The 230,686-nt window shown below is 60.3% G+C and carries 174 protein-coding genes, 4 pseudogenes and 2 riboswitches (2 of these 180 only partly in view); of the genes and pseudogenes, 77 read left to right on the top strand and 101 right to left on the bottom strand.

The window, feature by feature from the left end; genetic code table 11:
- The 3 genes from ACOYXI_RS06590 to ACOYXI_RS06600 all read right to left on the bottom strand — a co-directional run.
- On the bottom strand, positions 1–422 hold the 5' end (the start) of the coding sequence (locus ACOYXI_RS06590) for a transporter substrate-binding domain-containing protein (protein WP_461674575.1). It extends 427 nt beyond the left edge of the window; 422 of the gene's 849 nt are visible here — the first part of the coding sequence; the start codon lies at positions 420–422; the stop codon falls past the left edge of the window.
- Between the two features lie 286 nt (positions 423–708).
- The gene (locus ACOYXI_RS06595; protein WP_098964185.1) at positions 709–990 is read right to left on the bottom strand and encodes a type II toxin-antitoxin system RelE family toxin; all 282 of its coding nucleotides are present in this window, start codon (positions 988–990) and stop codon (positions 709–711) included.
- On the bottom strand, positions 980–1,228 hold the full coding sequence (locus ACOYXI_RS06600) for a type II toxin-antitoxin system Phd/YefM family antitoxin (protein ID WP_225135131.1): 249 nt from the start codon (positions 1,226–1,228) through the stop codon (positions 980–982). Before ACOYXI_RS06600 ends, ACOYXI_RS06595 begins: the two co-directional genes overlap by 11 nt.
- Positions 1,229–1,504: 276 nt before the next feature.
- Between ACOYXI_RS06600 and ACOYXI_RS06605 the strand changes: the two genes are divergently transcribed.
- The gene (locus ACOYXI_RS06605; protein WP_098964186.1) at positions 1,505–1,933 is read left to right on the top strand and encodes a thioredoxin family protein; all 429 of its coding nucleotides are present in this window, start codon (positions 1,505–1,507) and stop codon (positions 1,931–1,933) included.
- A gap of 166 nt (positions 1,934–2,099) precedes the next feature.
- Here ACOYXI_RS06605 and ACOYXI_RS06610 read toward each other — a convergent pair whose 3' ends face one another.
- The 6 genes from ACOYXI_RS06610 to cobW form a co-directional block, all read right to left on the bottom strand.
- Positions 2,100–3,659 (bottom strand): TerC family protein, encoded by a 1,560-nt coding sequence (locus tag ACOYXI_RS06610; protein WP_096797674.1) that lies wholly within the window; start codon positions 3,657–3,659, stop codon positions 2,100–2,102.
- Positions 3,660–4,073: 414 nt separating this feature from the next.
- A complete protein-coding gene (locus tag ACOYXI_RS06615) occupies positions 4,074–5,720 on the bottom strand; it encodes a phospholipase D-like domain-containing protein (RefSeq protein ID WP_210557294.1) in 1,647 nt (548 codons plus the stop codon).
- A 190-nt stretch (positions 5,721–5,910) separates the two neighbouring features.
- A complete protein-coding gene (locus tag ACOYXI_RS06620) occupies positions 5,911–6,642 on the bottom strand; it encodes a vWA domain-containing protein (protein ID WP_372241193.1) in 732 nt (243 codons plus the stop codon).
- Complete coding sequence (locus ACOYXI_RS06625) at positions 6,570–7,568, bottom strand: ATP-binding protein (RefSeq protein ID WP_134786521.1); 999 nt, start codon at positions 7,566–7,568, stop codon at positions 6,570–6,572. The genes ACOYXI_RS06620 and ACOYXI_RS06625 overlap by 73 nt, the downstream gene beginning before the upstream one ends.
- 143 nt (positions 7,569–7,711) lie before the next feature.
- Entirely contained in the window at positions 7,712–11,560 is a 3,849-nt protein-coding gene (gene cobN / locus ACOYXI_RS06630) for a cobaltochelatase subunit CobN (RefSeq protein ID WP_461674576.1), read from the bottom strand.
- A 3-nt stretch (positions 11,561–11,563) separates the two neighbouring features.
- Positions 11,564–12,634 (bottom strand): cobalamin biosynthesis protein CobW, encoded by a 1,071-nt coding sequence (gene cobW, locus ACOYXI_RS06635; RefSeq protein WP_095136192.1) that lies wholly within the window; start codon positions 12,632–12,634, stop codon positions 11,564–11,566.
- Between the two features lie 98 nt (positions 12,635–12,732).
- Positions 12,733–12,945: riboswitch (cobalamin riboswitch) on the bottom strand.
- A gap of 1,012 nt (positions 12,946–13,957) precedes the next feature.
- A riboswitch (cobalamin riboswitch) is annotated at positions 13,958–14,179 on the top strand.
- Between the two features lie 123 nt (positions 14,180–14,302).
- On the opposite strand from cobW, the gene ACOYXI_RS06640 reads away from it, so the two are divergent.
- The 4 genes from ACOYXI_RS06640 to cobM all read left to right on the top strand — a co-directional run bounded on the left by ACOYXI_RS06640 (position 14,303) and on the right by cobM (position 16,448).
- Positions 14,303–14,500: a CbtB domain-containing protein gene (locus ACOYXI_RS06640; protein ID WP_461674577.1), complete on the top strand. Its 198-nt coding sequence runs from the start codon at positions 14,303–14,305 to the stop codon at positions 14,498–14,500.
- An 11-nt stretch (positions 14,501–14,511) separates the two neighbouring features.
- Positions 14,512–15,210, top strand: coding sequence for a CbtA family protein (locus ACOYXI_RS06645; protein WP_027613714.1), 699 nt, complete (start codon positions 14,512–14,514; stop codon positions 15,208–15,210).
- Entirely contained in the window at positions 15,207–15,620 is a 414-nt protein-coding gene (locus tag ACOYXI_RS06650) for a cobalamin biosynthesis protein (protein WP_041072679.1), read from the top strand. Before ACOYXI_RS06645 ends, ACOYXI_RS06650 begins: the two co-directional genes overlap by 4 nt.
- A gap of 81 nt (positions 15,621–15,701) precedes the next feature.
- On the top strand, positions 15,702–16,448 hold the full coding sequence (gene cobM, locus ACOYXI_RS06655) for a precorrin-4 C(11)-methyltransferase (protein ID WP_414888253.1): 747 nt from the start codon (positions 15,702–15,704) through the stop codon (positions 16,446–16,448).
- Positions 16,449–16,649: 201 nt separating this feature from the next.
- Here cobM and nfuA read toward each other — a convergent pair whose 3' ends face one another.
- The 3 genes and pseudogenes from nfuA to ACOYXI_RS06670 all read right to left on the bottom strand — a co-directional run bounded on the left by nfuA (position 16,650) and on the right by ACOYXI_RS06670 (position 20,797).
- The gene (gene nfuA, locus ACOYXI_RS06660; protein ID WP_003225494.1) at positions 16,650–17,234 is read right to left on the bottom strand and encodes a Fe-S biogenesis protein NfuA; all 585 of its coding nucleotides are present in this window, start codon (positions 17,232–17,234) and stop codon (positions 16,650–16,652) included.
- 57 nt (positions 17,235–17,291) lie between these two features.
- Positions 17,292–18,318 (bottom strand): annotated as a pseudogene (locus ACOYXI_RS06665) (acyltransferase family protein).
- Between the two features lie 184 nt (positions 18,319–18,502).
- A complete protein-coding gene (locus ACOYXI_RS06670; protein ID WP_461674578.1) occupies positions 18,503–20,797 on the bottom strand; it encodes a fatty acid cis/trans isomerase in 2,295 nt (764 codons plus the stop codon).
- A 156-nt stretch (positions 20,798–20,953) separates the two neighbouring features.
- Between ACOYXI_RS06670 and metH the strand changes: the two genes are divergently transcribed.
- Positions 20,954–24,664 carry a methionine synthase gene (gene metH / locus ACOYXI_RS06675; RefSeq protein WP_336836597.1) on the top strand — a complete coding sequence of 1,237 codons (3,711 nt, stop codon included), beginning with the start codon at positions 20,954–20,956 and terminating at the stop codon, positions 24,662–24,664.
- A gap of 50 nt (positions 24,665–24,714) precedes the next feature.
- Here metH and ACOYXI_RS06680 read toward each other — a convergent pair whose 3' ends face one another.
- Positions 24,715–31,731 (bottom strand): NEL-type E3 ubiquitin ligase domain-containing protein, encoded by a 7,017-nt coding sequence (locus tag ACOYXI_RS06680; protein WP_461674579.1) that lies wholly within the window; start codon positions 31,729–31,731, stop codon positions 24,715–24,717.
- A gap of 177 nt (positions 31,732–31,908) precedes the next feature.
- On the opposite strand from ACOYXI_RS06680, the gene ACOYXI_RS06685 reads away from it, so the two are divergent.
- Positions 31,909–32,127 carry a DUF2970 domain-containing protein gene (locus ACOYXI_RS06685; RefSeq protein ID WP_007967863.1) on the top strand — a complete coding sequence of 73 codons (219 nt, stop codon included), beginning with the start codon at positions 31,909–31,911 and terminating at the stop codon, positions 32,125–32,127.
- 6 nt (positions 32,128–32,133) lie between these two features.
- Here the strand turns inward: ACOYXI_RS06685 and ACOYXI_RS06690 are convergent, their stop codons facing one another.
- Positions 32,134–33,207, bottom strand: coding sequence for an ABC transporter substrate-binding protein (locus ACOYXI_RS06690; protein ID WP_461674580.1), 1,074 nt, complete (start codon positions 33,205–33,207; stop codon positions 32,134–32,136).
- A 524-nt stretch (positions 33,208–33,731) separates the two neighbouring features.
- Between ACOYXI_RS06690 and ACOYXI_RS06695 the strand changes: the two genes are divergently transcribed.
- Together ACOYXI_RS06695 and ACOYXI_RS06700 are read left to right on the top strand one after the other, a co-directional pair.
- On the top strand, positions 33,732–35,390 hold the full coding sequence (locus ACOYXI_RS06695) for a nitrite/sulfite reductase (protein ID WP_098964197.1): 1,659 nt from the start codon (positions 33,732–33,734) through the stop codon (positions 35,388–35,390).
- Positions 35,374–35,868: a DUF934 domain-containing protein gene (locus ACOYXI_RS06700; protein ID WP_333990513.1), complete on the top strand. Its 495-nt coding sequence runs from the start codon at positions 35,374–35,376 to the stop codon at positions 35,866–35,868. The genes ACOYXI_RS06695 and ACOYXI_RS06700 overlap by 17 nt, the downstream gene beginning before the upstream one ends.
- Before the next feature lie 24 nt (positions 35,869–35,892).
- Here the strand turns inward: ACOYXI_RS06700 and ACOYXI_RS06705 are convergent, their stop codons facing one another.
- Together ACOYXI_RS06705 and sohB are read right to left on the bottom strand one after the other, a co-directional pair.
- A complete protein-coding gene (locus ACOYXI_RS06705) occupies positions 35,893–40,716 on the bottom strand; it encodes a dermonecrotic toxin domain-containing protein (protein ID WP_461674581.1) in 4,824 nt (1,607 codons plus the stop codon).
- 187 nt (positions 40,717–40,903) lie between these two features.
- Complete coding sequence (sohB, locus tag ACOYXI_RS06710) at positions 40,904–41,935, bottom strand: protease SohB (RefSeq protein WP_027613703.1); 1,032 nt, start codon at positions 41,933–41,935, stop codon at positions 40,904–40,906.
- Between the two features lie 204 nt (positions 41,936–42,139).
- Here sohB and ACOYXI_RS06715 point away from each other — a divergent pair, with 204 nt between their 5' ends.
- Together ACOYXI_RS06715 and ACOYXI_RS06720 are read left to right on the top strand one after the other, a co-directional pair.
- The gene (locus ACOYXI_RS06715; protein ID WP_461674582.1) at positions 42,140–42,850 is read left to right on the top strand and encodes a histidine phosphatase family protein; all 711 of its coding nucleotides are present in this window, start codon (positions 42,140–42,142) and stop codon (positions 42,848–42,850) included.
- 62 nt (positions 42,851–42,912) lie between these two features.
- Entirely contained in the window at positions 42,913–43,230 is a 318-nt protein-coding gene (locus tag ACOYXI_RS06720; protein ID WP_210557315.1) for an SCP2 sterol-binding domain-containing protein, read from the top strand.
- Between the two features lie 241 nt (positions 43,231–43,471).
- Here ACOYXI_RS06720 and ACOYXI_RS06725 read toward each other — a convergent pair whose 3' ends face one another.
- From ACOYXI_RS06725 to ACOYXI_RS06770, 10 genes are all read right to left on the bottom strand, one after another.
- Complete coding sequence (locus tag ACOYXI_RS06725; RefSeq protein WP_461674583.1) at positions 43,472–45,046, bottom strand: ABC transporter ATP-binding protein; 1,575 nt, start codon at positions 45,044–45,046, stop codon at positions 43,472–43,474.
- A gap of 1 nt (position 45,047) precedes the next feature.
- Positions 45,048–46,070, bottom strand: a complete 1,023-nt coding sequence (locus ACOYXI_RS06730) for an ABC transporter permease (protein WP_461674584.1) — start codon at positions 46,068–46,070, stop codon at positions 45,048–45,050.
- On the bottom strand, positions 46,070–47,134 hold the full coding sequence (locus tag ACOYXI_RS06735; protein WP_461674585.1) for a microcin C ABC transporter permease YejB: 1,065 nt from the start codon (positions 47,132–47,134) through the stop codon (positions 46,070–46,072). The genes ACOYXI_RS06730 and ACOYXI_RS06735 overlap by 1 nt, the downstream gene beginning before the upstream one ends.
- The gene (locus ACOYXI_RS06740; RefSeq protein WP_461674586.1) at positions 47,121–48,971 is read right to left on the bottom strand and encodes an extracellular solute-binding protein; all 1,851 of its coding nucleotides are present in this window, start codon (positions 48,969–48,971) and stop codon (positions 47,121–47,123) included. The genes ACOYXI_RS06735 and ACOYXI_RS06740 overlap by 14 nt, the downstream gene beginning before the upstream one ends.
- A gap of 226 nt (positions 48,972–49,197) precedes the next feature.
- Positions 49,198–51,840, bottom strand: a complete 2,643-nt coding sequence (locus ACOYXI_RS06745) for a TonB-dependent receptor (protein WP_461674587.1) — start codon at positions 51,838–51,840, stop codon at positions 49,198–49,200.
- A 117-nt stretch (positions 51,841–51,957) separates the two neighbouring features.
- On the bottom strand, positions 51,958–52,461 hold the full coding sequence (locus tag ACOYXI_RS06750; protein WP_027613695.1) for an RES family NAD+ phosphorylase: 504 nt from the start codon (positions 52,459–52,461) through the stop codon (positions 51,958–51,960).
- Positions 52,458–52,934: an MbcA/ParS/Xre antitoxin family protein gene (locus ACOYXI_RS06755; protein ID WP_193774858.1), complete on the bottom strand. Its 477-nt coding sequence runs from the start codon at positions 52,932–52,934 to the stop codon at positions 52,458–52,460. The genes ACOYXI_RS06750 and ACOYXI_RS06755 overlap by 4 nt, the downstream gene beginning before the upstream one ends.
- Before the next feature lie 269 nt (positions 52,935–53,203).
- A complete protein-coding gene (locus tag ACOYXI_RS06760; RefSeq protein ID WP_461674588.1) occupies positions 53,204–56,125 on the bottom strand; it encodes a TonB-dependent receptor domain-containing protein in 2,922 nt (973 codons plus the stop codon).
- 90 nt (positions 56,126–56,215) lie between these two features.
- Positions 56,216–57,163, bottom strand: coding sequence for a FecR domain-containing protein (locus ACOYXI_RS06765; RefSeq protein WP_461674589.1), 948 nt, complete (start codon positions 57,161–57,163; stop codon positions 56,216–56,218).
- The gene (locus tag ACOYXI_RS06770; protein ID WP_027613691.1) at positions 57,160–57,669 is read right to left on the bottom strand and encodes a sigma-70 family RNA polymerase sigma factor; all 510 of its coding nucleotides are present in this window, start codon (positions 57,667–57,669) and stop codon (positions 57,160–57,162) included. The genes ACOYXI_RS06765 and ACOYXI_RS06770 overlap by 4 nt, the downstream gene beginning before the upstream one ends.
- Before the next feature lie 295 nt (positions 57,670–57,964).
- Between ACOYXI_RS06770 and ACOYXI_RS06775 the strand changes: the two genes are divergently transcribed.
- From ACOYXI_RS06775 to ACOYXI_RS06790, 4 genes are all read left to right on the top strand, one after another.
- Positions 57,965–59,683, top strand: coding sequence for a hydrogenase maturation protein (locus tag ACOYXI_RS06775; RefSeq protein ID WP_134786540.1), 1,719 nt, complete (start codon positions 57,965–57,967; stop codon positions 59,681–59,683).
- A 1,025-nt stretch (positions 59,684–60,708) separates the two neighbouring features.
- Positions 60,709–61,572, top strand: coding sequence for a LysR family transcriptional regulator (locus ACOYXI_RS06780; protein WP_027613689.1), 864 nt, complete (start codon positions 60,709–60,711; stop codon positions 61,570–61,572).
- 112 nt (positions 61,573–61,684) lie between these two features.
- Positions 61,685–62,830 (top strand): sterol desaturase/SRPBCC family protein, encoded by a 1,146-nt coding sequence (locus ACOYXI_RS06785; RefSeq protein ID WP_210557349.1) that lies wholly within the window; start codon positions 61,685–61,687, stop codon positions 62,828–62,830.
- Positions 62,827–63,897 (top strand): SMP-30/gluconolactonase/LRE family protein, encoded by a 1,071-nt coding sequence (locus ACOYXI_RS06790; protein ID WP_461674590.1) that lies wholly within the window; start codon positions 62,827–62,829, stop codon positions 63,895–63,897. Before ACOYXI_RS06785 ends, ACOYXI_RS06790 begins: the two co-directional genes overlap by 4 nt.
- A 107-nt stretch (positions 63,898–64,004) precedes the next feature.
- On the opposite strand, the gene ACOYXI_RS06795 is transcribed toward ACOYXI_RS06790, so the two are convergent.
- Together ACOYXI_RS06795 and ACOYXI_RS06800 are read right to left on the bottom strand one after the other, a co-directional pair.
- A complete protein-coding gene (locus ACOYXI_RS06795) occupies positions 64,005–64,169 on the bottom strand; it encodes a hypothetical protein (RefSeq protein WP_167734148.1) in 165 nt (54 codons plus the stop codon).
- A gap of 108 nt (positions 64,170–64,277) precedes the next feature.
- The gene (locus tag ACOYXI_RS06800; protein WP_027613686.1) at positions 64,278–64,520 is read right to left on the bottom strand and encodes a DUF465 domain-containing protein; all 243 of its coding nucleotides are present in this window, start codon (positions 64,518–64,520) and stop codon (positions 64,278–64,280) included.
- A 204-nt stretch (positions 64,521–64,724) separates the two neighbouring features.
- On the opposite strand from ACOYXI_RS06800, the gene ACOYXI_RS06805 reads away from it, so the two are divergent.
- Positions 64,725–65,246 carry a DUF4142 domain-containing protein gene (locus ACOYXI_RS06805; protein ID WP_097087254.1) on the top strand — a complete coding sequence of 174 codons (522 nt, stop codon included), beginning with the start codon at positions 64,725–64,727 and terminating at the stop codon, positions 65,244–65,246.
- A gap of 62 nt (positions 65,247–65,308) precedes the next feature.
- Here the strand turns inward: ACOYXI_RS06805 and ACOYXI_RS06810 are convergent, their stop codons facing one another.
- Positions 65,309–65,578, bottom strand: a complete 270-nt coding sequence (locus ACOYXI_RS06810) for a hypothetical protein (protein ID WP_414888272.1) — start codon at positions 65,576–65,578, stop codon at positions 65,309–65,311.
- Positions 65,579–65,828: 250 nt separating this feature from the next.
- On the opposite strand from ACOYXI_RS06810, the gene ACOYXI_RS06815 reads away from it, so the two are divergent.
- The 6 genes from ACOYXI_RS06815 to ACOYXI_RS06840 are packed head-to-tail and all read left to right on the top strand — an operon-like array spanning position 65,829 to position 71,256.
- Positions 65,829–66,680, top strand: coding sequence for an STAS domain-containing protein (locus tag ACOYXI_RS06815; protein ID WP_096796830.1), 852 nt, complete (start codon positions 65,829–65,831; stop codon positions 66,678–66,680).
- Between the two features lie 4 nt (positions 66,681–66,684).
- Positions 66,685–67,047 carry an STAS domain-containing protein gene (locus tag ACOYXI_RS06820; protein WP_027613682.1) on the top strand — a complete coding sequence of 121 codons (363 nt, stop codon included), beginning with the start codon at positions 66,685–66,687 and terminating at the stop codon, positions 67,045–67,047.
- Complete coding sequence (locus ACOYXI_RS06825) at positions 67,044–67,448, top strand: anti-sigma regulatory factor (RefSeq protein WP_003225570.1); 405 nt, start codon at positions 67,044–67,046, stop codon at positions 67,446–67,448. The genes ACOYXI_RS06820 and ACOYXI_RS06825 overlap by 4 nt, the downstream gene beginning before the upstream one ends.
- Complete coding sequence (locus ACOYXI_RS06830) at positions 67,445–68,455, top strand: ATP-binding protein (protein ID WP_135296934.1); 1,011 nt, start codon at positions 67,445–67,447, stop codon at positions 68,453–68,455. The genes ACOYXI_RS06825 and ACOYXI_RS06830 overlap by 4 nt, the downstream gene beginning before the upstream one ends.
- The gene (locus ACOYXI_RS06835) at positions 68,448–69,323 is read left to right on the top strand and encodes a sensor histidine kinase (protein ID WP_027613679.1); all 876 of its coding nucleotides are present in this window, start codon (positions 68,448–68,450) and stop codon (positions 69,321–69,323) included. The genes ACOYXI_RS06830 and ACOYXI_RS06835 overlap by 8 nt, the downstream gene beginning before the upstream one ends.
- Positions 69,313–71,256 carry a response regulator gene (locus tag ACOYXI_RS06840; RefSeq protein WP_135295934.1) on the top strand — a complete coding sequence of 648 codons (1,944 nt, stop codon included), beginning with the start codon at positions 69,313–69,315 and terminating at the stop codon, positions 71,254–71,256. The genes ACOYXI_RS06835 and ACOYXI_RS06840 overlap by 11 nt, the downstream gene beginning before the upstream one ends.
- 1,454 nt (positions 71,257–72,710) lie before the next feature.
- Here the strand turns inward: ACOYXI_RS06840 and ACOYXI_RS06845 are convergent.
- The 3 genes from ACOYXI_RS06845 to ACOYXI_RS06855 all read right to left on the bottom strand — a co-directional run bounded on the left by ACOYXI_RS06845 (position 72,711) and on the right by ACOYXI_RS06855 (position 78,471).
- Positions 72,711–75,344 carry an excinuclease ABC subunit UvrA gene (locus tag ACOYXI_RS06845; protein WP_461674591.1) on the bottom strand — a complete coding sequence of 878 codons (2,634 nt, stop codon included), beginning with the start codon at positions 75,342–75,344 and terminating at the stop codon, positions 72,711–72,713.
- 192 nt (positions 75,345–75,536) lie between these two features.
- Positions 75,537–77,648, bottom strand: a complete 2,112-nt coding sequence (locus ACOYXI_RS06850; protein WP_461674592.1) for a hybrid sensor histidine kinase/response regulator — start codon at positions 77,646–77,648, stop codon at positions 75,537–75,539.
- A gap of 133 nt (positions 77,649–77,781) precedes the next feature.
- Entirely contained in the window at positions 77,782–78,471 is a 690-nt protein-coding gene (locus ACOYXI_RS06855) for a GntR family transcriptional regulator (RefSeq protein ID WP_027613675.1), read from the bottom strand.
- A gap of 122 nt (positions 78,472–78,593) precedes the next feature.
- Between ACOYXI_RS06855 and ACOYXI_RS06860 the strand changes: the two are divergent.
- A pseudogene (locus tag ACOYXI_RS06860) lies at positions 78,594–78,668 on the top strand (flavin reductase family protein); the annotation flags it as partial.
- Between the two features lie 167 nt (positions 78,669–78,835).
- Here ACOYXI_RS06860 and ACOYXI_RS06865 read toward each other — a convergent pair.
- The 8 genes from ACOYXI_RS06865 to ACOYXI_RS06900 form a co-directional block, all read right to left on the bottom strand.
- Complete coding sequence (locus ACOYXI_RS06865; RefSeq protein ID WP_027613674.1) at positions 78,836–79,495, bottom strand: DUF799 domain-containing protein; 660 nt, start codon at positions 79,493–79,495, stop codon at positions 78,836–78,838.
- Entirely contained in the window at positions 79,492–79,860 is a 369-nt protein-coding gene (locus ACOYXI_RS06870; RefSeq protein ID WP_007969675.1) for a DUF4810 domain-containing protein, read from the bottom strand. Before ACOYXI_RS06870 ends, ACOYXI_RS06865 begins: the two co-directional genes overlap by 4 nt.
- Before the next feature lie 29 nt (positions 79,861–79,889).
- Positions 79,890–80,576: a CsgG/HfaB family protein gene (locus ACOYXI_RS06875; protein WP_167797100.1), complete on the bottom strand. Its 687-nt coding sequence runs from the start codon at positions 80,574–80,576 to the stop codon at positions 79,890–79,892.
- Positions 80,577–80,847: 271 nt separating this feature from the next.
- Positions 80,848–83,925 carry an error-prone DNA polymerase gene (locus ACOYXI_RS06880; RefSeq protein WP_461674593.1) on the bottom strand — a complete coding sequence of 1,026 codons (3,078 nt, stop codon included), beginning with the start codon at positions 83,923–83,925 and terminating at the stop codon, positions 80,848–80,850.
- Positions 83,922–85,337, bottom strand: coding sequence for a Y-family DNA polymerase (locus ACOYXI_RS06885; RefSeq protein WP_134786549.1), 1,416 nt, complete (start codon positions 85,335–85,337; stop codon positions 83,922–83,924). Before ACOYXI_RS06885 ends, ACOYXI_RS06880 begins: the two co-directional genes overlap by 4 nt.
- A gap of 7 nt (positions 85,338–85,344) precedes the next feature.
- A complete protein-coding gene (gene imuA, locus ACOYXI_RS06890; RefSeq protein WP_098964220.1) occupies positions 85,345–85,962 on the bottom strand; it encodes a translesion DNA synthesis-associated protein ImuA in 618 nt (205 codons plus the stop codon).
- Positions 85,962–86,579: a transcriptional repressor LexA gene (lexA, locus tag ACOYXI_RS06895; protein WP_098964221.1), complete on the bottom strand. Its 618-nt coding sequence runs from the start codon at positions 86,577–86,579 to the stop codon at positions 85,962–85,964. Before lexA ends, imuA begins: the two co-directional genes overlap by 1 nt.
- 108 nt (positions 86,580–86,687) lie before the next feature.
- Entirely contained in the window at positions 86,688–87,605 is a 918-nt protein-coding gene (locus ACOYXI_RS06900) for a LysR family transcriptional regulator (protein ID WP_461674594.1), read from the bottom strand.
- 103 nt (positions 87,606–87,708) lie between these two features.
- On the opposite strand from ACOYXI_RS06900, the gene ACOYXI_RS06905 reads away from it, so the two are divergent.
- The 3 genes and pseudogenes from ACOYXI_RS06905 (at position 87,709) to ACOYXI_RS06915 (ending at position 92,255) form a co-directional block, all read left to right on the top strand.
- Positions 87,709–89,451 carry an amidohydrolase gene (locus tag ACOYXI_RS06905; RefSeq protein WP_461674595.1) on the top strand — a complete coding sequence of 581 codons (1,743 nt, stop codon included), beginning with the start codon at positions 87,709–87,711 and terminating at the stop codon, positions 89,449–89,451.
- A gap of 183 nt (positions 89,452–89,634) precedes the next feature.
- Positions 89,635–90,372, top strand: coding sequence for a TorF family putative porin (locus ACOYXI_RS06910; RefSeq protein ID WP_461674596.1), 738 nt, complete (start codon positions 89,635–89,637; stop codon positions 90,370–90,372).
- Between the two features lie 225 nt (positions 90,373–90,597).
- Positions 90,598–92,255 (top strand): annotated as a pseudogene (locus tag ACOYXI_RS06915) (phosphoethanolamine transferase).
- Between the two features lie 129 nt (positions 92,256–92,384).
- Here the strand turns inward: ACOYXI_RS06915 and ACOYXI_RS06920 are convergent.
- The 11 genes from ACOYXI_RS06920 to ACOYXI_RS06970 form a co-directional block, all read right to left on the bottom strand.
- Entirely contained in the window at positions 92,385–92,663 is a 279-nt protein-coding gene (locus ACOYXI_RS06920; RefSeq protein WP_098964226.1) for a DUF971 domain-containing protein, read from the bottom strand.
- Positions 92,660–93,622 carry a HEAT repeat domain-containing protein gene (locus ACOYXI_RS06925; protein WP_461674597.1) on the bottom strand — a complete coding sequence of 321 codons (963 nt, stop codon included), beginning with the start codon at positions 93,620–93,622 and terminating at the stop codon, positions 92,660–92,662. Before ACOYXI_RS06925 ends, ACOYXI_RS06920 begins: the two co-directional genes overlap by 4 nt.
- Positions 93,619–94,467, bottom strand: a complete 849-nt coding sequence (locus ACOYXI_RS06930; protein WP_134786555.1) for an ABC transporter ATP-binding protein — start codon at positions 94,465–94,467, stop codon at positions 93,619–93,621. Before ACOYXI_RS06930 ends, ACOYXI_RS06925 begins: the two co-directional genes overlap by 4 nt.
- Positions 94,467–95,249 carry an ABC transporter permease gene (locus tag ACOYXI_RS06935; protein ID WP_461674598.1) on the bottom strand — a complete coding sequence of 261 codons (783 nt, stop codon included), beginning with the start codon at positions 95,247–95,249 and terminating at the stop codon, positions 94,467–94,469. Before ACOYXI_RS06935 ends, ACOYXI_RS06930 begins: the two co-directional genes overlap by 1 nt.
- Positions 95,250–95,517: 268 nt before the next feature.
- The gene (locus ACOYXI_RS06940) at positions 95,518–96,942 is read right to left on the bottom strand and encodes an ABC transporter substrate-binding protein (RefSeq protein ID WP_461674599.1); all 1,425 of its coding nucleotides are present in this window, start codon (positions 96,940–96,942) and stop codon (positions 95,518–95,520) included.
- A gap of 205 nt (positions 96,943–97,147) precedes the next feature.
- The gene (locus ACOYXI_RS06945) at positions 97,148–97,393 is read right to left on the bottom strand and encodes a 4Fe-4S dicluster domain-containing protein (RefSeq protein WP_003225615.1); all 246 of its coding nucleotides are present in this window, start codon (positions 97,391–97,393) and stop codon (positions 97,148–97,150) included.
- A gap of 25 nt (positions 97,394–97,418) precedes the next feature.
- A complete protein-coding gene (locus tag ACOYXI_RS06950; protein WP_461674600.1) occupies positions 97,419–99,149 on the bottom strand; it encodes a fumarate reductase/succinate dehydrogenase flavoprotein subunit in 1,731 nt (576 codons plus the stop codon).
- 1 nt (position 99,150) lies between these two features.
- Positions 99,151–99,897 carry a GntR family transcriptional regulator gene (locus tag ACOYXI_RS06955; protein WP_166497284.1) on the bottom strand — a complete coding sequence of 249 codons (747 nt, stop codon included), beginning with the start codon at positions 99,895–99,897 and terminating at the stop codon, positions 99,151–99,153.
- A 263-nt stretch (positions 99,898–100,160) separates the two neighbouring features.
- A complete protein-coding gene (locus tag ACOYXI_RS06960) occupies positions 100,161–101,129 on the bottom strand; it encodes a Gfo/Idh/MocA family protein (protein ID WP_461674601.1) in 969 nt (322 codons plus the stop codon).
- Positions 101,130–101,154: 25 nt separating this feature from the next.
- Positions 101,155–102,042 carry a Dyp-type peroxidase gene (locus ACOYXI_RS06965; RefSeq protein ID WP_134786561.1) on the bottom strand — a complete coding sequence of 296 codons (888 nt, stop codon included), beginning with the start codon at positions 102,040–102,042 and terminating at the stop codon, positions 101,155–101,157.
- 183 nt (positions 102,043–102,225) lie between these two features.
- Positions 102,226–103,323: an AraC family transcriptional regulator gene (locus ACOYXI_RS06970; RefSeq protein WP_134786562.1), complete on the bottom strand. Its 1,098-nt coding sequence runs from the start codon at positions 103,321–103,323 to the stop codon at positions 102,226–102,228.
- Positions 103,324–103,533: 210 nt separating this feature from the next.
- On the opposite strand from ACOYXI_RS06970, the gene ACOYXI_RS06975 reads away from it, so the two are divergent.
- The 3 genes from ACOYXI_RS06975 to ACOYXI_RS06985 all read left to right on the top strand — a co-directional run bounded on the left by ACOYXI_RS06975 (position 103,534) and on the right by ACOYXI_RS06985 (position 105,203).
- A complete protein-coding gene (locus tag ACOYXI_RS06975; RefSeq protein WP_134786563.1) occupies positions 103,534–104,481 on the top strand; it encodes a SphA family protein in 948 nt (315 codons plus the stop codon).
- A gap of 253 nt (positions 104,482–104,734) precedes the next feature.
- Complete coding sequence (relB, locus tag ACOYXI_RS06980; RefSeq protein ID WP_095136765.1) at positions 104,735–104,929, top strand: type II toxin-antitoxin system RelB family antitoxin; 195 nt, start codon at positions 104,735–104,737, stop codon at positions 104,927–104,929.
- Positions 104,862–105,203, top strand: a complete 342-nt coding sequence (locus ACOYXI_RS06985) for a type II toxin-antitoxin system RelE/ParE family toxin (RefSeq protein ID WP_460358471.1) — start codon at positions 104,862–104,864, stop codon at positions 105,201–105,203. The genes relB and ACOYXI_RS06985 overlap by 68 nt, the downstream gene beginning before the upstream one ends.
- A 48-nt stretch (positions 105,204–105,251) precedes the next feature.
- On the opposite strand, the gene ACOYXI_RS06990 is transcribed toward ACOYXI_RS06985, so the two are convergent.
- The 9 genes from ACOYXI_RS06990 to gspG all read right to left on the bottom strand — a co-directional run bounded on the left by ACOYXI_RS06990 (position 105,252) and on the right by gspG (position 128,134).
- Positions 105,252–117,749: a filamentous haemagglutinin family protein gene (locus tag ACOYXI_RS06990; protein WP_461674602.1), complete on the bottom strand. Its 12,498-nt coding sequence runs from the start codon at positions 117,747–117,749 to the stop codon at positions 105,252–105,254.
- Positions 117,750–117,940: 191 nt separating this feature from the next.
- The gene (locus tag ACOYXI_RS06995) at positions 117,941–119,050 is read right to left on the bottom strand and encodes a substrate-binding domain-containing protein (protein WP_135295954.1); all 1,110 of its coding nucleotides are present in this window, start codon (positions 119,048–119,050) and stop codon (positions 117,941–117,943) included.
- 489 nt (positions 119,051–119,539) lie between these two features.
- Positions 119,540–120,751 (bottom strand): type II secretion system inner membrane protein GspF, encoded by a 1,212-nt coding sequence (gspF, locus tag ACOYXI_RS07000; RefSeq protein WP_027613651.1) that lies wholly within the window; start codon positions 120,749–120,751, stop codon positions 119,540–119,542.
- Positions 120,751–122,157, bottom strand: a complete 1,407-nt coding sequence (gene gspE, locus ACOYXI_RS07005; RefSeq protein ID WP_461674603.1) for a type II secretion system ATPase GspE — start codon at positions 122,155–122,157, stop codon at positions 120,751–120,753. Before gspE ends, gspF begins: the two co-directional genes overlap by 1 nt.
- A 456-nt stretch (positions 122,158–122,613) precedes the next feature.
- On the bottom strand, positions 122,614–124,995 hold the full coding sequence (gspD, locus tag ACOYXI_RS07010) for a type II secretion system secretin GspD (RefSeq protein WP_461674604.1): 2,382 nt from the start codon (positions 124,993–124,995) through the stop codon (positions 122,614–122,616).
- Positions 124,992–125,540 carry a type II secretion system protein GspM gene (gene gspM, locus ACOYXI_RS07015; RefSeq protein WP_461674605.1) on the bottom strand — a complete coding sequence of 183 codons (549 nt, stop codon included), beginning with the start codon at positions 125,538–125,540 and terminating at the stop codon, positions 124,992–124,994. Before gspM ends, gspD begins: the two co-directional genes overlap by 4 nt.
- Positions 125,533–126,717, bottom strand: coding sequence for a type II secretion system protein GspL (gene gspL, locus ACOYXI_RS07020; protein WP_461674606.1), 1,185 nt, complete (start codon positions 126,715–126,717; stop codon positions 125,533–125,535). The genes gspM and gspL overlap by 8 nt, the downstream gene beginning before the upstream one ends.
- Positions 126,714–127,667: a type II secretion system minor pseudopilin GspK gene (gspK, locus tag ACOYXI_RS07025; RefSeq protein ID WP_461674607.1), complete on the bottom strand. Its 954-nt coding sequence runs from the start codon at positions 127,665–127,667 to the stop codon at positions 126,714–126,716. The genes gspL and gspK overlap by 4 nt, the downstream gene beginning before the upstream one ends.
- Positions 127,668–127,675: 8 nt before the next feature.
- Entirely contained in the window at positions 127,676–128,134 is a 459-nt protein-coding gene (gspG, locus tag ACOYXI_RS07030) for a type II secretion system major pseudopilin GspG (protein ID WP_041062388.1), read from the bottom strand.
- A 148-nt stretch (positions 128,135–128,282) separates the two neighbouring features.
- On the opposite strand from gspG, the gene gspI reads away from it, so the two are divergent.
- The gene (gspI, locus tag ACOYXI_RS07035; protein WP_461674608.1) at positions 128,283–128,657 is read left to right on the top strand and encodes a type II secretion system minor pseudopilin GspI; all 375 of its coding nucleotides are present in this window, start codon (positions 128,283–128,285) and stop codon (positions 128,655–128,657) included.
- Positions 128,658–128,922: 265 nt separating this feature from the next.
- Here the strand turns inward: gspI and ACOYXI_RS07040 are convergent, their stop codons facing one another.
- Positions 128,923–129,282 (bottom strand): DUF6124 family protein, encoded by a 360-nt coding sequence (locus ACOYXI_RS07040; RefSeq protein ID WP_007968533.1) that lies wholly within the window; start codon positions 129,280–129,282, stop codon positions 128,923–128,925.
- A gap of 457 nt (positions 129,283–129,739) precedes the next feature.
- On the opposite strand from ACOYXI_RS07040, the gene ACOYXI_RS07045 reads away from it, so the two are divergent.
- Positions 129,740–130,513 (top strand): hypothetical protein, encoded by a 774-nt coding sequence (locus ACOYXI_RS07045; RefSeq protein WP_027613115.1) that lies wholly within the window; start codon positions 129,740–129,742, stop codon positions 130,511–130,513.
- Positions 130,514–130,521: 8 nt separating this feature from the next.
- On the opposite strand, the gene ACOYXI_RS07050 is transcribed toward ACOYXI_RS07045, so the two are convergent.
- Both ACOYXI_RS07050 and ACOYXI_RS07055 read right to left on the bottom strand, forming a co-directional pair.
- On the bottom strand, positions 130,522–130,866 hold the full coding sequence (locus ACOYXI_RS07050; RefSeq protein WP_027613114.1) for a hypothetical protein: 345 nt from the start codon (positions 130,864–130,866) through the stop codon (positions 130,522–130,524).
- A complete protein-coding gene (locus ACOYXI_RS07055; RefSeq protein WP_461674609.1) occupies positions 130,866–131,405 on the bottom strand; it encodes a PAAR domain-containing protein in 540 nt (179 codons plus the stop codon). Before ACOYXI_RS07055 ends, ACOYXI_RS07050 begins: the two co-directional genes overlap by 1 nt.
- A 234-nt stretch (positions 131,406–131,639) precedes the next feature.
- On the opposite strand from ACOYXI_RS07055, the gene ACOYXI_RS07060 reads away from it, so the two are divergent.
- Positions 131,640–133,502 (top strand): hypothetical protein, encoded by a 1,863-nt coding sequence (locus ACOYXI_RS07060; RefSeq protein ID WP_461674610.1) that lies wholly within the window; start codon positions 131,640–131,642, stop codon positions 133,500–133,502.
- Positions 133,503–133,925: 423 nt separating this feature from the next.
- On the opposite strand, the gene ACOYXI_RS07065 is transcribed toward ACOYXI_RS07060, so the two are convergent.
- Positions 133,926–135,695, bottom strand: coding sequence for a reverse transcriptase domain-containing protein (locus ACOYXI_RS07065; RefSeq protein WP_461674611.1), 1,770 nt, complete (start codon positions 135,693–135,695; stop codon positions 133,926–133,928).
- A gap of 316 nt (positions 135,696–136,011) precedes the next feature.
- On the bottom strand, positions 136,012–136,443 hold the full coding sequence (locus ACOYXI_RS07070; RefSeq protein WP_461674612.1) for a type II secretion system protein N: 432 nt from the start codon (positions 136,441–136,443) through the stop codon (positions 136,012–136,014).
- 133 nt (positions 136,444–136,576) lie between these two features.
- Between ACOYXI_RS07070 and gspH the strand changes: the two genes are divergently transcribed.
- Positions 136,577–137,029, top strand: coding sequence for a type II secretion system minor pseudopilin GspH (gene gspH / locus ACOYXI_RS07075; RefSeq protein WP_027613110.1), 453 nt, complete (start codon positions 136,577–136,579; stop codon positions 137,027–137,029).
- Complete coding sequence (locus ACOYXI_RS07080; protein ID WP_461674613.1) at positions 137,026–137,634, top strand: prepilin-type N-terminal cleavage/methylation domain-containing protein; 609 nt, start codon at positions 137,026–137,028, stop codon at positions 137,632–137,634. The genes gspH and ACOYXI_RS07080 overlap by 4 nt, the downstream gene beginning before the upstream one ends.
- 337 nt (positions 137,635–137,971) lie before the next feature.
- Here the strand turns inward: ACOYXI_RS07080 and ACOYXI_RS07085 are convergent, their stop codons facing one another.
- The 3 genes from ACOYXI_RS07085 to ACOYXI_RS07095 are packed head-to-tail and all read right to left on the bottom strand — an operon-like array spanning position 137,972 to position 140,155.
- Entirely contained in the window at positions 137,972–138,910 is a 939-nt protein-coding gene (locus ACOYXI_RS07085) for a FecR family protein (RefSeq protein WP_461674614.1), read from the bottom strand.
- A gap of 31 nt (positions 138,911–138,941) precedes the next feature.
- A complete protein-coding gene (locus ACOYXI_RS07090; RefSeq protein ID WP_027613107.1) occupies positions 138,942–139,493 on the bottom strand; it encodes an RNA polymerase sigma factor in 552 nt (183 codons plus the stop codon).
- Positions 139,490–140,155 carry a secretin and TonB N-terminal domain-containing protein gene (locus ACOYXI_RS07095; RefSeq protein WP_400506225.1) on the bottom strand — a complete coding sequence of 222 codons (666 nt, stop codon included), beginning with the start codon at positions 140,153–140,155 and terminating at the stop codon, positions 139,490–139,492. The genes ACOYXI_RS07090 and ACOYXI_RS07095 overlap by 4 nt, the downstream gene beginning before the upstream one ends.
- A gap of 207 nt (positions 140,156–140,362) precedes the next feature.
- On the opposite strand from ACOYXI_RS07095, the gene ACOYXI_RS07100 reads away from it, so the two are divergent.
- Positions 140,363–140,707: a hypothetical protein gene (locus tag ACOYXI_RS07100; RefSeq protein ID WP_027613105.1), complete on the top strand. Its 345-nt coding sequence runs from the start codon at positions 140,363–140,365 to the stop codon at positions 140,705–140,707.
- Between the two features lie 177 nt (positions 140,708–140,884).
- Here ACOYXI_RS07100 and ACOYXI_RS07105 read toward each other — a convergent pair whose 3' ends face one another.
- On the bottom strand, positions 140,885–141,325 hold the full coding sequence (locus tag ACOYXI_RS07105; RefSeq protein ID WP_098964254.1) for a carboxymuconolactone decarboxylase family protein: 441 nt from the start codon (positions 141,323–141,325) through the stop codon (positions 140,885–140,887).
- Positions 141,326–141,638: 313 nt separating this feature from the next.
- Between ACOYXI_RS07105 and pdxR the strand changes: the two genes are divergently transcribed.
- From pdxR to ACOYXI_RS07125, 4 genes are all read left to right on the top strand, one after another.
- Positions 141,639–143,072: a MocR-like pyridoxine biosynthesis transcription factor PdxR gene (gene pdxR / locus ACOYXI_RS07110; protein ID WP_098964255.1), complete on the top strand. Its 1,434-nt coding sequence runs from the start codon at positions 141,639–141,641 to the stop codon at positions 143,070–143,072.
- A 123-nt stretch (positions 143,073–143,195) separates the two neighbouring features.
- Positions 143,196–143,489: a putative quinol monooxygenase gene (locus ACOYXI_RS07115; protein WP_003225668.1), complete on the top strand. Its 294-nt coding sequence runs from the start codon at positions 143,196–143,198 to the stop codon at positions 143,487–143,489.
- Positions 143,490–143,686: 197 nt separating this feature from the next.
- Positions 143,687–144,088 (top strand): cupin domain-containing protein, encoded by a 402-nt coding sequence (locus ACOYXI_RS07120; RefSeq protein ID WP_134786585.1) that lies wholly within the window; start codon positions 143,687–143,689, stop codon positions 144,086–144,088.
- A 241-nt stretch (positions 144,089–144,329) separates the two neighbouring features.
- Positions 144,330–145,043 carry an ATPase gene (locus ACOYXI_RS07125; protein ID WP_461674615.1) on the top strand — a complete coding sequence of 238 codons (714 nt, stop codon included), beginning with the start codon at positions 144,330–144,332 and terminating at the stop codon, positions 145,041–145,043.
- Between the two features lie 165 nt (positions 145,044–145,208).
- Here the strand turns inward: ACOYXI_RS07125 and ACOYXI_RS07130 are convergent, their stop codons facing one another.
- Positions 145,209–150,104 carry an NAD-glutamate dehydrogenase gene (locus tag ACOYXI_RS07130; RefSeq protein ID WP_461674616.1) on the bottom strand — a complete coding sequence of 1,632 codons (4,896 nt, stop codon included), beginning with the start codon at positions 150,102–150,104 and terminating at the stop codon, positions 145,209–145,211.
- 505 nt (positions 150,105–150,609) lie between these two features.
- On the opposite strand from ACOYXI_RS07130, the gene ACOYXI_RS07135 reads away from it, so the two are divergent.
- From ACOYXI_RS07135 to ACOYXI_RS07165, 7 genes are all read left to right on the top strand, one after another.
- Positions 150,610–150,963, top strand: a complete 354-nt coding sequence (locus ACOYXI_RS07135) for a hypothetical protein (RefSeq protein WP_098964262.1) — start codon at positions 150,610–150,612, stop codon at positions 150,961–150,963.
- A 268-nt stretch (positions 150,964–151,231) separates the two neighbouring features.
- Positions 151,232–152,191: an AAA family ATPase gene (locus ACOYXI_RS07140; protein ID WP_003218556.1), complete on the top strand. Its 960-nt coding sequence runs from the start codon at positions 151,232–151,234 to the stop codon at positions 152,189–152,191.
- A 5-nt stretch (positions 152,192–152,196) separates the two neighbouring features.
- Positions 152,197–153,141 carry a DUF58 domain-containing protein gene (locus ACOYXI_RS07145; RefSeq protein WP_461674617.1) on the top strand — a complete coding sequence of 315 codons (945 nt, stop codon included), beginning with the start codon at positions 152,197–152,199 and terminating at the stop codon, positions 153,139–153,141.
- Positions 153,138–153,635, top strand: coding sequence for a DUF4381 domain-containing protein (locus ACOYXI_RS07150; RefSeq protein WP_007968588.1), 498 nt, complete (start codon positions 153,138–153,140; stop codon positions 153,633–153,635). Before ACOYXI_RS07145 ends, ACOYXI_RS07150 begins: the two co-directional genes overlap by 4 nt.
- Positions 153,628–154,707 (top strand): vWA domain-containing protein, encoded by a 1,080-nt coding sequence (locus ACOYXI_RS07155; RefSeq protein WP_253150503.1) that lies wholly within the window; start codon positions 153,628–153,630, stop codon positions 154,705–154,707. Before ACOYXI_RS07150 ends, ACOYXI_RS07155 begins: the two co-directional genes overlap by 8 nt.
- Complete coding sequence (locus tag ACOYXI_RS07160; RefSeq protein WP_461674618.1) at positions 154,704–156,440, top strand: tetratricopeptide repeat protein; 1,737 nt, start codon at positions 154,704–154,706, stop codon at positions 156,438–156,440. Before ACOYXI_RS07155 ends, ACOYXI_RS07160 begins: the two co-directional genes overlap by 4 nt.
- Positions 156,437–158,074, top strand: a complete 1,638-nt coding sequence (locus ACOYXI_RS07165) for a BatD family protein (RefSeq protein ID WP_461674619.1) — start codon at positions 156,437–156,439, stop codon at positions 158,072–158,074. The genes ACOYXI_RS07160 and ACOYXI_RS07165 overlap by 4 nt, the downstream gene beginning before the upstream one ends.
- Positions 158,075–158,162: 88 nt before the next feature.
- Here the strand turns inward: ACOYXI_RS07165 and ACOYXI_RS07170 are convergent, their stop codons facing one another.
- Positions 158,163–161,786, bottom strand: coding sequence for an RCC1 domain-containing protein (locus tag ACOYXI_RS07170; RefSeq protein WP_461674620.1), 3,624 nt, complete (start codon positions 161,784–161,786; stop codon positions 158,163–158,165).
- 242 nt (positions 161,787–162,028) lie between these two features.
- Here ACOYXI_RS07170 and ACOYXI_RS07175 point away from each other — a divergent pair, with 242 nt between their 5' ends.
- The 3 genes from ACOYXI_RS07175 to ACOYXI_RS07185 are packed head-to-tail and all read left to right on the top strand — an operon-like array spanning position 162,029 to position 167,492.
- Positions 162,029–163,273: an exonuclease SbcCD subunit D C-terminal domain-containing protein gene (locus ACOYXI_RS07175; RefSeq protein WP_047598411.1), complete on the top strand. Its 1,245-nt coding sequence runs from the start codon at positions 162,029–162,031 to the stop codon at positions 163,271–163,273.
- Positions 163,270–166,911 carry an AAA family ATPase gene (locus ACOYXI_RS07180; RefSeq protein WP_461674621.1) on the top strand — a complete coding sequence of 1,214 codons (3,642 nt, stop codon included), beginning with the start codon at positions 163,270–163,272 and terminating at the stop codon, positions 166,909–166,911. The genes ACOYXI_RS07175 and ACOYXI_RS07180 overlap by 4 nt, the downstream gene beginning before the upstream one ends.
- Positions 166,908–167,492: a glutathione S-transferase gene (locus ACOYXI_RS07185; protein ID WP_461674622.1), complete on the top strand. Its 585-nt coding sequence runs from the start codon at positions 166,908–166,910 to the stop codon at positions 167,490–167,492. Before ACOYXI_RS07180 ends, ACOYXI_RS07185 begins: the two co-directional genes overlap by 4 nt.
- Positions 167,493–167,561: 69 nt before the next feature.
- Here ACOYXI_RS07185 and ACOYXI_RS07190 read toward each other — a convergent pair whose 3' ends face one another.
- The 8 genes from ACOYXI_RS07190 to ACOYXI_RS07225 all read right to left on the bottom strand — a co-directional run bounded on the left by ACOYXI_RS07190 (position 167,562) and on the right by ACOYXI_RS07225 (position 174,330).
- Positions 167,562–167,819 (bottom strand): hypothetical protein, encoded by a 258-nt coding sequence (locus ACOYXI_RS07190; protein ID WP_210558801.1) that lies wholly within the window; start codon positions 167,817–167,819, stop codon positions 167,562–167,564.
- Positions 167,816–168,025, bottom strand: coding sequence for a hypothetical protein (locus ACOYXI_RS07195; protein ID WP_027613086.1), 210 nt, complete (start codon positions 168,023–168,025; stop codon positions 167,816–167,818). The genes ACOYXI_RS07190 and ACOYXI_RS07195 overlap by 4 nt, the downstream gene beginning before the upstream one ends.
- Before the next feature lie 261 nt (positions 168,026–168,286).
- A complete protein-coding gene (locus ACOYXI_RS07200; RefSeq protein ID WP_047598402.1) occupies positions 168,287–168,466 on the bottom strand; it encodes a hypothetical protein in 180 nt (59 codons plus the stop codon).
- A 157-nt stretch (positions 168,467–168,623) separates the two neighbouring features.
- Entirely contained in the window at positions 168,624–169,799 is a 1,176-nt protein-coding gene (locus ACOYXI_RS07205; protein WP_225135267.1) for a lactonase family protein, read from the bottom strand.
- A complete protein-coding gene (locus ACOYXI_RS07210; RefSeq protein ID WP_098964272.1) occupies positions 169,796–170,098 on the bottom strand; it encodes a DUF5629 family protein in 303 nt (100 codons plus the stop codon). The genes ACOYXI_RS07205 and ACOYXI_RS07210 overlap by 4 nt, the downstream gene beginning before the upstream one ends.
- Positions 170,099–170,266: 168 nt before the next feature.
- Positions 170,267–171,847 carry an aldehyde dehydrogenase (NADP(+)) gene (locus ACOYXI_RS07215; RefSeq protein ID WP_461674623.1) on the bottom strand — a complete coding sequence of 527 codons (1,581 nt, stop codon included), beginning with the start codon at positions 171,845–171,847 and terminating at the stop codon, positions 170,267–170,269.
- Between the two features lie 9 nt (positions 171,848–171,856).
- A complete protein-coding gene (araD1, locus tag ACOYXI_RS07220; protein ID WP_346650439.1) occupies positions 171,857–172,849 on the bottom strand; it encodes an AraD1 family protein in 993 nt (330 codons plus the stop codon).
- A gap of 158 nt (positions 172,850–173,007) precedes the next feature.
- Positions 173,008–174,330 carry an MFS transporter gene (locus ACOYXI_RS07225; RefSeq protein WP_007968618.1) on the bottom strand — a complete coding sequence of 441 codons (1,323 nt, stop codon included), beginning with the start codon at positions 174,328–174,330 and terminating at the stop codon, positions 173,008–173,010.
- Positions 174,331–174,524: 194 nt separating this feature from the next.
- Between ACOYXI_RS07225 and ACOYXI_RS07230 the strand changes: the two genes are divergently transcribed.
- Together ACOYXI_RS07230 and ACOYXI_RS07235 are read left to right on the top strand one after the other, a co-directional pair.
- Positions 174,525–176,261, top strand: coding sequence for an IlvD/Edd family dehydratase (locus tag ACOYXI_RS07230; protein ID WP_115984925.1), 1,737 nt, complete (start codon positions 174,525–174,527; stop codon positions 176,259–176,261).
- Between the two features lie 186 nt (positions 176,262–176,447).
- Positions 176,448–177,167 carry a FadR/GntR family transcriptional regulator gene (locus tag ACOYXI_RS07235; RefSeq protein ID WP_134786600.1) on the top strand — a complete coding sequence of 240 codons (720 nt, stop codon included), beginning with the start codon at positions 176,448–176,450 and terminating at the stop codon, positions 177,165–177,167.
- 305 nt (positions 177,168–177,472) lie between these two features.
- Here the strand turns inward: ACOYXI_RS07235 and ACOYXI_RS07240 are convergent, their stop codons facing one another.
- Both ACOYXI_RS07240 and ACOYXI_RS07245 read right to left on the bottom strand, forming a co-directional pair.
- Positions 177,473–179,857, bottom strand: coding sequence for an efflux RND transporter permease subunit (locus ACOYXI_RS07240; protein WP_103369119.1), 2,385 nt, complete (start codon positions 179,855–179,857; stop codon positions 177,473–177,475).
- On the bottom strand, positions 179,854–180,897 hold the full coding sequence (locus tag ACOYXI_RS07245; protein WP_098964277.1) for a WD40/YVTN/BNR-like repeat-containing protein: 1,044 nt from the start codon (positions 180,895–180,897) through the stop codon (positions 179,854–179,856). The genes ACOYXI_RS07240 and ACOYXI_RS07245 overlap by 4 nt, the downstream gene beginning before the upstream one ends.
- 460 nt (positions 180,898–181,357) lie before the next feature.
- On the opposite strand from ACOYXI_RS07245, the gene ACOYXI_RS07250 reads away from it, so the two are divergent.
- The 7 genes from ACOYXI_RS07250 (at position 181,358) to ACOYXI_RS07280 (ending at position 186,759) form a co-directional block, all read left to right on the top strand.
- Positions 181,358–181,948 carry an amino acid synthesis family protein gene (locus tag ACOYXI_RS07250; protein ID WP_095136389.1) on the top strand — a complete coding sequence of 197 codons (591 nt, stop codon included), beginning with the start codon at positions 181,358–181,360 and terminating at the stop codon, positions 181,946–181,948.
- A 29-nt stretch (positions 181,949–181,977) separates the two neighbouring features.
- On the top strand, positions 181,978–182,811 hold the full coding sequence (locus tag ACOYXI_RS07255) for an alpha/beta fold hydrolase (RefSeq protein WP_098964279.1): 834 nt from the start codon (positions 181,978–181,980) through the stop codon (positions 182,809–182,811).
- Positions 182,808–184,289, top strand: a complete 1,482-nt coding sequence (locus ACOYXI_RS07260; protein ID WP_139054814.1) for an aldehyde dehydrogenase — start codon at positions 182,808–182,810, stop codon at positions 184,287–184,289. The genes ACOYXI_RS07255 and ACOYXI_RS07260 overlap by 4 nt, the downstream gene beginning before the upstream one ends.
- 12 nt (positions 184,290–184,301) lie before the next feature.
- The gene (locus ACOYXI_RS07265) at positions 184,302–184,787 is read left to right on the top strand and encodes a flavin reductase family protein (RefSeq protein WP_210558795.1); all 486 of its coding nucleotides are present in this window, start codon (positions 184,302–184,304) and stop codon (positions 184,785–184,787) included.
- 206 nt (positions 184,788–184,993) lie between these two features.
- On the top strand, positions 184,994–185,383 hold the full coding sequence (locus ACOYXI_RS07270; RefSeq protein ID WP_007968634.1) for a carboxymuconolactone decarboxylase family protein: 390 nt from the start codon (positions 184,994–184,996) through the stop codon (positions 185,381–185,383).
- Positions 185,384–185,441: 58 nt separating this feature from the next.
- Entirely contained in the window at positions 185,442–186,194 is a 753-nt protein-coding gene (locus ACOYXI_RS07275; protein ID WP_007968636.1) for a GntR family transcriptional regulator, read from the top strand.
- A 1-nt stretch (position 186,195) separates the two neighbouring features.
- Complete coding sequence (locus tag ACOYXI_RS07280) at positions 186,196–186,759, top strand: NUDIX hydrolase (RefSeq protein WP_461674624.1); 564 nt, start codon at positions 186,196–186,198, stop codon at positions 186,757–186,759.
- Between the two features lie 124 nt (positions 186,760–186,883).
- Here the strand turns inward: ACOYXI_RS07280 and ACOYXI_RS07285 are convergent, their stop codons facing one another.
- The gene (locus tag ACOYXI_RS07285; protein WP_098964284.1) at positions 186,884–187,180 is read right to left on the bottom strand and encodes a DUF1330 domain-containing protein; all 297 of its coding nucleotides are present in this window, start codon (positions 187,178–187,180) and stop codon (positions 186,884–186,886) included.
- A gap of 68 nt (positions 187,181–187,248) precedes the next feature.
- Between ACOYXI_RS07285 and ribBA the strand changes: the two genes are divergently transcribed.
- From ribBA to ACOYXI_RS07310, 5 genes are all read left to right on the top strand, one after another.
- On the top strand, positions 187,249–188,358 hold the full coding sequence (gene ribBA / locus ACOYXI_RS07290; protein WP_086790931.1) for a bifunctional 3,4-dihydroxy-2-butanone-4-phosphate synthase/GTP cyclohydrolase II: 1,110 nt from the start codon (positions 187,249–187,251) through the stop codon (positions 188,356–188,358).
- Positions 188,359–188,733: 375 nt separating this feature from the next.
- Entirely contained in the window at positions 188,734–189,759 is a 1,026-nt protein-coding gene (locus ACOYXI_RS07295) for an ABC transporter substrate-binding protein (protein WP_102356547.1), read from the top strand.
- Positions 189,756–190,670: an ABC transporter permease gene (locus tag ACOYXI_RS07300; RefSeq protein WP_461675554.1), complete on the top strand. Its 915-nt coding sequence runs from the start codon at positions 189,756–189,758 to the stop codon at positions 190,668–190,670. Before ACOYXI_RS07295 ends, ACOYXI_RS07300 begins: the two co-directional genes overlap by 4 nt.
- 6 nt (positions 190,671–190,676) lie before the next feature.
- Positions 190,677–191,486 carry an ABC transporter permease gene (locus tag ACOYXI_RS07305; RefSeq protein ID WP_461674625.1) on the top strand — a complete coding sequence of 270 codons (810 nt, stop codon included), beginning with the start codon at positions 190,677–190,679 and terminating at the stop codon, positions 191,484–191,486.
- A gap of 17 nt (positions 191,487–191,503) precedes the next feature.
- The gene (locus ACOYXI_RS07310) at positions 191,504–192,658 is read left to right on the top strand and encodes an ABC transporter ATP-binding protein (RefSeq protein ID WP_461674626.1); all 1,155 of its coding nucleotides are present in this window, start codon (positions 191,504–191,506) and stop codon (positions 192,656–192,658) included.
- 201 nt (positions 192,659–192,859) lie between these two features.
- On the opposite strand, the gene map is transcribed toward ACOYXI_RS07310, so the two are convergent.
- A complete protein-coding gene (gene map / locus ACOYXI_RS07315) occupies positions 192,860–193,651 on the bottom strand; it encodes a type I methionyl aminopeptidase (RefSeq protein WP_247841925.1) in 792 nt (263 codons plus the stop codon).
- Positions 193,648–193,875 (bottom strand): ParD-like family protein, encoded by a 228-nt coding sequence (locus ACOYXI_RS07320; RefSeq protein ID WP_025111624.1) that lies wholly within the window; start codon positions 193,873–193,875, stop codon positions 193,648–193,650. Before ACOYXI_RS07320 ends, map begins: the two co-directional genes overlap by 4 nt.
- A gap of 297 nt (positions 193,876–194,172) precedes the next feature.
- Here ACOYXI_RS07320 and ACOYXI_RS07325 point away from each other — a divergent pair, with 297 nt between their 5' ends.
- Positions 194,173–195,108: a Ppx/GppA phosphatase family protein gene (locus tag ACOYXI_RS07325; protein WP_461674627.1), complete on the top strand. Its 936-nt coding sequence runs from the start codon at positions 194,173–194,175 to the stop codon at positions 195,106–195,108.
- Between the two features lie 123 nt (positions 195,109–195,231).
- Here ACOYXI_RS07325 and metE read toward each other — a convergent pair whose 3' ends face one another.
- The gene (gene metE, locus ACOYXI_RS07330; protein ID WP_461675555.1) at positions 195,232–197,520 is read right to left on the bottom strand and encodes a 5-methyltetrahydropteroyltriglutamate--homocysteine S-methyltransferase; all 2,289 of its coding nucleotides are present in this window, start codon (positions 197,518–197,520) and stop codon (positions 195,232–195,234) included.
- Positions 197,521–197,912: 392 nt separating this feature from the next.
- Here metE and ACOYXI_RS07335 point away from each other — a divergent pair, with 392 nt between their 5' ends.
- The 5 genes from ACOYXI_RS07335 to yecR all read left to right on the top strand — a co-directional run bounded on the left by ACOYXI_RS07335 (position 197,913) and on the right by yecR (position 202,400).
- Complete coding sequence (locus ACOYXI_RS07335; protein ID WP_461674628.1) at positions 197,913–199,289, top strand: pyridoxal-phosphate dependent enzyme; 1,377 nt, start codon at positions 197,913–197,915, stop codon at positions 199,287–199,289.
- Complete coding sequence (locus tag ACOYXI_RS07340) at positions 199,286–200,458, top strand: cystathionine gamma-synthase (protein ID WP_210558790.1); 1,173 nt, start codon at positions 199,286–199,288, stop codon at positions 200,456–200,458. The genes ACOYXI_RS07335 and ACOYXI_RS07340 overlap by 4 nt, the downstream gene beginning before the upstream one ends.
- Positions 200,459–200,989: 531 nt before the next feature.
- Positions 200,990–201,559, top strand: coding sequence for a phage infection protein (locus tag ACOYXI_RS07345; RefSeq protein WP_461674629.1), 570 nt, complete (start codon positions 200,990–200,992; stop codon positions 201,557–201,559).
- 184 nt (positions 201,560–201,743) lie between these two features.
- Complete coding sequence (locus ACOYXI_RS07350; RefSeq protein ID WP_134786611.1) at positions 201,744–202,058, top strand: hypothetical protein; 315 nt, start codon at positions 201,744–201,746, stop codon at positions 202,056–202,058.
- A 33-nt stretch (positions 202,059–202,091) separates the two neighbouring features.
- Positions 202,092–202,400, top strand: a complete 309-nt coding sequence (gene yecR, locus ACOYXI_RS07355; protein WP_027613060.1) for a YecR family lipoprotein — start codon at positions 202,092–202,094, stop codon at positions 202,398–202,400.
- Position 202,401: 1 nt separating this feature from the next.
- Here the strand turns inward: yecR and ACOYXI_RS07360 are convergent, their stop codons facing one another.
- Positions 202,402–204,027, bottom strand: coding sequence for an ATP-binding response regulator (locus ACOYXI_RS07360; protein WP_247841929.1), 1,626 nt, complete (start codon positions 204,025–204,027; stop codon positions 202,402–202,404).
- A gap of 113 nt (positions 204,028–204,140) precedes the next feature.
- Here ACOYXI_RS07360 and ACOYXI_RS07365 point away from each other — a divergent pair, with 113 nt between their 5' ends.
- Entirely contained in the window at positions 204,141–204,755 is a 615-nt protein-coding gene (locus ACOYXI_RS07365; protein WP_134786614.1) for a LuxR C-terminal-related transcriptional regulator, read from the top strand.
- A gap of 54 nt (positions 204,756–204,809) precedes the next feature.
- Entirely contained in the window at positions 204,810–205,004 is a 195-nt protein-coding gene (locus ACOYXI_RS07370; protein WP_027613057.1) for a PLD nuclease N-terminal domain-containing protein, read from the top strand.
- A 98-nt stretch (positions 205,005–205,102) separates the two neighbouring features.
- Here the strand turns inward: ACOYXI_RS07370 and ACOYXI_RS07375 are convergent, their stop codons facing one another.
- A complete protein-coding gene (locus ACOYXI_RS07375; RefSeq protein WP_064587897.1) occupies positions 205,103–206,101 on the bottom strand; it encodes a bile acid:sodium symporter family protein in 999 nt (332 codons plus the stop codon).
- A gap of 85 nt (positions 206,102–206,186) precedes the next feature.
- On the opposite strand from ACOYXI_RS07375, the gene ACOYXI_RS07380 reads away from it, so the two are divergent.
- The 4 genes from ACOYXI_RS07380 (at position 206,187) to ACOYXI_RS07395 (ending at position 210,786) form a co-directional block, all read left to right on the top strand.
- Positions 206,187–206,975, top strand: coding sequence for an AraC family transcriptional regulator (locus ACOYXI_RS07380; protein ID WP_098964295.1), 789 nt, complete (start codon positions 206,187–206,189; stop codon positions 206,973–206,975).
- A gap of 139 nt (positions 206,976–207,114) precedes the next feature.
- Positions 207,115–208,827 carry an amidase gene (locus ACOYXI_RS07385; RefSeq protein WP_461675556.1) on the top strand — a complete coding sequence of 571 codons (1,713 nt, stop codon included), beginning with the start codon at positions 207,115–207,117 and terminating at the stop codon, positions 208,825–208,827.
- Between the two features lie 224 nt (positions 208,828–209,051).
- Positions 209,052–209,525 carry a hypothetical protein gene (locus ACOYXI_RS07390; protein WP_134786617.1) on the top strand — a complete coding sequence of 158 codons (474 nt, stop codon included), beginning with the start codon at positions 209,052–209,054 and terminating at the stop codon, positions 209,523–209,525.
- Between the two features lie 289 nt (positions 209,526–209,814).
- Entirely contained in the window at positions 209,815–210,786 is a 972-nt protein-coding gene (locus ACOYXI_RS07395) for a TerC family protein (protein ID WP_461674630.1), read from the top strand.
- Between the two features lie 232 nt (positions 210,787–211,018).
- Here ACOYXI_RS07395 and ACOYXI_RS07400 read toward each other — a convergent pair whose 3' ends face one another.
- Together ACOYXI_RS07400 and ACOYXI_RS07405 are read right to left on the bottom strand one after the other, a co-directional pair.
- Positions 211,019–212,119, bottom strand: a complete 1,101-nt coding sequence (locus tag ACOYXI_RS07400; RefSeq protein ID WP_047598364.1) for a polyamine ABC transporter substrate-binding protein — start codon at positions 212,117–212,119, stop codon at positions 211,019–211,021.
- Positions 212,120–212,414: 295 nt separating this feature from the next.
- Positions 212,415–213,836, bottom strand: coding sequence for a purine-cytosine permease family protein (locus tag ACOYXI_RS07405; protein ID WP_461674631.1), 1,422 nt, complete (start codon positions 213,834–213,836; stop codon positions 212,415–212,417).
- Between the two features lie 323 nt (positions 213,837–214,159).
- On the opposite strand from ACOYXI_RS07405, the gene ACOYXI_RS07410 reads away from it, so the two are divergent.
- Positions 214,160–214,645, top strand: coding sequence for a flavin reductase family protein (locus ACOYXI_RS07410; RefSeq protein WP_003225754.1), 486 nt, complete (start codon positions 214,160–214,162; stop codon positions 214,643–214,645).
- Between the two features lie 159 nt (positions 214,646–214,804).
- Entirely contained in the window at positions 214,805–215,848 is a 1,044-nt protein-coding gene (locus tag ACOYXI_RS07415; protein ID WP_226499109.1) for an LLM class flavin-dependent oxidoreductase, read from the top strand.
- A 62-nt stretch (positions 215,849–215,910) separates the two neighbouring features.
- Here ACOYXI_RS07415 and ACOYXI_RS07420 read toward each other — a convergent pair whose 3' ends face one another.
- From ACOYXI_RS07420 to ACOYXI_RS07475, 12 genes and pseudogenes are all read right to left on the bottom strand, one after another.
- The gene (locus ACOYXI_RS07420; RefSeq protein WP_461674632.1) at positions 215,911–216,234 is read right to left on the bottom strand and encodes a hypothetical protein; all 324 of its coding nucleotides are present in this window, start codon (positions 216,232–216,234) and stop codon (positions 215,911–215,913) included.
- 36 nt (positions 216,235–216,270) lie between these two features.
- Entirely contained in the window at positions 216,271–216,816 is a 546-nt protein-coding gene (locus ACOYXI_RS07425; protein WP_461675557.1) for a hypothetical protein, read from the bottom strand.
- Between the two features lie 159 nt (positions 216,817–216,975).
- Positions 216,976–217,377 (bottom strand): hypothetical protein, encoded by a 402-nt coding sequence (locus ACOYXI_RS07430; RefSeq protein WP_461674633.1) that lies wholly within the window; start codon positions 217,375–217,377, stop codon positions 216,976–216,978.
- A gap of 164 nt (positions 217,378–217,541) precedes the next feature.
- Positions 217,542–217,865 (bottom strand): hypothetical protein, encoded by a 324-nt coding sequence (locus ACOYXI_RS07435; protein ID WP_461674634.1) that lies wholly within the window; start codon positions 217,863–217,865, stop codon positions 217,542–217,544.
- 188 nt (positions 217,866–218,053) lie between these two features.
- Positions 218,054–218,416: a ribonuclease toxin immunity protein CdiI gene (gene cdiI, locus ACOYXI_RS07440; RefSeq protein ID WP_461674635.1), complete on the bottom strand. Its 363-nt coding sequence runs from the start codon at positions 218,414–218,416 to the stop codon at positions 218,054–218,056.
- A gap of 870 nt (positions 218,417–219,286) precedes the next feature.
- Entirely contained in the window at positions 219,287–219,832 is a 546-nt protein-coding gene (locus tag ACOYXI_RS07445; protein WP_461674636.1) for a hypothetical protein, read from the bottom strand.
- Positions 219,833–219,984: 152 nt separating this feature from the next.
- Positions 219,985–220,524 (bottom strand): hypothetical protein, encoded by a 540-nt coding sequence (locus ACOYXI_RS07450; RefSeq protein ID WP_461674637.1) that lies wholly within the window; start codon positions 220,522–220,524, stop codon positions 219,985–219,987.
- A 279-nt stretch (positions 220,525–220,803) separates the two neighbouring features.
- Complete coding sequence (locus ACOYXI_RS07455; protein WP_461674638.1) at positions 220,804–221,205, bottom strand: DUF6911 family protein; 402 nt, start codon at positions 221,203–221,205, stop codon at positions 220,804–220,806.
- Positions 221,206–221,577: pseudogene (locus tag ACOYXI_RS07460) on the bottom strand (cytidine deaminase-like fold-containing protein); the annotation flags it as partial.
- Between the two features lie 349 nt (positions 221,578–221,926).
- Positions 221,927–222,394, bottom strand: a complete 468-nt coding sequence (locus ACOYXI_RS07465; protein ID WP_183780425.1) for a hypothetical protein — start codon at positions 222,392–222,394, stop codon at positions 221,927–221,929.
- A gap of 239 nt (positions 222,395–222,633) precedes the next feature.
- Positions 222,634–223,269 carry a hypothetical protein gene (locus ACOYXI_RS07470; protein WP_461674639.1) on the bottom strand — a complete coding sequence of 212 codons (636 nt, stop codon included), beginning with the start codon at positions 223,267–223,269 and terminating at the stop codon, positions 222,634–222,636.
- Positions 223,259–230,686 carry the 3' portion of a two-partner secretion domain-containing protein gene (locus ACOYXI_RS07475; protein ID WP_461674640.1) on the bottom strand. It continues 4,071 nt past the right edge of the window, so only the last 7,428 of its 11,499 coding nucleotides appear in the window; the start codon falls outside the window, past its right edge; it ends in the stop codon at positions 223,259–223,261. The genes ACOYXI_RS07470 and ACOYXI_RS07475 overlap by 11 nt, the downstream gene beginning before the upstream one ends.

Below are 230,686 nucleotides of genomic sequence, written 5' to 3' on the forward strand. Positions count from 1 at the left end.
TTGTACTTGCTGTTGGCCGGCAGCAGCAGGCCGACACCTTCGCGGTAGTACGGCAGGGTGAACGCCACTTGTTGCGCACGGCTGGCGGTAACGGTGATGAACTGGCAGCTCATGTCGACCTTGTCGGTCAGCAGATTGGGAATTCGCGCGTCGGACGACTGCACGACGAACTCGACCTTGCTCGGGTCATTGAACAGTCCTTTGGCCACCATCCTGGCGATGTCGATATCAAAGCCCTGCAACTTGCCGTCCGCCCCCTGAAAGTGCCACGGCGCATTGGTGCTGCCGGTGCCGACAATCAGCTTGCCCCGGGCCAGAACACTGTCGAGCTTGCTATCGGCTGCCTGGGCCACGCCCATCACAGCGGACGAAGCCGCAAGAACAAAAACACACGCTTTGAACAACGAAGGACGGCGATGCATGGCAAGCACTCCAGGATGATGTTTATTCCGCTATACCGGAACACGGTTTGTTACTACGGAATAGACAGCAGAAAGTGTGCCATAGGAATGACGGAGAATCTGTACTGGATTGAAATGTTTTTGGAATCAACGGGATGCAGGAAATGCGAAAAATGGAGTCAGGTGCGGGTACTGATGGGCTGCGCTACCTTAGGCTACAAATAACGAGTAGCAGGTTCCCAGATGGAGCACGAAGGGCTACTTCGGTGCAATGTGGTTAGCGATTCAAGGGGCCAGCTCTCCATATCTATCGGCAAGCGGCTTTGTCGTAGACCTCTCCCCGCTCTCTTCTCCCTACCGCAATCACGGTAACAACCAAAACCTCGTTCTTTACGCGATAGACCAGCCTGTATCCAGCACTGCGAAGCTTGATTTTGTAGGCGTTTCCCAACCCTCGGAGTCGATCGGCAGGAACGTGAGGATTGACCAGACGTGTAGAGAGCTTTTTCTTGAACTGATCCTGAAGTGCTGAATCAAGCTTTCTCCATTCCCTCCAGGCTTTCTCGGAAAACTCCAGCTCATAGGTCATCTATAGAGACATTGATGGTGGGATCGTTTTCTCGCTCCTTGCACAGTGCGATCAGTTCCAGATCCTCAAGGCGATTCATCATCGCCTCATACTCCTTTGCGGGAACACAATAAAACGCTGGCTCATTTCGATTGAGGATTGCAACAGATTGGCCGCCACCGGCGGCCACGGTACCCATGGGGTTTCTTTTCAATTCAGAAATACTCGCAACGATATTGGAAAGAACTACGTGAGTCATGATGGTGCTCCCTGGAGTGCTGTTAATGGTGCTTAAAATAGCACTCCAAGAGGGCTTCGACGCCTATCGCTTATTACCGCCTTCTCTTTTATTGAGTGAAAAAAGGTATCACGTCCCGACATTCCACATTTCCGGGCTTCGTGTCGGGCCGGTCCTTCATAAAAGTGGGAAAAATCTCGCGAATCCACAGGCCACCTGTAATTTCTGACAGTAGACCTGTTCTTCACCCTTCTTTAACGTCATCGAACCGTCGAGGTCGTTGAAAAGGAGTTCTCAATGAGCACTGCCGATACCATTTCCAATCTGGCCCCGGTTTACCGCAAAGCCCTGAAAACCTGGCGCCCGGTGATCCTGTATTTCGCCAATGAGCACTGCCCCGCCTGCGAGTTCGCCGGGCCGATTTTTCGTCAGATTGCCGAGCCGTACCGTCATCGCGCCAATATCTACATGCTTAACACCCGTGACTCGCCGCGCCATCCGCTGGTTACCGGAACGCCTACCGTGCTGTTCTACAAGAACGGCAGGTTGCTGAAGAAGCTCAAAGGGATTGGCACGGAGGAAACACTGGCGGCGGACTTTGCCCGGCATATTGGCAGGACCAGGGCACCGGTGGTGCAGCAGAAACCACGACATGACCTGCCGTGGTTGCGCCGCACATTGAGCAGGCTCTGCACAATCACGCGTGCGCATCGGCGGGTGATTTGAGGCAGTGCATTTCCCGTAATCGTTACGGCGTCTGACACATCGCTTTCGCGGGCAAGCCCGCTCCCACAGGGGTCAACGTTGTTCACACATTTCGTGTACGACGCGTGCACTGTGGGAGCGGACTTGCCCGCGAAGGGGCCGGCACCGTCAGCGCAAGGCTGCTGCCTTACGCAGAATCGCGCACCAGCAACACCTGCGTCACCCGTCGTTCCTCAACGGCTTTGACGGTCATTTGCCAGCCTGCGTACTGCAGCCGATCGCCGATCATCGGCAAGCGATCCAGCAGGCTCATCACCAGTCCGGCCAGGGTCTGATAGTCCTCGGTCGGTTCGGCGCCAAACCCGGTGCGCTGGCGAACACGCGTCAGGTTCAACGCGCCGTTGACGACAAACCCGCCCTGCTCCTCGATCACGTCCGGACCTTCGATTTCGCTGGCATCGGGCAGTTCGCCGGCAATCGATTCGAGGATGTCGGTCATGGTCAATACGCCGACGAAGTCACCGAATTCGTTGACCACGAAGGCAATGTGGGTCGACGCCGCGCGCATCTGCTCCAGCGCATTGAGGATCGAATAGCTGTCGAGCAGGTTGATGGTCTTGCGTGCCAGGTGTTCCAGATTCGGCTCGGCACCGGCCAGGTATTCCTTGAGCAGTTCCTTCTTGTGTACGAAGCCCAACGGTTCATCCACAGCGCCGTGGCGAATCAGCGGCAGACGTGAATACGACGAATGCATCAATTTTGTGCGAATCGTTTCGGCGTCGTCGGCCAGATCGATGGTGTCGACATCCGCACGTACGGTCATCAGGTTCCGAATCGGCCGCTCGGCCAGTTGCAGCACGCCACTGATCATCACTCGCTCGCGGCGATCGAACAGCTCCGCACTCGGGGCTTCGCCGTCATCCAGCAGATCGGAAATTTCCTCGCCGACCTCCTCCGCCTCCAGCTTGCGCCCGCCCAGCAGACGCATTACCGCGTGGGCCGTGCGCTCACGTATGGGGCGCAAGCCTTGCATCGAACGCTTGCGTCGGGCCCGGGCGATCTGGTTGAACACCTCGATCAGGATCGAGAAACCAATAGCCGCATACAGATAGCCTTTCGGAATGTGGAAACCCAGGCCTTCGGCCGTCAGGGCGAAACCGATCATCATCAGGAAGCCCAGACACAGCATGATTACCGTCGGGTGCGCATTGACGAAGCGGGTCAGCGGCTTGCTGGCGACGATCATCAGGCCGATGGAAATGATCACCGCGATCATCATCACCGCCAGTTCATCAACCATGCCGACGGCGGTGATTACCGCGTCCAGCGAGAACACCGCATCGAGTACCACGATCTGCGCGACGATTGGCCAGAACAGCGCGTAGGCGGCGTTGGTCGAGCGCTGGCCGACGTGGCCTTCGAGTCGTTCGTGCAGCTCCATCGTCGCCTTGAACAGCAGGAATACACCACCGAACAGCATGATCAGGTCACGGCCGGAGAAGCTCTTGTCGAACACCTCGAACAACGGCTGCGTGAGGGTGACCAGCCAGGAAATACTCGCCAACAGGCCCAGGCGCATGATCAGCGCCAACGACAGGCCGATGATTCGCGCACGGTCGCGCTGATGCGGCGGCAGTTTGTCCGCCAGGATCGCGATGAACACCAGGTTGTCGATACCCAGCACCAGTTCCAGCACGATCAGAGTCAACAAGCCTAACCAGGCCGTGGGATCCGCTAACCATTCCATAAATGTCTCGATCTCTCTTCAGTGAATTCAGGCTGCCGGGCACGGCAAAGTGCAACGCGAAGGCTCTGAAGCCGCGTTGTCAACGATAGACGGGAGTCGGAAAACCGGATGCTGCGAGTGCGTCAAGACCGCGCCTGGGCGCGAGGAGAAGGTACGACTGGGAGGCTCCAAGAGGGTGTTCATGCAAATCCTGAATGAAAAATGGCCTTGGAGCGTACAGGCTCAAGGCACATTTTCTACAGCGGCAAATCATTTCAAAATCTGTAAGAGCACAAGAAATGTGTTTTTCCTGTTGGCCCTTTCGCGAGCAAGCCCGCTCCCACAGGGGTTGTTCGTCGGACGCAAGTTCTGAGTTCAAAGAGGGGCCAATGTGGGAGCGGGCTTGCTCGCGAAGGGGTCACCAAACACGCCACATCATCGCCCGGCAAAACGCAACCGCGACAACTGCCGCAAATCCCCTTCCACGTAATAATCGTTGGTCCAGCTGTCATCCACCGCCAGCGGACTCACCTGCTTGAGCTCGAGTTTTTTCGCGAAATAGCGAAAGCGGTAATGCTCATAAAACCGCAGCAACTCCAGGCCATAGCGATCAGCCAGATCGGTGTCGCCACGAATGATCAGGAAGTTCTCGTCATTGCCGTTACTGGCTGACGTACTGAGGTTGTGACTGCCGCTGATGATGGTCGGCGCATCGGTGGTGAAGTCGGTGATCACGGCTTTGGTGTGCACCAGCAGGTTGCCCTTCTGGCCTTTCATGTTTTCTTTCAGCCAGCCTTCCAGCCCGGTGTTGAGCAAAGCTGTGGCAGCGAATTCGGCGGTGCGGTCGGCATGAAATCCGGTGATGCTGCTCGCGGTATTTTGCAGGCCGTAACGCAGGATGTCGTCATGCGGTTTGCCGAGCAGCGCGTTGAGAATCGCGTCCGGCAGGCTGAAAGCGGTGACGAACAACACGTCCTTTTTCGCCGCCTCGATGATCTCGACGAACTCACGCAAATCGCCACCACCGCTGCGTGGCGAGAACCCGGCGAACAGCGCCTGTGTTGGGTCCATCGGGTTGTGCTCGGTGATCCAGCTGCGCGTCGCAGCGACGTCGGCCGGGTTGGCCCAGACTTCTTCGAACACTTGCAAATACCGCGCGGCAACCATCACGTCGTCGAGCGTATGCACCACGTTAGCCTGGCGATAAACACCGTTGGCGGTGAAATTGGTGCTGCCGCACAGCACCGCCTGCGGTTGCCGCTGACCCGCGCCATCGACACGGCTGAGAACAATGAATTTGTCGTGAAAGATGTTATGGGTGACCCGGCCGCGTTTGTTCGCCGCCGGCAATTTGGCAAGGTTCGTTTCGTTCAGGGTCGTATCTGGATCATCAGGCTGAGCGTGATACAGAACGCGCACCTGAACCCCACGGGCAAATGCCGCATTTAAAGCGTCGATGATCGCCTGCAATTGATACTCGTAGATCGCGATGTCCAGCGCCCACTGCGCGTCCACCGCACGTTCGATAAAGCCCAGTAATCGCTCCAGCAACCCGTTCTCCAGCCACAGTCGCGCCGCGTCGGGCCAAGCTTCGATGGGCAGGTTCTTGTTGGCGCTGATCTGCGCGTCAAGGTCGGGAAACTTGCGCTGGAAGGCCTGACTGGCGGCCACAGCACGGTTGAAGATCACACTTTGATTGGCTGGGTGGCCGTCGTCACTGGTGATGCTTAGCTCCAGTGATTCGCCCAATAGCGGCGCGTCCGCCGTGCCGTAGGCCAAATGCACGCGATAGTGCATGGTCGTGCCCGGGTTGACCGCGTAATCGGCCCAGCGGAATTTCTGTAGCGGCGCTTTATCGCTGGGCGTGGCGTGATACTGCGGGAAGGTGTGCGTCTTGCCGGGAAATGTCAGGCTGTTGAACAGGAACAACCACGGTTTGTCGCCCTGCTGCTTCTCAATGGCAAACCCAAGCAGGCCTTTGCGTCGGGGCTCGGCGAGGTCCATGGCGAGTAATACGCCGTTGGTGCCGGCGTAGGCTTTGACGCGAAAATCGTCCTGAGGATTGGCGACCAGTACCCGCATGATTCACTCCTTGTGATTGGGCTGGTGTGGAGCATAGAGGGTCGCTCCCTGATTGCCATGTTCACTTGGAATTGAGTGGATGCCATCGCCAGCAGGCTGGCTCCTACAAGGATTTTTGTCGCACTCGTAATCTGTGAACACCGCTCACAGTGTGGGAGCGGGCTTGCTCGCGAAGAGGCCCGCACAGGCATCACACATCATCGATATGCCGATATTCCGCACTCAGCGCCGCCGCTAATTCCCGCGCCCGAGTCAGGCGGATCGGCCCACGCTCAATGTCGATCAACAATCCCGGACACTCCAGCGGCGGCATCGACGGTAAGGCTTTCAAACGCCCATCCGTGACCACCAGCAAGCGCTGCTGCTCGGCCGGGAAGCGCTTTTGTCGCTGCACCAGCCATTGCTGTGCCTGCGTCAATGCCGCCACCAACGGCGTGCCGCCGCCCGCCCCCAACGCCTCCAGCCAGGTGCGCAAGCCACTCGATGCTTTCAGACCTTGCACCTGCCATTTCGGCGCGCTGCCGCTGGCGGTCAGCAAGGCCAGCCGCGCACGCTGCCGATAAGCATCATCGAACAATTGCGCGAGCAGGCCCTTAGCATCGCTCAGCGCCTGATGCCGACGCGTCGAAGCCGACGCATCGACGATCACCAGCCACAACTCATGGGGAGAACGAGTGCGCAACTGGAACTGCAAGTCCTCACGGGTTTGCGGACGGCCGTTGAGCAGCGTGCCCGGCCAGTTCACCAGGCCGCTGCGCGCGGCGTGGCGCTGGCCTTGGCGTCCATGATCAAGGCGTCCGGCGTGAGGTCTGGCATTCGCCCCCGCGGCGGATCGGGGACGAATGCCGGTTACTTTTTTGGCCAGCTCGGCACTTCGCGACGAGCGCCAGTGGCCAGTGCCGGGGCGGGCATATCGCCCCACTGGCCCTGCCCTTCGCTCGGTTCGGCCTGGCTACTGGCCGGGTTCTGCGCGGGTGGCTGAGGGCTGGAAGAAGAGGATTCGCGACGGCGATGCCGCAGGGCAAATTCCGCCACGGCGTCGATGTCCTGCTCGGCAATCGCTGCAGCGCCGCGCCATGCTGCGTGCGCACGGGCCGCCCGCAGCCAGACCAGATCGGCACGCAAGCCATCGACACCCGCCGCAAAACAACGCTCGGTGATGTTCGCCAACGCGTCGTCGTCCAGCGCAATGCTCGCCAAGGCGATGCGCGCCTGTTCACAGCGTTCGCGCAGCGCTTGCTGCTGTGCTTCCCACTGCGCGCAGAACGCCTGTGGATCGCTGTCAAAATCCAGGCGGCGGCGGATGATCTGCCCGCGTTCGGTTGGCGCGGTGTGGCCGCTGAGGGCGACGTTCAGGCCGAAACGGTCAAGCAGCTGTGGCCGCAATTCGCCCTCTTCCGGGTTCATCGTGCCGATCAATACAAATCGCGCCGAATGCCGATGGGAAATACCGTCGCGCTCGATCAGGTTGGTGCCACTGGCTGCCACATCGAGCAGCAGATCCACCAGATGATCCGGCAGCAAATTCACTTCATCGACGTAGAGCACACCGCCGTCAGCCTTGGCCAAAACCCCGGGAGAAAACTGCGCACGACCCGCGCTCAGCGCCGCGTCGAGATCGAGGGTGCCGACCAGACGTTCTTCGGTGGCACCCAATGGCAGCGTGACGAATTGACCGCTGGCGAGCAGATCGGCCAAGCCACGGGCCAGGGTCGATTTGGCCATGCCGCGCGGGCCTTCGATCAGCACGCCACCGATTTTCGGGTCGATGGCGGTCAGGCACAGCGCGAGTTTCAGGTCATCGGCGCCGACCACGGCGGAGAGCGGGAAATGCGGGGTGTCGGTCATCTTCGGTACTCGGTCATGGTCGGTGTGAATTCATTTCAATGTAGGAGTGAGCCTGCTCGCGATAGCGGTGGGTCAGCGACAAATAGGTTGGCTGATACACCGCTATCGCGAGCAGGCTCACTCCTACAAAATGTTGTGGTATGTCAGGTGTCTTCTTCTATATCCAGCAGCAGGTTTTCCAGTGCTTCTTTATACACGCCGGGTTCCTGCCACATCCCGCGCTGCTGCGCTTCCAGCATGCGCTCGGTCATGTCGCGCAGGGCATGCGGATTGTGCTCGCGGACAAAATCGCGGGTCGCCGGATCGAGCAGATAGGCATCGGCCAGCAACGCGTACTGATGATCGTCGATCAGTTGCGTGGTGGCGTCGAAAGCGAACAGGTTATCGACTGTCGCCGCCAGTTCGAAGGCACCTTTATAGCCATGACGCTTGACCCCGTCGATCCATTTCGGATTGGCCGCCCGCGAGCGGATCACCCGGTTCAGCTCTTCTTTCAGGGTACGGATTATCGGCAGATCCGGCTGGCTGTGATCGCCGTGATAACTCGCCGCCGCTTCGCCGCGCAGGGTTTCCACCGCCGCGAGCATGCCGCCCTGAAACTGGTAATAGTCGTTGGAATCGAGCAAGTCGTGCTCGCGATTGTCCTGGTTCTGTAGCACCGCTTGCACCTGACTCAGACGCTGGACGAACTGCTCGCGGGCGGCGGTGCCTTCGTCCGCCCCGCCGTAAGCGTAGGCGCCCCAGTTCAGGTAGACCTCGGCCAGATCCTCGCGGGTCTGCCACAGGCGACCGTCGATGGCGCCCTGTACGCCCGCGCCATAGGCTCCGGGTTTGGCGCCGAAGATCCGCCAGCCGGCCTGGCGCCGCGCCGCGTCGGCATCCAGCCCCGATTGCAGCAGCGCCTCACGCTCGGCGCGGACTTTGGCGGCCAGCGGATTGAGGTCATCCGGCTCGTCCAGCGCCGCTACCGCTTGCACGGCCGCGTCGAACAGCCGAATCAAATTGGCAAAGGCATCGCGGAAGAAGCCCGAGACCCGCAGCGTGACATCGACTCGTGGCCGGTCGAGCAGGCTCAGCGGCAGAATTTCGAAGTCATCAACGCGCTGACTGCCGGTGGCCCAGACCGGACGCACGCCCATCAACGCCATGGCCTGGGCGATGTCGTCACCGCCAGTGCGCATGGTCGCCGTGCCCCACACCGATAAACCGAGCTGGCGCAGGTGATCGCCGTGATCCTGCAAGTGGCGCTCGAGAATCAAGGTGGCGGACTGGAAACCAATGCGCCACGCGGTAGTGGTCGGCAGGTTGCGCACATCCACCGAGTAGAAGTTGCGCCCGGTGGGCAACACGTCGAGACGGCCACGACTGGGCGCGCCGCTTGGGCCGGCGGGGACGAAGCGACCGTTGAGGGCGTCGAGCAGACCGCGCATTTCGGCGGGGCCGCAGGCGTCGAGGCGTGGGGCGACGACTTCGCGCAGGCTATCAATGATTGCCCTCACTTCAGCCCCCCTCGGTTCCTGTAGGAGTGAGCCTGCTCGCGATGGCGTCAGGTCAGACAATTCAGTGTTGAATGACACACCGCTATCGCGAGCAGGCTCACTCCTACAAAGGGCGTGCACTGTTTCGGAGATCAGTTGGGTGGCGAATAGCTCAAGGCGTTCGCGGGTATCACCGGCGCTGCGCCAGACTTCGTCGCTGACGCTCTGCAGCTCCGCCGGGCGCGGGCCGTTCCACGGTTCGGCAAGTGCGCAATCCAGCGGATCAAACCCCAGCTCAAACGCCTTCGCCAACGCCCGCAGCAGACTCGACTGCGCACCCTTGCCGTCGCCACGCGGAATGCGCAGCAGCGCCAGCAGCGTGTCGATGCGCAAACGCCCGGTCGGCGATTCGCCAAAGATGTGCAGGCCATCGCGGATCTGCGATTCCTTCAGGTCACACAGGTAGGTGTCCAGACGCGGCAACCAGATCGCTGCGTCGGCGTCGCTGTCCAGACCGGCGTCGAGTTGCAGTTCGCGGTCGATCTGCGTCTCGCGCACCAGTTGCAGGATGTCACGCTGCAGTTCGCGCGCGCGGCGCGGGTCGAGCAGTTGGGCTTCGTAATATTCGTCGGCCAGTAGCTCCAGGTTGCGCAGCGGGCCGTAGGTTTCGGCACGGGTCAGCGGCGGCATCAGGTGGTCGATGATCACCGCTTGCGTGCGCCGCTTGGCCTGGGCGCCCTCGCCCGGGTCGTTGACGATAAACGGATAAATGTTCGGCAGCGGCCCGAGCAATGCGTCGGGCCAGCAATTTTCCGAAAGGCCGACGCCCTTGCCCGGCAACCATTCGAGGTTGCCATGCTTGCCGACGTGAATCACTGCGTGTGCACCGTAGGTGTTGCGCAGCCAGAAATAGAACGCCAGATAGCCGTGCGGCGGCACCAGATCCGGGTCGTGGTACACCGCGCTCGGGTCGACCTGATAACCGCGCGCCGGTTGAATGCCGACGAAGGTCAGGCCAAAACGCAGACCGGCGATCATCATCCGTCCGTCACGGCACATCGGATCGTTTTGCGGCGCGCCCCAGCGTTCCAGCACTGCCGCGCGATTGGCTTGCGGCAGCGCGTTGAACATCGCCAGATAGGCGTCCATCGCCAGGCTTTGCTGGCACGGACGCAGGTCGATGCTGTCGAGGTCGTTGCTGACGCCGCCGAGCAATTGCTGGATTAACGCGGTGCCGCTGTCCGGCAACTCCGCCGTCAGCGGGAAGCCTTCCGCCTGCAACGCGCGCAGGATATTCAATGCCGCCGCCGGCGTATCGAGACCGACGCCATTGCCGATTCGACCATCGCGGGTCGGGTAGTTGGCGAGGATCAGCGCGATGCGTTTTTCCGCGTTCGGCAGCCGCGCCAGATCGCTCCAGCGCCGCGCCAGTTCAGCGACGAAATCCATGCGTTCGGGTTGCGCCCGGTAGCAGACCACGTCGGACTGGCTGCGCTCGCTGCGCCAGGCCAGATCCTTGAAGCTGATCGGCCGGCTGATGATGCGCCCGTCGAGTTCCGGCAAGGCGATGTGCATTGCCAGATCTCGCGGGCCAAGGCCCTGCTCGCTGTCGCGCCAACCGGGCTCGTTGTCCTGAGCGCAGATCGCCTGAATCACCGGAATATTGCGCCGGAACGGGCGCAGATGCGGGGCTTCTGGACTGGACTGCGCGAAACCGGTGGTGTTGAGAATCACCGCCGCCTCAACCTCGTCCAGCCAGTCCTCGACCACGCTCAGACAGCCGGGTTCTTTCAGGCTGGCGACGGCGATCGGCAACGGATTGAGCCCCGCCGCCTGCAAGCGCTGGCAGAACACATCGATGAATGCGGTGTTCGCCGCTTGCAAATGCGAGCGATAAAACAACACCGCCGCGACCGGTTGACCGGGCAGCCATTCGGCTTGCCAGTCGCTCAGTGCGGCGGTGTTTTTCTGTGGCTGGTAAATCGCCGTACGCGGCAGCGCTTGCGGCTCACCCCAGGCGTAGTCGCGCGCCAGCCAGCGGTTGGCCAGGCAATGGAAGAAGTCCAGCGCATTGCCCATGCCACCCTGACGCAAGAACTGCCAGAGACGGTCGCGATCTTCGGCGGGCACGGTGCTCAGGTCGCTGAGTTCCGGGTCGGGACGATCATCGCCCGGCACCAGAATCACCTGCACCCCGCGCTCGGACAACTCCACCAGACGCTCGACGCCATAACGCCAATAAGCGATGCCGCCGTGCAGCGAAATCAGAATGACCTTGGCGTGCCGCAACACCTCATCGACATACAGATCGACCGAGGCGTGATTCTGCACCTGCATCGGATTGGCCAGGCGCAGGCTCGGGTAATCCTCGGGCAATTGCTGCGCCGCTTCGGCGAGCAGCGCCAGGCTGGAGTCGCCGCTGCACAGGATCACCAGCTCGGCGGGGGTTTGTCCAAGGTCGGCAATGTTGTCATCCGACACGAAACCGCCGGGCTGGGTCCTGAGCAGGTGCATGGCTTAAACGCTGAGCGCGGCGCGCAGTTGCGCTTCGAGTTGCGCAGCGTCGAGTTCCTGACCGATCAGCACCAGACGGGTGACGCGCGCTTCGTCAGCGCCCCACTGGCGGTCGAAGTGCTTGTCGAAACGCGTGCCCACGCCCTGAATCAACAGGCGCATCGGCTTGTTCGGAATCGCCGCGAAGCCCTTCACGCGCAGAATGCCGTGCTGCACAACCAGTTGCGTCAGCGCGTCGAGCAGCAGGCTTTCGTCGGCTTGCGGCAGTTCGATCGAGATCGAATCAAAGGCGTCGTGATCGTGGTCATCGTGGTCGTCATCACCGTCGTGGTGGTGATCGTGATGGCTGTGGCGGCTGTCGATATGTTCTTCGGATCCGGCACCGAGGCCGATCAGCACGTCCAGCGGCAGGCGACCGTTGCTGGCTTCGATGATTTTCACCGCTGGCGGCAGTTCTTCGGCGACTTCGGCGCGAACGCGAGCCAGATCTTCGGCGCTGGTCTGGTCGGCCTTGTTGAGGATCACCAGATCGGCGCTGGCCAGTTGGTCGGCGAACAGCTCATGAAGTGGCGATTCGTGATCCAGGTTCGGATCGAGTTTGCGCTGGGCATCGACCTGATCGGGGAACGCGGCGAAGGTGCCAGCGGCCACGGCCGGGCTGTCGACCACGGTGATCACCGCATCCACGGTGCAGGCGCTGCGGATTTCCGGCCACTGGAAGGCTTGTACCAGCGGTTTTGGCAGGGCCAGACCGGACGTCTCGATCAGGATGTGATCGAGGTCACCGCGCCGGGCGACCAGTTCACGCATCACCGGGAAGAACTCTTCCTGCACCGTGCAGCACAGGCAACCGTTGGCCAGTTCGTAGACGCGGCCAGTGGCTTCTTCTTCGGTGCAGCCGATGGTGCATTGCTTGAGGATCTCACCGTCGATGCCCAGTTCGCCGAACTCGTTGACGATCACCGCGATGCGACGGCCCTGAGCGTTGTCGAGCATGTGTCGCAGCAAGGTGGTTTTGCCCGAGCCGAGGAAACCGGTGACGATGGTGACGGGGAGTTTGGCCAGTGTTTTCATCGGATGCCCTTTGGCAAGGTGGCGGGCATACGGGACGAGATCCGCTGCGAACGTGCGCGCGGAAGAATTCGCCACCGGATCACCCCGCCCGGTTGTAGTGAGAAATCTGTGACGAGGCAGGTCTCCTGGCTGACGGTGTTCGGGCCTTGGGCCCGGCGTTCGCTGCGCCTTCCCGCGGGCTCAGTGGATTGAGCTGGCAGTGGCGTGGCAACGAACTTCACCGTTCACAGTTGCGGGGGCAGCCGCGGCTTTGACCGCGTTCCCTTCTTAGCTTCGGCGTGGGCCGAAGAACCTCGAAAGCGCAAGGCTACGCATGGCTTGAGGATGGGTCAATGCTTTGGTTTTTTTTGGATTGGGGGCATATCCGTTGCTGCGGGGGTTGCCGCTGGCGGTTTCGCTCTTACAGCGAGTCACTTTTTCCAAACGCTGGGTTTGAGGTTTGGGATTTGGGATTTGGGGTTTGGGGGGCATATCCGTTTCTTCGGGTGTTGCCTCTGGCGGTTTCGCTCTTACAGCGAGTCACCTTTTCCAAACGCCGAAAAGGTAACCCAAAAGGCTTTGCCCCGGCGTACGGCACTTCGCTTAGGCTCAGTGTTCCCTCGCTACGGTGTCCATCCGGGGGCATCGCCTACGGTTTGCTTCGCTGCACCTCCTCTCGATGTATGCGGCTTCGCCGCATGGCGCTGCGCGCCTTCCCCCTGATGGACACCTACGCTCGGCCTGCCGAAGGGGCAGAAGATCAAAAGCCACATCAAAAGCCAGAGCCAAAGCCAAAGCCAAAGCCAAAGCCAAAGCCAAAGCCAAAGCCAAAGCCAAAGCCAAAGCAGATCAAAAGATCGCAGCCTTCGGCAGCTCCTACACGGGAGTGGGTGTATTCAGTTAGAGATTGGTCGGCTGTCAGGCCGCCTTCGCGAGCAAGCCCGCTCCCACAGTTTAGATTGTGTACAGCCCCATGCGGCGCAGCCGCCCCACTCAACACAATGAGCGTTAGCTCGAGTACCGCTTTTGATCTGAGGGCCCGTTCGGCAGGCTGAGGTGGAGGGGTTTATCCGGGGGTGGGAGCGTAGCCGACCGTTTGGCGCAGCCAAACACAGCGAGAGGAGGTGCAGCGAAGCAAACCGTAGGCGCTGCCCCCCGGATGAATCCCGGAGCGAAGGAACCCGAGCCTAAGCGAGGGCCGAACGTCAGGGCATAGACCTTTTGGTTACTTTTGGGGCGTTTGCCAAAAGTGACCCGCCGTAAGGGCGGAACCCTAAGTGGCCGTTACCGCAGCAACGGATATGCCCCCAATCCCAATTGACTCAAATCCTCCCCTCATGGTCTCCTACACAACTTGTTACGGGTGCCCTTCACAGGGTGAAACGGGAAACCGGTGAATCATGTGCTTTACTCAAAGCCATGTCAGTCCGGTGCTGCCCCCGCAACGGTAAGCGAGCGAAGCGTCAGATCCACTGTGCCAATGCGGCATGGGAAGGTGACGCTTGCAGGTCGGCCAGACGCCAACCCCTCGTGAGCCCGGAGACCGGCCCGCAACACACAGTGCGCAGTTTGCGTCGCTGAACATAACAAACCCGCGGTGGGCGGGCGCTGTTCGAACCGTTGCGTGCCCGACTCGCAGGGGTTTTCATGCGCTCTATATCACCCGCTGACACTCCAGAGGGAAGCGCCATGTCGATCATCAGCAGCACCGGCAGCAACACCGACAAAATCTCCAGCATCGCCACCTTGAGCCAACGCCTGGCCGCCGCGATTTTCGCGTCGATCCTGGGTGCCGGCCTCGTTTACTTCGCCGGTTTCTCGCACATCGAAGCGGTGCACAACGCCGCTCACGATACCCGCCACAGCGCCGCCTTCCCGTGCCACTGAGACCTGCCGACATGATCAAGCGTATCGCGCAAACCGCAGGCTTCACCGGCCTGCTGGCCGCCCTGCTGCTGACGTTGCTGCAAAGCTTCTGGGTCTCGCCACTGATTCTGCAGGCCGAAACCTTCGAGAAGTCCGAACCGGTGGCCGTTCACGAACACGCCGCCGGCACGGCCGCACACACCCATGACGCCGAAGCCTGGGAGCCGGAAGACGGCTGGCAACGCGTGGTCTCGACCACCGGCGGCAACCTGGTGGTGGCGGTCGGTTTCGCACTGATGCTCGCTGGCCTGTACACCCTGCGTGCACCGACCAAAACCTCGCAAGGCCTGCTCTGGGGCCTGGCCGGTTACGCGACCTTCGTCCTCGCGCCGACCCTGGGCCTGCCGCCTGAACTGCCGGGCACCGCTGCAGCCGATCTGGCGTCGCGGCAAACCTGGTGGATCGGCACCGCCGCTTCCACCGCTGTTGGCCTGGCGTTGATTGTGTTCAGCCGCCACTGGCTGATGAAGCTGCTGGGCGTGGCGATCCTCGCCGTGCCGCACGTGATCGGCGCGCCACAACCGGAAGTGCATTCGATGCTCGCCCCGGAGGCGCTGGAAGCCCAGTTCAAAATCGCTTCGCAGTTGACCAACGTGGCGTTCTGGCTGGCCCTGGGCCTGATCAGCGCCTGGTTGTTCCGCCGCAAAAGCGATGGTCAATACCACGCATGACCGATGACCGCGCAGCGCCGACCTTTGTGGTCGGCCTGGGCTGCCAGCGCGGCTGCCCGGTCAGCACGCTGCGCGCGCTACTCGATCAAGCGTTGCAGGCGCATCGTATAGAACTTGAAGCGGTCAAGGCCTTGGCCAGCATCGATCTTAAACGCGATGAACCCGGCCTGCAGGAACTGGCCAGTCAACTGGCGTTGCCGCTGTTGTATTTCAGCAGCGACGAACTGGCCAGTTATCAGCAACGCCTGAGCCACCATTCGCAGATCGCCTATGAGCGCACTGGCTGCTACGGCGTGGCGGAAAGTGCCGCCCTGGCCCTTGCCGAGCAGTTGATTCAGGCACCGGCAAAACTGCTGATTTCCCGGCAAAAATACGCTCAGGCAACCTTGGCATTGGCCGGCGCTGCGTAAATTCCCGATAATCCCCCCGTTTGATCATGAGCAATCTTCATCTGAAGCGTTGCCCTGCCCCGTTTTTCACAGGATTTCTTCATGACCGTCTACTTCATTGGCGCCGGCCCCGGCGACCCGGAATTGATCACTGTCAAAGGTCAGCGGCTGATCCGCAGTTGCCCGGTGATCATCTACGCAGGCTCGCTGGTACCGGCTGCGGTGCTGGAGGGGCATCAGGCTGAAACCGTGGTCAACAGCGCCGAATTGCATCTGGAGCAGATCATTGAACTGATCAAATCCGCCCATGCCAAGGGCCAGAACGTAGCGCGGGTGCATTCCGGCGATCCGAGCCTGTATGGCGCGATTGGCGAGCAGATTCGTTATCTGCGCGAGCTGAATATTCCGTTCGAGATCATTCCCGGCGTCACCGCGACCGCAGCGTGTGCGGCGTTGCTTGGCACAGAACTGACACTGCCGGACGTGTCGCAGAGCGTGATTCTGACCCGCTACGCGGACAAGACCGCAATGCCGGCGGGTGAGGAGTTGAGCAGTCTGGCGCAGCATGGCGCGACCATGGCGATTCATCTGGGGGTCAATCATCTGCAGAAAATCATCGCCGAACTGCTGCCGCATTACGGCGCGGATTGCCCGATTGCGGTGATTCACCGGGCGACGTGGCCGGATCAGGACTGGGTGGTGGGGACGCTGGAAGATATTGCCGAGAAGGTTGCGGCCAAGGGGTTTCGGCGTACGGCGTTGATTCTGGTGGGACGGGTGTTGGGCAGTGAGGTGTTTAGCGAGTCGTCGCTGTATCGCGCGGGGCATGCGCACCTCTACAGACCCTGAATCATATGGGATGGGGTGCCAACCTGTGGCGAGGGGATTTATCCCCGATGAACTGCGCAGCAGTTCCTTTTCTGGGGCTGCTTCGCAACCCATCGGGGATAAATCCCCTCGCCACACAATAAACAGGCACTCATTAATCAAGTGCATAAAAAAACGGCGCTCACGGGGCGCCGTTTTTCGTGTTCGCAGTGAACACCTTACTCAGTAGTAGGCGTTTTCTTTCTGCGTGTGGTCGGTCACGTCGCGCACACCTTTGAGCTCTGGAATACGCTCGAGCAAGGTGCGTTCGATGCCTTCCTTCAGGGTCACGTCGGCCTGGCCGCAGCCCTGGCAGCCGCCGCCGAACTGCAGCACGGCAATGCCGTCCTCGACCACATCGATCAGGCTGACCTGACCGCCGTGGCTGGCCAGCCCCGGGTTGATTTCGGTTTGCAGATAGTAATTGATGCGCTCGTTGACCGGGCTGTCGGCATTGACCATCGGGACTTTGGCGTTTGGCGCCTTGATGGTCAGTTGGCCGCCCATGCGGTCGGTGGCGTAATCGACGACGGCGTCGTCAAGGAACGCTTCGCTGAACGAATCGATATAGGCTGTGAAGCTTTTCAGCCCCAGCGCGGTATCTTCAGGTTTTTCTTCGCCCGGCTTGCAGTAGGCAATGCAGGTTTCGGCGTACTGGGTGCCAGGCTGGGTGATGAAGACGCGGATGCCGATGCCTGGAGTGTTCTGCTTGGAGAGCAGATCGGCCAGGTAATCGTGGGCGGCGTCGGTAATGGTAATAGCGGTCATGGAAACTCCTCGCAGGCTTGGGCGCAGTTTACGCCAATCATTGCGCCGGACAAAGTCCTAGTATTTTTGTCGGGAAAGATTCTCGACAGGTGCGCGCATCGGTTCGCCCTCGATCCGCGCTTTAAGCCACTGATAGCTGCGTTTTTCCACCCATTCGTAGCTCAACCATGACCCCACACCAATCGCCAGAGCGCAGACGATGAACATGCAGATACGGGTTGATTCCGTAGCGTCGCGCGATAAAACCACCAACCGACAACACCAACACGTGCATCAGATACACTGAATAGGAACAGTCACCGAGCCATTTCATCACCCGATTGCGCTCGACGTAGCGCTCCAGCGCCATGCAAGCCATCACCAGCACCGCGCTCGGCACGCCCCAGTTCAATAACCTTGGCGCCGGTGCCAGGTGATAGATCGCCATCATCGCAGCGCCCATCGCCAACAGCGGCAGCCACAGGCCGGCGCCAATCCAGCCCCGGCGATAGAGCACGCCAATGCCGATCCCCAGCAGAAACTCGTAGACGATGTCGGAACGGTAAAACTCGTTGAGCCAGCCGAACGCCTGACACACCGAAAACAGCAACGCGGCGACCACCAGCAAGCGCACCTGCCAGCGGAACACCAGCGCGCATGCAAACAACACATAGAAGAGCATTTCGTAGTTGAGCGTCCAGCCGACATTCAGCGTCGGATAAATCCCGTAACCGCCGGGGTTTTGCGCAGGAATGAATAACAGCGACGCGAGGAAATGCGCCCAGTCCACCGTCTGATCCGGCAACATTGGCCGGGCGAACAGCACCAGCAACGCCATCAACAGCGTGTACAGCCAGTACGCCGGGACAATGCGAAACAACCGATACAGCAGAAACCGCGCCGGAGGCAGCGCTTTGCTTTCGGTGGAGAGGAAAATCACCAGACCACTGATGACGAAGAAAACATCGACGCCGACTGCGCCCTTGTCGATGAAGAATTGCCCGACCGGGCCGCGCGCCTTGAAGTCGAAGAAAATCTGCATGAAGTGGTGACAGACCACCGTCCACGCGGCAAGCGCCCGCAGGGCCTGCACTGAAATCAACATGATCGGCTCCTGTCCACAACTCTCAAAACCACCGCCGACCCCTTGTAGGAGTGAGCCTGCTCGCGATGACGGCATGTCAGGCAACAACCATTCTGAATGGACTGACGCCATCGCGAGCAGGCTCACTCCTACAGGGAATGTGCGGTGTTGCTAAGAATTGGGACAGCAGGCCTGTATTAAACGATCAAAGATTCTGGTAGCGGTTCATGTCCAGCACGCCCTCTTCCACCGGATCGGTTTCGTGGAGGTATTGGCTCAGGTCGTGGAAATAGAACCAGAATTGCGGATGACTGCGGCGAATCCCCCAGCGTTCGACGATTTTCTCGAAACGCTCGGCATCCTTGGCATTCTCCATGGCATCGACAAACTCCGGCACTTGTTCGGCTGGAATGTTGAAGATGAAATTCGGATAGCTGCTCAGTACGCCCGGGTAGATGGTCAAGGTGTCCAGCCCCGGTTGATAGCGCAGCGACTCGCCCAACAGAAACGCCACGTTACTGTGCGCGCGGTTGCGCAGCAGGCTGTACATCTCGCGTTTGCCGCTGCGGGTTTCGATGCGCAGCATGGTTGCTTCCGGCAATTGGTCGATCACCTTCAAACCGCCGGCCGGACGCGAGGTCAGGCGACTGAGTGCCTGCTCGGCGTTCTGTAGCGCCGGGTCGATATTCGGCCGCGAGCAGTAGGCGCCGTCACAGCGGTTGATCGGATCCGGCCGCGCATTGAGGTCGCCGTAACGCGCCAGCAACTGCATGGCGAAATCGTATTTCGGGTCCTTCGGATCGAGTTTCAGCGCGGTCGGTTTGTCGTCGTCGATCGCCTCATAGTCGAGCCACATCTTGAACTGGCCGCTGCTCTGATACCAATCGTCGAGGTAGTCCTCGCGGGAATCGGCCGGCATCAGGCGCAGGAAGTTCTGCTCGGCGCCGTTGCGGATCAGGTCGAAATACAGACGAGTCTGCGCCTGATGGGAGACGTTGCCGAACACATCGAAGTTGACCGCCAACTGATAATAGGTGCGCTCCAGCAGTGGATAGTCGAACAGCCACATGGTCTGTGGCACTTCACCGATCAGGCCTTTGGTCACAGACGCACTGTCGAAGTGGCGGAAAATGCTCAGCAGCGCGTTGTCGTTGCCGGCCCACAGGGTCGACCAGCTCGGCGGCGGTTGGTCGGCGTAGCTGTCGCGGCGCAGGGCTTCGTATTCGTTGCGCTTGTTGCGGTAGTTGTGCCACAGGCTCAGCACACTGCCGACGTCATCGTTCTGCCCAGGCATTGCCAGCAACGGCGTGGCCTGGCCGCGATAGTTCGGGTCGGTGATGTACAGGTCATGTTCCGGGGCCTGGAACAGCGCCCAGAAGTTGTCGCGAATCACGTCCGTCGCAATCTGCCCACGGCACACCGGCCCGCGAATGAAGGTGCGGACAAAGTATTCGGCGTTATCGAGCATGAACTGATAACGCGCCTGCGCCGGAATCGCCTCGAAGGTGGCGAACGGGTTGGCCCGGCTCTGCGGGCCGTAACCCGGCAGCGCGTTGACCTGCCAGTTGCCGCTGTAGAACAGACTCTTGACCCGCGCCATCTTCGCCGCACTCAGCGGATAGGTGATGTGGGTCTTGTGCACGATCACCCCTTGCACCGGCCACAAGCGGTAATACACCTGAGTGCCCGGATCGTCATTCGGGCGGCGGGTGGCGATCAGGTCGATCGGCTGCCCTGTCGGCGTGCGCGAACGCACCCACTGGAAGTAGTGCCCCGGCTCACCGTCCTTGAAATAGATATGCGCGAGGAACCAGTGTTCGAACAGCCAGCGCCCGACCAGACTCTGCCGCGCGCCCGGCGCATTGAGCAGGTTTTCCCACTGGACGATTTGCAGCGCTTCCTTGGCGCTCGGCGCCAGCCCCTGCTCGTCGATCGGCGCACCGGACGCCAGCCAGCGTTGCAGGGTCTGGTATTGCTGATCGGTCAGCCCGGTCACCGCCAGCGGCATACCTTCTTTCGGGTGGGCGCCGGCATAGCCGTCAAACTCGGCGGGCATCGCGCACATGTTTTCCCGTTGCAGGCCGAGCACGATGTCTTCCGGCAGCTTGGCATTCGGGGTCAGCGGGGTTTTGTGGCCCAGTTCCAGCATCCGCGCCATCAGCGCCGCCTGGCTGCCCTGAGCGTCGAGTACCGAATAAAAGCCCTTCTGCTGCCAGACACGTTTGCCGAAGGCGTCGTAGAACAGCCGCGTGGTCGGCGCCGCCTGAGTGCGTTCGCCGTCGTAGACCGGCATCTTGCTCGCGCCCCGCCCTGCGCCTTCGCCGCTGCCCAGATTGAGCTGACACGCCGAGTCGTAGCAGGCATGGCAGGCCACACACTTCTCGGTGAAGATCGGCTGGATGTCACGCGTATATGAAATAGGAGGTGAGATCGCGGGTTCCTGCGCAATGGCGCCCCAGCTTAAAAACAGCATGAAAATGCTGATGACGCGGTACGACATGCCCATGATCCCGATCGTGAAAAAAACGCCCGCGATTCTACAGTATGACGCTCGTACCAACATGAACGATATTCATGCAAAAGCAGCACGTGCTCCAAAAGCGCACAGGTTTGTTATGATCCCGGCCCTTCGTCATGGTCTTTTCGAGTAGTCCCAATGTCCGATCGCAGCGTCCGCCTTCAAGCTCTCAAGCAAGCCCTCAAAGAGCGCATCCTGATTCTCGACGGCGGCATGGGCACGATGATCCAGAGCTACAAGCTCGAAGAACAGGATTATCGCGGCAAACGCTTCGCTGACTGGCCGAGTGACGTCAAGGGCAACAACGACCTGCTGGTGATTACCCGTCCGGACGTGATCGGCGGCATCGAAAAGGCCTATCTGGATGCCGGCGCCGACATTCTGGAAACCAACACCTTCAACGCCACACGCATTTCCATGGCCGACTACGGCATGGAAGAACTGGCGTACGAATTAAACGTAGAAGGCGCGCGACTGGCGCGCAAGGTGGCCGACGCCAAGACCGCCGAGAACCCGGACAAGCCACGTTTCGTCGCCGGCGTGCTCGGCCCGACCAGCCGCACCTGCTCGCTGTCGCCAGACGTGAACAACCCCGGCTACCGCAACGTCACCTTCGATGAACTGGTGGAGAACTACACCGAGGCCACCAAAGGCCTGATCGAGGGCGGCGTCGACCTGATCCTGATCGAAACCATCTTCGACACCCTCAACGCCAAAGCCGCGATCTTCGCCGTGCAAGGCGTGTTCGAAGAGCTGCACATCGAACTGCCGATCATGATTTCCGGGACCATCACCGATGCGTCCGGCCGCACCCTGTCGGGCCAGACCACCGAAGCGTTCTGGAACTCCGTGGCCCACGCCAAGCCGATCTCGGTCGGCCTCAACTGCGCCCTCGGCGCCAGTGAGCTGCGCCCCTACCTGGAAGAGCTGTCGAACAAGGCCAGCACTCACGTTTCCGCGCACCCGAACGCCGGTTTGCCGAACGAGTTCGGCGAGTACGACGAGTTGCCGGCGCAAACCGCCAAAGTCATCGAAGAATTCGCCCAGAGCGGTTTCCTCAATATCGTCGGCGGTTGCTGCGGCACCACCCCGGGCCACATCGAAGCCATCGCCAAGGCCGTGGCCGGTTACGCACCGCGGCAGATTCCGGACATCCCCAAGGCCTGCCGCCTCTCGGGCCTAGAGCCGTTCACCATCGATCGCAGCTCGTTGTTCGTCAACGTCGGCGAGCGCACCAACATCACCGGTTCCGCCAAGTTCGCCCGTCTGATCCGTGAAGACAACTACACCGAAGCCCTGGAAGTCGCCCTGCAGCAGGTCGAGGCCGGCGCGCAGGTGATCGACATCAACATGGACGAAGGCATGCTCGATTCGAAGAAGGCCATGGTGACCTTCCTCAATCTGATCGCCGGGGAACCGGACATCTCCCGCGTACCGATCATGATCGACTCCTCGAAATGGGAAGTGATCGAAGCCGGTCTGAAGTGCATTCAGGGCAAGGGCATCGTCAACTCGATCAGCATGAAAGAAGGCGTCGAGCAATTCATCCATCACGCCAAGCTGTGCAAACGCTACGGCGCTGCGGTGGTGGTGATGGCGTTCGACGAAGCCGGCCAGGCCGACACCGAAGCGCGCAAGAAAGAAATCTGCAAACGCTCCTACGACATTCTGGTCAACGAAGTCGGCTTCCCGCCGGAAGACATTATCTTCGACCCGAACATCTTCGCCGTGGCCACCGGCATCGAAGAACACAACAACTACGCTGTGGACTTCATCAACGCCTGTGCCTACATCCGCGACGAGCTGCCGTATGCGCTGAGTTCCGGCGGCGTGTCCAACGTGTCGTTCTCGTTCCGTGGCAACAACCCGGTGCGTGAAGCGATTCACTCGGTGTTCCTGCTGTATGCGATCCGCGCCGGCCTGACCATGGGTATCGTCAACGCCGGTCAGCTGGAAATCTACGACCAGATCCCGCAGGAGCTGCGCGACGCCGTCGAAGACGTGATCCTCAACCGCACGCCGGAAGGCACCGACGCCCTCCTCGCCATCGCCGACAAGTACAAGGGCGACGGCAGCGTCAAGGAAGCCGAGACCGAAGAGTGGCGCAGCTGGGACGTCAACAAGCGTCTGGAGCATGCGCTGGTCAAGGGCATCACCACGCACATCGTCGAAGACACCGAAGAGTCGCGCCAGTCGTTTGCGCGGCCGATCGAAGTCATCGAAGGCCCGCTGATGTCCGGCATGAACATCGTCGGCGACCTGTTCGGTGCCGGCAAAATGTTCCTGCCGCAGGTGGTGAAATCCGCGCGCGTGATGAAACAGGCCGTAGCGCATCTGATCCCGTTCATCGAACTGGAAAAAGGCGACAAGCCGGAAGCCAAGGGCAAGATCCTGATGGCCACGGTGAAAGGCGACGTGCACGACATCGGCAAGAACATCGTCGGCGTGGTGCTGGGTTGCAACGGCTACGACATCGTCGACCTCGGCGTGATGGTTCCGGCGGAGAAAATCCTCCAGGTGGCCAAGGAAGAAAAGTGCGACATCATCGGTCTGTCCGGGCTGATCACTCCGTCGCTGGACGAGATGGTCCATGTTGCCCGCGAAATGCAGCGTCAGGATTTCCATCTGCCGCTGATGATCGGGGGCGCGACCACGTCCAAGGCGCACACCGCCGTGAAGATCGAGCCGAAGTACAGCAACGATGCGGTGGTCTACGTGACCGACGCCTCGCGTGCTGTCGGTGTCGCGACGCAGTTGCTGTCCAAGGAACTCAAGGCCGGTTTCGTCGAGAAGACCCGTCTGGAATACGTCGATGTGCGTGAGCGCACCGCCAACCGCAGCGCCCGTACCGAGCGCCTGAGCTACGCGGCGGCGATTGCCAAGAAGCCACAGTTCGACTGGGCCAACTACACGCCGGTCAAACCGACTTTCACCGGCACCCGCGTACTGGACAACATCGACCTCAACGTTCTGGCCGAGTACATCGACTGGACGCCGTTCTTCATCTCCTGGGACCTGGCCGGCAAATTCCCGCGCATCCTCGAAGACGAAGTGGTCGGTGAAGCCGCCACCGCGCTGTACAAGGACGCGCGCGAGATGCTCACCAAGCTGATCGACGAAAAGCTGATCAGCGCCCGTGCAGTGTTCGGTTTCTGGCCGGCCAATCAGGTGCATGACGACGACATCGAACTGTACGGCGATGACGGCAAGCCCATGGCGCGCCTGCATCACCTGCGCCAGCAGATCATCAAGACCGACGGCAAACCAAACTTCTCGCTGGCCGACTTCGTTGCACCGAAAGACAGCGAAGTGACTGACTACGTCGGTGGTTTCATCACCACCGCCGGCATCGGCGCCGAAGAAGTCGCCAAGGCCTATCAGGACGCTGGCGACGATTACAACTCGATCATGGTCAAGGCCCTCGCCGACCGCTTGGCCGAAGCTTGCGCCGAATGGCTGCACCAGCAAGTGCGTAAAGAACACTGGGGTTACGCCAAGGATGAGGCGCTGGACAACGACGCGCTGATCAAAGAGCAATACTCCGGTATCCGTCCGGCACCGGGTTATCCGGCCTGCCCGGATCACACCGAGAAGGCCACGCTGTTCACCCTGCTCGATCCTGAAGCCAGCGAAATGCGTGCGGGCCGCAGCGGCGTGTTCCTCACCGAGCACTACGCGATGTTCCCGGCGGCAGCGGTCAGCGGCTGGTACTTCGCCCATCCGCAGGCGCAATACTTTGCCGTGGGCAAGGTCGACAAGGATCAGGTGCAGAGCTACACCTCGCGCAAAGGTCAGGAACTGAGCGTGACCGAGCGCTGGCTGGCGCCGAACCTCGGTTACGACGAATAAGCGCAACGCTCAGTCCCCGAAACTCCCGGGGACTGACCGTTCAGCGGGTTTTACCCGCCTGACATTTGCCCGGACGTACCGGGCATTTGTGCGTTGCCGGCAGACAAACCGATCCGTTCGATCTCCTCTCGCGACAATTCGATGAGCCTGGCATTTCGCGCGGCCGCCTGGTCGAACAACCTGCTCAGATACAGCGGATCGTCAGCACTCAGACCTTCGTCCTCGCCCTCCTCCATCAACTGCAGTTCATCCATTTGCCTGAACGCTTCGGGCTGCTGCTCCTTGAGATAGTCCAGCCAGTAATCGCGCTGGATCAGGTCCTCCAGAAATCTCTCGGAGCGTTCCGCGCTGACCACCTCGGCCCGCGCATTGACCAACTGCTGCGGGGTGACACCAGAGGCAAATTTCATGTTTTTCGGCTGCCCGGGCAATTCCAGTCCATCGTCCCAGCCCCCGGTCAGACCGATCCGATAACCGAGGCGGACTTCGGCTTCGTCGAAACCACTACGCGCCGCCGCCGCTTTTGCCAGCTCATCGACCTTGTCCAGCCGGAACAGCTGCCGCGACAGCGACAACAAGGCCTCGCCGCGGATTCCCGGACGGCCGGCCGGCAAATCGAGCAAGGCGTTGTAAGTGAAGACCTTGCCCTCCAGACCACTGAACGTAAGGATGCGCCCGTCCACGCAAGTCCCGTGTGTGGCCGAACCGGCGAAAATCACCTCGCGCAGCTCACTGTTGGCCGCCGCCGCTTCCATGACCATCCACACCCGTCGGGTCAGATCGGCGTTGGCCACGCGAAACTCCTGGGTGTCCTGCAATCGATCAAGCAAATGGAAGAATGCCGCGCTATCCGGTTCGGCAGCGAGTTGATCCCAGAGCCTGTCGCGTGCCAACGCCTGATCCGCCGGCAGATTCGCCAGCCACGGCGCTTTCTGTTGCGCATGGGCCTGTTCGCCCGGGAGGGTTTCGTCGGACTCGATGCTGTCGGTGGTTTCACTCAGCCCGCCGGCAACATCGTCAGCCATTTCCTCCAGATCGGAACTGGAAAAACCGAGCACTCGCGGGCGGTTACCCGCAGCCTGATAGGTTCTGAGCCTTTCGAGGGATTCCTCCGAGAGGTTGTAGTTGTCAGTCAGGTCGGTGCCGTCCATCAGCTCATCGTGCTCACCGTCCAGCGCCTGTTCGGGGATGGCGGTGATGTCGTTGCGACTGAGGTTGAGTGTCCGCAGGTGCTGCGCATCCAGCGTCCCGGCCGGCCATTCGGTGAGGTTGTTGTTGCGTAGATCCAGACTTTGCAAATGCTCGAAGTAACTGACGTCGAACGCATCGAGATGGTTGTAGCCCAGGTCCAGTGCCTGCAGATGCTGCAGACCGGACAGCGCGGCATACAGCGGCTCGGTGTCACTGAAGTTGTTGCTGGCCAGCTCGAGTCGCTCGAGCTGCGGCATTTGCCCGACGGCATCAGGCAGCGCTGTGAGTTCATTGCCACTTAGGGTCAGACTGCGCAGGTGAGTGAAAGCCTTGAGAAAGCCGTTGCTGCCCTCGGCCGTCACTCGTGTGCCTGTCAGGTTCAAGCTGCCGACATGCCCGAAATCCTCGGGCAGCGGCGGTAGATCGCCCAATTGCAGGCCGTTGAGATCCAGAAGCGCATCGACCCCGGCAACCGATAACCGTGCGCGCCAGCAGGTGAGGATGCGCCACGCCGCCAGGCTGCGTGATTGCGAGGAGATGACCCAATCGACGCCACGGGTTTCCCGGGTATACAGCCAGCCATTGAGTCGGCGAACGATGGTTTCAAAGGTCTGACTCCAACCGGTGATCCGCTCGCCGATCTGCACTTCGGTCGCACCCTCATTGCGCAGCGCCTCGATCATTTGCGTGGCTTGTTCATCGCTAAGGGCCGGCTGCACTCGCTGCAGGTCCTGGCGCATCCGTGTCAGCCCGGTACTGACCGGTGCCTGCGTCAGCGGCAGCAACTGGCGGGCCACTGATACACCGTTCTCCGCCGGCGGAAAAGTCGCCGGCACTGGCTGCCGGGCAAACGCATCCAGCGCGCCGGCAGGCAGGCCGAGGGTGTCTTCGAGCCGCCGTTGCGCCAGACGCAGTTCAGCCGACGCCGCGGCGGTCAGCGGCGTACCGGTCAGGTTGGTATTGAGCAGTGCGGTGCTCTCGAGCACGGCAGGCGGCAGCGTGCTGATACGGGTGTCGCGCAGATCCAGCCACGCCAGTTGCGGCAGACCATCGGCCCCTGTCGGCCACTGTTGCAGGTGCGTTGCCTGCAGGTCGAGGGCCTTCAAGCGCTGCAGGCTGCCAACGTTCATCTCGCTCAGCGGATTGTTCCGCAGATTCAACTGTTCGAGCGCAGGCAATTCACTCAATCCGCGCTCCAGGCCTGAAGCGTCGGTCAACTGGTTGTCGGCCAGATCCAGGTGCACCAGGCGCGAAAGGCTTTGCGACTCGATCGGCCATTCGTGCAAGGCATTGTCACTCAGATCAAGGGTTCGTACTTCGCTGAACGCACTGAGGAAACCGCGCATCTGCACGGCTGCAACGCGCTGGCCACTGAGCAGCAGCGTGCGTACATGCGCAAATGCGTCAGCGGGTAATGCCGGCAGTTCGCTGAGCATCAGCCCCGACAAGTCCAGGGTCGAAGCACTGATGGTCGCGCCGTAGCGTTTGAACATGCCCTTGCGCCAACTGGTTTTCAGGACATGGGCCAGGTTTGATCGCGCGACGAGTTCGCGCAGCGATTCTTCCGACACCACCACGCGCTGCTGCCACTGATTGAGCTGGCTATCCAGCGCAGCATATTGATCGCTCAAGGCATTGATCGCGGTGAAACGCTGCTGCTCGTCCGGCCATTGCTCGAAGAAACGATTGAACACCCCCTCGGGTGATTGATTCACGCCCTCGCCCAGGCGCCGCAACTCGCCACGGCAATAATCCCTGACCATCGTTTCTCGATCGATCAGGTGTTCTGGATGAGTCTTGACGTATTCGTACACGCCCGTGAAGTTTTCCCGGGAGAATCTTGACCAGTCCAGCGACAGCCCCGACCAGAGTTTTCCATGCCCCTGCAACAGTGTTGCCGGCACGGTGCTGATTCCGGTGTCCCTGAGGTTCAGACGCTCCAGGGCCGGTAAATCCAGCGCACCCGCAGGCCAGTCGAACAATGAATAGGCGACGATTTCCAGCGTGCGCAGATTACGCATGCCGCTGACGTCGAAAGCCAGCGGCTGATAGCTCGAGGTGCTGACACTCAAAGCTTCCAGCCGGGTCAATTGAGCCAGGCGTGCCGGCATATCGGCGGCATAGGGCATTGCGCTGTAAAGCGTCAGGTCAGTGAATTCCGGCAGATTCTGCAACACCACCGGCACGTTAGTGAACGCTTCTGCGGTGGCGTTGATGCGCAGCGACTTGAGCCTGGGGAAACTGCCCAACAGTTCATCGACGTTGGCATCGGTGATGCACCGCCCCCTGACTCGCAGATCGCGCACATGCGAGAAGTCCGCCGTCAGCACCGGTAGCGGATCATCGCAGGTCAGATCGAGGCGTGCGGCACTCGCGTGACTATCGGCCAGCGGCGAATTGCGCCAGCTCTGCTTGAAGCTGCGCACCACGCTGGATCGACCGCCGATCATCGACTCCAGCGTCGGCTCAGGGGCCGGCACACCTTCCCATTGCGCCAGCGACGATTCGAGTTCCTGCCATTCACGCAAGCGCCTTTGCAACAGCTCGTAGATCTGCGCGTCAGTCCGCCCGGCGGCCAGTTGTTTGAGGATGAACCCGCCCGCCTGCTGATCCGTTAGCGCCGGATACACATCCTGCACGCGCGTCACCAGCAACGGGTTGACGCCTTCGCCGCGACCGCTGGCGTAATAACCCAGCCCGTGCGGACGTACCCGCAACGGCGCCTTGAAGCGCTTCTTGTGGCCATGGCGTCTGCTCGCCAGTCGAGCCAGTTCGGCACGGTGTCGGGCCACATACCCGATCAGTGCCCGACGCAGTCCGGCGCTACGCGCAACCTGGGTAAAACCCAGGGCCTGCCGCGACTGATCGGGCAAGGCATGGAGGATTGAGGCAAAAAAATTGTCGCCGTGACGCGGAACACTGTTGAGCGCTTCGCCGCGCTCGTTGTACGCCTGATAGACCGGCCCGCGCTTGACCAGATACTTGGTTTGGCCGGCACTTTCGTTGCCGACACTGTCAATCAACGGCCCGTCGAGGCTACCTTCGCGCACCTCGAGACGCACCTCGTCCGACCAGCCCGGCAGTCGTTCCAGGGCGCGCAAGGTCAGCCATTGGCTTTCGCTGCCGCCGGAATTTTCCATGTGCAGGCCGGCGACCGCGTGGTTGAAGCGGCGTCGCCGGGCAAATTCACGGGAGATCTCCAGCAGCCGCAACGGCACCCGCTTGCCGCTTTGCAGGCGCGCCAGCTCCTCGGCGTTCGCCTCCAGCAGCACGCGGATTGCCGCCGAACTGCCCAACCCCGGTGTCGCGGCTTGCAGCCTGGCGATTCGCCGGTCGTTCAACGCGGGCTCGTCATAGAGCCTGTCGAACATCGCCGGTTGCCGGGTGCGCAGGTAATCGGCGATCTGTTTGCGCAGTTCCAGCGGCCGCGATTCGACCACACGCGCCGGCTCGGCGCCCAGCAGCCAACGTGTTTGCGGCTCATCCAGCGCGGCCAGAATACGTTCAGGCAATTGGCCGTCGAGCACTTCGGCGCGGGTCACCTGGATCGGTGTATGCGTCTGGCCCTCGATCAAGCCTGATTCTGCGCCGAACAGCCGGCTGGGGCCGGACAGCTGCGCTCCGTCGAAGACTTGCAGAATCTTTCCGCTCGGCCAGCGCGGCATTTGCGTGAGCATTGGCAGCGTCAGCAGATACGAATCATCCAGGGGGGTTCCTCGTTCGACCTGATCGATCAGCCGCCCGACCTGCTGCTCCGCTTCATACAGGCGCAAAGTGTCGGCCAGGGCCAGTGGCGCTGGCTGATGATCGAGGTGCATCTGGCGCAGGGCTTCATCACTGACACCACTGACATCGGCGATTTCGAGCAGTTGCGCATCCGAAAACGCCTCAGTCGAGTGACCGATGCGCCGCAGCAGGGTCAGTCGATCCCAGCTCAACGGTCGCTCCAGGTTGTGGCGCCAGGCCCCCAGTCGATTGTGCTCAAGGATCGGTTGATACGCCGCAGGATCATGCGGGTGGCGGATGCGCCAGCTTTTCAGGGTCTCGTCGTAGTGCGTCTGGTAGACCTTGCCCTGCTGGCGAATGAAGGTCTTGCCGTCGAATCGATACACGCCCTGCGCATCAGGCACGGCACTCGCCGGCAGGACACTATCGCTGACGTAAGCATCAAGGTCAGGCTTCCACAGGCGGACCGAGCCGTCAGGCCGTTCGACCGGCTGCAGATGCTCGATCACGGGCTCGGCGGAGGCCGCCTGGAGTCGGCCTGCGCCCTTGCCGACCGCGCCCATCACGCCAATCAGCGCCAGGTTCTGCGCCACATCGACCAGATGCGCCTTGGCAGCCTGGCGATCACCTTCCGACCATTCGATGGCGCCTTCGAATGATTCATAGAGCAGTTGCCCAGCCATCACGGTCATCATGATTTCGCCCAGTACCGGGACAAACATCGACACCAGGTTCAACGCCATCATGCCGAGCTCGAGCAGATGACTGAGTTTTTCTGCGCGTACCCGGGCGTCGACATCCGCTGTGGGGACGGCGTGGGCCTTCGCATCGGCGATAAATTTGGCCTGGTGCTGCTCATAGAGGTACTGCCACAGATCGGTATTGTCGGCCCAGATCCCGGCCACGCCTTTGCGGGTGGTTGGCAACGGGTCGAGAAACGGGTCAGGCTGCGGCTCGCGCTTGCCGGGGGCTTCGGGTGGCAGCTCCTTGATTCGCGCGATGGTCGACAGTGGCGGTATCAGCTGTGCAACCTTGACCCAGATCGAATGCAGCGGGTCACTCGGCGAGTCCGCAGCCTTTTGGGTGAACTGACTGAAATAGTAAGGACGGTCGGCATAGGCCACGAACTGACTGAAAAACTGCTGGTAAGCCGTCGGGCCTGGCGCGGAAGCCGTAGGGTCAGCAGCGGTGAACTTGCCTTTGAACACCTCACGCATCTGCGCCATGGTGTAGCGCTTGAGCGGGTGTTGTGGGTCATGGGGAATGTAGACGATGAACTGGTTGGTGTAGCGGTAGCGCTCGCTGATGCTGAACACCACGCAACCGGTCATCCGCCGCTTCATCAGGCTCAGGTCGCGAAACCACACGGCCTTGCCGCCGAGCTGCGGATGGATCTGGCCGTCCACCACCGACAGAATCATCCGGTAGTCGGCGGGCTCGATGTCCTGTTTCAGCAGCGCCCATTCAGCGGCGGCACGCAACGCGGTTTTCTGGCTGGCAATGAAGTGCCGGCGCAAGGTGTCGGTTTTCTCGAAAAACGCTTTGATCCTTGCCTGATAACGGGCACCGACGTCCAGCGAACGACACAGCGTCAGAAACTGCCTGACCGTGATGCCGATGTCTACTGCCTGAAACTCGCCCGGGGTTGCCGTCTCGACCACGAAACCGGATCTGGCGTGATAGGCACCTGCTTCACATTCCGAAGCCTCGAAGTTGTGCAATGCCGCTTGCAGCAAGGGCAGCTTCAACACTTCGAACGTGGAAACTTCAACTTCCAGCACCCCGAGTTCGAGGGGCCGTCTGAGACACAGCAAGGTCCTGTCGAGATCGACCGTCACGTTGAACTGATCCTTGAGTGCCTTGCCAAGCAGCGCCTGGGCAAACGCATCGACGCTTTCAAGGCCGGCCATGGTCTTGTCGAGTCGGGTCTGGGCGACAAAGGCCGCCGTGACCCGGTCTTTCAAGGCTTGTTGCTGATCATTCGAGAAATGGTGATAGCCGTGCGCTGGACGGGTACTGGCCGCTTTCATCGCGGCTCGCCGCTCGGGTGAAGCGGCAATCAGCCAATCGGGGATCAGCTGCTCCAGCAGCTTGCCGTGAAGGCTGGCGCTGACCGGAGTGCGGGGCAATGTCGGGGGATGAGTGGACATCCTGTCTCTCCTGAAAAATGGGAGGACAGGACACCATGTCCGCCACGGTGATCTGCGGTACATAGTTATCGTATTGGCGTGGACGTGTTACCGGACAAGTCATGAGCCCGCGTGCGACCAAGGCACAACCCGCTGGATTGACTATGCTGTCGGGACAGCCTTTCGGACGGGGGATTTATGGACGATCCAGTCGACAACAAGCCACCGAGCTTCTGGCAGATGCTGCACAGCGTCATGGCTGCGGCATTCGGCGTGCAAAGCGGGAAGAACCGGGCAAGGGACTTCACCCATGGCAAGCCCAGCCATTTCGTGATCCTGGGGATCGGCTTCACCGCCGTGTTCGCTTTGACGCTGTTTGTCATCGTCAAGCTGGTACTGCATTTCGCCGGGGTCTGACGGGGTTCAGTGCATCAGGATCTGCAGGCTGAACGGGTAGCGATACGACGTGGGGTGGCCCTTGGCCGACAACTTGCGAAAACTCACGCCGTAATCCGGCGACGCGCCCATGGCCAGCATTTGCTGTGCCTGATGCTTGTCGATCAGTTGCAGCAGCGACAATTGCCGGTCACGACCGCCATATCGATCCAGATCGACGCCCTGATCGTAATCATGCAATTCCACCAGCGCCCAGCCACCCAGCGTGAAGTGTCCGCCCACCAGCGCGCTCAAGCGCCCGTCGACCACCGCCTGCAACGCCTCGGGTGAGGTATTGACCGCGCTGAACAGCACATCCTTGCCAGGGACTTTGCCGGCTTCGGCAAACGCATGCATGGCGCCGAACGCCATTTCATCATTGGCTGCCCACACCAGCGACACCTTCGGATAACGGTTGACCAGTTGTCGCGCCTGCTCGTAGGCACGCTGCCGGGTCCAGCCGCTGTACACCAGTTGCCGCAGTCTCACCTGCGGATGCTCGGCCAGAGCGCGTTGCATGCCCTGCTCGCGCAATTGCGCTGACGGGGTGATCTTCAGGCCGGAAAACGCCAGCACCTCAATCTGTTCGCCCCGCGCCACGGGAGGATGCAGGCGAATCAGCTCTTTCATCATCAGGTAGCCGCCCTCCTCGTCATTCGGCACCAGGCTGCCGATGCGATCGGCACGCTCGCCGATCATCGCCTGCTGATCGGGGGTGAGCACCGCGTTGACCATGAACAGCTTGACCCCGCTGCCCTCCGCCATACGCAGGATCTGCGGCGCCACGTACTGCTCGTTGACGAATACCAGATAGTCGGGACGATTCGGTCCCTGCAGGGCAACTCTGGCCTGAGCCAGGGTGAATTCCGGCTGGCGCTGGGAATAGAGAATCTGCAAATCGACGCCCAGGTCGCGGGCGGCCGCCTGCATGAATTGCGAGTAGCTGACCCAGAAGGCTTCCTGAGTTGAACCAGGATTGAGGAACAGCACCGACTCGGCCCGGGCCGCAGAGCCGAAAACCGCACCGAACAGCAGAAGGCTGAGGTGGAAAAACTTCAACATGAATGATCCGGGCCCAAGGAAAAATGGCCGCGCATTATAGCCCCCTAATCAGCGGCTATTGACGCCTGATCCCGTTTTTTGTCCGACAATCGTCGGAAGCGGACCCGGATCGGTCGTTTACTGATGACTGACCCAGAATACCGCCGTCCCTACTACTAGAATAATCAGGAACAGAATGGCCCATGCATCGACACTGCTATCGCTTTTTCTTGCCTTGGTCGGATTGCTCATTGCATCGCCTCTTGTCGGTTTTATCGGTGATTGCAGAAAGACTCGATCACAGTTAAGACGATGATTGTCCCCGCGACAAATGTGGGTTAATCAACAACTATTCTCGTTAGGCGATTTGGTTCTTTACATATACTCAAACATCACTTTTGCGCATAACTGCAAACGGGTATATTGCCCCGGCTCCGTTAGGGAGTGCGCGGCCGTGCGCGCGTAATTGCCGAGGCACCATCGGACTCCAGCAAGCGAAAACGCAGCGTTTTCCGAGTAGCCCAAAGCCTGAGAACAGGACTTATATGTACGTATACGACGAGTACGATCAGCGGATCATCGAGGACCGCGTCAAGCAGTTCCGTGATCAGACCCGACGCTATCTGGCAGGCGAGCTGAGCGAAGAAGAATTCCGCCCCCTGCGCCTGCAAAATGGCCTCTACATCCAGCGTTTTGCGCCGATGTTGCGCGTGGCGGTGCCTTACGGCCAACTGACTTCCCGTCAGACGCGCATGATGGCCAAGATTGCCCGTGACTACGACAAGGGCTACGCCCACATCAGTACCCGGCAGAACGTGCAGTTCAACTGGCCGGCGGTGGAAGACATCCCGGACATCCTCGCGGAACTGGCCACCGTGCAGATGCACGCGATCCAGACCAGCGGCAACTGCCTGCGCAACGTCACCACCGACCAGTTCGCCGGTGTCGCTGCCGATGAAGTGATCGACCCACGCCCATGGTGCGAAATCGTCCGTCAGTGGACTACATTCCACCCGGAATTCGCCTACCTGCCGCGCAAGTTCAAGATCGCCGTCAACGGTTCGACCGCTGACCGTGCGGCCATCGAAGTCCACGACATCGGCCTGGAGCCGGTCCACAACGCCGCCGGCGAACTGGGTTTCCGTGTACTGGTCGGCGGTGGCCTGGGCCGTACCCCGGTGGTCGGCGCCTTCATCAACGAATTCCTGCCATGGCAGGACCTGTTGAGCTACCTCGACGCCATCCTGCGGGTGTACAACCGTTATGGCCGTCGCGACAACAAATACAAGGCGCGGATCAAGATCCTCGTCAAGGCGCTGACCCCTGAAGTGTTCGCGCAGAAAGTCGATGCCGAGATGGAACACCTGCGCGGTGGCCAGACCACACTGACCGAAGCCGAACTGCATCGCGTCGCCAAGCACTTCGTCGATCCGGACTACAAGGCGCTGGAGAACCAGACCGCCGCCCTGGCCGAACTCGACAAAGAGCATCCGGGTTTCGCCCGCTGGCGTTCGCGCAACACCCTGGCGCACAAAAAGCCGGGCTATGTGGCCGTGACCCTGTCGCTGAAGCCGACCGGCGTTGCGCCGGGCGACATCACCGACAAGCAGCTGGACGCCGTCGCCGATCTGGCCGAGCGCTACAGCTTCGGTCAACTGCGCACGTCCCACGAGCAGAACATCATTCTCGCCGACGTCGAGCAGAGCCAGTTGTTCACCCTCTGGGGCGAGCTGCGTGAAGGTGGTTTCGCCACGCCGAACATCGGTCTGCTGACCGACATCATCTGCTGCCCGGGCGGCGATTTCTGCTCCCTGGCCAACGCCAAATCGATCCCGATCGCCGAATCGATCCAGCGCCGTTTCGACGACCTGGACTATCTGTTCGACATCGGTGAGCTGGACCTGAACATCTCTGGTTGCATGAATGCCTGCGGTCACCACCACGTCGGCCACATCGGCATCCTCGGGGTGGACAAGAAAGGTGAAGAGTTCTACCAGGTGTCCCTCGGCGGCAGCGCCAGCCGTGACGCCAGCCTGGGCAAAATCCTCGGCCCGTCCTTCGCCCAGGACGACATGCCGGACGTGATCTCGAAGCTGATCGACGTGTACGTTGAACAACGTACCGAAGACGAGCGCTTCATCGACACCTACCAGCGTATTGGCATCGACCTCTTCAAGGAACGCGTCTATGCAGCGAATCATTAAGAACAACGAGGTGGTCGACGAAACCTGGCACTTGCTGCCCAAGGACGCGACCCTCGACGGTATCTCCAACTGCGACGACCTGATCGTGCCGCTGGCCCTGTGGCGTGATCATGCTCACGCGCTCAAGGCCCGCGATGGCGGGCTGGGTGTGTGGCTGGACGCCGACGAAGAAGCCGAGGAAATCGGTGACGACGTGGATCAGTTTCAGGTGATTGCCCTGAACTTCCCGGCCTTCACCGATGGCCGCAACTACTCCAACGCCCGCCTGCTGCGCGACCGCTATGGTTTCAAAGGTGAACTGCGGGCGATTGGCGATGTGCTGCGCGATCAGCTGTTCTACATGCACCGTTGCGGTTTCGATGCGTTCGCCCTGCGCGCCGACAAGGACCCGTACGATGCGCTGGAAAGCCTGAAAGACTTCTCGGTGACCTACCAGGCCGCCACTGACGAACCGCTGCCGCTGTTCCGTCGCCGCTGACTCGAATACGCCTTGAGCACCTGCTCAAGGCGTACTTCCCTCCTCTTCTGTATCCGAACTGGCCAGCTCATTGGCCGGATGGCGCGCGAGTGCCTGATCGGTGAGCTGGCGAATCAGCGCCTGACGTTCATTTCTGAAATTGTCGTGAATCGCATTCATCTGCACCGCTGCCTGATCGCGCGTCAGCTCCGCCTGCTCCTCCAGGCGCGCCAATGCCTGCGAGGTTCGAACATAGACAAGGGCGAAAGCGTCGGGGTAGGCCGATTCGAGAAACTCGACCCAGAATCGCTGGCCGATACACCAGTCGGGAAACGCCGAAGAGCCTTCAATACGCATCACGGCCTGATTGGCCTGATCCAGTTCTACCTGCGAGACCTCGACATTCAACGGGCTGCTCATCGCCCTTGGCTGACCAGGCAAATTCAGACGCTCCGCCAGCCCCACCCGATAGGCCAGACTGAATTCGAGCGCATGCTCGTAGACACTCGGTTGGGCGCGGGCGTTGATCTCTGCCAAGGTGCGCTCTTCCAGCGTTTGCAGGCGAAACAAGCCTCTGAGCAAATGCGTCAATTGCCGCTCCAGCGGCGCGCCATCGATCCCGGCCGCGACCGTGGCTCGGTAACACAGAACCTGGACTTCCATCTCACTGAACACCGCGGAATAACCATCGACACTGGTGGCGACGCGCGCCGTGCGGAACAATTCGCTGCGCAACCGCGTGTCTTCAGCGGCCGCCTCGACCACATTCCACACACGCTGGCTGAAATACGGGTACAACCGGGTGTAATCGGCCGTGTGGATCAATTGTGAAAGTACATTGAAGAAATCCCGCGAGCCGGGCGCTGCCCTTACCGCCTCCCAGGTAACGCTACGCGGTATCGCTTCGACGGCAGGCCTGCCGGTCAGCCAGCGCGCACTCTGACCTTCATACGGCACGCTGGGTAGCGGCTGGTGTTGATAGACCCGGGCCATTACACCGAAACTGACGCTGTTCGCCCGTTGATACGCCGCAATCTGTCGCAAGGCGTCAGGCGACAAGGGGTTACCCATCAGGCGAACGGCGCGGCTGACCATCAGCGGAGCCCTGAGTACCGCCTCCGGTACCGTGCTTATCTGGTTATCGCGCAGATCGATCAGTTGCGGTCGTTTCAAACCGGTGGTTCCCTCGGGCCAATGATCGATTGCGCAACCGCGCAAGCGCAGTCTTTCCAGATCCGGCAGCGAGCTGACATCCGGGGCATGCGCAAGGTCTGCATTGAAGTCCAGACTCAGCACCCGCAGCTTTTTCAATCGCGCCAGTGACGGCACCGATGCAGAAGATAGACGAATATGGTTCTCGCTCAGATCCAGATGCGTCAGCCAGGGCATGCGCTCCAATGCCATCGGTAACTGGGTCAATTGGTTCCCCCTCAGGGAAAGGCTGCGCAAATTTCTGAAATGACGCAAAAACGCCGTCAGTCCCTGCGGCGTAATGCCTTCCATGACCAGATGCGTGACATGGCTGAAGTCCCCGACCAGCAGTGGCAACTCTCCCAAGGGCTCCGGAGCGAAGCTCAAGGTGTCGGGTGGCGCGTCGCCCGAGGCCCCTGGCTCTCTGCGCCAGCAGCGGATGATCGCGCGCATGGCACGGGCCTTCGCTGACTGTGGAACGTCAACCAATGAGCCATCGATCCCCTTGTACTGCGTTTGCCGCGTCACCCAACGATTCAAGACTTCGCGAATACCGAGAAACTCCAGCCGCAGCAATTCCAGCTTCATCAGCACCAGAATCTCATTGCGGCCCAAAACGTTGAGTAGCGCATGGATCTGCGCAGGGGAATGGGCCGGGTAGAGTTCCTGAATACGGCGCACCATCACTGAAACGCTCACACCTGAGTTCGCCCAGGGCCCTGCCGGTGGCCGTTCAGCCAGGGCCATGGGCGAATAATCGCCGGGACGGCCGCCCATGGTTCTGGCAAACGTTGTTCGCCGTTTCATGGCAAGTTCGGTGATTTTCTCCCGCAGCCCGCTCGCCCCGGTCTCGAGCGACAGGCCCAACGCGACCTTGCGTTGCGCCGACAACCCATGCCAAAGGGCCTGGAAATAATGCTCGCGGGTGCGCCCGGAAAATGACTTCAGCGCAGCATCATTACCCTGCTGAACGCTGATGCGGTCCGCCAACACATTGATGACCACCCGCTCACTGGATGAGCTTGACGCCGTCGTCGCAACACTGTCATGGCTGCCCGACCACTCCTGTATCTCGATCGCTGAAGCCCCTGACCAACCCGGCAAATGCTCAAGGGCATCGAGCACCAGACGATTGGTACTGTGGCCACCGCCACTATCCAGGTACAGGCCTTCATAGGCTCGACACACAGCAATTGCCTGTTGATAGCGGCGTACCTCCTGCGCCAGCCGCAATGGTACGCGGGCAGCGTCCAGCTCTTGCGCTTCGCCATCCAGGGCACTGCCCGCCAACTCCTCGGCAACACTGGCAGGCAGATCGGCAAAGGTCTTCATCAGCAACGCCACCCGACCATTGCTCGGCGCTTCGCGGCGTCGATAGATTCGCTGGAACAACGGCTCCCGTCGACCTTGTGCCTGCTGGCCGATGATTTGCACCAGCTTGCGTGTCTGAACCGCCGAATCCTGGCTCGTCAAGCCGAGCAAGTTCTTGCGCCGCTGGCTGCCGAGTGCAGCCAGCAGAGAACGGTACAGTTTCCCCCGATGCACATCCTGCTGAGTTATCTTCAGGATCGTAGTGGCGGTGGGTGCGCCATAACGATTGATTGGCGTGCCCACTGCATCGACGACACTGATGGCGCAGTCTGCCGGCCAACTGGCCGATGTCGTCAGCAGGTGCAATTGCAGGTCAGCATCCGCCATGGGGGCCGACAACGGAATCTGCAGTTGCTCGATAAACTCCGTCACCGCTGCATCGGCGCGAAATCTCCACACCGTGTCGAGCAGCAAGGCCGGCGGATGACCGCGATCTACATGGATCTGACGCAACACGCTGTCTTCGATACCGCAGACAGCCAGAGCCTGCAGCGCACTGGCATCCGACAGCTCCTCGCGGGGATGGCCGAAGCGGCGCAGCAGCTTCAATCGATCCCAGTCCTGAACCAGCTCGCTGTCATGACGCCAGGCACCCCGATCATTGGTTTCGAGCAGCGGTGCATAGCGGCTCGCCGATTCCGGCGGCGCCTGCACTTCCCACAGCCCGGTCTGAGGCTCGGGGCGCACTGCATAGTGCAGATCATCGAGCGTCAGGTACGCCTGGCCATCGACCCAACGCAAGCCGCGGCCATCGCGACGCACTCCGGCAGGCAAGGCCCGACGCTGTTGATACACGTGCAAGTCAGGCTTCCAAAGGCGAGACTGCCCTGAAGCCAGTTTGACCATGCGCAAGCGCTCGATAAAAGCCGATGACCTGACGACTTTGAACGCTGTGCCTACCGCCCTGGTACTCGCAGCGAAAGCCGCCATCAGGATCATGTTTTCGACGACATCGAAAAAGTAATCCGTCGCCTGCTCCTGCTCGCCTCTGGACCAACTGGCAATCCCTTCATAGACCTGTGAGAGCAACTGCACCGCAGTGACCGCCAATAACGCCTCTCCTACTACAGGTATGAACGATACGGCGACCAACAGCAGGTCGACCCCGATTGCCTTATAGGTGTCCAGTCGGGCCAGCCGGGTTTTCTCGTCTTCATCGTCCGTTGGCACCACTACGAGCCGAGCGTCTGCCATGGTCTGTTCGGCGTGCTGGCGATACATCAGGGTGAACGGGTCGCCCGCAAAATCGATGCCGGACAACGTCACGTAGAACGAGGCACGAGGCAGGATTGAATGACTGTGCGGATACAAACGCCCATCGAGTTCGGTCACCCACGCTGCGCGCTCACTGATCTTGATGAAGCGCATGAAGAATTGGCGAAACGCTGCGCCTTTCAACCGCTGGCTCAACTGTTTCTCGAAATCGCTGAAGGATGAATACTCCTTGAGCGGGTGCAACGGATCACCTGGCAGGTAAACAACGCAACGGTAGTCGTTGTCGGCGTGCTCACTCACCGGGCCGATAAACAGCACACCGTTAAGTGTGACACCAAGCATCCGCAAGGCCTGATAACTCAGGGTGTTGTTGCCCAGTTTGATCGTGTCCCGGTTATCCTTGACTGCCTGCAACATCTCATGCACTTCGACACTGATGTGTTTCTTCAGCAATGCGACGTGCCGATCCACCTCGAAGCGACACCGCAAGTTCGCAGTAAACTTGCTGCGCAACGGATTGGCCTCGGCATCCACATTGAAGACCGCACGAAGATGAGTCTGATATTGCTGGCCCAAGTCCAGGGTTCGACACAACAGCGCAAATTCATGGGGCTGGATCGATAATATATGCGCTTCTCGACCGGTTACTTTCTCGGGAATATAGATCAAGGAGGTATCGTTATAATTTGTGGCCTGAGTCTCACGGAGTTCGAAGTTTTCGCAGGCGGCCGTGAGCAGATCCCGATCGACTGGCAACACCAGTTTCCTGCGCAAGCCCAACAGACTGGAGGTGGAGCGCACATGCTGAAAAATCACCCCGCTGATATCCAGCGACTTGCCGAGCTTTTGCGACATGGCGCTGGTCAGTAACGGCGCGCAAAATGCTTCGGGCGACTTGAGCGTCTTCAGAAACGGGTCCATTTCACTCTGGGCGCGATGGCTGGCCATCATGCTTTGATAAAGTATTTGACGCAGTTCATCCGATGCCGACAGCAGCCAGCCGGGAGCATTGTTCTTGATTAACTCAAAGAACATGCCTTTTTGTTCGGGTGTTAATACAGGCGCGACAGCCTGTACAGGTAAGGAAGACATACTGAATATCTCGAAAACTGAAAGTAGCAACAGCTTATCGAGCAGGCCTTTTTATAAAAGCGCGAATTGCCGATGAAAAACTTCAAGTTCGAATCAACTATTCAAACTCAAACTATACATATATACCGCCACCCTAAAAAAACCCCTCTCACCGTTACAGTGAAAGGGGTTTTTTGTTGGCTTTTTCTTACCAGAAGCGTTGCTGGGTCAAGCGGCTCCACCAGCTCAGCAGCACACGATCCACTGAACCGCTGGCAGCCATGCCGATGCGCTCCTGCAGGCTTTTGCGCTCGGCGTAATGCAGGTGATAAACCTCGGCTTTCTTCGCCCGGTCTGCCAGGTATTCATCGCTGGTCTTGAGTTCGTCGACCAGTTGTTTGTCCAGCGCTGCAACACCAAGCCAGACCTCACCGGTGGCCACTTCGTCAATGGCCAGTTGCGGGCGATAACGGGAAACGAAGTTCTTGAACAGCTGATGGGTGATGTCCAGGTCTTCCTGGAACTTCTCCCGGCCCTTTTCGGTGTTTTCGCCGAACACGGTCAGGGTGCGCTTGTACTCACCGGCGGTCAGCACTTCGAAATCGATGTCGTGCTTTTTCAGCAGACGGTTGACGTTGGGCAACTGCGCCACCACACCAATCGAGCCGAGAATCGCGAACGGCGCGCTGATGATCTTCTCGCCAATGCACGCCATCATGTAACCGCCGCTGGCCGCGACCTTGTCGATACACACGGTCAACGGCACGCCGGCCTCGCGAATACGTGCCAGTTGCGAAGACGCCAGACCGTAGCTGTGCACCATGCCGCCGCCGCTTTCCAGACGCAGTACCACTTCGTCCTTGGGCGTGGCGAGGGTCAGCAGTGCGGTGATTTCGTGACGCAGGCTCTCGGTGGCCGAGGCCTTGATGTCACCGTCGAAATCGAGCACGAACACCCGGGATTTGCTCTCGGGTTTGTTCTTCTGCTTCTTCTCGGATTTTTCCGATTTGGCCTGGCCCTTGCGCAGGGCCTTGAGCTGATCCTTGTCGAGCAGGGTCTGCTCCAGACGTTCACGCAAGCCTTTATAGAAATCGTTGAGCTTGCTGACCTGCAACTGCCCCGCCGACTTGCGCCGGCCCTTGCTGCGCAATGCAGCAAAACTGGCGAGCACCACCAGGATGGCGACCACCAGCGTTACGGTCTTGGCCAGGAAGCTGGCGTATTCGGTGAAAAACTCCACAGAGACTCCTTAAAACAATGCGCGGATGCAAAACACGCGCGGGATGGTTCCAGCATACCCATGCGCCGCCTCGTCGGCCAGCCGTGAAACCTCTGGCAACAGGCCTGTAACGAGCATTTCAAACAAGCGTATGTTTTTTCATTGACAGCACTCTTTCATCCTCATAACCTCGCCAAACCTTCAACGTACCGGGATGACGCGGACGTGGGCAGCATCTATCTGATTCGACATGGCCAGGCCTCCTTTGGTGCAGACGACTATGACGTCCTGTCGCCCATCGGTGTGCGCCAGGCAGAAGTCCTCGGACAGCACCTCGCCGAGCTGGGAATCCGCTTTGATCGCTGCCTGGCCGGCGACCTGCGTCGTCAGCAACACACGGCCAGCAGTGCGCTGGAGCAATTCAGCGCCAAGGGCCTGTCGGTACCGACGCTGGAGACCGACTCCGCGTTCAACGAGTTCGATGCCGACGCGATCATCCGCGCCCTGATCCCGGCCATGCTCGAGGACGAGCCGGAAGCCATCGACATCCTGCGTAACGCGGCGCAGAACCGCGCCGAATTCCAGCGTATCTTCGCCCTGGTCATCGAGCGCTGGCTGGCAGGCACCTACGACACACCCGGGCTGGAAAGCTGGCTGGGGTTTGTCGAGCGAGTACGGGGCGGATTGCACCGGATCCTCGAACAGGCCGACGGCAACCAGAAAATCGCCGTATTCACCTCCGGCGGCACCATCGCCGCCCTGCTCCACCTGATTACCCAAATGCCTGCCCGACAGGCCTTTGAACTGAATTGGCAAATCGTCAACACCTCGCTCAACCAGCTGAAGTTCCGCGGTCGCGAGGTGGCTTTGGCCTCCTTCAACAGTCACGCACACCTGCAACTGCTGAAGGCTCCGGAACTCATCACTTTCCGCTGAGTCCGGATAATTGTGACCCTTGCTGTAATCAACCAGCGCCTAACCCAAGAAAGGATCGAACCATGACCTCCGTAGCTGATGCCGTAAAAGCGATGCAAGCCAAGTTCAACCCAGCCGCTGCTGCCGGTCTGGATCTGGTTTTCGGTTTCAACATCACCGACGAAGACAAGCACTACGCGCTGATCGTCAAAGACGGTACTTGCGACATCCAGGAAGGTGAAAACCCGGACGCCAACTGCACCCTGGTAATGGACAGTGCAACCCTGAAAGACATCGTCAGCGGTGAAACCGACGGCATGCAAGCGTTCATGGGCGGCAAGCTGCGCGTTGAAGGCGACATGATGTTGTCGATGAAGCTGTCCGAGCTGTTCCCGTCGTAAGACGTCGTTCGGTTTAAAGAAAATCCCGCCCTAGTGGCGGGATTTTTGCGTCTGGCTCCCGGGTTTCGTCATAAACAGGCCATAGGTGGGAGGGGGCTTGCTCCCGAAGACGTCGGATCAGCCACAAGTTTTGCCGCCTGTCACACCGCTTTCGGGAGCAAGCCCCCTCCCACATTGGTCACGTGGTCACGTGGCGCACCATAAAACGCGGCATGCACCTTCTACTACGTTGGAGCTGTCATCAACCAGCAAATGATGCCGCCAACAGCTCCTGCGTATACGGATGCTGCGCATCGCTGAATAGCGCACGGGTCTCGCCACGCTCCAACACTTCGCCATCCTTCATCACAATCAGGTCATGGGCCAACGCCCGCACCACCGCCAGGTCATGGCTGATGAACAGATAAGTCAGCCCATGCTCTTCCTGCAACCGCCGCAATAAAGCAACGATCTGCTTCTGCACCGTGCGATCCAGTGCCGAGGTCGGCTCATCGAGCAGAATCAAATCAGGCTTGAGCACCAGCGCCCGAGCGATGGCAATCCGTTGCCGCTGGCCACCGGAAAACTCGTGCGGATAGCGATGTCGGGTGGCCGGATCGAGACCGACTTCGCGCAGCACATCGATCACCGCCTGCTCACGCTCGGCAGCATTCAAGTCGCTATGTACCTGCAAGCCCTCGGCAATGATCTGCTCCACACACAGGCGCGGGCTGAGGCTGCCGAACGGGTCCTGAAACACCACTTGCAGGCGTTTGCGCAGTGGCCGCAGCTGCTTGCCGCTCAACTGCTCCAGCGCCTCACCGGCAAAGCGAATGCTGCCCTCGGCGTCGATCAGGCGCAAAATCGCCTGACCCAAGGTCGACTTGCCCGAGCCCGACTCGCCGACAATCCCCAGCGTTTTGCCGCGCTGCAGGTTCAGATCAATGCCCTTGACCGCCTGCAGCCAAGTCTTCGGTCGCAGCCAACCGCCGCCCAGGCGAAAACGCACATGCAGATCGCGCACCTGCAACAAGTTCTGCGCGACATCCCGACGTAGCGCTTCGCCCCCCGGCTCGGCGTTGAGCAATTCGATACTGTAGGGATGCTGCGGCGCACGGAACAGTTGCTCGCGCGACGCCTGCTCGACGATCCGTCCACCGCGCATCACCGCCACCCGTTGCGCAATGGTGCGCACCAGATTCAGGTCATGGCTGATGATCAACAGCGCCATGCCGAGCCGCTGCTGCAAGTCTTTGAGCAGCAACAGAATCCTGCGCTGCACCGTCACATCCAGCGCCGTGGTCGGCTCGTCGGCGATCAGCAGTTGCGGCTCGCAGGCCAGCGCCATGGCAATCATCACCCGCTGGCGTTGACCTCCAGAGAGTTGATGCGGATAGGCCTTGAGCCGTTCGCGCGGTTTCTGAATCCCCACCAGTTCGAGCAGTTCAAGAATCCGTTCACGGGCTTGCGCGCCGGCCAGGCCTTTGTGCAACGCTAGGCTCTCACCGAGTTGCCGCTCGATGGTATGCAGTGGATTCAGCGAACTCATCGGTTCCTGAAAAATCATCGCGATGCGGTTGCCCCTTAACTGGCGCAGATAGCGCTCATGCACACCGAGCAGCTCTTCACCGGCATAACGAATGCTGCCATCGATCCGCGTGATGTTCGGGTCAAGCAATTGCAGGATGCTGTGGGCGGTCACCGATTTGCCGGAGCCAGACTCCCCGACCAGGGCCAGGCATTCGCCCGGACGAATATCGAGGTCGATGCCATGCACCACAGGCTGGCCGTTGAATGCCACACGCAGGTCGCGGATTTCAATCAGGTTATCGCTCATCTCAAGCCCTCGGATCATAAGCATCTCGGCAGGCCTCACCGATGAACACCAACAGAGAAAGAATCAGCGCCAGGGCAAAAAACGCCGTCAGCCCCAACCACGGCGCTTGCAGATTGCTCTTGCCCTGACCGATCAATTCGCCCAATGAAGCACTGCCGGCGGGCATGCCGAAACCGAGAAAATCCAGCGCCGACAAGGTCGCGATCGCTCCGGTAAGAATGAACGGCAAATAGGTCAGGGTCGCACTCATGGCATTGGGCAAGATGTGCCGACTGATCACCTGCACATCGCCAACCCCCAGCGCCCGCGCGGCTTTCACGTATTCCAGACCGCGGCTGCGCAGGAACTCGGCGCGCACTACATCGACCAGACTCAGCCAGGAAAACAGCGCCATGATCCCCAGCAACCACCAGAAATTCGGCTCGACGAACCCGGACAGGATGATCAGCAGATACAACACTGGCAGCCCCGACCACACCTCCAGCAATCGCTGCCCGAGCAGATCGACCCAGCCACCGTAATAACCTTGCAAGGCACCGGCCGCAATGCCGATCAGCGCACTGGCGGCGGTCAGTGCCAAGGCAAACAGTAGCGACACCCGCGTACCGAAGATCACCCGCGCCAGCACATCCCGCGCCTGATCGTCGGTGCCCAGCCAGTTCTCGCCGCTCGGTGGACTCGGTGCCGGTTCAGTCAGGTCGTAATTCACCGTATCGAAACCGAACGGGATCGGCGCAAACCATATCCGCCCGCCCTGCCCCTCGATCAGTTGCCGCACCTGCGCGCTGCGATAGTCCGGCTGGAACGGCAATTCGCCGCCGAAATCCTGCTCGGTGTAGCGCTTGAACGCCGGGAAATACCACTGGCCCTGATACTCGACCAGCAGCGGTTTGTCATTGGCGATCAACTCGCCGCCCAGGCTCAGGCCGAACAACAGCAGAAACAGCCACAGCGACCACCAGCCACGTCGATGTGCCTTGAATCGCGTCCAACGGCGCTGTCCGATGGGAGATAGAGTCAACATCAGGCAGTCCTCGCGGTGAAGTCGATGCGCGGGTCGACCAGCGTGTAGCACAGGTCGCCGAAGAGTTTTATCAGCAGGCCGAACAGGGTGAAGATGAACAGCGAACCGAACACCACCGGGTAATCGCGGGACACCGCCGCTTCGTAACTCAGGCGACCGAGGCCATCCAGCGAGAAGATCACTTCGATCAGCAGCGAGCCGCCGAAAAATACCGTCACCAGTGCCTGAGGCAGGCCGGCCACCACCAGCAGCATCGCGTTACGAAACACGTGACCGTATAAAACCTGACGCTTGCTGAGGCCCTTGGCCCGCGCCGTCACCACGTACAAGCGCGAGATCTCGTTGAGAAAACTGTTCTTGGTGAGGATGGTCAGCGTGGCGAATCCGCCGATGACCAGCGCGGTGACCGGCAACACCAGATGCCAGAAGTAGTCCGCGACCTTGGCCCACGGCGACAGCTCGGCGAAGTTGTCGGAGACCAGTCCGCGCACCGGAAACCAGTCCAACGCGGAGCCGCCGGCAAACACGATGATCAACAACAGCGCAAACAGAAACCCCGGCATCGCATAGCCGATGATGATCGCCACGCTGCTCCAGACATCGAACGCCGAACCGTTGTGCACGGCCTTGCGGATGCCCAGCGGAATCGACACCAGGTAAGTGATCAACGTGGCCCACAAGCCCAGTGACAAGGTCACCGGCAGCTTCTGCCAGATCAGCTCGGTGACGCTGGCACCGCGGAAAAAGCTCTGGCCGAAATCCAGTTGCGCGTAGCTCTTGAGCATCAGCCACAGGCGCTCATCAGCCGGTTTGTCGAAGCCGTACTGGCGCTCGATGTCGGCCACCAGTTTCGGGTCGAGACCCCGGGTGGCGCGGGATTCGCCACCGATGGTTTCAACATGACCACCGCCCACCGCCGCGCCGACACCAATGCCCTGCAACCGGGCAATCGCCTGTTCCACCGGGCCACCCGGCGCGGCCTGCACGATGACGAAGTTGACCAGCAGAATGGCGAGCAACGTCGGCACGATCAGCAGCAGACGCCGCAGGCTATAACCCAACATGGGCGTACTCCTTTTGCTGTTGCTGCATCTGCGTGGCGGTCAGCGCGGTCGGGCTGATTTCCCACCAGGTATCGAGTCCGGCGTCATACAACGGCGCCGTCGCCGGACGACCAAAACGGTTCCACCACACCGTGGAAATCCCCGGCGGGTAGTAATTGGGAATCCAGTAGTAACCCCACTGCAACACGCGATCCAGGGCATGGGCATGGCGCAACAGGCTTTCGCGGTTGTCGGCCTGCACCAGCCCTTCGAGCAAGGCATCGACCGCAGGATCGCGCAGCACCATGTAGTTGTTCGAGCCGGGATCGTCGGCGCCGTCGGAGCCGAAGTAATTGAACATCTCGCGCCCCGGCGCCTGACTCACCGGGTAGCCGACCACGATCATGTCGTAGTCGCGGTTGCGCACGCGGTTGGTGTATTGCGCGGTGTCGACCTGGCGAATATCGAAGCCGATACCGATCTGCGCCAGGTTGCGCTTGAACGGCAGCAGCAGCCGTTCAAAGCCCTTCTGACCGTTGAGAAAAGTGAACTGCAGCGGGTCGCCATTGGCATTCACCAACTGATCACCACGGGGTTTCCAGCCGGCGGCTTCCAGCAGCTTCAAGGCCCGCAACTGCTCGGCGCGGATGTTGCCGCTGCCGTCGGTTTTCGGCGCTTCGAATACCTCGGTGAATACCTCGTCGGGGATCTTGCCGCGCCACGGCTCGAGGATTTTCAGCTCCTCGGCATCCGGTAACTCGGTGGCCGACAACGCACTGTGCGAGAAGTAACTGCGCTGGCGCAGGTACATGCTGCGCATCATTTGCCGATTGCTCCATTCGAAATCCCAGAGCATGGCGATCGCCTGCCGCACCCGGCGATCCTGAAACATGGTTTTTTGCAGGTTGAACACGAAACCCTGCGAACCTTGCGCAGCACCCGGCGCCAGATGTTCGCGAAGCAATTTGCCCTGCTCCAGCGCCGCGCCGGCATAGCCGATGGTGTAACTGGTCGCGGAAAACTCGCGGTTGTAATCGAAGCCACCGGCCTTGAGCACTTGCCGGGAAACATCGGTGTCGGCGAAGAATTCCACGCTCAGGTGATCGAAGTTATACAGGCCGCGGGTGATCGGCAGGTCCTTGGCCCACCAGTCGGCAACGCGCTGAAATTTCACGCTGCGCCCGGCATCCACCGCGCTGATCCGGTACGGGCCGCTGCCCGGCGGGATCTCGAAACCGGCGCCCTCGGCGAAGTTGCGCGTACGCCACCAATGTTCGGGCAGCACCGGCAGCGTCGCCAGATCCAGCGGCAAGGTGCGGCTGTCGTTGTTCTTGAAGTTGAAGCGCACTTGCGTTGGCGACTCCACCACTACGTCGGCGACGTCACGAAACTGCTGGCGATATTTGAGGCTGCCCTGAGTGGTGAACAGTTCGAAGGTGTAACGCACGTCTTCGGCAGTGATTGGCGTGCCGTCGTCGAACCGGGCCTTGGGATTGAGGTAGAAGCGCAGCCAGCGACGATCCGCATCCAGTTCCATCTGCTTCGCCACCAGACCGTAGACGCTATAGGGTTCATCCTTGCTGCGATAGGCCAACGGCGCGTAGAGCCAGCCGTCGATGTCGGCGACGCCGGTGCCTTTGTCGATGTACGGAATCAGGTGATCGAACGGGCCGCTTTCCAGTGAGGAGCGGCGCAGCGTCCCGCCCTTGGGGGCGTTTGGATTGGCGTAGGCCAGGTGTTGAAAGTCCGGGGCGTATTTGGGGGCTTCGCCGTAGACCGTGAGGGCGGGTTGCGGGGCGGCCCAACTGAATGGGCTTAGCAGCGCAAAAGCGCTGAGCAGAATGAGCCTGGATAGCATTGGCAGATCCTTTCACAAGGTGTTGCTACTGGCCTCTTCGCGAGCAAGCCCGCTCCCACAAGGAAGTTGTGCTCACCGCTTTTCCCCTGTGGGAGCGGGCTTGCTCGCGAAGGCGCCAGTACAGTCACCAAACATCCTGCCTACCTGTGATGTGCAACAGGCCGGCGATTTTTATAGGGCAGGCTTAGATCAATAAGTGACTAAAACCCGCCGCCTCTGGGCATTCTCAGAACTTGTAATTGACCCGCGTGTACAACGTCCGCCCGAACGGGTCGCCGTATTTCGGGTCGTAGCCGCTCTGGAAGGTGTAGGTCTGGTTGCTGAACGGTGGCTCGCGGTCGAACAGGTTCTTCGCGCCGAGGGTCACGCTGAGGGTTTTGCGCCAGGTGTAGGTACCGGCCAGATCCCAGACGTTGTACGAGCCAACGTAATCGTGGGTCTCGCGGTCGGAGTCGTGGTAACCGCTGGTGTAGCGGTTGGTCAGGGCGATACCGTAGGGGCCGTAATTCCAGCTGCCGGTCAGGCTGTGGCGCCAGCGGGCCACGGCACCGGCCGAGGAAAAGTCGCCCCCACGGAAATCGCCGAGCTTGTCGATGTAGTCGCCCTTGAGCTGCTGCTGGTACTCGTAACGGCTGACATAAGTGCCCTGCAGGCCGATCCCGAAATTGCCGTACGGAGTGCTCGGCAAACGGTAGTCGAAGCTGACGTCGACGCCATTGGTCTTGATCTTGCCGAGGTTGGCCAGGCCGGTAACGATGTGATCTATGGAGCCGTCCGGCTTGCGCACCAGACGATCCGGATACAGCTCCGGGTTTTCGAACACCGCCGATTCGGGGAATTCGGCGATCTGGTTGGCGATGTTGATCCACCAGAAATCCAGCCCGGTGGTCAGACGTTCGAACGGCTGATAGACGAAACCGAGGGTGACGTTGCGCGCGGTTTCCGGACTGAGGTCGGTGTTGCCACCGGTGCGGCTGTAAAACTGCTGGGCGCAGTCGCGATTGGCGATCCCGCCGTTGCTCGGGTTGCCACCGGCACACAGTCGCGGGTCGTTGTAGTTGGCGACGGTGAACGTCGTGAAGTTGGGGTTGTACAACTCGTACAGTGACGGCGCGCGGAAACCTTCACTGTAGGCACCACGTACCACCAGTTGCTTGAACGGCTGGAAGCGGAACGAGTACTTCGGGTTGGTGGTGCTGCCGAAGTCGCTGTATTTGTCGTGGCGCACGGCGGCGGACACTTCGAGGCTGTCGAGCACTGGCACGTTGACCTCGGCGTACTGCGCCGAGACGCTGCGATCCCCGGCGACGCTGGCATTCGGGTCGACACCCAGGCTCTGCACGTCGGCGGCGAACTGGGCGAAGTCCTGATGGAAATCTTCCTTGCGGTATTCGCCACCCAGCGCCAGTGCCGAAGGGCCGGCGCCGAACCAGTCACCGATCTCGCGACTGACACGTCCATCAATCGCCTTCACCCGCCCCACTGCCGTCGAGTAATCGCCGTCCACCGCATTGGCCGCTAGCAGCGCCTGCCCGGCAGCGGTCTGCGCGCCAAACGGGTTGATGATGCCGTTGGCAATACCGGCGCTGACGGCGCGGTCATTGACGTAGCCGGCCTCGATGGCATTGACCACTTTGTTCTGGTTGTACGATGCACCGACGTTGTAGTCCCACCCCACCACGCTGCCGTCGAAACTCAACAGCAAACGCTGGCCGGTGTTGTCGTCTTCGTGCTGACGGGCGCCGACAGCGCTTTCGCGCCAGTTCACATCGACCGGTTGCGTCGGGTCGAGAGCGAAGCTGTTCGGGCCTGGGGTAATGCCGTTGCCGGGATAAAACGCCGTGCCGGGATTGACCTGGTTACCCATCAACGTGCCGGGACCGATCTGCGTGCGGTTTTCGTTGCGCGCCCAGAAGTATTCGAGGCTGACGTTGTGGTCGTCCGAAAGCTTGCCGGTTGCTTTGGCGAAGGCCGAGGTCTTCTCGGTTTCCGGCACCAGGTCGAGGTAGCTCCACAGACTCTGGCGGCAGATGCCATTGCGCGCCAGCAGGCCCGGGGCGTTGCAGCCGGAACTGGCCAGCGGGTTGGTGGCGTTGCTGCCTTGGCTCCAGTTCGCCGGTGATGCAGTGCCGGAGGTGTAGTCGAGGCCGCGTCCAGGCTGATAGTTGTAGGTGTAGCCACGATCCTCGGCAGCCAAGCGTTGCTGCTTGTCATAACTGACCACGCCGAACACGTTGAAACGGTCATCCTGCAAATCGCCAAAGCCCCAACTGCCGCTGAAATTACGACTTTCCCCACCGCCGGCATGGGTCGGCGTGTCGTAGTTGGTGCTCAGTTGGCCTTCGGTGAGACTGGTCTTGGTGATGAAGTTGATCACCCCGCCGATCGCATCGGTGCCGTATAACGCCGAAGCACCATCACGCAGGACTTCGACGCGATCAATGGCGGCGAACGGAATGGTGTTCAGGTCAACCCCGGAACCGTTGATCGCATTGGTCGCGTTGTTACTCAGCCGCCGGCCATTGAGCAGCACCAGCGTCTTGTTCGGGCCGATGCCGCGCAAATCGGCATACGACGCCCCGCCGCTGCTCGAACCCACCGAACGACCGGAGCCGACCGAGGACTGGTTGGCGGAAATCCGGCTGACCAGTTCTTCCGTGGTGCTCACCCCCTGCTCGCGCAGTTCTTCAACTCGCAGAATGGTGACCGGCACCGCGGTTTCCGCATCGACCCGGCGAATCGCCGTGCCGGTGACTTCCACCCGTTGCAACTGGGTCGTGGGTTCGTCGCTAGCGACTGCCGGCAAGGTATTGATCGCCAGCAGCAAGGCCAGGCTCAAACGGGATCTAACGGGTGAAAAATGGATCATGAACGGCCATCCCTGCGTTTTGGTTTATGCAGGGATGTGCAATGGACAGCAGGGTTTTATAGAGCCCGATTTAGACCGTTGGGTGATGAGGTTATGCAAAAAGATGGCTGGTGTGGATCAAGCCAGCTCCATCTCCCTCAGCAACCGTGTATCCAGCCCGAATCGCTCCTGGGAAACCATCCTGAACTGCCCCTCCGCCAACTCGCAGCTCACCAGCAGATTCCACGAGTGCCGAGTTGCCGCCGAGGGAATCAGTACAAACGGATGCTCTGCCAATAACGCATCGGCGAACAGTTGTTGATTGGGGGAAGGCTTGGCGGGGCTCAGCCAATAAGGATTCGGCACATCCTCCGGCTGGACGATTTTCACTTTTGCTTCGCTGACGACCTCAAAACACGTGAGCACATAAGGTTCACTGTCCAGCGCATCAAAGCTGTGATTGGCTGCCACCTCCAGAATGGCCGACGACGGATCGACTGATGCATAAACGACTCGCCGCCCGGGTATGTTCCATCGGCCACCATTGAGATTCGAACCCATCCCGCTGTCCCACGTCCCGCCATAAACCTCGGGGTCCAGCCGCCAGGCATACCAGTGCTCGTCCCAGGGCAAGGGATTCATGTGTAAACCCCGTATATCAGTTGCCCCAGATACTGCTCCACCATCTGAAACCCCAGTGAATGCCGAATAAACTCCACCGGTACGCGACCGTTCAGGTAGGTGCTGGGCTTGCGCAGCCACTCCTCGGCCCGTGACTGCCTCCCGAAGGCGCGAGTGGCCTTTTCCAGCACCAAGGCATATTGGTAGGCGACGACGCTCTGCTGCGGGTCAAGCCGTACCGTTTTACCTTCCTTCAGTAATCGGCGTACGGTGCTGACCGACTTGCCGGTGATGCGTTTGACCATGTCGCCTTGCAGATAAAGCTCAGAGGTTGAAAGCATGTTGACGACATCTTTCAGCTCAAAACCTTCGTCGGTCAGGTCAACGATCAGAAAGGCATCGTCACCTATGTTCCGGCCATTCACGAGCAAGTCGACAGGTCTGCCCTCGGCCCTCTTCACCCCCGTCAGCCGGGGTACCTTGACGCTGGGCATCGTGACCTCCTCCATGGGGCATCTGGCACGATCGGTGCGCCAGTGAAGGCGATGGGAATAAGCAGGCGTTTCGTATTCGAGGTGGGGAGTTCGCATAATCCATCCGTTATCAGAGGCCTGAGCGTCCAAGCCGTTTACGACTTCAATGTCATGTCCGATGCTATAGATCGCGCTTCCGACGACCAACCTGAGAATGTCGTCGGAAATATCCCCGTTTCTGCGAAATCCAGACCTGTTTCCGTAGGACATTACCCACGAATACCGCGCGCTCAACTGCCGAAGTGATAACTCACATCCAGCCACCACTGCCGCCCGTACGGGTCATAGTTGCCGGTCGGGTAATACGGCCAGCCAGCCGAGTCATCGTGTTTGATCTGGTTGAGCACGTTGTTCACGGTCAGCCCGACGCTGGCGCGGTCATTGAGTTTGTATCGCGCACTGGCGTTGAACACCGTCCACGGCGACAGGCGCCCGTCACCCGCGCCGTTGGTCACGGAGCCGTAACGAATGCCCAGCAGCGTCGCCGTGGCCTTCTGGTAATCCCAGGTCAAACTGGCGTTGACCTTGCTGCGCCAGTCGTAATTGGTCCGCGATGTGCGCCAGTCCTGGGTCGGCGCCTCGTCCGACTCTTTATAGAAATGCGAAAGAACCAGGGTATAGCCCAGCGCCGAACTGAACGCCCCGTACTGACCGGCGCCCCAGCGGATGTTGCTCTTGAAGTCCAGACCGCTGACCCGCTCGCTGGCGGCGTTGATCGCGTTGACCCGCACCCGTTGCAGTTGATTCGGATCGATGGCGGCACTGCCCGGATTGCGGTCGATGCGTGCCAGGGTCGATTGGCAGTTGGCCGAGTTGATGTCCTGGGTGCCGTTGCGGCATTCGTTCTCTTGCTGCAACAGGCGATTTTCGTCGACGGTGGTCAGCAGGTCGTCGATCTCGACCCGCCAGAAATCGGTGGAGAAATCGAAATTGCGCGACGGCGACCAGACAAACCCATAGGTCCAGGATTTGCCGCGCTCGGACTCAAGATCCGGGGTGCCGCTCTGGGTGTAGTCGACCCGCCCACGATCACACGCGCCCTGCACGCCCTGGCTGCAACCGTAGTAGTCGATCTGCGCCGGGTAGTAACCGTTGCTGTCGGACTGGTAGATGTAGTTCAGGTCCGGCGCGCGGAAACTGGTGCCGTAACTGCCGCGCAGCAAAAGACTGGTGATCGGGCGCCATTCGAGGCCGAGGTTATAGGTTTTCTGCTGCTCGCTGCGGCCGCTGAATTTGTATTGGTCCCAACGCCCGGCGGCGGTGGCCAGCACGGTGTCGGTGACCGGAATACTGAACTCGCCGCCCGCCGCGTAGCGCTTGCGCGAACCGCCGGAGCTTTGCGCCGGGCTCACGCCATAAAAGGTGCCGTTATTCAGAGCGTCATCCGGGTCGACGCGATATTCCTGCTTGCCCGCTTCCAGCACGCCGGCGAATCCGACCGGGCCGGCCGGCAGGTCAAACAAGTCGCCATTGATCGAGGCGTTGTAGCTGGTGGAAACCGACTTGCTGCGCTGGGTCAGGTTGCTGCGAAACTGCTCCCACTCTTGTGGCGTCAGCGGGCGATCGAGGCGCGAGGCGTCCGGGGCGAACACCGGATAACCGCCACTCACGCCCAATTGCGGGCCGAGGTAGAAATCCTGAATCGATGACAGCGGCGTGTAGCGCGTGGTTCGGACGCTGCGGTACTCCGAGCGGTTGGCCGCCAGATCATAGCTCCAGCCGGTGTCGGCGATCTTGTCCGAGAGGCCGAGGGTGCCGGTCCATGAAGTGTCGGTCCACTTGCTGTTGTTGCTGGTGCGACCACCGATTTCCTCTTCACCGTAACGGCGATACCAGCGCTCGAGATTGCCGCTGTTCTGGTTGATGAAGTCCGGCGAAGTAAAAGTCGGGCCACGGGTGTTGTTCTGGATGTGATCGAGGCCATACATCAAGTCGGCAAACACCTGACCGCTGTCGCTGAAGTGCCAGGTGCCGCGGGTGTAGCCGTCGTAGTTTTCCTTTTGCGTCTGGATCGTCCAGTAATCGTTGTACATCTGATCGGTGCGGCAACGACCCGCGTTGTTCAGCAGCTTGTTATCGAAAGTGCCTTGATAGGCGCCGCAACCGGGGCCGAGGTAGCGGTTGTTGCTCAGGTCGCGACGGTAACCGACATCCGCCAGCGGGCCGCTCTGCATGAAGCCGCGATCGTCGGCCCAGATCGGATCGCGGTTGGTCAGCTCCAGGCCGAACAAGCCGTCGAAGTCGCCCCAGCTGCCGCCGCCGCTGATTTGCAGGCGCTGATTGTCGCCACCGCCGCGCTCGCTGGTGCCGCCCTTGAGATTGACGTCGATGCCATTGATCTGCTTCTTGAGGATGATGTTGACCACCCCGGCAATCGCGTCCGAACCGTAGATCGCCGAGGCGCCGCTGCTGAGAATTTCGATACGGTCGATGACTGCCGAGGGAATGTTCGCCAGGTTGGTGAAGTTGACCTTGCCATCGTATGGCGTCGGGTAATCGGCGACGCGCCGGCCGTTGATCAGCACCAGCGTGTGATTGGGGCCGAGGCCACGCAGGTTGATTGCGCTGGCTGCTGGCTGCCAGGTGTTGCCGTAGTCCTCGCCCTGGGTCATGCCGGTGTTTTGCGTCTGCGTTGCCAAGGCGTCGTAGACGTTCTTGTAGCCGCGCGCTTCCATTTCTTCATGGGTGATGACGTTGACCGGGGTCGCGCCATCACTCTGCGCACGGGCGATTCGCGAGCCGGTGACGGTGACTTTTTCCATGCGGTAATCGGCGCTGGTCGCCGGGGCCACGGCACTGACTTTGGCCGCCACCGGTGTGCTCGCCGCGCCTTCACGCACGCTCAGGCCCTGGGCACTTTGCTCGACTTGCAGGCCGCTGCCGAGCAAGGCCTTCTCGACGGCCTGACGCCCGCCCAACGCACCGCGCACCGCACTGCTGCGCTTGCCTTGCACCAGATTCTGGCTGAAGGAAATCGGTACGCCGGTCTGGCGTGAGATATCCAGCAAGACCTCATCCAGCGGGCCGCTGGCGATGTCGAAGGTGTAGACCTGGGCCGCAGAATCCTGCGCATACACCGCGATCGGCCCTAGCCCCATCGCCAATGCGGCGGCGAGGGTCAGGCGCGGTAATTGTTGTTTGAATGAAATCATCAAGGGCTTCCCTGTTGAAGGCGTCTGCAGGGAATGAGCAGCGGGCCGGCGCTTTTTATAGGGCGGCGATTAGGCCAAGAAGTTATGACGCTATAACCGCGCGCCGATGCTGACCCAATAGGGGTTGTGCCAGGTGACGCGGATCGGCAGCGAGCGCTCCAGCAGTTGCAGGGTGCGGTCGCTGTCATCGAGCGGATAGAGGCCGCTCAGGCGCAGATCGGCCACCTCGGGACTCAGGTGCAGAATGCCCCGGCGATAGCGGCGCAGGCTTTCGATCACTTCGCTCAGCGGCCGGTCGCGCACTTCCAGGCGACCTTGCACCCATGCGCTTTCCTGGCCGGTGCTGCGCTCCAAAGCGAGAATGTCCTGAGCGTTGAACAGCAGGCTCTCCCCCGCCTCCACCACCTGCCGCGCACCGCCGGCGGTGACCACTTCGACCTGCGAATGCAGCATCACCAGCCGCGTAGAATCGTCGCCCTGTTGCACCAGAAATTTCGTCCCTAGCGCCCGCATCCGCCCATGTTCGGTCTCGACCACGAACGGCCGCGCGGGATCCTTGGCGACGTCCACCAGCAACTCACCCGAGCGCAACGCCAGCAAGCGTTGAGTCGCATCGAATCGCGCCACCACCCGCGTCCGCGCATTCAGGCTCAGCGCACTGCCATCCTCCAGGGTGAAATTGCGCCGCTCGCCGGTGCCGGTCGCCAACTCCCCCGCTTCCGGCAGCCAGCCATAGCGGCGCCCGAGCAACCCGGCCAGCACCGCGATGCCGAGCACGCTCAAGCTGCCACTGACAAAGCGCCGCCGGCTCGACGGCGCATTCAGGCTGTGCAGCAGACTGTTGCGCGGCAGCCCGCGCAAGGTCGGATTACGCAGCAGGTTAAGGCCGCCGCCCATTTGCTCGATGATCCGCTGGTGCCTCGGGTCGGCCGCGCGCCACGCTTCGAACGCCGCACGCTCGCCAGCACTGGCCTCGCCGGACTGCAACAGCGCCATCCACTGCGCCGCCTCATCGATCACCGCCTCGTCCGGCCTCATGCCTGCATCGCCTGATAGCAGCGTTTGAAGGCTTCGACCATGTACTGCTGCACACGGCTAGTGGAAACCCCGAGCCGTTCGCCGATTTCGCTGTAGGTCAAACCGTCGAGCTGATGGTAGAGAAACGCGGCTTTGGCCTTGGCCGACAAACCATTGAGCAAGCGATCGACCGCCAGTAACGCCTCGATCACCAACGCGCGTTCTTCCGGTGATGGATGCACCGGTTCCGGCGCCAGCGCCAGGCTTTCCAGATAAGCGCGTTCCAGGTCCTGGCGGCGCCAGCCTTCATAGACCAACCGTCGGGCGATGGTGGTCAGCAGCGCCCTGGGTTCGCGAATCGCGCTCGGGTCCGGCAAGGCCAGCACCCGTAAAAAGGTTTCCGAGGCGATGTCCTGTGCGCTGTGCGGGCAACCCAGCGTGCGGCCAACGGCAGCGCACAGCCAGCGATAGTCCTTTTGGAACATGTGCCCAATCATCCGGTAATGCGGGTTTTGAACATCCCCCATGCCTTGCTCCCTGAAACGGGTCCCACCCGCTGCGAAAAACCATCGTTCTGCCGGGATCGTCCGGCTCTTGATCAGGCGCGACTGTGCAATAGCGTTGCGGACATTTGAAGTAATTAAAAATCAGGATAAGCAAACCTTTGAGAATAAGGCGCTCCGTCGCCGCAGAAATATTGACTGACACAACGTTGACCCTGATCAGTTGCCCGCGCGCAGCCACTCTCTAATCTGCGCGCTTCATCGAACGCCAAGGACGGCTCACCGGGAGCCCGCGGCTATCCCTTCAAGGAAGAAAACCATGCGATCACTGAAGATTATTCTGCTGTCATCGGCCTTCAACGGCCTGACTCAACGCGCCTGGCTGGAACTGCGTCAGGCCGGGCACTCGCCCAGCGTCGTGGTGTTCACCGACGAGGCGTCGGTGTGCGAACAGATCGAACACAGCGGCGCCGATCTGGTGATCTGCCCGTTCCTCAAGGACCGCGTACCGCAGGCGCTGTGGAGCAATGCGCGGCGCCCGGTGGTGATCATCCACCCGGGCATCGTCGGCGATCGTGGCGCCAGCGCGCTGGACTGGGCGATCACCAACGAACTCACACGCTGGGGCGTGACCGCGCTGCAAGCGGTGGAAGAAATGGACGCCGGCCCGGTCTGGGCCACCTGCGAATTCAATCTGCCGTCGGGCTTGCGCAAGTCCGAGCTGTACAACGGGCGGGTCAGCGATGCGGCGATTCGCTGCATTCGCGAAGTGGTCGAGAAGTTCATCGACGGCTTCGTTCCGGTCGCACTGGATTACACCGACCCAAAAGTCCGGGGTCGCTTGCAGCCAAACATGAAGCAGGACGACCGCACCTTCAGCTGGCACGACTGCTCGCGGTTCATCAAACGCTGCATCGACGCCGCTGACGGCCAGCCCGGGGTCTTGGCAAGCCTGGCGGGCGGGCAGTATTACGTGTACGACGCGCACCTCGATCAGCGCACCGGGATTCCCGGCAAAATCCTCGCGGTGCATGACGACGCGGTGCTGGTGGCGACCGGCGATCACAGCCTGTGGATCGGCTCGCTGCGGCGCAAACCACTGCCCGGCGAAGAGACCTTCAAGCAACCGGCGCGGCATGTGCTGGCCGGGCAACTGGACGGCGTGCCGACCCTCGACTGGTCGATCGCCAGCGAGCCGTTCAACGACGAGGCGTATCAGCCGATCCGCTACCGCGAATCCGGGCATGTCGGGGAGCTGACGTTCGAGTTCTACAACGGTGCGATGAGCACCGAACAGTGCCAGCGCATGGTTGAAGCGCTGCGCTGGGCCAAGTCCCGTGACACCCGCGTGCTGTTGATCAAGGGCGGGCGCGGCAGCTTCTCCAACGGCGTGCACCTGAACGTGATCCAAGCGGCGCAGGATCCGGGCGCCGAAGCGTGGGCGAATATTCAGGCGATCGACGATGTTTGCGCCGAGCTGCTCAGCGCGCGGCAACTGGTGGTCAGCGGCGTGACCGGCAATGCCGGGGCTGGCGGCGTGATGCTCGCACTGGCTGCTGACATCGTGTTTGCCCGCGCGGACATCGTGCTCAATCCGCATTACAAGAGCATGGGCCTGTATGGCTCGGAATACTGGACCTACAGCCTGCCGCGCGCCGTCGGCCCGGCGATGGCCGAGCAACTGACCCAGGCCTGCCTGCCGGTCAGTGCCACGCAGGCGCTGCAACTGGGCATGGTCCAGGAAATCGGCCCGCGCTGCCCGGATGAGTTTTCCTTGTGGTTGCTGCAACGGGCCAACGCGGCGCTGATCGACCCGACCTACGCTGCCGTGCGCGAGCGCAAGTTGCGCGTGGATCAGGTGCTGATCCAGCAATGTCGGGAAAGCGAACTGCAAGAGATGCAGGAAGACATGCTCTACAACCGCAACCAGTTTGCCGAGAAGTGCAGCCACTTCGTCTACAAGCGCAAGGCCTGCGGCACGCCGGCGCGATTGGTGGAAGACTGGGCGCGGGTGCGTTCGACCGAGTTGGCCAGTTGATTTTGCGGTGACTGCCTTCCCCTCACCCTGGCCCTCTCCCAAGGGAGAGGGAACTGACCAAAGTGTCTGGCGCCCCGCATCGACCTGAAATATCTCGGTCGATTATGGATTCAACGCTGATCGCTCAAGTCGGTGTATTTCTTCAATATCCCCCAATCAGCCCCCTCTCCCAAGGGAGAGGAAACTGACCAAAGTGTCTGGCGCCCCGCATCGACCTGAAATATCTCGGTCGATTATGGATTCAACGCTGATCGTTCAAGTCGGTGTATTTCTTCAATATCCCCCAATCAGCCCCCTCTCCCAAGGGAGAGGAAACTGACCAAAGTGTCTGGCGCCCCGCATCGACCTGGAATATCTCGGCCGATTATGGATTCAACGCTGATCGCTCAAGTCGGTGTACTTCTTCGATATCCCCCAATCAGCCCCCTCTCCCAAGGGAGAGGGAACTGACCAGAGTGTCTGGCGCCCCGCATCGACCTGAAATATCTCGGCCGATTATGGATTCAACGCTGATCGTTCAAGTCGGTGTATTTCTTCAATATTCCCCAATCAGCCCCCTCTCCCAAGGGAGAGGAAACTGACCAAAGTGTCTGGCGCCCCGCATCGACCTGGAATATCTCGGTCGATTATGGATTCAACGCTGATCGCTCAAGTCGGTGTATTTCTTCAATATCCCCCAATCAGCCCCCTCTCCCAAGGGAGAGGGAACTGACCAAAGTGTCTGGCGCCCCGCATCGACCTGAAATATCTCGGTCGATTATGGATTCAACGCTGATCGTTCAAGTCGGTGTATTTCTTCAATATCCCCCAATCAGCCCCCTCTCCCAAGGGAGAGGGAACTGACCAAAGTGTCTGGCGCCCCGCATCGACCTGAAATATCTCGGTCGATTATGGATTCAACGCTGATCGTTCAAGTCGGTGTATTTCTTCAATATCCCCCAATCAGTTCCCTCTCCCTCAGGGAGAGGGTTAGGGTGAGGGGCTTTTGCCTTTACAATGCCCGCACCTCAGACACCGGCCCGCCCATGGACATCGACCTCGCCCGCACCTTTCTGGAAATCGTCCGTCACGGCAGCCTCGCGGCGGCGGCTCAGAAGTTGTTCGTCACGCAGACGGCGATCACCGCCCGGGTGCAGAAACTCGAGAGTCAGCTGGGCAGTACGCTGTTCGTGCGCAACCGCGCCGGGGCGAAACTGACTGCCAACGGCGAGGCCTTCGTGGTCTACGCCAATCAACTGGTGCAGACCTGGGAAGCCGCGCGGCGCGACCTGCCGTTGCTGGACGGCTATCACAACGTGCTGCACATCGGCGGCGAAGTCAGCCTGTGCAACCCGTTGATGCTCAGCTGGGCCGCCGAACTGCGCGATAAGATTCCCGGCCACGCCCTGCGCATGGAAATCCGCGACGGTGAAAACCTGTTGCGCCAACTCGAACTCGGCGTGCTCGATGCCGCGCTGGTCTATCAGCCGGAATACTGGCCGGGCCTGCAGGTTGAGCAGGTGCTGGAAGAAAAACTGATTCTGGTGCGTGCGCCGAACCGCCCGGATCCCTACGTCTACATCGACTGGGGGCCGGATTTTCGTCGCCAGCACGACGCCGCCCTGCCGGACAAGGCCAAAGCCGCGCTGAGTTTCAACCTCGGCCCGTTGGCCCTGCAATACATCCTCGAACATGGCGGCAGTGGCTACTTCCGTACCCGTGTGGTGCGCAGCTATCTGGAAACCGGCGCACTGGAAGCGGTCACCAAAGCCCCGGAATTCGGCTATCCAACCTATCTGGTGTATGCCCGCGAGCGCGACTCGGCGACGCTGCAACAGGCGTTCGATCTGCTGCGCCAGGTGATCGCCACCGATGACGACTGGTCGCAACGCTGGAACCCGCTGAGCTGAGTCGGCCGCTTTACACCGGAGCATGGCGCAACTGACCTCAAGGTGCGGCCTGCACAAACGGCCGGATCGGCTAATCTGCCGGGTATAACAACAATACCCACAGGTGAACGCAGTGAGGCAGACCACCGAGGCATTCCGCAGCCGCTACCGTGCGGCCATTCATCCGCTGTACAACCCGTGGTTGCACGGCGCCTTCGTGCTGCTGTTCGGCGTACTCGCGATCGGCGCTTTCTGGAGCAGCGCGCATCAGGTGCAGCCGCTGGAATGGCTGAGCGTGCCGTTGACCCTGCTGCTGTTCAACTTTGGCGTGTACATGGTCCATCGCCATCTCGGCCACCACAAAAAGACCTTCGCCAAGCTGTTCTATGCGCGGCATGCCGGCGACCATCACAGCTTTTTCACCCCCGGCCACATGACGTATGACGGCGCCCGCGACTGGCGGGTGATTCTGTTTCCAGCCTGGCTTATCGTCGTGCATACACTGGTTTTCACCCTGCCGCTGTGGTGGCTGCTCGCGCAGTTCAACGCCAATGTCGCCGGGCTGTTCGGCGGCTGCATGGTCCTGGGTTATCTGACCTACGAGGTGTTTCACGCTTGCGAGCATCTACCGCCGAATAATCCGCTGACCCGCCTGCCGTGGATCCGCCAGATGCGTCATCTGCACGAATTGCATCACCGCCGCGAGCGCATGCAGGAGCGCAATTTCAATATCGTTTTTCCGCTGATGGATTACCTGTTCGGCACCCTGTACTGGGAGCCGCAACCCGCCCCGTTGCGCTATTCGAGATCGCCCATGACCCGCATGCAGCACCAGATCGATATCGCCGGCGAACCGATCGCCGTGCTCCGCTACGCCGCCAGCGTCAACCACTGGCCCGAGTGGCACCCGTCGTCGCTGAAAATCGACGGACCGCAAGGCCCGCTGCATGCCGGCGCGCGTTTCGAAGAAGACATTCATGCCGGCGGGCGCGCCGGCCATTTGCGCTGGGAGGTCACCGAGTATCTGCCCGGTCGCCGCTGGTGCGCTCAGGCGCGGGGCGATCATGGCTTGTCGCTGTTGCTGACCTACGAGTGCGCGGCGCAAGGCGACGGCACGCGGTTCGTGCGCACTCTGGATTACCGGTTCGATGGCCTTGGCATGCGCCTGGCCAATCTGCTGCTGCTCAAGCGCCGCATCGAACGTGAATCGGCGACCTCGATGCAGGCCCTGCGCGACATGGCGCTCAGGCACCTGACGCTGACCGGGCACCTTTCATGAAGCGCCTGCTGTTACTGCTGGTGATCCTCGTCATCGCGTTTCTGCTGCTGATGCCGACCAAGGTACAGCCGGTGGCGTGGAAGCCGCCGGCGGCGCCGTCACTGAACGAAGGGGTCTACGCGGAAAACCAGCGACTCAAAGCCGCCAAACAGGTTGGCCCGAGCGACATCGACGGCCCCGAAGCACTGCTGCTGGAGGGCGATTACCTGATCACTGGCCTGCATGACGGGCGACTGATCCGCACCAGCCTCGATGGCAAGGAGCGCAAGGTGCTGAGCGACACTGGCGGCCGGCCGCTGGGCCTGGCGCGGCATCCCAACGGTTTGCTGGTGATTGCCGACGGGGTCAAAGGTCTGCTGTCGCTCGACGCCCAGGGTCAGTTGATTCCTCTGACCACCGAGGCCAATGGCCTGCCTTTCGGTTTTACCGACGACGTGGCGATCGACAAGTCCGGGCACTACGCCTATTTCAGCGATGCCAGCAGCCGCTGGGGCTACGGCCATGACGGTGAGGCGATCATTGAACATGGCGGTGACGGGCGCCTGCTGCGCTATGACTTTCAGACCGGCAAGACCAGCGTGCTGCTGGACAAACTGCAGTTTGCCAACGGCGTGACCCTCGGCCCGGATGACGCCTATGTGCTGGTCAATGAAACCGGCGCCTATCGCATCAGCCGTTACTGGCTGACGGGACCCAAGGCCGGCACCCATGATCTGTTCATCGACAACCTGCCCGGCCTGCCGGACAACCTCGCGTTCAATGGCAGCGATCGCTTCTGGGTCGCGCTGTATGCGCCGCGCAGTGCCTTGCTCGATCGGACCGCCGGGCATCCGCGGGTGCGCAAGATGATCGTGCGCGCGCTGACGGTGCTGCCGAAACCGGTGGAGAAACGCGGGTTCGTCCTGGGGCTGGATCTTGAGGGCAAGGTGATCGCCAATCTGCAGGACGCCAGCAGCGGCAATTACTCGCCGATCACCACAGCGCGCGAGTATGGGGACTGGTTGTATTTGGGGTCGCTGAAGGCTACGCACATGGCGCGGTTGCCGTTGGCGGATGCGTTGAAGTGAGCCTGCTGGTTTTATGTTAGATCAACTGACGTCATCGCGAGCAGGCTCACTCCTACAGTTGATAGCATTCCAACTGTAGGAGTGAGCCTGCTCGCGATAGCGGTCTTTCAATTGCCCGATCTGTCGAACTTGTCCGGATCTTCGTCTTCAGGAAGATCTTCGTCCGGCTCTTCGGGAAAAGTGGTGGTATGTGCCGGGCTGTTGGGCTCAGGGTGAGTGGGAACCGGGTCGAAACCGCCCTGCTCTTCACTGGGGAATCTGGGTTTGTTCATGGGGCACCTCGAAAAGAGTCGCTGAGTGAAGACTCTGTACATTCGAGGTGCCGGTCAGTGGCTGCGTTCAGTCATTTCACCATTTTGAAGCGGTGAAGCGACTGACGGTCAGGATCGAGCCTGCAACTGCGCGACGATCTTGTCTTTGACCTGCAAGCGTTTCTCTTTGAGTTTCTTCAGGGTGTCATCACTGGGTGCATCCGAGGTCGCCGTCTCGGCCTTGACTACTTCGGCGTCCGCCTGGGAATACTTGTTGATCAGTGCATCCAGAAATGGATCCTCGGTGCGTTTTTGCTGGACCTCTTCCTTCGTTAGCTTCAAGTCCTGATACAGGTCATGAGTCACCGGCATGGAACACCTCCGTCAGTTGATCGGCAACCAACGCGACCGATTGCGCTGGCAGTTATCAGAATGGCCTTGGTCGGGCCGTTCTGTCGACCACCTGTCAGACCAGCGGTTGCCGTTCGTCGCCCTGTCGGAAACGCGATCAAACCTTTTTCCGCTGCGCTCCCTCCATTGCATAACGTCAACAAAAACCTGTGTGGAGATACATCAATGGACGGATTCAACCTGCGTCATCTCGTTCTGGCTGTCGCGCTGAGCAGCGGCATGGGCAGTGCCTTCGCCGCCACTTCCAACGACTTCGTCGACAACGCTGCTGCCGGTGGCATAGCGGAGATCGAGACCAGTCGCCTCGCCCTGGAAAAAAGTCAGTCGGCCGACATCAAGGCGTTCGCCAACATGATGATCACCGACCACAGCAAGGCCAACGACGAACTGGCCAGCATTGCCAAGGCCAATGACATTGAGGTCCCGGACACCACCACCCTGGTCAAACAGGCCAAGGAAAAGATCCTCGACATGCGCGATGAATCCTTCGACGCAGCCTACGCCAACAACCAGGTCAAGGCCCACGAAGAAACCATCGAACTGTTCAAGAAAGAAGCCAACACCGTCACCGACGACAAAGTCAAAGGCGCCCCCGAACTAAAGGCCTTCGCACAGAAAATGTTGCCGGCGCTGGAAAAACACCTGACCGCGGCCAAAGAGCTGCAAGCCAAGCACCCGAGCAAGTAACCCGGGCGCTGTACAGCAAAAGGCCGCATTGATAAATGCGGCCTTTTGTCGTTTCAGCGAGATCAACCACCGTCAGTATCGATGTCGGCATCGGTTTCTTCACCGGGCTTCGGACGATCGGGCTCAGGCTCGAAACCGGGGCTGAATTCGTTGTCGTTGTCGGTGTGTTTGTTCTTTTGATCCACCACCGGATCGGCGCTTTGCACTTGCTCGGTGCCACCCGTGGGTCGCGTTGGCGGGTTCTGCCCCGGTACTTGGGGGTCTATGGCCGGGTCGTTGCGATTGATCGGTTCGGCGTCCGGTTTCTGCTGCTGTTGCGATTGCTCGTTCATAGCCACCTCGTTTTTCAATGCTGGCGCGACTCAGACCCGTCGGCCTCGTATATTCGAAGCCGCTACGGTGCCAACGTTCAAAACATCGCTGGTTTGAAGGGCGCCGACTAGAGTTACCGGGGCATTCCTTGCGCCGGATCAAAAATATCCTTGCGCACCTGAACAACTATTTTGAACGGCAAAGGTCACTGACTTCGCACCGGTCACTTTTTACAGAACCGGCCCCAATACGCTACGGAGCAACAGGCACATGGCAGCACTGCAGAACAGCACATTCGATGCGATGAAAAACAAACAACCCCAACTGCTGAGCGAATGGATCAACGGCCTGGAAGCCAGCGGCGCCACCCGCAATCTCAAGGACCATGACCTGCAACAACAGACCAGCGAATTCCTGCAACTGGTGATCAATGGCTTGCAGGATGACAACGGCACCAACATCAATGCGCCGGGTTGGGAAGCCACCCGCCAGTTCCTCGAAAAGCTCTCCCACAGCCGTGCCCAACTCGGTCAGGATTCGCAACAGACTGCCAGTTTCATCTTCGCCCTGAAGGGCCCGCTGTTTGCCCTGCTGCAAGCGCACTATAAAGAACAGCCAGCGCTGCTCGCCGAACAACTCTGGGAAATCTCCGAACTGTTCGACGCCTTCGGCATGCACACCATCCGTACCTTCCAGAAGTCCCGTGAAGCGGTGATCAAACGCCAACAGGAAGAACTGCTGGAGCTCTCCACGCCGGTGGTCAAACTGTGGGACGGCGTCCTGGCGCTGCCGATGATCGGCACCCTCGATTCGCAACGCACCCAAGTGGTGATGGAGTCCTTGCTACAACGCATCGTCGACACCGGTTCGGAAATCGCCATCATCGACATTACCGGCGTACCGACCGTCGACACTCTGGTTGCGCAGCACCTGCTGAAAACCGTGACCGCGATTCGTCTGATGGGTGCCGATTGCATCATCAGCGGCGTGCGTCCGCAAATCGCCCAGACCATCGTCCATCTGGGCCTCGACCTGCAAGGCGTGGTGACCAAGGCCAATCTGGCCGACGCACTGAAGCTCGCCCTCTCCCGCCTGGGCATCAGCCTCGGCAAAGCGGTCTGAGCCGATGGAACGTATCCCGATTCTTCAAATGGGCAAGTTCCTGCTGGTGACCATTCAGGTCGACATGCACGATCAACTCGCCCTCACGTTGCAGGACGACTTGTCCGAGCGCATCAGCAAGACTTCGGCGCGTGGTGTGCTGATCGACATCTCGGCGCTGGACATGGTCGACTCGTTCATTGGCCGGATGATCAGCACGATCTCCGGGCTGTCGAAAATCATGGACGCCGAAACCATGCTGGTCGGCATGCAACCCGCCGTGGCGATCACCCTGGTCGAACTCGGCCTGACCCTGCCGGGTGTCAGCACCGCACTGAACGTCGAGCGCGGGATGAAACTGCTGCAGGAACGAGTAAACCGGCAATGACCGTACGCAGCAGCGGTACTCAACCCATCCATATCGAGCAGGATGTCGTGCTCGCACGCCAGACCGCCCGCAAACTCGCCACCGAATGCGGGATGCGCCTGATCGACCTGACCAAAATGGTCACGGCGGTCAGCGAGCTGGCCCGCAACACCATGGTGTACGGTGGCGGCGGCGACATGGACTGGCAGATTCTCGATGAAGATCACAAGGTCGGGCTGCGCTTGACGTTCCGCGACGAAGGCCCCGGTATTGCCGATATCAAACTGGCGATGACCGACGGCTGGACCTCCGGCAGCGGCATGGGCCTGGGCCTGACCGGGGCAAAACGCCTGGTCGAGGAGTTCGAACTGGACACCGAGCCGGGCAAGGGCACGCGAATAACGATCACCCGATGGACATGAATATCGCAGGGTCGCTGACCCAGGTGCTGCTGATCGAAGACAGCAGCCAGATCGGCCATGCCCGGCGCACCGCGCAACGGCTCGCCGAGCAACACGGTTTTGATGCGACCGATGCCGGGCGGGTAGCGCTGGTCGCCACCGAACTGGCCAGCAACGTGCTCAAGCACGCCAGCCGCGGCGAAGTTCACCTGCGCCTGTTGCCGCGCCCCGGCGGATTCGGCATCGAGATGCTCGCGGTCGATCGCGCCCAGGGCTTTGACCTGGACGCCTGCCTGACCGACGGTTTTTCCACCGGCGGCACACAGGGCATCGGTCTGGGTGCCGTGGCGCGGCAGACCGAGGTCTTCGACGTGCACGCCGATGCCCGTGGCGCGGTGCTGCTGGCGCGTCTATATCCGCGCGGCGACCGCCAACCGGACTTGCGCTACGGCGTCAGCCAGCATTCGCTGCACAACGATCCGGCGTGTGGCGACACCTGGCACCTGGCGTACAACGGCGCGAATGTCAGCGCGCTGATCATCGACGGCCTCGGCCACGGTGAGGATGCCGAACGCGCGGCCAAGGCCGGCGAGCGGGTGTTCGCCGAGACTCCGTTCGCCAGTCCGGTGCTGCTGATGGAGGATATGCACCGCGACATGATCGGCAGCCGTGGCGGCGCCGCAGCGTTCGCCCAGTTCAATGCCGCCCGCGACGGCCTGACCTTTACTGGCGTGGGCAACATCGGCGCCAGCCTGATCACCGCCGACAAGTCGCGGGGCCTGGCCTCGCACCCGGGCATCGTCGGCGGTCAATACCGAAAAGCCCAGCCCTTTGACTATGCTCACGTGACCGGACATCTATTGATCATGTACAGCGACGGCTTGCAGTCCCGTTGGAATCTTCAAGACTACCCCGGCCTGGTGCACCGCCATCCGGCGGTGATAGCCAGCGTCCTGCACCGTGACTTCTGTCGCGGGCGCGACGACGTCACGGTACTGGTCGTTGCCCTGGAGGCCGCCCATGGCTGAGTCGCCAACCCTGAATGCCGCCGAACAGGCTGCGCTGATCGCCCGATTGCAGAGCGAGACCGCCGCCCTGCGCGCAGAACTCGACGAGACTAACCAGGGCGTGCTGGCGCTCTACGCCGAACTCGACACCCAGGCCGAAGAGCTGAGGCAGGCCTCGGACCTGAAAAGCCGTTTCCTGTCGTACATGAGCCATGAGTTCCGCACCCCGCTGGGTTCGATCCTCAGCATCAACAGCCTGCTCGCCGACGAACTCGACGGCCCGCTCAGCCCCGAGCAGCACAAGCAGGTGGCGTTCGTCAGCAGCGCCGCGCGTGAACTCAGTGACATGGTCGATGACTTGCTCGATCTGGCGAAGATCGAAGCCGGGCGGATCACTATTTCCCCGGCATGGTTCGACATGTTCGACCTGTTCTCCGCCCTGCGCGGGATGTTCCGGCCGATCGTCGATGCGTCGGCGGTGGACCTGATTTTCGAAGAGCCGGTCGGCCTGCCACGCCTGTACACCGACGACAAAAAACTCGGGCAGATTCTGCGCAACTTCATTTCCAACTCGCTGAAATTCACCACCCGCGGTGAAGTGCGGGTTTCGGCGCGCCTGGAAGGCTCGGACAAAGTACGTTTTGCCGTCAGCGACACCGGGATCGGTATCGCACCGGAGCTGCACGGTGCATTGTTCGAGGACTTCTCCCAGGTCGACTCGCCGCTGCAGAAACGTCTGCGCGGCACCGGCCTCGGCTTGTCCCTGTGCAAGCGCTTCGCTGCCCTGCTCGGCGGCGAGGTCGGGATGGACAGCACGCCGGGGGTCGGCTCGACCTTTTTCGTGATCATTCCGCTGGCGCTCGCCTTGGAGAACGTCGATGAAACGTGACATCCGTCTATTGATCGTCGACGACAACGCCGCCACCCGCTACGCCTTGCGCCGGCGCCTGGAGCGCCATGACTACGAGGTGCTGGAGGCCGGCACCGGCAGCGAGGGCCTGGCGCTGATCGCGAGCGAGCCACTCGATGCGCTGATCCTCGACGTCAACCTGCCGGACATGAGCGGCTTCGACATCGTGCGCATCTTGCGTGCTGATGCACGCACCGCGCTGCTGCCGGTGATCCACGTGTCTGCGGCGTCGATCCAGACCGGCGACATCATCACCGGCCTGAACGCCGGGGCCGACGCCTACCTGATTCACCCGGTAGACCCGGACGTGCTATTGGCGACCCTGCGCACTCTGCTGCGGGTACGTGATACCGAAAACGCGCTGCGCGAGAGCGAGGCCCGGTTTCGCGAGATTTTCGTCAACGTCTCGGCGCCGATTGCCGTGCTCGATGCCAACCTGAAAGTGCATGAGTGCAACCACGCCTTCACACAGATGATTCAGGACAACCGCAACCCGGAAACTCTCAGCGAGTGCTTTGACCAAGACCAGGGCGCGATCCTCAACGAGTTGCGCCTGCGGCTGGTCGATGGCGAGCGCTGGAAAGGCACGTTGAACATGCGCGTACAGGGCGAGGTCCGCGAAACCGAGTGGCAGATTTCGCCATATCGCACGCCGCAGTTGAGCCTGGTATTCGTCGAAGATGTCACCGAGCATCGCCACCGCGAGCGCTCGCACCTGGCACAGCTGGACGACACCACCACACAACTGGCAAAGGAAGTCGCCGAGCGGGTGCGCGCCGAATCGCAGTTGCTGCAAGTGCAGAAAATGGACGCACTGGGCAAGCTCACCGGGGGCATCGCCCACGACTTCAACAATCTGCTGACCGGGATCATCACCAGCCTCGAACTGATCCAGAAACGCATCGCCGATGCCAGGCCCGACAAAGTGCAGCTCTATGCTGAAGCAGCGCTGAATTCAGCGATGAGTGCGGCTTCGCTCACTCATCGTCTGCTGGCCTTCGCCCGCCAACAGCCACTGGATACCCGGCCGGTAGACATCAATGAGCAGGTGCGCTCGCTGGAAGAATTGCTGGTGCGCACCATCGGCGAACGCATCACCCTCAAACTTGAACTGACCAACAAACCGGCGATTGCCCTGGTCGACCCGGTACAGCTGGAAAGCGCGGTGCTGAATCTGGTCATCAACGCCCGGGATGCGCTGCCCCGAGGCGGCAATATCTGGGTCAACACCTATGCCGCGTATTCCCACGGCGACCCGAACATGGCCGATGGTGCGTATGTCGCGCTGTCGGTGCGCGATGACGGCACCGGTATCGAGCACAGTGTGATCGACAAGGTGTTCGACCCGTTCTTCACCACCAAACCGCTGGGCCAGGGTACTGGTCTGGGGTTGTCGACGATTTACGGTTTCGCCCGCCAGTCCGGTGGCGATGCGCACATCCGCAGCGTGGCACGGCGTGGCACCGAAGTGACCATCATGCTGCCGGCGACGAACGATCCGACCGGCGCCGACATCCCGGCGCCGAAGGTGGATCCGCAGGGTGCCGGCGAGCATGTCCTGATTGTCGAAGACATGCCGGCAGTGCGTATGTTCGTCACCGAAGTGCTGGAAGACGCGGGTTACCGCTGCACGCAGGCGGCGGATATCGAAACCGCGCTGGAGCGCTTGCAGAATGATCCGACGATCGACCTGCTGCTGAGCGACGTCGGTCTGCCGCGCATGAGCGGCCGGGAACTGGCGGACGTGGCGCGGGGCTGGCGTGAAAGCCTGCCGATCCTGTTCATGACCGGTTATGCCGAGACCGCGATCAATCGCCAGGTGTTCCTCGGCAGCGGCATGGAAATGCTGGTCAAGCCGTTCCAGATCAGCGAACTGCTGGACAAGGTCCGCCGCACGCTTGATGGCGCCTGACCCGTCGCTTTCGCGAGCAAGCCCGCTCCCACACTGGATTGGTGGTGATCACAAGCCTTTTGCACACCGCAAAACCTGTGGGAGCCGGGCTTGCCCGCGAAGGCGTCGGTATAGCCAGCATCTCGTTGCCTGACACACCGCTTTCGCGAGCAAGCTCGCTCCCACACTGGAGCTGTGTTGATCACCAGCCTTGTGCACACCGCAAAACCTGTGGGAGCCGGGCTTGCCCGCGAAAGCGTCGGTATAGCCAGCATCTCGTTGCCTGACACACCGCTTTCGCGAGCAAGCCCGCTCCCACTTTGGGGCGTGTTGATCACTAGCCTTGTGCACACCGCAAAACCTGTGGGAGCCGGGCTTGCCCGCGAAGGCGTCGGTATAGCCAGCATCTCTATTGCCTGACACACCGCTTTCGCGAGCAAGCTCGCTCCCACACTGGAGCTGTGTTGATCGCCAGCCTTGTGCACACCGCAAAACCTGTGGGAGCCGGGCTTGCCCGCGAAGGCGTCGGTATAGCCAGCATCTCGTTGCCTGACACACCGCTTTCGCGAGCAAGCTCGCTCCCACACTGGAGCTGTGTTGATCACCAGCCTTGTGCACACCGCAAAACCTGTGGGAGCCGGGCTTGCTCGCGAAAGCGTTGGTATAGCCAGCATCTCGTTGCCTGACACACCGCTTTCGCGAGCAAGCTCGCTCCCACACTGGAGCTGTGTTGATCACCAGCCTTGTGCACACCGCAAAACCTGTGGGAGCCGGGCTTGCTCGCGAAAGCGTCGGTATAACCAGCATCTCGTTGCCTGACACACCGCTTTCGCGAGCAAGCTCGCTCCCACACTGGAGCTGTATTGATCACCAGCCTTCTGCACACCGCAAAACCTGTGGGAGCCGGGCTTGCCCGCGAAGGCGTCGGTATAGCCAGCATCTCTATTGCCTGACACACCGCTTTCGCGAGCAAGCCCGCTCCCACATTGGGGCTGTGTTGATCGCCAGCCTAGTGCACACCGCAAAACCTGTGGGAGCCGGGCTTGCTCGCGAAAGCGTCGGTATAACCAGCATCTCGTTGCCTGACACTCCGCTTTCGCGAGCAAGCTCGCTCCCACACTGGAGCTGTGGTGATCACTAGCCTTGTGCACACCGCAAAACCTGTGGGAGCCGGGCTTGCTCGCGAAGGCGTCGGTATAGCCAGCATCTCTATTGCCTGATACACCGATTTCGCGAGCAAGCCCGCTCCCACATTGGGGCGTGTTGATCACTAGCCTTGTGCACACCGCAAAACCTGTGGGAGCCGGGCTTGCCCGCGATGGCGTCGGTATAGCCAGCATCTCTATTGCCTGACACACCGCTTTCGCGAGCAAGCCCGCTCCCACATTGGGGCTGTGGTGATCACCAGCCTTGTGCACACCGCAAAACCTGTGGGAGTTAGCTTGCTGGCGATGGGGCCAGTGGGATCGCCGCGGTTATTGGTTCAAGGCCCGCGCCAGAAACGGCGCCGTGCGGCTCTTCTTGCTCGCGGCAACTTTCTGCGGCGTGCCGGCGGCGACGATTTTGCCGCCCTGATCCCCGGCCCCCGGGCCGATGTCGATCACCCAGTCACTCTGTGCGACTACGCGCATTTCATGCTCGACCACGATCACCGTGTGTCCTGCCGTGACCAGCGTATTCAGTTGCTCCAACAACCGATCGACGTCCCGCGGATGCAGCCCGGTGGTCGGTTCATCCAGCACATACAGGGTCGCGCCGCGCTGATTGCGCTGCAGCTCAGTGGCCAGTTTGATCCGTTGTGCTTCACCACCGGACAACTCGGTGGCCGGTTGGCCGAGCCGCAGATAACCGAGGCCGATGTCACGCAGCACCTCCAGTGAACGACGAATCCCCGGCTGCTCGTTGAACACTTCTACCGCCTCTTCCACGGTCAGTTGCAGCACCTGCGCAATGCTCAAGCCTTGCCACTGAATCGCCAGGGTCTGCGGGTTGTAGCGCGCGCCATGACAGGTCGGGCACGGCGCATACACGCTCGGCATGAACAGCAACTCGACGCTGACAAAACCTTCACCCTCGCAGGTTGGGCAGCGGCCCTTGGCGACGTTGAAGGAAAACTGCCCGGCGTCATACCCCGCCGCCCGTGCCTCGGGCGTGGCGGCGAACAGTTTGCGCACGTTGTCGAACAGCCCGGTGTAGGTCGCCAGATTCGAACGTGGCGTGCGGCCGATGGGCTTTTGATCGACCTGCACCAGGCGTTTGATCGACTCCAGCCCCGCCGTCACCTGACCGCTGCTGGCCTGCGGCGCATCGTCTTCGAGGCTGAGCTCTTCCGGCTCGTCCTCAACCAGCGGCCGCCCGAGTTGCGCGCCGACCAGTTCGAGCAACGCCTGACTGACCAGACTCGACTTGCCCGAACCGGAAACCCCGGTGACCGAGGTGAAGCAGCCCAAGGGAAATTCAGCGCTGAGGTTGTGCAGGTTATTGCGGCTGATCCCGTCAAGTTTCAGCCAACCGCTCGGCTTGCGCGCGGTGCGGGTCTGCCGCTGGCTCTCGGCAAACAGATAGGCGCGGGTCTGCGACTCATCGATCTCGGCCAGCCCGGCCGGAGGGCCGCTGTACAACACCTGCCCACCCTTCTCGCCCGCCGCCGGACCGACGTCGATCAGCCAGTCGGCGCGGCGCATGGTTTCCAGATCGTGCTCGACCACAAACAGCGTATTGCCATCGGCCTTCAAGCGCTGCATGGCTTCGAACAGCGCCTCGCCATCGGCCGGATGCAGACCGGCGGATGGCTCGTCGAGCACGTAGATCACGCCGAACAGTTGCGAGCCCAATTGCGTCGCCAGGCGCAGGCGTTGCAGCTCGCCGGACGACAACGTCGGCGTGCTGCGCTCCAGCGCCAGATAACCGAGGCCCAGATCGGTCAGGGTGCTGACCCGCTCCAGCAAGTCCTCGGCAATCCGCTGCGCCGCCAGACGTTTTTCCAGCGACAGGTTCGGCGTGTGGCGCACGTCCGGCGCACTGGCGTGGCCGCTGGCACCGTGGGCCACGCGCTGCTGGCGCGCCTCGCGGGTTTGCGCATGGCTGAGGGTTTCGCCGCTTTCTTCGGCCTGCTGCAGATAGGTCGCCGCAGCCACGGGTTTCAATACTTCGGCCACTTGCAGCAACGGCATCTGCGACAGTTCACCGATGTCGTAACCGGCAAAGGTCACCGACAACGCTTCACGCTTCAGGCGTTTGCCGTCGCACAACGGGCACGGGCTGCCGAGCATGAATTGCGAAACGCGCTTCTTCATCAGCGCACTTTGCGAATGAGTGAAGGTGTGCAGGATGTAGCGGCGGGCACCGGTGAAGGTGCCCTGATAACTCGGTTCCATCTTGCGCTTGAGGGCGACCCGGGTTTCCTCCGGGGTCAGCCCGGCGTACACCGGCACGGTTGGGGTTTCTTCGGTGAACAGAATCCAGTCACGCTGCTTTTTCGGCAGTTTCTTCCAGGGGATGTCGACGTCGATGCCCATGGTCACGAGGATGTCGCGCAGGTTCTGCCCCTGCCACGCCAGCGGCCAGGACGCCACGGCGCGTTGGCGGATGGTCAGGTTCGGATCGGGCACCATCAGCGCCTCGGTCACCTCGTAGACCCGGCCCAGACCGTGGCACTCCGGGCACGCGCCTTGCGGGGTGTTCGGCGAGAAATCCTCGGCGTAGAGCATCGGTTGCCCCGGCGGGTAACTGCCGGCGCGGGAATAGAGCATGCGGATCAGGCTCGACAAGGTGGTCACGCTGCCGACCGACGAACGCGTGCTCGGCGTACCGCGCTGCTGTTGCAGGGCCACGGCGGGCGGCAGGCCTTCGATGGAGTCGACATCCGGCACCCCGACCTGATCGATCAGTCGCCGCGCATACGGCGCCACAGATTCGAAATAACGCCGCTGGGCTTCGGCGTACAACGTTGAAAACGCCAACGACGACTTGCCCGAACCGGAGACGCCGGTGAACACCACCAGCGCGTCGCGAGGGATATCGACGTCGACATTCTTCAGATTGTGTTCGCGGGCGCCACGCACCCGAACCATGCCGGCGGGTGCTTTGGAGGTGCGTTTGGAAGTCATGGGCTGTCCCTGCAGAAAAATTAGGAGCGAAGTTGAACCCTGTGGTGAGGGGATTTATCCCCGATCGGCGGCGCAGCCGGCGCAGTCACTGCAAATTCCATATAGCTGGAAAAATGCTGGGGAGTGCTGGGGAGTGCTGCGCACTCCATCGGGGATGAATCCCCTCGCCACAGGGAATCGGGAATTCGCCAGTTAGGCACTGAGCACCGAGCGAATCATCTGCAACAACGCCTCCGGGCCATACGGTTTGCCGAGCAAGTGCGTGTCCGGGCTCAACTGGTGGTTGCGCGAAATGATGTCGCGGGTGTGGCCGGAGGTGAACAGCACCGCCACCGGTGGTGTCTGCACCTTGGCCCACGCCGCCAGATCGGAGCTTTTGATCAGCCCCGGCATCACCACGTCGGTGAAAATCAGATCCACATCGATCCCTTCCAGCAGCATCTGCATCGCCACGTCGCCATTGCCCGCGGTCAGCACGCGGTAGCCTTCCTCGCGCAGCAACTCCACGGCCGAAGCACGCACTGCGTCGTTATCCTCGACCACCAGAATGGTCTCGTGGCCGCCGCCCTGCTGCGGGTCGACGCTCGGCGTCTCATCGAGAACCGGACGCAGGCTGCGCGGAAAGTACAGTTGCACCCGCGTGCCTTCGCCCACGGTGCTGTCGATCTCGACGTGGCCACCACTCTGTTTGACGAAGCCGAACACCATGCTCAGACCGAGCCCGGTGCCCTGGCCGTCGGCCTTGGTGGTGAAGAATGGCTCAAACACTTGCTCGAGCATTTGCGGCGCAATGCCGACGCCGGTATCGCTGACCACCACCCGCACGAAATCGCCGGCGACGATGCCTTTGCCCGCGCAAAAAGTGCTGTCCAGCCGAGTATTAATGGCACTGAGAACAATCGTGCCCTCGCCTTTCATCGCGTCCCGGGCGTTGATCGCCAGATTGAGAATGGCGTTTTCCAGTTGATTGCGGTCGACGTTGATGTGCCACGGGTCCTGCGGCAATTGCACGTCGATCTGAATGGTTTCGCCCAATGCGCGCTGCAGCAATTCACCGACGCCGTCGAAGATCTGCCGCGGATCGCACACCGCCGGCGACAACGGTTGGCGCCGGGCAAAGGCGAGCAGTTGCGACGACAGCTTGGCCCCACGCTCGACCGCTGCCAGCGAGGCGCTGACCCGGCGTTGCACGTTGGCATTGTCCGGCTCATGCCGCGCCAGCAAATGCAGGTTGCCGGCAATTACCTGCAGCAGGTTGTTGAAGTCGTGGGCCACGCCACCGGTCAGTCCGCCGATGGCTTCAAGCTTCTGCGACTGACGCAATTGCTCTTCCGCCGCCAGCCGGGCATCCACTTCACTGGCCACCCGCTGCTCCAGGTTGCGCGTGAATTTGAGCAGGGATTCTTCGGCGATCTTGCGTTCATGGATGTCGATCAACACCCCGGGGAAACGGAGCGGCGCGCCTTGCTCGTCAAACTCGCATGCGCCACTGGCAAGCACCCACATATAGCTGCCGTCGGCCCGCAACACGCGGTATTCGGCGTTGTACGGCTCACCGGTCTGCAGCGAATGACTGACCCGATCATGCACCCACGCCAGGTCGTCCGGGTGGATCCGCGACTCATTGACGGATTGCGGCAGGTTGCTCAGGTCCTGATCCGGCGGATAGCAAAAGGTCCGGGCGAAACGCTCGTCGGCCGACAGCACATTGTTCTTCACGTCCCAGACGAACGAGCCAAGCAAGGCCCCGGCATTCAGCGCCAGACGCACCCGTTCGTTGTCGGCCCGATAAGCGTCTTCTGCCGCCTGACGCAGTCGCTCGGAGCGCACCAACTCGGTGGTCTCGACCACCATCGCCATCACTCCTGAAGGCACGCCGTCATCGTTGGCCACCGGGCTGTAATACAGATCCATCCAGACATCTTCGGGCACGCCATCGCGCAACAGCACCAGTTCCTTGTTGCGGTAGGACAAGGTGCCGCCCGCCAGACAGGTGTCGACCACATGCCGGTTGAACTCGGCGACTTCCGGCCAGCCCAGCTCCACCGGCACCCCCAACAAATAGGGGTGGCGGCCACCGGCAAACTGCGAGTAGGCGTCGTTGTAGATCATGTAGCCGGCATGGCCCCAGAGCATGACCATCGGCAAGGGCGAGGCCAGCATCAATTGCACGGTGCTGCACAAACTGGCAGGCCAGGTGTCGAGCGGGCCGAGTTCGGTGAGGCGCCAGTCGAACGCGCAAATGCGTTCGGCCATCTCGCCTTTCCAGCCGTCACAACCGTGGCTATCGGATAAAAACTGCATCGATTGACTCGGTGTCCTGTGGTGTTTGCCCGATACATCGCGACGGCAGAACGCCGCGACGCCCGTCTGTTTCGAGCCTCATCGGCCGTAATGGTTTCATTAGAGGTATAGCCGATTTCAGACCAGGCCCGGATCAGACCCCGATCAGGTGCTTGAGCGGATGGTAGCCAGTTTTCATCTTCGCCGCGACGTCGAGAATCGCCTTCTCGATACCGTTCAAATGCGTGCAGGTCAGTTCGATGGCGGCGCTCTGGTCGCCCGCCTCGATGTATTCGATCAGGCGCAGATGTTCGTTGTCACGGCAGGCTTCATGGCTGTCGTCATCCAGTGCAGCGACATACAGCGAGGCGCGGGAAATCAGCTTCTGAAACCAGTCGAGCAGCACCGGGTTGTTGAGGCTGCGCGCCAGTTTGAGGTGGAACTCGCCGAGCAGGTAAATCAGTTGCTCGTGATCGCCTGCCGCGTGGGCTGCGTCCTCCAGTAGCAGGTGCTCGCGCAAGACCTGCATGGCGGCGGTGTCCTTGCGCCGACAGAGTTCGGTGACCATGCCGATTTCGATCAGCCGCCGGGTTTCGAACAGCGAGCGGATCTCTTCGTTGCTCGGCAGCGACACCGATGCACCTTTATTCGGCTCGGTGGTGACCAGCCCCTCGGCTTCCAGTTGCTTGAGCGCGGCGCGTACCGACGTGCGGCTGACATTGAACAGTTCGGCCAGGGACGCTTCGCCCAGCTTCATCCCCGGACGCAGCGAACGCTTGCTGATCGCCTGGTAAACCCCTTGGTAGACGCGGTCGACCGTGGTTTCCAGTTTCTTCTCGGTCATTCGAACACTCCTTTAGCCTCGGGCAAACACGGTGTTGCAGCGTTATTCGCCGTTTGCGCAGATAAGTGTGGCGCAGGATATCGCCTTCGGCCTCCTGATGCAGGGTCTGGATACGATTAGGGCGGGATGACTTCGATTTGCCGACCCGCTCATTGCAAACGTGGACGGAAGCAGCGGGCGGTGGCGAGCGGTTTTGGCGGACGCCAAATAAATCGGCTGCGAAACGCCTTTCCCTTGTGGGAGCGGGCTTGCTCGCGAATGCGCCGGGTCAGTAAAACATTTGGCGACTGACCCACCGCATTCGTCGGAACGCCGCCCGGAGCAAGCCCGCTCCCACAGGAGATTTCAGGCGTGCCGGTAATTTTTAGTCCGTACCGTATTTCGGCGAACGCGGGCCATACAGCAGGCCGGCGTGCTGTCCGGCCGACAACAGGCGATTGCTCGCCACGCCGGCAATCGGATACCCGGCATCGGTCGAACTGTTGATCACCTGCTTCACCGCGGCAGTGATCAGCATGCCGACCAGGCCGCCACCACTGTTATTGCCGCCCTCTTCGCTCGACGCCCGTGCCGAACCGGTCCACAGCGTGGTGCCGGATTTCAGATCGACCAGCTTGGCGGTGGCGGTTACCGCGGTTTCGCTGCTGATCACCATGTAGCGCGTACCGTACTCGGTCACGGTGATGTACAGCGCAGCGTCGGCGCCGAAGATTTCCTTGAGCTTGTTGGCCGGCGCCTGATGAATGTCATCCGGGGTGGTCAGGCCGTTCTGGCGGAAGGTTTCGTCCACCAGGGTGATCGGCAGCACGTAGTAACCGGCCTCGGCCAATGGGAACGTCACCTGCGACAGCAAGCTGTAGGAAGCCTTGACGTCCGGCGAGGTGTTCAGCGGCGGCAGCACCAGAATGGTCTTCGGCCGTGCCTGTTTGTACGCCGAGTAATCCACGGTTTTCGGCGCGACGCAGCCACCGAGCACGGTCAGGGCCAAACCGGCGGCCAGCAGTTTCAGGGTGCGCGAGATCATTGGGCGTCTCCGGTCTTGGCGTTTTTAAGCAGAAAATCCATGTACGGGCCGGACTCGGGGAACAGCGCTTTCTCGGTGCGGAACTGCTGCACCATCTGATCGTCCTTGCCCATGCTCAGGTACAGCAGGCCCAGGTGGGCGTGGTAGCCCGGCGGCACGGCTTTGCCGGTGGAACGGATCTTCTGCAAGTCACGCTCCAGCACTTCGGCCTGGGCTTCCTTCGGCTCTTCGCCTTTGAAGTATTCGTAGACCTGCGGTTGGTAGTCTTCCCACTGGTACAGGGTTTTCGGGCTGCTGCAACCGGCCAGCAAGGCGCTGGCGGCCAGCGTCAGGGCCAGCAGCGACCGCGACAAAGTCAGATTCATGGGGTAGTGCTCCTTGCAATGAATAGCGATCAGTTACCCGGTTTCCAGGCACCGGCGTTCATGCCATCGACCAGACGATTGATCGCCTCGCGCATGGCCAGATCGAGGACTTTGCCGTTGAGGGTCGAGTCGTACGCAGCGGTGCCGCCGAAGCCGATGATTTCGCGGTTGGACAAGGCGTATTCACCGGCGCCCTGAGTCGAATACACCACTTCGGAGGTGCTGATATTGACGATGTTCAGGTTGACCTTGGCGTAGGCGACCTGGGTCTTGCCACGGCCGAGAATACCGAACAGCTGGTGGTCGCCGGTTTCCTTGCGGCCGAACTCGGTGACGTCACCGGTGACCACGTAATCGGCACCCTTGAGGCGCTGGGCCTGGCCCTTGATCGCCGCTTCCTGCTGGATCTCGCCCATGTTGTCGCGATCCAGTACCGAGAAACGGTTGGTCTGCTGCAAGTGAGTGATCAGGATGGTCTTGGCCTGGCCGCCGAGACGGTCGACGCCGTCGGAGAAGATCCCGCGCATGTAGCTGGAGCGGTTATCGAACTTGCCCACCGCCATCGGCACGCGAGCACCGGTCCAGACTTGCGTGGCGCTCTCGACCTTGGCCACCGGCAGTGCGCGGGAGCTTTCGGTGGCGCACCCGGCAAGGGAGCCGGCGAGGGTGCCGAGCACGGCAATCGCAACGCCTGAGACCAACATCCGGGAGATCATTCTCACTGTGCATTCCTTCTGAAAAAAAACGGTGTGTCCCGGCACGGCAAGGCAGTGGGGAGCGGAAAAGGGCCGGCATTATGACAAAGTGCCACCATTGGTGACAGAGATTTTTGACGCCAATGGATTGGCTTGTTTGGACACACACAAATCCCCCTGTGGGAGCGGGCTTGCTCGCGAAAGCGGTGTGTCAGCCACTTATTTGCCAACTGACACACCGTCTTCGCGAGCAAGCCCGCTCCCACAGGGGGGATATGTGGTGTTCTGGGCTTTAGTGGAAGTCGCGGCTTTGTACGCGGATGCCGTCGAGCAGCGGAGTCAGATCGCTCAATCGCCCGGCGATCAGGTGCCGGACTTCGCCCTCCCGCTCCCAGCGGCCATCGACCTTGAGCAGTTGCGAGCCGACCAGCACCTGACGCTGGCGCTCGGCCAGATCGCGCCAGACCACCACGTTGACGTTGCCGAACTCGTCTTCGAGGGTGACGAAAGTCACGCCGCTGGCAGTGCCCGGTCGCTGCCGCCCGGTGACCAGCCCGGCGATGCTCACCGGCCGGCCGTGCTCGACGTCCAGCAACTCCTGAGAGCTGCGACAACGCCGCGCCTTCAGTTCACCACGCAGCAGCGCCAGCGGATGCGGCCCCAGCGTGGTGCCGATGGTCGCGTAATCGGCCTGCAGGTCCTCACCGACACTCGGTTTGGGCAGCAGCACATCGGCTTCTTCCTGGCTCGGCAAGCCGGCAAACAGGCCCAGCTGTTTCTGCACCCCGGCCACTTCCCAGCGCGCGCGGTGCCGATGCCCGGCCATGCCACGCAACGCGCCGGAGTCTGCCAATAATGCCTGGGCGCGACTGTCGAGCGCGGCCCGTTCGCCCAGATCGGCGACATCGGCAAACGCCCCCCGCGCCCGCGCCGCTTCGATGCGCCGGGCGTCGTCCTCGCGAAAACCCTTGATCATCCGCAGGCCCATGCGAATCGCCGGTTGCGCGCCGCTGATCGGTTCCAGACTGCAATCCCAGTCGCTGGCACGCACGTCCACCGGACGGATCTGCAACTGATGGCGACGGGCGTCCTGAAGGATCTGATCCGGGCTGTAGAAGCCCATCGGCCAACTGTTGATCAACGCGCAAGCGAACGCCGCCGGTTCGTGACACTTGAGCCAGCAACTGGCGTAAGTCAGCAAGGCAAAACTGGCGGCGTGGGACTCGGGAAAACCATAGCTGCCGAAACCCTTGATCTGCTCGAAGATCTGCGCGGCGAATTCCTCGGTGTAGCCGTTTTTCTTCATGCCGGCGGCGAGGCGTTCCTTGTGCGGCTCCAAGCCTCCATGGCGTTTCCACGCGGCCATCGAGCGACGCAACTGATCGGCCTCGCCGGGGCTGTAGTCGGCGGCGACGATGGCGATCTGCATCACCTGTTCCTGAAACAGCGGCACGCCGAGGGTGCGTTTGAGCACCACTTCCAGTTCCGGCGAGGGATAGGTTGTCGGCTCTTCCTTGTTGCGTCGGCGCAGGTACGGATGAACCATCCCGCCCTGAATCGGCCCCGGGCGGACGATCGCCACTTCGATCACCAGATCGTAGAACTTCGCCGGTTTCAGGCGCGGCAACATCGACATCTGCGCCCGCGATTCGATCTGAAATACACCGATGGTGTCGGCGCGGCTGATCATCTCGTAGGTCGGTTTGTCTTCAGCAGGAATCGTCGCCAGGCTCAGATCGAGATGGCGATGACGACGCAGCAGATCGAAGCAACGGCGGATGGCACTGAGCATGCCGAGGGCGAGGATATCGACCTTGAGCAGCCCGACCGCATCGAGGTCGTCCTTGTCCCATTGAATGATCGTGCGCTCGGCCATGGCGGCATTTTCCACCGGCACCAGCGTGTCCAACGGCTGTTCGGAAATCACGAAACCGCCGGGGTGCTGCGACAGGTGTCGGGGGAAGCCGATCAGTTGCCCGGTCAGGCTCAGCACCCGGCGCAGCACCGGGCTGTCGGGGTCGAAGCCGCCTTCGAGCAAGCGCGCCAGCGGCGGTGTTTCGTCGCTCCAGTGGCCGCAGCAATCGGCCAGTGCATTGATCTGATCCGGCGGTAGCCCAAGGGCCTTGGCTACGTCGCGCACCGCCCCGGCAGCGTGGTAAGTGCTGACCACCGCCGTCAACGCCGCACGCCGCCGGCCATATCGGCGAAACACGTATTGCAGGACTTCTTCGCGGCGCTCGTGCTCGAAATCGACATCGATGTCCGGCGGCTCGTTGCGTTCTTTCGACATGAAACGCTCGAACAGCAGCGTGGTGCGATCCGGATCGATCTCGGTGATACCCAAGGCAAAACACACCGCCGAGTTAGCCGCCGAACCGCGGCCCTGACAGAGAATCTGCTGATCGCGAGCGAAACGCACCACGTCATGCACGGTGAGGAAGTAACTTTCGTAGCCGAGCTCGGCGATCAGTTTCAGCTCATCGTCGATTTGCTTGAGCACTTTGGCCTGTGGCCCTTTCGGCCAGCGCCAAGCAATGCCTTCTTCAGTCAGTTGGCGCAACCAGGAACTGCCGGTGTGCCCCTGCGGCACCAGCTCTTTCGGATACTCATAGCGCAACTCGCTCAGCTCGAAAGTGCAGCGCCGCGCCAGTTGCACCGAGGCGTCGAGCAACGCCGGCGGATAAAGCTCGCGCAACACGTCGAGGCTGCGCAGATGGCGCTCGCCGTTGGGGTGCAGGCGCAACCCGGCCTCGGCCACCGGGACGTGATGGCGGATCGCGGTCATGGTGTCCTGCAGGGCGCGCCGCCCACGGGCGTGCATGTGCACGTCGCCGCTGGCCACGGCGGCGATCTGCAGTTGCTCGGCCAGACTCAGCAGTGCCGCCAGACGCCGCTGATCGTCTTGCCCGCGATGCAACTGCACCGCCAGATACAGGCGCTCGCCGAAAGTCTGCTTCAGCCAGCGGCCCTCCTCGACATCATTAACGCTGTCCGGCACCCACACGGTGAACAATCCCGGCAACGGCTGGCTGAAATCCTCGCGCAGCACCTGGTACTGGCCCTTCTGCGTACGCCGCCGGGCCTGAGTGATCAAACCGCACAAGGCCTGATAGCCCGCCAGGTTCTCCACCAACAGCAGCAGTTTCGGACCGTTATCGATGCGGATTTCGCTGCCGATGATCAGCGGCAGCTCCACTGATTTCGCCGCTTGCCAGGCGCGGACGATCCCGGCCAGGGTGCACTCGTCGGTGATCGCCAGCGCCTGATAACCATGTTTTTTCGCCCGCTGAAACAGCTCAAGGGCACTGGAGGCACCGCGCTGGAAACTGAAATTCGACAGGCAATGCAGTTCGGCATAACCGTGGTTCATGCAAACCAGCCTTGCAGCCACAACGGCCCGCCCTCGCCCACGGCTCGATAGGCCCAGCCCTGCTGACCGGCGCGGTTCTGGATCAGGTAGTAATCGCGGCGCACATCATCACCGTCCCACCAGCCGGACTCGATGCGCTCCGGGCCCATGAGAATCCGCGCCGAACCTTCCGGCACACTCTGCGGTTCGCCGAGCAACCAGCCCGGGCGCTGCACGCTCGGCAAACCGCTGCAACGCTGCTTGTCGACGCCGTGCTGCCAGGCACATTCGGGGCGGTGGTCGGCCTGAAAGCGCAGGCCCTGCACCGCGTCATCGCCGAGCCGTGCACGCAGACGTTCGCGCAATTGCTCCCAGGGCAAGGTCTGTTGCGGACGATCATCGAACAGTTCCTGAAACTGCGGCACGAAACTCGGCAGGTCTTCGGCGCGCAGGCGAAAGCCGCGCACCGGGGCCTCGACCTGGACTTGTTCCAGTCGCCCACGGGCCAGTTCAAAGAGCATCGCCGGATCGCGCTCGGCGCTGAGCAGGCCGACCTTGATCAGCGTGTCCGGCAGCCCGGCGTGCTCCAGATGCAGGTCGAAACGCTGCACGCCGCTGTCACGTCCGCAGAGGAACGCCGACAGGTCAGCGGTCAAGCGGCGTAACGGAAACAGCAGCGCCTGATGGGATTGCACGTCGAAATTGAGTTCGATGCGCACATCGAAACGATCCGGCGGCAGATAGAACGCCAAGGCCAGCGGCCGTGCGCCGAACAACGTGTCGAGATGCTTGAGCATCGACGCTTCGAAGCGCCGGGCCAGGGCCTGACGCGGCAGGCTCTGCAACTGGTTCAGATTGCGCAGACCCATGCGCGTCAGCGCGGTGGCGACCTGCGGCTCCAGCCCGACACGGTCGACGGGCAACTTTCCGAGGTGATGCTGCAGGGCCTCACCGTCAGGTACCACCAGACCGTCGTAGGCGTTGGCCAGCACCCGCGCCGCCACCGGATTCGGTGCGGCGACGATGCGATGGCGGAAACCCAGCTCAGTCAGTTCCTTGCGCAGCCGCGCTTCGAACTGCGCCCAGGAGCCGAACAGGCCCAGGCTCGACTCGATCTCGAACACCACGGTACGCGGATAATGCACGCTGACCTGCGCGCTGAAACGATAGGCCCACGCGGCGAGAAACTGCTGCCAGTGCTCGACCTCGGCGAGGTCGTAATCGGCGGTGGCAAAGCCTTTGCTTAGGGCCTGCGCGGCGGTCATCGACTGGCCGGCGCGCAAGCCGAGCTGGCGCGCCGCTGCATTCACCGCTTGCAGCACCCGGCGCTGGGCCGGGCCACTGAGCAGCACCAACGGCTCAGCAGGATCGGCACGCTGACGCAGCACGGCGTCGAGGGCCAATTGCGGGAACAGAATACACACCCAGCGCATGACGACCTCAGTGCCCCACGGCAAACGCAATCGGCGCCGTGCGCGCCAGTCCGCCACGGCACTTGAGCACGCGCAACTGGGCCGGTCTTGCGTCGATGGCAATACGCAACGCGGCCGGCGACGGGTTGATCGCCTCGCTCAGCGGGCGCCAGGCAAACGCCAGGGTCTGGCCGGTTTCTGCCGCTACCTGCAAACGCCGCAACGCACGGTCATCGGCCTTGTACGGCCAGCACAGCACCGCGCCGCAACTGCCGGAACGCAGGCATTGTTCCGCCGCCCACAAGGCATCGCGTTCGCTGGCCTGAATCACCGACAACTGGCGCAGATCGACCCCGGCGTTCGCCCACGCCTGCGGGTACGGCACGAACGGTGGCGCCACCAGCACGATGCGCTCGCCCGCCGCCGACATCCGCGCCAGCGTCGGCCACACCAGTTGCAACTCGCCAACCCCGGGGCCGGCCAGGAGGATTTCGCTCAGCGCCGCTTCCGGCCAGCCACCGCTGGGCAGTGCTGCATCCAGCGCGGCATGCCCGGTGGGTTGCGGGCTGGCCGCCGGTGGCGCAGGCCGGCCCTTCCAGACCTGGCCGCCATTGAACAGCGTATCGAGTGCAACGACGGCGCCCATCAGCCTTGCCTCACCAGACCGCAGAACACCCCTTCGATGGCCAGGTCCTGATCATCGCGCACGACAATCGGCTGGTACGCCGGGTTGCGCGGCAGCAGGCGCACCGTAGCGCCGACACGCTCGAAGCGTTTGATCGTCACCTCACCATCGAGTCGCGCCACCACGATCTGGCCGTTGAGCGCCTCGGGATTACGCTTCACTCCCACCAGATCACCGTCGAGAATGCCGTCCTCGATCATCGAGTCGCCCTGCACCCGCAACATGTAGTCGGGCGCACGGGAGAACAGCGCGGGATCAAGCATCAAGCGGTTATGGATGTCGGCATCGGCGCCGATCGGTGCACCGGCAGCCACCCGGCCGAGCACCGGAATGTCCAGCAGCTCCGGCCGCGCGGGTTGCCCGAGCAGGCGAATGCCCCGGGCCTGGTGCGGGTTGACCTCGATATACCCGGCTTCGGTGAGCGCCAGCACATGCTTGCGCGCCACGCTGCGCGAGGCAAAACCAAAAGCCTCGCTGATTTCAGCGAGGCTTGGGGGCTGACCGTGTTCGGCGATGCGTTCGCGGATAAAGGTCAGGATGGCGGTACGGCGGGGAGTCAGGTTTGTCATGGAGTACATTTGTACTCCTGTGGGATTTTACTGACAAGCACCGCCAGTCGGCCTGCGCTGGCGATCCACAAAAATCACAAGATCGCAGCCTTCGGCAGCTTCTACAGGGAACGGGTGTCAGTTCAATCCACGCTCGGCCAGAAATGCCGAGATGTAATCGATGAACGCCACCACTTTAGCCGTGGCCCGTCGATGGCTGGGGTACACCGCGAGAATGTGCGGGCCGAAGCTGTCCGGGTCGATTTCATAATCAGCCATGACCCGCACCAGACGTCCGTCGGCAATGTACGGCGCGGCGCTCCACAGCGGTGTGTGCAGCAAGCCGCGTCCGGCCAAAGCACTGGCCAGCAACAGGTCGTAATTGTCGCTGCGCAAGCGCGGCGCCGTCGGTTGCGCCAGGCTCAGCCGCTGGCCGTCGCGCTCGGCCCACCAGAACTCGCGACTGAGTAACGGGTGCTGATACAGCAGCCATTCATGCTGCTCGAGGGTTAGCGGAGTGACCGGCAAACCCTTGCGCGCCAAATAGTCCGGGCTCCCGCACAAGGCCAGCCGATTGCTGCCGACCACCCGGGCGATCAGCCCCGGCAGGTCGTCATGGCCCTCGCGCAAGGCCAGGTCATAGCCGCTTTCCAGCAGATTGACGAACGCGTCGCACAGATCCACTTGCAGGCTGATCTGCGGGTATTGCTGCAAAAAGCCGTCGCACACCTGATCGAGAAACGCCCGCCCGTACGCCAGCGGTGCGGTGATTTTCAGGCTGCCGCGCAAACCGTGCTGCAACTGCTCGATTTCCTCGCTGGCCTCCTCCAGCCGCTGCAACACCAGTCGCGCGGTTTCCAGATAAACCCGGCCGATTTCGGTGAGCAGAATCCGCCGCGTGCTGCGTTCGAACAGCCGCGCGCCGAGTTCCGACTCTAGATGATTGACCGCTTTGGTCAGTGCCGAAGGGGTCTTGCCCAACTGCTCGGCCGCTCGGCTGAAACTGCCGAGTTGCGCAGTAACCACGAACATTTTCAGTGCACCCAGCTTGTCCATGCTTTTTCCATTCAGGCAAAAACGTTTTTCGTGAGGGAGGCGTTCTGTCGGCCAGTGTCAGCCACTAATCTGGCCATCAGACGCAATAACAAGGAAATCTTCAATGAAAAGATTCATCCCGAGTCTGCTGGTGAGCGCGATAAGTTTTGCCTCGATGGAAGCCATGGCCGCCACCGATCTGGTGCTGGTCAACGGCAAGATTTTCACCGCCGACCGTTCGCAACCGAAGGTGCAGGCGCTGGCCGTGGAAAACGGCAAGGTGCTGAAAGTCGGCAGCGATGCGCAGATCAAGGCGCTGATCGAACCCGGCACCCTGGTCATCGACCTCGGCGGCAAGACGCTGATGCCTGGCTTGATCGACAGCCATTCCCACGCGATTTTCGGTGGCCTGGAAATGGTCTCGGCCAACATGGAAGACGAAGTCGTCGCCCTCGACGAACTGGAAAAACGCTTGCGCGCCTGGCGTGACGACGGCAAGGCCAGACATGGCGATGTGCTGAGCATTGCCGGCATGAGTTCAGCGTACTGGGCGCAGGCCGAAGCGCTGGGCAAGACCTTCAACCACGGCGAATGGGCTGACGTGCCGGTGGTGTTCACCGGCAGCGATCACCACACCGTGTGGGCCAACAACGTGATGCTCAAGCGCGCCGGCATCGACGCGGCGTTGCTCAAGACCCTGCCCGCTGCGGAACAAGACACGATCGGCAAACTGGCCAGCGGCGAGCCCAACGGCTTTCTGGTCGATGCCGGTTGGGACCGGGTCGCCGCGAAAATGCCGGTGCCGAGCCCGGCCGATATGCTCACCGCGGCCAAATCCGCGGTGCGTTTCAACAACAGCCTCGGCATCACCGCGTGGATGGACCCCGCCGCCAACGCCGCACCGGGCGAACCGGTCTTCGCCCTCAAACCCACTGAGAAAACCGTCGGCGTGCTGCCAGCCTACAAAGCGCTGTCGGAAAGCGGCGACATGAGCGCGCACGTTGCAGCGTTGCTGGTGGCCAACCCGAAAAGCCTGCCCGCCGACCTCGACACGCTGGATAAGGTGCGCCAGCAGTTTCAGGGCATCCCCAACCTGACCCTGCCCGGGGTCAAGATCTTCGCCGACGGCGTGATCGAGTACCCGGCGCAGAGCGCGGCGATGATCGACCCGTACAGCAACTCGCACAAACAGGGCGAACTGCTGATCGATCCAAAACATTTCGGCGAGCTGGTCAGCGCCATCGACCAGCGCGGCTGGCTGGTGCACATCCACGCCATCGGCGACCGTGCGGTGCGTGAATCACTCAATGGCATCGAACGTGCGCGCAAGGATCGGCAGAGCGGCATCACTCACTCGATCACGCACCTGCAGATGGTCAATCCGAAAGAGTTCGCCCGCTTCAAGCCGCTGAACGTGATCGCCTCGATGCAATTGCTGTGGGCCAGTGCCGATGACTACACCACCGACATGATCAAGCCCTACGTCAGCGCCCTCGCCTTCCGTTATCAATACCCGGCGCACTCGCTGCTGAAACAGGGCGCGACGATTGCCGGTGCCAGCGACTGGCCAGTGTCGTCGCCCAACCCGTTCAACGCCATGGCCCAGGCCATCACCCGCGTCGGCCCGCTGGGCGTGCTGAATGCCGACGAGCGTCTGGATCGCGAAAGCATGTTCTACGCCTACACCCTCAACGCGGCGCGCACGATTGGCCTGGAGAAGCAGATTGGCTCGCTGACGCCGGGCAAGCAGGCGGACTTCATCGTGGTCGATCGCGACGTGTTCAGCGTCGACAACAAGGCGCTGCATGACACCCAGGTGCTGCAAACCTGGTTCGCTGGCCGCCAGGTCTACACCGCCACCCCATAACAACAGGCCCCCCTCGCTTTTGTGGGAGGGGGCTTGCTCCCGAAGGCGTCCGGTCAGCAAACATTTCGATACCTGACCCACCGTCTTCGCGAGCAAGCCCGCTCCCACAGGGACTTTCACCCTACCCAAGCATTTCCACTGCTTTTTCCAGCCCCCATAACAATCACAACACCGGGACTTCACATGAAAGCCTTGCCCCTGTTCGCCCTCGGTTTTTCCAGTTTGCTGCCCTTGAGCAGCCACGCGATCCCCCTGAACGACGATTTCGCCTTGCTGGTCGACCTGACCCTGGCCAGCGACTACCGCACCCGCGGCATCTCGCAAACCCAAAATGACCCTGCCTTGCAAGCCGGTCTGACCCTGGCCCACAGCAGCGGTTTGTACGCGGGTGCCTGGAGCTCCAACGTCGATTTCGGCGGTGGCCTGAAAGCCCGGCAGGAAGTCGATTACTACGCCGGCTGGCTGTGGCAGGCCACCGAGGATGTCAGCCTCGATCTGGGTTACCTCAAGTACGCCTATCCCAAGGAAAGCCAGTTCAACCAGAGCGAGGTCTACGGGATTCTCGGTGTCTACGGGGTGAAGCTGGCGGCGTATTACTCCAGCGATGCGCCGGGGATCGACAGCAAGCAGAGCTCGCTCTACACCTATGTCGGTTATGAAACCGGGCTGCCGTTCGATTCCGGGCTGAAACTGCGTTACGGCAACATGGACTTCAAGGACCCGCACCTGTACTCGGCGTCCGGGCATGGCGAGGACAGTTATCGGGAATGGGAGGTCAAGCTGACGCACAACCTGGCTGGGGTGGTGTTGGGCCTGAGCTATATCGATACCGATCTGTCGCAGAGCCAGTGCCTGAGCAACTGGGGATTCAAGGATGTGTGCACCGCAACGGTGGTGGCGAGCCTGAGCAAATCCTTCTGACCCACCAAAGTACCCATTGTAGGAGTGAGCCTGCTCGCGATGGCGGTGTGGCATTCAACAACGATGTCGGCCGACCCACCGCTATCGCGAGCAGGCTCACTCCTACAGGGTTTTGCGTTGACCTGATTGTTTGTTACGAGATGTTTACAAAATTTTTACCAATGTTCTTCTACAGTTACGCGCGTTACCGCGCGTGTTTTCTATTCTGCTAGAGGAATGTCTGTAATGGCTTTGGGCAAAGGACTGCGTTTACCGTCCATCACTTCAACCCGTCTGGTGCTGCTGTTTTCCCTGGCACTGGTGACGCTGTACAACCTGGCGACCTGGAAGGCGCTGGGTACGCTGATCACCCTGCAAGGTGCACACAAACTGGCGTTTTTCGCTTCGTTCGGGCTGTTCCTGTGGGCGGCGATCACCCTGCTGCTGACCCTGGTGTCGTTTCGCTGGACGCTGAAACCGGCGCTGACTGTGGTGGCCCTGCTCTCGGCCTGCGCTGCGTATTTCATGAACGAATACGGGATCACCATCGACACGGTGATGATCCAGAACGTCTTCGAAACCAACCCGGGCGAAGCCGCTGCGCTGTTCAACGGCAAGCTGCTGGCTTACGTGTTGCTGCTCGGCGTGCTGCCGGCGGTGTTGATCTGGCGCTGGCCGGTGCGTTATCGGCCGTTCTTTCGCGGCCTGCTCAACAAGCTGCTGGTGATTGTCGCTTGCGTGCTGGTGATCGGCGCCTCGGTGGGCGCGTTCTATTCGACCTATGCGCCGATCTTCCGCGAAGAAGACAAGCTCACCCACTTCATCAACCCGACCAACTACATTTACGCCATCAGCAAATACACCAAGCAGCGCCTGGGCATCAAAAAGCACTTTGTGGTGCAGGCTATCGGTGAAGACGCGGTGATGAGCGCCAAAGCCGCCAGCCGCGAGAAGAAATCGCTGATGGTATTTGTGGTCGGCGAAACCGCCCGCGCCGATCACTTTTCGCTGAACGGCTATGCGCGCGAGACCAATCCCGAGCGAGCAAACTGGACATCCTCAACTTCACCCAGGTGCACTCCTGCGGCACGTCCACGGCAGTGTCGGTGCCGTGCATGTTCTCGATGTTCCCGCGTGAGGACTACAGCGACAAGAAAGGCAAAACCTACGAAGGCCTGCTGGATATCCTGCAACGCGCCGGCGTGCAAGTGCTGTGGCTGGACAACAACAGCGACTGCAAAGGCACCTGCCTGCGCGTGCCGCACCGCGACATCGCGAAGAACCAGCCGGGGCCGTTCTGCGACGGCAACAACTGCCTCGACGAAGCACTGCTGGCCGACCTGCAAAGCTACATCGACAGCCTCAAGGGCCACGCGATCATCGTGTTGCACGCCGACGGCAGCCATGGCCCGGAATACTACGAGCGTTATCCGCAAGCTTTGGAACGCTTCAAGCCGATCTGCCACACCAACCAGTTGGGCAGTTGCAGCCGCGATGAACTGGTGAACGTGTACGACAACACGATCCTCTACACCGACCACTTCCTCGCCAAGGTCATCGAGTTGCTCAAGCGCAATCAGGACACGCTGGATACCTCGATGCTGTACGTCTCCGACCACGGCGAATCGCTGGGTGAAAACGGCCTGTACCTGCACGCCGCGCCCTATGCGTTGGCGCCGGAAGCGCAGACGCATGTGCCGATGGTGATGTGGTTTGGCAACAATACCCTGGCGCAACTGGGCATTGATCGCGATTGCCTGCAAGGCAAGACCGGGCAGCCGGACCTGAGCCATGACAACCTGTTCCATTCGGTGCTGGGCTTGTTCGAGGTGAAGACCGCGCTGTATCAGCCGGGGCTGGATGTGTTTCGCGGGTGCCGGCCAGCCATGACGGCTGCGCAATAGCTCGCATATCGCGCAAATTCCCTTGTAGGAGTGAGCCTGCTCGCGATAGCGGTGTGTCATTCAACAATGATGTCGGCTGATACACCGTTATCGCGAGCAGGCTCACTCCTACAAGGAGGCTGCGGCATATCAAGCACTCAGCTGGGCCAAATAGTCCCACGGGTAGATCCCGCGTTGATGGCCGTCGCTGAACACCAGTTGCACGCCGTAGCCCTGCGGGTTGATTTCGATCAGGCGAACACGCTCATCCACCAGCGGCGTCACACCTTTCAGGCGAAACGCGCGGCACTGCGAGCACGGGCACTGGCGGCGCAGTTCGGCGTGATTGAACAGCGATTCGCGGCCGTCCGGCCAGCTCAGGCGCAGCGTCCGCTGGCTCTGCGAATTGCCGACTGACAGCGGGTTCATTGCAACTGACTCAAGGCAATCCGCACCGCTTTGCGCACTTCCGGATCGCCGTCATCCTGCGCCGCCTGCAACGCCGCCACCGCGCCGCGATCATGCAACTCACCGAGGGCCAGCGCAGCTTCCTTGCGCAGGTTGCTGATGCGATGGCCGAGGGTCTCGATCAAGGCGTCCAGCGCCGGTGCAAAACGCAAGCGACCGAGGCTGCGGGTAGCACGCAGGCGCACTTGCCAGTAGTCATCGCCGAGGGCTGCGATCAACGCCGGACCAGCGTCGCTGTGGCCGACCTTGCCCAGCGTCGTGGCCGCTTCTTCGCGTACTTGCCAGGCAGCGTCCTGCAGCGCCTGACGCAGGGCCGGCAGCACCTCAACGCTGGATGCCAGACCTAGGGCACCGGTGGCGGCGCGGCGCACTTCGGTGTCCGGGTCGGCGCTGGCCAGACGCGCCAGAGCCGGCAGTGCGTCGAGCTGCTTGAGCCAGCCGAGCACACCCACGGCTTCGCGGCGCACATTGGCATCGGCGTCGCTCAACGCGGTGATAGCAGCCGGCGCGGCATCGGCGAAACGCAGTTCGCGCAATGCCCGAAACGCGGCGATGCGCACACTGACTTGCGCATGACCGGTCCACGGCAGAATCACCCGGCCTGCCGCTTCAGTTTTGAGCAGGCTCAGGCTTTGCGCAGCGGCTGCCTGCACTGCCGCAGATGGATCGGTCAGTGCCTGGCACAGCGCAGCCACTACCGGTTCGTCCTCCCAGGCTTCCAGCAGCCGCGCGGCTTCGGCGCGGACTTCTTCGGCGGGATCTTCGCTCAGTCTTTCGACCAGCCACAGCAGGCCATCCGGTTCTTCCAGATCCGCCAAATCAATCAGGGCAATGCGTCGCACACCGGCATCGTCAGCGGTCAGACGCGGTTGCAGGGCGAGGATGTCGTCGTTATCGGTCACAGCAAAAAATGAGGTCATAGGGCAAATCGCGGCAAGGGGTTTTCGGGAGGCAGGCCGAGCGGGTTGAGGCGCGGCAGCGGGCGGGAGTTGTCGTGGCGCAGCAGGTCGAGACAATGGCGCTTGAGGCGGGAGAATTCGGTGCTGGTGACCAGTTCAGAAGTGCGCGGGCGTGGGAAATCCAGGCGCAGGTCTTCGATGATTCGCCCCGGACGCGCGCTCATCACCAGCAAGCGATCAGCGAGGAACAGCGCCTCGTCGATGTCGTGGGTGACGAACACCACGGTGGTGCGAATCCGTGTCCAGATGTCCAGCAGCAGTTCTTGCATGTTCAAGCGAGTCAAGGCATCCAGCGCGCCGAACGGCTCGTCCATCAGCAGCAGCCGTGGACGGTTGACCAGCACCCGGGCGATTTCCACCCGTTGCTGCATGCCGCCGGAGAGCTGATCGGGCCAGCGCTCGGCGAAGCCGTCGAGGCCGACCAGTTTGAGCATTTCGTCGGCCTCACGCTGGCGCTCGGTTTTGCCGATGCCGCGCATCTTCAGGCCGAAAGCGACGTTGTCGCGCACCGTGCGCCACGGAAACAGCGTGTGATGCTGGAACACCATGCCGCGTTGCGGCGACGGCCCGAACACCTCGCCGCCATCGACTTTGAGGCTGCCGGTATGGGCGTTCAAGTGTCCGGCGAGTGCGCCGAGCAAGGTCGATTTGCCGCAACCGGACGGGCCGAGAATGCACACGAACTGGCCCGGTTCGATCTGGCAATCCAGCCCCTGCACGGCTTCGAAGGCTTGCTGCCCCTCACCGAGAACGATCGACAACTGGCGAATATCGATTCGCCCTTCCGGGGTTTGCATTGCGCTCATCAGGCTTTTCCTCGTGGTCGATGCCAGGGCGTGAACAGCCCGCCCAGGCGCTTGATCAGCAGACTGCTGCCCATGCCCAGCACACCGATCAGCAGCATGCCAACGACAATGTCGGCGTAGTTCTGAATGGTGTAGGACTCCCAGGTGTAGTAGCCGATGCCGAACTGGCCGGAGATCATCTCGGCGGTTACCAGACAGAACCACGAGGTGCCCATGCCGATGGCGAGGCCGGTGATGATGCTCGGTGCGGCGCCGGGCAAAATCACTTCAAGCAAAATCGCCAGGCGCCCTGCCCCGAGGCTTTTCGCCGAGGCGATCAGCCGTGGATCAACGCCTTCGACGCCGTGCACGGTGTTGAGCAGGATCGGGAACAGCGCGCCGGTGAAGGTGATGAACACCATCGACAGCTCCGACGACGGGAACATCAGGATCGCCAGCGGAATCCACGCCACCGCCGGGATCGGCCGCAGCACTTCCAGCGGTGGCAGCAGCAGGTCTTCGGCCCATTTCGAGCGGCCGATGGCGAGACCCAGGGCAATGCCGATGATCAATGCCGCGAGATAGCCAGCGAACACGCGGCCGAGGCTCGCGCTCAGGTGCTGCAGCAGCTTGCCGGAGTCGCCCAGGCCCAACGCCGCTTCGATCACCGCCAACGGGGTTGGCACGTTGGCGAAGGTGACCAGGCCGAGGTTCCAGTGGTGGCTCGCGGCGAGTTGCCAGAACAGCAGGCAGAGCGCTATGGAGGTTGCTCTGGTGATCCAGCGGGGTTTTGGGATTTTCATGAATCGGGTTTCCATGTTTGGAGCGGTGTGATGGCTGAGATCGCCCCCCTCACCCCAGCCCTCTCCCCCAGGGGGGCGAGGGGGAAAGGGAGCAGATCTTCAAGCCTTTCAAAATCTCGGTTCGGCTCGATAGCGAGCAGATATTCATGATTTTCAAAAACTGAGTTCGGCTCGATATTTCAGGTCGGCTTAGCTCCCGCAAACACCTCGTTCAGTCCCCTCTCCCTCCAGGAGAGGGCTAGGGTGAGGGTGAGTTTTTGATCTTCAATTAGCGGGCAGCCACGGCCTGGGTCGTGGCGTCGGTAAAGTCGAAGACCTTGCCACCCTGCGCCGCCGCATATTGCTGGGCCTGGCCCTTGAGCAGAAACGCGCTCAAGCGGCCCTTGGCATCGCTGGCAAACCACGCCTGATCGGCAAGCAGCTTGATCCCGCTGTCACTGGCCTGGGCATACACCGCGCGGATGTTTTTGCCTTCCTGCTTCAACGCGGCCAACGCGGTGAAGGCCGATTCGGCGGAGGCGTACTGGCGTACTTTGTCTTCGCCGCGCACCCAGATTTCGGCGACGTGGCTGAAGTCGGTGATGGCTTTGCCGGTCACCGCATCCAGCGCTTTCAACGGCGTTTGCGCGTAGTTGGCGAGTTGCGCGGTGTAATCCAGGTTCGCGGCCTTGAACGCGGCGCGGATGTACTGATCGTCGACGAAGGTGTTGAGGTCGAGGCCGCGATCGGCCTTCTTCAGCAGCTTCAGGGTGTCGATCGCCGTGCCCACCGCCTGACGGTATTCCGGCTTCCAGCTCAGGTCACGGGTCTGCACGCCAAGCGGGCCGTGGAACAGGTAGTTGACCTCGGCATCGACGCCGGTGACTTTGGCGATCAGCTCGCTGTACTTCTCAGGCTCAGCAGCCAGCAACTGATTGGCCTCGATGCTCGCCCGCAGGTAGGCGACGACGATTTCCGGGTACTGTTTCGCGTAGGCCTGATCCACCAGTGCACCGTGGAAAGTCGGCGCGTTGGCCTGGGCGCCGTCGTAAATCTTGCGGGCGAAACCACGGCTGGGGAACAGCTCGGCGAACGGCACGAAATCGGCGTGAGCGTCGATTTTGCCGGCCTGCAATGCAGAGCCGGCGACTTCCGGCGGCTGGGCGATGATGTTGACGTCTTTGAGTGGGTCCCAACCCTGCTCCGCCACCGCGCGCAGCAACATGCCGTGGGCGGTCGAAGCGAATGGCACCGAGATGGTTTTGCCCTTGAGTTCGCTCAGCGCCTGCACCCCGGACGCGCTCGGCACCACGATGCCGTTGCCGCTGCCCTTGATGCTGCCCGACAACACACTGATGAACAGGCTGTGCTTGCCGGCGGTTTCGAACGCCACCCCGTTGAACGCGCCGGGGAAATCGGCCATGGCGCCGAAGTCGAGTTTGCCGGCGACCATCTCGTTGGTCAGCGGCGCACCGCTGGTGAAATTCTTCCACTGCACGTCGTATTTCGCGTCTTTGTAGGCGCCGTCGTGCGGCAGGTATTTGTCGAGCAGGCCGAGTTCACGAATCAACAGGCCGCCGGCGGCGCAATTGATGGTGGTGTCCTGGGTGCCGATGGCGATGCGGATGGTTTCGGCCGAGGCCGACAGGGTGAATGAAGCCAGTACCAGACCGGCGATTGCTGCACGCAACATGAGTGTTTCCCCTCGAATCATTTATTGGATGTTCGTCTCCGCCGCGATCAGGGCGCGGTGGGAAACGAGGGGGTCTGTAAATTAGCGTCCGGGGTTTCCGGGTAGCTTTAGGGTGTCGTAGATCTCTGTAGGAGTGAGCCTGCTCGCGATAGCGGTGTATTGGATGTCGATGTGTTGTCTGACACACCGCTATCGCGAGCAGGCTCACTCCTACAGGGGAAAGGGTTCAGCGCAGGAGATAAGGGATGTCGACTTTGACGGCGCCAGTCGGACAATCCTTCTCACACGGCATGCAGTACCAGCATTCATCGAACGCCATGTAGGCCTTCTGTGTGGCCGGGTTGATCGCCAGCAGGTCCATCGGGCAGACATCGACGCACACGGTGCAGCCCTTCTCGGCGATGCATTTGTCCTCGTCCACGGTGACCGGGGCGTTGGAGCGGAAGAAGATTTCCTGGGCTTGATAGGCCATGGTTCGGACTCTCTCTGGTGATGCATCAAGCGGCGAACGCGCCCACCCGCAAGCGGTCGTAAGCCTGCATTTCTTCGGCATCGAGCGGGATGATGTACGGCTCGACGGGTTTCTTGAAACTGGTCATGCGGCCGTCTTCGCCCTTCTTCAAATGGCAATGGCAGAACCACTCGCTGTCGTTGCGCTGCGGGTGATCGACGCGGTAGTGGTACAGGCCCCAGCGGCTCTCGGCGCGGAACAGCGAGGCGCGCGCAGCCATTTCCGCGCAATCGCGGATCACGCTGGTTTCCATCGCGCGCATCAGTTCGTGGGCGTTGTTGGCTTTCATCTGCTCAAGGTCGCGTTCGATGTCGCTGAAGCGCTGCAAGCCGATCTGCATTTTTTTGGTCACTTTCGGCGGTTGCAGGTAGTCGTTGACGAAGCGCCGCAGCTTGTACTCGACCTGTGCCGGCGGCAGACCCTGTTCGCGATCCAGCGGCGCATAGACCCGCGCTTGCTCTTTCTCGATCTGCGCGGCATCCAGCGTCGAGAACTCGCGCCCGGCGACAAAATCCGCCGCGTTGTGCCCGGCAAACCAGCCGTAGGTGAACGCACCGAGCATGTAGTTGTGCGGCACCGCAGCCATGTCACCCGCCGAGTACAAGCCTTTCACCGAGGTCTCGGCCCGCTCGTTGACCCACACCCCGGACGCCGAATGGCCGCTGCAAAAACCGATCTCCGAGATGTGCATCTCGACCATCTGCGTGCGGTAATCGGTGCCGCGATTGGCGTGGAACTGACCACGACTCGGTCGCTCGTTACTGTGCAAGATCTCTTCGATGTTCTGGATGGTTTCCTCGGCCAGGTGATCGAGTTTGAGAAACACCGGGCCATTGCCGCTTTCCAGTTCCTGGTGGAACTCCCACATCATCTGCCCGCTCCAGTAGTCGCACTCGATGAAGCGTTCACCCTTGTTGTTGGCGGTGTAGCCGCCCAGCGGGCCGGTCACATAGGCGCAGGCCGGGCCGTTGTAGTCCTTGATCAACGGGTTGATCTGGAAGCATTCGAGGTTGGCCAGCTCGGCCCCGGCGTGATAGGCCATGGCGTAGCCGTCGCCGGCGTTGGTCGGGTTTTCATAGGTGCCCATCAGGTAACCCGAGGACGGCAGACCGAGGCGGCCGGCCGCGCCGCAGGCGAGGATCACCGCTTTGGCCTTGATCACATGGAAATCGGCGGTGCGGCAATCGAAGCCCATCACCCCGTTGACCGCGCCCTCCTCGTCGGTGAGCAAACGGGTGCAGACCAGACGGTTGGTGATACTCACCCGCGCGCGTTTCAACTGGCGGTAAAGGACCTTTTTGATGTCGTGCCCTTCCGGCATCGGCAGCACATAGGCGCCCATGTGGTGGACTTTTTTCACCGCGTAATCGCCGGTCTCGTCCTTCTCGAACTTCACGCCCCAGCGATCCAGTTGCTCGATGGTCTCGAAGCTATGAGTGGCATAGGCGTACACCGCCGCCTGATTGACGATGCCGTCGTTGGCGATGGTGATTTCCTTGGTGTACTGCTCCGGCGTCGAGTGCCCGGGGATGATCGCGTTGTTCAGGCCGTCCATGCCCATGCTGATCGCGCCGCTGCGCTTGACGTTGGCCTTGTCCACCAGCAGCACGCGCAAGTCGCGGTTCTTCTCTTTGGCCTTGATCGCCGCCATCGGGCCGGCAGTGCCGCCGCCGATCACGACGATGTCGTATTCCTGTTCCAAGATCTTGCGGGTCATGTCACGCCCCTTTTTGCCGGTCGATCCGCAGGCGGTACTGGAACGCATCGCCACGGTAGTAAAGGTGTTCGAAGTCCAGCGGCTGGCCGTTGGCGTCGTGGGTCAGACGTTCGATGCGCATGATCGGCGAGCCGGCCTCGACGTTCAGCGCCTGGGTCAAATCGCTGTCGGCCAGCACCGCGTCAATCGCCAGATCGGCGTGGCCGAGGGCGATGCCGCAGTCGTTTTCCAGAATCAGGAAGATGTCGCGAGTCACCAGATCGGCCTTCTCCAGCCGTTCGCCGACGGCTTTGGGCAGGTAGGTGATTTCCAGCGAGATCGGCTCGCGGTTGATCAGGCGTACGCGTTTGATCTGCGCCACGGTCTCGCCTTCGGCCACCTGCAAGCGCTCGGCGACACGTTTGTCGGCGGGGATGAATTTGAAACTGCGCAGGCGGTTGATCACCTCGTAGCCGCGCCCGGTCATGGACTCGGCGAGGCCTTGCAGGCTGCTGACGTTCTGAAAGGTTTTCGGCTTGGCGACGAAGGTGCCCTTGCCGTGGATCTTGAAGATCAGCCCTTCTTTCTGCAGATCACCCAGCGCCTGGCGCACGGTGATGCGGCTGACTTTGAACAGCGTGCCGAGCTCACTTTCGGACGGCATCTGGCTGTCTTGCGGGTATTCGCCATCAAGAATGCGTGCGCGCAGGACATCGCGCAGCTGGGTGTGCAGCGGGACGCTACTGAGGGACAGGACATTATCGGTCATCAGGGATCACTTGTTATAACGAGTTATGACGTGATCTTAGAGACGTTATGACAAGCTTGAGAAATATTGTTTGGGCATAACCTTAGACACAGGTTGACCGGGACTTTTGTGGCGAGGGGATTTATCCCCGATGGGTTGCGAAGCAACCCTGAACCCGGCTTATGCAATCTACCTGACGGATCGAGGCGCATGGTTTTACGACTGCTGCGCAGCCGATCGGGGATAAATCCCCTCACCACAAGGGTTTGTTTACAGAGGAAAATTCAGGGACGTTTGAGGATCTGGTCCATCACCCAATCGGTCTTCAGGGCTTGCGCGGCGACTGCCGGATGCTGCGAACCACCACGAATATGCGCATTCATGCCCAGCACGTGATGCCACTGAATGTGCTCGTGATGGGGGATCTCCAGGCTGATCTGCTCATCGGCGAACAGCTGCACAGGATGCTCGTCAAACACGGAGAACGCGATCCGGCCCTGACTGCCGATAATCTGCACCCGATCCTCGCGCCGATCCGCCACAAAGCTCCAGCAACCCATGCCCAGCGCGCCCGAGGCGAACCGCCAACTGGCGCTGACCGCGTCTTCCGCCGCATACAAACCGGCCTGACGCGCAGTGAAACCGGCGACTTCGACGATATCGCCGAGCAGGTACTGGAACAGGTCGAAACCATGGCTGGCCAGGTCGGCAAAGTAGCCGCCACCGGCCACGCTCGGGTCGGTTCGCCAGTTGGCGCTGCCGTCCAGATCCGCCGCCGAGGGGGCTTTGGTCAGCGTCCAGCTCAGGTGCCGCACCTCGCCGATGCGGCCCTGCGCCAGCCATTGCCGAACCTGGGCAAAGCGCGGCAACGAACGGCGGTAGTACGACACGAACAAGTGCAGACCGGCGTCAGCAAACGCCTGCTGCATTTCGCGGCTTTGTCCGGCGTTGAGCGCCATCGGTTTCTCGACACAGCAGTGCTTGCCGGCGGCGGCGACTTTCAGGCTGTAGGCGTAGTGGCTGTCGGGGGGCGTGGCGATGTACACCGCGTCCACCTCGGGGTCGTTGATCAGCGCATCGACATCGGTGTAGACCCGGGCGATGCCGTGGCGCGCGGCGTAATCGTTCACCGCTTCAAGGCGTCGGCCCATCACCGCCACCAGCGCCGAGCCGGGCGCCTTGTAGAAGGCCGGCCCGCTCTTGCGTTCAGTGACGCTGCCGCAACCGATCATGCCCCAACGCACCACGTCCATGGTCAACTCCCTGTGTTTGAAACACTCAGCCGATGCGCAACGCGCGCAGATCGAGGTGGCCGTCCTTGATGGGCGGGCACCAGTAGTAGCCGCCGGTGATCGGCCGGCTGATGCGATACAGACCGTCAGTGATGCCGTCTTCCAGACCGCTCATACGCCGCAGTTGGGCCTCGAAGGCGTCCAGCGAAAAACCGAAGGCGAGGAACATCAGGCCGGCGCGATCACCGTCGATCCATGGCATCGAACGGCGCACGACGAACGCTTCGGGGGCGAAGCTTTCCTGGGCGGTGCGTTTGACGTGGGCGGAGACTGGCGCGTCATCGATCTCTTCGTTGTCGCTGAGGCGACGGCCCATGATGTTGTCCTTGTCTTCGGCGGACAGCTTATGGAAACCCTTGAGGTCGTGCTGCCACTGCTGGATCGCGGCGAAGCTGCCTCCGACCAGACCATCAGCGCCCTCGCCCAGCAACGCGGCGGCAATCGCGGCGTCATCGTGCGGGTTTTCGGTGCCGTCTTCGTAGCCCGTCAGGTCATGGCCGTCCTTGTGGCGGAAGGCTTCCTGCATGTCTACCAGGCGCAGCGCCGGGGCCAGCGCAGCTTCGAAAGCGTGGCTGCGATTGAGCAGCTCGCCACGGTCGACCCCGTGCAGCCAGACCCACAGTGCGTGCTGGGTCGACGGGTTTTCCACGCCGACGCCGCTCATGGCCGGAAAGCTGCGCAGACCGTCGATTTGCACGTTCAGGGCTTTGGTCAGGGATTCACCGAAACCGATCACAGCCGACTTGCCGTCCACCAGATTCATCAGGTTGTCGATCGCCTGCGGCAGTGCTTCAACCGACGCAAGGGCAAAAAACAGGTGACGTGCTTGCGCAGGAACAGGGGTGGCGAGAATGCCCGGCTGGTAGTAACTCATGTGAACTCCTTGGGAAAGTGCGCGGGAGTTTACCTGTGGCCGGAGGGTTTGTGTGGGTTTGGAGAATGCTAAAAACCCCTCACCCTAACCCTCTCCCAGAGGGAGAGGGAACTGAACGGGGGAAGCTGTAGAGATATGCCGACTTGAAAATGATGTACCGAATCCATAATCGACAAAAATCTTTCAGGTCGATGTATGACGCGACACACCTCGGTCGGCCCCCTCTCCCTCCGGGAGAGGGCTGGGGTGAGGGTTCGTGTCATGCCGCCACGCACTCGGGCTCATCCCGGTCCAGCGCTTGAACGCCCGGCGAAAACTGCGCACGTCGCTGTAGCCGACTTCTTCGGTAATCCGCTCGATGGGCATGTCCGGATTGGCCAGCAGACTCATGGTCCGCGCCTGACGTACCTGTTCCAGCAGCGCTTCAAAGGTCAGCGCATGCTCGGTCAAACGGCGGCGCAAGGTGCGACCGCTCATGTTCAGGTCGCCGGCGATTTTTTCGATATGGCTGCCCCGGCTCAGGTCCCGGGCAATCGCCCGCTCCACTGCTTGAATCAGATCGAGTTTCTGATGCACCTGCGCCGCTTCCAGCTCCAGCAACGCAACCGCCTGACGCAGCGCCAGCGAATGGTGATTGGGCAGGTTGACGTCCAGCCACCGGGCATCGATCAGCATGCGATTGTGCAGACAGCCGAAGCGTACGTCCGGTCCGAGCAGGCGGTGATATTCGCTCAAGTAATCCGGCGCGGCATGCACGAACTCCACGGCGATCGGCTTGAAATCAACTCCGGCCAAGGCCCGGCCATATACCAGCAGGCTGGCGAAAAACTCTTCAACGGCGAACACCTGCACGTCGGCAAACGGCAAGCGGCACTCGGCGTCGAGGTGCACCCGATCACCGACCATGTCGACGCTGGACACCACGATTCCGCCGGAGGTGTGCTGATGGCGAATGCCGAGGGCAAAGGCATCGCGCAAGGTCTTGCACAGCGACAGCACATGCCCGAGCAGCCCCAGCGTACCCAACACATTCTGCGCGCCGACCCACAGCCCCAGGCCCTGATTGGGCAGCACTTTGAGCGCCCGTTGAATCATCGCCACGGCCTGGCGGTAGGAAATCCGCTGCGCCGGATCCTGCAGATCTTCGAGGGTGAAACCCAGGCCACGACACAGGCTTTCGGGGTCGATGCCTTTGTTGTGCACGACTTCAGCGAGGGTTTGCAGGAGAAACGGCGAAACCAGCGCCAATTCAAAAGTGGGGTCTTGGACTTTTACGTTCATGGGGGCTGACATTCCGGATCACGCTTGATTGTTATTTTTGTAACCGGTTATGTCGAAGGAAGTTAGCACAGGGTTGGCCGACTGTCCGCAGAAGTCCCCCTAACTGTCCGCCAATACCCTGCCCCGTCGGGCGCCAAGCGCTTATTTCTATGGTGCCGGACGTTCTGCGTACCGGCGCTACGTCCCACCACAATAATAATGAGGACAGCCATGAGCCCGAACCGCGCCACTTTCCCCTTGCGTCTGGCACTGACTTTGCTCGGATGCACCGCGTGCCTGCCGGCCCTGGCCACCGAAGCCGGCGTCGACAACATCGGCCCCGGCACCGACGGATTTTTCATGCTGCCGCTGGAAGTCGACAGCCTTCCGCAGAACATGGTCGCGTTCAACCTCTACTACAACCATTACAAGTCGACCAAGCTCAACATCAGCTCGTTGGGCGGCAAGGTGCCGAATGTCGAAATCGAATCCACGGCGGTGATCCCGCGTATTGATTACCTGAGCCCGGTGCGCGTGTTCGGCGGACGCCTGGCCGGCTACATCGCCCAGCCCTGGCTCAAGCAGGAAGTCTCGGTATTCGGTCTCAGCGATACCCGCGAAGGCATGGGCGACACCACCATCGCGCCGATCATCCTGTGGGACATGGGCAAGAACCTGACCCTGGGTGCTGCCGTGGAGATCACGGTGCCCACCGGCGAATACAGCGTCGATCGGCTGGCCAACACCAGCAACAATTTCTACACCTACAAGCCGCTGTTCTCCTTCACCTGGCTGCCGACCGACAAGACCGAAGTGTCGATGAAGACCACTTACAGCTTCAACGAGAAGAACAAGGACACCGACTACAAGTCCGGGCAGATCTTCCACTTCGATTACTCCGCCAGCTACAAGATCACCGACGATGTGATGCTCGGCCTTAACGGCTATTACCTCAAGCAGACCACCGACGACAAACAGTACGGCCACACCGTGCAATTCGCCGGGCAGGATGTGGATGACGGCGTGCGCGGCAAAGTCTTCGCGATTGGCCCGGCGCTGCATTTCACCTTTCTCAAGTACGCCAGCGCGGAGATTCGCTGGGCCAAGGAGTTTGACGTGGAGAACCGGCCGGAGGGGGAAATGTTGTGGGCGAAGGTGAGTATTCCGTATGCGTTCTGAGTGCATTTGTAGGAAGGTGCGCGCGGATTTGTAGGCTGGAAACCTGAAAAACAGAGTGGAGGAATAGGCCTACAACGGCGGTCGAGATTGCCGGACAACGGAGGGAAACGTCCGGCAGACTCCAAAGGGGCGCTTGCAGATACTGGGCTTCGTCATCCCATGGTTCTTCGAGAGCTCATGGGGTACATCGTCTGCCAGTGACGACAATGGGCCATTCCCACTTAAACTGCTGAGATTGATCACGGTGATCACTATGAGCTTATTACTTTCCCCGTTTTACTCTGACTTCGAATCCGAAGAAGAGGCAGAGAGCTACGATCGCTGGTTTCGTGCCAAGGTACAGGAGGCACTCGATGACCCCAGCCCTGGCATTCCCCATGATGAAGCTATGGCAATGCTTGACCAGATGCTGGAAGAGATGCGCAGGAAGCGCCGCGCTGCTGCTTGAATGGAGCGCTCAAGCTCTGAACGATCTGGCTGACATTATCGATTACGTTGAACAATACAATTCCAACGCTTCCGTGGCTCTACAGCACAAGGTTGGTGCAGCAACGCAAAGGCTTTCATCAATCCCCTATGGTTACCGGGCCGGTCGAGTGCCAGGCACTCGGGAAATGGTGGTCAATCCGAACTATCTGCTGGTCTATCGAGTGAACGGGCGCATCAAAATACTGACGTTAGTCCACACCCGACGACAATACCCACGAACCTCATCAACATAAAAAAAGGGCGGCCAAAAGGCCGCCCGAAGCGTACTACACGAGAGTCTTTTACAGCGTCAGTTGCCCCCGCTCCTCCTCGGTCAACTGCTGCTTGGCCTGTTCATCCAGCGCGCCGGCACCCAGTACCTGCACCGGGCTATTCGGGTTGTAACCCGGCGCCGGCGCACGACTGGCACCATCACGGCTCGGCGCCAGTTGTTCGTTACCGAAGCTCAGCACCTGCACGGTGAACACCGACGCCTGGTTCTGCCGCGCCGCTGCTTGCTGCTGACGCGCCACGTCCTCAGCGGCCTGGGTTGCCGAAGATGCCGCCGAACTGGCCGAGGTGATCGCCCCGGTGTTCACCGCAGCCACCACCGGTACGCCACTGGTCTTGCCTTGCACGGCGATGTTGGCGGCGTTGACCACGGTCAGCGCGGCGATGTTGACGTTGCCCGAGACGCGAATGCCCGCCTCGCCCGCATCAATGGTGCCCAGCGGCGCGATCAGGTCGATGTCTCCCGGCGCCACTTCGGCAATCGGGTTAAGGGTGGCGATACCGGCACCGGTGCTCGGCACCGAAGGCGACAGGGTTACATTGCCCCAGGTGTCATAGACCCGTTTCGGCGGGGTGTAGACCACAGTGGTTTTCGAGCCGCGACCGGCGTTGATGTCGCCCTCGGCCGACCAGCCGAGGATCGAGCCGCCGAAGGTGGTCATGATCCGGCTCTGCCCCAGCAGAATGCTGCCCTGCGAGTAGAGCTGAATGTTGCCCGAACCCTGCGTAATGATCCCCGCCGTGGACGGTGGTGCTGCGCCTTCGATGCCGAACACCTGACCGCCGCCCGGCGTGAGCATCTGGATATCGCCGCCGAACAGGGTCTTGACCCCGGCACCACCGTAGAGCGTGATGTCGCCGTCGTAACGGAGCGGATTGCCCGCCACATCGGTGCTCGGGAACAGTGCGGCGATGGCGTTGCGACCGCGCAGATGACTGCCTTTGCGCGGGCCGTCGACGTCGTTGTATTCCAGGCCGCCGGCGCGCAGTTCGGCGAAGTACACCTGCCGCGCAAAGATCGCCTGCTCGGCACTTGGCAGCGCGGCATAGAACGCCTGTGCCTGCTCTGCGTTGCCGCTGAAGCCGTAGCCGAGCGTCAGCCAGCTCTGCAACTCGTCGAGGTAGGTCTTGACCACTTTGCCCGGCTGGCCGTTGAGAGAGGCATTCGGATTGGCAAGGTTCTGCGGGTTCAGGTAACGGGCGATGAACCTTGTGTAATCCGGCCCCTGCGCGCCCACGCCCGCCTGCAATACCACGCTGGCGCCAGGCCGCGAATCCCCGGCCACTATCGCGCCGAGGCTGGTAATGCTGGCGCGATTTTCCATCAGGATGTTGCGCCCGGCATTAATGTCCAGCGTTCCAGGTCCGGCGATATCGAAGCTGCTGTAGAGAATGTCGCGGCCCGCCGAGACGCGCGATACATCTCGCAGGTCATTGTGGACGAACAGGTTGCCGGTGGAAAAAATGTCCTCCTTGCCGCTACTCATTTCCACTGTCGGCACGGCCGCAGGCTGCCCCAGGGCAGTGCCAGAGGCAACGATGTCGCGTCCGGCGATCATCCACACAGGCCCCGCCGCTTCGTACCAGGTGCGTCTGGAAGTGGAAAAGCTCAACGTTTCGCCACTGCGAATGCCCACCAGGTCCCCCGTCAGCGCATAGAATCGCGCCGGCCCCTGTACGTCGTTCGATCCCGAGTAGGTGTTGGGACCATAGGCAAACAGCGGATATCGCACGTTGCCCTCTGCCGCCACGCCATCGTCGCTGTAGTTGGTGCGCAGCGGTTTTCCGGCGTTGCTGTTGGTGTAAGCATTGAATGCCGGGTTGAACGGGGTAGCCACGGCCATCGGGCTGGCCCCCGACTGGTTGATCGCATAGCCACCGGCGTAGATAGAGTCACCTGCCAGCAGTTCAAGCTGCCCCGACTTCGACGGCGCCAGAAGCAGTGAGTAACCTTGCAGCGGGTAGTTGTTTACGCCAATGAATGTCGCGGATGGCCCTGCATAAACGGACCCTTGGCCCGCCACCGCGCGCAGAATCGATGGGTAGACAAATCGGCCGTCGGTAGGCGAGGTATTGCGGCCCGTGATCAGGCCATTGGATGTACTGAATTCTGCTATCTGTGTGCCCGGCGTCAGGTTCCCGCCAGCCGAGAACAGATCGATTGCCGTGTGGTCAGTCCACAATGAAAAGCCACTGAGGATACCGCCCTGCTCAACGCTTGCGTCGGCCGCCATGATCGGGCTGGCGTTCATCAGACTCACTCGCCCAGGATCCGCGGCACCGCCCAACACCAGATCACCGCGGCTGCTCAGGCTCATGCCCGAGTCACCCGGAATCAGCACCACGCCTCCGGAAGCACTACCGGTGGTCGAGGTAAACGGATCAAGTGCGCGGGTTTCCCGAAGATCATTGAACACGGCGCCGGCGCCGTACTGCAGGTTGATGCCGCCGAGTGCTCCACCCGTCATGTGTGCCGCGCCGCGCAGGTTGATCAGCGCGCCCTGCAGATCATGATTCGGTTGGCCGAAGCCGGTTTCTCCGGCCCGCGCTTGCAGCGAAGGGTTGAGCGTGCCGCCGATACGAATGTCCATGTCACCACCACCGGTCATCTGCACGCTGCCATCGCTGGCGACTCGACCGGTGCTGGCTACCGCGACGATCAGCCCCTGACCTCGCGGGTAGTTAACGGCATCGCCTAGCGGTTTGAGCATGCCGGCATCACCACCAGCCCGCAGGCTGATATTGCCACCGCCCAAGGTACCGAAACCGGTGAAACCCACCAGGTAGGGTTCAGTGTTGATCACCCGATCTGAGTTCATTTGGGTGGAATAACTGCCGAAGTTGATCCACCAGGCCGTGGGCACATCCGGGGTTCCCGTGCCTTGACGCCACAGCCAGTTGCCCACTGCCACACTGGCCATCTGCTCGCGGAACCCGCTCGCTGTCGATTGGGCTTTCGTCCCGACCGAATCACCGGAAACCGAGCCACCGGCATTGATTGTCAGGTTGCCCCCCATCTGCGGATACCAGGCCTGATAGAGGCTGTCGCTGCCACCGTCGACCCATTTTTCATAAGCGGCACCGGCGCTGCCCAACACCGAATTGTTATCCGAAAGATGCCCGCGCGGCAGGTTATAGAGCGGATCGATATTCGCTGATTGGGTGCCGGCGGTGTAAACGCCGAACGGTGAATCCATGCTCAGATTGCCTGCGGCGATCAGGTCGAGATCACCCGTGCCGGTACGCAGAACACTGAACATCTGCGTATGGGCCTTGGCCGTTTTCCCGGGATTGTTGCCGATGCACAGTTCCGGCTGCAGATCACAAATGAATTGGGCCTCCTCGGGAACCGGTTCGTAGTCCGGCCCCATTCCACTGCCTGGCGCCCAGACCCAACGGGCCATGGGTACGCACAAGTCGGCAATCTGCTGGCAGTACTCGAGCATGTCATCAGGGACCGGCTCGTAGGGCGTAAAGAAGGGATTATCCGGAGCCCAGACCAGCTTGCCCGCCGCCGTGGTGATGTTGACGCCGTAATGACTGTCCGCCAGCCGCAGATTGCCTTCCGGGGTCAGCGGTTTGACCGCACGACTATCGGCCGCAGCCAGATCTGCACCGGCGACCACGCGCATCGACCACGACGCACTGCCCGACGGCAGCATGCTGGCCACCGCCCAGTTCTTGCCCTGTTGTGTGCCGTTGAACGGCCGCAACTCGATCAGCGAAGTGCCTTCGGCGAGCTTCACATCGGTCATCGACGGAATCAGCGAACCGCGCAGCAAGGCCAGTTCGCCCTTTAATTTCACCCCGGAGGAGGTCGTCAGATCTGCATCGTAAACGCTGGGCAACGGCACACCCTTGGGCCAGTTCATCGCTTGCAGGGCGGTGGCCTTGTTCAAACGGATGCCGGCACCCAGGCGTGTGTCGGCAGGCAATGTCACGCTGTCGCTGAGCAGCGTACCGGCGGCGTACAGCAGATGACCGTTGCTGTCGTGGATCGCCCCCGCCAGCACGGTGCCGGCGCTGAAGGTATACGCCTCGTTCAGCACAGCTTGAGTCGGCAGCAACGTGCCACTGGCCAGAACCGCTGGTTGAATCATCACGTCGTAATTGAGTGTAGCCCCCAGCGGAAACTGCGTGCCCTCGGCCAGCGTCACCCCACTGCCCGGCACAATCACATCGCCACCGAACGGCTGCACACCGGCAATCAATTTCCAGCCGGCATCGTCCTGGGTTTCCGGTGGCGGCGCGAAGCCGTCATTGATGCTGCCGTAAATATCGAGGTTGCCACCGGCGCGAATCACCAGGCTGCCCGCCTCCCCGGAACCATATACAGAAGGGTTCAGCTGCGTGTGCGGATTGAGACTGGCATAGCGGTAACCGGACAAATCCAGATCGCCCTCCACCACCAGATCACCGTCAGCCGTCTTGCTGGCGATCTCCACACCGGGCCGCAAATGGAACGCATCGGCATACGTGGCGTTGTTCAACCCGGCGAGTTTGCGTTGCAGCAGATCGTTATTGCCCAGTGCGGCGTTGATAAAGTCGTTGCTGTCGCCATGAATGCGCTCGAGCATGGCCTGATCGATGACTTGATACGCTCGGCCACTGACCGCCGGATCGACACCCTCGCGGGCATCGGTGTAGCGGCGCATACCGTTGAGGCCGATGGAGCGTGCGCCCTGAATGGTCAACACACCACTGGCGTCGATGGCGATGTCATTGCTGCCCAGACGCGGCGCGTTCAGCTCCAGCGTACCGCGCAGCATTCCATCGTGTTGCCCGGCAAGGAAACCGGGCACGGCATCGGTGCCGTGGCGCAGGTCGATCCGCGCGCCGTTGCCCAGCGTGAGCAAACCATCGCCGGAATTCAGTTCGACCGTGGCGCGGTTCGGCGCATCGATGATCTCGCCGTAGCTGTCGACCCGCAGCACGCGACCATGGGCATCAAGCACGCTATTGCCAGCCAGCGTCAGGCCATTTTTCGCCGACAGACGAATGCTGCCGACACGTTCGCCACTGGCGTCGATCAGACCGGTCGCCGTCAGGCTGCCATTGTCCACCGAGACATTGACCTCGCTCGCCTTAAGGCCATCACCGATCACCAGGTTGCCTTGCTTGAGCTGCAAGCTGCGGCTGCCGAACACCTGACCTGCATTCAAGCGCTGGTTGAGCGCGGCGAATTGCTCACTGGCGTCACCTCCCAGGCGTTGCGCGCGAATGTCCACGCCACCGGCCTTGTACGGCACCAACGTGCCCCCGGCGTCGTAGTAACCGCTGCTGCCGCCGACAATCTCGCCTTGCAGATCGACCATCCCGGCCGCATCGGCCAGAGCGACGACGCTGAGGTTACCGACCTGATTGTTCTTCGCCGACAGGTCGATCCGCGAGCCCGCAGCCTGACGGATATTGCCGTTGGCGCTGTACAGCGAGACATCGCCGCCCCAGCTGTATTTGCTGACATCGTTGAACGGCAAGGTCCGTCCGGCCATGTCCAGCACGGCACTAGTGCCCAGCGTCAAATCGCCCTCGGACTTGACGGTCAGCTTGCCGCTGCCCAAGGCGATACGGCTGTCCAGCACGATATTGCGGGCTTCAAGGTTCAACTCCGCCCCCAAGGCATTGGCCACCCCGGCAGCCCCGGCGCCGCTGAGCGTCAGGCTGTTGCCGGCCTTGAGCAGGCTGACCGATGCCGCCTCACCGGTGAGCAACGGCGTGCGCAGGTTCAGATTGCCGCCGCTGTAGCGGTAACCCGTGAGCGGATCGTAGGCGCCCTGCTCCTGATACACCGCCAGGCTGCCCTTGTGATTGGCGGTGATGCGCTCGCTGGCGCTGAGGTTGACGTTGGTGAACCCCAACGCCAATCGATTGTTCTGATCCAGACCGCTGGCCTGAGGCATCGGTCCGTAACCCAGCTCGATCCGCTGGGCCTGAATGTCTAGCGTGCCGCTGCCCGTACCGGCGCCACCGGTAATGACGCTGCCGGCGCTTTGCGTCGCGCCGTTCCAGATCAGGTTGGCCGTGCGGATACTCGCCACATCGTTGGCATCGCCCAGACCGTAGATCGCCGGGGTGACCAGCACCAGGTTCTGCAGTTTGCTCTGACCGGTCTGTGGATCGATCGTGTCGAGGCTCACGCTGCCGTAGAAATTGAAGGCGTCGCGAGTGGTCAGGCTCAGGGTTTCCAGGGCCGGCGCGGCAAACTGCGTATCACCGCGCAGCAAGCGGTCGAGTACGTTCTGGTTGAGCGTGAGGCCGGCGGGCACGCGGCTGCCCGCCGCTGCAAGTGCTTCGGCGCTGCCGGTATTGACCGAGCCGACCGACAATGCCAGATGACGGGTGCCGAAACGCACCGCTTCACCGAGTTCGAACTGGTTATCCGTAGCGGCCGTGATACTGCCGTTCGAATACAGCAGGGCCGGATTGTTGCACGCACTCGCTGCGCAAGTGCCGATCCGGATGCTGCCCGCGCCGCTGATTCCACTGGCCCGTTCCGGTGCCAGTACCTGCGCCCAACCGTTGGAAACCAGCAGCAGGCTGGAGCCTTTCGGCTCATAAACGTAACCGGCCAGCGAGTCGTATGCCACGTTGCCACGGCCCAGCGTATTGATCCCGCCCCCCGCCTCGACGGTGATCCCGCCAAGCGTTGACGTGGTGCGCAGCAAGACTTGCGGCGCGGATAGAATCGCCCCTTCACGCAAGACAATACTTTCACTCGCGCCCAGGAAGCCGATGATGTTAGCGGTCGTGTTGTACAAGACATTCGGCATCGCACCGATGGTCAGCCGCCCCGCGTTGAGGCTGTTGAGCGTGTCGGCGTACAGCGACACACCGTTGAAACCCGGTGTCGATGCACGGCCCGCACCCAGTATCTCGAAGCTGCTCCCGGCGTTGCCGCCACGTACCACCGCTGTGCCGGCCATGCCGCCCTCGGCAGCCTCGAACAGCGTGCGCCCGTTGAACTGCAAAGCGATGTCTTGCTTGCCGCCGGAGGCCAGGCGCAGATCCAGTGTCTTGCCGTCCATGGGTGCCAGCGCACGCGGCACACCGCGCCGGGCGGCGTCGCTCTGGATGAATTGAGAGAAACCGGTTTCGTTGTACTGCGAGTAACGACGCAACACATCGGCTGACGTGAGAATCAACTGACTGGCCAGGCTGTCACGCAGGCCGGTATTGGCAATCGACATCTGCCCGCTGCTGGTCCATGAACCATTGCGCAGTGGCAACGCCCCCGTTGTCACGCCGGGTGCTGCCTGACCGTTTACCTCAACCCGGAACGCACCAGGCATCAGGGCAAACGTTGACGGCAACAGTGTGTAAGTACCCGCCGCCAACCCCGGCACACCGGCGCCAATAGTGATCTGCTGGCCAATGCGCGGATCGCCCGCACCCGCTTCGGCCAGCATCGGCGCGTAGCTGCTCTGGTTGCCGGGCACGATGGCATACACCGGGTTGCTCGCCAGCCCCGGCAGGCTGAAGGTGCCGTCAGTCGCAGTGCGCACCAGCGGGTTGAAACGTGCATCGGTGGAACCCCCGCGACCGGACACGAAACCGGCGCCACGCAGATCGCCACCGCCAGACAGGTCGATGACCGCACCGCTTTGCACATCGGCGAACTGCGTGCCGATCGACACGCCTGATGTTTCGCCGGAGATGCCGTTGAGCACCACGGATTTGCCGTTATAGCGATAGTCGATACCGTCCGTGGTGCCACCGTACGGCATGACCAGACCGGCACCGCTGACCGAAGTCAGACTGCCCGGCAGAAGACGAACCTCGTGAGTGGTGCTGAGCAAATCGTCACCCAATACGATCTTGCCCAGCGGTGCACGCAAGACACCGCCCTGTTCGATGTACGCGGCGGAAAAAATCAGCTTTCCGAATGCCGAATACGGCACCGCAGTCGGTGCCGCGCCGTGGCCGCTGATCCGCAAGGTGTGTTCGGAAACCGGGACGGCGCCCTGATAACCGGCACGCACCTCAGCCTGAATGCCGGTGGCGGGATAGATCTGCGCCGCACCGAGGTTCAAGTCGCCCGGCGTCCACAGCCTGGTTTTCTCCGCACCATCATTCGGCGCGAGGAAGCGCAGGTCGCCGCTGCTGTCGAGGCTCACCAGACCGAAAGCCCGACGGCTGTATTCAACGGCCGGCGCCTGCCGTTGCAGGATCGAACCCTGAGTCCCGAAGGACAGGCCATTGCCCACGTCCAACAAATTCGCGGAGGCATTGAACGTTGCATCGGACGATCGGGCCGTCGGGCCTGGGAGCAACCGTGGACGCATCATGTTGAAGCCGGCGAAGTAGGTGCCCACCCCTGACAGACGCAGGTATGGAGCACTCAAATCAACCCGTGCCGAGCCTTTGGAATTCTCGGCGAGAGACAGCGCTGCGGCGAACAGACTGAGGCTCTGATTCATGCGCAGATTGACGTCACCGTCAAACGACAACAGACCGTTGCTCAGCAGGCTGAGATTGTCGAAACCGCCCGTCATCAAGCCATCGGCACTCAAGCGGGCCTGACCGTAACGCAAGCCATCGGCGCCTTCGCCGGGTTGCAGGTTCGCGGGCAGCAGCTCGTTTTCTGCCGCTTGACCAATGATCATTTCCCTCGGCGAGCGCACCGCGTTGCTCGCCGAATCGGAATACAACGGCGTCTCCAGCGCCAGTTCCAGACGACCACCGGCCGCCCCGACGCCACCCGCCGCCGCACGCAAGTTGCCTTCAACGAAAAGACCGTTATAAGAACTCAAACTGATGCGCCCGCCGTCCGTTGCGATACGCGTCGGGCCTTGACCGGCGATATCCAGAACAGCCTCGGTGCCCGAGGCATCCAGCCGCGCGCCCGGACGCACAATCACGTAGGCATCGGCAGCCGTGGCGGTTGCCAGCTTCGCATCGATCTCGCCGCCGATGATGAGGCTGCCGCCCTTGCCGACCTGCCCGTAAGTGCGGCCCAGGGTGTCGGTCGCCGTATTCGCACGCCCGGCGACATCCAGCACGGCCTGCTCGCCGATCCAGATCGAGCGGTCATGTGCGCTCGGATCAGCCGTTTGAATCGAAGTGGCCGGCTGGATCGAGCCGAATTGTTGCTGACGAATATCGATCGTGCCGCCCCACGCATTCAGTTCACCATCGACGGTGATCTGCCCGGCACCACGCAGCTTGATGCTCTGCCCCGGGTCGACGCTGATGCGCGAGCCACGGCCCAGGGTCAGCGAGCTGTTGGCCGCGTCTATCAGACCGACCAGCGTCGCGCCACCTTGCAGTGTCAGGCTGGCGCCGGCGCGTTGGGTCAGCACGCCCTTGGTCGGGTTTTCCTGGAACAGCGTCGGTGTCCACAGCTCCAGCGCCGTGCGCGGATCGACGCCACTGACCTGGTTGGGTGCCGCATCACCGAAACGGTACACCGGCAGGGTCACATCAATCGCGGCGCCTTCGGCAACGTCGAGCCCGTTGAGACCGATCAGGTTGTAGGCGGAGAACCCCTTACTGAACAGATCGGTGGACAGTTGCAGGGTGTTGTCTGCCAGGGCTTTATCCGTCTGGCCGACGAGAATCCTGTTGGCCTGCACCGTCAAGGTGCCACCGCCCGTGACGCCATAACCGCGCAGTTCGCCATCGAGGTTCAGATGCGATGTGCCCGGCGCGGAAATAGCGCTCGACTCCAGCGTCAGATCACCACCCTTGCCACCCCGGGTCTTGCCATTGGCGAGTATGGCGCCACCGGAAGAAACGTCGAGCAGGCTGCCGGCAGCGACGTCGATATCACCGCTGCTGCGGATCGATATCAGGCCACCGTTCAGATACGCGAGGCTGGCGTTATCGTCCGGGTTGGTGCGCAGGTTGCTCCACAGCCCTCGGGTGTCGAGATGCACGCCCCCGGCGATGCGGGTTTGCGTGGTTTTTTCGGGCTTGGCCGCCAGGCGCGTGTCGGTGTTTGCGCCACCATTGAACTGATTGAGTACGTTGCCCAGACGCAGACTGCCACCGCGAGCGCTCAGGTCGGCGCCGATCTGCACATCCGGGGAATACAGGGTGATGTCACCACCGTTATCGACCGTCAGCGCACCGTCAACAACCACCTGATCCCTGGCTGCAACCTTGAGGGCACCCAGGCGGACGCCGTTGAGTTGATCGTTATCGAGATACAACTTGCCCTTGCGCGACTCGGACACTGCGGCGCTCAGGTTCAGATCACTGCCGGCGAGCGGACGCTCGCCACCAATCTGCACCTGATCCAGCGTCGGATTGAGGGTGTAGAGCAGGCCATTCGACGCCGCGACGAAGGTCGGGTCATAACTGCCGACGATCAATTGCGCACGCCGGGCCAGTGCGGTCTGGCTCTGCTGATAGCCGTCGAGCACCGGTTTCGGCGCCTGGTTCTGCCGTTCGCCCTGATACACCTCGCCGATCATTTGCCCGTCGAGCACGGCGTTGGCCGTGGCGATCACCAGTTGTCCGGCATCGCGGCCCACGGTGTAACCCGACTCGAAACGCGAGCGCGGGGCAATCAGCGGGCTGTAGTAATAACGGGTCTGGCCCCAGCGTTGGCTGCTGTCTTCATAGCCTTTGTACAGGCCGGTGTAGAGCAGGTCCCCCGGCGCACGCGACACTTCATACAACTTGCCGTCGGCGCCACGCAGCCAGCTCTGGCGAATCTCGCCGCTCTGCACATCCAGGGTGCCGCCGGACAGGTTGATCTGCGAACCCTTTTCAGTCACCACGTCGTTGCCGGCAAAGCTCACCGTGCCGCCCTGGGCCATCCACTCGCCGACGCTGTGCCCTTGAGTGCCGAGATAACCGCCGACTTCCAGCAAGCCACCGGCGGTGTACCAGCGATCCGTGGCGTAGCCGTTGGTGCCGGCCGGCACATACACCAGATCGCGCACATCGACCCAGATGTCATTGCTGTTGAGCGCGCCTTTCTCGCGGTTGACCGAGGCATCGCGCTGCTCGTTACCCTGCACGTTGATCTTGATGCTGTTGTTTTCCATCGCCACTTTGACGCCGAGGGCACCGGATACATCGATCATTGCGCCGTCGCGCACCAGGCTGCGGCGTTGTGCATTGACCGCGACCTGGCCGCCGGTGGCCAGGGTGATCGAGCCGTTCTGGAACTCGACACTGCCGCCGCTCTGAATCTCGACGCGTGACTGATCGCCACGGATCCGGTTGTTGGCCGTGACGCCCGTCAGCGCGGCCTGATGCTGGCTGTCGAGGGCGGTCAGGTCACTGCTGTCGAGCATGATCGCCGTGGCACTGCCCTGTCCCAGCGTCACGCTGCCGTTAGCATCGGTGCTCGGGTTGGAGAGGTGAATCGTGCCCCGCGTCGCCACTGACGTGCTGGCGAGCAATACGCCGTTTTGCACGACCTCGTGCCCAGCCATTGTGATGTCGCCGGTGGCGGACTGGATCAAGCCGTTGTTGGTGACATTGCCCGCCACGGCACCGGTCTTGAAGCCCGGAATGACTTCGCTGCCGAATGTGGTGGACAGCGCATTGCCTTCGGTGCCCGAGCCTTTGCGGATGTAGAAACGGTCGCCGGCCGCCAGCACGGTCTGGCCCTTGATGGTGTTGATGTTGCCGTCGTTCTGTACGTCGCTGCCGAGCAGCAAGGCATAACCACCGGCAGCGGTAGACGATGCCGGCTTGTGGGTGTCGATGGAGGCACCGCGTTCCACCAACACCTTGCCGGCGGCATCGGTGAACGTCGGCTGGGTGCCGGTGCTGTCGAAATACAGACCCCGATCACGGAACTGGATATCGGTGATGTTGGCGGCAGCGGCCACCAGGTTGCGCACGTTGACCTGACTGCTGCCGCTGAACACGATGCCGTTGCGGTTGATCAGCATCACCGTGCCGTTGCCCTTGATCTGGCCTTGAATCTGGCTGGCCCGGGCATTCGGATCGTTGACGCGGTTGAGCACCGCCCAGTTCGACTGCTGGGCGAAATCGACCGTGGTATTGCGACCGACGTTGAAGGTTTCCCAGTTGAGAATGGCCTTGTCGGCGGTCTGCTCGATTGTCACTGTGGTTTTGCCATCGACCTGGGTCTGCTGCGGGCCCTTCGCGTTCTGCCAGCCTTGAGTCAGGCTGTTGTCGACCTTCAAGCCACCCTCGCCCAGGCCGTCCGGCACGAACTGCACCGTGCCCAATGCGGCGGCTCTCCCGGCCGCCTGCGCCGCCTGTTGTGCGGCAATCGCGGCGACGGTGTTATTCAAGGTCTGAATCGAGCGCTGCAATTGCTGGTTGGCTTTTTGCTGCTGGGCCAATGGCGGTGTCATCCCCGGCAGCCCCCCCACGCTCGGACGCGCAGCCGCGGCCTGCTGCGCCGCACCCTTGGCGGCAAACCAGCTCGAACTGAACGCCGTCTGCGCCTGCGCACTGCCCGCCACCAGACACAACGCCACCGCGTGCGCCAACGGCTTGAGCAGCCACAGCGTCGGATCCATGACTTCACGTTTGGATGACAGAGCGTTGGTACGACGACGGGATGGGCGAGCGAGCATCACTACGAGATCCTTTTTTGATTGCCACATATGGCCGCAGGCGCGCAAAAACCTGCTGTTACGACATAGGCCGTTGGCGGAGGGCGCGACCGAACGGATGTCACACAAACTTCATGTTCGGCGTGTATTCGAGCCAAAAAAAATGACGGCAACCCGAAGGTTGCCGTCATCGGTGTTACGACCGCGCGAACTTACAAAGGACGACCGATAGCGTTGCAGACGCTGGCGTTGTTGATGTCCAGGTTGTTGCCCGAAGTGTTGGTGATGAAGTTGGCGGTCACAGCGGTTTTCCAGGCGTTAGGTACAGCGACGAATTTGTGAGCCTGAGTCGCAGTGTTGTTGCCCGGGTTGCTGTAGTGCTGGGTCAGGAAGGCTTTGACGTCCGCGGCCACGGCTGCATCCTTGTAGCACTGACCGAAGATGAAGTTGGTGTAGGCAGCCAATTTGTAACCCGAAGCCGGGTTAGCAACCACTGGCGACCACTTGGACGGATCGGCAGCATCGATAGCATTCGCCGGAGGATTGACCGACGACAGCGCCAGCGTCACGTTGAGCGCAGTCGGCTGAACACCGTTGACGCGAGCAACAACAGCGTTGCTGGTGGCATCGACGCCGTCCGGACCTACATAACCGATGGAACCGTCAACCGCGTTCACGGCAGTGGCAACTTCGGAAGTGTTGGCGACGCCGACCCAGTTCGAAGGCAGAGCGATGCCGCCGATACGAGCGCTGGTGAAGGTGGAGTTGGTCGCAAACTGAGTCGGGCAGACCGAGTTCAGGTGACGAGTCAGGATTTCCGAAGTGCCGCTGGAAACGTTGCGATAAACAACGCGGATCGTGGTCGCGTCGGAAGTACCCAGCAGAGCACCCCAGGTGGTTTTCTGGCCCGAGAACACTTCGCACAGCTGAGCGCTGGTCAGGTTCAGCGCGGTCTGGCCGGCTTTTTTGTATGGGATGGCAACCGAAGTGGCCACCGACGGCAGTTGAATCAACGGGCCGTACGAAGCGTTGTAAGTGTTCTTGTAGGTGCTGAGTTCCGCAGCGCTGAGGATCGAGTCGCTACCGGCGAAGTGCACGGTGCCGGTGGTGCTGAAGCCGGCCGGGTTGTTGGTCAGGAAAGCGGTCTTGCCACCGCCGCTGCCGATGGCCGCGTAGCTGAAGTTGGCAGGCAGGATGCTGTCGGCCGAACCTTTGTACAGAGCGGCTGGCAGAGTGGCGCCGCCACCGGTAACGGCCATGGCTTGAGCGGAAGCCAGAGCGGCGACGGTCAGGGAAGCGGCGATCAGAGTGCGCTTGAACATGAAGAATCTCCTTTTCAACGATGGTTGTGAACACAGGTTTTCAGGGGTCTTGCATGACACTGGGAAGACTCACCGCTGACCTTCGCAAGCGGGGTCCGTGGTTAAGTCGCACTGAGAAATTCGCATCTTGCGGTGACAGATAAAGGAAAAAACCTCGGGAGCTGCGAGGGGTTTTTCAGGGGGTTTTCTCGGGTGTTTGCGGGAGATTGAGAGGGGTCTGGATCAGCGGTTTGGCGCAATCAGGCTACAGCCGTTGAAGGCTGGTTGCAGATGACAGAAAGGAGAACCCGAGGATGGTTCTTTTGAGGGTCGGGTGATGCTGAAGTATTGGAAAAAAGTCTGAATTATTTGTTGTTCTGACGGGCGCCTTCGCGAGCAAGCCCGCTCCCACAGGTTCTTGTGGTGTGACATATATTGCATTAACAACTCTGTCCCCTGTGGGAGCGGGCTTGCTCGCGAAGAGGCCAGACCAGACGACCTCGGAATCAGCTACTGCACCAACTGATTGATCTCGATGATCGGCAACAACACCGCCATCACAATCACCAGCACCACCCCTCCCATCACCACGATCATCAGCGGTTCGAGCAACGCGGTCATGCCCATCGCCCGGCGCTCGATATCGCGGGACAGCGTTTGCGCCGCCCGTTCGAGCATCGGCGGCAGTGCACCGGTTTTCTCGCCGCTGGCGATCAGGTGAATCAGCACCGGCGGAAATACGTTTTCCACCCGCAACGCCGCCGCAAGATTCACCCCTTCGCGAACCTTGGCTGTGGCGTCACTGACACTCAGACTCAGGCGATCATTGGATAACGTCTGCCGCGCCGCCTCCAACGCCCGCAACAACGGCACCCCGGCACCGCCGAGAATCGCCAGGGTCGAGGCGAAACGTGCAGTGTTCAGGCCCAAGACGAACCGTCCGATCAGCGGCAATTTCAGCACCCGATGATGCCAACTCAAACGTGCCGCCGGATTGCGCAGATACAGGCGCCAGCTCCAGAACGCCCCTGCCATGATCGCCGCACACAACCAGCCCCACGCCCGAATGAAATCACTGGCGGTGAGCATCGCCAACGTCAGTCCCGGCAAGTCCTGCCGTGCCTGGGAGAAGGCACTGACCACCTGCGGCACCACGTAACTCAGCAGAAAAATCACAATGCCGATCGACACCAGCCCGACCACACCCGGATAGATAAACGCGGTGAGGATCTTGCCGCGCAGGTTATTGCGCTCCTCGATGTAATCCGCCAGCCGCTCCATCACCTGCGCCAGATCGCCGGACTCCTCGCCCGCAGCGATCAACGCGCGGTAGATCTCCGGAAAATCCCGTGGTCGCGCCGCCAGCGACTCGGCCAGACGCATGCCGCTGCGCACATCGGCGCGCACCGCACTGAGGGTGTGGGCGATGTGTTTTTTCTCGGCCTGCTCCACCGTCGCGCTGAGCGCTGCTTCCAGCGGCAGGCTGGCGCCGAGCAGACTCGCCAGTTGGCGGGTGGCCCAGGCCAGGTCGTTGTCCGACATACGCGCACTGAACAAGCCACCGCCGCCATGCTGGGCGACGTTGCTTTCCTTGTGCACCGACAACGCGGTCAAACCACGGCTGCGCAACACGCCGAACGCCGCGCCCTGACTGTCCGCTTCCAGATGCCCGGATTCGATTTTGCCAGTAGCGTCGGCGGCTTCAAAACGATAGCGATTCATCAGGCGTCTCGGGTCACACGGAGGATTTCTTCAGGCGCGGTGGCGCCGCTGCGAATCCAGCGCTCGCCATCCTCGCGCAGGCTGAACATCCCGGCCTTCGCCGCTGCCGCACGCAAAGCCTGCTCCCCTGCCCCTTGGTGAATCAGGGTGCGGATGTCGTCGTCGATACAGAACAATTCGTGGATGCCGGTACGGCCGCTGTAGCCGGTATGGTTGCATGCGGCGCAGCCCACCGGGCGCCAAGTGCCCGGCGCTGCTGAAACTTCCTGTTTGCACTCTTTGCAAAGGCGCCGCACCAGCCGCTGCGCCAGAACGCCGAGCATCGACGACGCGAGCAAGAACGGCTCGACGCCCATGTCGACCAAGCGATTGACCGCCGACACCGCATCGTTGGTGTGCAGCGTCGCCAGCACCAGGTGCCCGGTGAGCGAGGCCTGCACGGCGATTTGAGCGGTTTCCAGATCGCGGATTTCGCCGATCATGATGATGTCCGGGTCTTGCCGCAGAATCGCTCGCAATGCCAGGGCGAAGGTCATGTCGATCTTTGCGTTGACCTGAATCTGGCTGATCCCCGGCAGGTCGTATTCCACCGGGTCTTCGACGGTGAGGATGTTGCTGGTGCTGGCATCGAGGCGTGCCAGCGCGGCGTAGAGGCTGGTGGTCTTGCCGCTGCCGGTGGGGCCGGTGACCAGCACGATACCGTGGGGCTGGCGGATCAGGTGATCGAGTCTGGCCAGCACCTGCGCGTCCATGCCGAGGGTTTCCAGGTGCAGGCGCCCGGCCTGCTTGTCGAGCAAACGCATCACCACCCGCTCGCCATGCCCGGTGGGGACCGTTGAAACGCGAATGTCGATCGGTCGCCCGGCCACGCGCAGCGCGATACGACCGTCCTGCGGCAGGCGTTTTTCAGCGATGTCGAGTTGCGCCATGATCTTGATCCGCGACACCAGCGCACCGTGCAGCGCCTTGCGCGGCGAAACCACGTCACGCAGGGTGCCGTCGACCCGGTAGCGCACCACCGAGTGGGTTTCGAACGGTTCGATGTGAATGTCGCTGGCCTCATCGCGTGCGGCCTGGGTGAGCAAGGCGTTGATCATGCGGATCACCGGCGCACCGTCCTGAGTGTCGAGCAGGTCGGTAATTTCCGGCATGTCCTGCATCAGCCGGTCGAGATCGACTTCATTTTCTGCTGCGCCAACCACAGCGGCGGCGCTGCCGGTGTCGGCGTAGGCCGTGGCGAGCAGACCATCGAGTTCGTCATCGCGCACGCGCTTGAGCGACGTTTCACCGAACTGCCGCCGCACCTCGCTGATCGACCAGCCCGGCGTCGATGGGCACACGGTCAGCACGCCGTCGCACAGCAGAATGCGCTGGGCCTTGGCCCAGGCGTAGGGCAACGCACTCATCTCTTGAGCCCCCCCAATTCCCCTGTGGCGAGGGAGCTTGCTCCCGCTCGGGGGCGAAGCCCCCGTAAATCCGGCACGCAGGGTGTATCTGGAAGAATGGGGTAGCAGGTTTTGGGTCTGCTGCGCAGCCCAGCGGGAGCAAGCTCCCTCGCCACAGGAATGTTTTTCAGCTTGCGGGCCGAGCTCATGGCCTTGGCCCAGGCGTAGGGCAGCGAACTCATCTCAAAACCTCCCCAATCTCTCTGCCTGGAGGTGTTCCTGTGGTGAGGGGATTTCTTATGGAGAGCGTATTTCTTGTGGTGAGGGGATTTATCCCCGATGGGCTGCGCAGCAGCCCCGAAACCTGATATCCGAATACATCTGACTGACCGCGTGCATAGGTTTTGGGGCCGCTTCGCTGCCCATCGGGGATAAATCCCCTCACTACAGGGTTACTTCTCAGACTGATGGAGGGATTCAAAAGCGTGTGCTCCCATCAATCGGCACAGCCTTGATCGTCGCTCTCGGCCCCGTCCCCGGCACCACCGCCGGCACCCCCTGCGCCGCCGTCGGCAACTGCGGCGCCTGCATATCCGGCATTGCCCAGCTGCGTTCCGGTTGCAGGCCGCCCTGGGCGCGGCGCATGAAGTCGTAGCGGTTGAGGGTGATGCTGCGCCCCGCTTCGCTGTCGCGGATGATGTACGGGCGCAGGAACACCATCAGGTTGGTCTTGGTGATTGCCCGGCGTTCGTTGCGAAACAGCGCGCCGATTCCCGGCAACGTCCCCAGCCATGGCACCGCTTCGTTGCTCTGGCTGTAGCCGTCCTGCAGCAAGCCGCCGAGGACCATGATCTGGCCGTCGTCGAGCAGGATGCTGGTGTCGATCGCGCGCTTGTTGGTGACGATCCCCGCCGACGTCGCGCTGGCCGACGCGCGTTCGTCGATGCTGCTGACCTCCTGATAGATATCAAGCTTGACCGTGCCGCCCTCGGAAATCTGCGGCCGCACATTCAGCTTCAAACCCACCTCTTCCCGGGTCACGGTCTGGAACGGGTTGTTGCTGGTCCCCCCGCCGCCGGTGACATAGCTGCCGCTGACAAACGGAATGGTCTGGCCGACGAAAATGCTCGCCGCTTCGTTGTCCAGCGTCAGCAGGTTCGGCGTCGACAACACGTTGGTGCCGCCCTTGCTCTTCAGCGCTCGGGCCAAGACTTTCAGGTCGAGAATCTTGCCGATGCCGGGGATATCGACCGTGCCGTTGACGTAGCCGAGGTTCAAACCCTGGGGCAGCACATCGAGACTGGTCTTGCCGTTGAGATTGATCCCCGAACCGCCGAGGTTGGCCCCGCCGATCACGCCTTTACCGCCGAGATTGCCGGTCTGCCACTGCACACCGAATTCGCTGGCATCGTCCTCGCCGACCTCGACGATCAGGCTCTCGATCACCACTTGCGCACGGCGCTGGTCGAGCAGGTCGATCACCTCGCGCAGGTTGCGATACAACGGCTCCGGCGCGGAAATCAGCAAGGTGTTGGTGGTTGCGTCAGCCTGAATCGTCACTCCGCCGGCGCTGAACGCAACGTTCTGCTCACTGGCCTGACTGCCGCCGCTGCTGGTCGAACTGCTGCCCTGGGCATAACTACCGCCGGTGCTGCCAGTGCTCGACGTGGTCGAGGTGTTGCCACTGGTTTGCGTGCCGCTCTGCGCGCTCGAACCGCCATTGTTGTTGCCGTTGCTGCCCATGGCACTGAGCACCGAGCGCGCACTGTCGCTGCTGCCGCTGTCGCTCTCGCCAGTCAGCAGTCCGCGCAACGCCTGCGCCAGTTTCGCCGCCTGCGCGTTACGCAAATAAACCACGTGCAGGTTGCTCGGATTGCTCTGCGCGTTGTCGAGTTTGTAGATCAGGTTGCGCGCCAGTTCGGTGCGCTCGGGGCTGCCGGCGCGGATGATGATGGTGTTGGAACGCGGGTCGCCGATCACCGCGATTTTCTGCGTCGGATCGTTGCCCGGCGCGTCGAGCAGATCCGCGACCATCGGCGCGATGTCGGCGGCGATGCCGTTCTGGATCTGCACCACGTCAGTGTCGATCGCGCTCGGGGTGTCGATGGTCTGGATCAACTGGGCGACGCGGGTCAGGTTCTCGGCGTAATCGGTAACCACGATGGTGTTATTGCCAGGGTAGGCATTGATCGGGTTGTTCGGCGAGACGATCGGCCGCAACACCGGAATCAGGTTTACCGCGTTCTCGTATTGCAGGCGAAAGGTGCGGGTGAGCATGCCATTGCCGGCCGGTTTGTCCGGGCTGTAGATCGGCCCGCCGAGCAGTTTCGCGTCGGCTTCCGGCACCACCTGGGCGACGCCGCCGACATCGACCACGCTGAAGCCCTGCATGCGCAACGCCGCGAGCAACATGTCATAAGCCTGGCGTGCCGGTACCTGACCTTCCGAGACCAGCGTCAGGCTACCCTTGACCCGAGGGTCGACCAGAAACTGCTGGCCGGTGGAACGCGACAACGCGCGCACCACCGCTTGAATATCGGCATCGACAAAATTCAGCGTCACCGGCTGATCGCCCAGCGGATTGCTCGGCAGTGTGCTGCCGCGTGGGGCGCCGCCACTGCGTGCGCGCTCTGTGATGTTGTGCATCTGCCGTGGTTGCGGCGCGGTTTGTGCCTGGGCACGTTGCCGGTCGAGCAGCGCATCACCGCTGCGCTGGGTGTTGGCCAGTGGCCGGCCGAGTTCGCTGTCCACCAGCAACGGCGGCTGATTCGGCGGCGTGGTGGTGTTGCTGCACGCGCTCAATGCCATCAGCAGCATCGGCAACGCCATGCGCGCCGGTTTGGATCCTGACCCCTTCATGAAGCTTCCTTAGCGCCCAGCGCCTGATCCATGCGAACGGTGCCTGACAATGTGCCGGCAGTGACTTCGGTCGAAGCGTTGTCGGCGCGTTGCAGACGGGCCTCGACCACTTGCAGAGAAAGCTGTGCCGGGGTGCTCAACAGCCAGTCGAGCACTGCATCGGCTGGCGCCGCGTCGAACGTCAACTGCCATGCGCCGGCCTCCCCAGCCTGTAATTGGTAGTGCCCGGCCAGGCCGCTGGCCTGCAGGGTCTGCTCAAGAGACTGCTCGATGCTTTGCCCCTGCGGACGCACGCTGACCTCGCGCAACAGCACTTCCAGCGCTTCGGTCTGCGCACGCAACTTCGGTGTTTCGCTTTGCCAGTAAGTGATTTTTTTCAGTGGTGGTTGAATCAATGCGACCCACACCAACAGCGACAGCAGCACCACCGCCATGCCGCCGACCATGCGTTTCTCACGCAGGGCCAGCGCTTGCCAGCGCGCCTGAAGTTGCGCGCTGAAACGCTGCCAGCGGTTGCGGTACACCGCGAGCGATGCCTTATTCATCTTCTGCTCCGCTGTCGTCAGCGCTTTCGTCGGGGGTGGTGACTTCGTCGCTCGGTCGCAGCAGCCAGCCTTCATCGTCAGCCGTCGCACTGATCCCGACCTGAGCCAATGCGGCTTGCCAGTCCTTGTCCTTGTCATTGGCGCTGCGCCGGGCATCGGCCAGCAGACTCAACTGCAACGTGCCATCGACAAACGTCAGGCGCTCGACCGTGCCGGCCATGAACGGCATGCCACTGCCGGCCTGCAACACCAGCCGATTGAACGGCTGCGCCGGGTCCTCCGCCGCGCCCTTCTGCCGCGCCGCCAGTTGCTGACGGGCCTGCTGCAGCGGATTGAGGATCACCGGCAGCTCGGGAAACGCCTGCTTCACCCGCAGCGCCATCTGCGCCTTGAGCTGCTGACCCTGACTCGCCTCGCGAGCGGCATACAGGTTCAAGCCGATGACCCACACCGCCACCGCCAATGCGCAAAGCCCCATCGCCCGGCCCCAACCGCGATGCTCGCTGCGCTGCTGTTGCACCGCGCCGTGCAGGCCCCAACCGGGCAACGGCCCGGTCCAGCGTTGCGCCTCGGCCATCGGCAATTGCGCTTCCGCCGGCGCTGCCGAGCCGATCCAGTGCAGCGGCGTGCCGCAGGTCAGCAGCCAATCGCCAATCTCGTCGTCGAACAGCGGCTGCACCCGCGCCACCTGCACGCTTTCGCGCAGCAACAAATGGCCGTCCTGCCGACAGGCCACCGTGCCCGGCAGCACCGGCAAGCTGTACGCCGCCGGGTACAGACCGCGCAGATTCAGACCGGACTGTTTCAGCATTTGCCCCAAATGCTGCAAACGCTGACGCGGCGCCCAGGCAATCTGCACCTGCCCCGCTTCGTCCCGCGAACTGTGGGCGATGTGCATGTCATTGCTGTCGCCGAGCATCAAGGCCTGCGCCGCACATTGCACCGCCGCTGCGGTCTTGTTCGCCGGCAGCGGCGGCAAGTCGATGCTCGCCAGCAGACTGTCCGCCGGGTGCAGAAAACCGCTCAGCGCTGGCTGCTTCGCTGACTGCCCCAGTTGGCTAAAGGTCAGACGCTGCTCACGAATGACCTGCCCCTGACGGTCCAGCCACGCGCAGTCCATTTCACTGTCGAGACTCAACCCCGCCAGTGGCGGCAAACTCACACGCAACTGACTCATACGCCCACCCGCGACCAGATCACTTGCGGCAGACGATCCTCGCTGCGATGCAACAACGCATCGAGGCTGACCCGCCGCTGATCCCGCCACGCCTCGCCGCGCAGACGAAACCAGTCACTGGTGATGCCGACCTTGACGCTGGTCAGCTCCAGATTGGGCATGCGCAAGCGGTTGACGAAATCGCCACGGTTGATGAACCAGCGCCCGGCGTCACGCTCATTGATCAGCGCCTGCGCGCGCTCCAGCGACAACCCCGGCACATACGCGGCCAACACCGGCGCAGTGGCGGTATTGCCGTTGAGCCAGGTGGTCGCGGGGATCACCGTCAGGTACGGTGCCAGTTTGCCGATGACCGCCTCATTCACGCCCTCGACGCTGCGCAAATCATCGACACTGCGCAGCATCGGCAACTTCGGATTCTGCGGCTTGCGCGACGCATTCGGCGACGTGGTGCGGCCACTGTCAAAGGCGTTTTTGCTCGCGGTGTTTTCGGCAATCTGCGGGTTCAACAGATACGGATAAGAGCCGATCACCCGCTGACTGATGCGCTGACTCAACCCGGCGCTGATGCCGATCAACTCGCACAGCCGCTGAAACGCCTGCACCTGCGCTTCATCGACACGCTCGTTGGCCACCAGATTGCGCAGGTTGAACTTGCCCTGCTCATCCTCCAGCCGCCCGTCGAAACCCTGCGCATGCAAGCGCTGCGCCCACGGCTGATCGAGCCGGGTCAACGGATCACGCTGCCGCGCATCCCAGAGCAATTGCCGGCTGATCTCCAGCCCACCGTGCAACACCCAGCGCCCCTGCACCCGCTGCTGATCCGCCTCCAGCGCACGGGTCGAAACGCTCTGCCGGGTCAACATCCCCGCCGCAATCACCGCGACCACCGCAGCAATCAGCAGCGCACTGATGATCGCCATCCCCTGCTGGTTCGATTGGCTATTCATCACCGGCCTTACAGCTGCCAGGAACCGATATCGGCATTCACACCGTCGCCGTCAGGCTGACCGTCGGCACCGAGGGAAAAGATATCGATCTCGCCATTCGCGCCGGGATTGAGGTACTGATAAGGACGACCCCACGGGTCATTCGGCAAACGCTCCAGATACGAACGCCAGTTACTGTTCTTCGCATCCGCCGGCCGCTCCACTAGCACTTTCAGACCCTGCGTCATGCTCGGATAAGTGCCGTGATCGAGGCGATACAACTTCAGCGCCTGCATCAAACCACCAATATCCTGCTTGGCCGCCGTGGCCCGCGCCTGATCCGGCCGATCCAGCACCTTGGGCACCACCATCGCCGCCAGAATCCCGAGAATCACCACCACCACCATGATCTCGATCAGGGTAAAACCCTGCTGCCCACGGGGCATCCGGCTCGGTCGTCCGGGCTGTTTGAACTGCGCGATATCCATCTCGACATTCCCTTGGCTTGATTCGATTCGACGCGCAGTGTTGCAAGAAGATATGTCAGGGATGTTGAAAATCCTCGGGAGTTTTCGTCGTCAAGCCGTCAAGGACGGGGGTTAGGGTCGAGGGCTGTGTTTGGGTTTTGGGCCTCATATGCCTATGCGCTCCCGAGAAAGCGGATTCACCCTGATTGAAGTGCTGGTGGCGCTGGCGATCATTGCTGTGGCGATGTCAGCGGCTGTGCGCGTGGCGGGGTTGATGACCCAAAGCAGTGGAGTTCTGCGGGATCGCTCGATTGCAATGATCGCAGCGCAAACACGCATGGCGGAGCTGCAACTTGAAGGTCGATTGCCGACCGGTGTGAAAGCTGTTGATTGTGATCAGGGACGGTTGTTGTTGCGGTGTGAGCAGGTAATCGCAGCTGCCGAGAATGGCCGACTGCTCAAGGTCGGCATCCAGGTCTTCAACCGCAACCAGGACGCCCCGCCCCTGGCCCGCCTGGAAACCCTACTGAATCGCCCCCTGTAGGAGCTGCCGAAGGCTGCGATCTTTTGACTTTGATCTTTTAAAACCAAAATCAAAAGATCGTCCGATCGCGGCCCGAGCCTCCGGCAGCTCCTACACAAACATCTCAGGCAACGGAATGTGCGCATGCACCATCACATCGCCGACAAGCCAACTTCCCCCAGACTCCAACGTCGTACGAAAAATCTTCGACCAACATAAAACCCTGTGGGAGTGAGCCTGCTCGCGAAGGCGCCAGAATGAACACCAGGTGATCCCGACACCCGCATCACCCCGGCAACTGCAAATTATCCAAAGCCCGATTCACCGCCAACTCCCCGAGCATAATCAACTGCGCAATCCCCGCCAGCGCGTGACGCTGCGACACCGGCAACAAGCTGGCGATGTTCTGCGCGAGAGTTTTGGCCGAAGCGAGTGTTTCACTGGCATCCACCAGCAGCTCTTCGGTTTTGTTGTCCGCCGTCACCGCATACATCCCACGGTGTTTACGTGGCGGCGGCGTGGAACCGGGCGGACAGAGGTAATGGTCGAGCGCGCGGTCGGCAGCTTCGTGGAGTTTTTTGGAATCGATGGATTCGTAGGGGGAAACCGACGCGGTTTCGGGTGGGTTGGGTGTAGGTTTGATCATGGTGAAGCTCCTTGAGAAATGGAGCCGACAGCCATCGCTGCTAAACGAAGAGGTGGCGGCTTTACGCGGGTTAGCAGACCAGGCTCAAGGATCCCGGCGCACCGAAGTGCCCCACGCAAAGCCACCATAACGTTATGGCGGAACCTGCGTGCCTTGAAAATTGGCGAGCTGCTAAACCCGGTCACTGAACATTCAGCGACCGAACCACAATAGAACCCGCCCCCAAGGCGCACAAGCCGGCGGATTCTGGCGTAGCTGTAGGCAAAGGCGCAAGGATGTGTAGCCTGAGTGAGTATCTGGAAATGTATTTTTAAACGTCGGCGTGAGCGATTAGCTCAACTGCGTGCCTTTAAGATTTTCACCGCTCCCGCCGATAAAAACACAGGCGTTGCTCTAAGTTCCTGACTCTAGCTTGTAAGAGCATCGCATATATCTTCTGACTTAAAAGGATCTCGTCGTGATTGATCAGTTACTTGCAATGGTAAATCTGGGAGAAAAACTACCGGAGGCTGTTGGCTGGAAGTTTATTGGACCCTATGGGTTTTCTCTTCCTGAGGAGATATTGGAAGCAATTAGCGATGAGCAAGCAAAATTCGATAGCACTATCACCGGCTCTGCTTTGGTCGTGTACAACTACTCAGGTGTTTCAAAGGCTGAATTTCGAGTTCTGTACAGCGGTAGCTTTAAATTTAGACCCAAGGTCTCCTATGGACGCCGGAGCGTACCTGTAAAATGGGAGCACGACAGTGAAAACAATGAATTCGTATTTTACGACACTCCCCCCAACGAGAGCATCGAAATAGAGCTTTTTAATGTGGACGAAAACTTTTCCGTGGACCAAGTTCTCGTTGATGGAAAACTAATCACGAAATTCATGAGCAAGAGGGCGATGGCCCAAGCTTATCCCGATCTATCTTCGAAGATATTACTTATCAGTTTACCAGTTGTTTGCACACTAGCAATCGCGTTGAGCGCTTACGCTAGCTATACCGCATACAAACAACGTCAAGATAATAATTTTGTTAACGAAGCCCTTGCTGGTTACTCCGGGTGCGCGCTCTCCGTGTATGAAAACCCACCTGGTAAAAAAAGCAGGGAAGAACTCACCAGAAAAATCAAAAGACTAGAACCTTGGATGAAGCAGGTGCTGCTTGAAAAGAACAAGGTATCTACAGAGGCTGATCTTTACGACCTTGATCGTGTAATAATTTGTACTCCAGCCCCTATATGAACTCAGAGTCATTTGGAAAAACGCACAAGACAAATAGAGACGGATTTATCTTTCGAAAATAAATCTGTCCCCATTTGTCCTTTCATCTGCTCCGCACCCGGAGTGCAGCTATGGCTGCGGCCCGCGTGGTGCAAAGCGATCATGGTGTAGTCCCAATCCTTGACCATGTCCTTCTTGCCATTCATCGCTTTCCAGGACGAGCGCTCGACAAACGTGACCTCCAAATCCCGAACCCGTTTGATTATCGCCTCACGAGTAGCCGCTCGATCATTCACAGCCACCGGTATAGGGCACATGAACTCGCCTGGCTTAATCTCCTGAGCAGTTGCCTGTGTCGCAAAACTGGCGGCCATTACTGTTTCTCCGAAAATTCATGAAGCGTTCGAGCTGGGACATTGAACGTGATGTGAAGTGAGATTTGGGCATTGGGCGTCGGCGTTTTGATGTGTGCGATGCCATCAGCATCGGTGACGCCTTTGGCCTCGACGCCATTGACCGTCGCAACGTATTCACGAAACGCCAACGGCTTACCCGTCTCACTGTCGGTAACACTGAACGACTGCCCGAATCGTTTCTGAATGGCGAGAGGTAAAGGAGGAATGAAAGGTGCCGGGGTATGCGAATCCCCGATGATGACTGTCCCCGAACCACCAATCACAACGTCGCCGTGCGAACCCGTGGTATCGATCAGAGCAGCGTTTTTGCCATTGATGAACACCGTAGCGGAAACACCCGAAACAAGAGCACTTCCACAGGTACAGGTATCTCCTTTACGGGCGGCAGCGAGGCCGTCGAAGAACACGTCGGGAGATCCTGATGAGATGGCTTTTGGGCCATGCCCGGGCATCGGGCAGGAGGTTGGATCAGTGATTTGTGCGGCAGGCTTTGCCATGTGCTTGACTCCCTGTCAGCGGATTGAACGAGTGCGGACTCTATCAGAAACCCTCCTGTGCAAATAAATTCGCTCCCTTTTCAGCACCGCAAAGGTTGATACAAAACCTGCGAATTGAAGGTAATATTGACAGCGGCAAACCGCCCAGCACCCATTCAGATGCACACATTGACAGCTCAGATGGTTGAGGACGGCTCTGCTCAGACTATCAAGAGCAAGCAGGGAAAAGCTTCAATGTTCAAACTGTTAAAAAAACTCCAAAAAAAGGTCAGTAGCACTCCTGCAACTGCCAAGCCAACCAACTTGACTGAAGAGGTCCAAGAAACCCGCCCCCCGGATATAAATATAGAACCGCAGCTTTCACCCAGCTACGCAATCATCAATGAAAAATTTAAGTTCTCAAAACCAAAAATCTACATGATCGACATCCCTCAGCCAGATAGACTGGTTATTGAGGAAAAATGGCTTGATGTGAAACATGGTTCACTTGGGAAGGTATTTGAAGTTGTAAAAAGTCCTCAATGGCAAAAGATCACACCATGCTTCGTCATTAACGACCATGAAGAGTCAGACATTGTCATCATAGATTTAAGCGTAAAAGAACTCTCAACAAAATCTCCACCTACTTCTTTAATCCCCGAGCGTCATGAGGATATGTGGGCCAAATTAGATCATGGACATCTAGATTCGAGGTTATTAGGTTCTATTAAACTCCAAGAGGATTTGGATCGAATTGTTAAATCGGGTGGCATTTGTGTAGTCTTCGCTGACAAGTTGAGCCCAGCCGATGCGTGCCACGCAAGAATTATTCGAGACAACCTGCATTTAAATTCAAAAATAGAACAAAATATCTGGAGCATGTTATCAGCATTCCGTACCTTCCAAATAACTGCCGACGAAGGAGAAAACATCACTGTTGTTGATAAGTCCTCAATAGGAGCTTTGATTGAAAGACATTTAAACGGTGCTCGACACACCTGCACCCTAGGCTTTGGATATTATCAAGAAAAATGGAAAGTTTTAGCTGAAAGCAAATTTCGGCGCCCAGTGGCAGCAATTGGAAGCGATGGCGACGGTACAATCTTGGTACTACCTCAGATAAAGGACAAAGGAGTATTTTTAGCTGAATTATTAGGTAGTGTTCTCCCCGCCATGCTACCTCATCTTTTTCCCGAAGTAGAAAAACGTTCTTGGGTGCATAGTAAAGAATATGAACTATCGCGAATTACCGAGTTGGAATCTGAAAAAACCAGGGTCAAAAAAGAAGCCGAAAAAAATCTAGCGACTCTTGATGCAGAGATCGATCAATACAAGGTAGAGCATGGATGGATCCATAGTCTATTGGACGGTACAGGTGACCAGCTAGTTTTGGCTGTTAAGAAAGCCATGAAAGAAATTGGCTTCCAGAAAGTGATTGACATGGATCTAATTCGAGACGCCGAGAATAAGGCGCGGCGAGAGGATCTGCGCATTGAAGACCGAAGTCCTCTTCTGATTGTTGACATAAAAGGAGTCGGAGGTGCCCCAAGCGATAGCGACAGTACACAAGCCAACAAGCACGCACTGATAAACATGAAAGAGATGAATCGTACAGATGTTCAGGGCCTCTCCATTATAAACCACTACAGGCATCTCCCTCCTCTATCCCGCGACAATCAAGCATTTCGTCAAGAAATAATTGACATTTCAAATGATACAGATCTTGGTCTCATGACCAGCTTTGACTTATACAACCTTCTAAACGGAATGCGAAAACACAACTGGCCGTCCAAATTTGTTATGGATGTTTTTTACAGAAAGGGCCGGATTAAGATGATCCCATCCCATTACGAGGAAATCGGCACCATCGGAAAGGTTTTCTCGGGTCGAATTGGAGTTCACCTCACAAAAAGCTCTGTGAAAATAGGCGATAAAATTGCGTTAATGTCAGGAATGGTATACGACGAAAGCATTATAACGTCTATAAAAGTCGAGGACGAATCAGTTACGACGGCAACTGTTGGGGAAAGAGCTGGGTTTACATGGCCAGCAACGAATCTCACTCCCCGCGAAGGGATGCCGGTATACCGAGTACCACTGGAAAGCATATCCAATTGAAAAATCGGACGCGGAAGGTCTTATGTTCAAGAATCAGACTGTTGGCAGAAAAAAATAGACAGCAGTGATCCTCGTGAAGTCAAACTCCGATAATATCTGTTCTGCGCGATGATAGATAAGCCGGCAAATGCCTTGCCGACTGCTCATAGCCAACACCGCTGTACTTCAATTCAACACAGCGATCATCACGCAGAGCGGAAATACTCGATCAGTTCTCGTGCGCTTAGGCAGGCGAGGACAATAAAGGGGACTGGTGTATTATCGGGAAATAAATCCCCCCCTTCGTTGAGGGTATTCGAACAATTACTTAGAGCGCCCACACTTTCTAATAATTGAGGCCATTCAATTATGACACACGCAAAAAACGGGAACATCTATTATTTATTAAACAAACCCCTAATTTTCTAGAAAGTTAGCTCTTCATTATACGCCTAGACTCATATACGAATCCCTAATAGCGGCAATCTGATTAAATATCACACTAAAAGCTGAAACATCAACAGAATCAAAAGGTGCAACACCATTTGAGATATATTCAGCAAACTTAACCTTGCTCAAGGCGACATTATTTCCGGTTTGATAATCTATGATATCTGAATCCAGAATGAGGGAGCTTTTAGGGATTTTCTTAAAAATTGTTCCCTGTCCCTTAAATCGACTATTTTGGTCGAACTCTTCACCCAAATACAGTCTTCGCCCTCGAGTGTCTTGCCGCAACAAATCCACGTCTTTATATAAAAACTCTATACAGATATTTTCATTCCTAAAATCCGGCGAGGGCATGACAAGGCTAAATACATTCCCCCCATAGTCCTCATATGGAACAGCAGAACCAGACATCTCACGAATAATATTTGGCTCGTCTCGATCAAACAGGCAAATTGTGAGATGGCGCTGTGTATGGTTCTTTACCATATCGCAAAAATTTTTCAACACAGAGCTTCCATCACCCTTCCCAATTCCTGGCAACTTGAATATCAAATTCAACGAAGGATATTCTGATTTCAAGCATTGAAATGCATGCCTCAAATGCAAAATATCTGATTCCCCCTCACAAAAGACATGAACCTCTTCGGCAATTGATTCGGCAATTGATCTCTCATCAAAATTGAAAGTATTGTCAAGCTGACTGAGTTTACGCGCCAACATCAAATAGACCGAGTCAGAATATCCCTTAACGTGCCCAACATGATTTATCTGCCCACGTAACGCCAGTTTGAAACTGATTGATGCGCCATTCCAACGATTACGTTTATCAATCTTCTCACTCCAATAATTCTCAGCGGACTCCAAGCCAAACTTTTTCCAAGAGTGGAGCGCCGACTTAATCTGACGTATATATTCTCTTGGAACGTTAGACTTCTTATTTACAACCACTCCGGTAACGATTTGGCGCTCCGCCCTACTTCTCAAAAAGGTTTTGTTATCGTTAATCAAAAAACCCGAAGCTTTTATGATGTCTTTTAACTCATCCCCCAGAATCACTGTACCAGCTTCATCTTTGCGAGCTAGTGAAGAAGGGAATACAGCACCATTATTTGAAAAAAATATATCATCAGCATAACGCGTATAATAACATTTATTTTTAGCCGCATACGTCTTTAAACTATAATCTAGACCGCGACATATAATATTACTAATCACCGGACTCACGGGGGCACCCTGAGTAAGACGACCATCTTTAGTGCAAATAAAACTGATGGTACGTGCTACACCGGGTGCTAGCAGGAAAGGAGGCGCGCTTAAGAGCCCTGCCAGTCTAGGCGCAGTTATCGAATGGAAAAAATCTTTAAGATCCAACCGAAGCAACCAACGCTGGCATACATGCACACTTGCATGCTCGACAATTCCACGTTTCCCCACATACGCAAAAACACAAGCCCGGGGCTTGTAGTAACCCCCTAAGTATTCAGCGATGATCCTTTGAAGATCTTTTAGACGCTTATTCGGCGCCTCAATCAATCGAAAACCACCGCCACGCTTCGCTATATTAAAAGAGTTATATTTTTTATTATCTGGCAAATAATACGCATAGTACGCCAGCACAGAAGTTTTAACTCCCAAAATCTGCGCCATGTGTTTATTACTTAAAACCTTGTATTCTGCCGCCTGTTCTTTTAAGTAAAAATTCAGCGACACCATACGCGTAAATTCCCTTCTACTTTTTTTCATACGATACAAAAATGGAGCCACACCCAAGGCTCCAACATCGCCAACGCGATAATTTGGCGACAAACAGACTCGAAGAGTCAAAGTACTAAGCGCTACAAGCTGAGGCGTTTACGCCTCAGAAATGCGAGCCTTGGGCGGGCGGCATTTTTTAACACAAGCAGCTTAAAGCATCAAGCCAGCATCAACGATGCTTAGAGATATAGAAATCCAACTCTCCTTTACTTCATCCTTACCTATCTCTTTCACAAGAGAATTTGCGAGGATTGGCTTTTTCACCCTCCCAACGAAATACAGTATCTACCTCTATCGAAACGCCGATTACTGCCCCCCCAACAGCTCACGGCCTAACCAACCTAGGCATCTCCACCCCCTCCCCCAACCTCTCCACCCCCAACCGCACCCTCTCCCCCCCCTGCTCAATCACCACCCCATCCCCCTCCACCGCCACCAACTTCACCCCAGGCCCCACCCTCTCCCCCTGTAAAAAACTCCTCGGCGGCCCATCGTTCAAACTCAAAATCGCCACCGCTCCCCGACTCCCCGCCATCACCCCGCTCACCTTGATGTCCACCGGCGCCGTCTGATTGGAAAACCACTGCAATGCCGGGCTATCAGTGCGCGCCGCGAGCATTTGCGGGGGAGCCGGAGGGGTATGCGATTCGGCGGAGGTCAGGAGTAGCGACGACCATGTTGCGACGCCGACCAGGGCGGCGAGCAGTGCGAGGGCCTGGACGGTTTGCGGGGGGGATATGCGGGTGGTGAGCATCACGGGCTGAATCTCCTTTTAGTCCCTGCTGACAGGCTACGCGGCAATTCTCACGGTTTTATTTCACACGGCTTACATGTTGGCCGTGCAGGATGTTTTTTTGGGACGGGGCAGGACGCAACGGAGCGCGCAACCGATGAATGTGGGTAAGCAACAGGGCTTTACGCTGATCGAGTTGATGGTGGTGTTGGTGATCATCGGGATTGCCAGTGCGGCGATCAGTCTGAGTATCAAGCCGGATCCGCTGCAGTTGCTGCGCAAGGACGCTGAGCGTGTGGCGCAGTTGCTGCAGGTAGCTCAGGCGGAGGCGCGTGCGGATGGTCGGCCGATTGTGTGGGTGAGTGATGGCAAGGGGTTTCGCTTCAGTCGGCGCAGTGACAGTGGTCGGGGTTTTGAGCATTTCAAGGATGATCCGCAGTTGCGGCCGCGCACCTGGCAAAGTCCGAAGCTGGAGGTGCGGGTGGAGCCGAAGCAGAAGGTGGTGCTCAACGCCGAGTGGATCAATCCGCCGCTGCAATTGACCTTGTCGGATGGGCTCAATCGGCTGAGTGTGCTGCGTGATGCCAGTGGCAGGATCAGTGTGCAATGAACGATCAACGGGGCTTTACCCTGATCGAGGTGATGGTCGCTATTTTGCTGATGGCGGTGGTCAGTTTGATTGCGTGGCGCGGGCTGGACAGTGTGACGCGGGCGGACAGTCATTTGCAGGCGAGCAGTGAGCAGAGTGACAGTTTGTTGCGGGCGTTGAATCAGTTGCAGCGTGATGTGGAGATGCGCGCGGGGATTGAATTGACCGAGCCAAGGAAGGTTGGCGTGGATGATGAGCCGCCGAGTGCCCCGCCTGCGCTGACGGTGCGGAGCAGTGACAGCAAGGGGTTTCGGCTGGATATCATTCGCAGTGCGGCGGATCAGCCTGGGGCTTTGCAGCGGGTGCGTTGGTGGGTCAAGGGGGATACGTTGTATCGGGCGGTGGCTGAGGCGCGCAGTCGGTATCCGTTGCCGGCGCCGGGGGCTGGGGTGGCGGTGTTGCAGGGGGTGAGTGATGTGCAGGTGCGGGTTTGGGAGGTGGATAAGGGTTGGCGGCAGTTGAGTGGGAATCGGCGGGAGGATCCGTTGGGGTTGGAGGTTCGGTTGACGCGGGAGACGGCGCAGGGGGTGGAGCGGTATCGGCAGGTGATTGGGCCGCTGCAATAATCTGAATCACTGCAAAAACTGTGGGAGCGGGCTTGCTCGCGAATGCGGTGGGTCAGTTGATGATGATTTGGCTGAGTGGACGCCTTCGCGAGCAAGCCCGCTCCCACAGTTGGATTGGGTTTGGTCAGTTGGGGAATGGTTGGCTTGTGAGCTGTCATCGCTGGTAGGTCAGCTCTCACAAGCCGGTAGATATTGGTCGGCTGTCGGGCCGTCATCGCGAGCGGGCTCACTCCTACAATTGGATCGTATGCGGTCTGGCAGAGATTGGTTGGCTGGAAGGCCGCCTTCGCGAGCAAGCTCGCTCCCACAGGGGGTGGTGGGGTTGGTGGGATTGGGGTTAGCTGAGGACGACGACGCCGCCGGGGAGTTCGGTGCATTTGACGCCGTAGGCGTCGCGGATCAGCAAGGCGACGCCGGCGAGTTGGTCGAGGCTGAAGCGGGCCTGGACGCGGCGTTGGCCGAGGTCGCGGTTGAGCAGCAGCAACATGCCGGGGCGGTAGCGGTTGATCTCGTCGATCATCTGGCTGAGGGTTGCGCCGTTGAATACCAGCACTTGTTGGCGCCAGTTCATCACTGCGGCGGTGTCGACGCTTTGCACTGCGCCCACTTGCTGCGCGTCGTAGGTCAATTGCTCACCCGGCTGCAAACGCAGGCTGCGACCATCGACATTGACGTCCACCGAGCCATCGAGGCAGGTCACGCAGACTTGCTGATCGGTGTTACGCAGGTTGAACCGCGCCTGACTCGCCCGCAACCACCCGCCCCCGGCCTGCATCGCCAGTGGCAACCGCGCGGTCTGTACTTCGACTTCGCCGCTGACCAGTTCGAAACCCTGCACACCATCATCGCCAGAGCGCTGGTTGATACGGGTCTGGGTGTTGAGCTCCAGGCTTACGCCGTCGGCCGGTTCGAAACGCTTCTGCTGGCCAACTTCGGTAATGTAATCGGCGCCGAGCCCTTCAAAGCCACCGGGGATCGTCCCGCGCACCAGCATGAACGCCGCCGATGCCGCGATGGCGCCACCGAGAAAGGCCCGGCGACCGAAGCGCCGAGGCGACTGCAGCATTTCAGCGGCAGGCTGCAAGTTGTGCCACAACACCTTGGCCTCTTCGAATGCGCGGGCATGTTCGGCGCTTTGCGCGCACCAGTCGCGCAACGCCCGGGCGTCGGCCACGGTGGCGCGGCCGGAGGTCAGCAGGACCAACCAGTCGTGGGCTTCGCTGTGCAGATTGTCGGCCGCCGATGGCTCGGCAGGTGTCAGTCGAAAGATGTTCAAACGCGCAGATTCTCAACGAATTGATCGGGCACTATTCAGAAGACGGTTTTCCGGCCCCGCGACCGAACCGCTGAAACACTTTTCTTTCCAGTTTCGCTGCGCAGAAGCCCAATGCAGCTTTGATTTCCTTCTCGACCATGCGTGTGGAAATGCCGAAGCGCTGCGAGATTTCCAGGTGCGGCGCCTCCTCCAGCCGCGCCGCGATGAAGATTCGGCGACGTCGTGCGGGCAGCTCGTAGAGGGCACTGAGCAGCGACTGGATTTCCTTTTGCCCACCGACCACTCGCGCCGGGTCCAGCGCCTCGTCGCCGATTTGCAGCAGCTCTTCGACTTCCTCGCCGGTGAGCAGGCGCGCATCGGCCTGACGGCGGTCGGCGGCGATGTTCAGGGCCATGCGATAGAGGTAGGCATTGGGCCGCAGCAGGTTCGGCGGCGTTTCCATGCGGTCGACCCGCAGGTAGGTTTCGTGCAGCACGTCGTTGGCCAGGTCTTCCGAGCCCAGACGGCGTCGCAAGCGCACCCGAAAGTCCTCGTAGGACGTCAGGAACAGCTGGACCATCGAACCTTGTCCGGTGTCTTTCATCCCCCGGAAACTCCTTCCCATTTGGTGCATTCCATGCGTTTCCCTGACGACTCCGGTAACAACAGCAACGTGACCGGCTGACGCAACGCGCTGGGCGTCGGCCGGTCGATCCTGAGATTGCGAAAGCTCTCCACCAGCGCGGTATCGCGCCGTTCATCACCGGTCGAAGTGACCAACCGGTTGTGCTGCACCACGCCGTCGCGCCCGACCCAGACCTGCAACACCGCGCGATAACTGCCCGGACGAGTCAGTGGCGAACGGCACAGGTTGCGCTCGATCGCTGCTTGCACGGCGGTGGCGTAGCTGCGACTGACAGCGGCACTGGCCGGGGTGGTTTTATCCAGCGCCGACGGCACGTCCTCGACCTGCGCCACTTGCAAGGTGAACGCATCGTCGCGGGCATAACGCGCCATCAGCCCGCTGCCGCCGAGCAAGCGGCGCAAGGCGTCGGCAGCGGTGTATTCGCCATCGACCGCCAACGAGCGCCGGCCACGACTCAACTGACTGTCGACCAGCACCGCCACCCCGGTGGCATGGCTGTACTGATCCAGCGCCCGGGCCAGGTCCTGCGCCGGGATGTGCAGCGTCATGCGCATATCGGCCGGCACCGGTTCGGCTGTCGCCGCACCGCTGAACCAGCCAAGCAGCAGCCCCAGACTCACCCGGCGCACAAGAGTCGCTGAACGCTGAAGACCGTCCCTGGAACTGCCTCGCTGCACGGCTGACGTACCCCTGAAAACCGTCATCCTGATGGCTGTTTATGAATCTGGTGTGACGGGCGGTGCAAAAAAACCATCACGGGATTCGCGCGAGGCTTGCACTAGACTCCATACAGAGAACGGCCGCTTCGGGCCGGCCAGGAGGCTTGCATGAAATCACTGTGGAAATTCGCCCTCGGCGGGCTGCTGCTGAGCGCCTTCGCCAGCGCCCACGCCGAACAGCCGCTGGGTTGTGTGGAGGTGACGGTGGGCGGCTACAAGGCGCCGAATTATGATTGTTTGAGTCAGCAGATGGGCAACAATCCCGAGGGCGCTGCCGCAGCGCAGAAGAATCAGGAAGCAATGAACGTTCCCGTGAACAAACGGCCACCAAATCAGGTTGGCCTCGCAACCCCGGCCGCAACTGGAACACGCATGGGCAACACCTTCGGCACCTCAGTCAAACCACAACGCCCACCCGCCAATAACGGAACCTCCCCATTAACCAATAAATGAGTCAAAACACCTGAGGCTAAGAAACTCACACACCTAAAGGAAGGGGAAACACATCTGTGGCGAGGGGATTTATCCCCGATCGGCTGCGCAGCAGTCGTCAATGTTGGGCCTGCTACGCAGGCCATCGGGGATGAATCCCCTCACCACAAGGAACACCTCAATCACAGGGTATGCACGTCAGTCGCTTGGGGTTTGGCGGAAGCTTACGGCCAGGCGATTCCAGCTGTTGATGGTAGTGACGGCCATGGTCAAATCCACCAGTTCAGCCTCACTGAATTGCGCTTTGGCCATCTGGTAAACATCATCCGGCACATGACTCTCGGCCAACAACGTCACGGCCTCAGCCCAAGCCAACGCCGCCCGCTCGCGCGGATTGAAAAAGCCGCTGTCGCGCCACACCGCGATCGCATACAACCGCCGATCACTCTCCCCGGCCCGCCGCGCGTCCACCGAGTGCATGTCGGTGCAGAACGCGCAGCCGTTGAGCTGCGAGGCGCGGATCCTGATCAGTTGCAACAGCGGCGCCTCGATGCTCAGGTCGCTGGTCAGCGCCTCCATGGCGATCATCGCTTTCATCGCCTTGGGCGATGCGTTGTAGTAGTCCAGACGCGGGGACATGGCAGGTCTCGGGAAGCGGAATGATGAGTTCACGGTAAGCGCAGAGCTGCCAGCGTTACAGCCCCAATTCCACGGAAAACCGCTACACCACTGCCCCCCGGCCAAACACACAACCTTGTAGGAGTGAGCCTGCTCGCGATAGCGGTCATTCAGTCACCGCCATGTTGGAGGTGCCGACCTCATCGCGAGCAGGCTCACTCCTACAAGTGGGGACGGTGACCAATTTCGGGTTTTTGTGCTGCGCAACTACTGCCAATCCCCCAACAGAGTTAATCTGGCCGACACCCCAATCGCCCCCCGGAGCCGCGTCGGTATGGAACTTCACGTCGTGATCAATGGCCGCAAGGACCTCGCCGGCCAGCTATACAACCAGCTGCGCGGCGCCATCGAGTCCGGGCGGTTGGCTGCCGGCACGCAGTTGCCGCCCAGCCGTCTGCTGGCCGAGCAACTGGGGATCTCGCGCAAGACCATTTCCGACACCTACGCGCAGCTGACGTACGAAAACTTCCTCACCGGGGTGATCGGCAAAGGCACGTACGTCAACGCCCGTCCGGCGCAGATCCAGCGCAAGCAAAGCCACACCGAACTGGCCAGCGCCGAGGTGATCGAGCGCTGGCGCAATCTGCCGGTGTTCTTGCGCCACCCGTCGCTGGAAGGCTCGCTGCGCTACGACTTCATCGGCGGCGCCACCAGCAAGGGCCAGTTCCCGCATGACGACTGGCGCCGTTGCGTGTCGCACGCGATGCGCCAGATGGCCGGCTCCAAAGGTTTCTACAGCGTGCCCGAAGGTCTGCCGGCGCTGCGCAATGCGATTGCCCGGCACATCGCGTTTTCGCGCGGGATCAACTGTCAGGACGAAGACATCGTGGTGTGCAACGGCGCGCAACAGGCGCTGGACCTGATCACCCGCGTGCTGATCAGCCCCGGCAGTCGGGTGGCGATGGAAGATCCGGGCTATCCGCCGGCACGCCTGCTGTTTGGCACCCACGGCGCCGAGGTGGTCGGAATTCCGGTGGATGCCGAAGGGATTGTGGTCGAACAGATTCCCGAGGGCACGCGGATGATTTATGTCACGCCGTCGCACCAGTTCCCGCTGGGCATGCCGATGAGCCAGGCGCGCCGCGAAGCCTTGCTGGCCAGGGCTTATGAGCTAGGCGCGATCATCATCGAGGACGACTATGACAGCGAATTCCGCTACGAAGGGCGGCCTACGGACTCTCTGTTCAGCCTCGATCAGCGCGGCATCGTTGCCTACGTCGGCACCTTCTCCAAGACCTTGCTGCCGGAGCTGCGTCTGGGTTACGCGATCCTGCCGCCGGCGATTCTCGAAGCGGTGATCCGCGCCAAACAGCTCACCGACCTGCACGCCTCGACCCTGCCGCAATGGGCGTTGGCCAAGTTTATCGCCGAAGGTTGCCTGCTCAAGCACATCCGCCGTTGCCACGGGATTTACGCCCAGCGCCGCGAGCGAATTCTGGCGCGCATGGCCACGGATCTGGCGCCGTGGCTGGAAGCGATACCGCCGAGTGCCGGGTTCCACATGGCGGTGCTGTGCAAGGTGCCGATCGACCTGGCGCTGGTGATCGAACTGGCGAAAAAAGTCGAGGTCGGGCTGTATTCCATCGACACTTTTCATTATCAACAGCCGGTGAAGAGCGGCCTGTACTTCGGCTTCGGCGCCATTGAAACCCTCGATATCGACACCGCTCTGGATCGCCTGCGCGACATTCTGCAACAAGTGGCGTGAATGATTGGTCTGGGCGATTAACCGCCGATTGGTTATTGGTGATCACGGGGTGCAGGCCTATTCTGCACAGGCGTTATCCCTCAATGAGCAGGATTCGTCCGGCCTGATTCAGGAGTGTGAGCAATGTCCAACGAAGTGATCAACACCGTCCAGGTGCGCGCCGCCGCCGGCCGTTCTGAAGAACTCGGCCGGCAGTTGCAGAAGATCGTCGACACCCTGCGCCAGACACCGGGCTGCGACGCCTATATGGTCGACCGCTGCCCCGAGGACAGCCAACGCTGGACGGTGAGTGCGCGCTGGCAGTCGGAAGCGGCGATGCAGGCGCACTTCAACCGGCCCGAGGCGCAGGGGTTTATCGACCTGATTGATAGCCGTCTGGCCAATAGTGTGGATTTCAACAGCTTCCCCATCGTCTGACCGGACGCCTTCGCGAGCAAGCCCGCTCCCACATTTGGAATGCGTTCAACTGTGGGAGCGGGCTTGCTCGCGAAGGCGTATTCCGCCGCACCACCGCACTGCTGATTGGTCACCCGATCTTCCCGAATATTGGCCGTTTGAATACCCCACCCCGCAGACTACTGTGGTCACCACCCCTCCCCAACTGGTGATCGAACATGAAAGCCCTGCACCTCTTCACCGCCATTCTCGCCCTGTCTGTATCTGCTGCCGCCCTGGCTCACGACCCATCCGAGAAAGTCACCGTCCTGCAAGACCAGATGCTGAAAAACGCCCCCGGCAAGAAAGCCATGATGATCGAAGTCGACTACAAACCCGGCCAGTCCTCGATCGCCCACAAACACGACGGCACCGCCATGGCCTACGTGCTCGAAGGCGAAGTGATTTCCCAGGTCAAGGGCGAACAGGCGATCACCTACAAGAAAGGCCAGTTCTGGTACGAACCGGCCGGCTCCGAACACCTGGTGTCGAAAAACGCCAGCAACAGCAAACCGGCGAAGTTGCTGGTGTTCATGGTGTTGGCCCCGGACGAGCAAGTACTGATCCCCTTGAAAAACTGATGGTTGTTGGCACAGCCATAAATAAAAAGGCGCAAAACACTGTTTTGCGCCTTTTTATTTCCCGAGGCAATTAACCGATTCGCCTTAAAGCCAATAAAACTAATGCATCGCCACAACTCGAAAAATTGTCAGCTTATTTACAGGTTGGCGGGTTTAGTCTGAATCAACTGTCGTGCGCCCGTCACCCACAGCCGCGACAACGCTGACTTTCCGACTGAAGTTGCTTCACGGGAGACTCATCATGAAACTTGCTTTTGCCAGTACCCTGGCGATATCGGTTTTAGCCTTGTCCGCCTGTTCAGTACCCACCGCGCCGAAAGCGGTGTCGTCCCTCGATACCCTGTTCACCCAACCGGTCGGCCGCAGCAGCGCCGCCCAGGTGCAAAGCGGTCCCGGCGTTTCACTGGGCGTGGTCTACAGCCCCAGCACCCAGACCAACCGCGAATACCTGCGTGACTATCAGGCCAACGCCGGCACCGGTTTCGGCCAGAGCCTGCTGGTGCAGCCGATCCACGACGCCTACGTCAACACCTCGAAACCGGACATGGCGGTGGACTGGGTGAAGGCCTCGCTGCAACGTCAGTTCGGTTCGGTCACGGTGTACCCGGACATGCAGAGCCTGCGCGCGGCGCACCCCGATGTGGTGGCGATCATCGACACCCACAGCCAGTTGATCACTTCGCGCAGCTCCGACATCAAGGCTGATGTCAGTGCGGATTTTTATGATGCGAAGTTGAATTACATCGGCACGGCGAAAGGTTCGGAGGCCAAAGAACTGACACCGGTTTGGGCGGACTTCAAACGTTCGGAAGAGATTGTCGCGGATATTAATCAACAGCAGGATGTGCAAGTTCGGGCGCTGCAGAAGTTTGATCAGTCGCTGAATAATTTATTGACCAGACCGACAGATAAAGTGTCGATGCTCGATAGTAAACAAGCACATAAGTTGTATTGATATAAAGGGCGCCATCGCGAGCAGGCTCACTCCTACAGTTGGAATGCGTTTCCCTTGTAGGAGTGAGCCTGCTCGCGAAGGGGCCAGACCAGGCAAAACAAAACCCACAGACACAAAAAAGCCCCGGCATCTCACGACACCGGGGCTTCTTCATTCAACCACTACTCAGGCCAGTTCAAGCTCGGCATTCGCAGCAGCCGCAGGCACCACCGCCTGACCGCTCAACGCGAGGTCAAGCAGTTCACGGTTGGCTACTGCATACATGGCGTAGTCAGTGCCGCTCGCCGCACGGATTTCCACCAGCATGGCGCGCCAGCGCTCGATCATGCTTTCGTGCTGTGCCATCCACAGCGCCAGGCGTGCTTCCACGTCCTGAGTGCCGTCGCCCTGTTGCAGGACAGAGATGGTGATCGCACGTTGCTGCCAGTCCACATCGTCACGGAACGCTTCACGGGCCAGGGCCTGCCAGTTGTTTTCAACCGGCAGCGCGCTGATCTGTTGCAGGTACCAGGTGATGTCCAGCGCACTGCCCACGGCGAAGTAGGCCTTGGCCACTTCGGCCGGATCCTGGCCAGTGACGTCGGACGCTTCGATGATCGGCAGCAGGGTGTACAGGTGCGAAGTGCCCGCCACCATACGCGCCAGCAACTCCGGCACACCCGCCGCGACGTAAGCCTGATAACGCGCCTGCCAGTTTTCACGGATTTCGCCGCTCAGCAGTTCGTCGAGCTTCAGCCCCAGCTCCTTGAGGTGCGGACCGAAGTGCGCGACGTCACGGGCAGCGTTCTGCTCGTTGCGACGGGCACGCAGGAACCAGCGGGTAGCGCGACGGCCCAGACGCATCAGCTCGTCCATCAGCTCCAGTTGCACGTCAGCGGAGACCTGATAGTCCAGCGCTTCGATCTGACGGAACCAGTGCGGGAGGTGGAAGATGTCACGCACGATCACGTAGGCGCCAGCCACGTTCGCCGGGCTCATGCCGGTCGACTCTTTGAGTCGTTGAACGAAGGTGATGCCCATGTGGTTGACCAGGTCGTTGGCGATCTGGGTGCTGACGATCTCGCGCTTCAGACGGTGACGACGCATGGCTTCGGAGAACTTGCTGACCAGGGTCGGCGGGAACGCCGTTTCCATGTCGCGGGTCAGGTAGTCGTCGTCCGGCACCAGCGAGTTCAGCAGCTGTTCCTTGAGGTCGATCTTGCTGTACGAGATCAGCACCGACAGCTCGGGACGGGTCAGGCCATGGCCTGCCGCAACGCGCTCGTTGATCTGCTCTTCGGTCGGCAGGAACTCGATGGCACGGTCCAGCTTGCCCCGGCCTTCGAGGTCGCTCATCAGACGCTTGTACTCGGCAATGCGCTCGTAGGCACGACGCGCCGCCAGGGACAGAGCCTGGGTCTGCTTGTAGTTGTTGCCCAGCACCAGACCACCGACTTCGTCGGTCATGCTCGCCAGCAACTGGTTGCGTTGCTTGTCGGTCATGTCGCCGGCCTGAACCACTTCGTTCAGCAGGATCTTGATGTTCACTTCGTGGTCGGAGCAGTCCACGCCACCGGCGTTGTCGATGAAGTCGGTGTTGGAGCCGCCGCCATTCAGACCGAATTCCACACGACCCAGTTGGGTCATGCCGAGGTTACCGCCCTCGCCCACTACCTTGCAGCGCAGCTCGTTGCCGTTCACGCGCAGTGCGTCGTTGGCCTTGTCGCCCACGTCGGCATGGCTTTCGGTACTGGCCTTGACGTAAGTACCGATACCGCCGTTCCACAGCAGATCCACCGGCGCCTTGAGCAAGGCGTTCAGCAGTTCGGTCGGGGTCAGCTTGTCGGCCTTGATGTCGAAGCGTTCTTTCATCTGCGGCGAGATGGCGATGCTCTTCGCGCTGCGCGAGAAGATGCCGCCGCCTTCGGACATGATGCTGGTGTCGTAGTCGGTCCAGGCCGAACGCGGCAGGTCGAACATGCGCTGACGCTCGACGAAGCTGGTCGCCGGGTTCGGGTTCGGATCGATGAAGATGTGCATGTGGTTGAACGCGGCAACCAGTTGCAGCTTGTCGGACATCAACAGGCCGTTACCGAATACGTCACCAGCCATGTCACCCACGCCGACCACAGTGATGCTGTCTTCCTGAACATTGATGCCGCGCTCGCGGAAGTGGCGCTGTACGCCGACCCACGCGCCCTTGGCGGTGATGCCCATTTTCTTGTGGTCGTAACCGGCGGAACCACCGGAGGCGAACGCGTCACCCAGCCAGAAGCCGTAGTCGATGGCGATGCCGTTGGCGATGTCGGAGAAGGTCGCAGTGCCCTTGTCCGCGGCCACTACCAGGTACGGGTCATCGTCGTCATGACGCACGACGTTGGCCGGCGGCACCAGCGCGCCGTCTTTCAGGTTGTCGGTGATGTCCAGCAGACCGGAAATGAAGATGCGGTAGCAGGCGATGCCCTCGGCCGCGATCTCGTCACGGCTGCCGCCCAGTGGCAGGCGACGCGGCAGGAAGCCGCCCTTCGCCCCCACCGGCACGATGACCGAGTTCTTCACTTGCTGGGCTTTTACCAGGCCGAGGACTTCGGTGCGGAAGTCTTCTTCACGGTCGGACCAGCGCAGACCACCGCGCGCAACGTTGCCGAAGCGCAGGTGCACGCCTTCGACACGTGGCGAGTAAACGAAGATTTCGAACTTCGGTACCGGCTTCGGCAGCTCAGGGATCGCGTGCGGGTTGAACTTGAAGCTGAAGTACGACTTGTTCTGGCCGTTGGCATCAGTCTGATAGAAGTTGGTACGCAGGGTGGCTTTGATCAGGTCCAGGTAACGACGCAGGATGCGGTCTTCGTTGAGCACCTGAACGTCGTCCAGTGCGGTCAGAATCGCCTGTTCCAGACGCTGTTGCTTGTCTTCCAGATCATCGCTGCCCAGCTTGCGCGCCAGGTAGAAACGGGTCTTGAACAACCGGGTCAGCTCGCGAGCGATGTCGGTGTGGTTGTTCAGGGTGCTGGCGATGTAACCCAAGTCGAAGCCCAGACGAATCTGCTTCAGGTAACGGGCGTAGGCACGCAGCAGCGCCACGTCGCGCCATGGCAGACCGGCGGTCAGCACCAGACGGTTGAACGCATCGTTCTCGGCATCGCCACGGACGATGTGGACGAACGCGTCCTGCAGGGTGTCGTTGAGTTGCTGGATATCCAGCTCCAGACCTTCTGCCGCAGTGAACGCGAAGTCATGAATCCAGAACTCGCGGCCGTTGGTGTGGCGCAGACGGTACGGGAACTCACCCAGCACGCGCAGGCCGAGGTTTTCCAGAATCGGCAAGACGTCGGACAGCGCCAGCGGCGTGTCGGCGTGGTACAGCTTGCAATGCAGCTCGCGCTGACCGGACACCTGGCCCAGCGGCTGATAGAAGCTCATCACCAGCGGATTTTTTTCGTTCAGGCTCAGCAGGTGCTGCATGTCGACCACAGCCGAATGCGCCGCGAAACGCTCGCGGTAACCGGCCGGGAAGCCTTTCGGGAAATCCGCCAGCACGTTGGTGCCGTGGGCTTCGCCGAAGCTTTCGACGGTCAGTGCGGCGTAGTCGTCCTGCCAGCTGCGGCAGGCCTGTACCACTTCTTTTTCCAGCAGCAGCGGGTCGATGTCGATGCGGTTCTTCGGATCAACACGCAGGATCAACTGCACGCGGGCCAGCACGGACTCGGAGAAGAAGGTCCAGAACTCGCAGTCGGTGGCCTTCAGGCGCTCCATCAGCACCTGCTGGATCTTCTGCCGCACTTCGGTGGAATAGATGTCGCGCGGCACGTAGGCCAGGCAGTAGCAGAAGCGACCGTACGGGTCTTTGCGCAGGAACACGCGGATCTTGTTGCGTTCCTGGATCTGCACGATCGACATCACGGTGCTGAACAGTTCGTCGACCGGGGTCTGGAACAGGTCGTCACGCGGCAGTACTTCGAGCACCTGCGCCAGTTCCTTGCCCAGGTGAGCCTTGGACTGGAAGCCGGAGCGGCGTTCGATTTCTTCGACCTTGCGACGGATGAACGGAATGACCCGCACGCTCTCGCCATACACCGAGGAGGTGTACAGGCCCATGAAGCGGTGTTCCTTGATGACGTTGCCGTCGGCGTCGATTTCACGGATCGACACGTAATCCGGGTAGGCCGGACGGTGTACGCGGCTCGGGTGCGCAGCCTTGGCGAACGACAGCAGGGTCGGTTCGCGCAGGTAGTTCACTGCGTAGTCTTCGATGTGACGGTCTTCGTTGGTCAGGCCGGTACGCAGCAGTTTGGTCAGACCGAGGAAGGAATTCTGGTCGTATTCGATGTGGCCGCCATCGGCCTGATCGACAACGGTGAACTCTTCGTAGCCGAGGAAGGTGAAGTGGTTGCCCACCAGCCATTCCAGGAAGCTCTTGATTTCGGTCTTTTCGTCGGCATCGACGGCGAATGCGCTGTTATCGAGCTTGGTGAGGATCTCCTGCACCTTGGCCTTCATCGGCTCGAAATCAGCGACCGCGACGCGCACTTCACCGAGCACCTGCTCCAGTTCTTTGCTCAGCACATTCAGTTCAGCCGCGTTGGCGCAGCGGTCGATTTCCAGGTACATCAGCGACTCGTGCAGCACGCCTTCGCCGGTGCTGCCCTTGGGCAGGATTTCCAGCAGCTCGCCCTTGCTGCCACGACGTACGCTGAGCACGGTGGTCTGCAGGGTGTGGATGCTGTAGCCGCGACGGTTCAGCTCGGTGCGGACCGAGTCGACCAGAAATGGCAGGTCGTGGTGCAGGACTTCGACCGCGGTGTGGGTCGACTGCCAGCCATGACGCTCGTAATCAGGGTTGTAGACGCGCACTTGCGGTTGCGCGTGATCGAAGCGCTCAAGCAGGCGCCACGCGGAAAGAGTACAGCCAGCGAGGTCGGAGAGGCGACGTTGAGTCAGCTCGTCCAGGGAAATGATGCCGAAGAATTGTTCAGCGAACAGCGCCACTTGTGGCAGTGCCTGTTCACTGATGTGCTGCGCCAGTGCCGCTTGCAGTTGGTGCTGGAAGTCGGCTTTGCTGGCTGCGGTGAAGAACGCCATCTGTGGTACTCCGCTTAAGCTTGTTATTGATGGAAAGCGTCGCGTGCAACACCCCTTTCGGGGCTTGTGTCGCCCTGTTCCTGATTCTCGGGCAGAGGAAACAGGGGGACAGGTGGGTGAAGCTGGACGAGACACTCAGGTCACATTCACCTTCCATTGAATGGGCATCTGCAAAAACGACTGTCGAGGCTGCCGACAATGTCTTTACGGGTGCTCATCCGTTGCGCAGCTTAATGGGTGCGACAATGTGTCTGCTTGCGGTGCTGCGACATATTCGGTCATTGGCACGTAAACCAAGGCTTTGGCAACGGTAAACACTAGCATTCATGGCGGAAAACGGCGGCTTGAATGCCCGTATTTACGGTACATCTGTGCCGGAAGTGACCATTGACCTGTGTCGCGTTCACGACACATCCTCTGACACTCTCACATGCAGAAATTCCCGAGGGCTGGCAGAATCGCGCCCAATTGCGACCAACACGCCCGCCGAGGCAGGAATTCCCCCATGCAAATGACCACCGCCCTACTGATCGTCAACCCGTGCGACGACGAAGAAGACAACATGGCCATGCTCTGCTGCCATAGCGACAAGGGCGACATGTTTCTGATGAGCCGCTATCCGGACGAGGACGAGCTGGAGATCACCCTGGATGGCGAGCCTTCGACGCTGGACGGCGTGAAAGTCACCCTGTCCAAGACTCTGCTGAAGATTGAAATCGCGGCGGCGGATGCCGATGCGCTGAATGGCGATGATGTGCTGGAAATTACCTTCAATCCGGACATGGTTGATCTGGCTGAAGTTGAAGAAACCCTGAAGAATATTCTGGATGGGACTGGCACTTTCATTAGCCAGATTTGATGGCGTCTTGAAGGGCCTCATCGCGAGCAGGCTCACTCCTACAGTACGGTGTACGACGCCCCTATGTAGGAGTGAGCCTGCTCGCGATAGGGCCGGAACAGTCAACCAATCACTTCCCGGCTACAAAATTCCAACAAATCCCCCAGTCATTTCCCGCACTTTGCGCAAAATGCCGTTAGTCGCCACCCCCCTCGATGGATTAAAGTAACGCCCCCAGCCCCGGCGTTATCCGAACGCCTGCGGCCACCCTTTCCAGGAACAGTCACCGATGGAACATCGTGAAGCGCTGCTGGCGCTGCGAACCTTTCTTTCAACGCAGATTCTCGGCCAGGAAAAACTCATCGAGCGTTTGCTCATCGCCCTGCTCGCCGACGGCCACATGCTGGTCGAGGGCGCTCCGGGTCTGGCCAAGACCAAAGCGATCAAAGAACTCGCCGAGGGCATCGAAGCCCAGTTCCATCGCATTCAGTTCACCCCTGACCTGCTGCCGGCCGACATCACCGGCACCGAGATCTATCGCCCGGAAACCGGCAGTTTTGTGTTCCAGCAAGGGCCGATCTTCCACAACCTGGTGCTGGCGGACGAAATCAACCGGGCCCCGGCCAAGGTGCAATCGGCGCTGCTCGAAGCCATGGCCGAGCGTCAGGTCAGTGTCGGGCGCAGCACTTACGAGCTGTCGCCGCTGTTTCTGGTGATGGCCACGCAGAACCCGATCGAGCAGGAAGGCACCTACCCGTTGCCCGAAGCCCAACTCGACCGCTTCCTGATGCACGTGAAAATCGGTTTCCCGGACGCCGCCGTCGAACGCCGGATCCTGCAGCAGGCCCGTGGCGAAGCGCTGAATGGCGAAACCAAACCGGAACGCCGGGTCAGCCAGCAGGCGATCTTTGCTGCGCGCAAGGAAATCCTCGGTCTGTACATGGCCGACGCCGTGGAGGAATACCTGGTGCAACTGGTCATGGCCACGCGCACCCCGGCCAAGTTCGACCCGGAAATGGCCGAGTGGATCGCCTATGGCGCCAGTCCACGTGGCTCGATCGCCCTCGACCGCTGCGCCCGGGCCCACGCCTGGCTGGCCGGTCGCGACTTCGTCAGCCCGGAAGACATTCAGGCGGTGCTGTTCGACGTGTTGCGGCATCGCATCATTCTGTCGTTTGAAGCCGAAGCCGCCGGCATCGATCAGGATCGGGTGGTGCAGCGGATTCTCGACGTCGTAGCCGTCGCTTGACCCCCATGAACGCCCCCCTGCCGTCCGAACCGGGCATCCGCATCAGACTCACCGATCTGATCGAGATGCGCCACCGTGTGCGCGAAGTGCAGCTGTTTTCCACACCCAGTCAGCGCAGTCCGCTGATCGGTCTGCATCACTCGAAATTCCGTGGTCGCGGGGTCGACTTCGATCAGGTGCGGGTCTATCAGGCCGGCGACGACGTGCGCACCATCGACTGGCGCGTGACCGCGCGTACCCAGGAGCCACACACCAAGCTGTTTCATGAAGAACGCGAGCGACCGATTTTCATCATGGTCGAGCAAAGCACCCGGCTGTTTTTCGGCTCCGGGCTGATGTTCAAGTCGGTGCTTGCAGCGCAAGCGGCGGCGCTGATCGGCTGGGCGGCGCTGGGGCACAATGATCGGGTTGGCGGACTGGTGTTCGGCGACAACGAGCATTACGAAATCAAACCGCGCCGCAGCAAGCAGAGCCTGCTGCAATTGCTCAACCGCCTGGTCAGGGTCAATCAGTCGCTGCACAGCGAACGCGAGCCGGACCGCGACGCCCTCGGCGTGGCGCTGCGCCGGGCGCGTGAGGTGTTGCGCCCGGGCAGCCTGGTGATCGTGATCTGCGACGAGCGCGCGCTGTCCGACAGCGCCGAGCAGCAACTGAGCCTGCTATCGCGTCATTGCGATCTGTTGCTGTTGCCGCTGTCCGATCCACTGGATCACGCCCTGCCTGCCGCCGGGCTTCTGAGATTCGCGGAAAGAGGCGCACAGCTGGAACTCGACACGCTGAATTTCGAGCTGCGCCAGACCTATCGCGCTCAGGCCGAAGCACGCATCGCCCGTTGGGAATTGCTCGCGCAAAAACTGCGGGTGCTGCTGATGCCATTGAGCACGCAAAGCGAAATGGTCGAGCAGATGCGCGAGTTCCTCAATCCGCAGCGCCCGGGGAGCAGTCGATGAACGGCCTCGAACAACTGCAACCGCTGATTTCGCCGCCGCCGATCGACTTCTGGCCGCCAGCGCCGGGCTGGTGGCTGCTGCTGTTATTGCTGCCGCTGCTGGGCTTCGCCGTGTGGCGTTTGCGCCGGTTCATTCCGACCAGGAAACGCCCGATCGTGCGCGCCGAACAACCGCTCGACCCCGTGCGCATCGCCGCACTGGCCGAACTGGCGCAGATGCCCAAACCCTACGACGGCGCACCCGCCGGTGCCTGGCTGCAGCAGCTCAACGGTCTGCTCAAACGCCTGTGCCGCAACCACTACCCCTACAGCCAGAGTCACACGCTCAACGGCCGCAAATGGCTGGCGTTTCTCGACAACCGTTGCCCGGCCGCCGGCCTGACGCGCTGGATGGTGCTGGTCGAAGGCGCCTATAAACCCGAATGCAAACTCGACGACAAAGCCATCGCCGGCCTGACCCAAGCCGTCGACACCTGGATTCGCAAGCATGTTTGAGTTCGCCTGGCCGTGGATCTTCGTGCTGCTGCCACTGCCGTGGCTGATGCGTCTGGTGCTGCCGGTGGCCGACAGCGGCGAGCCGGCGCTGCGCGTGAGTTTCCTCTCCGACCTCGAAGGCCTGGCGCGGCGCCGGGCCCGCGCCAACCTGCCGGCGTGGCGCCAGCAAGCGCCGTTCCTGCTGCTGTGGCTGTTGCTGCTGAGCGCCGCCGCGCGTCCGCAATGGCTCGGCGACCCGTTGCCGATTGCCGCCAGCGGCCGCGATCTGCTGGTGGCGGTGGACGTGTCCGGCTCGATGGATTTCCCCGACATGCAGTGGCAGGACGAAGACGTCAGTCGCTTGTCGCTGGTTCAGCATCTGCTCGGCGATTTCCTTGAAAGCCGTGATGGCGACCGCGTTGGTCTGATCCTGTTCGGCAGTCAGGCCTATCTGCAGGCACCGCTGACGTTCGACCGGCATACCGTGCGCGTCTGGCTCGATGAAGCGCGCATCGGCATCGCCGGCAAGAACACCGCCATCGGCGATGCGATCGGTCTGGCGCTGAAGCGCCTGCGTATGCGTCCGGCGCAAAGCCGAGTGTTGATTCTGGTCACCGACGGCGCCAACAACGGCGGCGAAATCGATCCGCTGACCGCAGCGAAACTGGCCGCCAGCGAAGGGGTGAAAATCTACCCGATCGGCATCGGCGCCGACCCCGAAGACAGTGGTAGCACCGGCCTGCTCGGGGTCAATCCGAGCCTGGACCTCGACGAGCCGGCCCTCAAAGCCATCGCCAACGCCACCGGCGGCCAATACTTCCGCGCCCGCGACGGCAAAGAGCTGCAAGCGATCCGGGACACCCTCGATCAACTCGAACCGGTGACCCAGCAACCGACCCAGGCGCGCCCGGCGCAAGCCTTGTATCAGTGGCCGCTGGCCTTTGCCCTGCTGCTGAGCCTGTTGCTGGTCGCCCGCGAATTGTGGCCGGACAACCCGCTGCAACGCCTGTTTACCAAGGAGCTGTATCTGCAAAGTCCGTTGCCTGACTGGCGTGAGCGTCTCAAGCGCCTGCGTCTGCGGAGGCGCCGATGATCGCGCTCTGGCCGCACTGGTTCCGCCCTTGGTGGCTGCTGCTCCTGCCGCTGCTCGGCTGGCTGATCTGGCAACTCTGGCACCGGCAGAAACGCGCCGGACGCTGGCAGATGATTCTGCCGCCGGCGTTCCACTCGACGCTGCTCAGCGGAGGCAATGGGCGCACCAGCAAACTGCCGTGGGTCGCCCTCGGCGTGGCGTGGCTGCTGACCATCGTCGCCCTGCTCGGGCCGAGCTGGGAACGCGTCGAACAGACCAGCCAGAAGCCTGCCGATCCATTGGTGGTGGTGCTGGAGCTGACCCCGGAAATGCTCGCCACCGACTCACCGCCAACGCGACTGGAACAGGCCCGGCGCAAGCTGTTCGACCTGTTGCAGGTACGCAGCGACGCGCAGACCGCGATCGTCGTCTACGCCGGCAGCGCGCACACCCTGGTGCCGCTGTCGGATGACCTGGCGACCAGCCACAATCTGCTCGACGCCCTCAAGCCGTCGCTGATGCCGGAAAGCGGCCATCGCGCTGATCTCGGCGTAAGCAAAGCATTGGCCTTGCTCAAGCAAGGCGCGCTCGGTCAGGGACGGATTCTGCTGATCGGCTCCTCGCTGACCGAAGAAGAACGCCAAGGCATTCGCCACGCCCTCGGCCAGCAATCGGCGCAACTGCTGATGCTCGGCATCGGCACCGCTGAAGGCGCACCGATCGCTCAGGAGGACGGCAGTTTCCTCAAGGACGAACAAGGCGCGATCCGCGTGCCGCAACTCGACAGCCCGGGCCTTGGCGCATTCCTCGCCAGTGTCGGCGGCGAGTACCACAGCGCGCGGCTGGACGAATCCGATTTGCGCGCCCTCGGCCTGCTCGATGGCCCGCGCAGCTTGCGCGACGATGGCCAGACCGTGCGCCTCGACACTTGGGCCGATCAGGGATACTGGCTGTTGTTGCCGCTATTGCTGCTCGCCGCCTGCGCCGGACGGCGTGGCTGGTTGTTCTGCCTGCCATTGCTGTTGTGCCTGCCGCAGCCGAGCTACGCTTTCGACTTCGAAGACCTGTGGCTGCGCCCCGATCAACAGGGCCTGCACCTGCTCAAACAGAAGCGTCCGGCCGAGGCTGCCGAACACTTCGAAGATCACCAGTGGCAAGGGCTGGCGTTGTACGAGGCCGGCGATTACAGTGGCGCCGCTCAGCGTTTCGCCGAAGGCAGCGATGCCCGCGCCCACTACAATCGTGGCAACGCCCTGGCGAAAAGTGGTGAGCTGGAAGCCGCCATCGATGCCTATGAGCAAGCACTGGAACTGCAACCGGACTTGCGCCCGGCGCTGACCAATAAGGCCCTGGTGGAAAACCTGCTCAAGCAGAAGAACACTCCGCCGCCAGCCGAGCCACAACCGCAACCAGCTCAGCCGAATGTGCCCGGCGATGAACCACCGCCAGCGACCACGCCGCCACCCGCGGTGAAAAGTGACACCCCGAGCGAGGCGCAGCCCGGCGAGTCGGCCAACGAATCGCCGCCGACCACCCCGCCGCAGCCAGGCCCCAACGAAGTGCCAGGCAGCGATGAAGCGGAAGAAACCGACACCGTGCCAACGCTGCGACCGAGCGAGGACAACCTCGAAGGCGAGCAGCGTCAGGCACTGGAACAATGGCTGGGCAAGATCCCCGACGACCCGGGCGAACTGCTGCGACGCAAATTCTGGTACGAACAGCAACAACATCAGGATCAGGAAAAAACTCGATGACCCGTTTCACCGCTCTCTTGCTGCCCCTGCTGCTCTGCATGGCCAACGCCCAGGCGGCCGAGCTGACGGCCAGCGTGGATCGCAGTCGCCTGAACTCCGGCGAGACGGTCGAACTCACCCTCGAAACGGATGATGTCACGCAGTTCGGCAAACCCGACCTGACGCCGCTGGAACCGCTGTTCGAGGTGCGCGGCACGCGTCAGGTCAACCAGTTGAACACCCTCAATGGCGACAATCGCGCCACCACGCGCTGGATCATCACCCTGCTGCCGAAAGAGAACGGCAGTGTGGTCATTCCGCCGTTGCAACTGGGTGAGGTGCAGAGCCAGCCGATCACCGTGCAAGTAATCGAGAGCGACAGCCGCGAAGAGAAAAACAATCCGGATCCGGTGTTCATCGAGGCCAGCCTCGACCAGTCCAGCGTGTATGTGCAGGCGCAAGCGATCCTGACCCTGCGCATCTATCACTCGGTGTCGCTGTACGACGACAGCAGCCTGACCCCGTTGCAGATTGCCGACGCGCGTATCGAGCAGTTGGGCGACACGCGCACTTACGAGAAAGACATCAACGGCGTGCGCCATGGCGTGATCGAGATGCGCTATGCGATCTACCCGCAGCACAGCGGCTTGCTGACCATCGCCCCGCAGACTTTCAGCGCCACACTGGTCGACACTCAGCCGGCTCAGGACGCGACCGCGCAAGGCCCGAAACCGGGCAAGCTGCTGCACGTCAGCTCCTCAGAGATTCCGCTGACGGTCAAACCAAAACCGCTGACTTACCCGGCCGATGCGCCGTGGCTGCCGGCACGCAGCCTGAGCCTGAGCGAAAGCTGGAACCCTGAGCCGGATCATCTTCAGGTGGGCGACTCCCTGACCCGCAGCCTGACGTTGAAGGCCGAAGGCCTGGCCAGTTCGCAGCTACCGGCCCTGCCCGCCACAGAGGCCAACGGCCTGCGCCGTTACCCGGATCAACCGGTGCTGAGCAACCAGAGCGGCGAGCGCGGCCTGATCGGCAGCCGTGAAGAACGCGAAGCGCTGGTGCCCAGCCGTAGCGGCAGCATCGAACTGCCGACCGTCGACGTAATCTGGTGGAACACCTTCGAAGATCATCTGGAGCACACCAGCCTGCCGGCGCGCACCCTGCAAGTGGCGAACAACCCGAGCCTGCAGGTCGACACCCCGACCGGCAACCTGCAACCGGGCACCGTCGATAACGATGTGTTGTGGTGGTGGAAACTCAGCACCCTGATCCTCGCCTGCACCACCCTGCTCGGCTTCGGCCTGTGGTGGCGTGCGCGCTGGCAACCGGCGGTGCATCGCGCCGCCCAAACCGGGCCGAGCCCGCGCACCTTGATGGACGACATCAAGCGGGCGTGCCAGGCGAATGATCCGCAAGCGACGCGGCAGGCACTGGACGCATGGGCGCGGCAGCAGCCGGAAACTTTGGCAGACATGGCGGCGCGCTTCGTACCGCTTTCCGACGCCCTCGACGGCCTCAACGGCGCGCTGTACAGCGAGACGGGGCAGCATTGGCAGGGCGAGGATTTGTGGCGGGCGATCCGTACCATTCCGGCGGCCGAGCGGGTGCAGGATCCGGTGGGTGACAGCGGGTTGCCGCCGCTTTATCCGAAGTAAAAGGCAAAAGATCGCAGCCTGCGGCAGCTCCTACAGGGATCACGTGTAGGAGCTGCCGCAGGTTGCGATCTTTCAGGCATTGAAGGTGTTATGACGTTTGTTGGCTTTCTGCCGCTTCAAGCAGTCGCGTCTCACGCATTCCCAAACCACGGGACAGCGCTGTGGCTTCGTAGAAGATTTTGCCGTTGAGCTGGTCGGCGACGGCATCGCTGTTACCGCCAGCCGGGCCACGGCCCCAGGTCACGACTTCGCCGCTGGAGGTCAGCGCGGCGAAGGCGTGGGTGTTGCCATAAATGGCGCGGACGTTAACCAGTCTGGCCGCAATGGCATTCGGGATTTCACCACCTCGATCAGCAGTCCCCCAGGCTACAACGGTGCCGTTGGCGCGCAATGCGGCAAAAGCAACGTACCCGCAGACCACCTGTACGATGTCAGTCAATGCTGCAACCGGCGCAGGAATAGCCGGGGATCCCCACCCCACTACACGCCCACTGCTCAGCAGTGCGACAAATGATGCATAGTGCCCCGTCACCGTCCGGATATCCGTCAGGGCTGCGATCGGTGCAGGGACGTTTCCGCCATATACCCCGCTCCCCCAGGCAACAACGCTGCCATCGCTGCGGCGCGCGGCAAAGGCGCGCTCGGTTCCGCTCAGTTCCACAATGTCTGTAAGCCCCCCTATCCCGGCGGGCACAACTCCCCCATAACCGGTACTGCCCCATGCTACTACCGCACCATTGGCACGCAGGGCGGCAAAAGCATAAGCGGTAGCTACTAGATCGACGATGTCAGTCAATGCCGCGATGGCCGCAGGCAAATTACCTCCCCAGGTTTGGTGCCCCCAAGCCACTACCGAACCATTGGCACGTAGCGCAGCAAAGGCGTAGAGGTTGCCAATCACTCTGACGACATCCCTCAGCGCAGGTATTGGCTGTGGGAGTGTTGCACCCCAGGTAGGGCTTCCCCACGCCACCAGACTCCGATCGCGACGTAGCGCAACAAACACATAACCGTTGCCGCTTACCGCTACGATATCCCGCAAAAGACTGATGGGTTCCGACACCTCTCCTCCGTTTCCACTCAGCCCCCAAGCCACTACCCCACCAGTGGCCTGTCGTGCCGCAAAGGCATAGCCGCAGGCACTCAACGATATGGCATCGGATATGTCCGGTAACGAATCCCCCAGATCCCCACCACGGGCAGGCTTACCCCATGCCACCAGGGCTCCACGCTCAGTCCGTGCCGCAAAGGCCGCGTTGTTTGCTCCCTCGCCGGATATAACATTCCCGTTCCCGCACAGGTTCTGCGGATTGATCGTCACCTGATCATCACTGATCCGCACATGCAGCAGCCGGTCCGGACGGGTGTCACGGAACGTCGCACCACTAACCTCGCCCTCCTCGCCGTTATAACGCCACCAGGCCTTGACCGGCTGCCGGGTGGTTGCATCCAGCGCGGTCAACCACGCAGTCCCGCCGCCATACATCTGGTAATTACCCCGCGAGCGCGCGCCCATCACCTGCAACCGGCCCGTCCCCAGCGAAGCACGCACGTCATAAACCGCCACCCGCGAATACTGGCGACCACCGGCCTGACGCACAACGGTGCAGTCCAACGAGATCTCCCGCCCGACGTTTGCCAACACCACCGACTGCGGCACGCTGATCAGTTTGTCGCGCCCCGCTTCTCCGCTCTCCACGCGAAACGGCACGATGGCGGTACCGCCTCCGGCAACGCCGATCCAGCGGATCTCGCCGCTGTCGCCCACCCTCAGGCCATACGCCGCAGCCAGACGCACGGTTGCACCTACCGCAGGCACCGCGCTCGCGTCAATCTGGTCGCCGCGCGCGTCGTCAATTGAGGGCGGATCGAAATCCAGCAGGGCATTGCCGACCCGCAAGGTCAGTGGAAAGGAGTAACCCAGGGTCTTGCCGTCACGCACGATGAAATAGTCGATGACGATCCGGCGATTGAGGTTGTTGGTCACAAACTGTTTCGGCACCGTGAACGGCACTTCCTTACCCGCAGTTTGCGCTGTAAGACGCAGTGAGCCACTGGTGCTGCCGTTACCGCCCGTACCGCGCCAGCGATAATTCACCAAGTCTTCGGGCTGTGTCTGCAGATACGTCACAATCAATTTACAGCCCAGCGGCGGGACGGCTTCCGGATCGATCAACGACGTGCCAGGCACCGCCTCCTCCACGCGCGGCGTCACGAACAGCGGTTGCACTTCGCCCACCTGCATTTCGAACCGCAACGACTCGCGCACGTTGAGTGTCGCCTCATCATCATTGGCGACGGTATAGAACACCGAGACCTTCAAGCCGTCGAAACGCTGGATCTCCGCGTTCGAGACATTGCGCAACACCGGCTCGTCCTCCGGCACATCGCCAACCGGGCGCGGGTCTTCGTAATAGACGATGCCGCCGCCGGGACGTGTGGCCTCCCAGATCAGCGTCAACAGGTCACTGGCGGCGCGTCCCGCAAACCATGGAATGCGCACGGTGGCCCAGCGTTCGTCCGGGTTCAGCGTACCGGTAGGGGCTTCGTCCACAGTAGGGGACGGCAGTCGGAAGGTCTCCCCCGTCACCGAGATACCGACGGTCTTGGACGGCCGATCGGCCACGCCCGTTCGCTTGAGTATGTAGGAGACACTGGCCCGGCCTTTGGCAATGGCTCGTACCTTGTCGTTCGGCACAGTGAACGGCAGCGCAAGACCGACTCGTGTCACCGACAGCTCTACCGGGCCATGGTTGATCGGTGCGCCCTCGGCGTTGATTCCTCGCCAGGTCAATGCGACGACATCCTGCTCCTGGAAGATGCCAGCGGGGGTATTGACCAGAACGTTCACGTCGTCATCGTTCAATTCGTCGAGGTCGATTTCGTAAGTCTGCGGATCGGCCTCCAGCACGATCGGCGCATCGAGCCGATTTCCTTTCAGATCCACCACGACTCGGGTTGGCGCCGACCATAGGGAACGTGGATCGGGATAGTTGCCACACTCATCGATCACCTGGTACATCACCATCACCCCGGCGCTGTCGCCCGCCTCCTCGATCAGTGCTTGATCGATGGTCACGACCAGCGGGTTGTCGTCGGGGTCGTCAATATGTTTTTGCTCGACAAGGACGTTTTTCTCTACGCTGCCCCACGCCACCTTTACACGGTCGTTGATACGCATGAAGGGGTACGGCAGGATCGTGATCGGCACACCCGCCGCGGCCTCCTCGGGGCCGACGCCATTGTCGATGATGCTTTGGGGAATGTGGTAGCGCAGGTTCTGGTTGCCGGGCGTGGAAAAGTCGTCATCGAAACCGCCCGGGCGATCCAGCTTGACCAGAACCCTCTGAAGCGGCGACTCCTCCGGTGCCTGGTTCGCGCGGGTCACACTGTAGAACACGGGATAGGCATCCCCCCTGCGAATATGCCCCTCGTCGATGACCCCTTTGACGATTTGGTTTTCATCCTCGAGTTCGATGGTTTTACTCCAGACCGGCACCGTCCCGTCGGCCCAATAAACCTTGAACTCGTCGCCCTCCTCCATGTGCAGCCAGGGGTTCACCCGAAAATGCACGCCCCCTTCCACACCGGCCACCCCCAAACCACCGTCGTAGCCCTCCACGGGGGTCGCGAATTTACTGATGGTCATGGGCCTGAGTGCGTCGATATCAGGATCAGAATTCGTGGCTTCAGATGTTGATTTCGTTTTCATGCAAGCAACTCCGTGAGTGGCAGACAACCCGGCCTGACAGCCTGGCGACAGCGGCAATCCCACCACTCGGTGCTGATAGCTGACTACTGTCAGATCTGACAGTAGCGACAGACGGCATCCGCCACGACCTCCTGATTTTTCAAGCCTTTGGGCAAGTCCGCCCGTTTGCCAGTAAACTCCCCCCTCTTTAGCCGCCCATCATTTCCCCGCGGCCATCACCTGTTTATGTAGCGGAGTCCACCTTGCGTCTGTTCCACACCTCCGACTGGCACCTTGGGCAAAACCTGCATGGCCAGGAGCGCGATTTCGAGCATGCGTGCTTTCTCGAATGGCTGCTGCGCCAACTGCAACTGGCGCAGCCGGATGTGCTGCTGATTGCCGGGGACATCTTTGACACGGTCAATCCGCCGGTCAAAGCCCAGGAACGCCTCTACGATTTCATCGTCAGCGCTCACGAGCAGCAGCCGTTGCTGACCATCGTGATGATCGCCGGCAACCACGATTCCGGCTCGCGCATCGAGCTGCCGGCGCCGTTGATGCGCCGTTTGCGGACCCATGCGCTGGGGCGGGTGTTGTGGCTGGATGACGGCCAGCTCGACGCCGAACGTCTGCTGCTGCCGCTGCCGAATGCCCAAGGCGAGATCGCTGCGTGGTGCCTGGCGCTGCCGTTCCTGCGTCCGGCTGAAGTGACCGGTGCGCATCTGGGCGACAACTATCTGCGCGGTATCGGTCAGGTGCATGAATGGCTGATCGAAGCGGCGAATGCCAAGCGTCAGCCGGGTCAGGCGCTGGTCGCCATCAGCCACGCGCACATGGCTGGCGGCTCGGTCTCGGAAGACTCCGAGCGCAGCCTGATCATCGGTAACGCCGAAGCGCTGCCCGCCAGCCTGTTCGGGCCGAGCATCAGCTATGTCGCCCTCGGCCATTTGCACAAGCCGCAGAAGGTCAACGGTGAAGAGCGCATTCGCTACAGCGGCTCGCCGATTCCGCTGTCGTTCTCGGAGATCGGTTATCAGCACCAGATTCTCGACGTCACCCTCGACGGCGAAACCCTGGTCAGCGTCGAGCCGAAACTGATCCCGCGCTCGGTCAACCTGCAACGCATCGGCCCGGCGCCGCTGGCGGAGATCCTGCTGCAACTGGCCGACCTGCCGAACATCGACCTGCTCGCCGAAACCCAGCGCCAGCCATGGCTGGAAGTGCGGGTGACCCTCGACGAACCGCAGCCGGATCTGCGCCATCAGGTGGAAAACGCCCTGCAAGGCAAAGCCGTGCGTCTGGTGCGGATCGCCGCCGAGTACGCCGGCAACCGTGGCGCCGAGGGCAGCGACGACGGCAGCGCGCTGGTCGAACTGGATCAACTCACTCCGCAAGAACTGTTCAGTCGCGCCTGGCTCGACAACTATGGCAACGAGGTCGATGAGCAGACGCTCAAGGACTTCGCCGAACTGCTGCAGGACGTACAGATGGAGGGCGAGCAGCCATGAAGATTCTCGCCATTCGTTTGAAGAACCTCGCCTCGCTGGCCGGGCCGTTCGAGATTGACTTCACCGCCGAACCGTTGGCCAGTGCCGGTTTGTTCGCGATCACCGGGCCGACCGGCGCCGGTAAAAGTACCCTGCTCGACGCCTTGTGCCTGGCGTTGTTCGGCGCCGTGCCGCGCCTGAACAACACTGGCCGTGACGCCAAGGTTCCGGATGCGGACGGCGAAATCGCCACCGGCGACCCGCGCACCTTGCTGCGCCGTGGTACCGGTGAAGGTTATGCGGAGGTGGATTTCGTCGGCGTCGATGGCCGCCGTTACCGTGCGCGCTGGGAAGCCAACCGTGCCCGCGAGAAGGCCGGCGGCAAGTTGCAGGCCAGCCGGCAGAGCCTGCGCGACATCGATCAGGATCAACTGCTCGCCAGCCAGAAAGGCGAATACAAGACCCAACTCGAAGCCGCGCTGGGCCTGAATTTCGAACAATTCACCCGCGCCGTGCTGCTGGCCCAGAGTGAGTTCAGCGCGTTCCTCAAGGCCGACGACAACGACCGCAGCGAACTGCTGGAAAAACTCACCGACACCGCGCTCTACACCCGCCTCGGCCGCCGCGCATTCGACAAGACCAAAGAGGCCCGCGAAGCGCACAAGCTGCTGCAGGATCAGGCCACTGGCGTCACTCCACTGGCCCCCGAAGCCCGCGCCGAGCTGGACGAACGCTTCAACGCTGCCCAGCAGCAATTGAAGTTGCAGCAAGCGCAGCTCAAGCAACTGGAACAACAGCACAGTTGGCTCAAGGATTTGCGCCAGTTGCAGGACGCGCAACAAGCCGCCGCCGAACAATTGCACAGTGCGCAGCAACAGTGGGAAGGTCTGGCCGGCGAGCGCCTGAAACTGACGCGCCTGGAACAACTCGCCCCGCAACGTCACCAGTTCGCGCGCAAGACCGAACTCGATGCGCAACTGACGCCGCTGGCGGCGCAGATTGCCACGCACACTCATCAACACGGCGAACTCGGCGAACGCCAGACACAACTGGAACAGGCGCTCGAGTCAGCGCAAGTCGCCCTCAGCGAAGCGCAGCAGCGACACAGCGAAAGCGCCCCGCTGCTGCGTCAGGCATTCGAGGAGCAAAGCACCCTCGCCCGTCTCGCCAAGGACACCGCACTCAGCGCCGAGGCCCGGCAGTCCGCCGAGCAAGCCTGCACCGAAGGCCAGAGCGCGATTCAGGCGTTGCAGACGAAACAGGCCGAAGTCGCTGAACGCCTGCAGAAAATCGCCGCCGAGCTGGAGCAGAGTGCGGATCTGGCGCCGCTCAGTGATGCATGGAATGCCTACCGCGATCGCCTGCAACAGCTGATGCTGATCGGCAATCGCCTGAACCAGGGCCAGGCCGAACTGGCGACCCTCGAACAGAACGCCGCGCACAGCGCCGACGCGTTGGCTACGCAGAAACAGCAACTGGAAGTGCTGTTCAAAGAGGCCGGCGCCGAGCCGGATGCCGTCGCCGAGCAGATCGGCATCCTTGGCACTCTGTTACAGGACAACCGCAAACAGCTGCGCGCCATCGAAGACCTGACACGACTCTGGGCCAGTCAGCAGGAGCTGGAAAAACGCGGCGCCGAGCTGCAACAGCGCCTGCTCGATGCACAGCAGGAACGCGAGCGCCTGACCCAGGACGGAGTGAAAACCAAGGCCGAGCTGACCGTCGCCGAACAAACCCTTAACGTCACCCGAGAACTGCTCGAACGCCAGCGTCTGGCGCGCAGTGCCAGTGTCGAAGAGCTGCGCGCGCAGTTGCAGGACGATCAGCCGTGCCCGGTCTGCGGCAGCAACGAGCATCCGTATCATCAGCCGGAAGCGCTGCTGCAAAGCCTCGGCCGGCACGATGAGTCCGAGCAGGCCAGCGCGCAGCAAGCGGTGGATCAGCTCAAGGAAAAACTCACCGAGCTGCGCGCCGACGTCGGTGGCGTGATCGCCCGGCAGAAAGAGCTGTTGCAACAGCAGGAGCAATTGACCGCCCAGCTTCAGGCACTGGCGCCGAGTCTGCAGGCGCATCCGCTGGCGCCTCAGTTGCTCAATCAGGACGCCGACAAGCGTGACGCCTGGCTGACCCGGCAGAACGATCAACTGAATCAGAGCATCACTCAGGACGAACAACGCCAGAGCGCCCTGCTCACCCTGCAACAGGACGCGGCGCGCCTGACCCAGCAACTGCGCAATGCCGAAACCGCGCATCAGCAAGCGGCGCAGCACCTGAGCAACCAACAACGCGAACTGAGCAGCGACCGTCAGCGTCTCGACGAGGAACTGACCGCGTTCGCCAGTTTGCTGCCGGCCGACACCCTCGAAGCCTTACGTATCGAGCCGGCGGCGACTTTCATGCAGCTGGACCGGCAGATTGCCGAGCGCCTGGCGCAGGTTGATCAGCAGAAAGAAGAGTTGGCCGAACAGCAGCAACGCCAGCAAACGCTGGAGAAGGAACAGGATCGCCAGCTCAGCCGCGTACAGCAGCTGCAAAGCGCCGAGCAGCAATTCAGCGCACTGGCCGAGCAGCAGCAGGCCAGTCAGGCGAAACTGGCGCAACTGTTGGGCGAACACAGCAGCGCCGAGCACTGGCAGCAGCAACTGGAACAGGCTGTGGATCAGGCGCGCAACGCCGAAACCAGCACCGCTGCGGAACTGCAGAGCGTGCGTACGCAACTTGTGCAAATTGGTACCGAACTCAAGGCGCAACAGGAACGCTTACAGGCGCTGCAAAGCGAAGACAGCGACCTGACGCAGAAGATTGCCGACTGGCGCGCACGCCATCCTGAACTGGATGACGGCGGTCTCGAAGACCTGCTGCGCGTCGATGACACGCAGCTCAGCGAACTGCGCCAGCGCTTGCAGCACAACGAAAAAGCCATCGAACAGGCCAAGGTGCTGCTGCAGGAACGAGATCAGCGCTTGGCCGATCATCAGGCGCAGCACAACGGCAATCTCGATGCCGAGCAACTCGCCAGCGCTCTCGCCGAGCTGCAGAACCAGTTCAACCTCAGCGAGCAACAGTGCGCCGAACTGCGCGCCGAACAAGCTGAAGATCAGCGTCGGCAAAACGCCAATCAGGCACTCGCGCAGCAGATCGCCGTCGCCTATGCCGAATACCAGCGCTGGGCGCGCCTGAATGCGTTGATCGGCTCGGCCACCGGCGACACCTTCCGCAAGATCGCCCAGGCCTACAACCTCGACCTGCTGGTGCATCACGCCAACGTGCAGTTACGCCAACTGGTCAAACGCTATCGTTTGAAACGCGGCGGCAGCATGCTCGGCCTGTTGGTGATGGATACCGAGATGGGCGACGAATTGCGCTCGGTGCATTCGCTGTCCGGCGGCGAGACTTTCTTGGTGTCGCTGGCCCTTGCACTGGGGCTGGCATCGATGGCCTCGAGCACGCTGAAAATCGAATCGCTGTTCATCGACGAAGGCTTCGGCAGCCTCGATCCGGAATCGCTGCAACTGGCCATGGATGCCCTCGACGGCTTGCAGGCCCAGGGACGCAAAGTCGCGGTGATTTCCCACGTGCAGGAAATGCACGAACGGATTCCGGTGCAGATTCAGGTACAACGCCAAGGCAACGGCTTGAGCACACTGGAGGTGAAATGAACACGCTGTATTCGTTCCGCCGCTGCCCTTACGCGATGCGCGCGCGAATGGCCCTGCGTTATTCGGGCGTGCCGGTGGAGATCGTCGAAGTCAGCCTCAAGGCCAAACCGGCCGCGATGCTGGCGATCTCGCCCAAGGGCACGGTGCCGGTGCTGGATGCGCAGGGTCGGGTGATCGATGAGAGCCTGGAGATCATGCGCTGGGCGTTGGCGCAGAATGATCCTGACAACTGGGTGCTTGGCGGTGATTCACGGATTGCCGGGTTGATCGAAGCCAACGATCAGGCATTCAAGGTGCATTTGAACCGCTATAAATATGCCGAGCGTTATCCCGAGCAGCCGATGGAAGTTTATCGGGCTGAGGGGGCGTTGTTTTTGCAGCAGTTGGATGAGTTGCTTGAAGGTCGGGATTATTTGCTGAGTGATCATCCGTGTCTCGCGGATATCGCGTTGCTGCCGTTCGTTCGGCAGTTTGCGCATGTTGATCGCGAGTGGTTTGCGCAGACGCCTTATGTGCGGTTGCAAGCGTGGTTGCAGCGCTTGCTCGAATCCGAGCTGTTCACGGCGATCATGAAGAAGTAACCCGAATTCCTGGTGCCGAGCTCCTTGTGGCGAGGGGATTCATCCCCTCGCCACAATGGTTCGCTCAATCTAAGCCAGCACGGCGCACATACCGAGTGCCGAGCAATCCACTTCAAACGGCCCAAGAAAATCGACCTCAGCCTTGATCGGCGGATTGCCGGCCAGCAACCCTTGGGAGTTGGCCCGTTCGATATTGTGCGCAATGCTGTGATTGGCCTCTATGGCCCGCGCCAGGGCGCCGACCGAGCCTTGGCCGAAGCCGAGCAACGCCGCGCCATTGGTCATCAGTGCCAGCCCGGCGATGACCCAGAGTCTGTAGCCTTTCATGCGCCGCCCACTCCTGCGAGTTCAGCGCGATCAACCAGCACGTCTGCGCGGTGTTCGAACTGGATGCCGGGGTGTGCGACCTGGATCGGTGCGTCGAAGCTGTGTTGGGTTTGCGCGGCGATGCTGACAAACAGCACCAAGGCCAGGTAAAGACCGATGGCCAGGTAGGCGCCGCGCTTGGCTGAAGTAATGATTGAACTGGCCATGATGTGCTCCGTGGGCATGTTTCAGTGCCGTCAGGATCAATCAAAAAAGCCGCGGTAACCACTCGGGGTTTGCCATAGTAAACATCAGCTTGGTTGATTATTTAGCCGGTCTATCTCGGCGTTGAAGGAAACCTATCGAGCGGAGATTTTTCGATCACGCATACGTGTAGGAGCTGCCGAAGGCTGCGATCTTTTGACGTTTAAGATCAAAAGATCGCAGCCTTCGGCAGCTCCTACAGGGAGTTGTTCGAAGCGGGCATTTCAGTGTTGGGCTTTGTGATCCAGCGCGGCGTAGAAGTTGGCGCTCTGTTGCAGGTATTTCTGGGTGTAGCTCTGGGTGTGGGATTTTTTGCCGGCTATTTCAACGTTGGCACTGGCTGGCAACGCAACGGTGGCGGAGATGGCGGAAGCGGCGATGATCGAGAAGAGATTGAAGTTCATGGCGGTAACCCTCGTGTTCGGTTGGCTTGCTTTGCCCGGTTGGGCCGTGGAGCAAACTTAACGCTCGAGGGTTGATCGCTTGAAATGCTTTGTAGCATTACCGGATATCAGCGCGATTAATACAACGAGACAGGCCCCGTGAACCGGGGCCTGTGGCTTATTGTCGCACTAGAAACTTCAGATCGCTGGGGGCGTCCATCGGCAGTTTTTGCACGGTTTTGCCGAGCAGACCGGTCTTGGCATCGCGCTCGACGACGACAATTTCGTTGCTCTTCTGGTTGGCAATCAGCAGGAACTTGCCACTCGGATCGAGGCTGAACTCACGCGGGTGATCGCCTTCTACCGAACGCTTTTGCAGCTCTTTGAGCTGCCCGGTCGCCGGATCGATGCTGAACACCAGCAGTTGATTGGCGGTGCCACGGTTGCTGACGTAGAGGAACTTGCCATCGGCCGAGGCATGCAGCGCGGCGGCGGCTTTGTCCGAGGTCGGCTGACCGGCGGCCAGATCGACCATTTGCGTCTGGGTCAGCACGCCGTCGTGGTAGTCGAACACCGCGACCTGCGCGCTCATTTCCATGGTCAGCCAGGCATGCTTGCCGTCGGCACTGAACAGCAGATGACGCGGGCCGCTGCCGGCCGGCAGGCTCACCGAAGCGGTTTTCGCCGGGGTCAGCGGCAGGTCCGGGTTGGCCTTCGGGTCAAATTTGTAGATGAAGACCTTGTCCGCACCGAGGTCGTTGGAGAACACGTAGCGGCCGTCCGGCGAGGACACTGTCGAGTGCACGTGGTTCGAGGCCTGACGCTCGGGGTTGACCCGGCTCGCCGGGTGCGCGCTCATCTGCACCACGGGTTTGAGCTTGCCATCGGCGCCGACCGGCAACACCGCGAGGGTGCCGCCCGGATCTTCCACCACCGAATAGTTGCTGACGAACAGATGGCTGGCATCGCCGCTGAGGCTCGAATGGGTCGGCTCGTTGCCCAGGCTCTGCACTTGATTGATCAGGGTCAGGGCGTGGGTCTTCGGATCGATCAAGTAGCTGCTGACGCGGCCGACCGGATCTTTTTGGCCGGGGCCGTTTTCGTTGACCACGAACAGCCGATGCTGGTCTTTGGACAGGGTCAGCCACGACGGGTTTTCGCTCTTCACCACTTGCAGCGGCTTGGCAGCGATCTGTCCGGTGGCGCTATCGAAATTCATTCGATAGATGCCCTGGCTGGTGCCGGCGGTGTAGGAGCCCACCAGCAATTGATAGGTCTCGGCGCTGGCACTGGACAGGCCCATCGCACCGACGCTGCCGGCCATCAGCAGTGGCCAGAATTTACGCATGTTCATTGATCATCTTCCTCGTCATCGCTGCTGCTGACTACGTCGCCGACGCAGACCAAACGGTGCTCGCCGGTGGTTTTGGTGTCGCTGGCGTAGCCAATGATCAGCCAGCTCTGCAGATCTTCGTCAAACGTCGCCGCCGTAACCTGCGCCGGGGTGAACTCCCAATGCTTGGCCGTGCGGCCATCGATGCATTCGATGTGCAGGTTGTCGTCTTCGTCGAGGGCGAATTCGAAGGCATGCAAGCCATCGATTTCGACCATGCCGCAGTGTTCGAGGGCGTTGAGAAGGGTTTGGGCAGTCATGGCAAACAGTCTTTCTTAGGGGGGAAAGGGCCAATGATAGCTCATTGTCGCTGGAGATCCCTGTGGGAGCGGGCTTGCTCGCGAAAGCGGTGTGTCAGGCAATCAATCACTGACTGAAAGAATGCCTTCGCGAGCAAGCCCGCTCCCACAGGGGGTGTGCGGCGCGATTTACAACGCGTCGCGCGAGGGCTTGCCATCCACCAGCCGCTGGATGCGCAACGGATTGCCATTCTTCAGCGGTTCCGGCAGCAAGCTGTCGGGGTAGTTCTGGAAGCACACCGGGCGCAGGAAACGATCAATCGCCAACGTCCCCACCGACGTTCCGCGCGCATCGGATGTCGCCGGATACGGCCCGCCATGCACCATCGAATCACACACTTCCACACCCGTCGGATAGCCATTGAGCAGGATCCGCCCGACTTTCTGTTCGAGCAGCGGTGTCAGCTCCGGGAAGCGTTCGAAGTCGACCAGTTCGCCGATCATAGTCGCCGTCAGTTGGCCGTGCAGCCCCTGCAGCGCCGCGCTCAGCTCGGCCTTGTCCGCCACTTCGACGATCACCGTGGTCGGGCCGAACACTTCTTCCTGCAGCACTTCATCGCCGTTGATCAACAGGCTGACGTCTGCCTTGAACAGTTGCGGCTGCGCCTGACTGCCCTGCTGCGGATTACCCGCCAGATGCGCGATGCCGGGATGCGCCAGCAACTTTTGCAGACCTTTGCCATAGCTGCCGAGGGTGCCGGCGTTGAGCATGGTCTGCGCCGGTTGGTCGCCAATCAGCCCGGCGACTTGCTGGACGAAGGCGCTGAACTGCGGCGAGCGAATACCAATGACCAAACCCGGATTGGTGCAGAACTGGCCGCAGCCCTGCACCACTGAAGCGGTCAGGTCGCGGGCAATGGTTTCCGAGCGCTCAGCCAAGGCTTGAGGCAGAACGATCACCGGGTTGATGCTCGACATCTCGGCGAACACCGGGATCGGTTGCGGCCGCGCCGCTGCCATGTCGCACAGTGCCCGACCGCCCTTGAGCGAACCGGTAAAACCCACTGCCTGGATCGCCGGATGCTTGACCAGCCATTCGCCAACGCCACCGCCGTAGATCATGTTGAAAACGCCTGCCGGCATCGCGGTTTTTTCGGCGGCACGAATCAGTGCATCGGCAACAAGTTCAGCGGTTGCCATGTGGCCGCTGTGGGCCTTGAACACCACCGGGCAGCCGGCGGCCAGCGCCGCTGCGGTATCGCCACCGGCCGTGGAGAACGCCAACGGAAAGTTGCTCGCACCGAACACGGCCACCGGGCCGAGACCGATGCGGTATTGGCGCAGATCCGGGCGTGGCAACGGCTGGCGATCCGGCAACGGCAGGTCAATCCGCGCGCCGTAGAAATCTCCGCGCCGCAGGACTTTGGCGAACAGGCGCATCTGGCCGCTGGTGCGCCCGCGCTCGCCCTGAATCCGCCCCGCCGGCAGCGCGGTTTCGCGGCAGACCAGCGCGACGAAATCATCACCCAAGGCATCCAGTTCATCGGCAATCGCGTCGAGAAATTGCGCGCGGCGTTCGGCGCTGAGGCTGCGATAAGCCGGGTACGCTGCGGCGGCGGCTTTGGCGGCGGCATCGACTTCGGCTTCAGTCGCTTGAATGAAATCGTACGGCAGCTGTTCGCCGGTGGTCGCGTCGACGCTTTGCAGTTTCACATTGCCCGCTGCGCTGCGCTGTCCGTCAATGTAGTTGTGGCCGAGAATCTGAGTCATGGGAGCTCCTTAAAGGGTGCCGATGCTGTCCGGTTGAAAAGCCGCTGCTGCCGGGGCGATACCGTTGACCAGCGGTGCGCCGAATTCGGCCTGGCTGATTTCAAACCGGTCGCCTGGTTGGGTGCGAATGCCATCGGCGAACGACAGGGTCGCGGTGCCGAAAAAGTGGATGTGCACGTCGCCGGGACGCAGGAACTGGCGGTATTTGAAATGGTGGTATTCGAGGTTGGCGAGGCTGTGGCACATGTTGGCTTCGCCGCTGAGAAATTCGTTTTCCCACAGCACTTCGCCGTTACGCAGGATGCGGCTGCTGCCGGCCAGATGCTGCGGCAATTCACCGGTGCGCAGTTCCGGGCCGTAGCTGCAACTGCGCAGTTTCGAGTGGGCCAGGTACAGGTAGTTCTTGCGTTCCATGACGTGGTCGGAGAATTCGTTGCCCACTGCGAAACCGAGGCGATACGGTTTGCCGTCGTGGCCGATGACGTAGAGCCCGGCCATTTCCGGTTCCTCGCCGGCATCCTCGGCAAACGGTGGCAACGGAAAGGCCTCGCCCGGACGCACAACGATGCTGCCGTCGCCCTTGTAGAACCATTCTGGCTGCACGCCCGCCTGCCCCGCCGCCGGTTTGCCACCCTCCACGCCCCATTTGAAGATGCGCATGGTGTCGGTCATTTGCGCTTCGTCGCCGGCCTGCTGGTGCATCTTGTCCCGCGCCGAAGCGCTGCCCAGGTGCGTCAGGCCGGTACCGCTGACCAGCAAGTGCGCCGGGTCCGGGTGATCCAGCGGTGGCAGGATGCGCCGGTCTTTGAGCAACTGCGCATAGTCATGACTGATGCCCAGGCCGTGGGTTTGTACTTGCTGCTCCAGAGTGCCGCCGGCCTCAATCGCGGCCAGCGCGAGATCGCGTACGCTGCGGGCGTCCTGCACTTCGCGGATCAGCCCGTTGTCGACCACGCCGACGCGGCGCTCGCCGTTAATCAATTCGAATTGAACCAGATGCATATGTCCTCTCCTGTAAACCAGTCTTGAGTTCGACGCCGATCCATTGTGGGAGCGAGCTTGCTCGCGAAAGCGGTGTGTCATTCAACGATGAGGGTGGCTGACCCACCGCATTCGCGAGCAAGCCCGCTCCCACATGGGTTCCATGTTGTTCTGCAGATTCAGGTTCGGGTAGCACCGCGTGCACTGGCGGCGAACTGCTCGACCGGTAGCACGTGTTTGCGCTCAAGCACGCGGTAGACGATTCCGGTAAGAATCAAACCGAACACCATCACCCCGCTGAGGAAATACAGCCCCGAAGCCAGATTCCCGGTGTATTCCTTCAACGCCCCGATCACGAACGGGCCGATGTAGCCGCCGAGGTTGCCCACCGAGTTGATCAACGCAATCCCCGCCGCCGCACTCGCCCCAGCGAAGAATCGTCCCGGCAAGGTCCAGAACACCGCGGTGCAGGAAAACAGCGCGAACGCCACCAGGCACAGCGCCGCCAGTTGCGCCACCGGCAGGGTCAGCCACGCGCTGAAGAACAGGCCCAGCGCGCCCAGTACATAAAGCACCGCCAGATGGCCGTAGCGATCATTCATGCGGTCGGAACTGCGCGGCACGATCAGCAGACCGACGATGCCAAAGATGTACGGCACCGCCGAGACGAAACCGGTCACCAGATCGCTGCCGCCGAACTGTTTGATCAGCGTCGGCAGCCACAGGCCGAGGCCATAAATGCTCAGGGTCACCGGCAGGTAAAACAGTGCCAGCAGCAACACGCGTTTGTCTTTGAGCGCATGCAGCGGGTTGCCGTGACGGGTCTGGCCGTATTCCTGAAGATCTTTTTTCAGTTCGCCGGTCAGCCAGTCTTTCTCGGCCTGATCCATCCACTTCACGTTTTGCGGGCCATCGGGCAGCCAGCGCAGGACCGGCCAGGTCAGCAGGATCGCCGGGGTGCCGATGACGATGAACAGCCACTGCCAGCCGTGCAGCCCGAGGATGCCGTCCATGCCCAGCAAGCCGCCGGACACCGGGCCGGTGATCATCATCGCAATCGGTTGGGAGAGGATGAACAGGCCGAGGATCTTGCCGCGATGGCGCACCGGGAACCATTGGGTGATGTAGTAGAGAACGCCGGGGAAGAACCCCGCCTCCGCCGCGCCGAGCAGAAAGCGCATCACGTAGAAACTGTGCGGGCCCTGGACGAACGCCATGCCAATGGTGATTGCGCCCCAGGTGATCATGATCCGCGCAAACCAGCGCCGCGCACCGAAGCGCTCAAGCATCAGGTTGCTGGGGATTTCGAGAAGAAAGTAGCCGATGAAAAACAGCCCGGCACCGAGACCGTAGGCCGCATCACCGATGCCGATGTCGGCGCCCATGTGCAGTTTGGCGAAGCCGACGGCGGAGCGATCCACATAGGCGATCAGGTACAGCAGGATCAGGAAGGGAATCAGTTTCAGCGTAATGCGGCGAACAAGCCGCAGTTCCTGGCTCATGGGATCGGTCTCCGATTGTTGTTTTTATAGAACCTCGGGGGACGCCTCTCGCGGAAAACCGCCAGGGCCAGTCCCTCCGTCGAAAACGACTATATAGTAATACTAATTACCCAACAACACTTCCAAAGCGGCGATTTTGCGCTTATGTTTAGCCATGACTCGCAAACAATAGTCTTACAATAAGAGAACCGATCATGTCTGAGAAGAAACCCACCCTGCGCTCGGCCCAATGGTTTGGCACTGCCGACAAGAACGGCTTCATGTACCGCAGCTGGATGAAGAATCAGGGCATCGCCGACCACCAGTTTCATGGCAAGCCGATCATCGGCATCTGCAACACCTGGTCGGAACTGACCCCGTGCAACGCGCATTTCCGCCAGATTGCGGAGCACGTCAAACGCGGGGTGATCGAGGCCGGTGGCTTTCCGGTGGAATTCCCGGTGTTCTCCAACGGCGAGTCGAACCTGCGCCCGACCGCCATGCTCACTCGCAACCTGGCGAGCATGGACGTCGAAGAAGCGATTCGCGGCAACCCGATTGACGGCGTGGTGCTGCTGACCGGCTGCGACAAAACCACCCCGGCGCTGCTGATGGGCGCGGCCAGTTGCGACGTGCCGGCGATCGTCGTCACCGGCGGGCCGATGCTCAACGGCAAGCACAAGGGCAAGGACATCGGCTCCGGCACCGTGGTCTGGCAGCTCAGCGAACAGGTCAAGGCCGGCACTATCACCATTGACGACTTCCTCGCGGCCGAGGGCGGCATGTCACGCTCGGCGGGCACCTGTAACACTATGGGCACCGCGTCGACCATGGCTTGCATGGCCGAAGCACTGGGCACGTCCCTGCCGCACAACGCAGCGATTCCGGCGGTGGATGCGCGGCGTTATGTGCTGGCGCACATGTCCGGCATGCGCGCGGTGGAGATGGTGCGCGAAGACTTGCGCCTGTCGAAGATCCTGACCAAGGAAGCCTTTGAAAACGCCATTCGGGTCAACGCGGCTATTGGCGGTTCGACCAACGCGGTGATCCACTTGAAAGCCATCGCCGGGCGCATCGGTGTCGAGCTGGATCTGGATGACTGGACGCGCATCGGGCGCGGCATGCCGACCATTGTCGACCTGCAACCGTCCGGGCGCTTTCTGATGGAAGAGTTTTACTACGCCGGTGGTTTGCCAGCGGTACTGCGCCGTCTCGGCGAGGCCAATCTGATCCCCAATCCCGATGCACTGACCGTCAACGGTAAATCGCTGGGCGAGAACACCAAGGATGCGCCGATCTATGGGGAGGACGAAGTGATCCGCACCCTCGACAATCCGATCCGCGCTGACGGCGGCATCTGCGTGCTGCGCGGTAATCTGGCGCCGCTGGGTGCGGTGCTCAAGCCGTCCGCCGCTACGCCTGAGCTGATGCAGCATCGCGGTCGTGCGGTGGTGTTCGAGAACTTCGACATGTACAAGGCGCGGATCAATGATCCGGAACTGGATGTCGATAAAGATTCGATTCTGGTGATGAAAAACTGCGGGCCGAAGGGTTATCCGGGCATGGCCGAGGTCGGCAACATGGGCTTGCCGGCCAAGCTGCTGGCGCAGGGTGTGACCGATATGGTGCGCATTTCTGATGCGCGAATGAGCGGCACCGCGTACGGCACGGTGGTGTTGCACGTCGCCCCGGAAGCGGCAGCCGGCGGGCCGTTGGCGGTGGTGCAGGAAGGCGACTGGATCGAGCTGGATTGCGCCAGCGGGCGTTTGCATCTGGATATTCCGGATGCCGAACTGGCGGCGCGCATGGCAGATCTGCAACCACCCCAGCAGCTACTGGTCGGCGGCTATCGTCAGCTGTACATCGACCATGTGCTGCAGGCGGATCAGGGCTGTGACTTCGACTTCCTGGTGGGTTGCCGAGGGGCGGAAGTCCCGCGTCATTCTCACTGACACCGCAGATCTACTGTAGGAGTGAGCCTGCTCGCGATAGCGGTCCGCCAGTTGGTATCGATGCTGACTGACACACCGCCATCGCGAGCAGGCTCACTCCTACATTTGCTATGCATCAGCCTCAAGATCGCCGCACGCCTGCTATGATGCGCGGCATCTCCATCGCTCAGGATCGCGCCGTTCCCCATGGATTACCGCAAACCTTCCGACCGTAAAAGCATGCACTCGCGCATTGTCCAGGAACTGGGCATGCAGATCGTCTCCGGACGTTTTTTGCCCGACGACAAACTGCCCGCCGAAGCGCTGTTGTGCGAGGAATACGCGGTGAGCCGGCCGGTGTTGCGCGAAGCCACGCGGGTGCTGGTGGCCAAGGGGCTGGTGTATTCAAAACCGCGCGTCGGTACGGTGGTCAAGGCCCGTCGCGAGTGGCACATGCTCGACCCGGACGTGCTGCACTGGCTGATGCAAAGCAGTCCGCAGAATGAATTCTTCAATGTGCTGACCAGCGTGCGCAGCATCATCGAACCGGCCGCTGCCGCCCTCGCCGCCCAGCACGCGACAGAGGCCGACATCGCCGCCATCGGCGAAGCCTATCAGCGCATGGAATCAGCGCCGACGCCGGAAGCCTTGCTGCAACCGGATCTGGACTTCCACAGCCGCATCGCCGACGCGACCCATAACGATCTGCTGGCGAACCTGTGCAACATGCTTTCGGTGGCGATTGCCGAGGCGTTGAAGCATTCGAATCAACGGCCGAATCTGCATGAACTGGCGCTGCCGCGGCACAAGGCGATTCTTACCGCGATCGAGAACCGTGATGCCCTTGGCGCCCGCCACGCGACGCTGGTTCAGCTGGATGATGCGCGCAGTGCCTTGAGTGTTGTGCTTGGGGCGGATCTTTCGTAAGCCTTGAGACCGCTTGCCCTCACCCTAGCCCTCTCCCCGAGGGAGAGGGGACCGATCCGGGAATATTGACGACCTACACCGACGTGAACGATTTGCTTTGAATCCATAATCGGCTGGTATCTCAAATCTCATGATTTGCTGTGAATCCATAATCGATTCGGTATTTCCAGGTCGATGTATCAAGCCGCACACCTCGGTCAGTCCCCTCTCCCTCTGGGAGAGGGCTAGGGTGAGGGGCTTTTGATCTTGACTCATAAAAAAGCCGCAACCCTAAGGTTGCGGCTTCGTCGTTTCAGGCATCCGGATCAGTGGGCGAACAACGAATTGCCCTTCTGCCCCGCCAGCTTTTCCGGTTTGATCAGGAACTTCGCCAGCGCCGGCAGCAGCCACAGCGCACCGAACATGTTCCACAGCAGCATGAAGGTCAGCATCAGGCCCATGTCGGCCTGGAACTTGATCGCCGAGAAGATCCAGGTGCACACGCCAATCGCCAGGCACAGACCGGTGAACAGCACCGCTTTACCGGTGGATTTCAGGGTCTGGTAATAGGCTTCCTGCAACGGCAGCCCGGCGCGCAGGAAACTTTCCAGTCGGCTGTAGATGTAGATCCCGTAGTCCACGCCAATGCCCACGCCCAGCGCCACCACCGGCAGGGTCGCGACTTTGACGCCGATGCCCATGAACGCCATCAGCGCGTTGCCCAGCACCGAGGTCAGCACCAGCGGCAGGACGATGCACAGGGTCGCCGCCCATGAACGGAAGGTGATCATGCACATCACCGCGACGCAGATGTACACCAGGATCAGGATGGTCAGTTCGGCCTGTTTGATCACTTCATTGGTGGCCGCTTCGATCCCGGCGTTACCGGCGGCGAGGATGAATTCAAGACCGTCCTTGTTGTTGGCCTTGGCGAATTCCTGCACCGCGTGTACCGCACGGTCGAGGGTTTCGGCCTTGTGGTCGTTGAGGAAGATCAATACAGGCGCCAGCGAACAGCTGTTGTTGTACAGGCCGTCGGCGCGGGCGATCGAGTTGTTCAGCACATCCGGGTTGCGCGACAGGGTTTCCCATTTCAGGTTGCCCTCGTTCATGCCCTTGATCATCTGCTTGGACACGGTCACCAGTGAGATCGCCGACTGCACGCCCTCGGTGTTCTGCATCTTCCACATCAGTTCGTCGATCGGTGCCATCGCTTCGTAGCGCGAGCAGCCTTCGGTGGCGGTCTTGACCATCACCACCAGCACATCGGAACTGGTGGAATAGTTGTTGATGATGAAATTGTTGTCCTTGTTGTAGCGCGAGTCCGGGCGCAGCTCCGGCGCACCCTGATCGAGGTCGCCGATTTTCAGGTTCTGGCTGTACCAGAGGCCGCCGCCGAAAGCGATCAGCGCCAAAGCGATGGAGATCGGTGCGACTTTCGGGCTGGCGAAGTTCGACAGGAAGCGCCAGAACGGATGTTCGCGATTCGCGTCCTTCTTGCTCTTGGCAATCGCGCGTTTGCTGATGCCGACATAGGAAATCGCCACCGGCAGCAGGATCAGGTTGGTGAACACGATCACCGCCACGCCGATGGACGCGCCGATTGCCAGCTCGCGGATCACGCCGATGTCGATGATCAGCAGAGTGATGAAGCCGACGGCGTCGGCGAGAATCGCGATCATCCCCGGCAGGAACAGTTGCCGGAAGGTACGCCGCGCCGCAGTCAGGGCGTTGTCCGCCTCACTCGATTGCAGGGCGATACCGTTGATCTTCTGCACGCCGTGGGAAATGCCGATGGCGAAGATCAGGAACGGCACCAGCATCGAGTACGGATCCAGCCCGAAACCGAAGAAGTGCATCAGCCCGAGCTGCCAGACCACCGCCACCAGTGTGGTGCTCAACACCGCCACGGTACTGCGCAGGCAGTTGGTGAACCACAGCAGCAGGATCAAGGTGATGACGAAAGCGATGCCGAAGAACATCACCACCATCACCAGCCCGTCGATCAGGTCACCGACCTTCTTGGCGAAACCGACGATGTGGATCTTGACGTTGGGGTTCTGCGCTTCGAACTTGTTGCGGATCTTGTCTTCGAGTTCATGGGAGAACTGGCGGTAGTCCAGCGCCAGCAGCTTGCCCTGATCCTGCGGGTCCGGGTAGGACTCCAGCAGCGGGATGTCGACGATGCTCGACTTGAAGTCATTGGACACCAAACGCCCGACCTGCCCCGACTTTAGGACGTTGTTGCGCAGCATGTCGAGGCTGTCCGGCGAGCCGTCGTAGCTCTGCGGAATCACTTCACCGCCGGCAAAACCTTCCTCGGTCACTTCGGTCCAGCGTACGCTCGGACTCCACAGCGACTTGAGGCCGGAGCGGTCGACGCCGGAGATGTAGAACACCTCGTCGTTGATCTGCCGCAGGGTCTCCATGTACTCCTTGGAGAAGATGTCGCCGTCTTTGGCTTCCACCGAAATCCGTACGGTGTTGCCCAGGTTCGCCAGATCGTTGCGGTGCTCCATCATCTTTTCGATGAACGGATGCTTGAGCGGGATCATTTTTTCGAAACTGGTGGACGGCCGGATCAGCGTGGCCTGCCAGAACAGGAAGATGCTGACCACCAGACAGATCAGGATCACGGCCGGGCGGTTGTTGAAAATCAGACGTTCGAGGAGCGTCGCTTTGTCCTGCTGAGGAGTGATCAAGGAAGTCATAGCCCCGCCTTCTTATTATTGATCTCGGCGCCGTTGGGCTGCGTGGTGTGCACGCCGCCCTGCCCGGTCAGAATCAGATTGCCGTCACCGGCCGCCGTCACCGAGGACAGCGAGATGCGGTCCGGGCGGTTGAACACGCTGAAGGTTTCGCCGTTGTCGCTGCTGCTGATCACCGAGCCGCCGTTGCCGACGATCACAATCGAGCCATCCGCGAGCAGGGTCGCGCCGGACAGACCGAACTCCAGCGCACCGCGCGCGGCCTTGAGTTCGACCTGCTGCCAGGTGCTGCCGAAATCGCTGGAGCGGTAGAGGTTGCCGCGCAGGCCGTAGGCCAACAGAGTCTGCGCCTGCGCGGTGCCGATCACGCCGAACAACGAGCCTTGATACGGCCCCTGGATTTTCTCCCAGGTCTGGCCCCAGTCCGGGGAGCGGAACATGCTGCCCTGCTCGCCGACGATGAACAGCCCGGCGTCCTTGACGGCGGCGATGGCGTTGAGGTGGAACTGGTCCTGGTTGTCGAGACGGTCGCTGACGTCTTGCCAGTTCTTGCCGCCGTCGGTGGTTTCCAGCAATGCACCGTAAGCACCGACCGCAACACCGTGATTAACGTCCTGGAACCAGACGTCGAGCAGCGGTGCTTCGCGCTTGAGGTCTTCGAACTGTTTGCTCCAGGTCAGGCCGCCGTCTTCGCTGGCGAGAATCTGCGCGTCGTGACCGACCGCCCAGCCGTGCTTGTCGTCGACGAAATACACCGCCGTCAGCAGTTGCCGGGTCGGCACCTTGGCCTGGGTCCAGGTCTTGCCCTGGTCATCGGAATAGAGAATGTGCCCGCGATCACCCACCGCCACCAAGCGGGTGCCGGCGTGGACGACATCGAGCATCAGGCTTTTGGCGGCTTTGGCCGATTCGGTGGAATACACCCCGTCGGCGGGCGCTTCGGCGGCCAGCACGGGTGCCGACAAGGCAGCACAGCCCAGCAGGGTGAGTGCTGTGGCCAGCAACGCGGTGTTGCGAAACGCCGGCGGGCGGCAACGACTCATAGACCTTCCCCTATTTATTATTGTTAGGCCATTCGGCCTTAGGGCGCCGCAAGGGTGCTCGTGGTGACTGACAGGTCACAAGCATAGCCGTGAAACCCGCAGTCCAGAGCGCCTTGGGAAGCTGGCTCATCCTATCGGGCTTTGGAAACGTCTGACAATCGGCGCCACGTTATCTTTTGTTAACCGGATGGGCCTCCTGTCGGTGGTGATTTCCACTGTGGGAGGGGGCTTGCTCCCGAAGGCGCTGTGTCAGGCACCCGAGATGTCGACCGATCCACCGCTTTCGGGAGCAAGCCCCCTCCCACAGGGTGTAATGGTGTTTGTGAGATTGGGGCTGGCAGTGAATACACCGCCATTCGCCGGATGGATGCGGCAAATCTTGCGTGAGGGACTTGCACGATCGGTATTATGGTATACCATCAGACGCACAGACACTCTCAATCCCCCTACGGAGCAGCTCATGAGTTTCGAAATTCGCAAGATCGTCAGCTATGTCGAAGAAACCTTCATCGAAGGCGGCAAGGTCACTGACAAGCCAGTGACCATGGTCGGGCTGGCTGTGGTGATGAAGAACCCGTGGGTCGGTAACGGCTTCGTCGAGGATTTGAAACCGCAGATCCGCGCCAACTGCTCCGACCTCGGCGCCATGATGGTCGAGCGTCTGGTGGGCATCATCGGCGGCGCCGAGAAGATCGAGGCGTACGGCAAAGCGGCAGTGGTCGGCGCCGACGGCGAGATCGAACACGCCTCGGCGGTGATCCACACCCTGCGCTTCGGCAATCACTACCGCGAAGCGGTCAAGGCCAAGAGCTACCTGAGCTTCACCAACAAGCGCGGCGGCCCGGGCACCTCGATCCAGATCCCGATGATGCACAAGGACGACGAAGGGCTGCGTTCGCACTACATCACCCTGGAAATGCAGATCGAAGACGCGCCGCGTGCCGACGAAATCGTCGTGGTGCTCGGTTGCGCCGACGGTGGTCGCCTGCACCCGCGCATCGGCAACCGCTACATCGATCTGGAAGAACTGGCCGCCGAAAAAGCCCAGTAATCACAATAAAGGCATTGCAGGAGCGCTCCATGATTCGGCTCACCGCTGAACTCACCCCGGCTGGCACCAGTTACCTGGCGACCGGCCAAGGCCAGCCCGTGGTCTTGATCCACGGCGTGGGCCTGAACAAAGAAATGTGGGGCGGCCAGATCGTTGGCCTGTCTGCCCAATACCGGGTGATCGCCTACGACATGCTCGGCCACGGCGCCAGCCCGCGCCCGGCCAGCGGCACCGGCCTGCTCGGTTATGCCGATCAGTTGCTGGAGCTGCTCGATCACCTGAATCTGCCCCAGGCAGCGGTGATCGGTTTCTCCATGGGCGGTTTGGTGGCGCGGGCGTTTGCCCTGCACTACCCGGAGCGCCTGCAAAGCCTGGTGGTGCTCAACAGTGTGTTCAACCGCAGCGAAGAACAGCGTGCCGGGGTTATCGCCCGGACCGCGCAGGCGGCCGAACACGGGCCGGATGCCAACGCCGAAGCGGCGCTGTCACGCTGGTTCAGCCGTGAATATCAGGCGGCCAACCCGGCGCAGATCGCGGCCATTCGCCAGACCCTGGCCGGCAACGATCCGCAGGGTTACCTGACCACCTACGAATTGTTCGCGACCCAGGACATGTACCGCGCCGACGACCTGGGCAGTATTCAGGCACCGACGCTGATCGCCACCGGCGAACTCGACCCCGGTTCCACCCCGGAAATGGCCGAGCAACTGGCCCGACGCATCCCCGACGCGAAGGTTGCGGTGCTGCCCGAGCAACGGCATATGATGCCGGTAGAGTCGCCGCGCCTGGTCAACCAGACGCTGCTGGAATTCCTCGAATACGCACACTCCCGACAAAACCATATAAAGGGGATCGTTGCATGACACTCGCACGCTTCCAGATGTGCATCGGCGGAGAATGGGTCGACGCCCTCTCCGGCAAGACCTTCGAAAGCCTCAACCCGGCCAGCGCGCAAGCCTGGGCCGAACTGCCTGACGCCGGTGAAGCTGACGTCGAACGCGCCGTGCAAGCGGCGCAGACGGCTTTCGACAGCCCGGCTTGGCGCGGCCTCACCGCCACCGCACGCGGCAAACTGCTGCGGCGTCTCGGTGACCTGATCGCGGAAAACAAGGAACAACTGGCGCAGCTGGAAAGCCGCGACAACGGCAAACTGATCCGCGAAACCCGGGGTCAGGTCGGCTATCTGCCGGAGTTCTTCCACTACACCGCAGGCCTGGCCGACAAGCTCGAAGGCGGCACCCTGCCGCTGGATAAGCCCGACCTGTTTGCCTACACCGTGCACGAAGCGATGGGTGTGGTTGCCGCGATCATTCCGTGGAACAGCCCGCTGTACCTGACCGCGATCAAACTGGCGCCGGCCCTCGCGGCCGGCAACACCATCGTGATCAAGCCTTCCGAACACGCCTCGGCGACCATCCTTGAGCTAGCACGTCTGGCCCTCGAAGCCGGGATTCCGCCGGGCGTGGTCAACGTCGTCACTGGTTACGGCCCAAGCACCGGCGCCGCCCTCACCCGTCATCCGCTGATCCGCAAGATCGCCTTCACCGGCGGCGCGGCCACGGCCCGGCACGTGGTGCGCAGCAGCGCCGAAAACTTCGCCAAACTGTCGCTGGAACTGGGCGGCAAGTCGCCGAACATCATCTTCGCCGACGCCGATCTGGACAGCGCGATCAACGGCGCGATTGCCGGGATCTATGCGGCCTCGGGCCAGAGCTGCGTGTCCGGCTCACGTTTGCTGGTGCAGGACGAAATCTACGACGAGTTCGTCAATCGACTGGTCGAACGCGCCCAGCGCATCCGCATCGGCAACCCGCAGGAAGACCACAGCGAAATGGGCCCGATGGCTACTGCGCAGCAATTGGCGGTGGTCGAAGGCCTGGTGGCTGATGCCCTTGCTGAAGGCGCGCGGTTGCGCACCGGCGGCAAGCGCCCCACCGATCTGGGTGACGGCTGGTTCTACGAGCCGACGCTGTTCGAGTGCGATCGCAACTCGATGAAGATCATGCAGGAAGAAGTCTTCGGCCCGGTGGCATCGGTGATTCGCTTCAAAGACGAAGCCGAGGCGCTGGCAATCGCCAACGACTCGCAGTTCGGCCTCGCCGCCGGCATCTGGACACGCGATCTGGGCCGCGCCCATCGCCTGGCGCGGGATGTGCGCTCGGGGATCATCTGGGTCAATACCTACCGTGCGGTGTCGGCGATGGCGCCGATCGGCGGCTTCAAGAACAGTGGCTATGGACGCGAAAGCGGCATCGATTCGGTGCTGGCCTACACCGAACTGAAAACGGTGTGGATCAATCTCTCTCAGGCCCCGATGCCTGATCCGTTTGTGATGCGCTAGGAGTCCTGCGACATGATCGAACCCGGCATTTACAAAGACGTCATGAGCTCGTTTCCGTCCGGAGTCACGGTGGTCACCACCCTCGACCCGGAGGGCGGCATCGTCGGCATCACCGCCAGCGCCTTCAGCGCGCTGTCGATTGATCCGGCGCTGGTGCTGTTCTGCCCCAACTACGCTTCCGACACCTACCCGGTGCTGCGCGACAGCAAGAAGTTCGCGATCCATTTGCTGTCCGCCGACCAGACCGCTGAAGCCTACGCCTTCGCCGGTAAAGGCAAGGACAAGGCCAAGCACATCGAGTGGCATTTGAGCGAACTCGGTAACCCGATCCTCGCCAAGGCCACAGCAATCATCGAGTGCGAGTTGTGGCGAGAATACGACGGTGGTGATCACGCGATCATTGTCGGCGCAGTGAAGAACCTGATCCTGCCCGAGCAACCGGTGACACCGATGATTTATCACAAGGGCAAGCTCGGGCCGTTGCCAACCCTGGCCTGATGGATACATAGATCCCACTGTGGAACTGCCCATTGTGGTGAGGGGATTTATCCCCGACCGGCTGCGAAGCAGTCGTAAGATCCTTGCACGCGGTGTGTCTGGCAATTCGCGGTTGCAGGTTTGGGGGCGCTTCGCACCCCGTCGGGGATAAATCCCCTCACCACAGGTTTCATTCCAAAAGGGGGTCTCTGTTGTGAGGAGGAATGATGAGTAACGAAAAGTACGAAAAAGGCCTGAAGATCCGCACCCAGGTGCTGGGCGAAGCCTACGTGCAGCGTTCAATAGAGAACGCCGACGACTTTACCCGCCCGTTGCAGGAAATGGTCACCGAATACTGCTGGGGCCATGTCTGGGGGCGTGAGGGTTTGTCGCTCAAGGAGCGCAGCATGATCAACCTGGCGATGATCTCGGCGCTCAACCGCCCGCACGAACTCAAGCTGCATGTGCGCGGCGCCTTGCGTAACGGCCTGAGTCGTGAGCAAATACGCGAAATTCTGCTTCAGGTCGGTATTTATTGCGGCGTCCCGGCAGCCGTGGACAGTTTCCGGCTCGCCCGTGAAGCCTTCGCCGAAGCCGACGCCGAGGCCTCCAGTTAACCCCTCGGCTGTTTTGATGCCCGTCTGGCATGGACAGCCACAGTAAAGAGCGGACCCCATGAAACGCCAGCCACTCGACGACAGCTTCAAGGTCAATCGCAACCCCGTTACCCTGCGCGAAATCGTGCTGGATAAACTGCGTAGCGCGATCATGAATTTTCAGCTCATGCCCGGCGATCGTCTGGTCGAGCGCGATCTGTGCGATCGCCTCGGTGTCAGCCGCACATCGGTGCGCGAAGCCCTGCGTCACCTGGAGTCCGAAGGTCTGGTCGAGTTCGCCGATGCCAAAGGCCCACGGGTGGCGATCATCACCCTCGCCGATGCAGTCGACATCTACGAGCTGCGCTGCGTGCTCGAAGGCCTGATCGTCCAGCTGTTCACCCTGCGCGCCAAAGCCAAGGACATCAAGGCCCTGGAAAAAGCCCTCGACGAGAACCGCAAGGCACTCAAGGACGGCGAACTGCAACAGGTGATCGACTCGGTGCAGGGCTTCTACGACGTACTGCTCGAAGGCTCGGGCAACCACGTTGCGGCCACTCAATTACGCCAGTTGCAAGCGCGCATCAGCTACCTGCGTGCAACTTCGGTGTCCCAGGAAAACCGGCGCGGCGCGAGTAACCACGAGATGGAAAAAATGGTTGAGGCGATCAAGAGCGGCGATCCACTGGCGGCGCATCAGGCCTGTGTCGATCACGTACGCGCCGCTGCGGCCGTGGCCCTCGATTATCTCAAGCGCAAACAGGAAGAGACCGGCGCCACGCCGAACATCACTCTGCCGATCGCGCTGAAAGAACCGCGCATAGGTCACTGACATGTTCAGCCCGAGCTTTTGCCCGAAATGCGGTGGCCCTGACCTTGGTCAGCAGGTACCGCCGGGCGATACGCACGAGCGCCTGATGTGCCGCGGCTGCGGCTACATCCACTACGTCAATCCGAAGATCATCGCCGGCTGCATCATCGAGCAGGACGGCAAATACCTCTTGTGCCAACGGGCGATCCCCCCGCGTCCGGGCACCTGGACACTGCCGGCCGGCTTCATGGAAAGCGGCGAGACCACCGAGCAGGCGGCGCTGCGTGAAATCTGGGAAGAAAGCGGCGTGCGCGCGGAAATCGTCTCGCCGTATTCGATCTTCAGCGTGCCGAAGATCAGCGAGGTGTACATCATCTTCCGCGCGATCGCGCTGGAGATCACCGGCCAGTTCGGCCCTGAGACCCTGGACTACAAGTTCTTTGCCCCTGAAGACATTCCGTGGGAGCAGATCTATTACCCGGCGATCCGGCAGATTCTCGAGCGTTACATCGAGGAGCGTCAGGCCGGGGTGTATGGGATCTACATGGGCAATGATGACAGCGGCAAGATCCACTTCATCCGCTGAGGATCACCTTCGCCCCTGTGGGAGCGGGCTTGCTCGCGAAGGCGGTGTGTCAGTCGATAGAAATGTTGAATGATTGACCGCCTTCGCGAGCAAGCCCGCTCCCACAGGGGATTTGCGATGTTGCTTAAAGTGGAGCAATGCCCTCGACAATGACGATCTCCGCCCTCGCCCATTCCTCGCGATAACTTTTCGCCTCCTGATACGCCGCCGAGTGGTAGCACGCCACGGCCTTCTCATAGCTCTCGAATTCGATCACCACGCTACGCTGAGGAGTAGCCCTGCCCTCGAGCGCTTCGCTGCGCCCGCCCCGGGCCAGAAACTTCGCGCCGAACGCGGCGAAGGCTGCCGGTGCGCGCTGGGTGTATTGGCTGTAATGCTCGGCATCGTCGACATCCACGTGGGCAATCCAGTACGCCTTCATAGTGACCTCTTTGTTGATTTTGTATTATGGTATACCAATATATTTCCAGCAAACCCTGAGAGTCCAGCATGGCCTTCAACAGCATCGAAGAAATCCTCGAAGATTATCGCCTCGGCAAAATGGTCCTGCTGGTCGATGACGAAGATCGGGAAAACGAAGGCGACCTGCTGCTGGCCGCCGACTGCTGCACACCCGAGGCGATCAGCTTCATGGCGCGTGAGGCGCGCGGGCTGATTTGCCTGACACTGACCGACGAGCACTGCCAGCGCCTGGGCCTTGAGCAGATGGTGCCGAGCAATGGCAGCGTGTTCAGCACCGCGTTTACCGTGTCGATCGAAGCGGCGGTCGGGGTCACCACTGGCATTTCTGCAGCTGACCGTGCCCGCACGGTCGCGGCCGCAGTGGCGAAAGACGCCCGTGCTGAAGACCTGGTGCAACCCGGGCACATCTTCCCGCTGCGCGCCAAGGAAGGCGGCGTGCTGACCCGCGCCGGCCACACCGAAGCCGGCTGCGACCTTGCCCGCCTCGCCGGTTTCACCCCGGCCTCGGTGATCGTCGAGGTGATGAACGACGACGGCACCATGGCCCGGCGTCCGGATCTGGAAGTGTTCGCCCGTAAGCACGGAATCAAGATCGGCACCATCGCTGACCTGATTCATTATCGCCTGAGCACCGAGCACACCATCGAACGCATCGGCGAACGCGAACTGCCGACGGTGCATGGCACTTTTCGTCTGATCACTTTCGAAGACCGCATCGAGGGTGGCGTGCACATGGCGATGGTCATGGGCGATCTGCGCCGCGAAGAGCCGACGTTAGTACGCGTGCATGTGATCGATCCGCTGCGTGATCTGGTCGGCGCCGAGTACAGCGGGCCGAGCAACTGGACGTTGTGGGCGGCGTTGCAACGGGTCGCGGCGGAAGGTCATGGGGTTGTGGTGGTGTTGGCCAATCATGAATCGTCGCAGGCGCTGCTCGAGCGCGTGCCGCAACTGACCCAGCCGCCACGGCAGTTCAGTCGCTCGCAATCGCGGATTTATTCGGAGGTGGGCACCGGGGCGCAGATTCTGCAGAACCTGGGGGTGGGCAAGCTGCGGCATCTTGGGCCGCCGCTGAAGTATGCGGGGTTGACCGGGTATGACCTGGAAGTGGTCGAGAGCATCCCCTTCAGCGAATAACACTGCCCTCACCCCAGCCCTCTCCCGGAGGTAGAGGGAGCCGACCGAGTTGTTCTACCGCTATACATCGACCTGAAACTGCGAGTCGAACTCAAGTTTTAAACAGCATGGAAATCGGCTCCCTTTCCCCTCTCCCTTTGGGAGAGGGCTGGGGTGAGGGGCTGGTTCTAAAGTGCGCCCTATGACTCGTGCCGAGCACAGGCAAAAAACCAGAATCAACAGATAACCGGTAAGGCAAAGTGCTTGCACAAAGTTTGGAATACCATAATATGATATTCCATAGACCGGACGACCTGAAAAACCGTCCGGCTACTGCTCCCGACAGGCGGGCAACAACGCAAGCCCGCTCAAAAACACAACAATGAGGGCGTAAAAATGGTGTTGAACAAAGCTGCAACCGCAATCTTTTTTGCGGGACTGCTGAGCGTGACCGGCCAGGCTGCAATGGCCGCCGAAAGCGTGAACTTCGTCAGTTGGGGCGGTAGCACCCAGGATGCGCAGAAACAGGCCTGGGCCGATCCGTTCAGCAAGGCCAGTGGCATCACCGTGGTGCAGGACGGCCCGACCGACTACGGCAAACTCAAGGCCATGGTCGAGAGCGGCAACGTGCAATGGGACGTGGTCGATGTCGAAGCCGATTTCGCCCTGCGCGCCGCCGCTGAAGGCCTGCTCGAACCCCTCGATTTCAAAGTCATCCAGCGCGACAAGATCGACCCGCGTTTCGTCAGCGATTACGGTGTCGGCTCGTTCTTCTTCTCCTTCGTCCTCGGCTACAACGAGGGCAAGCTCGGCGCGGCCAAGCCGCAAGACTGGACCGCGCTGTTCGACACCAAGACCTACCCCGGCAAACGCGCCCTGTACAAATGGCCGAGCCCCGGCGTGCTCGAACTGGCGCTGCTGGCCGACGGCGTGCCGGCCGACAAGCTCTACCCGCTGGACCTTGATCGCGCCTTCAAAAAACTCGACACCATCAAGAAAGACATCGTCTGGTGGGGCGGCGGCGCGCAGTCGCAGCAACTGCTGGCCTCCGGCGAAGCGAGCATGGGTCAGTTCTGGAACGGCCGCATTCACGCTCTGCAGGAAGACGGCGCGCCGGTGGGTGTGAGCTGGAAACAGAACCTGGTCATGGCCGACATTCTGGTGATTCCAAAGGGTTCGAAAAACAAGGACGCGGCGATGAAGTTTCTGGCCAACGCCAGCAGTGCCAAAGGCCAGGCCGACTTCTCCAACCTGACCGCCTACGCCCCGGTCAACGTCGACAGTGTGGCGCGCCTGGACTCGGTGCTGGCCCCGAACCTGCCGACGGCCTATGCCAAGGATCAGATCACTCTTGATTTCGCGTACTGGGCCAAGAACGGTCAAGCCATCGCGACACGGTGGAACGAATGGCTGGTCAAATGAAAATGGCGGCCACTGCGCCCCGTCCTGCAACGGTGACCGGGAGCGCCACCGGCGTTGCCGGCTCGACCCCCTCCCTCAGACAACGCTGGAAAGGTGCCGGCAATCTCGCCCCGGCACTATTGTTCCTCGGTTTATTCTTCCTGGCGCCGTTGATTGGCCTGCTGTTGCGCGGCGTGCTCGAACCGACCCCGGGCCTTGGCAACTATGAACAACTGTTCGCCAACTCGGCGTATGCACGGGTGCTGCTCAACACCTTTTCCGTGGCCGGACTGGTAACGATTTTCAGCCTGTTGCTGGGCTTTCCGCTGGCCTGGGCGATCACCCTGGTGCCGCGCGGCTGGGGCCGCTGGATTCTCAACATCGTGTTGCTGTCGATGTGGACCAGCCTGCTCGCCCGCACCTATTCGTGGCTGGTGTTGCTGCAAGCCTCGGGCGTGATCAACAAGGCGCTGATGGCGCTGGGGATCATCGATCAGCCGCTGGAAATGGTGCACAACCTGACCGGCGTGGTGATCGGCATGAGCTACATCATGATCCCGTTCATCGTCCTGCCGTTGCAGGCGACCATGCAGGCCATCGACCCGATGATCCTGCAGGCCGGCTCGATCTGTGGCGCGAGTCCCTGGACCAATTTCTTCCGGGTGTTCCTGCCGCTGTGCCGGCCGGGTCTGGCATCCGGCGGGTTGATGGTGTTCGTGATGTCGCTCGGTTACTACGTCACCCCGGCGCTGCTCGGCGGGGCGCAGAACATGATGCTGCCGGAGTTCATCATTCAGCAGGTGCAATCGTTCCTCAACTGGGGCCTGGCCAGTGCCGGCGCCGCGTTGCTGATCGCGATCACCCTGGTGCTGTTCTACTTCTACCTGAAGCTTCAGCCGGAATCCCCGGTTGGCGCCAGCAACGCGAGGTAAGCCGAGATGCTCCTGACTCCCAATGCCATGAGCCGGCGGATGCGTTTCGGCTTGTATGCAACCACCGGACTGATCGGTTTGTTCCTGCTGCTGCCGATCGTGTTCATTGTCCTGCTGTCGTTCGGCTCGTCGCAGTGGCTGGTGTTCCCGCCGCCGGGCTGGACGCTGAAATGGTACGGCCAGTTCTTCTCCAACGCCGACTGGATGAACGCTGCGGCGGCCAGCCTCAAGGTTGCCGTGCTGACCACGATTTGCGCCGTGGCCCTCGGTCTGCCAACCGCGTTTGCTCTGGTGCGCGGGCGCTTCCCCGGTCGGGAAATGCTCTACGGCCTGTTCACCCTGCCGATGATCGTGCCGCTGGTGATCATCGCGGTGGCGGTGTACGCGCTGTTTCTCAAGCTCGGTTACACCGGGACCCTGTTTGCCTTCGTGGTCAGCCATGTGATCGTCGCGCTGCCGTTCACCATCATCTCGATCATCAACTCGCTGAAGCTGTTCGATCAGTCGATTGAAGACGCGGCGGTGATCTGCGGCGCCTCACGCCTGCAAGCGGTGTTCAAGGTGACGTTCCCGGCGATCCGTCCGGGCATGGTCGCCGGCGCCCTCTTCGCCTTTCTGGTTTCGTGGGCCGAAGTGGTGCTCAGCGTGATGATGGCCAGCCCGACCCTGCAAACCCTTCCCGTAAAAATGTGGACCACTTTGCGCCAGGACCTGACCCCGGTGATCGCCGTCGCTTCGACGCTGCTGATCGGCCTGTCGGTATTGGTCATGGTGATCGCCGCCGCGCTGCGCCGGCGCAACGAAATCAGCGCCTGAGCGCCCAGGAGTACGACATGAGTGCCGTGATCAAAGACGCATCCCAGCAGAACGACAAACCCCTGGTCAGCCTGCGCAATCTGAACAAGCACTACGGCGACTTTGCCGCCGTCGACAACATCTCGCTGGACATCAAGGACGGCGAGTTCCTGACCTTCCTCGGTTCCAGCGGCTCGGGCAAAAGCACCACGCTGTCGATGCTCGCCGGGTTCGAAACCCCGAGCAGCGGCGAGATCCTGGTCAACGGTCAGTCGCTGGTCAACGTGCCGCCGCACAAACGCGACATCGGCATGGTGTTCCAGCGCTATTCGCTGTTCCCGCATCTGTCGGTGCGCGACAACATCGCTTTCCCGCTGGCGATCCGCAAACTCGCCGCCGCCGAACGTGACAAGCGTGTCGATGCGATGTTGAAACTGGTGCAGCTCGAACAATTCGCCCATCGCCGCCCTTCGCAGTTGTCTGGCGGACAACAGCAACGCGTCGCCATCGCCCGGGCGCTGGTCTACGAGCCACGCATTCTGCTGATGGACGAACCGCTCGGTGCGCTGGACAAAAAACTGCGTGAAGACTTGCAGGATGAACTGCGCCAGCTGCATCGGCGCCTGGGCATCACCATCGTCTACGTGACCCACGATCAGGAAGAAGCCATGCGTCTGTCGCAGCGCATCGCGATTTTCAGTCACGGCAAGATTGTTGGTTTGGGCAGCGGTTATGACCTGTATCAGAATCCGCCGAATGCGTTTGTCGCGTCGTTCCTCGGCAACTCGAACTTCCTCAAGCTCAAGGCCCAGGGCAATGCGGCGGCGAGTTTCGAGGGGCAGTCGTTGTCGATTCGCCTGACTGCCGGCTTGCACACCGAGCAGGATGTGCTGCTGATGGTGCGGCCAGAAAAAGCTGTGGCGCTGAGCGTGCAACAGGCGAGCGAGGAGCCGTTGGCCGCTGGTTGGAATGAAGTGTCGGCCAAGGTCGTGGAGGTGCTGTTTCTTGGTGAAAGCCAGACCTGCAGCGTGGTGACGTCGGGTGGTACTTCGATGACGGTTAAAGCGCTGTCGGCGGCGGGCATGCCGCTCAAGGCTGGCGATCCGGTGCGAGTGCGCTGGGCCACGGCGGATGCCTGCGTCTACACCGAATGGGCTGAAAGCGACCTCAACAAAGCGGCCGGTTCTCACTGATAGTGTGTCGTCTGTGGGATTCCCCCCCTCACCCCAGCCCTCTCCCCCAAGGGGGCGAAGGGGAAAGGGAGCCGATCACCATGATGGTCAAGACCTGAGTTCGACCCGATATTTCAGGTCGGCGTAACTCGTCCAGACAATCCAGTCAGTCCCCTCTCCCTCCGGGAGAGGGCTAGGGTGAGGGAAGCTGTCAGCACGGTCTCAGGGAATAGCGCGGTAGCCTTCAATCTGATCCGGCCACGCCGTGAGAATTTCGAAACCGGTTTCGGTCACCGCGACCATATGCTCCCACTGCGCCGACAGCGAGCCATCCTTGGTCAGCACCGTCCAGCCGTCCGGCATGTTCTTCACATGACGCTTGCCGGCATTGAGCATCGGCTCGACGGTGAAGATCATCCCCGCCTTGAGCTTCATGCCCTGATTGGGAAAACCGTAATGCAGGATCTGCGGTTCATCGTGATACACCTTGCCAATGCCATGCCCGCAATACTCGCGCACCACGCTGAAACCTTCGCTCTCCGCCAGGCTCTGGATCGCATGACCGATGTCGCCCAGTGTCGCGCCCGGACGCACCATGCGGATGCCCGCGCACATCGCGTCGTAGGTGGTCTTGATCAGGTGTTGTGCTTCAGGCGTCGCCTCGCCGACCACGTACATGCGGCTGGTGTCGCCGAACCAGCCATCCTTGATTACCGCGATGTCGAGGTTGACGATGTCGCCATCCTTCAGCGGCGTGCCCGACGGGATGCCGTGGCACACCACATCGTTGACCGAGGCGCAGACGGTTTTCGGGAAGCCGTGATAACCGACGTTGGCCGGAATGGCTTTCTGCACGTTGACGATGTAATCGTTGCACAACCGATCCAGCTCATCGGTAGTCACCCCGGCTTTCACATGCGGTACCAGCATCGCCAGCACTTCGGCGGCGAGTTTGCCCGCCGCACGCGACTTCGCGATTTCCGCAGGGGTATTGATCTTGATCTGATTTCTCATGCGCTGACGGCTTCCTGAGTCAGTTGATGCAGATCCAGCCCACCGTTCTGTTCGGCGCGGATCAGCAAGCGGCAAATGGCGCTGTGGTCGAGGTTGGGGTGCAGCTCGGCGAGCATGCCGATGCGCATCCAGTGCTCGGCCTGCGCGTTGATCGAGCGGCTGAGCGCGGTGCTGGAGATGCGCAGGTTCTCGTGCATGTCTTCTGAAATCTTTACGATGCCCATATCCGAATCCGATACGAAGTGTATATGGATCGTATACTAGCCAAGGGACGCCCACGATTGCAAACCTTGCGCACGGCTTGCCAAATCGCGGGCAAAAAAAAGCTGCCCAAAGAGGCAGCAAAAACTTTAAGAACACGCGATGTATTGGGGTCAGGATAGACGCCGGATAATGACAGTGTCATGACAGCCAACAATTCACTGAACCGCCCCTGCCCCGTCATCAGGATGTCATCAAGCGCACCGCAGAATCCTCGCAAACCGTCTTGAGCCTTCGACGGATGTTTCGCAGGGATTCCCATGAAAGAAGACGCCTCGCTGTTTGCCGCCATCGACCTGGGTTCGAATGCGTTTCGGATGATGATCGGCCAGTCGGTGCGCAGTCGTAAGGGTTTCATGATTCAGGAAGTCAAAACCCTGCGTGAACCGGTGCGGCTGGCCGAGGGCTTCGACGGCGGTGCGCTGGACGAAATGGCGCTGGATCGTGGCTGGCAGGCGCTGGCGCGGTTCGGCAAGAAACTGCGCGGATTCGAGGCCGGCAAAGTGCGGGCAGTGGCAACCAGTGCGGTACGCGAGGCCGACAATGCGCAGTTGTTTCTGCACAGTGCCGAACGCCATCTGGGGTTTCGTATCGACGTCATTTCGGGCCATGAAGAGGCGCAACTGGTGTATGCCGGCGTCGCCCACTCCCTGCCGGATGCAGAAGACATGCGCCTGGTGGTCGATATCGGTGGAGGTTCTACCGAGCTGATTCTCGGCCAGGGGTCGCAACCGCTGCTCACCGAAAGCATCGCCATCGGCAGCGGCACCCTCGGTGCACGCTATTTCCCTGACGGACGGATTGCGCCCGGTGCGCTGCAGGAAGCCGAGCGCGTGGCGATCCTGCAATTCGAAAAAGTCGCCCGCCGCTATCGCGCACAGGGCTGGCAGCAGACCATTGGCTCGTCGGGCACGGCGCGGATGCTGGCGAAGGTGCTCAAGGCTAATCGCTTGAATGATTTCGGTCAGGATGGCATCACCTATGGTGGGTTGTTGCGTTTGTCGCTGTTGCTGCTGAAAGTGAAAAACGTTCAGCAATTGAAGCTGGCAGGCTTGCAACCGCATCGCCAGAGCATCCTCCCGGGAGGGCTGGTGCTGATGCTGGCGGCGTTCAAGGTGTTTGGCATTTCGCAGATGGTGCCGTCGGAACCGGGGCTGCGCCTCGGTGTGTTGCACGGTTTGATGAGCCGTCACTGACCAATCACTGAACCCAGTGTGGGAGCGGGCTTGCTCGCGAAGGCGGAGTGTCAGTCGAAAATTATTTAGCTGACACTCCGCTTTCGCGAGCAAGCCCGCTCCCACAGAGGCGGAGTTAGCGCTTTATGCCAGTTCTTTGCGCAACTGGCGGGCGGCGGCAACCATGTGCACCAGCGCCGCTTCTGTCTCCGGCCAGCCACGGGTTTTCAGACCGCAATCCGGGTTGACCCACAACCGCTCGGCCGGAACTCGCTGAGCCGCCTTGCGCAGAAGATTGGCCATTTCCGAAGCATCCGGCACCCGCGGCGAATGGATGTCGTAGACGCCCGGCCCGATCTCGTTCGGGTAGTCGAATGCTTCAAAGGCATTGAGCAGTTCCATGTCCGAACGCGAGGTTTCGATGGTGATCACGTCGGCGTCCATGGCGGCGATGGACTCGATCACATCATTGAACTCGCTGTAGCACATGTGCGTGTGGATCTGCGTTTCGTCGCGTACACCGGAGGCACACAGGCGGAACGCTTCGGTTGCCCAGTCCAGATAGTGCTGCCATTGCGCGCGGCGCAGCGGCAGGCCTTCGCGGAATGCGGCTTCGTCGATCTGCACGATTTTGATCCCGGCGGCTTCCAGGTCCACCACTTCGTCACGGATCGCCAGCGCCAGTTGCCGCGCCTGCACTTCACGGGACACGTCTTCGCGCGGGAACGACCACATCAGCATGGTCACAGGTCCCGTCAGCATGCCTTTCATGACCTTGCCGGTCAGGCCCTGGGCGTAGCGAATCCACTCCACGGTCATGGCGTGCGGGCGGCTCAAGTCACCGAAGATCACCGCCGGTTTCACGCAACGCGAACCATAGCTCTGTACCCAGCCAAAACGGGTGAATACGTAGCCGTCGAGTTGCTCGGCGAAGTACTCGACCATGTCGTTGCGTTCGGCTTCACCGTGCACCAGCACGTCGAGGCCCAACTGCTCCTGAATTTGCACGGCGTGACGGATCTCGCTGTACATGGCTTCGGTGTATTCGGCTTCGCTGAGCTTGCCCTGCTTGAACGACTGACGCGCCAGACGGATCGACGCGGTCTGCGGGAACGAACCGATAGTGGTGGTCGGGAACAGCGGCAGATCGAGGCCGGCGCGCTGCTTGGCGATGCGCTGGGTAAACGGCGATTGGCGCTGGCTGTCCTGCGCGGTAATGGCCGCGACACGGGCCTGCACTGCCGGTTTGTGGATACGTGGCGAGGCGGCACGGCTGGTCTGTACCGAGCGACTTTGGGCCAAGGCGCGCAGCACTTTCGGCGCTTCCGGCTCGCTGACCGCCTGCGCCAGCACGGCGACTTCCTCGCACTTCTGCACGGCAAACGCCAGCCAGCTTTTCAGCTCGGCATCGAGCTGGTCTTCGCGGTTCAGATCCACTGGGCTGTGCAGCAACGAGCACGATGGCGCGACCCACAGGCGATCACCCAGGCGCTCATGTGCATGCTGCAAAGTCGCCAGCGCATGTTCCAGATCGCAGCGCCAGACGTTGCGGCCGTTGACCACACCCAGCGACAGCACTTTGTAGGCCGGCAGGCGATCAAGGATGGTCGGGTACTGTTCCGCTGCACGTACCAGGTCGATGTGCAAACCGTCGACCGGCAGATTGGCGGCCAGACCGAGGTTCTCTTCCAGACCACCGAAGTAAGTGGCGAGCAGTTTCTTCAGCGGATCACGCTGGATCTGGTTATAGGCTCGCTCGAAAGCGTTTTTCCACTCCTGGGGCAAGTCGAGCACCAGAATCGGCTCGTCTATCTGCACCCATTCCACACCAAGGGCGGCGAGACGCGCAAAGATCTGTCCGTACAGCGGCAGCAGGCGATCAAGCAATTCCAGCTTGTCGAACTCGGCACCTTTGGCCTTGCCCAGCCACAGATAAGTCAGTGGGCCAATGATCACCGGTTTGACGTTATGGCCCAGTGCGCGGGCCTCTTCGACTTCTTCGAACAACTGTTCCCAACCGAGCTGGAACTGTTGATCGACGCTGAATTCCGGGACCAGATAGTGGTAGTTGGTGTCGAACCACTTGGTCATTTCCTGGGCGTGCGCACCGCCGCAGCAGCTGTCGCTGACGCCACGGGCCATGCCGAACAGGGTCTGCAGCGTGGCTTTGCCGTCGTGCGGTCGGAAGCGCTCGGGAATCACGCCGAACATCAGCGAGTGGGTCAGCACCTGGTCGTACCAGGCGAAATCGCCTACCGGCAGCAGCTCGATGCCGGCGTTTTTCTGCAGGTCCCAGTGGGCCTTGCGTAATTCACGACCCACTTCACGCAGGCCGGCCTCGTTCAGTTCTCCTTTCCAGAACGCCTCTTGCGCTTTTTTCAGTTCGCGGTCGCGACCGATGCGCGGAAATCCGAGGGAATGGGCCAGTGCCATGACAAACAACTCCAATGTCTTGTTGATGGCGGCCATTGTCAGGATCAGCCTCTAGTGAGACAAACTCATTTTAATCTTGATGATCACAAGTTTCCCTCATGATCAGTTGTCGGCCGTATGCCCGCTGAAAACACGATTCGCCCTGCAGGATATTCCTACGCAGATCAAGCTTTGAGGGACGCTTGCGACGCCCTTTCAATACTCGATGGCGCCTTGATGTAAACCCTCTGAAACCGGGCCCTTGCAGGCTGCGATTCTGTTCTATGGTTAGATCGAAATGGCTGGCGCAGCGGCTGACTAAAGGTTGCGACAGATCATGTCTGCGCCTATGTTGCACGCGAGCTTTTCCCCGCGAATGGAACGCGATCAACACCACTACAAGAGGTGAAGAAATGTCAAAGGATTCACGCCCTGCCGTACTTGGGCTGATCGGCAATACGCCGCTGGTACAAGTTACCCGCTTCGATACCGGCCTCTGCACACTGTTTCTCAAACTGGAATCACAAAACCCCGGCGGCTCGATCAAGGACCGCGTCGGTCTGGCGATGATTGATGCCGCGGAACGCGACGGCCGCCTGCAACCGGGTGGCACCATCGTCGAGGCCACCGCCGGCAACACCGGTCTGGGTCTGGCGCTGGTCGGCCGGGCCAAAGGCTACCGAGTGGTGCTGGTAGTCCCGGACAAGATGTCCACCGAGAAAGTCCTGCACTTGAAAGCCATGGGTGCCGAAGTGCACATCACCCGCTCGGACGTCGGCAAGGGCCACCCCGAGTATTACCAGGACGTGGCCGCACGCCTGGCGAAAGACATTCCCGGCGCGTTCTTCGCTGACCAGTTCAACAACCCCGCCAACCCGCTGGCCCACGAGTGCAGCACCGCGCCGGAGATCTGGGCGCAGACCGAACATGATCTGGACGCGATCGTGGTCGGCGTCGGTTCCGCCGGCACCCTAACCGGGCTGAGCCGCTTCTTCAAACGGGTACAACCGGATCTGGAAATGGTCCTCGCCGACCCGGTGGGTTCGGTGATGGCTCAGTACAGCCGCGACGGCACGATGCCGACGCCCGGTTCGTGGGCGGTAGAAGGCATCGGAGAGGATTTCATTCCATCGATCACCGACCTCAGCAGCGTGCGCCACGCCTACTCGATCAGCGATGAAGAAAGCTTCGACCACGCGCGCCAGTTGCTGCGCGCCGAAGGCATTCTCGGTGGCTCGTCGACCGGCACCTTGCTCGCCGCCGCGCTACGTTATTGCCGCGAACAGACCGAGCCGAAACGCGTGGTCAGCTTCGTCTGCGACACCGGCACGCGTTATCTGTCGAAGGTCTACAACGACCAGTGGATGACCGATCAGGGCCTGTTGCAGCGCAAACGCTATGGCGACCTGCGCGATCTGATCGCCCGCCGTTTCGAAGATGGCCGCGTGATCAGCGTCGGCCCCGACGACACCCTGCTGACCGCGTTTCAGCGCATGCGCCTGGCGGATGTCTCGCAGCTGCCGGTGCTGGTTGAAGGCAAACAACTGGTCGGGGTGATCGACGAATCCGACATCCTGCTGGCAGTGCACGAAGACGCCGCGCGCTTCAGTCAATCGGTGTCCAGCGTGATGACCGACAAACTGCAAACCCTCGCCCCCGGTGCCAACCTCGCCGAGCTGGAAGCGGTGCTCAGTCGCGGCCTCGTCGCGATCATCGCCGATGCTTCGGGCTTCCACGGCCTGATTACCCGCACCGACATGCTCAACCAATTACGGAGATCCCTCGCATGAGTCAGCACGACGATAAATCCCAAGGCTTCGCGACCCGGGTGATCCATGCCGGGCAAACGCCTGACCCGACCACCGGCGCGCTGATGCCGCCGATCTACGCCAACTCGACGTACCTGCAAGACAGCCCCGGCGTGCACAAAGGCTTCGACTACGGCCGCTCGCACAACCCGACGCGTTTTGCCCTGGAGCGTTGCGTGGCGGATCTGGAAGGTGGCACCCGCGCCTTTGCTTTCGCTTCCGGGCTGGCGACGATTTCCACTGTCCTCGAACTGATCGATGCCGGTTCGCACGTGATCTCCGGCAATGACCTGTACGGCGGCACATTCCGTCTGTTTGACAAGGTGCGCCAGCGCAGCGCCGGGCATCGCTTCAGCTATGTCGATCTGACTGACCTGGCGGCGTTCGAAGCGGCGCTGCAGGACGACACCCGCCTGGTGATTGTCGAGTCGCCGACCAACCCGCTGCTGAGCCTGTCGGATCTGGCCGCGATTGCGCGCATCTGCCGCGCACGCGGGATCATCAGCGTTGCCGACAACACCTTCGCCAGCCCCTATATCCAGCGCCCGCTGGAGCTGGGTTTCGACATCGTGCTGCACTCGACCACCAAGTACCTGAACGGTCACTCCGACGTGATCGGTGGTATCGCGGTGGTTGGGCAGAATGTCGAACTCGCGGACAAACTCGGCTTCCTGCAAAACGCGGTTGGCGCGATTTCCGGCCCGTTCGACGCGTTCCTGACCCTGCGCGGGGTGAAGACCCTGGCGCTGCGCATGGAGCGTCATTGCAGCAACGCGCTGGAACTGGCCAAGTGGCTGGAGCAGCAGCCACAGGTCAAACGCGTCTACTACCCGGGCCTGCCGTCGCACCCGCAGCATGAGTTGGCCAAACGGCAGATGCATGGTTTTGGCGGGATGATCTCGGTGGATCTGAACAGTGATCTGGAGGGCGCACGGCGCTTTCTGGAAAACGTGAAGATCTTTGCCCTGGCCGAAAGCCTCGGCGGCGTCGAAAGCCTGATCGAGCATCCGGCGATCATGACCCACGCGACCATTCCCGCTGAAACCCGCGCCAAACTGGGCATCGGCGATGGCCTGGTGCGTCTGTCGGTGGGGGTCGAAGATCTCGAAGACCTGCGCGCCGATCTGGCGTACGCGCTGACCAAAATCTGACCCTGCAACAACGACAAAGCCCGCAGCAATGCGGGCTTTGGTGTTCGAGTAGGCGGCCAGTGCTGGTCTCTGGCTTACAAGGTTTATCGGGCCTCTCACAGTACAAAAGCAACCATGGAAAAAGAGCGGTGCTTTGCTGCCTCACACGGCATAAGGGCTGGATCTCAGCGCGGAGATCTTTCTAACCGTGTACCCTTCGGAACGCGCCCCACGTCCCCTTGCTATCCGCTTGCGCATCAGTCTGCGTCTTCGCCTACACCTTTGAGGCTAGCAAAAGCCATCGAGTCGCGGGTGGTGTTTTTAGACTGATTTCCTTCAAGCGCCCCTGTGCAAGGAAGTTAACCGACTATCGCTTGCATGTTGTTGCACCTGCGCCTGCATTTTGCCGATCTATACTTTTCAGTTCGCTAACGCGGTTTCATGCAAAAACGTCGACACCCGTGCGCCCATCGAGCGCGCCCGTGCCAATTGCCAACCTGGTCAACCCCGGGCCAACGAATGCTGTGTGGCTGATGGGTCGTGGAGAAAATCATGAAACACACGCTTTTGTCAGGCGCCATCCTTGCGGTCGCGGCGACCGTGATGCTGCCAACGGTTTGGGCTGCGCAGCCGCAGGCTGTGGCCTCTGATGGTTCGGATCATGTGGGGGCCGGTGCAGTGGCGTCCGATGGTTCCGATCACGTCGGCGCTGGTGCAGTCGCCTCGGACGGTTCGGATCATGTCGGCGCTGGCGCAGTCGCCTCGGACGGTTCCGATCATGTCGGGGCTGGTGCAGTCGCCTCGGACGGTTCCGATCATGTCGGCGCTGGAGCAGTCGCCTCGGACGGTTCGGATCATGTCGGGGCTGGTGCAGTCGCCTCGGACGGTTCTGATCATGTCGGGGCTGGTGCAGTCGCCTCGGATGGTTCCGATCACGTCGGGGCTGGCACAGTCGCCTCTGATGGCTCCGATCACGTCGGCGCAGGCGCACTGGCTTCCGACGGCACCGACAAGGTCGGCGCCAATCGCTATGCCTACTCACGCGTCGGCGTCGGTTCTGATCGCGTCGCTTCGGCGCTGATGACCGGCAGCTATTCCGACCAGTTCAACTCTCCTCAGTAATCGGCGCGAGGCGACCCGTTGGGTCGCCTCTCCCTCCGCCGCACTAGCACATTTGTGCTAATCGACCGCCCCGCCCACCGGCGTTATATTCCCTCGCAACCCCCGATGCTCCCCAACATTGCCGCTGTGCAGTGCGCGGGATCGTCGTGCCTGGAAATCAGAACAACACCAAGGAAGAAACACCATGAAACTGCATTCCAACCTTCTCAAAGTGGCGATCGTCAGCGCCCTGCTGCTTGGTGCCAGCGGCTGCCAGACCGCCAAACCTACCGAAGCCAGCATGAAAGAACGCGCCCAGACGGTCATCGGCAAGCCGGTGTCGAAAATCGACAACATCCGCAGCGACAGCACCCTCACCTACTACACCGCGTACACCCCCGCCGGCGAGTACAACTGCGAGTTGCCCAGCGGCGCGATTATCGCGGTGGCGAGCATGGGCATCATGACCCCGCCGCTGTCGTGCCTGCCCAAAGGCGCCTCGCCGATTCCGTTCCAGTAAACCTTCATCCCCGGTAAAGGACTACGTTCCATCATGAAAATCCTGATCGCAACTCTCACTCTCACCGCCCTCGCTCTGACAGGCTGCGCCACGCCCAAACAATGGGAAGCCACCGGTGGCAGCAAGAACGACGGCGTGGTCCAGGTCTCCTACGAATTGGGTCAGTTCGAAAGCGGCCAGACCAACGCCGCGCAAGGCCTGACTGTGGCGATGGAGCGCTGCAAGACCTGGGGTTACAAGAACGCCGAGGTGACCGGTTCCGAGAAGAACATCTGCCGCACCATGGGCCAGTTCAACTGCCTGCAAACCACCATCACTCAGGACTACCTCTGCAAGCGTTGAGTCAAACCTGCTCGGCCGGCTCGGTTTGCCGGTCGCGCAGGCTGCGCAAGGTCGCGCGCAGCTCGGCCGGGCGTACCGGTTTGGACAGGATGGCAATTTGGCGGTCGTGCAAGGCCGCCTGTATTTTCTCGATGTCATGCCCGGTGATAATCATCGCTGGCACCGCAAAGCCACGCTGGCGCCGCACCTCGTCAATGCACTCGATGCCCGTGGAATGTGGACCCAGATCGTAATCGGCGACGATGATGTCGCAATCGGTGACCAGCCCCTGCCCGCTCAATTCGCCCTGCACCACGCAGCCCCAGCGCTCGAGCAGCGCCGAGGTCGCCAGCAAGACGTTGCGGTCATCCTCCACCAGACACACCTTCAGCCCGGTCAACAGGCCGGCCTGCCGCACATCGTCACGCATGACCGGCAACTGCGGCGCCACGGCCACCGGCAAGCCATAGAGGGAGACCGCCGTGCCGCGCCCAAGCTGCGAGCGCAAGGCCACATCGACGCCGATCAACTGCCCCAGACGCTTGACGATCGACAGTCCGAGGCCGACGCCTTCCACGTCCTTGTCGCGCACCTGACGCACTCGATAAAACTCCTCGAAGACCTTCGGCAGATGCTCCTCGGCAATGCCGCTGCCGCGGTCATAAATCACGATGGCCAGCCCGACACCGCGTTTGCGCACGCCGATCAGCACCGGGCGTTGCGCGCCGTACTTGAAGCAATTGGAAAGCACGTTCTGCACCATGGTCGCGAGCAACGCCGGATCGCTCTGTACCCAGTGCTGGCACGGACGCAGACGCAACTCCACGCCAGCCCAGCGCGCCGCCTCGGCGTTCTGGCGGATCAGATCGGCCAGCCACTCGCCGAGATTGAACACCTGCAGCCTCGGCAGAATGCGCCCGTTGTCGAGGGTGTAGAGGTCAAGAATCGAACGGAACAACTGCGAGACGTTGAGCAACGAACGGTCGATGTTGTCGACCAGTTGCCGCTCCTGCTCGCCCAGCCGCGACTCACGCAGGCACGCCGTGAACAGACCGATGGAGTGAATCGGTTGACGCAGATCGTGACTGGCCTGGGCGAGAAACCGGGATTTCTCCAGATTGGCCGCGACCGCCTCTTCGGAGGCCTTGCGCGTGCGCTCCAGCAGCAAGTGCGCGTAGAACGGAATCACGGTGCTGGTGAGCATCAACATCAGCACCATGTACGGCTGCGCCTGCCACACCGGCGTCAACCGATAGACCGCCAGCAACGCCAGCAGCGCCAACCCCGTGGCAATCGCCAGATAGCGCGAGCCATAGCGCATGCCGTTGCCCAGGTTGACCCAGATGATCACCGCGTACAGCGGCAACGCCGCTTCACCGCCGAGCACCAGGCCGAAACAGGTGCCGGTGTAATCGTGGATCATCGCGAATATTCGTCGCGCCGGGTAATGCCCCGGCCAGCGCGCGATGGCCTGGCGCAGGACAATCGACGCCAGCAGAAACAGCGTGATGTAGACCACCACCGGCAGATAGACATCGAAGCGCTGACCCGGCAATACACCGAGCACGCAGATGTAAACCATGGCAATGCTGGCGATGATGATCCGCAGATTGGCCTGATCCAGCTCGGTGTTTTTCTCGAACTTCATGGGCAACGTCCTTGTGCGACAGTCGTCAGATTCAGCAGCGGCCGGCAGGCAATCTGCGTACGCGGTGCTAAGGTGCATGCCGTAAACCACGCTGATCCAGGGAGGGTCACGTCATGACATGCCGCATCATCATAGCCGACGATCACCCGTTGTTTCGCGAAGCCATGCGGCGCACCGTGCAGCGCCTGTTGCCCGAGGCGACTATCGAGGAGGCCGGCGACCTCGACGCCGTGCTGGCCTTGCTGCCCGACGGCAGCGAGCCGGACACACTGATTCTCGACCTGCGCTTCCCCGGCCTGACCTGCATCAGCCAACTCGCCGAACTGCGCCGAAAACTGCCGCGCACCACGCTGATTGTGGTGTCGATGGTCGACGACGAGGCGTTGATCGGTGAGGTGATGGCGGCCGGCATCGACGGTTTCATCGGCAAGAACATTGTCCCGGATGAGATCGGCCAGGCGATTCTGGCGATCCGCGAAGGCGAAGTGCTGGTCAGGTTTGCGCCTTCCGGGCTGTTGCCGCTGGAGACCGGCACCGCCCTCACCCCGCGTCAGCAGGATGTATTGCGGCTGATCGCCCAAGGCAAGACCAACAAGGAGATCGCCCGAGAACTGGATATCTCGCCGTTCACCGTGCGCATCCACGTGTCGTCGCTGTTGCGAACGCTCAATGTGCCGTCGCGGGCGGCCGCTGCGGTGAAATATTCGGGAGGCAGCGGCACAATTTAAATGAACCCTGCGCGTTTGGACTCACCTAACTGAAAGACCATCAGGAGGTAGCCCATGCAAATTGAACCCGTCTGGATCGTACTCGCCGTCGTTCTTGTGATCGTTGAATTGTGGGCGATCAACCGCGTGCGCAAGAGCGCAGGCAAAGGCAGCAACAAAGGCGTGTGGATTATCGCCATCGTGTTCGTGCCGTTGTTTGGCCTGATTGCCTGGGCACTGGCCGGCCCGAAACACGTGACTCAGGATTGAGTAAAAGCCCCCTGTAGGAGCTGCCGCAGGCTGCGATCTTTTGACTTTCAAGATCAAAAGATCGCAGCCTGCGGCAGCTCCTACAGGGGAAGCAGTGTTTATGGATCTACCTGTGCCATCAACTCCGGCACCGATTCCGGCCGTTTGGCATAGCGCTGCGCCAACACCGCGCAGACCATCAATTGAATCTGATGGAACAGCATCAGCGGCAGAATCAACACACCAATCGTGCTGCCGGCAAACAACACCTGTGCCATCGGCACGCCGGTGGCCAGGCTCTTCTTCGAACCGCAGAACAGAATGGTGATGCGGTCTTCCTGGCTGAAACCGAACGCCTTGCCAAGCAAGGTCGACGCCAACAGCACCAGCGCCAGCAGAATGCAGCAGACCACCACCAGCCCCAGCAGATCGACGACCGGAATCTGATGCCAGATGCCCTCGTTGACCGCCTCGCTGAACGCGCCGTACACCACCAGCAAAATCGACCCCTGATCGACAAACTTCAGCCAGTTCTTGTTGCGCCCGACCCACGCGCCGATCCAGCGCCGAGCGATCTGCCCGGCAATAAACGGCAGCAGCAGTTGCACGCTGATCTTCAGGATCGCATCCAGGGTCGAGCCACCGTCGCCGTGCACGTTCAGCAGCAGCGTCACCAGCAATGGCGTGAGGAAGATCCCGAACAGGCTCGACGCTGCCGCGCTGCAGATCGCCGCCGGGATATTGCCTCGGGCTAGCGAGGTGAAGGCGATCGCCGACTGCACGGTGGCGGGCAACGCGCAGAGATACAGCATGCCCATGTACAGCTTGTCGCCGATCAGCGGTGACAGCAGCGGTTTCAACGCGAGCCCGAGCAGCGGGAACAGCACAAAGGTCAGACCGAACACCAACAGGTGCAGGCGCCAGTGGCCGGCACCGGCGATGATCGATTCACGCGACAGTTTCGCGCCGTGGAGGAAAAACAGCAGCGCGATGGCGATATTGGTCAGCCAGCCGAACCCCACCGCGACCTGCCCGCTGGCCGGCAGAAAACTGGCCAGCAGCACGACGCCGATCAGGGTCAGGGTGAAGTTGTCGGGCAGGAATCTTGGGCGAGTCATGGGTCTGTTCATCCGGGGGTTGCCAGTACGTGACTGCGACTCTAACGTGAGCAGGAATTACCGACTAACGCCGAAGAGCCAACAGATGCCGCCTAAAGGACATGAGAAAAGCTTCCGGCGCAGCATTCCCGGGTTGCCCAGCCTGCCCCGTGCGCTGTACGGACGCACCGAATCGCTGCCCAATCGCGCACTGACCCGGCGTCACAGCCACCCGTGGGTGCAATTGTCGTACGCGATTCAGGGCGTGCTTGAGGTGCAGACCGGCGCCGGGCGTTTCGTCGCGCCACCGGAGCGCGCGGTGTGGATTCCGGCGGGCGTGCCGCATCGCGTGTTCAGCTCGCCGCACACCGAAATGCGCAGCCTGTACATCGATTGCAGTGTGGCTGGCTGGGCGCTTGAACGTTGTCATGTGTTGGGCGTCAGCGATCTGCTGCGCGAGCTGATTCGTGCGTTCAGTCTGGTCCCGGTGGAATACGACGAGAGTGGCGCACATGGTCGGTTGGCCCAGGTGATCCTCGATCAACTGGCTGAGGCGCCGCAGATCGACCTGATGCTGCCACTGCCGCAGGACAGCCGTCTGCGGCAAATCTATCAAAGCCTGGAGCAACATCCGGAACAGCAGACCACACTGCAGCACTGGAGCGACAAATTCGGCGTCACCGAAAAAACCCTCAGCCGCCTGTTTTTACGCGACACCGGGCTGACCTTCCGCGCCTGGCGTCAGCGCTTGCGATTGCTCGGCGCACTGACCCCGCTGGAACGTGGCGAACGCGTCACCGACGTGGCGCTGGCCTGCGGTTATGACTCGACCTCGGCGTTCATCGCAGCTTTTCGCCAGCAGTTTGGTGAGACACCGGGGGAATTTTTTCGCTGACTTTTGTCGATATTTATCGAATTAGCACATGCCATTCGGCAAAGTTCAGGGTAGAGTTTCGCCCATCGGTAATTCTTCACACGTTTCGACGATAACCATAATGACCCACCCCTTTAGCGAACCTGTCGGCGGTAACAGCATGATCGAAGTCACTGAAGTCTCCATTGCTCAATTACGCGCGGCGCTCGACGCCGGCCAGACCACCGCGGTTGAACTGGTGCAGGCCTATCTGGCCCGGATCGACGCCTATGACGGCCCGAACACGGCCACTGCACTGAACGCCGTGGTCGTACGCAATCCCGAAGCACTGGCAGAGGCCCAGGCGTCCGATGCACGCCGCGCCAAGGGCGAAACCCTCGGCCCGCTCGACGGCATCCCCTACACCGCCAAGGACAGTTATCTGGTCAAGGGGCTGACCGCCGCCTCGGGCAGCCCGGCCTTCGCCGATCTGGTGGCGCATCGCGACGCCTTCACCATCGAACGCCTGCGCGCTGCAGGAGCCATCTGCCTGGGCAAGACCAATATGCCGCCGATGGCCAATGGCGGCATGCAGCGTGGCGTCTATGGCCGGGCCGAAAGCCCGTATAACGCTGCTTATCTGACTGCGCCGTTTGCTTCCGGCTCGTCCAACGGTGCCGGCACCGCCACCGCTGCGAGTTTCTCGGCCTTCGGTCTGGCGGAAGAAACCTGGTCGAGCGGTCGCGGCCCGGCGTCGAACAACGGTTTGTGCGCCTACACGCCATCGCGCGGGGTAATTTCGGTGCGCGGCAACTGGCCGCTGACGCCGACCATGGACGTGGTGGTGCCATACGCCCGCACCATGGCCGATCTGCTTGAGGTGCTCGACGTGGTGGTTGCTGAAGACCCCGACACCCGTGGCGATCTGTGGCGCCTGCAGCCGTGGGTGCCGATCCCGAGCGTCGACTCGGTGCGCCCGGCCTCCTACGCCGAACTGGCAGTGAAACCCAATGCACTGGCCGGTAAACGCCTCGGTGTACCGAAGATGTACATCAACGCCGACCCTGAAGCCGGCACCAGTGAAGCACCGGGTATCGGCGGCCCGACCGGGCAGCGGATCAACACCCGCGCTTCGGTGATCGACCTGTGGAACCAGGCCCGCACCGCTCTGGAAGCGGCCGGCGCCGACGTCATCGAAGTGGATTTTCCGCTGGTTTCCAACTGCGAAGGCGACCGCCCCGGCGCGCCGACCGTGTTCAATCGCGGCATCGTTTCCAAGGAATTCCTGCACCACGAACTGTGGGATCTGTCGGCCTGGGCCTTCGACGATTTCCTGCGCGCCAACGGCGATCCGAAGCTCAATCGCCTGGCCGATGTCGACGGGCCGAAGATCTTCCCGCACGACCCGGGCACCCTGCCCAACCGTGAAGGCGATCTGGCCGCCGGCATGGACGAATACGTGCGCATGGCCCAACGCGGCATCACCCCGTGGGACCAGATCCCGACCCTGCCCGATGGCCTGCGCGGTCTGGAAAAGACCCGCAAGCTCGACCTCGAAGACTGGATGGACACACTGAAACTCGACGCGGTGCTGTTCCCGACCAACGCCGACGTCGGCCCGGCAGATGCCGATATCAATCCGGAATCGGCGGACATCGCCTGGAGCAATGGCGTCTGGGTCGCCAACGGCAATCTGGCGATCCGGCACCTCGGCGTGCCGACCGTCACTGTGCCGATGGGGATCATGGCCGACATCGGCATGCCGGTTGGTCTGACTTTCGCCGGTCGTGCCTACGATGACTCGAATCTGTTGCGTCTGGCCTCGGCATTCGAGGCGACCGGTTCGAAGCGTCAGGTGCCGCCGCGTACTCCGCCGTTGGCTGCCCGCAAGTAACAAGGTGGGTTGGATTGAGGCTCGAAAGGGTCTCAATCCGCTTTCGGCTGCCTTGCCCTGTCACTCATCTCTGCATCAATACAACCCTGCCAACACACTCTCCCCTAACTGGCAACTGACAGTTCTGACAGTAGCGGTCGAACAGGACGGCGAGTAACGTTCTCGCTCGATGGACTTCCATTTGGAAAATCCCTGAAACCGTTGAGCACTGAAGGAACGCAACCATGAGCAATGACATTCTGCTTAAACAACATGGCGTCGATGAAAACTTGAAGCCATTACCCATCGAAGTAAAGCAACAACCCGTTGGCAAATACTACAACGCCAAATTCAATCCTGATTTTCCGTCCATTCCGATTTTCGAACCGAATCTGTTTATTTATGCTTCCTTGTTTCCCGGCACAGTCAGTGTCATCGGCCGATATCACACAGCGGACGATTTCTACCAGATTACTATCATCATTGATCAGAAGCTCGAAAGCGGCACATATCTGATTAAGAAAGATGACAAAAGCCTTGTGCGTGCCAACGTCATTTCCGCTGGAGGGATCATTTCGAGTGACGAGGGCGAAATCAAACTTAAGCGAGACAACATAAAGGAATCGATATACGCAGAATTTGATTTTCAAATAGAGTCCAGTGGAACATCTTACAAAGTAAAGGGCATATTAGAACTGCTGGCGACGGGTCCTCTTTAAAATCCTCCAAAATAGGAAAGTCATTCGCAAACACGCATCAATGCCAAACGGGTAAGTGCCTGCCCGCAGTGTTTGGCAACTCTGCCTTCTAAATTAACTCGCACTGAAATTTCTCTCGTATAAACGCATCAATGCCGCTTGCCATTGCAAAGATGCCTGCCGCAAAAAACGCCAGACACTTCGTTTTTATCGAACTTTACCTGAGGAATATACGATTTTTCCTTGGCATTCACTCCTCGCTAGCATGTCACGGTCTGCCTCCAACGACATAAAAGACAGGGAGATTGCCATGCCCACTGACAATATCAATATCGGCGAACCGTGGATGTGGGGCGCGTTTATCGTCTTCGTCCTCGCCATGCTTGCACTGGACCTGTTCGTCTTCGGCGGACGCAAGGCACACCGCGTTTCAGTGCGGGAAGCATCCTGTTGGGTGATCGCCTGGTGCGCACTGGCCTTGGCCTTCGCCGGGTTGCTCTGGTGGTACTTGAACGGCGAGTTCGGCGCCGAAATTGCCCAACGCAAGACGCTGGAATTCCTCACCGGTTATCTGATCGAGCAGTCACTGTCGATCGACAACATGTTCGTCTTCGTGATGATCTTCAGCTACTTCGCCGTGCCACCGGAATTGCAGCGCCGGGTGCTGCTGTACGGCGTACTCGGGGCGATCGTGATGCGCGCGGCGATGATCTTCGCCGGGGTGTGGCTGGTGTCGCAGTTCGAGTGGCTGTTGTATGCCTTCGGGGTGTTCCTGATCATTACCGGGATCAAGATGCTGATGTTCGCCGAGCAACAACCGGACCTCGAAAAAAACCCGCTGCTGCGCTGGGTGCGCGGGCACATGCGGATCACGCAGGGCTTTCATGGCGAGCGCTTTTTTGTGCTGCAGAACGGCGTGCGCTGGGCCACGCCGATGTTCCTCGTGCTGGTGCTGATCGAGGCCAGCGACCTGATGTTCGCGGTCGACAGCATCCCGGCGATCTTCGCCGTCACCACCGATCCGTTCATCGTGTTCACCTCGAACATCTTCGCGATCATGGGCCTGCGTGCGCTGTACTTCCTGCTGGCAGACATGGCTGACCGCTTTCATTTGCTCAAGTACGGACTGGCAATTGTGCTGGTGTTCATCGGCGGCAAGATGACGCTGATGCCTTGGTTTCATATGCCGGTGGAATGGTCACTGGCGGTGGTCGGCGGGGTGATTCTGGGGTCGGTGGTGTTGAGTCTGGTGATGAGTAAAAACGCGCCACAAAACCTGTAGGAGTGAGCCTGCTCACAATGCGGTGCGACATTCAATAAAGGTGTCGGCTGACCCGACGCCTTCGCGAGCAAGCCCGCTCCCACAGGTGATAGTCAGTGGATGGAGGATCCGGAGCTGGCCGAGATCAAAGGGTGGGAGTGGGCTTGCTCACGAAGGGGCCGGCACATTCAGCATCCATGTTGCCTGGTCCGGCGCCTTTGCGAGCAGGCTCACTCCTCCAGAGGGTGTGCGGCTACTTGTCGGACTTGATGCTGGTCCACACCCGCGTGCGTACCCGTTCGAGTTTTTGCGGTAGTGGCTGGACGACATAGAGGGTTTTCAGGGCCTCAGGCGTTGGCGTCAGGTTTGGGTTGCCGGTGATGTCTTTATTCACCAGCGGCATCGAGTCCTTGTTCACGTTCGGGTAGCCGAGGAAGTCGCTGATCGGCGCAATGACTTTCGGATCGAGCAAGGTGTTGAGGAATTCATGCGCCTCTTCGACGTTCTTCGCGCTCTTCGGAATCGCGAAAGTATCGAACCAGATCGGCGCGCCCTCCTTCGGCAAACGCCAGTCAACCACCACACCGTTGCCCGCCTCTTTCGCGCGGTTGCCGAACTGGTAGAAGCTGCCGGAGTAACCGATGGCCACGCAGATGTCGCCATTGGCGATGTCGGTCATGTACTTGGCCGAGTTGAAGTAGGTCACGTAAGGACGAATCTTCAGCATCAGGTCCTTGGCCTTTTCATAGTCGGCCGGGTTCTGGCTGTTCGGGTCGAGGCCGAGGTAATGCAGGGCCAGCGGCAGAATTTCCGACGGCGAGTCGAGCATCGCCACGCCGCAGGATTTGAGCTTCTCCATGTTCTCCGGCTTGAACACCAGATCCCAGCTGTCCACCGGCGCGTTGTCGCCGAGCGCTGCCTTGACTTTGGCCGGGTTGAAACCGATCAGCACTGTGCCGTACATGTAGGGCACGCCGTACTGGTTGCCAGGGTCATTGGCGTCGAGCAGTTTGAGCAGCGCCGGATCCTGATGACTCCAGTTCGGCAGTTTTGACTTGTCGAGTTTCTGGAACACCCCGGCCTTGATCTGAGTGTCGATGAACTGGTTCGACGGCACCACCAGGTCGTAGCCGGAGTTGCCGGTGAGCAACTTGGCCTCCAGCGATTCGTTGGTGTCGAAGGTGTCCCAGGTCACTTTGATGCCGGTTTTCGCGGCGAAATCCTTGGGCACCGACGGCAGGATGTAATCCGCCCAGTTGTAGACCCGCAGCTCGCGCTGTTCGGCGTGTACCGCGCTGGCCAGCAGCGTCAGCCCACACACGGTGGCACCCAGAATGCGTTTCATCGTGACCATGGTTGTTTCCCCGGAATGCGACGTGAGATCGATGGTTTTTATGTTCTGTACACGGCAGCGGCTGTAAAGGTAGCCAAGGGCAAGCAAAGTCCAGCGTTTTGTTGTGGTTTGATTCTTGCCGACCGCGGAGTCGCGGCACAGTGGGGGATGGGCCAAAAGGGGATCGAAATGGCCAATTTGAATGACCACTGGAATGCGGAGGCTGGGCGAGGATCACTTGTGGTGAGGGGATTCATCCCCGATGGGGCGCGAAGCGGCCCCCTTTACATCTCAAAGGGGCCCGCACTCGCTGATTTCACGACTGCTTCGCAGCCGATCGGGGATAAATCCCCTCGCCACGTTGATTCTGGGTCTGCCCACGTGTGGCGAGGCAGTAATACAGCGGCACCGTCACCACCAGGCCGAACAGCCACGACAGATCCGCACCGTCCACCAGATTGGCGTACGGCCCGACATACAACGAGGTATTGGCGAATGGCAGCTGCACAATGATCCCGATGAAATAGGCAATGATCGCGTGCGGATTGAAGCGCCCGTAAATGCCGCCGTCCGCGCGAAAAATCGAGGTGATGTCATAGCTGCCGCGCTTGATCAGGTAGAAGTCGATCAGGTTGATCGACGCCCACGGCACCAACACCAGCAGCAACGCCAGAATCAGCCCGATGAACTGCGAAATGAAATTCGCCGAGGCACCCAGCGCCACCACGCAGCAACCCGCCAGCACCACACTCGACAACGCCACGCGCACCTTGATGCTCGGCGTCCACTGACTGGCGAACGTCTGGATCGAGGTGATGATCGACAGCACCGCGCCGTACAGATTCAGCGCGTTATGGCTGATGATGTTGAGCAGGAACAGCACCATCAGAATCGGCCCCAGCCACCCGGTGGACTGCTTGACTGCGGCCATCGCCTCGGTGCCTTCCGGCGTCGCCAACACCGCCACGGCGCCAAAGCTGAACGACAGAATCGTCCCCAGCGTCGCGCCCAGATAAGTGGCCCAGAACGGTTTGGCGATGCCGATATCCGCCGGCAGGTAACGCGAATAATCGGACACGTACGGCGAGAAGCTGATCTGCCAGATGATCCCCAGCGACACCGTCGCCAGCCAGCCCGACAGGTTGAAGCTGCCGCGCGTCAGGAAGTCTGCCGGCAAGTCGTGGGCGAAGATGTAGATGAAACCGGCGAGCAATGCACTGCCCATCACCCAAGTGCCGATGCGGTTGAGCGTGTGGATGAAGTTGTAGCCGATCACGCCAATCGCCGTGGCCGCCAGTGCGCCAATCAGAATGCTCAGCGGCGCCGGTACCGAAGGTGCGATGCCGACAATCGACTTACCGGCCAGCACGATGTTGGAAATGAAAAAGCCGATGTAGATCAGCGCCGCAAAAAACACGATCAGCAGTGCGCCGTAACGCCCGAACTGGCCACGACTCTGAACCATTTGCGGAATGCCCATGCGCGGCCCCTGCGCCGAAGCCAGTGCGATCACCACGCCGCCGATCAGGTGCCCCAGCGCAATCGCCAGCAGGCCCCAGAGCAAGTCGAGATGGAACACCTGAACCACCATGGCGCCGGTGACGATGGGCAGTGGCGCGATGTTGGTGCTGAACCATAAAGTGAAAAGGTCGCGGGCCTTCCCGTGGCGTTCCGCGAGTGGGACGTAGTCGACCGTGTGATTCTCGATCAACGGATCTTGCCGGGACATCTGGGACATATTCATGAACTCGAGTTTGTCTGTTCTTATCTTTGTATGAAGCCAAACCGGGGGGACTCTGGGTCGCCCCTCAGATGCAGACCATATTATGGTATTCCAAACATTTCACAAGACTGATCCGTAGTTTACGGCGCTACCTGATCCGCCATCCTCCCTGATTCTGCGGCCTGCAGGCCAGCCAGAAACCCAATAAATGCTGAGTTTCCGACGAAAGCACCACGTTTATCGGTTCAGCCTAAAAGCTCTTGCAAAGAAAAAATACTGGTATACCATCAGACCAACAAATACATAAAAATCGCGTCACAACACCCGAGGACCGTCCAATGATCGATGCTGCCATCTACAAACAAGTCATGGGCTCGTTTCCGTCCGGCGTCACCGTCATCACCACGCTGGACGATGACGGCCAGATCGTCGGCCTCACCGCCAGCGCCTTCAGTTCACTGTCGATGGACCCGGCCCTGGTGCTGTTCTGCCCCAACTACAGTTCCGACTCCTACCCTGTGCTGATCAAGAACAAGCGCTTCGCGATCCACGTCCTGTCCGGCGGCCAGCAAAGCGAAGCCTATGCCTTCGCCCGTAAAGGCAAGGACAAGGCGCAGGGCATCGAGTGGACGTTGAGCGAGCTGGGCAACCCGATCCTGGCCAATGCGACGGCTATCATCGAGTGTGAGTTGTGGCGCGAATATGAAGGCGGCGACCACGCGATCATGGTCGGCGCGGTGAAGAATCTGATCGTCCCGGAGCAGCACACCGGGCCGCTGGTGTATTGCCACGGCAAGATGGGCGCCCTGCCCGTTCTGGCTTGAGCAAAATTTCACCCCCACACAAATCCACTGTGGGAGGGGGCTTGCTCCCGAAGGCGATGTGTCAGCCACCAGAGATGTCGATTGATCCAGCGCCTTCGGGAGCAAGCCCCCTCCTACACAGTTTTGTAGCCTCAACAACAAAAGATCCGAGGAAGCGTCATGAAATTTTCCCTGTTCATCCACATGGAACGCTGGGACGAAAGCGTCAGCCACCGCCAACTGTTCGAAGACCTGACCGAACTGACCCTGATGGCCGAGGCCGGCGGTTTCAGCACCGTGTGGATCGGCGAACATCACGCGATGGAATACACCATCTCGCCGAGCCCGATGCCACTGCTGGCCTACCTCGCCGCCAAAACCACCACCATCCACCTCGGCGCCGGCACCATCATCGCGCCGTTCTGGCACCCGCTGCGGGTGGCCGGTGAATGCGCGCTGCTCGACGTCATCAGCAACGGACGCATGGAAGTCGGCCTGGCCCGTGGCGCCTATCAGGTCGAATTCGATCGCATGGCCGGCGGCATGCCCGCCTCCAGCGGCGGTCAGGCCCTGCGCGAAATGGTCCCGGTGGTCCGCGCCCTGTGGCAAGGCGACTACGCCCACGACGGCGACATCTGGAAATTCCCCACCTCCACCAGCGTGCCGAAGCCGATTCAGAAGCCTAACCCACCGATGTGGATCGCCGCCCGCGATCCGGATTCGCACAACTTCGCCGTGGCCAACGGCTGCAACGTGATGGTCACGCCATTGATGAAAGGTGACGAAGAAGTCGTCGACCTGAAGAACAAATTCCAGACCGCACTCGACAACAACCCCAACGTCCCGCGTCCACAACTGATGGTGCTGCGCCACACCCACGTGCACTCGGCTGACGACCCAGAAGGCTGGAAAGTTGGCGCCAAGGCGATCTCGCGTTTCTACCGCACCTTCGATGCGTGGTTCGGCAATAAGGAAGTACCGGTCAACGGCTTCCTCGCCCCGAGCCCGGAAGAGAAGTTCGCCGGGCGTCCAGAGTTTGAGCTGGAGAGCCTGCACAAGACGGCGATGATTGGTACGCCGGAAGAGATTATTCCGCGGATCAAGTATTACCAGGAACTGGGGGTGGATGAGTTCAGTTTCTGGTGTGATAACAGCTTGCCGCATGCGGAGAAGAAGAAGTCGTTGGAGTTGTTTATCAGGGACGTGGTGCCGGCGTTTCGATAAACACTTAGCCGGTTCAGCCCGGTAAATGAAAACGCCCCGATAGAGTTCGGGGCGTTTTAGTTTTACGTGGACTCATCGTCCCAAAAATTTCCGGCAGGCGCATATTGTCCATCTCGGAAAACGGCGCACCAACCAAAACTTGGGCAAAACATTTCAAGATCAATGATCTGGTAAAGGCCTTCGCCAATTTTGCTCAAGGTAATCAGACTATTGGCATAGTGGGTGTATTGACCACCCGCCCCGGCGACCGCATGTCGTTCCAGCTCCTCACAATTCCAGCCAGATACGATCCCCGGACGATTCAGGAACTGTATCCGAGAAGGAGATTTCGAATTGCGTTGAAACTTTGCAAAGGCACGGAATCCGTCGCTTTTTGAGCAAATCATCAGTGATCAGGTTGTCAGGGAAATCAATGGTTAATTTCAAACGGGTGGGGCTCCGATGAGAACACTTTGATCCGGCCGGCTAACATCGTAAACATGCTGCTCGCAACCCTGCCCGACAAACTGAAACTCCACCAGGTAGACCTTGCTTCGTTCCGGCGTAAAGGTACTGATCAGCGGCCCGCAGCTGTATGTATTGCCGGTGCCCATGCCGTTGGAACGCCCCGATACCTCAAAGGGTTCGTCAGCATTGGCTTGAGTTTCCAGCTGAGGGAAGTGCTTGAACGTGGCGCTATTGGCCGCTTCGTTAAGCTTGGCGATCCAGCCGAACACCTTGCCTCGCCCGGAATCCACCACAGTACCCAGCACTTCCATTCGTTGATCGCGATCTGAAGCCCGGCGAACCGAGAACTCGACAGGGTATGTGTAGCCTGTCGAGTTCATGATGACTTTGGCGTGTTGTGCATCTGGCGTTACCGTTTTTTGCTGAAGTTGGACACCCTCCTTTAAAAGACTGGGGGAAGAGTCTCTGACATGGGTGTTGCAGCCTGAAAGTATGAGAAACAACATAAACAACAATGGCATTTTGGCCAATTTTTGACACTCCGTTCCAGCGTTACAACGGCCCAACACTGACAATTGAGCCCACGAAGATTCACGAACCATCAACGGGTAATTGAACGGCTCAATAACCCACGTCACCAGAACCCGCGGCGACGTGCTCCCTGTATCGCGACACTCCTCTTATAACCCGCCCAGAAGGTTCTTGTATTTCTCACAAACTGAACTGTGGGAAAGAATAGAATCGTCCACGTCATTTAAAACACAAGGCCAAGCTTCCGCAAAACTCAAAAAAACCTTCAAGTAAATTAACTTCGCATGCTCGGTATGATCGAGGTTAAGCTCAATCATTACCTGCGGCTCCTCCTCCAAGACATCCTGCCACCCTTGCAGATCTTCGGCATCGTAAAATTCTTCAAGAACATCTTTTGAATGCAATGCCAGCCAGATTTCCGAATTGCCCTCGCTAACGCCGCCCCGAAAGGGCTTGCCGGAACTCACGAACCCACCGTGCGCCAAGATGATTTCTTTGAAGTCTTCTGTGTTCAACTTTTCTGATGAAATGATCATTGCCGATAACGACATGGTTATAACCCTCCTCTGCTTGCACCATACAAAAAGAGCTGATCCAAAGTATTTATCACCTTGACACCTAATTTCTCGTAGGACTTTATCTGCTGGGGTTAACGGGGACAGACCACATTTTAGGAGTGCTTTCCAAACGTGGTCTGTCCCCGTTTACTCGTCAGTTATTTCACGCCATAGTAACTGTAAAGATCGGCATCAGGCCAAAATTTGTCATATGCGGTTAATGTGCTTCGCAGGGCCTCGGTCCGAGGATCCTCAGAAGGATTCATCTTTAAAATTACAAATTCTTTAATTTCGGGCCACTGAAGCTCACGCATACAAAATGCCACAACTTCAAATGGCGAGCTCCTAGACATTAAAATCAATTTAAATCTATCTATAAAATCTTCTTTATAGTCAGGATGTTTTTTTATAAATTTCAAAATACTTAACAAGGACATCTCGTATGAAATTTCTAGCTCTTCACCAAAAGCGGCCATAGCCATATCGCAAAGCTCAACAAACTTTTTAATAACGTCATTAATTTCGGCACCCAGGCTTCTTTTCTGGAATTACTAGGATCTGGCACCCATACTTTTTCTATATATTTCCCTCCCACATTAACGGTTTACGGGGACAGACCACATTTTCAAAACGCTTTCTAAACGTGGTCTGTCCCCGTTTACTCCCGAAACTAGAAAGAGATCTTATCCAAGAGCTCTTTTACTTCCGCAGTATCTTCAGGATGGTGTTGAAGATATTTCTCACAAGCTAATCTAATGTATTCAAAGCAAACAGCCTCACTCACGACAACTGTATCTTCATCTTTAGGCGGATAGCCATAAGCAAATTCAACCCCTTCAAAATGCTCCTCATCAAATGGACTATTTTCATCAGGGAAGTTACAGTACGCCCCATCCGTACTGAAACCCCACTTCTTAACGATATAGCCAACCGCTTCAACGAAGTAGCCATCATTATACATTCTATCGAAATACACTTTAACGGCCCAATAAGGATCTGACTCACCGTGTGGCTGACCGAACAATTCTTTCATAAGCACCTTACCTTTACTTCGGGTGGAAGTTTGTCACCATCCCTGTAGCTTTATCTAAATACACCCTAAAGGTGACGCTTCCTGCAAGACAGGTTAACGGGGACAGACCACATTTTCGGAGTGCTTTCTAAACGTGGTCTGCCCCCATTTACCTTTTTCAGTTAGATTTGTGATCTTTTACCGCCGAAAATAAATCTGTTACCTTTCCCTTCACCTTACTTGTCACCTTTATCTTACTCCAACCCGATCAACATGGAGAGGATTGCGGCTAACCACCAGGCTTGTTCTGTTGCCTGGCTTTCCATATCCCGTGGATCGTTTTGATCAACAGGTAAAGGACTGCCGCCATCGCGTAGACTCCAGCTCCTTTCAATACACGCCATACGCTCGCATAACTGTACAACCAAACTCCGTCTTTCAGGTAAACGAAAATGGCTCCGAACGACACGGAGAGTAAACCCACTGCAACAAACAGCAGATAACAGAGGATGGAAACCCGAATGAAGGTTCCCACTCCTATTTTTTCGGGCTTCACTTTTTACTCACCACAGTTTGAAAAATGGGGACAGATCTATTTCTCAAAAATAATACCCTCAATTTTAATCCCATTTCTTATACGCGCAACCAGGTCAATCACTTCAACAACCTCAAACTATAAATATCATAACCAAAAGAATGGGAGCGAATTGATTTTTAAAATCAGGCCTAAAACCCTTATCAAAAACTCAAAAACAAATTTTTCACTATCACCCTCTTTTAGCCACACTCACAACCTCTATCGGATATTGATCCACCACCTTTAAATTGTCATAAAGTCAACTATAAAGCCGATTAAAAAACAAATCCACCTCACAACTTCTTGCAATCTGATCAGACGTAAAATCCAATACATCCGACACGACCACCCCCCCCTCTAAGCTCCTCGGGGAAATCATCAATATTCGCATACACAGTTGGCATTAGGTAGCGGAAATAATCACCCATTTCAGTTTTCCCACTATACCCAACAGGATAATCCTCACCTTGAATACTACCCTCCACTGCATGATAAACGTAAAAACCCTTTATCGAAGGAATTGAGCACTCTGATAACTTTTTATCAAATGCAGATCTCTCCGCAATTACTGACTCGACCTCTTCACGAGACTTATCGCTCCCAAATCTACAGACTGAATACAAATCAAGGATTGCAAGTCCTCTTTTGTTTTCTGGATAACTGACAACCCCCGACGATTCTTCCCACATATACTCATTTAATCGGTCAAGCTTCCCCTCTAACTCCGACACTTGCAGTAAAATCATGGGAAGTTTTCCAAAACAGTTATTTACCATAACGGCTACAAATCCGTTTTTATCCATGGCAAACCACGTAATTATTTCGCCAAAACCTGGCTGCCAATCTATATTTAAAGACATCACTTTCTCTCCGGCCAAACAGGATTAACGGGGACAGCACACATGTTCGGTGTGCTTTCTAAACGCGGTCTGTCCCCATTACTTACGATTTACCCCCTGAAGTACCAGCCAACGGTGGTTTCGGCGTAAGGCTAGCCCACTCTTTTGCACCGTTAGTTTATCGAGACTTCCTCCAACTCAACTCCCTTCAACTGAGCTTCCTCTAGCACTGAAAAATCATCAGATTTGTCATGTAACCCATGGGATACTACAAAACTCTTGCCGTCTGAAAAAATAAAACGCAAGCCTACTTCACTAGGGCGCTGGCTCTCTATCGCACTCATGTGCATACGCTTAAGTATCGTTACATTGCTTACACAACGGCCGATCAATCGCCTCCAAAAAACAGTAGAGAACCTTCCAGACTCAGAGATAGCGAACAGTTCACTCATCACTTCCAAAGAGGCCGGACCTTGACCCGCAACCCTCGCTGCTTCATCCCAAACGATGACACTATTCAGAGAAGGATCACTAGAAAAGCCAAGAATTACGCCATCCTCAAAATAGACAGCTAAGGGTCCGGCAGTTAATGAGAAGGCTAATTCATCCTCGATACCACACTGCACAGAAACTTCCGAGGCAGGCCACCAGCTATACCTAACAAGCTTGGAGACGGGCTTGCCGGTGAGCCGTCGAAGAAGCTCAATTGTCATAGACGGTATCATTGAAGTCATATGCTTAGTACCTATTTAAACGAACTATTCTCCTGTGCTGCCTGATTCAACAAATCGATCATTCGAAGATTATTTTTTGACGACGCAGCATTAAAATTCACAAATTAAAAAAGGGGGCAGATTTATTAAATAAAATAAATCTGCCCCTTTTTTAATAAATTCGCCACTTTTTTGTCTTCCACCCAATCCTCACGGATGAATTGACGATCTGCATAGCAGCTCCACACCTAACTCTTACTCTACTTGCACACTCTCACTCTAAACACTTAGCACTAATGAGCTCACATTACCAGAACTTAAAAATTCTTGAAAACAAGAAATAACAACTCCTATATCTCTTGTAGTCAAACTGGCCTGATAGCAATCACCCAGAACGTCAATCCGCTTGGTTCCAGCTGACGTATTATTAAGGGTACGCACGACGTGTCCCCCATCATCCAGGTATTGATTCAACATCAGAAGATAGTTTCCAGAATCAGCATAAAGATTAATTTCGTAAGGCCCAGTTTCAGGAACAGGGGTAACAGACAACGAAATGACGCCATCGAATTTACTATACTCAAATATAATGGATTCAACATCTTCCATAGTCGGCTGATGAACAAGAGGAATTTGCAATCTACCGTGCTCAGGACTAAGAGTACACCCTCCGATTACCATCTATTTCTTCTCCTTAATGGACTTCATACCTGGCTCCCAGTAGTAGTTTTTCGGCAGTCCTGTTTTATCATCTATAGCGCTTACGGTTAAAGATTTCAACTCAGCCTTTTCTGCGGCAGCGGCTGTGTCGCCTTTGCAGAATCCGCATACATCCTTTCCAGCGACGGTCATGGACATATCCGCTCCGGTGGTTTTACCAGCGCTATACGCTTGCTAAATCACTCCGATTTCAGCGTGGGCATCTTTCATATTTCCATTTGGATAAAGCTTGCCAGAGTTCGTAGCGGCTTTGTCCGCAATTCTATCCGTGATCAACGAAGGTATTTTTGGGTCCACCTCATTAGGCGGATGAGAGGTTTGATTGACGTCTTGGAAGGTCTGTCCTCATACCGTTCTCTCAGCGTCCACTTTGGGTGCAGCTCCCTAAGCCGTTCCACTTATTACATTCTCTGGGTTAACGGGGACAGACCACATTTTCGGAGCGCTTTCTAAACGTGGTCTGTCCCCATTTACCTATTTTTGGGTCCGCCTCATTAAGCGGACGAGAGGTAGACCATAGGTAGTCAGGGGGGTGCAAAAGGGGTGCAACTTGAGTCCTGAAAGGATGCACTTGGGAGCAAAAAAGATGTAAATAGATAGAAAAAAGGGTGCAGATCGGGTGCAAAAACACCGGCGCCAGGCCGGTGTCGGAAGTGCCAATACAAGCCAAGACTTCTACAGTTCATTGGCTAGAGATATTCAATTCTGAGAATTTTTTACGAATATACTCAGTTAACCCAACCAAGTCTTCAAAGGCAATAGAGCCAAACTCAGGCTCATACTTGGCAAGATAGCTTTCAGAAGAGCACCCTAAAGATTTGGCTTTAGCCTCTACTTCCTTAATATATGCAGGCTCAACTACCCAATTCATGCCAGAGGACGCATAACGCTCACAACCTGTCAGCACCCAAGAAATCAAGCCATTATATGAACCAATCACCTCATTCAAAATAGAGATAACATATTCATTTTCTTTTTCAAATCGAAAAGCTATATATGGAGGAAATCTCGAACGATCCTCTCTTTCAAAATGATCACCCATCCAGACCTCTGGATTACGTTGCCCATACTTTCTCCACTCAAGTGCATTAAAGTCATGAAGAATATTAAGCAGCTCACCTTCCGAGTCTAAAATCCTAGTCACACCCATTACTTCAACCCCTTCAACTTATCAAAGATCGACACTCCGCCCGGGTTAATATTTTTAATATGCTGTTCCCAATCCCCTTTAGGAATAGGGTTGAACGAGGGGGTTAACGGGTCAACGGGGACAGACCACATTTTCGGAGTGCTTTCTAAACGTGGTCTGTCCCCATTTACCTCGTTTTCGGTTAGATCTGTGACCTTTCCTACCAAAAAACGAGTCTGTGACTTTTACCGTCCCTTTTACTAGTTCAGCAGATCGTTCAGTACGCCTTGTTCCCCAACTGACACAAACCCGTTATCAGGATCATCAAATTCACCAACCCGCATTATCAGCAGTCCTTTTCGCTCACCTACATACGCACACAGCGTCTGGTCTTCAGAGAGCCCGCCGCACCAACCTAGATCCAAGACGCACTCTATGTCAAAATCCTTGGGTAAAATAGCGATATAAGAACATCGTTCAGTTAAAAGAATCTCTATTGATTTACGATCCGAAAAATCGGACAAACACACAGCTCCAAAAAACCTTAACTTCCCATCACGCTCAACGATACGTTCTACCGAACGAGTACCCTGGGGCATTTCGATTCCTCGTGATTTCAACCCACCCCATAATCCCAGGTACCTAACAAGTCTCGTGTTTGGTTGCCAAGCCGAATTACCTAAGAGCAGCCAGAATGCATATTCCGGCATATTTTTAACAGCAGATTTACAAATAAAATCCAAGACTACTACCGATGCTTCATAAGACTTTTCTGACACCGTAAGACTAGCCGCCGACAACTTCAGGTCACCATGTTTGTTATCTTCATGCAGGTTGAATACCTCATTGGGAAGAGAAATATCAGATGTTCTTAAGATTTGAATTTCAGTAGTCATAGTGATTCCCGGCTTCGTCGTTGAAATGAGGCCCCCGATTTTGTGGATCCCCATCTCCATAATCATGCCCAGCAGCATCATCGCGGACTCTCACTATCCGCGTACCGCCTCCTGAAGCGGGAACCTCAAATTCATAGATTTTTCCAGGCTGCGGGTCACCTCGTTTGTCAACGCTCTGAATAACCCGGCTAGGCTGCTGACTTGTCGGAATGCCCGCTTGACGTTTCGCTTCATTAAATGCACCTCCTCGACCAGCCCCAGGAGGGCTCATATTTTCAGGAATGGTACCTTTTTCGTCCGGGCTCTTTATTGTATTCGTGCTTTTCCCGGCAGTCCTCCCAGGAAAGATTCCGGCGCCCATCTCGAAAACCACAGCGCCCAATTTTGCAAAGAAACCGCCTTCCTGTGCATTCACAACAGAAGCCATTGAACCAGCGGAGTTTAGATTCCCTCCTTGAACAGAACCTACCCAAGCGGCATCTCCACCACGTCCCTCGGTCCTCAAGTCCTTGATCAAGTCAGAAAATTTTTCATCATCGCTGGCCAGGTCATTTGCGATCTTGCGGCAAGTGTCCGGTGAGGTTTTACAAACTGCGTCACGCTCCAACTCTCGTTGTTTGTCCAGTGCTTCGTATTTGTCTCTGACCGCCAGCTTTTCCTCATCAGTGGATTTGCTGTCCATTTCGGCCAGCATCTCTTTCACCTCACGGTGATAGAGGTAGTTATAGGTCGTCGCACTCCCGGCGATGGCGGCCCCTAGCTGGGTGTTTCCATCCACTGCGGCAGCCGCTAACACGCCCGTCAGCTGCGACAGCATCACCTGCATCTGATCGTTGCCGCCCGCGAACTTCACAAGAACGTTCATCGCGGCTTCGTTCAGACCAGCGGAAGCTGCACCCGTAGCAAAATCCCCACCCAGTACCTGGGAAATCAATCCACCCATCAACGCATGTGCTACAACTTTTTCTACGCTGCCTTCGGGAAACTTGAGTGTGTTGTCGCCAACAAAATTAAACCCGGTCGCCATAGCGACACTGCTTGCTTCCCCCAGCAATGCAGCACCAAAACTATCACCAAAACTTCCACCACCAATGGCCGTCGAAACGCCGCTGGAGATAATCGCGCGACCGGTCGTGCGGATAGCGACATCGGTAAAGTTACTGCTGGTCAGGATATTTGCTGTTTTGCTGGTTCCACCCGCAAACCAATTCGCGTCCGCGTAGTTCAGCACGCCGGCCGTAAAGCCGGCGATGGCCGCACTCTTGAGGCTGTCAGCGCTGAACGTCTCCTTGAAAGCAGCGCCCAGGTTGCCCTTGTTGTTGATCGTGCTGGTCACGGCGGTGGTCGCCAGAGAGGTGGCAATTACACCGCCGGCACCGCCGCTGACCAAGGCCAATCCTCCGGGGCCCATCACGAACGACATCATGATCGCAATTGCGATTTGTGCTGCCGGACCAACTCCCGAGTTCTCGTACTTGAACGACTCGTGAATCTCCTTCACCAGCCGCCAATCAACATCCCCACGCGCCTCGGCATCCTTCAACCACGCCAACTGCGGATCAGCCTTGACCATCGCATCGATGGTCTGGCTGACGGACTGCTGGTTGACATCCTTGATGTCGATCTTCAGGCCATCGACCGCTTTGATGACGATGTTGCCCTTGGCAATCATCTGGGTCTGACGCAGGGTTTCATCGGTATTACCGCGACCTTTGGACGACACCCACGCGGCATTGTTGTTGGTCTTGGTATGGCTTTCGTCATGGAGGTCTTTGACCCCTTCAAACGTAATCGCTCCACCGCTGTCCAGCGTGATGTTGTTTCCACTTTCCAGCTTGGCAACCTGGTAGAGCTGATCGCCTTTGCTGGACAGCGTCAGATCGCCGCCAGCCTTGATCTCGGAGCCGATATGCTTGATATCGGTCACCTCGTCCCGCTTCATTTTGAGCTTACCGAAGCTGCCCTTTTTCTTTTTGTCGTAAAGCGAATAGTCGGAATCCTGCAACGCCAGAATCTGGAGATTATCCCCCGCGACCAGATAGGCTTCGTCACCAGCGGTAACCCTGCTGGATGCCACACTGAGGTCTTTACCTGCATCAAGTCTGACATCGCCTCCCGCCGTGATGCCGGACATGACCTGGCTGACATGGTCTTCCTGACGAGTCAGTTTCTTGCTCTTGGACAGGGAATGTTCTTCATCCGCCGCTGAGCTGATCAGGATGTTGTCAGTGGCTGACATCGCCACGTCGCGCTTGGCGTCAATCTGACTCGCGATAACACTGATATCGCGTTTGGCATCAGCCTTGAAGTCACGTCCAGCATCAATGTCAGCACCCAGTTGGGTGATGTCGCTGCTGTTGTGCCGATCGTCATGGAACACGCTGTTGGTGACTTGCACCGACGACACGTTAATGTCGCGCCCGGCGTTCAGGACCATGTCCTGGCCGCTTTTCATCACGCCACCGGTGATGTTGATGTCGTTGGCCGCTTTGACGGTCAGGTCATTGGCCGCCTCGATCCGCGCCGCGTTATCGGCATAGTCATGATGCTGGGTGCCGAAGCGGGTGCTGTTGTCGGAGGAGGTGATGGTGCGTTCGTTGATCACATCCCCGGTGCGAGTCGTCAGGTTCACGTCGCGCCCGGTGATGATCCCGCCAGACTTGTTGACGATATTGTTGGTCGCCAACAGATCCAGTCGGTTGCCCGCCTCGATCACGCCACTGTTGACCAGATCCTTGCCCGCCGTCGCCGACAGATTATTCGTCGCCTTCAACGTCCCGACGTTATCCAGGTTTTCACCGGCAATCAGCGTCACATCATTACCGGCAATCAGCGCCCCGGTCGGACCCAGACGGCCATTGGCCTGCGCCAGATAAACCACCGGCACCAGCACTTTTTCGCCATTCACTTCGTGTTCTTCGAGCCAGACGATGTCGTGGGTCAGCGCGGCGACTTGTTGCGAGGTGAGGCCGACGCCTACCGACAGGTTGAGGGCGTCCTTGCTGGCGATGGCGTTGTTCATCAGGTACTTGAACATGCCCTCGTTGGAGGTCTGGCCGTCGATGAACGCCTGGCCGGTGCGGGCGGTCACGGCTTGCTGGATCAGGCGTTGTTCGTAGAGGCCGTCGCCGAGACGCTTGGCGCTCTGGTCAGGGTCGTAGCCGAGTTTTTCCAGCAGGTAGTCGGAGCTCATGAACGACTTGAGGTCGGTCAGCACCGGGTTGGTTTCGATCAGGTATTTGTGCGCGTTGGACGGCGCCTTGGTGTCCGGCAGACCGGTGACGCGGGTCACCGGACGGGTGTCGATCGACTCCATGGCGTCGTTGCCGCGGTCTTTCATGCCCGGGCCGGCGGGTTTCACCGGCACGTTGACGTCGACCGTGCTGGCGACGGCCTGCACGATGCTCGGGGTGCGGTGGAACGTATCCACTGCGCGTGTGCTGTCGGAGACTGCAGGCGGGGCGTCAACGAAAAGGTTGCGCGGGCCACCACTGCTTCCGGCTACTACGTGTGCCTCGGTAGTGACGGTTTGCCCACCTACGGTCCAGGTTGGCGCCGGGCCGGTCGCGGCGACTGGCGCGGTATCAGCGGCGCCCTGACCGCTCAAGCGGAACAGACCGTTTTCCCCGGTTGGCAGGGAGAAGCCAGGCAGGGACAGCGGGTTGACTTGCTGCTGGGCGAGGTCCGGCGGCAGTTGGCTGTTGATGCGGATGATGGCGGTGCTGCTGCTGACTTTGGTATCGGCAACTTTATTGGTGCCACCAGTGGAACCGTAGTCCTGATGGATAACGCTGTTTTCCAGGGTTTTGGCGGCCGTGATCGAGACATTGCCGCCTGCCTGGATAACTGCGTTGCGACCGGTAACGGTGCTTGTGGCACCCGTGCTGTCGACGGCGACCTCTGTTGTTCTGTCCGGGGTGAGCTGACTCAGCTGGCTCGGCAGTGCTACCAGGTTATTCGGGTCGTATAGCGAATGCGTTGCTTTTTCGAAGCCATACTTGAGCCCGGACAGGCCTGCCCCATACTTGCGCGCACTGACGTCTTCGCCCGTTACGGAGTCTAAAAGCGCGACCCATTCGAAGTATTGTCCAAGTTCTCCACCCTGAGAGAACTCGGTCGATTCGGGTTTCGCTTTGCGGATCTCGTCCTGTGGAGCAACGTAATAAACAGTTGGAAAATCCGGATTGTTCCGTTGGTTGTAAGGCATCACAACGTTGTTGAAAAACCGCTCGGTTCCTCCATCGGTCAAGCCGAAGGAGTAATAGCGGGTAACTTCGATGGTTCCGGTTTTTGCACCAATGTTCTTGAGACTGTCAGCGGTGATATTGATATTGCCACTCGCTGCCACCGTACTTTTGCTGTTGAGAAACGTACCGCCCTGGAACACGAAATCCTTACCGGCATTGATCACCGCAGATTGGGTGCTATCGCTGTCAGTGCTTTGATAGGTCTCGCGAGCAGCGATAAACAGGCTGTAGTTATCCCCGACGCAGTCGCCACAGCTGCCTGCAATAAACCCCGAGATCAGCTTCCGATCACCCGACATCACCGGGCCTTCGGTACGGTTCTCGAAAACATCGGCATTGATCGCGAACCCGCCACCGCTCTCCATTGACCCGGAGATGTTGTAGACCCCAGCAGCCCGCGCGGCGCCGCCGTAACCCTTGATGGTCACATTCCCCAACCCGTAGAAATCACCGTGCTGGTTGGTCAGATTGCCCACACTGAGCGTCATGTCGTTGCCGCTGAAAATCAGCCCGCGATCATTGAGCAACGAAGGTGTGTTGATGTTCAGGTTCTGCGCCGCACCGAGGGTGCCGTAGTTGGTCACACTACCGGCATTGACGGTCAGGTCTTCACTGGAAGTGATGCGCCCGGCGTTGATGAGTGCCCCACCCACACTGATGGTCGAGGTCGCACCCGCAGCAAAACTGCCGCCCGCGCCGATGTTCATCTGTGCTGCAGAGAGGTAAGTGCCGCGCTGACTCGACAGCCGGCCATTGCCGCTGTAGCCGCCGCTCAACTGCATATCGATCAAGCCATCACTGGCGATCAAGCCGTCGTTGGTCCAGTTGCCGCCCCGCAGCTGTAATACATCCGAGGCGAGCAACTTGCCGTTGGCACTCTGGCTGAATTGCCGGACATTGACGTTCAAGGTTCCGGCCTGAATCACGCTGGAGTTGTTCCAGGTATCAGCATTGAGTTCCAGCAACCCACCGGTGGTGATGCTGCCACCCGCACCGATCACATTGACCGTGGAAATTTCGAACTTGCCGCGGCCGACGTGGTTGAGTTGCCCGCCGTCATTGAGGAAGCTGCCGACGTTGACGGTCATGTCGGTGTTGGCGGTTTCCAGCACGCCGTTACGGTTGTCGAGTTGGCCGCCGATCTGCAAATCGGTCTTGCCCCAGTTGCCCAGCGAACGCAGACGACCATTCTGGTTGTTGACGCTGGCCGCCCTGACGGCGAGTTGCGTGTTGCTTTCAATGACGCCCGCAACGTTGCTCAGCGCGCCGCTGAGGCCGAAGTCGATGCGCTCACCGGCAATTTGCCCGGCACCGTTGTCCAGGTTGGTGCCGCTGACGCTCACCAGACCTTTGGCATAAAGCACACCGTTGCGGTTATCGAATCCGGCGGTGGTGATGTTCGCGTCTGTCGCTTGCGCGGAGATTCGCCCGCCGTTGTTGTCCAGCCCGGCCAGTGCCGACAGCTTCAGACCCTGTGCCTGAATGATGCCGCCCTGACGGTTGTTGTTGAGGTCGTAGCCATTGCGCAGCACACCTACCGTGCGCGCTTCGAGCGCGCCCTTGATGCTGGACAGAGTCCCGCCACGGTTATCGATATTGGCGGCGTTGATGCTCACATCACCGTTTTGTGCGATGACCTTGCCGCTCTGGTTGTCGAGGCCGCCGCTGATATCCAGGGTCAGGCCGTTTTCGCTTTGCAGCGCACCCTTGCCGTTGTTCAGGCTCGCCGCCTTCAGTTGCAGCGCGGAGTTCTGGCTGTAGATCAAACCGTCAGCGTTGTTGCGCACTGCGCCGCTGGCGGTGATCTGTAGCAGATCATTGGCGGCGATGGTGCCCTTGTTGCTGTTGTCCAGCGTGCCGGTCGACAGGTTCAGATTCTTCTGGCTGGCGAGTTGGCCGTTCTGGTTGCTCAGATCAGTCACGCCCTTGATCAGCACGGGGCCCGCGCCAGCCAGTCGGCCACCGTTGTTGTTGAGGTCGCCGCTGAGGTTGAGGGTGATCGCGTCGTTGCTGGCGATCTGGCCACCACTGTTGTCCAGTCGCGAAACCGTGGCGGTGATCGCCTGCTGCGCATTGATCGCGCCGCCGACGTTGGTCAGCGCCCCGTTCAGCGTGAGGAGCTGCCCTGCTCCGCTGCTCAAAATACCTTTGTTGCTGTTATCGAGGCTGCCGGCCTTGACGGTCAGGCTGCCTTCGGCGACCAGCGCACCGGCACCGCTGTTGAGCAACGCGTCTTTGAGATCGACCGCGACATCGCCGAGCTTGCTCGAGAGTGTGCCGCTGTCGCGGTTGTCGAGGCTGTTGCCGCTGACGCTCAACTCTTGCCAGCCGGACAGCAAGCCTTTCTGGTTGGTGATCGAGGTGCCACGCAGCAAGAGTTTTTCGCCGCTGATCAACTTGCCGGCGTTGTTATTCACGGCACGAGCGATGACGTCGAAACTCAAGTTGCTGGAGATCTCACCGCGCTGGTTGTTCAGGTCGCGCAGACGCTTGAGGGTCAGCGGGCCTTTGGCGGTGAGCAGGCCGTTCTGGTTATCGAGGTCACCGTTGGCCAGCTCCAGCGTGACGGCTTGGTCGCCCAACAGGCGGCCGCCGTTCTGGGTCAACGAAGTCAGGGTCAGATCGATGTCACCCGCGGCGGAGACTTCACCGCCATTGCTGGAGTCGAGACTGGTCGCGGTCAGCGTCAGGTTGCCCTTGCTGTTGATCAACCCCTTGTCGCGGTTGTTCAGCGCCATCGCATTGAGCGTGACCGCGCTGACACCCAGCAGCGTGCCGCTCTGGTTGTTCAGATCGGCGCTGCCGATGTTCAGCGCCTGCGCGGCACTGATCAGGCCGCTGGCAGCGTTGCGCAACAGGCCATCGACCGTAAGTTCAAGATCGCCACGGCTGACCAGGCTGCCACCGCTGTTGTTCAGGCTGCCTGCCCGCCCATCAATCGACGCCGCGCCGATCAGGCCCTTGACGTTATCCAGCGCGTTGGCAATGCGCAGGGTCAGGCCCTGATTGCTCAGGAGTTTGCCGTTGCTGTTGTCCAGGCTTTGCGCGGTCAGGGTGAACGCTTCAGTGCTGGAGATCGTGCCGCCCTGGTTGTTGACGCCGTTGAGTTGCTTTAGCAGCAGAGTGCCGGGCGCGCTGATCACGCCGTTGATGTTGTTCAACTGGCCGTG

Source organism: Pseudomonas sp. G3-19 (assembly GCF_054855875.1).

What these genes read in the sequence shown, in the direction of transcription:
- ACOYXI_RS07210 (WP_098964272.1), bottom strand. Translation starts at nt 170,098, where the DNA reads ATGACTGCCCAAACCCTTCTCAACGCCCTCGAACACTGCGGCATGGTC.
- ACOYXI_RS07190 (WP_210558801.1), bottom strand. Translation starts at nt 167,819, where the DNA reads ATGAAAGGCTACAGACTCTGGGTCATCGCCGGGCTGGCACTGATGACC.
- ACOYXI_RS06735 (WP_461674585.1), bottom strand. Translation starts at nt 47,134, where the DNA reads ATGTTGGGTTATAGCCTGCGGCGTCTGCTGCTGATCGTGCCGACGTTG.
- ACOYXI_RS07280 (WP_461674624.1), top strand. Translation starts at nt 186,196, where the DNA reads ATGTTCAGCCCGAGCTTTTGCCCGAAATGCGGTGGCCCTGACCTTGGT.
- ACOYXI_RS06825 (WP_003225570.1), top strand. Translation starts at nt 67,044, where the DNA reads ATGACCGTACGCAGCAGCGGTACTCAACCCATCCATATCGAGCAGGAT.
- ACOYXI_RS06775 (WP_134786540.1), top strand. Translation starts at nt 57,965, where the DNA reads ATGCGATCACTGAAGATTATTCTGCTGTCATCGGCCTTCAACGGCCTG.
- gspM (WP_461674605.1), bottom strand. Translation starts at nt 125,540, where the DNA reads ATGAATAAGGCATCGCTCGCGGTGTACCGCAACCGCTGGCAGCGTTTC.
- ACOYXI_RS07215 (WP_461674623.1), bottom strand. Translation starts at nt 171,847, where the DNA reads ATGACTCAGATTCTCGGCCACAACTACATTGACGGACAGCGCAGCGCA.
- ACOYXI_RS07170 (WP_461674620.1), bottom strand. Translation starts at nt 161,786, where the DNA reads ATGAAAACGAAATCAACATCTGAAGCCACGAATTCTGATCCTGATATC.
- ACOYXI_RS06690 (WP_461674580.1), bottom strand. Translation starts at nt 33,207, where the DNA reads ATGTTGAAGTTTTTCCACCTCAGCCTTCTGCTGTTCGGTGCGGTTTTC.
- metH (WP_336836597.1), top strand. Translation starts at nt 20,954, where the DNA reads ATGTCCGATCGCAGCGTCCGCCTTCAAGCTCTCAAGCAAGCCCTCAAA.
- ACOYXI_RS06705 (WP_461674581.1), bottom strand. Translation starts at nt 40,716, where the DNA reads ATGTCTTCCTTACCTGTACAGGCTGTCGCGCCTGTATTAACACCCGAA.
- ACOYXI_RS07430 (WP_461674633.1), bottom strand. Translation starts at nt 217,377, where the DNA reads ATGTCGTTATCGGCAATGATCATTTCATCAGAAAAGTTGAACACAGAA.
- ACOYXI_RS06880 (WP_461674593.1), bottom strand. Translation starts at nt 83,925, where the DNA reads ATGAACCACGGTTATGCCGAACTGCATTGCCTGTCGAATTTCAGTTTC.
- ACOYXI_RS06965 (WP_134786561.1), bottom strand. Translation starts at nt 102,042, where the DNA reads ATGAGTTACTACCAGCCGGGCATTCTCGCCACCCCTGTTCCTGCGCAA.
- ACOYXI_RS07185 (WP_461674622.1), top strand. Translation starts at nt 166,908, where the DNA reads ATGAACACGCTGTATTCGTTCCGCCGCTGCCCTTACGCGATGCGCGCG.
- gspK (WP_461674607.1), bottom strand. Translation starts at nt 127,667, where the DNA reads ATGAATAGCCAATCGAACCAGCAGGGGATGGCGATCATCAGTGCGCTG.
- ACOYXI_RS07120 (WP_134786585.1), top strand. Translation starts at nt 143,687, where the DNA reads ATGAAAGCCCTGCACCTCTTCACCGCCATTCTCGCCCTGTCTGTATCT.
- ACOYXI_RS06640 (WP_461674577.1), top strand. Translation starts at nt 14,303, where the DNA reads ATGTCGATCATCAGCAGCACCGGCAGCAACACCGACAAAATCTCCAGC.
- gspD (WP_461674604.1), bottom strand. Translation starts at nt 124,995, where the DNA reads ATGAAGGGGTCAGGATCCAAACCGGCGCGCATGGCGTTGCCGATGCTG.
- ACOYXI_RS07250 (WP_095136389.1), top strand. Translation starts at nt 181,358, where the DNA reads ATGAGTTTCGAAATTCGCAAGATCGTCAGCTATGTCGAAGAAACCTTC.
- ACOYXI_RS07405 (WP_461674631.1), bottom strand. Translation starts at nt 213,836, where the DNA reads ATGTCCCAGATGTCCCGGCAAGATCCGTTGATCGAGAATCACACGGTC.
- gspI (WP_461674608.1), top strand. Translation starts at nt 128,283, where the DNA reads ATGCCTATGCGCTCCCGAGAAAGCGGATTCACCCTGATTGAAGTGCTG.
- ACOYXI_RS07125 (WP_461674615.1), top strand. Translation starts at nt 144,330, where the DNA reads ATGAAACTTGCTTTTGCCAGTACCCTGGCGATATCGGTTTTAGCCTTG.
- ACOYXI_RS06875 (WP_167797100.1), bottom strand. Translation starts at nt 80,576, where the DNA reads ATGATCTCCCGGATGTTGGTCTCAGGCGTTGCGATTGCCGTGCTCGGC.
- ACOYXI_RS06995 (WP_135295954.1), bottom strand. Translation starts at nt 119,050, where the DNA reads ATGTTCAAGCGCACTCTGATCGCCGCTTCCCTGACCGTCGCCGCTCTG.
- ACOYXI_RS06760 (WP_461674588.1), bottom strand. Translation starts at nt 56,125, where the DNA reads ATGATTTCATTCAAACAACAATTACCGCGCCTGACCCTCGCCGCCGCA.
- ACOYXI_RS07360 (WP_247841929.1), bottom strand. Translation starts at nt 204,027, where the DNA reads ATGAAGTTCGAGAAAAACACCGAGCTGGATCAGGCCAATCTGCGGATC.
- ACOYXI_RS07195 (WP_027613086.1), bottom strand. Translation starts at nt 168,025, where the DNA reads ATGGCCAGTTCAATCATTACTTCAGCCAAGCGCGGCGCCTACCTGGCC.
- ACOYXI_RS07365 (WP_134786614.1), top strand. Translation starts at nt 204,141, where the DNA reads ATGACATGCCGCATCATCATAGCCGACGATCACCCGTTGTTTCGCGAA.
- ACOYXI_RS06885 (WP_134786549.1), bottom strand. Translation starts at nt 85,337, where the DNA reads ATGCGCTGGGTGTGTATTCTGTTCCCGCAATTGGCCCTCGACGCCGTG.
- ACOYXI_RS06950 (WP_461674600.1), bottom strand. Translation starts at nt 99,149, where the DNA reads ATGACCCGCAAGATCTTGGAACAGGAATACGACATCGTCGTGATCGGC.
- ACOYXI_RS07455 (WP_461674638.1), bottom strand. Translation starts at nt 221,205, where the DNA reads ATGGTAATCGGAGGGTGTACTCTTAGTCCTGAGCACGGTAGATTGCAA.
- ACOYXI_RS07040 (WP_007968533.1), bottom strand. Translation starts at nt 129,282, where the DNA reads ATGATCAAACCTACACCCAACCCACCCGAAACCGCGTCGGTTTCCCCC.
- pdxR (WP_098964255.1), top strand. Translation starts at nt 141,639, where the DNA reads ATGGAACTTCACGTCGTGATCAATGGCCGCAAGGACCTCGCCGGCCAG.
- ACOYXI_RS06685 (WP_007967863.1), top strand. Translation starts at nt 31,909, where the DNA reads ATGGACGATCCAGTCGACAACAAGCCACCGAGCTTCTGGCAGATGCTG.
- ACOYXI_RS06605 (WP_098964186.1), top strand. Translation starts at nt 1,505, where the DNA reads ATGAGCACTGCCGATACCATTTCCAATCTGGCCCCGGTTTACCGCAAA.
- ACOYXI_RS06830 (WP_135296934.1), top strand. Translation starts at nt 67,445, where the DNA reads ATGAATATCGCAGGGTCGCTGACCCAGGTGCTGCTGATCGAAGACAGC.
- ACOYXI_RS06935 (WP_461674598.1), bottom strand. Translation starts at nt 95,249, where the DNA reads ATGAAAATCCCAAAACCCCGCTGGATCACCAGAGCAACCTCCATAGCG.
- ACOYXI_RS07450 (WP_461674637.1), bottom strand. Translation starts at nt 220,524, where the DNA reads ATGACAATTGAGCTTCTTCGACGGCTCACCGGCAAGCCCGTCTCCAAG.
- ACOYXI_RS07435 (WP_461674634.1), bottom strand. Translation starts at nt 217,865, where the DNA reads ATGGCTATGGCCGCTTTTGGTGAAGAGCTAGAAATTTCATACGAGATG.
- ACOYXI_RS06740 (WP_461674586.1), bottom strand. Translation starts at nt 48,971, where the DNA reads ATGCTATCCAGGCTCATTCTGCTCAGCGCTTTTGCGCTGCTAAGCCCA.
- ACOYXI_RS07130 (WP_461674616.1), bottom strand. Translation starts at nt 150,104, where the DNA reads ATGGCGTTCTTCACCGCAGCCAGCAAAGCCGACTTCCAGCACCAACTG.
- ACOYXI_RS07140 (WP_003218556.1), top strand. Translation starts at nt 151,232, where the DNA reads ATGGAACATCGTGAAGCGCTGCTGGCGCTGCGAACCTTTCTTTCAACG.
- ACOYXI_RS07055 (WP_461674609.1), bottom strand. Translation starts at nt 131,405, where the DNA reads ATGGCAAAGCCTGCCGCACAAATCACTGATCCAACCTCCTGCCCGATG.
- ACOYXI_RS06800 (WP_027613686.1), bottom strand. Translation starts at nt 64,520, where the DNA reads ATGCCGGTGACTCATGACCTGTATCAGGACTTGAAGCTAACGAAGGAA.
- ACOYXI_RS07145 (WP_461674617.1), top strand. Translation starts at nt 152,197, where the DNA reads ATGAACGCCCCCCTGCCGTCCGAACCGGGCATCCGCATCAGACTCACC.
- ACOYXI_RS06645 (WP_027613714.1), top strand. Translation starts at nt 14,512, where the DNA reads ATGATCAAGCGTATCGCGCAAACCGCAGGCTTCACCGGCCTGCTGGCC.
- map (WP_247841925.1), bottom strand. Translation starts at nt 193,651, where the DNA reads ATGAGAAATCAGATCAAGATCAATACCCCTGCGGAAATCGCGAAGTCG.
- ACOYXI_RS07115 (WP_003225668.1), top strand. Translation starts at nt 143,196, where the DNA reads ATGTCCAACGAAGTGATCAACACCGTCCAGGTGCGCGCCGCCGCCGGC.
- ACOYXI_RS07295 (WP_102356547.1), top strand. Translation starts at nt 188,734, where the DNA reads ATGGTGTTGAACAAAGCTGCAACCGCAATCTTTTTTGCGGGACTGCTG.
- ACOYXI_RS06940 (WP_461674599.1), bottom strand. Translation starts at nt 96,942, where the DNA reads ATGATTCGAGGGGAAACACTCATGTTGCGTGCAGCAATCGCCGGTCTG.
- ACOYXI_RS06960 (WP_461674601.1), bottom strand. Translation starts at nt 101,129, where the DNA reads ATGGACGTGGTGCGTTGGGGCATGATCGGTTGCGGCAGCGTCACTGAA.
- ACOYXI_RS06765 (WP_461674589.1), bottom strand. Translation starts at nt 57,163, where the DNA reads ATGAGGCCGGACGAGGCGGTGATCGATGAGGCGGCGCAGTGGATGGCG.
- ACOYXI_RS07285 (WP_098964284.1), bottom strand. Translation starts at nt 187,180, where the DNA reads ATGAAGGCGTACTGGATTGCCCACGTGGATGTCGACGATGCCGAGCAT.
- cdiI (WP_461674635.1), bottom strand. Translation starts at nt 218,416, where the DNA reads ATGAAAGAATTGTTCGGTCAGCCACACGGTGAGTCAGATCCTTATTGG.
- cobM (WP_414888253.1), top strand. Translation starts at nt 15,702, where the DNA reads ATGACCGTCTACTTCATTGGCGCCGGCCCCGGCGACCCGGAATTGATC.
- ACOYXI_RS07200 (WP_047598402.1), bottom strand. Translation starts at nt 168,466, where the DNA reads ATGAACTTCAATCTCTTCTCGATCATCGCCGCTTCCGCCATCTCCGCC.
- ACOYXI_RS06930 (WP_134786555.1), bottom strand. Translation starts at nt 94,467, where the DNA reads ATGAGCGCAATGCAAACCCCGGAAGGGCGAATCGATATTCGCCAGTTG.
- ACOYXI_RS07415 (WP_226499109.1), top strand. Translation starts at nt 214,805, where the DNA reads ATGAAATTTTCCCTGTTCATCCACATGGAACGCTGGGACGAAAGCGTC.
- ACOYXI_RS07305 (WP_461674625.1), top strand. Translation starts at nt 190,677, where the DNA reads ATGCTCCTGACTCCCAATGCCATGAGCCGGCGGATGCGTTTCGGCTTG.
- ACOYXI_RS07275 (WP_007968636.1), top strand. Translation starts at nt 185,442, where the DNA reads ATGAAACGCCAGCCACTCGACGACAGCTTCAAGGTCAATCGCAACCCC.
- ACOYXI_RS06795 (WP_167734148.1), bottom strand. Translation starts at nt 64,169, where the DNA reads ATGAACAAACCCAGATTCCCCAGTGAAGAGCAGGGCGGTTTCGACCCG.
- ACOYXI_RS06615 (WP_210557294.1), bottom strand. Translation starts at nt 5,720, where the DNA reads ATGCGGGTACTGGTCGCCAATCCTCAGGACGATTTTCGCGTCAAAGCC.
- ACOYXI_RS07270 (WP_007968634.1), top strand. Translation starts at nt 184,994, where the DNA reads ATGAGTAACGAAAAGTACGAAAAAGGCCTGAAGATCCGCACCCAGGTG.
- ACOYXI_RS07235 (WP_134786600.1), top strand. Translation starts at nt 176,448, where the DNA reads ATGGATTACCGCAAACCTTCCGACCGTAAAAGCATGCACTCGCGCATT.
- ACOYXI_RS06745 (WP_461674587.1), bottom strand. Translation starts at nt 51,840, where the DNA reads ATGATCCATTTTTCACCCGTTAGATCCCGTTTGAGCCTGGCCTTGCTG.
- ACOYXI_RS06610 (WP_096797674.1), bottom strand. Translation starts at nt 3,659, where the DNA reads ATGGAATGGTTAGCGGATCCCACGGCCTGGTTAGGCTTGTTGACTCTG.
- ACOYXI_RS06815 (WP_096796830.1), top strand. Translation starts at nt 65,829, where the DNA reads ATGGCAGCACTGCAGAACAGCACATTCGATGCGATGAAAAACAAACAA.
- ACOYXI_RS06670 (WP_461674578.1), bottom strand. Translation starts at nt 20,797, where the DNA reads ATGTCGTACCGCGTCATCAGCATTTTCATGCTGTTTTTAAGCTGGGGC.
- araD1 (WP_346650439.1), bottom strand. Translation starts at nt 172,849, where the DNA reads ATGCATCTGGTTCAATTCGAATTGATTAACGGCGAGCGCCGCGTCGGC.
- ACOYXI_RS06990 (WP_461674602.1), bottom strand. Translation starts at nt 117,749, where the DNA reads ATGCTCGCTCGCCCATCCCGTCGTCGTACCAACGCTCTGTCATCCAAA.
- ACOYXI_RS06970 (WP_134786562.1), bottom strand. Translation starts at nt 103,323, where the DNA reads ATGAACGTAAAAGTCCAAGACCCCACTTTTGAATTGGCGCTGGTTTCG.
- ACOYXI_RS07265 (WP_210558795.1), top strand. Translation starts at nt 184,302, where the DNA reads ATGATCGAACCCGGCATTTACAAAGACGTCATGAGCTCGTTTCCGTCC.
- ACOYXI_RS07050 (WP_027613114.1), bottom strand. Translation starts at nt 130,866, where the DNA reads ATGGCCGCCAGTTTTGCGACACAGGCAACTGCTCAGGAGATTAAGCCA.
- ACOYXI_RS07400 (WP_047598364.1), bottom strand. Translation starts at nt 212,119, where the DNA reads ATGGTCACGATGAAACGCATTCTGGGTGCCACCGTGTGTGGGCTGACG.
- ACOYXI_RS06905 (WP_461674595.1), top strand. Translation starts at nt 87,709, where the DNA reads ATGAAAAGATTCATCCCGAGTCTGCTGGTGAGCGCGATAAGTTTTGCC.
- ACOYXI_RS06865 (WP_027613674.1), bottom strand. Translation starts at nt 79,495, where the DNA reads ATGATCTCGCGCACCCTGAAACTGCTGGCCGCCGGTTTGGCCCTGACC.
- lexA (WP_098964221.1), bottom strand. Translation starts at nt 86,579, where the DNA reads ATGTACTCCATGACAAACCTGACTCCCCGCCGTACCGCCATCCTGACC.
- ACOYXI_RS07380 (WP_098964295.1), top strand. Translation starts at nt 206,187, where the DNA reads ATGCCGCCTAAAGGACATGAGAAAAGCTTCCGGCGCAGCATTCCCGGG.
- ACOYXI_RS07225 (WP_007968618.1), bottom strand. Translation starts at nt 174,330, where the DNA reads ATGAGCCAGGAACTGCGGCTTGTTCGCCGCATTACGCTGAAACTGATT.
- ACOYXI_RS06985 (WP_460358471.1), top strand. Translation starts at nt 104,862, where the DNA reads ATGAAGCTATGGCAATGCTTGACCAGATGCTGGAAGAGATGCGCAGGA.
- ACOYXI_RS06900 (WP_461674594.1), bottom strand. Translation starts at nt 87,605, where the DNA reads ATGGACAAGCTGGGTGCACTGAAAATGTTCGTGGTTACTGCGCAACTC.
- ACOYXI_RS07090 (WP_027613107.1), bottom strand. Translation starts at nt 139,493, where the DNA reads ATGAAAGACACCGGACAAGGTTCGATGGTCCAGCTGTTCCTGACGTCC.
- ACOYXI_RS07320 (WP_025111624.1), bottom strand. Translation starts at nt 193,875, where the DNA reads ATGGGCATCGTAAAGATTTCAGAAGACATGCACGAGAACCTGCGCATC.
- ACOYXI_RS07385 (WP_461675556.1), top strand. Translation starts at nt 207,115, where the DNA reads ATGATCGAAGTCACTGAAGTCTCCATTGCTCAATTACGCGCGGCGCTC.
- ACOYXI_RS07230 (WP_115984925.1), top strand. Translation starts at nt 174,525, where the DNA reads ATGTCTGAGAAGAAACCCACCCTGCGCTCGGCCCAATGGTTTGGCACT.
- ACOYXI_RS07255 (WP_098964279.1), top strand. Translation starts at nt 181,978, where the DNA reads ATGATTCGGCTCACCGCTGAACTCACCCCGGCTGGCACCAGTTACCTG.
- ACOYXI_RS06720 (WP_210557315.1), top strand. Translation starts at nt 42,913, where the DNA reads ATGACCTCCGTAGCTGATGCCGTAAAAGCGATGCAAGCCAAGTTCAAC.
- ACOYXI_RS07410 (WP_003225754.1), top strand. Translation starts at nt 214,160, where the DNA reads ATGATCGATGCTGCCATCTACAAACAAGTCATGGGCTCGTTTCCGTCC.
- ACOYXI_RS07300 (WP_461675554.1), top strand. Translation starts at nt 189,756, where the DNA reads ATGAAAATGGCGGCCACTGCGCCCCGTCCTGCAACGGTGACCGGGAGC.
- ACOYXI_RS07420 (WP_461674632.1), bottom strand. Translation starts at nt 216,234, where the DNA reads ATGATTTGCTCAAAAAGCGACGGATTCCGTGCCTTTGCAAAGTTTCAA.
- ACOYXI_RS06855 (WP_027613675.1), bottom strand. Translation starts at nt 78,471, where the DNA reads ATGACCGAGAAGAAACTGGAAACCACGGTCGACCGCGTCTACCAAGGG.
- ACOYXI_RS07465 (WP_183780425.1), bottom strand. Translation starts at nt 222,394, where the DNA reads ATGGGTGTGACTAGGATTTTAGACTCGGAAGGTGAGCTGCTTAATATT.
- ACOYXI_RS07160 (WP_461674618.1), top strand. Translation starts at nt 154,704, where the DNA reads ATGATCGCGCTCTGGCCGCACTGGTTCCGCCCTTGGTGGCTGCTGCTC.
- ACOYXI_RS07425 (WP_461675557.1), bottom strand. Translation starts at nt 216,816, where the DNA reads ATGCCATTGTTGTTTATGTTGTTTCTCATACTTTCAGGCTGCAACACC.
- cobW (WP_095136192.1), bottom strand. Translation starts at nt 12,634, where the DNA reads ATGAAAACACTGGCCAAACTCCCCGTCACCATCGTCACCGGTTTCCTC.
- imuA (WP_098964220.1), bottom strand. Translation starts at nt 85,962, where the DNA reads ATGGGCGCCGTCGTTGCACTCGATACGCTGTTCAATGGCGGCCAGGTC.
- ACOYXI_RS07100 (WP_027613105.1), top strand. Translation starts at nt 140,363, where the DNA reads ATGAAATCACTGTGGAAATTCGCCCTCGGCGGGCTGCTGCTGAGCGCC.
- ACOYXI_RS06910 (WP_461674596.1), top strand. Translation starts at nt 89,635, where the DNA reads ATGAAAGCCTTGCCCCTGTTCGCCCTCGGTTTTTCCAGTTTGCTGCCC.
- relB (WP_095136765.1), top strand. Translation starts at nt 104,735, where the DNA reads ATGAGCTTATTACTTTCCCCGTTTTACTCTGACTTCGAATCCGAAGAA.
- ACOYXI_RS07335 (WP_461674628.1), top strand. Translation starts at nt 197,913, where the DNA reads ATGTCAAAGGATTCACGCCCTGCCGTACTTGGGCTGATCGGCAATACG.
- ACOYXI_RS07080 (WP_461674613.1), top strand. Translation starts at nt 137,026, where the DNA reads ATGAACGATCAACGGGGCTTTACCCTGATCGAGGTGATGGTCGCTATT.
- ACOYXI_RS07350 (WP_134786611.1), top strand. Translation starts at nt 201,744, where the DNA reads ATGAAACTGCATTCCAACCTTCTCAAAGTGGCGATCGTCAGCGCCCTG.
- ACOYXI_RS07245 (WP_098964277.1), bottom strand. Translation starts at nt 180,897, where the DNA reads ATGAGTCGTTGCCGCCCGCCGGCGTTTCGCAACACCGCGTTGCTGGCC.
- ACOYXI_RS06840 (WP_135295934.1), top strand. Translation starts at nt 69,313, where the DNA reads ATGAAACGTGACATCCGTCTATTGATCGTCGACGACAACGCCGCCACC.
- ACOYXI_RS07375 (WP_064587897.1), bottom strand. Translation starts at nt 206,101, where the DNA reads ATGACTCGCCCAAGATTCCTGCCCGACAACTTCACCCTGACCCTGATC.
- ACOYXI_RS06680 (WP_461674579.1), bottom strand. Translation starts at nt 31,731, where the DNA reads ATGTCCACTCATCCCCCGACATTGCCCCGCACTCCGGTCAGCGCCAGC.
- ACOYXI_RS06730 (WP_461674584.1), bottom strand. Translation starts at nt 46,070, where the DNA reads ATGTTGACTCTATCTCCCATCGGACAGCGCCGTTGGACGCGATTCAAG.
- ACOYXI_RS07445 (WP_461674636.1), bottom strand. Translation starts at nt 219,832, where the DNA reads ATGTCTTTAAATATAGATTGGCAGCCAGGTTTTGGCGAAATAATTACG.
- nfuA (WP_003225494.1), bottom strand. Translation starts at nt 17,234, where the DNA reads ATGACCGCTATTACCATTACCGACGCCGCCCACGATTACCTGGCCGAT.
- gspL (WP_461674606.1), bottom strand. Translation starts at nt 126,717, where the DNA reads ATGAGTCAGTTGCGTGTGAGTTTGCCGCCACTGGCGGGGTTGAGTCTC.
- ACOYXI_RS06920 (WP_098964226.1), bottom strand. Translation starts at nt 92,663, where the DNA reads ATGAACCCGCTGTCAGTCGGCAATTCGCAGAGCCAGCGGACGCTGCGC.
- ACOYXI_RS06595 (WP_098964185.1), bottom strand. Translation starts at nt 990, where the DNA reads ATGACCTATGAGCTGGAGTTTTCCGAGAAAGCCTGGAGGGAATGGAGA.
- ACOYXI_RS06780 (WP_027613689.1), top strand. Translation starts at nt 60,709, where the DNA reads ATGGACATCGACCTCGCCCGCACCTTTCTGGAAATCGTCCGTCACGGC.
- ACOYXI_RS07155 (WP_253150503.1), top strand. Translation starts at nt 153,628, where the DNA reads ATGTTTGAGTTCGCCTGGCCGTGGATCTTCGTGCTGCTGCCACTGCCG.
- ACOYXI_RS07370 (WP_027613057.1), top strand. Translation starts at nt 204,810, where the DNA reads ATGCAAATTGAACCCGTCTGGATCGTACTCGCCGTCGTTCTTGTGATC.
- ACOYXI_RS07135 (WP_098964262.1), top strand. Translation starts at nt 150,610, where the DNA reads ATGCAAATGACCACCGCCCTACTGATCGTCAACCCGTGCGACGACGAA.
- ACOYXI_RS07340 (WP_210558790.1), top strand. Translation starts at nt 199,286, where the DNA reads ATGAGTCAGCACGACGATAAATCCCAAGGCTTCGCGACCCGGGTGATC.
- ACOYXI_RS06750 (WP_027613695.1), bottom strand. Translation starts at nt 52,461, where the DNA reads ATGAATCCCTTGCCCTGGGACGAGCACTGGTATGCCTGGCGGCTGGAC.
- ACOYXI_RS06650 (WP_041072679.1), top strand. Translation starts at nt 15,207, where the DNA reads ATGACCGATGACCGCGCAGCGCCGACCTTTGTGGTCGGCCTGGGCTGC.
- ACOYXI_RS06820 (WP_027613682.1), top strand. Translation starts at nt 66,685, where the DNA reads ATGGAACGTATCCCGATTCTTCAAATGGGCAAGTTCCTGCTGGTGACC.
- ACOYXI_RS06955 (WP_166497284.1), bottom strand. Translation starts at nt 99,897, where the DNA reads ATGACCGATAATGTCCTGTCCCTCAGTAGCGTCCCGCTGCACACCCAG.
- metE (WP_461675555.1), bottom strand. Translation starts at nt 197,520, where the DNA reads ATGGCACTGGCCCATTCCCTCGGATTTCCGCGCATCGGTCGCGACCGC.
- ACOYXI_RS06725 (WP_461674583.1), bottom strand. Translation starts at nt 45,046, where the DNA reads ATGAGCGATAACCTGATTGAAATCCGCGACCTGCGTGTGGCATTCAAC.
- gspG (WP_041062388.1), bottom strand. Translation starts at nt 128,134, where the DNA reads ATGGATATCGCGCAGTTCAAACAGCCCGGACGACCGAGCCGGATGCCC.
- ACOYXI_RS06925 (WP_461674597.1), bottom strand. Translation starts at nt 93,622, where the DNA reads ATGACCTCATTTTTTGCTGTGACCGATAACGACGACATCCTCGCCCTG.
- ACOYXI_RS06770 (WP_027613691.1), bottom strand. Translation starts at nt 57,669, where the DNA reads ATGGGGGATGTTCAAAACCCGCATTACCGGATGATTGGGCACATGTTC.
- ACOYXI_RS07470 (WP_461674639.1), bottom strand. Translation starts at nt 223,269, where the DNA reads ATGACTACTGAAATTCAAATCTTAAGAACATCTGATATTTCTCTTCCC.
- ACOYXI_RS07240 (WP_103369119.1), bottom strand. Translation starts at nt 179,857, where the DNA reads ATGACTTCCTTGATCACTCCTCAGCAGGACAAAGCGACGCTCCTCGAA.
- ACOYXI_RS07180 (WP_461674621.1), top strand. Translation starts at nt 163,270, where the DNA reads ATGAAGATTCTCGCCATTCGTTTGAAGAACCTCGCCTCGCTGGCCGGG.
- ACOYXI_RS06700 (WP_333990513.1), top strand. Translation starts at nt 35,374, where the DNA reads ATGCAGCGAATCATTAAGAACAACGAGGTGGTCGACGAAACCTGGCAC.
- ACOYXI_RS06695 (WP_098964197.1), top strand. Translation starts at nt 33,732, where the DNA reads ATGTACGTATACGACGAGTACGATCAGCGGATCATCGAGGACCGCGTC.
- gspH (WP_027613110.1), top strand. Translation starts at nt 136,577, where the DNA reads ATGAATGTGGGTAAGCAACAGGGCTTTACGCTGATCGAGTTGATGGTG.
- cobN (WP_461674576.1), bottom strand. Translation starts at nt 11,560, where the DNA reads ATGCACCTGCTCAGGACCCAGCCCGGCGGTTTCGTGTCGGATGACAAC.
- ACOYXI_RS06625 (WP_134786521.1), bottom strand. Translation starts at nt 7,568, where the DNA reads ATGACCGACACCCCGCATTTCCCGCTCTCCGCCGTGGTCGGCGCCGAT.
- ACOYXI_RS06845 (WP_461674591.1), bottom strand. Translation starts at nt 75,344, where the DNA reads ATGACTTCCAAACGCACCTCCAAAGCACCCGCCGGCATGGTTCGGGTG.
- ACOYXI_RS06805 (WP_097087254.1), top strand. Translation starts at nt 64,725, where the DNA reads ATGGACGGATTCAACCTGCGTCATCTCGTTCTGGCTGTCGCGCTGAGC.
- gspF (WP_027613651.1), bottom strand. Translation starts at nt 120,751, where the DNA reads ATGAATCGCTATCGTTTTGAAGCCGCCGACGCTACTGGCAAAATCGAA.
- ACOYXI_RS06945 (WP_003225615.1), bottom strand. Translation starts at nt 97,393, where the DNA reads ATGGCCTATCAAGCCCAGGAAATCTTCTTCCGCTCCAACGCCCCGGTC.
- ACOYXI_RS06755 (WP_193774858.1), bottom strand. Translation starts at nt 52,934, where the DNA reads ATGCCCAGCGTCAAGGTACCCCGGCTGACGGGGGTGAAGAGGGCCGAG.
- ACOYXI_RS07260 (WP_139054814.1), top strand. Translation starts at nt 182,808, where the DNA reads ATGACACTCGCACGCTTCCAGATGTGCATCGGCGGAGAATGGGTCGAC.
- gspE (WP_461674603.1), bottom strand. Translation starts at nt 122,157, where the DNA reads ATGAGTGCGTTGCCCTACGCCTGGGCCAAGGCCCAGCGCATTCTGCTG.
- ACOYXI_RS07105 (WP_098964254.1), bottom strand. Translation starts at nt 141,325, where the DNA reads ATGTCCCCGCGTCTGGACTACTACAACGCATCGCCCAAGGCGATGAAA.
- ACOYXI_RS07060 (WP_461674610.1), top strand. Translation starts at nt 131,640, where the DNA reads ATGTTCAAACTGTTAAAAAAACTCCAAAAAAAGGTCAGTAGCACTCCT.
- ACOYXI_RS06870 (WP_007969675.1), bottom strand. Translation starts at nt 79,860, where the DNA reads ATGAATCTGACTTTGTCGCGGTCGCTGCTGGCCCTGACGCTGGCCGCC.
- ACOYXI_RS06600 (WP_225135131.1), bottom strand. Translation starts at nt 1,228, where the DNA reads ATGACTCACGTAGTTCTTTCCAATATCGTTGCGAGTATTTCTGAATTG.
- ACOYXI_RS06835 (WP_027613679.1), top strand. Translation starts at nt 68,448, where the DNA reads ATGGCTGAGTCGCCAACCCTGAATGCCGCCGAACAGGCTGCGCTGATC.
- ACOYXI_RS07205 (WP_225135267.1), bottom strand. Translation starts at nt 169,799, where the DNA reads ATGAACATGCGTAAATTCTGGCCACTGCTGATGGCCGGCAGCGTCGGT.
- ACOYXI_RS06975 (WP_134786563.1), top strand. Translation starts at nt 103,534, where the DNA reads ATGAGCCCGAACCGCGCCACTTTCCCCTTGCGTCTGGCACTGACTTTG.
- ACOYXI_RS07345 (WP_461674629.1), top strand. Translation starts at nt 200,990, where the DNA reads ATGAAACACACGCTTTTGTCAGGCGCCATCCTTGCGGTCGCGGCGACC.
- ACOYXI_RS07310 (WP_461674626.1), top strand. Translation starts at nt 191,504, where the DNA reads ATGAGTGCCGTGATCAAAGACGCATCCCAGCAGAACGACAAACCCCTG.
- ACOYXI_RS06850 (WP_461674592.1), bottom strand. Translation starts at nt 77,648, where the DNA reads ATGCAGTTTTTATCCGATAGCCACGGTTGTGACGGCTGGAAAGGCGAG.
- ACOYXI_RS06810 (WP_414888272.1), bottom strand. Translation starts at nt 65,578, where the DNA reads ATGAACGAGCAATCGCAACAGCAGCAGAAACCGGACGCCGAACCGATC.
- ACOYXI_RS06790 (WP_461674590.1), top strand. Translation starts at nt 62,827, where the DNA reads ATGAAGCGCCTGCTGTTACTGCTGGTGATCCTCGTCATCGCGTTTCTG.
- yecR (WP_027613060.1), top strand. Translation starts at nt 202,092, where the DNA reads ATGAAAATCCTGATCGCAACTCTCACTCTCACCGCCCTCGCTCTGACA.
- ribBA (WP_086790931.1), top strand. Translation starts at nt 187,249, where the DNA reads ATGGCCTTCAACAGCATCGAAGAAATCCTCGAAGATTATCGCCTCGGC.
- ACOYXI_RS07150 (WP_007968588.1), top strand. Translation starts at nt 153,138, where the DNA reads ATGAACGGCCTCGAACAACTGCAACCGCTGATTTCGCCGCCGCCGATC.
- ACOYXI_RS07325 (WP_461674627.1), top strand. Translation starts at nt 194,173, where the DNA reads ATGAAAGAAGACGCCTCGCTGTTTGCCGCCATCGACCTGGGTTCGAAT.
- ACOYXI_RS07390 (WP_134786617.1), top strand. Translation starts at nt 209,052, where the DNA reads ATGAGCAATGACATTCTGCTTAAACAACATGGCGTCGATGAAAACTTG.
- ACOYXI_RS07165 (WP_461674619.1), top strand. Translation starts at nt 156,437, where the DNA reads ATGACCCGTTTCACCGCTCTCTTGCTGCCCCTGCTGCTCTGCATGGCC.
- ACOYXI_RS07395 (WP_461674630.1), top strand. Translation starts at nt 209,815, where the DNA reads ATGCCCACTGACAATATCAATATCGGCGAACCGTGGATGTGGGGCGCG.